The following is a 230,686-nucleotide window of genomic DNA, read 5'->3' as shown; positions in this document are numbered from 1 at the left end:
ACCTTTTTTTCTTCCAAGAGGGAGGATATATTCAATAAACCGGAGGTTTTCAAGGACTGATAGGTATTTTGAAAGATTGCCTTTCTCTATTCCGGTGACTGAAGATAATTCTCCCTGTTTATTGTATCCTAAAGAAAGATATTTTAGAATTAGTGTATATGTTTTAGATTCCCGAAACTCCTCTCTAAGCAAAATTTTGGGTTCGTTGTAGAGGACCTCCCCTTTTCTGAAGATCTTATCCTTTATATTTTCTTCAACCGTTAAGGAGCCGTTCATTTTTTGAAGGTAAAAGGGGATGCCTCCGCATATTGCCCATAAACAAAAGAGACTGTCTTTTTCATAATCAGGATAAAAATATTTCAAATGTTTAAACGACATCGGTGAAACATTCCACTCTCCTGTTCTTCGCCCGTATAATGGGCTTTTATAATCTAAAACCTCGGTTTCCATCATCCCAATCGAAGAACCGCAGATTATCAGAAATATATTGCTGTTTATTAGTAGTTCATCCCATATTTTCTGAAAGACTGAAACAACTCCGCGGTTTAATTCAATCAGATATGGAAATTCATCGATTGCAATTACCACCTTTCTGTTGCCCATCTCTTCTGAAAGATGTTTATATAAAGAATAGAAGGATGAAACATCTATATCCCTGAAATATTCTTTTCCGGTCAAGATGGCAAATTTGTCCTTCATCTCTTTGATATTTTCTTCCTTACTGTCGTTTGTGCACAGTATATATGTCCCGTCTTTGTCTTCAATGAATTTTTTAATAAGTTCAGTCTTTCCAATCCTCCGCTTTCCGTACAAAACGATCATCTGGGCTGAATTTTCGTTATACTTCCGGTTGAGAAAATCAAGTTCACTTTCCCGGTTCACGAAAGGTTGTATCATAAGTATTATACTTTGCATACAACTATTTATAAATTGCATCTGATGAGATTTTTCTAACGTTTCGGATTTTGTTTTGTATATAAATGAAAGGAAATTTTAAAAAAACATTCATAAACGTTTTCATAGTAAATTCGTTTCCATTCACTAAAACCACCGGATCCCTGATTAAAGTTAAGATGAACCAGACTTTCAGTGATTGGTTGTATCATAAGTATTATACTTTGTATACAACTATTTACTTTGAATTTAACTTTTTAGACACAGCGGGGAGGTTTAGTCTAAAAAAAGCCTGCTTAAAATAATACTGTAAAAAAATAATTGGAAAAATTAGTGTGAGTTTTTAATAGTATACGATTTTCTTTTCCGGTAATTCTATCCGAAATATGGTAAATTACAGACAAGTGGGGAAAAATTCAGACTTTGATGCCCGCTCTTGCAAGGGCATCTTTGATTGAGACAAGCTCTTTTTTGATTTCTTTAAATTCCTCTTCAAGATAGCTGCCGGTATCTTTTCTAAGGCCAACAATCTCATTCTTTGTCTCCTTTCCCAAGTCAAGCATCTGATCCTGCTTCTCCAGCGTACTTTTTTGCAGGTCAACGATTGTTCCTGTATTTTTCAGCGTTTCTTTGGAGACTGAAAGATTTTCTTTGGAAATGTCAAGATTCTCATGCAGAATTGTTACGATATAATCTATTCTTTCAAAAATCTCCTCCTGTAAATCACCCCTGATAATTTCAAATTTCCTAAACTCTCCGGTTGCTTCCTCCCATGAGACAAGAATTTCAGTAACTGAAATTGGATACCGGGTTATATTTATTCGTGATATAAGACCCTGAAGTTCATCTTCGCTTCCCTCTGCAATTATCTCAACCTTTCCGTCATCAAGGTTTTTTACATATCCGCTGATGCCTCTGCCAAAAGTTTCTTTTAACACAAACTCTCTAAAACCTACCTTTTGGACATAGCCGTCAACAATGATATGAACCTGCTTCATTAACTTCATAATATAAATTAAGACAACAAATAATTTTTTGTAGCGGCTTTTTTTCTTTTCTAACATCTCCTAAAATGAACAAAAGACATCTAAACGTCATCTTAATCTCTTATCTTATGTCAGTTCGTAACTGATATCAGAAAAATCAGATTACTCTGTTTTGATGATAAACTAAAAAATTAATACACAAAATCATCTATTATAACAAATCATAGGTTGTAAAATCATCTATTATAACCTACGATTTTGTTAAAAATTGTAGATTATAACCGACACTCTAAAGATACTTAAAAGCTAATAAGCCATAAATGGATCAGGGTATGCAAATAGTCATTGAAAGCCAGAACCCCTGGTGGTTTTCAAAGGATTTTGACACAGGAATAAACCGCCTGTCTTTTTTCCCGGAAATAATGCAATATCTGGATGCAAAAGAAATTCTTCTGTTAACCGGAGCAAGAAGAACAGGTAAATCCACACTTGCATATCAGTTAATTGATTATCTCATAAAAACAGGGACACCGATACAGAATATTTTGTATATCAACCTTGATGAACCCCTTTTTATGTCAATGAGAGATGAACCTCTCCTTCTTGGAAGTATTGTTGAAGAATACATGAGCAGAAGAAAAAATAATGAAATTTTTTACCTTTTCATAGACGAAATTCAAAACTACAATTACTGGGCATACGCCATAAAAACGTTTTATGACACCAAAAAAGATATCAAATGTATACTGACAGGCTCCACATCCTCTATCCTTAAAAATGACGCGGCTGCAAGACTATCGGGGAGATATCTAACCTGCACAATTTATCCGCTTTCTTTTCAGGAATTTTTAAATTTTAAAGGCATTATTAATCCCAGAATGATTGAAAAAAGACAGTTATTTGATGAGTTTCTAAAATTCGGAGGATATCCGCGTATAGCTGTTGAAACTAATGACAGCTTAAAGAGGCAGATTCTGAAAAATTACTATGAAACAATATATCTAAAAGATATAATACTCCCAAATAACCTTCGAAATAATTCTGATCTCGTAAATCTTCTTTATTTTCTGATATCAAATTCAGGAAATCTTTACTCTTTCAATAAAATTGCAGAAATACTAAATATATCTCCGGATACAGTAAAGGAATATACAGAGTATGCTCAAAACTGCTATCTTCTCTATACCCTGATGAAATATACATGGTCTGTTAAAAAACAGATTGCCAACCCAAAAAAGATATATGCACTTGATACCGGGCTTATAAATGCCGTTTCATTTGCTTTCTCTGAAAATAAGGGAAGACTTCTTGAAAATTATGTATTCTGCTTTTTAAACCGGATTTTTGATGAAATATACTATCATAAAAAGAAATATGAATGTGATTTTGTTGTAAAATCAAAGTATCCTGTTAATATTAGGGAGAATACTAAGCTTTCCGGCAATGTATCCCAAATTGTATTGGCTGTTCAGGTTTCACTCTCACTTAAGAATTTAGATACAAAAAACAGAGAGATTCGCGGCCTTAAGGAGGCAATGGAGGACTATAACCTTGATGAAGGCTACATTGTAACTGAAAATGAAAAAGACAGAATTTCTTTGGATGGCAAAATAATTCATATAATTCCGGCATATTCTCTTGAGCATGAATTAAGAGAGCATATAACAGGATTAGACTTGTGAAGTTTTTTAACTCTTCGCCATATTTCTAATAACCCTAATTTGGAGACTCTGTGCCATATTTCTAATAACCCTAATTTGGAATTGTTTCGTTGCGATATACACAACGGGCAACAGTGGGAACCAGAGGGAGGCTCGCCCCTCCCTCTGGTGACCTATCTTGAGCAGGGGGAGGGTTCAAGGGAGGGGGCGTCCCCCTCCCTTGCAATAATCGAATTGATTATTTAAAATTTAGATGAAAGTTTCTTCGTAACTTACATGAAACTGTTGCATGAAACCTTTGTTTCATAAGCAGTGAATAAAAAAAGTCATTAACAGTTGAATATTAGTTCGTTGAACATCTTCACAAACAAAATTTAAAAAAGATGTTATGAAGTAAGCGCTCAGATTCTTCTGTCCATACTATCTCTGCCATGATTTGATCCGGCTTTTCATCTCTGCGTTGGAGATTACCCTTCCGTTTTGCGAATCCAAAAGACCCCTTTTCATCATACGTTCAAATATTAACTCCCGTATAATCTCTTCAAATGATGAATCATCGGGTTGCGAATATATTATCTCTTTCATCTTCTCTTTTACCGACTGCATAGAAAGACTCCTCTGTTAAACAGAAATATATCTAAGCATTATGGATAAATATATCCCTCAGCAGGAAAAGCGCATAGTATCAATACTGAATACCGGTTCCTATGAAAACGTCCATGATAAATTTTTTTTATGCCAGCAGTTTCATGTAAGTTACAAAGGACTCTTCGCGATATTTCTGATCACCCTAATTTGGAATTGACGCGATGTAAAAAAACATCCCCGGGCACCAGAGAGAGGCTCGCCCCTCTCTCTGGTGACCTATCCTGAGCAGGGGAGGGTCCAGGGGAGGGGGTGTCCCCCTCCCTTGCTAATAATCGAATGGATTATTTAATATTTTAGGGAGGTACAATTTGATGATGAGATTTGTAAATAAATTCATAATTACTTAAATCAGAGAGATTACTTCTATCAGGAAGGTTTTTTTTGAATTTACTTTTAGGATCACATTTTGACTGTTCAGTTTCGGCGTTTGTACTGTTCAATTTTGGCCGGTCAGGGTGTACAATTTCAGCGGTCAAACTGTTCAATCCTATCTGTTGTACATATTTGATTCTTTGAAGGAATAGTTTCGTTTGACATTTGATTCTTTGAATATCTTCACAAACTTATTTTAAAAAAAAGAAAACAGACTACCCGCCAAAAAGCCTCAATATAATTGCAACAATTCCTCCGGCACCGGCACCTGCGCCTGCTGATATCTGACTTTCGTAAAGACGGGATTTTTGCGTATTTCCAAGACACTCCTCTAACGTTCGAAGCCTGCTTTCAAAAAATGTCTCTTTTTCCTTTAATTCATCAAGGGACGCCCGAATCCATTTCACATCGCGGCTGGTCTCAATCACCAAATCCCTCAGAGTTTTTTCGTTCAATTTTAAAACCTCCTCCTAAAATATGTGTGAAAGCGAAAAGCTTGTCACAACTAAATTTCACATGAAATTCACAAAATGTCATCTGCATGAAAACTGCTATGATAATCAAAAATCCGAAATTACCTGAATTATTGATTCCTGCTTAATAAAAAAAGTCCATGAAAAGTTCATTTCATGAACATTTTCTATTATAACCATGCATGAAACGATTGTTTCAATAAAAAAACTTCATGCAGGAAATCATGCAAGAGCTGAAACTGTGTCTGCCCAGGTTTCAACCTTTAGCCTGACTGCATCGTCTTCATAGGAGGATATTCTAACCTTTGAACGGGTGAAGGTTACATAATAGATTTCACCTGACACATCATGGCATTTCAGCTGGCAGTAAAAACCGTCAGATGATAAATCCCTTACAGGATCCCCGCCAATATCAGCCGCAAGTTCTGTGTTTGCCATAACAGTTTCTGAAGCCTCTGAGAAAGCATCAACCGATGGTGCTTTTACAGAAATCGTTCCAACAGTCTTTGCATCATCATCCTCATAGATGATTTTTGCAGTATAATACTGCCTGTTGATGGTTACACCGTCAATAGTCTCTCCGCCGGCTACATAATCAACGCATTCAAACGGATTTTCTGACATTATCTGGCTGATAATTGCATCGAAGGATGCAATGTCTGCAATCGGGTTCTCAATTAATCTTACAGCACTTTTTGTGCTTGTTGTTTCAATAAAATCGGCCATATTCTTCACTTACCTACTTTTCATCTTTTTTTTGGTTTTTCTTTGTTTTTCACTTTGTTTGGTTTGAGTTTGGTTCCAGCTTTAGCCTGGTTTTGGTTCCAGCTTTAGTCTGGTTTTTCGTTGGTTTGATTTGTTTCCAGTTTTTAGTCTGGTTTGGTTTGGTTCCAGTTTTTAGTCTGGGTTTGGTTCCAGCTTTAGTCTGGTTTGTTTGTTCCAGCTTTAGCCTGGTTTGTTTGTTCCAGCTTTAGTCTGGTTTTTCGCCGGGTTTAGACTGTTTTTTAATTTTCTTCCAGTTTTAATCGGGTTTTGATTTTTCCCAATTTAATCTGGTTTGGGTTTGGTTGTTTTTTTTCGATTCTGTCTGGGTTTTCGTTTTTCTGCCGGAATCATGCATATCTTCGCATGCCGACATCATAATAGTTAAACTCACGTATATAAACTGATTTTCCGTGTGCAGTGTGAAAGTGAAAGGGAAACTAATTGCAAAAAATTAATACAGATATTTGTCTCAAATAGACTTTAATGTTCTAAAACAAGCAAAATTTGAGAAAATCCCAAATAAAGTTGCAAACAAAAAAATTTCATCTGCGTAATATTAAAAGTGATTAATTTCAATATCTATTTAGAATGTCTAATACCAAATATTTCATAACCGGCGGAGCAGGATTTATTGGTAGTAATCTTGTCGACAGAATACTTTCACAGGGAAATGATGTTATCGTTTACGACAACTTTTCCACAGGTATCCCCGAATACCTTGATAATGCTAAAAAATCTTCAAAATTTCAATTAATTAAAGGTGATACTTTAAATAAAAAATCACTAACTGAAGCAATGATCGGTTGTGATTTTGTTTTCCACCTTGCAGCAAACGCAGATGTACGCTTTGGAACAGAACATCCTTCTAAAGATCTTGAACAAAACACAATTGCAACCTTCAATGTTCTTGAAGCAATGCGTGAAAATTCAATTAAAAATATTGCATTTTCCTCAACGGGATCTATATATGGAGAATCTAAAGTCATCCCTACCCCTGAAGATGCACCGTTTCCTGTGCAGACCTCCCTTTACGGGGCATCAAAACTTGCAGGAGAAGGATTAATTCAGGCATATGCAGAAGGATTTGGATTTCAGGCATGGATCTTTCGTTTTGTATCCATACTTGGAGAACGTTACCCGCACGGACATGTCTTTGATTTTTATAAACAACTCCGCAAACATCCCGATTACCTTGATGTTTTAGGAGACGGGCACCAGAAAAAATCCTATCTTTACGTTCAGGACTGTATAGACGCAATTTTCACAGCTATTGAAAAATCAAATGACCCTGTGAATATTTTTAACCTGGGGACAGATGAATATGTTGAGGTCAATAATTCAATAAACTGGATCTGTAGCCACCTTGGCTTAAATCCGGAAATCAGATACACCGGCGGTGAACGCGGCTGGATTGGAGACAATCCGTTCATATTTTTAGACTGCAAAAAGATTTGTTCACTTGGATGGAAACCAAAAAACACAATTCAGGAAGGAATTATAAAAACACTTGATTTTCTTAAAGAAAATCCCTGGGTTTTGGAGAGAAGATGAAACAAGCATCACATCTTGTTTTGATTACCGGTGCAACAAGAGGTCTTGGAAAGCTTGTTGCAGATAAATTCTGGTCGGAAGGAAACAACATAATTATTGTTGCCAGAAACAAAGAGGAATTAAAAAAAACTTCTAAGGAATATGCAAAAAATGCAATGCAAGAACAGCAGATCTATGATTTTCCATTTGATCTTGCAAATATTGAAGAAATCTCTTCTTTGACAGACAATATTAAATCAAAAGCCGGAAATCCTGATATAATAATAAATAATGCTGCAATACAGGGACCTATAGGACCAATTCATAAAAACAACTGGCAGGAATGGCAGAAATGCCTTAATGTCTGCCTTTTAGCGCCGGTGCACATTTGCAGGGAATTTATCCCTTCTATGATACAAAACAAATTTGGAAGAATTATCAACATCTCCGGAGGCGGATCAACAGGTCCACGTCCGAACTTTTCAGGTTATGCAACAGCAAAATGTGGATTATTACGTTTTTCAGAAACTATTGCTCAGGAAGTTGAGCAATATGGTATAACTATAAATTGTGTTGCCCCAGGCGCCATGTACAGTGGTCTTACAAAAGATATTATTAATGCAGGAGTACAATACGCCGGAAATTCTGAAATTGAATCTGCAATGGATCTCTTAAATAATAACCCTGAAACCGGAAAAAAAGCGGCAGAATTGATTCATTTTCTTACACAAAATAAATGCTGTGATATTAATGGAAAACTTATTAGTGCTGTATGGGATGATTGGGAAAAACTTCCAAATTATGTTGATTTGATTAAAAACAACGACATATACACACTTAGAAGAATACTTCCCGAAGATCGAAATATTAAATTAAAGTGATTATTATGCATATTGGAATAATTGGTTGTGGACTTATCGGTCATAAAAGGGCAGCTTCACTACCTGAGGGGTACTTGTGTGCTGTAGCTGACGTAGATTTAAACCGTGCAAAAAAACTTGCAGAAAAATATCCTAATTGTGAAGCATATTCGGACTGGATGGAGATACTGTCACGAAATGACATTGATACAGTTATTATTTCAACAACAAACAATTGGCTGGCACCAATAACACTTGCGGCAGTTAATGCAGGAAAACACGTACTTGTAGAGAAACCAGCAGCACGTAATTTTTCAGAATTTGATTCTATAATTAAAGAATCTGAGAAAAAGTCAGTTAAAATAATGGTGGGCTATAATCTGCGTTGTCACCCGGCATTATTAAAAGCAAAAAAAATTGCTGAAACCAAAGAATTGGGCGAGATAATATATATTCGTGGACGTTATGGCCACGGAGGACGACCAGGATATGAGAAAGAATGGCGTGCAAACCCGGAAATTTCAGGAGGTGGGGAATTACTAGATCAGGGAGTTCATCTAATAGATCTTTCTCGATGGTTTTTAGGTGATTTTAAAGAGATAGATGGCCATATACATACCTTTTTCTGGAAAATGCCTGTTGAGGATAACGGATTTATCTATCTTGAAAATAAAGCAGGAAAAGTAGCATGGCTTCAGGTAAGCTGTACTGAATGGAAAAACCTTTTCTCGTATGAAATATTTTGTGAATATGGTAAAATGCAAATCGATGGGATAGGAGGAAGTTATGGTACAGAACGTCTCACACTATACAAAATGCTTCCACAGATGGGTCCCCCTGAAACAACAATTTGGGAATATCCTTTCCCTGATGAATCATGGAAAATCCAGTTTCAACAATTTGAAGAGGCAATTAAATTAGATGTTTCTCCAAGACCAAATCTTCAGGATGCTCAGGAAACACTAAAAATTGTAGCAAAAATTTATGGAGAAAATGAATGATCATTACACGCAGTCCACTACGCATTTCACTTGGAGGAGGAGGAACAGATCTCCCTTCTTACTATCATCAGCATGAAGGGTTTCTTATTTCAGCGGCTATTGACAAATATGTCTATATTACTTTGCATGACACATTTCAGAAGGAAATAATTATAAAATATTCACAAACTGAGCATGTTCAGAATGTTAAAGAAATACAGCACCCTATTATAAGGGAAGCATTAAAACTTCTGGAAGTAAAGTCGGAAAATTTTGAACTGGCAAGTCTTGCTGATATTCCGGCAGGAACTGGTCTTGGCTCATCAAGCAGTTTTACTTGTGCTCTCCTTAAGGCTCTGCATACATATAATAAAACATTTGTTTCACCTGCAGAACTTGCAGAAGAGGCCTGTCACATCGAAATGGACTTGCTAAAGGAGCCCATCGGAAAACAGGATCAATATATCTCTTCACACGGAGGAATCAACTGTTTTACATTCTGTAAAGATAATCGTGTTAAAGCAGAGAAACTGAATATTTCAAAAGAGACGTTATATAATCTCGAAGATCATCTCCTGCTCTTTTTCACCGGCTACTCCCGCTCTGCTTCAAATGTTCTTAAGGAACAGGACGATAAAAGCAAAAGCAATGACACTTCCATGATAGACAACCTGCACTTTGTTAAGGAGCTTGGTTACAGGAGCAAAAAAGCGTTTGAATCAGGTAATCTTGAGGAATTTGCAAATATAATGAATATTCACTGGGAAAGCAAGAAAAAACGTTCTAATGCAATGAGCAATGAGAGAATTAACAAATGGTATGATCTTGCAATGCAAAATGGTGCCCTGGGTGGAAAACTTATTGGTGCAGGCGGCGGCGGATTTTTAATGTTCTATGCAGAAGACAACAAAAAACTCCGCACCACAATGGCTCGTGAAGGTCTGCAGGAAGTCAGATTCCGGTTTGATTTTGACGGAAGCAAAGTGGTGACAACATCATAATGCTCCCGGTTGTAATTTTAGCAGGCGGTCTTGCAACACGCCTCTACCCGATAACCAAAACAATTCCAAAATCTATGATAGAAATTGCAGGCCGGCCTTTTATCGATCACCAGCTTGAACTTTTAAAAGAAAAGGGGGTCGAAGAAGTAATTCTTTGCCTGGGAAATCTTGGTGAAAGTGTTGAAGCACACGTTGGTGACGGATCACAGTTTGGAATTAATGTCAGATATTCATATGATGGTGAAAAACTTCTTGGAACAGGCGGTGCACTAAAAAAGGCAGGCAAACTTCTTCCGGATGATTTTGTTATCCTGTATGGAGATTCATATCTGGATATAGATATCGAACAGATAATACAGCATTATTATGAAGAAGAACTACCCGTTCTAATGACTGTTTACAAAAACAATGACGCTTTTGATAAAAGCAACATTGTCCTTAAAGATAGCAGGGTTGTCAGATATGAAAAGAATGTATCTGATCCTGAAATGATATACATTGATTACGGCCTGATAGTCATCAGAAAAGAAATTTTTTCCGGATATCCTGCCGATGAACCATTTGATCTATCTCTTGTAATTTCCGATTCTGTGAATTTGGGTATTGTAAGTGCATTTGTTGTTGAAAACCGTTTTTATGAGACAGGTTCAGTTCAGGGCATCAAAGAAACAGAAGATTATATTATAAATAGGAAACCACGTTTTTAATAATTGGAGTGTTTATGAAAGAAAATAATTTTATTTCAAATTTTATGGACGATGCTGTAAAAATAATCAGCCAGATAGACCAGTCTCAGATAAAAAATATGATTCATATTTTAAAATCTGTCAGAGAAAATGAAGGACGTCTGTTTATTTTAGGTGTTGGTGGAGGAGCAGGTCACGCTTCCCATGCGGTAAATGACTTCAGAAAGATTGCAGGAATTGAATCGTATGCACCTACAGACAATGTATCAGAGCTTACAGCAAGAGTAAATGATGACGGCTGGGAGACTGTTTTTGAGAGCTGGCTTAAAGGAAGCCGTCTCAATGCAAAGGATTGTATCTTTGTCTTCTCTGTTGGCGGCGGAAACGAAGAGAAAAATGTCAGTGTAAATCTTGTAAATGCTCTTCGTTATGCAAAAGAGAAAGGTGCAAAAGTAATAGGTGTTGTCGGGCGTGACGGCGGGTACACTGGAAAAATTGCAGATGCCTGTGTAATTATTCCAACTGTAAACGAAAAGACAGTTACCCCTCAGACAGAGGCCTTCCAGGCAGTTGTATGGCATCTTATTGTTTCAAGTCCTGAATTGCAGAAATTTGAGATGAAGTGGGAAAGCACAAAATAATTTTCAGATGAGAAAAGCAGTTTTTTTAGACCGGGACGGGGTAATAAACCGGCTCATTCTAAACCCAAAAACAGGTGAGTATGAGCCGCCGCATTCACCAGAAGAGCTTGACTTATACCCGGGTGTTATTTCATCCCTTCATTCTCTTATGGAGGCAGGATTTTATCTCTTTTTGGTGTCCAATCAACCTGATTATGCAAAAGGAAAGACCACATTAGAAGAGATAAAAGCAGTCCACAATAAACTTGATGAAATATTTAAAGAGAATAAAATAATATTTCAGGATTATTATTACTGCTACCATCATCCCCAGGGCATTGTTCCAAAATATTCTTATGTCTGTGAATGCCGAAAGCCAAAACCATACTTTCTTTTAAAAGCGGCAAAAGATTATAGCATTGACCTTTCCGGTTCCTGGATGATAGGAGATCGTGATTCTGATATAGAATGCGGAAACGCGGCAGGAACACGGACAATTCTTATTGAAGAGGAGCATTCTGCAGGATATCGCGGCATATCAGCACCGGATTTTTTTGCAGGGGATATCTGCGAGGCTGTAAAGATTATACTTGAATTTTCAAAAAAATTCCCTACCTAACCCATAATTTATGTTGAATTTGAATGTACCTAATATAGAGATAATTTGATTAATATGGTAGATAATTATGACAAATATAAAATGTAAAATCTGCGGTGGAGACTGTGAATATATTGACTCAAAGAAAGGTGAATTCCTTTCAAATGAAGAGTTTGATCTGTATTATTGTAGAAATTGCAATTTCTTTTTTGTTTCTAATCCTTCATATGATAAAAAACTTTATGATGAAGCATATTATCATGGGAAAGGTGCTGATCCATTGATTAATTATATTTATGAGATTGAAAATCCCGATAAAAGTATTCGATTATATGAATATGAAGGTATTTTAAAGACAATAAATGCCATTTCTGGCAATAAGAAAAACAACTGGTTAGATATTGGATGTGGTGCCGGTGGATTGATAAAGTATGTTTCTAAAAACTCAGAACACAATATTAACGGGTTTGATACAGGATATGGAGCCGTTTTTGCAAAAAAAAGTGGGATTGATATATTAACTGAAAAAGAATATCTTAATTCAAAAAATAAATATGATGTTATTACTGCTATAGAAACATTGGAACATGTAGATAATCCAAAAGTATTCATGGACAATATACAAAAAGCATTAAAACCAGGAGGTATATTTTTCTTTACAACAGGAAATGTTGATCCAATTCAAAAGAATATTATGAAATGGAATTACTTTATCCCTGAAATTCATATCTGCTTATTTAGTGAAAAATCAATAAATAATTTATTTGAATCCGTAGGATTACAATATTGTCTACTTTCTAAAGAACAAAAAAAGGGATGGACAAATATATACAAATATAAAATACTAAAAAATCTACATATAACCAATAGCAGTATAATCTACAATGTTTTTCCATGGCAGATAATATCTAATATTATAGATAAAAAATATAAACTTTGTTGGGGAATTGGAATTAAAAAAAACTAGTTCATATATAATATTAAGAACAAAATTTAAGGTTAGATGTCAAAGCTTTCTGATTTTAAAATAAAACTCTATGCTGATGGTGCAGATATTGAGGGCATGATAGAGGAGTACAAAAAAGGAGTCGCAAGCGGTTTTACCACCAATCCTACTCTTATGAAGAAGGCAGGAGTAAAAAGCTATGAGGAATTTGCAAAGGCTGTTCTTAAAGAAATTCCTGATCTTCCAATATCATTTGAGGTTTTTTCAGACGATCTTTCAGGCATGGAACGCGAGGCAAGAAAGATTGCAGGCTGGGGTGACAATGTCTATATCAAAATACCGGTCACAAACACAAAAGGTGAAAGCACAGCAGAACTTGTTAAAAAACTCTCTCAGGATGGTTTAAAGCTCAATGTCACAGCAATACTGACACTTGAACAGGTAAAAACTGTTGCCGATGCACTTTCAGTTGATACTCCAAGTATTGTTTCAGTCTTTGCAGGAAGAATTGCTGACACAGGAAGAGACCCGATGCCTATTATGAAAGATGCAGTTGAGATTCTTAAATCAAAACCAAAGGCAGAACTTTTATGGGCAAGCACAAGAGAAATTCTAAATCTTATACAGGCAGAATCCTGTGGATGCCACATCATAACAATTACAAATGACATCCTGAAGAAAGTCCCGCAGGTTGGAAAGGACTTAAGCCAGCTGTCACTTGAAACAGTGCAGATGTTTTACAACGATGCACAGAGTGCCGGGTATAAAATATAAAACACCTATTTTAAATTCAATAAATAAATATTGCATAATGGATAATATTATTTTTTGAAAACAATTTTTTTATTTAAAACATAATTTACAGGTAATGAAATGCCGATTTGGAAACATTTTGCAATTAAGGGTAATATTAATAAGAGCCCTATAAATAAATATAACAAAATATTACTTAATATTAAAGAAATTACTGACACAATTAAAAAGAGAAAAAACTGACCCATTACAAATTGTTCATTAGAACAATTAAAAGTGATGTGTCGATGATAAATAAAAGCAATAAATACTGCTATGATAAATGAGACAGAATTTGAAATTATATAATTCAGTTTCAAGGCAGTTAATAAAAAACTGAATATTAATAAATCAGAAATCGATGAAATAGCCCCCCCAAATATGTATTTAACAAACCCTTTTTTATCATCTATTGTAATTATCGAAAGAGCCATAAAGATTATTTTATATTTTTTACTAATTCTATAAAGCCACGGAACAATTTCATAAAATTATGAGGGTTTTTTAATCTTTTTACATATATCCAAATTATACGCGGTCTGAAATAGAAATCTCTATAGAATCTTTTAAAATATTTTACTAAAATTTCTTCATTAAGATCAAAAGGAATGAAACTTGGCTTATACATATCAAGGACATTTTCATTATATACGCCATATTGCCTGAAGTTTTCGTAAAACTTGGATCCAGGGAAAGGTATCATAAAAGATGTATGAGCTGCACGGAGTTTTAAATCCAATGCAAGATTAAGAGTTTTACTCAGAGTCTCTTCATTCTCTCCAGGAGCTCCAAAAATGAAGTAACCACAGGGATCTATCCCTGCCTCATCAGTCCAGTTGACAACTTTATGTACTTCTTCAACAGTTATCCCTTTTTGCAGTATATTTAGTATTCTTTGATCACCGCTTTCAATTCCATACCAGATCTGACGAAATCCAGCTTTTTTCATTAATAATAAATCATCTTTGCTCTTTACATTATCAATACGACCTGAACAGACAAAGGACATCTGCAAATCATTATCAATTACTAATTTACAAAATTCAAGCAAACGTTTCTTGAATATTAAAAAATTATCCTCCCCAAACCAGATCTCTTTAATGCCATATTCGTTTTTAAGTTGGCTTACAATTTCATAAAGTCTATTACCTGATAGACTACTCATCTTGTTCTTGAAAACAGAATTAGAACAAAAGATACATTTTCCAGGACATCCTCTTGAAGAATTAAAACCAATAGAGGGGAAAACATCCACAACATGTGGCGGAGGAGAATAAATATTTATAAGATTAGGAAGAAGGCTCCAATCAGGTATAGGTAAACTGTCAAGATCTTTTATTCTTTCTCTGGGGGATGTAGTAATCAATTGACCATTATCATAATAAATAATCCCATCAACATCTTCATAGTTCTTTTTGGAATCTATTGCATTTAATAAAGAAACTGTTGTAATTTCACCTTCACCGATTATACCAAAATCAAACTGAGGATATTTAGTCATTGTCTCTTCAGGTAATGCAGTTAAATGATGACCTCCAATAATTGTTATTGTATCCGGCAAAGCATCTTTAACTGCTTTAGCAATTTTTCCAGATTCCTCAACTGTAATTGTGACTGCCGTTACTCCAACATAATCCGGTTTCTCATTAATGATTAATTTGATGGTTTCTTCCATCGAATAATTCAAAGATGCTGCATCAATAATTACAGTGTCGCGCCCTGATTCTTTTGTAACAGTTCCTAAATATAACAAACCAACAGGGGGAGATACAGTACCATATGTCAAATTAGGGGGAGACACAAACACAATTTTCTTTTTATTTTTCATTATAGATCCTCTAGCTTTTTACTTTCTGCAAAACACTTCAGATATAAAACTTTATTTTCAAAATGTTTTATTGTTTGTATACGTGACATTTATCCACTAAATGGGGATTTAACCTTATAATTTAAATGAGTCAAATTAAAATATTATTAATTCAATAATATATATAGAATTTATCAATTTATCATTGTAATATAAGTCATATTTCTACATTCGCAAATAATTTTATATCCCAATTTTCTCTATTTTGATAAAACTAACAGGCATCTTATTCCAAATGGATATCTCATATTCTTTCCCAATAATAATTCAAATTTTATAAGGGCATATAAAAATGCATTCATAATATTCCCCCCAAAATGCATTTCTTGTTTAATCTTTTCCTTACACTCATTATCTGAAAGATGCTGCATTTTTTTTATGTTCCTTCGCTTTGCAAATTTAAAACCTGGATATACAAAGAATCCCAGATGACTTGAACGAACGGGATCTAACCCGATCTTATTTACTTTTTCTTTTAGATCTAAAAGATTATATCTTCTAAAATGCTTTAGCTGTTCATCATAAAAATCATATAAGTCAGGATTTGCAGGAACTTCAATTATTGCATGACCACCTGGTTTTAATATCCTGTAAATCTGCTCTAATGCAGCAACATCATCTTCAATATGCTCCAGAACATTTAGTGCAATAATTACATCCACACAATTGTCAGGTAACGGACAATTGACAAGATCAAACTGAATCAAAGGAATTTCAGGATAGTTTTTAGCAATCTTTTCAAGTGGCTCTGAAATGCAGTCTGAACCAATAATAAATAAATCAGGAAATGTTTTTTTAATGTCCCTGAGCAGGTACCCAGAGGAAGAACCGATTTCAAGGACAACTCCTCCATCTGCCTGCGGCAGATATCTTTTTAGTTCCATGCAGGCATGAAGACGAGAAGCCCTGTCAATAAAGTGATTCCCATTTTCTGCCTCATTCTCATGAAATTCAGTAAGATCAGCATTCCATCCGGCTTCATTTTTATTATATTTAAGGACTGAAATATTCTCAGATCCTACTTTAAACCCTTTACCTGTCCAGGCGGGAATATTCTCATAACCTGGCGGAATTGGAAAATTAAATTCCATTTAGAGATTCTCCGTTTCTTCAACAATGTACAAAGGACGCTGCTTTACTTCCTCATAAATTCGGCCCACATATTCTCCCATAATTCCAAGTGAGAGAAGCTGTACTCCTGAAAGGAAAGTGATTAAAACAATAGTCCATGTCAAACCGGGAGTGAGTTCAACATTGAGGATAAATTTCTCAATTAAAATCCAGAATCCAAGAATAAATGCACCAAAAGCGATAATTGCCCCTATAAGTGTTGCAAGCTGCAGAGGTTTAATTGAAAATCCAACAATCCCATTGAATGCGATTTTAAGTGAGCCCAGATATCTGTTATAATTTGAAATACCTGAGGCTCTCTCATCACGTTCATATTCAATAGCTGTCTGCTTAAATCCGACAAATGCAACCATTCCACGCAAAAAACCGTGTGACTCATGCAGTTTTTTAAGTTCATCAATAACAATCCTGTCCATAAGCCGGAAATCTCCGGTATCTGAAGGGATAGAAACATCTGATATTTTGTTAATCACTCGATATCCAAAGTGAGATATCCATCTTTTAAAAAATGTTTCCCCTTTGCGGGAACTTCTTTTGGCATAAACAACCTTATATCCTTCCTGCCATTTTTCAATCATCTGTTCAATCAGTTCAGGCTGGTCCTGAAGATCAACATCAATGACAACACATGCATCTCCTTTGCAGTAATGAATTCCGGCCAGTGTTGCGGCAGGCTGGCCAAAGCGGCGGCTGAAACGAATAAGACGTATGTTTTCGTTTCGTTTTATCTCGTCCAGTATTACCTGCTCGGTGTTGTCCGGAGATGGATCAAGGCAAAAGATAATCTCGTATGGACAATTTAATTTTTCCATCACCTGTTCTGTTCTTTGAAGAAAAGGTCGGATATTGGTCTCTTCACGGTAGACCGGGACGATTATTGAAATGAGTTCTGTGTTTTGAGACATAAAGTTATAATTATTTCATTCTCAAAATACTTTTAAATATTGTTTTTGTTCAAATTTTTATGTTGCAACTATTTTCATGAAAAATATTATGGCAGAAGTTATTAAAAAACAAAACAATAATTAATATAACTTGTTTCTTCCATAATTAGTATAATATGAGTATAGAGAAGATTTATTCCAACCTAATGAAGAGTGGTGAAAACCTCCCAGCTGTTTTACTTATACTCATATTAATTATTTCAATAATGTCCCCTCTTGGTTCAAATATTCCAGTTGAATCCTCTGCAAATGATTTGTTAAACCATATATCTGGAGTTATAGAAGCAAAAAATGCACTCGCTGAAGGACAGTTCCCAATTAGAATCGCTCCAAACGCTCTTGATGGAGAGAGATACCCAATATTTCAATTTTATGGCAATTTTCCATATACCTTAGGAGCCATTTTTTACATTATAACAGACGAACCATATTTTGCATATAAACTGGTAATTATGCTTAGTCTCTTTTTAGGTGCGTATTACCTCTACAAATTTGGGCTTTTGACAACACAAAATAAATATGCAGCAACAATTGCATCAACTGTTTACCTTACTGCACCTTATCTTTTGACAGATATTCATGGTAGATTTGCTTTTCCGGAAATTGTATCTTTTGGAATATTACCTTGTGTTTTTTATTATCTTTTTAAAGGCTTTTATTCAAAGAATGTCATAGATTATCTATTTTTATCTTTCTTCTTAGCCCTTCTATTTCTTACACATAATATCTTTAGTTTATACACAATGGTATTTTTATTCATAATCGTAATCTGTTTATTCCTAATTAATAGAGAATCATATTACTCCATATTTGGAATGATATCAAGCTCAATTCTTGCCTTTTTAATATCAGCATGGTACTTGATACCACAATTAATTCTTTCGAATAATTTAGTCATCAAAATCTTACAAAACAATCCATTTGATTCAAATTATCTTACAACGATCTGGGTTTTGTTTGCACCATCTAAAATTCTCCCATTGCCTATCAATTATTTTGAGGAAGTAGGAAATACTAATTTGGGATTTCAAATAGGGGCTCCAGTATTGACATTTATTGTCTGTGGAATAATAATATTAACTTCAAAAAAATATTCTAAATCAAACACAGTATTAAAAAGAAATAACCAAATAAATCTTACTCTGCTAAAAATATTAGTTTTTTGCTCATTTGTAGCATTTTTATTAATATTATCTCCAGTAAATTTCTGGTCATATTTACCAAGTCAACTACTATATGTTCAAGTTACTTGTCGAATATTAGTTTATCTCGTGATTTTTGGAGCAATGATAGCTCCAATTGTATTAATAAAAATATTTGAAGAATTTAAATTAGAACATGCAGCCATAATATTATTGATTTGTCTATCATTTACTAGCACTTACCTTCCTAATCACATAGGAGAACCAGAAAATACAATTACAGATTTAGTTTCATCTCCAGATATGGGAGGTGGAGGTGCAACAACTATATATCAAATGTCAAAATTATCACTCTCAAGTAATGGCTTTCCATATGGAGATAAAACTACGTTGATTAATGGATATTCGGGGGGATGGCTCCTAAATACAGCCAACATATATATAAATGAATCTCAATATAATAATCCAATCATTATAGAAATGAAAGGAAATGTTCCAGAGCAGACGGGTAATCTTATACTGACATTTTTTTTGAATGGGGAATATCTTAATCAAACAAATTTACAACGGGGATCATTTATGATAAATATCCCAATCAATAATATATCAAAATACAATAATTCAGTATTGAACTCTCAAAATAATAAATTAAACATTGAAATAGAATCTAACAAATACTTTATTCCTAGTGAGATTGATCCCAGGAGTACAGATAATCGCAAATTGGCATTACTACTTGATTCATTTAAAATTTTTCCTCAAATGCTTTCATCAGATGAATATATTTCTGCCAGAGATCCTCGAATACAAAAAATATCTTCAAACAAATTAGTAATCAACAATAGCAATTCATTAATAGTTCAACTGCCGGTATTATATTACCCGGATATGATTGAAATAAAGATCAACGGTAAATCAGTAACTTGTATGAATATTGGAAATAAAGTTGGAGTTATGGTTCCTCCTGGTAAAAATGAAATCACATATGAATTTACCGGGCTGAAATGGACTAATTACTTGAGTTTAACATCATTATTTATTTTCGTTATAATATGTTTGTATCAATTAAGAAAATACTTCCTGGAGATCTCAAAGAATGATAACTGAAATAATATCTTCAATTTTAATGCTAATATTCACAATAGTAATAATTTTCATTAGTGGTTTCCTTTTATCTTTATTATTGATACCAAAACATTACCAAGAGGATTATTTTTGGATATTAATGCCATTCCTCGGTATTCCATTTGTAATAATCTTATTACAAACTATTATTTATTTAAATGTACCATTATCACTTTCAGTATATCCTTATTTTTTCATCATTTTAGCAGGAACATACGTATATTATAAAAGAAATAAGCCTCAAATTCCTAAAATACCAACTCTACTATTTATTCTCGCGATTGTTGTCCTTGCAACAAATGGAATTGGTTATTTTGTATTAGGTTCATCAAATTACCTTGGATATGGATGGATTGACCAGCATAACTATGTTGGGATTTCTCAATTTTTAATGGATAAATCCTTTAGTACATCACTGGATGATATCGGAGATACTCCATATTTAGTTGATGCAATATTAAAAAAAGATGATCGTATAGGCCAAAGTGTCTTGCAGGGTTATGTAGCAGTTTTGTCTTTTCAGAATGCAAAAACAGCATATGGGGCAATTTCACTGTTAAGTCCGTTATTAACATTTTTTGTTATATGGATCTATTCCAGAAGGCTGATAAAAGATGAGTGGGCACAATATGGCGCGGCGATATCAGCAGCATGTATTCCAGGATTTGCATTAATTCACTTACAGGATTTTCTTTCACAGGCACTTGCAGTTCCATTTCTTTTGATCTCGCCACTGATAATATATCTTGCATTAAAAGAAAAAGACTGGCGCTTTGTTACAATTGGGATACTAATTCTTGCTTCGATTCATTCAATATATACAGAATTCACATTATTATTTATCGCTCTGGCAATCTGCGGTATGATCTGGTACATACTGCAGAAAAATGCAATTATTCCTTCTATTTCAGTAATTACACTTATAATCACCGGAGGTCTCCTGATAAATATCGGTTATATTGGGCGAAGCATTGCTATAATGACCAGAGGAAATGATATGCCAAATGTTCTTCAAGCTATTTTCCCATTCGCTGAGACAATAGAGGGATTAGGCTATCTCTGGTTTGGTTATTCAGGATCCTTGCTCGAATCTTCTTTTTTGATTTTTGTAATAAACATTTTTGCAGCGCTTTTAACCATTGCAGGATATACAGGAATTATTAATGCAATGCGAAGAGACAAAAATGTAATGTGTATTCTTTTATTTATCATTCTACTTTTCCCACTGGCTCTTCTCTCTCAATCAGAACCATATCCATATCAATTTTATAAAATGCTGATGACTGTGTCTCCCATACTAATGCTTGGCGTTTGGATGTTACTGTCTGAGTTTTGGGAATATAGCAAGGACGATGTGAATTGCCATATAAAAGATCAACTTCACCCTATAATTTATAAAATTCCTAAAATTGTTTTGATATGTCTTCTGATATCATCTGTTATAATTACAGGGTATCTTGCATCATTTAGCATAACCGGAGGATATAGAAGTGCAGTAGAAATAGACAATGCAAAAGAAATGATTGATATATATAATTACTTAGAACAAACAAAAAATCAGGATTTTATTCTATCCATATCTCACCCATATCCATTAGCATGGGCAGCTTATCATGGAAGAAATGATCGGATTTATTTTATTAATAATGTAATTGGAGATGTTCCTCTTGAGAGAGTATATCCTAATACTTTTCTATTTAATAACATCTCTGAATTCCCGCAAAATGCAAAAAAATTAACATTGGGTTCTGAATATCCTCAGCTATCTGGAGATATAGATGATTCCTTAATTGCATTAATAGATAATCCACAAGGTATGGAAGGAACAGAAGGATCAGAATATAACTGGTTAGGAAAAGAGATGAGAATAAATCTTTACTGGCAAGGTGATCAGGAACAAAATATTACTTTGTCATATCTATCCGACCCCGGCCTTGGTTATCCTGATAGTAATAAAAGAATTGTTAAAGTTTCAATGATAAAGGGAAAATCTCAACAAGACTTAATAATTGAAACTAATGGGACAGAAACAGTATCAATTCCATTAGTTATTAAACCAGGATTAAATATTGTAGATTTTAAAACAATATATCCTGAAAATACCAGTGTAATTATTCCAGGAGATCCAAGAGAATTCTTTGTTCGTATATCCCAAATGAAAATCGTAGGAGAAACCTGAAAACTATTTTAATATAATTATGTCAATGCCGTGTTAAAAATGCTCAAAATATTAAATTCCAATTAAAAGCAAACAATGACTGTCACATTGTGTGCAATTGGTTAGTAAATTCGAGACATCTATCACTTTTATGCCATTGAAAATATTATTTTTCCAGATAAAAACAGACTCTGCTATTATAATTTAAATCCTTTAACTGGGTAAGATAAGATTCTGAAAGATTCCTATTTCCATTTCTAAACTGCATCCAATCTCCAAATGAATACTCACAGATGCCGGGGAACAGAAATGGCTTTAATTTCATTTGATTAAAACCACATTGCTGTGATATTTGGTATATTTCGTCAAGAATAACATCACGTTCAATCCAGTCAGGTCCAAGTTGTTCCCCATATGTATCAAGAAACTCAATTGTTTCTTTACTTTTCGAATGTTTCGCTCACGGTTCTATAAAAATTGCCCGACCTCCGGGTATTAATACCCGATGCATTTCGGATAGGGTTTTAGAATAATCCTTCATATGATGTAATGAATCAAAGCAAATTATATTGGAAAAAGTATTATCTTTAAATGAAAGGCAGCCACCATCACAAAGAACAAAACTCATTGAATTTGAATTTAACCACTTATCTAAAGAAAATCTTTCCCTGCCAACACAGGCAAAATTTGTATAAATATCACATGCAGATACATCATATCCCATCCGGTTGAGCCATTCTGATATCCAGCATGTCCCAGCCGCAAAATCCAATATTTTAATATTCTCATAATTTTTTTGGATACAGGATAATGCAATACCCAAATCAAATAAAAGTCTGGATTCATCTCGCCCAACCTTAAAAGGTTCATTTAATGGAGGATTGTCCTGATATTTCTCATTCATAATTGAATCACATATTATGCAAAAAAAACATTTTTTTAAAGACCATACTTTGTCTCATACCACTCAATTGTCTTCTTAAGTCCCTCTTCAAATCCCATCTTTGCAGTAAAACCAAACTCATCTTTAGCCCGGCTCACATCAAGGCAGCGTCTTGGCTGACCATCCGGCTTTGTTTTGTCCCAGACAATATCTCCTTTAAATCCTATAAGACGGGAAATTAAGTGCACAAGATCCTTAACAGAAATCTCCATTCCTGAACCAATATTTACAGGACTGCTCTTGTTGTATTTTTCACTGGCAAGAACTATTGCTTCGGCACAGTCTTCTACATATAAAAATTCACGTGATGCACTTCCTGTACCCCATACTACAATCTCATCCTTTCCCTGTTCTTTTGCTTCGATACACTTCCTGATAAGTGCAGGAATAACATGTGATGTTGCAGGATCAAAATTGTCACCGGGACCATATAGATTTACAGGCAGTAAAAATATAGAATTATAGCCGTATTGAGCCCTATACGCCTGTGACTGAACAAGAAGCATCTTTTTTGCAAGACCATAAGGTGCATTTGTCTCTTCCGGGTACCCATTCCAGATATCATCTTCCTTAAATGGAACAGGGGTATATTTTGGATAGGCACAGACAGTTCCGATAGCAACAAATTTTTTGATGTCACACTTTCGTGCCTCTTCAAGAAGCTGAACGCCCATCATAAGATTGTTGTAAAAAAATTCACCAGGGCAGGCCATATTCGCACCAATACCCCCCACATTTGCTGCGAGATGAATTACAATATCAGGATTTGAATCACTGTAAACTCTGGATATATCCTCTTTTTCTACAAGATTGTAATCCTTACTCCTCGGAACAAAAATATTATTACATCCCTTTGCTTTTAATTTTTCAACGACATTTGTTCCAAGAAATCCTGCACCACCGGTTACTAAAACTGATTTATTATTCCAAAATGACATAAGAAACTCCTGTTATTATTTATTTTACTAATGAATACCAATTGTGATTAAGATCCTAAAATATTTAATCAGACTACTCTCCATTATACACCGATTCATATATCCGAAGAGTTTCTCTTGCAGTTTTCTCCCATGAAAATTTCGCTACATTCTCAAAACCTTTTTGCCTGAGATCTTCTTTTAGGATTTCATCATCTATTGTATCAAGAATAAGATTCCTTAATTGTTTTCCATTGAGAGGATCGAAATATAGAGCCGCATCACCCCCAACTTCAGGCATGGAAGATGTATTGGACGTTATCACCGGGACTCCGCATGACATTGCCTCAAGTAGGGGAAGTCCAAATCCTTCATACAAGGAAGGATAAACAAAAAGTGTTGCAGCAGAATAAAGTGCAGGAAGATCATCTTCATCGACATAGCCAATTCGATAAATCTGTGAAAAATTATTCGATTCAATCAGTCCATCTATTTCAGAATTCAGCCAGCCCTTTCCTCCTGCAATTACTAACGGATGCCTAATTTTTATTGATTCGGGAAGATTACAATATGCTTTAATTAATGTGATGAGATTCTTCCTTGGTTCGTAAGAACCCACAAATAAAATAAAATCTTCAGGAAGATTGTATTTAGAAATTACTTCATTTTTTTCGTCTAAATTGCGGGGAGAAAATATATCTTTTGCAGCTAGATGTGTAACAGTTATCTTATCAGGATCGGCACCGAAATGCTTTATAAGTTCTTCTTTTCCATGATTTGATATTGTTATAATTCGATCCGCATATTTTAAGGCATCCAGCGTTCCCTTAAGGCAATGCTGCCTGTTTTCCTCAATGTGACACTCAGGCATTACCTCAAAGCTTATATCGTAAATTGTTACAATCAATTTTCCGTAATGATCCTCGGGTGCACAAAAAGTTGTTGAATGGAGTATATCAACATGACCAAGAATCAATTTTTTTGGAATTTTTGAGTGCCGCCAAAGCAGGTCTATTACTTTTTTAGGAATTCTTTCAAAACGAATACGAAAATTCCTCTTATAGGGTGCTATGGCATCTTTAAAATCAGGATGATATATATGATAAAAAAAAGGATAGAGCACATATTTATTTTTTTTATCTATTTTTGCAAGTGCATCTATCAGATTTGCTGTGTAATATCCCACACCTGCCTTTTCGCCTACGATTAAACTTATATCAATCCCAATTTTCATTTTTTGACTCACTGCATATCTTTGTTTATAAAAGATTTAAGGTACCAGTCTTTCCATCTATGAAACTCCGAAAATGGGAATTTTCGATTAAACTGGAGGCATTTTATCGTAGTCACAGTTGTCATTCCTATTATAAACAATGCATTTTTTAATTTGGTATCACGCGATACAAAACGATCTACATACAAATGAGAATATGCGTAAATCCATGATAACGGAACATTCCCTCTCCCATAATGACTTTTTATAACTTTGAGAATTTCGGCATGGGCCTCTACCCTTTTAGACATGGTTTTAGTTTCCTGGTAAAATCTGGAATTTGCCAAATACTCCGGCATATAATCCAGTTTTCCATATCTTTCAGCTGCACGGATCCAATAATCATAATCCATTGCATAGTGGAGACTTTCATCAAATAATCCAATGTCTTCAATAACTTCGCGTTTCCAGAATGTCGTAGGCTGACAGATATAGCAGGTTTCAGCCAAATGTTTAAAATTGTAGGGTTCTGTAGGATATCTTTCAATAATATCCCCTTCTGCAGTTATATGATAGCCTTCACCATATAATAGTTTTGAGTCCGGATTTTCTGAAAAATAACGAACTGCACGACTGATTGCTCCAGGAAGATATGTGTCATCTGAATTAAGATAAGCCAAAACTTCACCTTTTGCAATCCGAAGACCTTTGTTTATTGCATCGGTTTGTCCTTTGTCCTTTTCTGAAACCCAGACAATTTTGTCATCATATTTTTTCAAAATATCCAACGTTTCATCGTTCGAACCACCATCCATCACAATATATTCGATATTAGGGTAATCCTGGTTTAAAACACTGAGAATAGTCTCCTCTATAAACCGGCCCTGGTTATACGAAGGTGTAACTATAGTCACAAGCGGCAGATCTTCTGAATTCATTTTACTTTCCTTTGAACATACTCTGTTGAATTTTCATTAAAGTCTATCATAATTAATGAATCCAGAATAATTGAAATTTTCCTTTCATCATCATTGATACCAAGTTTTTTTGGACTATATGAGTACTTGGAAATTATCTCGATTTTGTATTCTGTATTTGTTGTTTCAATATCAGGAATTTCAAAATCAAATGAATGAATACCTAATGACGGAATAATTGCATTAATTTTTTTATCATTTAGAATTATTGATATTTTCATTGGATATTTTACAGGGAGTTCGCTTCTAAGATCGATATGTAAATGTCTGAATCTTTTTTTCCCGCAATATACAAATTTCATTTTGGAAAACCATCCATCTGAATATAAACCATGGAAATAATGGCATTCATTTTTTAATGAATTATTTGAATCTTTATATTGATTATATACAGATGTAAAAAGATCAAGATGCATTCGGGCAACTTTTTCATATGAATATAATATCGCCCTTTCTTTTCCACGTGATACTAGTTCTTCACGCAGAGGTTCATCAGCCACAATCTTATGTATCGCATCACAAATACTCAGAGGATCTGTCGGTTCAAACAAATATGCTGCATTATCTGCAATTTCAGGTATACTTGTTGTATCAGAGGCAATCACAGGACAGCCAACCGTCATTGCCTCTAAAAGAGGAATCCCAAATCCCTCAAATAATGATGGAAATATAAGTGCTTTAGCATTTTTGAATAATTCAGGCATATCGCCCTTATCTATATAATTCAGAATATGAACGGATTCTTTAAGATTATACTGTGAAATAAGATCATTAATTGCAATATTATTTTTAAGATCACTTCCTGTAAGAACAAGATGCAAAGAGTCATTATATATTTTTTTATAGTGATTAAATCCCTTAATGAGATTTAAATGATTTTTATGAGGCCATGCATTTGCAGGGTATAATAAATAATATTCAGGAAGATTGTATTTATTTAAGATTTTTTTCTGATCGTCAGTATTTTTCCCAAAATTATCTCCGGCTGCAAGATAAATCACTTCAATTTTTTCAGGTTTAATTCCTAATTTTTCAATAAAACTTTGTTTTGAAAATTGGGATATTGTAATAATTTTAGTAGCCTGCTCACAGGAAGGTTGGATATAATCTCTTCTTAATTCAAGTTCCTCTTTGGAAAAATAATCAGGAAAATATTCATGCTGAAGATCAGGTATTGTAACAATACTGGGGATATTTAATGGGCGCGGATCCAGACTTAAAAACGGACAAAACCATAAATCGATTTTATTGTCTTTTATAATTCTGGTCATCGGATCATCAACATAAGTATGTGATGGAATAAATTTAGATAATAATCCTGAAGTTAAATCAATTAACCCTCTTCCTTCATGAATTCGCAATTTTTTACAATTTGGAGCCGAATAATTAAGAGTTGAATCATTGTAAGGTGCTGTGATCAGGTAATACTGATTGACATTATCTATTAGAAAGAGTTGTTCCAATAAATTTCTAAGATATACCTCCATTCCTCCATTTTTTCCGGGTCTTAAAGGTATGAGATTAATTCCGATTTTCATAAAGAAATCATTTGCTCCTGTTTAAAATATATTTGTACAATTAATACGGAATTTTAAAGAAAACATAAGGTATTATAATTTAGACTCCTTTTTTTGCAATTATAGCGTAGTCACCATTTACCCATTTATTTAAAGAATCCACAGCTGAATCATCATTAAGATCAATGTCCTCAGAAAGATATCTTATTTTGACATGCCCAAATCCTGAAGAACAGCAAATAAACCTAACTATTTCTGGAAAGATTGGTTTTTGATGAGATGGATCTAAATAAAAAAGACGGAAAGCCAATAAATTATATGGGTTTATAGTTTCTATAACAAAAATACCATCCGTTTTCAATTTGCGAAATGCAATTCTAATTAACCGATCCATTTTTTCAAATGTGAGGTGTTCGATAACCTGAGATGAAAAAATTCCATCAATGGATTCATCCAGACAACCTTCTAAATATTCTATTATATCACCAAACTTAACATTAAGACCTTTTTTCTGACATCGGGTAACCATTTTATCATCAAAATCTACTCCCATTCCATCAAGTCCATACTCCTTTAATATTTCTAAAAATTCTCCCCTTCCTGAACCTAAATCAACAATAATCTTTTTTTCTTTAAAAAGTGGCAAATATATTTTTTGTCGTTTTTTAATTAATTGCTCACTGCCTCTGAACATATCCTCAAAATTAGAATAATCAAAAGAATCTGTTACTGGAATATTAAATTCAGAATTTTCTATTGAGATATCTGGAATAATCAGATTATTTAACAAATTAATATCTGCCATGAGTTTAATAATTTGAGTTTCAAGAGAATCAACCTTTAAATCCATGGATTTCAAACGGGATTCAGTATCAACCATAAATTGCTCATTAGCAATTATCCGTGATTCTATCGTTTTCAAACGGGATTCAGTATCAACCATAAATTGCTCATTAGCAATTATCCGTGATTCTATCGTTTTCAAACGGGATTCGGTATCAACCATAAATTGCTCATTAACAATTATCCGTGATTCTATAGATTTCAAACGGGATTCAATGTCTAATATCAATTGTGGTAAATTTTTTATCGTTCGCAAGGTAGACATCATCATAAAAATCCTTTTTATTATCAATATTTTTCTTCTTATTTAATTTTTAATCCTAAACGGGAAATTAACGAAAATATATTCCTTTTTAAACTGGGCTTAATTAATACTATACATGCAAGTCCTGCTGCTGCAGGAGCTCCATTATCTTTGTACAATATGGATTCAAGATCTTTATCTCCGCAATTAAACCATCCATTATTATAGAGATAATAACTCTCAGCACTTTTTTGCCATGGAGAGGAATGGGTTAATGCATGTAATTTTTCTTTATCATAATGAATAAACCAACCATAATCATGAAATTTACCATATGGTACAGTTATGACTACTTTCCCTCCAGGTTTAGTAATCCGATATATCTCTCTTAAGGCCTGAATATCTCCACATTTTTCCTGATTACTAATAATTCCAGTATATATTTTATTATCTTTTCCAACATGTTCTATTGTTGAAATACAAAAAACTAAATCAAAAAAATCATCAAAGAATTCTGTTTTTCTAATATCACTAACATGCGAAATAATTCCATCTATATTTTTATCAACAATATCAAGTCCATGAAGTTCGGGTATATGTAAATCAAGTAATTTTTTTAAATATCTTTCCTCAGCATGTGCGTATCCAATATCTAATACAACCTTTTCATTTTTGTATTGAGATATTGCCCATGGAATTTCAATGCATCGCTCGGAATCTCCAACTCCATAGGAGGTCAAAGGCCTTGAAAATGAGTGGATAATGTTTTTATTAGAATTAATGCTGATTCCCTCCACATTCTTTAAACGAAAAAGTCTCATATTCGAATCTCGAATAGTAATTCGTCTGTCTTTTAAAGTTTTGATCTACTTTGTAAAATAATTATGTCCCCTTATTATCTTCCCAGTAAAGATTTATCAAAACTTTAATTTTTTTTTTATTATCATACCAATCACAAAGAATCATTCAAAGTAACAGAGTTCAACTTTAGGTTTCATATTGAAAATCCCCGAATATAATATTGATGCCCTATTTGGTACAACATTGAGAATTCCAAGATCATAAATAGTCAATAAATATTCCTCAAAAGTTCCAATACCATTCCCTTTGTTAGATATACCAATTGAGAATGAGTATTTCCCTGGAAATAAAGGAAAATTCAATAAAAACGAAATATGAGCAAGATGAAATGCTGATAATTTATTAGGCTTTAATCCCATTGAATCGGTTTCTATCTGAAATATCGTCTGGCCAAGGTAGTTGCGAATTATTATTCCAAAATGAGGTTCTTCCAAATCTTTTTTTGTTTTTATAATGTAATCTATTTTCACATTTTTTTCACTTTCGATAGATGAAATTTCTTCATTATCTTCATTTAAAAATTTAAAAGAAACAAGTTCCACTTCTCCCGTATTCATACCTGATCTTTCTTCTAAATTTTCAGTATCAGCTTTTTTAATATTTAATTCTGCTTTGCCACAATGGATCTTTTTAATAATTTTATTTTGATAGAAATCAACAACATCTTTTGTATTGCCATAATCTATCAAATTTCCGTGATCAATAAACAAAGTTCTGTCACATAATGTTCGCACAGCATTCATATCATGCGAGACAAAGATAATAGATCCGCCCTTTTCCTTAAACGCCTGAATCGCTCTCATGCACTTCTGCTGGAAATATGCGTCCCCGACAGAGAGTGCTTCGTCAACTAAAAAACATGCAGGGTCAGCGTGAATTGCGATTGAAAAACCAAGCCGCATCAGCATTCCGGAAGAATACGTCTTTATCGGATCGTATATTGCATCCCCTAACTCTGTAAAATTAATAATTTCATCTTTTTTTGCGTCAAGCTCTTCCCGGCTCATTCCAAGCATAGTTCCGTTCATGTAGATGTTTTCAACACCGGAAAGCTCACTGTTAAAGCCTGTTCCAAGCTCCAAAAGTCCGGTTACCTTTCCGGTAACGCTGACTTCCCCCTCGTCCGGAATGATTACGCCCTGCAGAATCTTTAAAAGAGTTGACTTTCCTGCCCCGTTCTCACCGACAATTCCAAGAGTCTCCCCGTCAGATACTGTAAAAGAGATGCCTGATAACGCTTTTAAATCCTTATGGTATTTCTTTCGTGTTACAATCTCTTTTAACCTGTCTGCAGGAGAGTGATATATCCGGTAATTTTTGCTGACATTTTTAACAGTTATCATAAATAAATCACCTCACATGAAATCCCGAATGTCCTTTTCAAGCTTATTGAATACCCAAAAAGACAAAAGAAGCATGAAAATACTTATCAGCAGAACATATCCCAAAAACATAAATCCGGGCACTTCATTATAGACAAAAATCGACTGATAGCCGTTTACAACCGCTGTCATCGGATTCCACACTATAACTCCTTTTGCAAACTCAGGAAGGATGTCAAACACATATACAATCGGCGTAAACCAAAACCAGAACAGGAGTACAACCTGGATTGTCTCACGCAGATCTTTTAAAAATACCATGAAGTTTGCCAAAAAAAATCCCAAAGAATATGCAAAAAGAACCTGAATGAAATAGATTACAGGAACAAACAGAATAAGCCAGGAGAACTGGTAGCCTGTATATAGAAGAAAAACAAAAAACAAAGCCATTGTTCCAAGAAATATTACACTCTCTGAGATTACAATATAAAGAGGAAAATACCGAAGATTAGTATTTAATTTTGTAAGAATGTGTCGCTTGTCAGGAAAAACAGTTGAAATTCGTGCAAACATGGATGCAAAAGCAGTCCATGGTAAAATTCCTGCGCAGATATATATCCCGTAGCTGAAAACATCAGAAGAGCCGGGAAGCTTTGCTCCCATAATGCTTGAAAAAATAAATGTATATACTATGATATTTGCAAGAGGGAAAATAAAATTCCATAAAAATCCTAAAAGAGAGCCTGAATACCTCTCGGTCAGATCGCGTTTTGCAAAATCCATTATTAAGCTAAAATTCACTCAGACACACCTGTTCATTACCTAAAAATAATTATCCATAATATTTTACATAGAAAGCATAAACATTATCGGTTAACAACCGCCTCTTTTATGCCTTTTTTAAATCTCTCAAGGGAGAAAAGCTCTGCCCTTTCAATACACTCATCATGATAAATTTCAGGCGATTCAGATATCTTTTCAACAGCCTTTACAATCGATTCCACATCAGCATCGACTAAAAACCCGGTTTTTCCATCAATAACAGTTTCCCTAAATCCGCCTTCATTTACAGCGACAACTGCCTTTCCGGAAGCCATCGCCTCAACAGGTGTCAGACCATAGTCTTCATCAATTGCTGTTGCAATAAATCCTCTGCAGTGTGAATAAAGATTTAACAGCTTCTCACCGGTTACCTCTCCGATAATTTCCACATTTTCAGGCAGATTTTCAGAAATTTTCTCAGCATAGACTGAAGCGTGATCACCTTTTGCATAGCTGCCGACAATTACCAGTTTCTCATCAGGCAGATTTCTAAATGCCTCAATCTGAAGTTCAATCCGCTTCTCAGGATAAATACGATTCACAGAAAGCCAGAAATCACCATAATTTTTGCACGAATATTTGGAGACATCTACGGGAGGATAAATTAATTCAGACTCTCTTCCGTGATATTTCAAAACCCTCCCTTGCGTATTTTTTGAGATTGTTACAATATTATCAATCTTTTCAACAGAACGTTTGTCAAAATATCTGTTGATTAAAACCCAGATTCTAAACACCTGTCTGGTAATAAAATTTTGCCGGTTTAAAAAAGTCTGGTATAAATCATAAAATGCCCTTACCGGTGTGTAACAGTACCACATATTGGGGTGGTGCCTGCGGGCTGCGTAATGACTCCAGTTGCCTGTAAAAATAAAAAAATCGTAATCTTTTGAAAAATCGCAGTTAAAAAATTTTATCGAAGCCGAGATCTGCTTCAATGGAGGGTATTTAATAGTGCTTCCAAGACTTATGATATTTACACTGCTGTCAATTTTTCCTGCGGCATCAGTATCAGTTGTAATAATATCGGCATTTAAAATCCCTGCCATCTCTAATACAACCTTTTCGCCGCCGCCGATTGCACCAAAATAATCATGAAAAATAGCAGTTTTCAAGGATTTCTCACCAAAATCCCCTATCAGTCCTTCTTCCACCACTTCTCGCCAAACTTTTTACTAATTATCTCATCACCTTCGCCCGGGACCTCAAGACCTGCAGCACGCATATCAGAGTCCATCATTATCTTTACAAGATCCTCAAAAGTAACTTTGGCTTTCCATCCCAAAACTTTCTCGGATTTATCAGGGTTTGCCATTAAAGCATCAACCTCAGTCGGGCGGAAGTATTTCTGGTCGATTCTTACATGGTCCTCAATATTTAAGCCGACATAGGAGAAGGCTTCGTCTAAGAAATCATTAATTGAGTGAGTCTCTCCTGTTCCGATAACAAAATCATCAGGTTTGTCTGCCTGAAGAATCATCCACATAGCCTCAACGTACTCAGGTGAAAATCCCCAGTCGCGTTTTGCCTCAAGATTTCCAAGATAAAGATACTTTTCTTTCCCGGCAAGAATAGATGCAATACCCCTTGTAATCTTTCTTGTAACAAATGTCTCTCCCCGTCGCGGCGACTCGTGATTAAACAAAATACCGTTTGAGGCAAACATGTTATACCCCTCGCGGTAATTTTTTGCCATCCAGTATGAATACACTTTTGCACATGCATAAGGACTTCTTGGAACAAACTGTGTCTCCTCATCCTGCGGAGGGGTTGCACCACCAAACATCTCACTGGACGATGCCTGGTAAAATCTGATATCCTTTCTGCTTCTTCTTATCGCTTCAAGGATGCGGGTTGTTCCAAGGCCGGTTACATTGCCGGTATACTCAGGGATATCAAAACTGACCCTTACATGACTCTGGGCGCCCAGGTGATAGACCTCATCAGGCGCTACATTATATATTATATTGTTAATCTGTTCAGAGTCAGCAAGGTCTCCGTAGTGAAGGTACATCTGTGCATTAGGGTTATGCGGATCAACATAGATGTGGTCAATTCTTGATGTGTTAAAGGTCGATGCACGTCTTATAAGACCGTGCACCTCATAGCCTTTATGCAAAAGAAGCTCTGCAAGATATGAGCCGTCCTGGCCTGTAAGGCCGGTTATTAACGCTTTTTTCTGTTGTGTCATAATATTATTCCCTTAAATTCCAAAAAAACATTAAGTTTTTTGATTACAAATAAATTGAACCTTATCTATCAAAACTATTTTTAAAACTTATATGTGCTTCATCCAGTATTCATATATTGAAGACAGACTCTTTTCAAATGAGATTTTCGGCTCCCATCCGGTTTCACTATTTATTTTTGAATAATCTCCGACAATCATAGGGTTGTCAATCGGTCGAATCTGTGAGCTTTCCTGGCGGACTTCAACCGGGATATTATACATCCCGGATAAAATCTCAATAATTTCAAGAATCGATCTGCCGGTGCCACTGCATATGTTATAGACTTCACCTCTTCTTCCGCTTTTTAAGAGAAGTCCGTATGCAACACATACATCACGGGCATCTAAAAAGTCACGGATAATTGAGCCGTTTCCGATGTGTAAAACAGGCTCCTGCAGACCCTTTGAAATCATTGCGAACTGCTTTACAATCGAACTTATAACAAACTTATCCTTCTGCCCTGCCCCGCAGTGGTTAAATGAGCGTGTACAGCAGATGTCAAGTCCGTATCCTTCTGCATAAATTCCTGCCAAAAGCTCCTGTGAGACTCTTGCAACCGCGTATGGATTCTGTGGATTCTGCTGTTTTGTCTCTTTTAATGGCAGATCACTATTTTTAACAATTCCGTACTGCTCGGATGACCCAACAGATAAAACTCTTGTGCCCTTGTCAATTCTCCTCACAGTATCAAGAGGATAACTAAAATCCCTACATTTTCCCAATAATGTTTGTAAATGGATGGAATGATCTACAAAATACAAAATTCAATCTAAAATTTTCTCAATCTGGTCATTTTTTGTAATATTTTTCTATAGCTACAGCTAGAGGCTCATCATTGTTGCAATCCTTTTAGTCGATACAAATTGTAAGCCAAACACGAAAATAAATTCTTGACATGTACCCTTTTGGCCGTTGTTTGCAAAACATGACCTCCATGGAAAGTACGCTTAATCACTGCATAAGGTAATTCAACCAAAGACCTAGTTCGGGATATTGCCCTGTTTCTCCGATTGTCTTTCTCTTTCAATGGGTTGTTTCTTGTTGCCCTTTTCATAGTTTTATCCATTGAAGCCTTTGGCTTAACCCCAAAATATCCCTTATCGCGGTACACTGTCTCACCCTTTTTTGAAAGATCGATTTTACTATCATGAACATTAGCAGGAGTTGTAGTAAATCGACGAATCATTAGATATTCCTTATCAATCAGAGTGTGAATTTTATAGCCAAAATATGATTTATTTCCCTTTTTACTCCATTTTCCATCTTTTGACCTTCTTGTTTGGGCTTCCTCTCCTCGTGGTTTATCTTTCTTGGCATGACCTGGATCTGACGTAATAAATGAAGCATCCTGGATAACTCCGCGAGTAATTGATATTCCCTTTTCTTCAATCTGTCTCTGTAATTCGTTCCAGATTTTATCTGAGATCTCAGCTGTTACTAATCTCTCTCTAAAAAACCAAATTGTCGAGTGATCTGGAATTTTTAATGGGTAGTTCAGAAAGTTTCGAAAAGAGATTCTATCGTTGGCTTGTCTTTCCAATTCGGGATCTGAAAGGCTATACCATTGTTGCAAAAGAAGCAATTTGAGCATCAATATTTCGTCGTAGTTGGGCCTTCCACCAAGTCCTGTTTTGTTCAGGAATAAAGGGTACAGGATTGGTCTAAAACATTCCCAGTCAATTATTTTTTCAACTTCACCTAACTTATCTCCTTTTGAGACAATCCGCGCATATTCATCTTTAAAAGCAAAATTAGCAAAGTTACTCATAATAATTCAGAGATCGGCGACTATAAAGTACTATCGGTAAGTGGGGGGTTTTTCGAAATTCTCTCAATTATATTCAGAAAAATATTGGTGTTATTCAAAAACGAATCAACAGGGGTCTTCCAGCTTTCTGCAACCGAACTCTGCGCTGCAAGGTGAAGAATATAATCAGGTTCAGTCTCTTCTATTATTTTTTTTATAAGATTCAGATCATTTAAATCTGCCTTATAATGAGTGATACTAGAAGCTCCTGCATCTACAAAATCCCAGTCCGGCAGATTTCTGCTGATTCCACATATTTCAAGATTGCAGTGAGTTTTTTTGACATAATCAACAAAATATCCGCCAACAAATCCGCTGATTCCGGTAATTAATATCTTCTTCATAAATTCCCCCTAAAATACATAAGACACAGGGTTTCGTTTTCCAGAGCTATTTTTGTATTTGGTATAAGGTAAACTAAATTATTATTTTTTAATTTATGAGTAATAAATGCCTTTACTCATTACTGTATATTACACCCAACTTAGAACAGTACGAACACTCATTTTGTATACCTTGACCGTTAACATTGGACAGTCTAAATGTCCTGTATAGAGAATCTAAAATATATGGATATGAGGACAATATCAATATAATTTTTTTAGTGAAATATTATGCCCTATACCCCTTTTTCCCTCTATTGGCAAAACCTTTGCGCAGTTCGCTTCGCGAACACGCCCTGACCTCAGGGCTTGCGCCATAGTGATAGTCTGCTTCAAGAATACCCTCGCGGGTATTCTCAGCAGGTGGGAATGATGTTTGAGTTACAGGCGATACTACGTATGACTCATAGGAGATTTTAGCACAAAGTGAATTTAATATTCAAAATAATGAATATTCTGGAATTGAATTCGGAGTTATATCTATCAAATGAAGTAATTGTTCAACCTGAACTTTTCAAGACTTTCTCATAATAAAAAACAATCTCTTTTGAAATCTCAGAAACATCATAGCGGTTTGCCGCCGTAAGCGCTTTATCACCCATCTGATCTTCATTTAAAATTGCAGTAAGTATCCCATCAGCAAAACTCTCCGGGTCAGGGTCTGTTATTATTCCGTCTTCTCCGTCTTTTATTAGAGATGCAGCGGCGTTTGAATTGCTTCTTACAGTAACAACTGAAATTCCACAGGCCATCGCTTCTATTGCAACAATCCCAAAACCCTCTCTTGTCGATGGAAGAACAAAGACTTTCGCTGACTTCATAGCAGAAAAAACTAATAATTCGTCCTCTAAAAAGCCTTTAAATGAAACATTTTCTGAAATATCCAGCTTTGCAGAAAGACTCTTTAGAGAATTTATCTCCGGCCCGTCTCCTATAATTACTGCCTTTACAAACGGCAGTTTATTTTTTACTAAAACAAGCGATCGTAAAATTAGATCAACGTTTTTCGAAGCGATAAGACGGCCTGCAAACAATATGTCACAACTTTCCGCTGATGGCATAACGTCTGAAATCCTGATTTTATTAACTCCGTTTGGAACAACGCATACATGTTGGTGAGAATTATGCAAAAGACAATTTCTCTTCTTTAATCTGTCAGCAGTCAAATCTGAAACTGCGATTTGATTTTTTGAAAGGACTGCACAAATCCTCTCTGTGAATTTTCCAAAAACGCCTGAAAAACCAATATATTCATACCAGTAATCTCCCCAGAATTCATGCCATGTAACAACCAGCGGGGTTTTTTTAAGTACTGATACCAAAAGCGATGTAAATACAGGAAAATAAGGAAACGCCTGGCAGTCGATTATGTCAAATTTTTCCCTTAAAAGCGGGAAAAAAAGAAATACTGAAAAATATACAGCCTGGAAAAAAGATCTTCTACCCTTCACATAGAGTTCTTTTGGCCTGCAGACGCCATGATAAATTACACCTTCTTTTTCAATAACAGAAGAGCCATCCCAGTATTTCATGCCGAAAATATGAACTTCATGACCGCTTTTTACAAGAGAGAGCGAAAGCTCATAAATTCTTTTTTCAGCGCCTCCCTTGACATAAGGATATATGACGTCATAGACAAATGCAATCTTCATAAAATCCTGTATTAATACTTATACACCGCATCGGCTTTAATATACTTCCAAAAAACGGTCATGAAACCAGATTTTTCATGGTAAACAGCAAATTACAGATGCACAACATGATAAAAATGCACAATATGCCATATAAGCACATTAGGGCATAAATGCACAATTATAAATATAGTGCTTTACAAAAAACATCTCATGCTGTCGGGAACAGATGAAACTTCATCAAATCAAATCAAACGTATTCCAATAAAAGAGCCTACATGGAGAGAACTGCATGACTTAAAAAAAGCAGGGCAGAGCTATGATGATTTGATTTCAGAAATGATTGGAAGAGAACGTGACTTTCGGGAATGGAAAATGATTGCTGATATAGAAAATGAAGGGGAATTTGTGCCTTTCAATCCTGAAGAGATACTAAAAAGCGAATGAACCAAACGATACAGGAAAAGGACTGTGTTTACTATTCTAATTGAAAAAAAAGCAGAGAAATTTCTTAAAAAACTGCCACTAAAATCCCGGCACATAATTGTTGAGAGAATTCTGGAACTAAAGGCTAATCCTTTTCCCGGGGAGAATAAGGAAAAATTATTCTGCTCCAGACCTCCTGATGTATACCGCCTCCATATCAGCAGATCTTATACTGTATTTTACATAATTGATATTCACAATAATATTGTTAAAGTTGAAAAAATAATGACAATTGACGGGGCACATAAGGATTACTCACATTTGTGATTAACTTAAATCTACACATCATCAGCCATGACGGGAATGATAATATTGAAAATAAATAATCCCTGAAATTTTTCTCCTGTTGCAGTAAATGTAAATTTTTAAAATTTCGCTTATATCAGAAAATAACTTCTCTTCCTATTATTAAAAAACAGATACTTCCAAAAACACCACCCATATTATTGTAATAAAATTAAAATAACTATAAAGAAAAAAGAAGAAGCCAAAATGGATTTTTTTGTAGTCGTAAACAGCATAATTGTTTTATTTATCTTAATGGCGGTAGGATATGCCTCATATAAGGCAAAAATAATCAACAGAAGTGCGGCAGGAGGACTTTCATCATTTCTTGTAAACATCTCACTTCCATGCCTTATCATAATCTCAATGCAGATTCCCCTTAATGAGGAGATATTTGCAAATACAATGGAGATGTTTTTAATTGCCGGAATCTACTATGCTCTTTCATTTGCATTTGCTTTAATAGTCCCAAAATTTTTTGTTAAAAGTGATCTGGAAAGAGGAGTATACAGGTTCATGCTTGTATTTTCAAACCTCGGTTTTATGGGAATTCCTGTAACCATCGCAATGTTTGGTGAAGAAGCCGCATTTTACACATCGCTTTTCATGCTCCCCTTCGGTCTTTTAGTCTTCTCTGCAGGAATTCTAATGTTAAGGCCTGATATGGGAAAATATTTTGACAAAAAACTAATTCTAAACCCCGGAATCATCGCATCACTCGCAGGACTTTTATTCTTTTTTACAGGATACAGCATACCTGAACCTTTTTTCAATGTCATCGACACCTTAGGTTCCATGACAACTCCGCTGGCAATGGTTGTCGTAGGCGCCCTTCTTGCCGCAATGCCGATTAAAGAGATGTTTTCGGATACAAAAATTTACATTATGTCAGCATTTCGCCTTTTGGTGATTCCTTTTGCACTCTTCCTTTTATTAAGACCCTTTGTAGACGATCCTTTAATGTTAGGAATACCTGTAATTCTTGCGGCGATGCCGGTTGCCGCAAACGCTGTTTTATTAGCAGAAGAATACAACGTAGATTCAAATGCGGCCTCAAAAGGAGTATTCATTTCAACACTTATGTGTCTTGCAACAATTCCTATTATAGGAATACTGCTTCTTTAAAAAATATTTTGAAATAAAAATGACTCTTCGCCATATTTCTGATCACCCTAATTTGGAATTGATTTGTCGCGATGTACACAATATCCCCGGGAACCGGAGGGGCTTAGCTCAACTTCAAAAGAAGTTATAAATTTATTTATATATTCAATTATTCTAACAGAGTGATCTATTCCATGGGAAGGATAGTCTTTTAAGGAATCTACTCTGGGAATAAATGTTAAGATTTTTTGACAATAGACATAACCTATCTGAATTAAAGATATATATTCTTCATTTGTATACCTGCATAACTCTTTAATATCGATAGATATATTATTCACACATAATATAGGACAACTTACTTAATTAAAAATTATCATATGATATTAAAGGCTGAATAGATACAAAAAAAAGATTTAGATTATTATTATATCTTTAAAAATTCTGTAAACCTTGCCAGAAGCCCTGAGCTTTTTTTGCTTTGTTTAGGGCATCCGCCTGCACGGTATCGTTTTCTGTCATCCATAAAGACACTTAAAGATTCAAACAGAGATATAATCGCAGGCATTACAACAATTGCGCCGATTAATGAAAAACCAACAGTAACAACTGTTACTATACCAAAGTTCTGGATTACAGGCGATGTTGAAAGAATAAGCGCTGAGAAGCCAAAGACAGTTGTAAGGCCTGATACTGAAACAGCTGTTCCAATCTTTTGAATTGCTGTTTGAATAGCAGTAACCATATCCTCTCCTTTTTCTTTCTCTTCCTGATATCTCTCCATAATAAGAATTGTATACTCAGACGCAACACCGATTGTCATCGCTCCAAGAGTCGCTGTGAGAAGCGAGTATGTAAGGCCAAGAGAATACATAATAAGCCCGTTCCAGCCGACAATCATCATAATCGGAATAAGCGGCGTAATTGCGGTAAACTTCCTGTAAACCAGAATTAAAAATACAAAAATCAGGACAAACCCAAGATATGTCATTGGATTTTTGGTATCTTTGATTCCATTTATGAGATCAGAAAACATTACCATCTGACCTGTAAAGGAGGCAGTCATTCCGGGGTGCTGAATATACCAGTCAAGGTCTTTTTGCATATCGGCAATAAGCTGTTGGGTTGCCGGAATTGAGATGTCCTTCATAGAAAATTCCAAAACAGCCTCTGTGTTTCCATTCACATATGAATCCCTTGTGCTTTTTGGAATCTCCTCCCAGACCTTCTTTAAAGTAACCATATCAGACGGGATTTCGCCGCCATTGTAATACTTTACATATGTTGCAATGCTTGTTGCACCGGTTAAATCGTCATGCTTCGATATTGCATAATTTCCAAAATCATCCAACCACTGTAAAGTTTCAGGATCAAGTATTGAATCAGCCTTTATGTATGTTGTAATTGTGCTTGTCGAACCTATAACACTTGTAAGCTTGTTCATCGAGATCATCGCAGGCATATCCTGTGAGACCATCGAGTCCTCATCAGTATCAATTATTACCTTTTCGTCAAGCTGAATTCCAACAACGGCAAGCATGCACAAAAATATAAGGATTGGAACAGGATTCTTGGCAATTTTTCCGGCAAGTCCTCCAAGAAGCATATCATATTTTTCCATAAAAGATCCTTTTGTGCCGGATTTAACCTTTGGAGGTTTTTCACAGCCTTTCCAGTCCAGCTGGCATGGCTCTGCACTGTCAAGTATGTTTGTTTCGCCCTCCTTTGGTCTGTATTTTACTATTGTCGCAAATGTCGGGACAATTATCATCGCTGATAAGTAACAGCAGACTATACCGACAATACATATCGTTCCAAAGTCACCAACCATTGGTGAAGGGGCAAGAATTGAAAGAGCAACAAATCCAAGAGCAGTTGCAGTCATTGCAAGCATAACTGCAGGCCCTGAGCTTGTAATGGTTGTAAAAACCGCATCCTTCATCGGTTTTTTCTTTATCTCCTCATCAAATCTCGAATGGAACTGAATTGCATAATCAATCCCGATACCGATTAACACAGGAAAGGCCGCAACAACAATCGAGCTGATTGCAATCCCGCAAAAACCCATGACTCCGAATGTCAGAATGATTCCGCAAAAGACTATGAATACAGGAAGCATCCTGTATCTGACATGGCCAAACAGCAAAACCATCGCAACAATCATGAGAAGCATTGCAAGACCGATGAGTGTTCCCATGCTTGACCCCATGTCTTCTTCCATCTCAACAGAAAACGCAGGAGAACCTGTAGGAGTTACAGTGACTCCGGCAGGAACGTTTGAAAATTCGATTACGCTGTCAATAATATATACAACGCTCTTCTGATTGTCATCTGAAATTCCGGTTTCAAGCGGAATGCTTACAAGAGTCATCGACTTTGACGGAAGAAGCTTTTGCAGATGCTCAGGTGGAATTGATGCTAAAATTGCATCTATATCTCCCTTGTTTTGCGGGAGCACACCGTCGTTTGCGGATTTTATAACGTCAACGAGTCCTGAAACGCCGGATATATATCTTTCACTTCTTATCTGCTCTTCAAGATTATCCAGATATTTTAATACATCAGGCGCTGTTACATCAGCAGATTCTATTATCAGTATTACTGCATCCGAGCCGAATGTATCGCTGTAATGAACGACAAGAGAGCCTAAAGGCTCGTCAGTATTAAGATAGGTCTCAGTACCTGTCTTCATGTATGTCATTGAAGCACCGAATAACGCCATTATTAAAACGGCGACTATCAGGCCTGCAACAAGAAATGGCCGGTTGTTAATTGATTTTGCTATAAATTCAAATGGTGATTTCAATATTATCATCCTCACGGCTGAAAAAATACAAAGGCATAATTTTCAGAAATTCAAAGAAGAATATTTCTCTAGTATTTTGTTCTTATCGGAAAAATCCTTTTCTGCCGGAGAAAATCTCTGCCGGTCATCAGCGATATAATCACAGATTATTTCCTTTGTTATCTTAGAAGCTGTTTCAGACTCATTGAAGTCTGATATATCGATTCCAAGGCATTTTGCGTAAGAGTGCATCTTTTTTATATCTGTCACCCTAAATTCAGGATTATTTACAAATTCGTGAGTGTTTACTGCCAGATTTATCATCTTCATGCAGTCGGCAGGAATTTGTTTTTCAGAAAAATACAAAATATGCAGAATTTCCACAAGACGCATGCATACAGGCGGAGGCAGTATGCCTGCATCCTCCCATATACCGGCTGTTGAGAGCTCTGATAAATCCTCACCGGAGGTTATGGAGAGATTATTTAATTGGTTTTTCATCACTTTTTCCTCAAACGAAATTTTTCTTATTTATATGTACTATTTTTCAGGTACGTTACAAAGTAACTCTCAATTGTAAATCACTTATGTGACTTACACGAACTTTTATGTGATAACTTATTCTATGAAATTTTCTTCATAAACATTTTTAAAAGAAAGATATTAAATGAAGTACAACCCTTAAAGTTTTAAGGATTTTTTTAGGAGTTTCTTAGGATGTATTTTTAAGAGTCTAACATGATTTTTTTAAGGGTTTTTTAAGGGTTTTTCAGGATTTTTGTGGCACTTTTAAATTTCAAAAAAACGCCGCACAATAAAAAGTAAAAGTGCAAAATTAAGAAAGTTGCCGGATTAAAGAAATTTCAGAAAATTAACAGGATTAAAGTAAATTAAAAAAACACCAGGATGGAAGAAAAATTAAAAAAAGAATAAAAAACATAGCATCTGCAAAAAAATATAATCCACAGTGAAGAGTCAAAATCTTAAAAATCCCCCTTTTCCCGTCAAATCTTATCCTTAACTAACTCATGCATAAGAATTTATCAGTTATTAAGGGATTTTTTTTGCACATCTCATATACTGGCTTTTAGATGTCGAATTTAATTTTAATTTTAATTTTCCAGGGTGATTTTTTTTAAATTAATTTAGCATCACATTTAACATGAAAATCACGTTGTGATTTACATAAAACTTTTTCATAGCACATTTTTAATTAACTTTTTAAAAAATTTCAGGATTTTTTGTTCTCAGGAGTCAGATATCTGGAGGGAGATTTTATCCTGAAAATGTTTCATACCTTTTTGGGAGATTAAATCCTTAAAATTTTTTAACTTACTAATTTTCACATACTTTTTGTTGTTCTATGCTGTTTTTTAATTTTCTAAGCATTTTCATGCAATTCTGTGTTTTTTTGGATTTTTGCTGTGTGCATTTTTAGTCATCTTCACTGCTTAAGTTATATAATGCATAAAGAACTAATTAATTAATTGAAACTTTCGGAGTTGTCAATGGTTGAAAACACAATAAAAACTTTAAAAATACTTGGATTCACAGAATATGAAGCAAAAGCATACATATCACTTATCGGCTACGGAATGGCAACAGCACGTGAAATTCATGAAAACTCAGGCGTCCCGCAGGGAAGAATATATGCGGTTTTAAAAAGTCTTTCAGATAAAAAATTCATTGAAATCCAAAACGGAAATCCATCTTACTACTATGCCGACAATCCCGGTGCAGTGCTTGGAAAATTAAAATCACAGATAAACGAATCAATCGATAAATCAACAGAATACTTATCAAATCTTCATTTAAATTCAAAGCCGCCGTCAATGGTCTGGACAATCCATTCAGAATGGGGAATTAAAAACAGGGCAAAGACTCTTATTCAAAATGCCGAGAATGAAATTTTGATAATTGTAAATGACTACTCTTATTTCAAATGGATGCTTCCGGAATTAAAAAAATTAAAGAGGAAGATAAACTTAGAAATTTATGCCAGAAACAAATCCGATTTTATCGGAACAAACCTGAAAGTCTCGGAATATCCTAAGAAGATGATTGAATTCGAAGAGAAAATCTCATCTCAAAAATATAAATTCGACAAAAAAGTGGTGGCTAAAATCACAATGATAATTGACAACCAGACCGGATTTTTTATCGGTATTCGCGATGGAGAAGTAACAGGAGTTGTACTTCAGGTGCCTGAGTTTGTATGTACAATAAGAGAGTTTATGAGAATTCTTGAGGATAAATAAAACTAAAATGAAAGATTCAGAAAATCCCGCATTTCAAAAAATTCATCAGATTGCTGATGAAATGAAAAGCATTAAGACAAAGGGCAGGCTTTTGGAATTCATAGCAGAAATTCTTATGAAATATGACAGGTACAGCCTGGCGGTAATCTCTGCAAGGGCACGGGATGAAGTGGAATGCCTTCCGGAACCTTACAGAACTAAACTTCTCCCGTATGCAAAAGAATGGTTTTTTGGAAGGTACCACAGGATACTTCTTAATTACAGACGGGGCGATTTTAAAAAAAACTGCTCTTTAATTTCAGATCCGGAAACATTTGAAAAATACTGCGAGATGATTCCAAAAGCATGCTTTGATGAGAAAAAAGAAGGACACAGATTTGTTGATAAAGAAAAAAAGCCGCTCTACGATCTCTTCTATTATCTTTTATGTGCTTATGCAATGTTTGTTGAAGAAGAGCCCGGACATCCTCCGGGAACTCCGTTTCCGGGCGGATTTGAGGTAACACAGAACAGTGAAGGATATTTTTGTCCGATACGCGACAAGGAAGAAGATATTTTTTACTCAGTGTGCAACTTTTGTCCTGCAAAACAGGATGAAAACAATATCTGATGATAAAATTTAAAATAAAAATTAAAAAATTATTATTTTAAACACAAAAAAATGATGAAATTCTCTCAGGGATTTTGACTTTTATGCCAATATTATAAAACTGTATCAGAATCTGTTTCCTTTCGCGGCCAGGTAATCTCCCATTTTGTTCCGTTTTTTCTATCAAGAGATATTTCTCCCATAAGCTGAAGGCTTACAATATTATAAATCACTTTTATACCAAGTGTTTTTGATTTTTCAGGTGAAATGTCCTCAGGAATCCCGATGCCGTCATCAGAGACTGAAAGATGGTAATATTTGTCATGGCATTTAAGATTGATTTTAATTTCACCCTCACTTCTGCCGGAAAATGCATACTTCATCGAATTGGTGAGAATTTCATTTACAACAAGACTGCATGGAATCGCCGAATTAATATCAATTTTACAGCCGGATGTATCAAGTAAAAGCTTAACATCAGAGGGCGGAGAATATGATGTAAGCACAGACTCAAACAGATTTTTGAAGTGTACCTGTGCGTCAATTTCACCAACATTATCAGAATGATAAAGACTTTCATGAACAATCACCATCGACTGAATTCTGTTTTCAGCCTCATCCAAAAACCGAAGAGCATCCTCATCTTTTATTCTGCTTTTTTCAATCTCTAAAATTCCGGTTATTGCCGCAAGATTGTTTTTTACCCTGTGATGAACCTCCTGCAAAAGAACATTCTTCTCTTCTAACGACTTTCTTAAATTCTTCTTTGTTCTTTTAAGAAGAGTAATGTCCTGCATAACTCCGATAACAATTCTGTCCTCTCCATCACTGCCGGAAATTTCAGCCTTGCTTATTATCATATTTCTGATATTATCCCGGCTGTCAGGAATTTCTGCTTCTGTTATCTGAACACCTGACTTATTAAGCATAGGATTGTCTTTTTCTGATAAGAAAACAGCGGTTTTCTCATCAAAGAGGTCAAATACAGTCCTTCCAATAATATAATCCTTGCTTTTTCCTGTCAAAAGCGCAAAAGCCTGATTGCATCCAAGATATTTTCCGTCTTTATCTTTGTGAAAGACAGGAAGAGGAATTGTCTCAAGAAGTGTCTCAAAAAACTTCGCCTGTTCAGAGGCTTTCTTCTCTGCAATTACATCATCAGTTATATCCTGGATTGTACCAAGGGAACGTATGACAACTCCTCTTTTATCGGTATAGTGCCGGCAACGGGAATGAACCCATCTTTCCTCTGAATCGCCGGTGATTATCTTAAATTTCCGTGAATACTCACTTCTCTCAGATATACTTTTATCATACCCTAAAAATACCTTTTCACGAAATTCCGGATGAATTAACTCCTTGAAATCCTCACTTTTTATCTTCATTTCGGAATTCGGAGGTATTTTGAATATCCTGAAGGTCTCATCAGACCATGTCTGAAAATCCTCATCTGTATTTTTGTCCCAGTATCCAAGACCTGCAATTTTAAGAGACTCTTCAAGTCGAAAGCGGCTTTCGGTTATTTTTTTCTCTGCCTCATGCCTTAGGTACGGGTTTTTTGCGGCAACTATAACTTCCTCTGTTTTTCCTGACGGACTTTTATGAAAATTTAGGTCAAACAAAACTTTCATGCCGCTTTTTGCGGTTATCAAAACCTCCAAAGGACTGCTTTTAGAACCTTTAAAGAAAAGAGGGGATTTTTTTTCATTACTTAATTCCGCATCTCCTGATTTTGTGATTATTGATGATAATTCAATTGATAAAAGTTCAATTTTAGTATATCCAAGTATGTCACAGCAGGTCTGATTACAGTCAGTTATCTTTCCAAGAGAGTTGTCGGGGTTTTTTTCAACCAGAAATATGGGCTCATCAAGACTGTTGAAAAGAGACATATATCTCTCCTTTTGAGAGTGCAGTTTTCCTGAGATATATGATACAATAATTCCAACTGCAATAAAAACAACCGTTCTTCCAATTGCATCTATATATAATCCAAAATCAGCTGATATAAGGATGTCAAACAAAATCAGGTATAATACTGCAATTATGAATGAAAATAAAATGCCTCTTTTAGGATATCTGTATGCAAAGAGAATTATCGGGATATAAAGAATATGTGGAATTACCGTAACAGTGCCGGCATACAAAAAATAAGCAACAAATACTATACAGACTGCTGTTGAAGAAAAAATGATAATATCAGAGAGAGAGTCTTCATAAAGATTTTTAATTTTTTTATTGATTTTCTCTTTCTCTATTAACATATCTTCTCTCCCTCAGTCATCAGCGGATAACAATTCTCAATGTAGAATTTATTTTTTAAAATTTTTCTTTTTCTTCGTTCTTTTTTTTCTTTTTAATTTTTGATTGTTCTTCTCATTTTATTTTTATTTTTTTCTTCCCATTTTATTTTTTATTCATATCTTCTCATTTTTTTATTCTTATATTCTTCAAATAATTCTTTTAAATCAGGCATCTAATAAGCCTTTCTTCATAGATTCGGTATGACATGTTCAGTACCATCAAACCGGTATCAAATATTTAGTGTAGTTGTATCCGGCATCAACTTCAGTTTACAGATTCATCTTACCCTACTCAGTCTGATGGTTTACCCTCCCGGGTCAGTGACCATAGAATAATTTATTGTATCCTTTATCAAACAATTAAAGTATCATTATGTACAGGCCCCAGCTAAATCCCGGAGAGGAAGTAATCAAAACCTCTCCGGATGTAATTGTAAAAAATGTTTTGTTTGACGCATTTTTAACAAACAAACGAATTATTTTTGTCAAAAAATCTGAAGAACTCTATGAGAAAAAAGAGCTTGTATTTCCCATAAATCTGGTCCGAAATTTTGATCCAAAAACAGATCAGGCAGGAACACCGACAATTGAATTTTTAATTCAAAAACCTTCAGGCGAAAACGGAAACCTCATACTTAAATTTGCCCAGTCAGGAGATTACCGCTATTTTGAAAGAGATGAATGGATAGAAAAGCTAAAAATAATCACCACACAGGCTCAAAACAAAAATTCTTATGGCGCTTTTTCATCCGGGCCTGACAGAACTTCTCAAAGTGCGCCTGTTTACAATCCTCCAGGGCCGGGCACAGGCGGCAATATCGGATATGAAAGAGAAGCACCTCATCTAAATCCGCGCCAGGGCTTTGAGCCTTCAGGCAGACCGCCTGTAGCACCTCCACCTGTACCTCCGTATGAAAGCCGGAGAAACGACTCTTATGGACAGCCGCCAAAGATGCCGCCTGTGCATGAGGATAACCGGCAATCCCCGCCGCGGTCTCCTCCAGCAGGATATCCAAATCAATACCATAATATCCAAAACAGACCTCCTGTTCCTCCACACGAAAGCCATATGCCACCTGTGCCGCCCCGCGGCGGAATGCAGACGCCGCCGGCAGGATATGACGCAGGAACTGTGAACAAACCTTCATTCTGCGGTTATTGCGGTGCAAAAATGCCATCTGGATCTGTTTTTTGTCCTTCGTGCGGAAAAAAGGCCGAATCTCACAGCTCACAACAACAAAACGCCGGAGGATATGGTGCTTCACCACATACTCAGAACTTAAATCAGCGCCCTCCGGTACCTGACAGATACATGAGAGGCGGGCCTGATGAAAGTTTCCAGAGAAGAGCACCGCCAATGCCACCTGTGCCACCTAAAAACGGAGGTTTTAGTCTTGCAGATGATCCTGAATTTCAAAATATGAGAGGAAATAAAAGGAGTCTTAGGAATTCAAAACCTCAGGGAAATCTTTCCAAAGCACAGGAAAAGGCATATAAAGCCTCTGAAAAACAGCGGTTAAAAGAGCAAAAACAATACGAAAAAGAGCAGAGAAAAGCAGTTAAAAGTCGCGGGCAAAGACAAAGAGACCCATACGGATATAAGGAGAGCAGACTGCCTGAAAATCTCCCCATGATCATCGGAGGAGTTGTTGCAGTTATTGTTGTAATTGCAGTTGTCATGTTTGCATTAAACAGCGGAATGTTCTCAGGAGAAAACAGCCCGTCACCCACAAATCCGGGATCATCATCGTCGCCCGCCGCTGATTACACTCCTGGTTCAACATCTGTATCGGAAAACTTTGGAACATGGCATATACAGATTATCTACTCAGGTCAGTGGTCCGGAAGCTACAGTGTAAACGGTGTGAAAACAACAATCACAGATGATGACGGAGAACCAGCAATCTACGGATACAAAGACATTAAGCTTGAAAATCCGTCCGGCACAATAACTGTTACCACTGTCAAGGATGACGGAGGTTCCGGTGTTTTAATGGTCGATGTCATAAACCAGAAAGGTCAGTACGCCGCGTCCGGAAGTTCCACTGCATCGTCTGATTCAGTGACAGTCTCGGCAACGGTCTCATAAAACAAAAAATCTAAGATCTTTTTTTTCTTTTTTTTGCCGCCAATAACTTTCACCAATAACTTTCAACAAGCACTTTTTTTTTACTGCCGGAACAATAATACTAGATATTCAAATAAAAACCGGAGTCTTTGAAAATTATGTACAAAATCGTTTTGCTTCGTCATGGTGAAAGCGTATGGAATAAAGAGAACCGCTTTACCGGCTGGACTGATGTTGATTTGTCTGAAAAAGGAGTTTTAGAGGCACACTCCGCAGGCAAACTTTTGTTAAGCGAAGGCTACACCTTTGACACCGCATATACCTCTGTTTTAAAACGGGCAATAAGAACGCTTTGGATTACACTTGATGAGATGGATCTGATGTGGATTTCAGTTATACGTTCATGGAGATTAAATGAAAGACATTATGGTGCACTTCAGGGGTTAAACAAGGCAGAAACAGCCGCCAGTTACGGTGACGAGCAGGTGTTTGTATGGAGAAGAAGTTATGAAACAGCACCGCCTGAGTTAAAGCCGGATGATGAAAGAAGTCCGGTAAATGATCGCCGCTATCAAAGTTTAAAGCCTGAAGAGATTCCGTTAACAGAGTGCTTAAAAGATACAGTTGCAAGGGTACTTCCCTACTGGAGGGATGTTATATCACCTGACATTTTATCAGGTAAAAAAATTCTTGTTGCGGCGCATGGAAACAGTATAAGAGCGCTTGTTAAAATTCTTGACGAAATCTCAGATGACGATATAGCAAAAGTCAATATCCCGACCGGCGTTCCGCTTGTATATGAGCTTGATGAAGACCTAAAACCAATAAAGCACTACTATCTTGGAGACCAGGAGAAGATCAAAGCCGCAATGGATGAAGTATCAAATCAGGGAAAGGCAAAAAAATAAAAAAATCCAAAGATACAAAAGAGAAGGAAATTTTCCAGTTTCTTTAATTTAATTAATATTTTGAATATGCCTTTGCTTTAATTATCATATTTTTTTGACTCTTCGCCATATTTCTGATCACCCTAATTTGGAATTGATTTGTCGCGATGTACACAATATCCCCGGGAACCGGAGGGGCTTAGCCCCCCTCCGGTGACCTATCGTAAGCGGGGCGGGTTTAAGGGAGGGGCCTGTCCCCTCCCTTGCTAATAATCGATTATCTTTGATTGTCTTCCAGTCAAGGCCAGTAACCTAAGAAACTGATGAAATCTTCCATATCAATAATCTTAAAAGCCCACAAATGAGAACATAGATGTGAATGCAGAAATGCATTCCCTCCATTTGTAATGTTTATTGGACATATCATCATATTTGGAGGTTATTCTCTAAGTTGTTTCTCTTTTTGGATAGTCCTATCTTTCAGAAAAATGGAGAAGAACCATTTTTTTTTAGTTTCTCCCGGTTTGTTTTACTTTGTGTTTCAGTTTGCTTCAGTCTCTGAAATATTTAAGTTTTCACCGATATCACCGATATTTTCTCCAATGTCTTCTCCGGTTTCCCTGGTAATTGAAAAAATCTCCAGTATAAAGGTTTTAAACTGATCCAATTTTTCCATAATAATCTCTGTTCCTGAAATTCCAAAGAGCAGTTTTTTTTCAGTAAAAACTTTGGTTGGAGAGTCTTTCAAATCCAAATCAGAGTCTTCGTCTTTAAACGGTTTTAAATCTGAATCAAAAACCTCGATGTATCCGAATCTTGTCTTCATATCAGAGCCCAAAGGGCCTGAAACAGTAAGCGAGATGTCATATACTCCGGCATTATGAAAGATATGAACAGGATTTTGTTCTGTACTGAAATGCCCGTCACCAAAATTCCAGTAATGCGTTTCAATATCTCCCTTGGAATCGCTTGTAAACGAAACTGAAAGAGATTCAGTCCCGGAGGTTTTGTCGGCAGAAAAAGAGGCTTCAAGGTTTTTGACAGTAATTTTCATCTTATCAGACGCTGTTTTCTCATTTCCCGTAACTGTCAGGACAACTAAATATTCCCCCGGCTTTGAAAAGACATGCTTTGGATTTTTTGCATCTGATGTCAAAGATTCATCCCCAAAATCCCACAGCCTTTCTGTTATCTCACCGCTGTCAATCACAGAATTATCAGTGAAATGAACTACAAGAGGTGCTCTTCCACTGCTGACATCAGATGAAAAGGAGACAACCGGCCCGGGTTTTCTTACAACAATTTCTCTCATTGCAGTGCTGACCTCTCCCGGCCCTCTTCCGACAACAAGCTTTACAGGATATGTCCTGTCGGTTTCAAAAACGTGTGTCACAGGCGATATTGCAGGCTTATCACTTAAATCTGCAAAATCCCATTCCAGTATTCTGTGCCTTCCATGCGTCTTATCCTCAAACAAAACTGTCATCGGGTATGTGCCTGAGGTCACGTTGGCGGAAAATGTTGCTGAAAGTGAGGGTTCTGCAAGCGTAATTTTTCTGGATGTTTCAATCTTTTCTTCACCTGAATCTTCATCTGTAGTAACAGAAAGGCCGATCATAAACTCTATCGGCTGGCTCAAATCAAAGGGAAGAGAGTCTTTGGAGTAAGTATGGGTGACGATTTTTCCATATCCGGCTTTTGTTCCGTCACCAAAATTCCACTCCCACTGACTATCATTTGAAGCTGTTTTACCCTCCATTAAACCTGTAAACTTAACAGTCAGATAATCATCAGTATTTAAGTTTCCCTGCTCAAATGAAAAAGATCCATCTGCCGCTGATACTGCGCCTGTTATCAGAAAAAATCCTAAAAAAACGGTTATAACTATACAACCGGTTTTCAATTCATGCTCCTCCAAATATCGAAAAGTTGCTGTCTCCGGATGATATAAAAATATAAAATACAACAAAAGCGGCAAACGCAGGGATTAATGCGGCTATTAGAGCCTGCATTCCGGATGTGTTGAAATTTTCCCTGATTCCGATGACCTGGAGCAAAACCGCCCATAAAGGTGCAATAAAAAGACCTGCAAGAGGGATAATTCCGCCGGCGATGAACGCAGTTGCAGAGTATGCAGATATTCTAAGACCGTCATTTACCTCACTTCTAAATCCCAAAAGCCCCAGTGAAACATGGAGTAAAATTCCGTAAATTACTGTAATTATTGCAATTAGTATCGCAAGTTCGAAAACGAAGAAGAACGCATTTCCAAAGTCGGAGAAGGTGCTCATCAGCGGATATTGGGCGGCATCAAGCCCTGATGCATACCAGCTCAGGAAAAAAACGTTTCCAAGCGCAAATATTAAAAGTGAGATAGCAAGATGTGGCGCTGTTTCAAGGGCGTCCTGCCCTTTAGTCTTTTGAAACGCATCTGCAGGGGATGTAATAAATAAAAGGATTCTTCCGATAACAGAGTTTGAATCAAACAAAGGACCCGAACTTCTTCCTCCGCCAAAGAAATCATCATCGTATGAACTGCGGCTCTTCTTTTGTTTTGCCACCTTTGGCTTTTTTTCTCTTTTGGGCCTGGTTCGCTTTTGAGATCTTTTAACAGGAGGAGCGGCAAAAAAGTCATCATCGCCGGATGTGTCAAAACCACCCTCTGATTCATTCAAAAAGCCTCTGTTTCCTCCGCCATATGATTCGGAATCTATAATTCCGCCCGACATATTGGAAGACATTCCGGCAGCAGACACACCCCTGGATGCAAACGACTCTCCTTCAATCATATGTCCGCAGGCTACACAGAATCTGGTGCCAAAAGATACAGATGTACCACACATCGGGCAAATTCCCGGATTATTTGTCATCTGTGGAGGTTTTGCTGAAAATCCGGCCTGAGAAGACATATTGGAAGGTGCGCTGGCAGACTGCATAACTTCAGCCTCATTTGGGCGGTAGAGTTCACATACACTTCCGGTTGCAATAATATCCTGGACTGCCCTTACAAATGTCTCACGCTCTAAAAAGCGGTTTTTGTCATACCATTGTGAGAATTTAAGAACCATTCGCCTGATATTTCCATTTCCGGCTTCCACTAAAAGACCTATTGCAGGCTCGCCGTTATCACCAGTTTCACCTTCAGCGCTTCTAATAGACGAGATTGGAATTACAGATGGTTTTTGCGGGCGGTTTGGATCTACTAAAGTTATTTTTTCATTTGTAAGCTCAACTGTGTATTCCTGGGATTTTACAAGCACATTTGCGGCTTTTAAAATAACCCCCCCGGCACCTCCAACTCCACCGCCACTACCTCCGTTAAAGGACTGAGCGCTGTTTTGGTTATTTATGAATCCTCCCTGATGAACAGAGCCAAAACTGCCCGCACCAGACTGTCCTCCCGGCTGATTAAAAGACGGGGTTTTGATAGTCATCTGGCTTTCTGATACAACGCCTTCAAGAACTTTTTTTAGCTGATCGCGTTCTTTGTCGCGGACGCCGGTAAATTCCTGTTTGAAGGATAAAACCATCTTCTTCTGACTTCCGTTTGGAGCCGAGACTGAAATTTTAATTACAGGATCGTCTGAGAAATTTGTTCCTGTGCTGATATTTCTTATTGCCTGAAGCGGAACTACAACAGGAGGTTTTCTTTTAAGCGAATCCTCAGCTAAGATTATTCTTTTATTTGTAAGAAACAGCCTGAATTCTATTGATTTTACTTCTATGTTTGGTATTTCAGCAAGAACGCCCTCATCGCCAGCCAAATCCGGAATATACGTTATTATCACCTGTAATTATTTATATCCTGCAGATTTTTGTATGATTTGCTATTAAAGTTACTTCGTAACTTACATGAAACAGTTAGCATGAAATGAAAATTTCATGAACGTTTTCATAAACGTTTTCGTATGATAATCATTGGTTTTTAAAACCAGTCATCCAAAATTTGATTTTCCAATACTTTTCTCTGCAGGTCTTATCCTGTAATATTTATTTAAGATATACCAGAATAAAGTATTCCCTGAATATTATTTATCTGATATCTTAACTTTATGAGTATATTTTTTTTAATCTTTCCTTTCTTGTCTTCCGGTTTGTTCCCAATCCCGGTTCTTTTCATATCATTTTCATCTCATATTGGTTTGTTCCCAATCCTGGTTTGTTTCTTCCCAATCCTGGTTTGTTTCATGTCATTTTCAGCTCATATTGGTTTGTTCCCAATCCCGGTTCTTTTCATATCATTTTCAGCTCATATTGGTTTGTTCCCAATCCCGGTTCTTTTCATATCATTTTCATCTCATATTGGTTTGTTCCCAATCCCGGTTTGTTTTCATTTCCGGTTTCTTTCATATACTTTTTCATATACTTTTTTTTATTTCAGAAACCTATATCTAAAAAATAACGGATATAGATAATTATGAAGCGGAATTATGCATCTCTTATTATTCTTCTCATAGGCATCTCCTCAGCACTTGCCCTTCCCGCCGGTGCTGTCGGAGGAGATATGGGATGGTACACCATTCACTGCAATGTAAATGGTGCAAGTGTTTATTTTGACGGAAATTACATGGGAGATATCGCAGGAGGAGTTCTTTCAGTTGCTGTTTATTCAACCGCGGCTCCATACTCCGAAGTTTCTGTTCAAAAGCAGGGATACCCTACAGCAACAACAACACTTCCTACAGCACCTTCACCAGGTGAAACTGTAAATGTTTATGTAACGCTAAATCCGGGGCCGACTGCAACAGCGACTGAATCCGGCACAGGCGGATTTTATATCACAACATCCCCGTCAGGCGCAAGAATTCATGTAAACAATATCTACCAGGGACTCTCTCCTCTGACACTTTCAAACCTAAAGGCAGGATTAACATATACAATTGAGGCAGAACTTGACGGATATGAAAGTTCATCAACAAATGTTTACCTGCATAGCGGCTATACACAAAATGTTCACTTAAACTTAGGATCTCCGGGCTCCATCTCTGTAACATCAGATCCTTCTGATGCTTACGTGTATGTAAACAGCAAAATGGTTGGAAAAACACCTTATGTCATAACAGGTCTTTCTTCCGGAAACCACGAGATTGAAGTTACCAAAAACGGATACTACAATTACAAAAAGACTGTCAATGTAATCGAGGGGACGCAAATCTCAGTATATGCTGATTTAAACCCAATAGCGCCGACAAACGAAATTCTTGTGACATCTGAACCATATGGTGCAAAAATCTACTTAGACGGCGTTTATGTCGGTGAAACAATGGACGGGGTTTCATATCCTGTACAAAATGTTGCAAACGGCCAGCACCAGCTTAAACTGACACATCCGGGATATTCTGATTATACAACATCAATTACAATGACAGGAAGCACAGTCAATATTTTTGCTGACATGGAGGAAGGACCTATTCAAAATACAGGATATCTGAGTATTTCATCAACACCCTCAGGTGCATACATATACTTAGATAATGTGTATAAAGGTACAATTACGCCATTCACACTTACAGGTGTCCCCGCCGGTGAACACACTGTTATGCTTTCTTTATCCGGATATGAAGATACATACTCAAAAGTCACTGTTAATGCAGGACAGACTTCAACACTTACAATCGGAATGGCAAAAACAAACACACAAACAACTATTCCAACTCCCCAGCCAACACAGTCAGCACCCGGATTAGCGGTTTTAACAGCACTTTTGGGAATCTTTGCAGGAATTTTAATTCTTAAAAGAAAGTAAAAAAGCGTTAAAACCACTAAAACCACCAGGAGAATAAAGACCATTGAAAAAACAAACATTAAAAAAATCAATTTTTTTTGTCATTCTTTTGTCAATAATTATATCCAGAAGCATTTTTCTCTGTCATAAAAGCCGGCTGAAAGGACCAGATTATTCTTCTTTCATATATCAGCAAATCTATCATGATAAAAAACCATCAGACAATTACGAAAAAAAAGTAAAAATTCCTGCTTTGATGAGAAGAATAAAGAGTTGGAAAAAAAGGAAAGGATGAGATTTGTTATGAAAGTCAAAATTCCTGATAGACTTATCATCACTTTTTTGTGTGATGAAAAAAGCTCATCATGCGGGTTTTACATGAAAATTACTTTGTAATTTACATGAAATCGTGCATTAAATATAATTTCATGGACGTTTTTATGACAGATGATTTTAAAGATGAGGAAAATTTAAGAGAACTTACTCCTGAAGAGGAGCGAATTATCGTATATAAAGGCACAGAGCCTCCCTTTAGCGGTGAATATTATGCGTTTTTTAAAAACGGAGTATATACCTGCAAAAGATGTAATGCTGTTCTTTTCTCATCTAAAGATAAGTTTAAGTGTGAATGCGGCTGGCCGGCTTTTGATGATGAAATAAAAAAATCCATAATAAAGATTCCAGAATCCGACACAGGAAGAACAGAAATATGCTGTAAAAAGTGTGGTGCACACTTAGGGCATGTATTCAAAGGCGAGCACTTAACAGAGAAAAACACCAGGTACTGTGTCAATTCACTATCACTTCTTTTTGTGCCGGAAGAAGAAGTGGAGAAGAAAAATTAAAAAAAACAGGAATTATAGTTAATCAGAATCTTTTTCCTGATTCTTTTTTAAAAGAGATTCAGCTATTTTTGCCGGACAGAAGGAGCATATTGAGTATTGATATTTTTCTCCCTTATCCTTTGCAGGGCAATAAAATACCCCTGCTCCTCTTTTTTCCACTTCGCCGTCAGGAAAAGGCATTCCGATAACATGCCCGGGCTCTTTTAGAGCAAACATTCTAAATCCGGCAAGGAGATAATGAAGATAAAGGCTATAGGGATCTTCATAGCACGCCTTTTTTTTGCATGCCTCAAGCACCATAAGCCAGTAATCATCTGATTTTTTACCAGGCGAAGAGAGATAATCCGAATATTTCCTCTTCTCTTTCAGAATCATAATTTTATGATGTGTGTCAAAGAGCTGTTCACGATATTTTTTTAAAAGCTTATTTTTATAGACCTCATCGAAAGCTTCAGCTTTTTCTGATAATTCATTCAAAAAAACAGTCAGGGCTTTTAGAGGATACCTCTCAATCTCCGAGCCTGTTATATCAATCAGCTGGTTTACCGATCTTGCCTGTGATAAAACAGTGCACGCAATTGTTATATTATGAACCTCAACTGAATATTTAGAGAGAATACTTTGATTTTCGTAATCTTTTAAATCAACTGTCTCCAAAAGAAGAGAATACAAATAAGCAGACTTTTTATCCTTCTCCTTTTTTTCCTCCAATTTATTCCCGCGTGAGAAAACATCTGAAATCGCTGACAAAAAACTCAAAATTAAAACTCCGTATTAGTAATATATTTCATCTCCGGCATATTTTAGGTTTTTACAAATTTTCCTAACAATACTAATCTTTTTCTTTTTAACATACAGACATTACCTGGATATATGCAGTCGGATGAATGCGAGGATTATCTGGAATCTATAATAAATAAGTCAATTTCAGATAAAAAAGGAAGCTCTCTTGACATACTCTCAAAAATTATTGGCAAAACTCAATCCGAAATAAAAGAGGATTTGCTTGAGCTTGAAACACTTGGATACATAATATTTGAAGATGACGATAAAATAGCCCTTACAGAAAAGGGCAGAAAAACCGGAGAGTGCACAATAAAAAAACACCGTGTGCTTGAGTCATTTTTAACAGAAATGCTTGGAATGGAACCTGACGCCGCTTCAAAAGAGGCCTGCATATTAGAGCACGGAGCATCCGATGACACAATAAAACGGCTTAAAACTTACCTCGGCGGCCCCGGCAGATGCAGAAGGGGAAGAGCAATGCAAGAAGGTCATTTTCAAAGATCCGGATGCATGGGTATTCCTCTTACATCATTTGCTGAAAACGAAACTGTAAGAATTTTATACACAAAAGGAAAGGCAGGATGTACAAACAGACTACATGATCTTGGAGTAATCCCCGGAGAGACAATAGAGATTAAAAGAAGGCTTTCAAACGGCGCCATGGTAGTCGTTATCAAGTCATGTGAAGTGGGACTCAGTCCTGAGATTGCAGATTCTGTTTTCGTTTGGAAAATCTAAACAGTTATTTTTTAAGGCAGGGAGGTGCTTTTTTTGAAATTCGGACTTATCGGAAACCCTAATGTTGGAAAATCTCTTATTTTTAACCTTTTAACAGGAATCGGTGTTGAGATTTCTAATTTTCCCGGAACAACAATCGATATGTTCTCCGGAAATGTCTGCTATCAGCGTGAAAAATTTGAAATCGTTGATTTTCCGGGAATCTACTCGCTTGACGGAGTTTCAGAGGAGGAATCTGAAGTCAGGAAATGCCTGATTAACAAAGATGTGGATATACTGATAGCTGTTCTTGACGCCGCTCATCTTGAAAGAAATCTATACCTTCTTCTCCAGATTGCAGAGTTCGAAATCCCGACAGTTGTCCTTTTAAATATGACTGATGAGGCTGAAAAATCAGGCCTTTTTATTGATGCGGAAAAACTATCTGAAATTTTTAACTGTGAATTTTTAAAGACAGCGGCGATTGAAGGTCGAAATGTGGATAAAATAATTCCACTTGCATTAAATGATGCAAAAGTTCCAAAATATAAAGTTCCATATGACAGCCATATTGAAGCGGCAGTAAGAAGCCTTCAGAAAATCAGCGGATGCAAAAGAATTGAAGCACTCTATGCACTTGAAGAGATTGGAGATGATACTGAACTGCTGGATTCTGCAAAGACAATTGCAGAAGAGATAGAAGAACAGCACAAAATGTCTGTTCATCAGATAATCGCCGCAAACCGTCATAATATCGCAGGAAAAATTTCAGATGAGGTCTCAAAAAAAGATAAAAAAACTACCAGTGCAAATCTCGACAGGCTTCTTACAAGAACGTTTCCCGGCGTTCCCATAATGGCCGCTGTTCTTTTATCAACGCTTCTTTGCGTATTTATCGTCGGTTCTTTTCTTGAGGAGACAATTGTCGGTCTTTTTGATGTATATCTGATAGAGCCTTTATTCACACTTGGCCTTTCTCCTTTCTGGGAGCAGATTTTATATTCCCTTTTGATTGCAGTTGAAGCCGGACTTGGAATTGCTTTTCCGTTTGTCTTCGTGTTTTACATAATAATCTCTGTTCTGGAGGATACCGGATATATGACCCGTGCCGCATTTCTTGCAGACAGGGCAATGCACAGGGTAGGAATGCACGGACAGGCGTTAATTCCGATGGTGCTTGGATTCGGATGCAATGTTCCTGCACTGATGAGTATCCGCCAGCTTTCAAAGCGTGAGAGATTTATTGCCTCGTTTTTAATCACAATGGTTCCGTGTTCGGCAAGAACAGTCATAATTGCCGGAATTGTTGCGGTTTTTGTCGGAATTACAGCGGCTCTTTCAATTTACCTGATAGTCTTCATACTGATATTTTTAACCGGACTTGTTCTTACAAAAGTGGCACCCGGAGAACAGTTTGGGATGATCTTAGAGATTGTTCCTATGAGAAGACCACGAGTAAAACAGACCCTTAAGCGTGCATGGCTTCATATGAAGGAGTTTTTATTCATAGCAATGCCCCTTCTTTTGGTAAGCAGTGTATTTCTTGGAGTGCTTCAGTATACAGGGGTAATTCAGGCATTTCAGGATATTTTTGCACCACTAATGCTCTCACTCTTAGGCCTTCCTGATTATGCATCAACATCACTTTTGTTTGGAATACTAAGAAAGGAGATGGCATTCGAGACTCTTGCAATTCTTGCAGGAACAGCAGATTTAGGCTCTGTTATGACCTCGGCCCAGCTTTATATATTTGCGGTTGTAAGCGTTTTATTTGTTCCGTGTGTATCGACAATCGCCGTTTTATACAAAGAGATGGGGCTTAAAATTGCGGCCGTCATCTCATTTTACACACTCTGTCTTGGAATTATTGCAGGCATCATCCTGAATCTTATATTTTCGCTTGTTTAGATTTATCAGATTACTATGAAGGTCAAAAAAAACCTTTTTTAAAAGCACAAATTTTAATGAAGATTAACTACAAAAAGCACTATAAAAAGCTGATTAAATTCAAAGAACTAATTAAATTACAAAATAGCTGATTAAATTCAAAATTCAAAGAACTAATTAAATTACAAAATAGCTGATTAAATTTTTAAGAATTCTCAGGAGGGTTTGGTATTTTTTTAATGATTTTTTTAATTATTCTCGTGTGTTCTGCCCTTTTATCAGGAAATCAGAACAATTCTTCACAAAATAAAAGTTTTGAAGATTTTGAACATTTTGAAGATATAAAAAACACTGATGGAAATGACTCTTCCAAAGACTCTTTTATACATCAAAATGAGGATATTTCAGAAAAAGAACTTTTTTCTGATTCACTGATGAATTTAAAAGGAAAGTCTATTGGAATACCAAAGGCTCTTTTGCCTTTTAATCCTGATAACGACATTCCAAAAAGGCCTGATTATAAAAACCCTGATTCATGGGTAGAGCTCCCGGAATATTTCAGCAGAAAAAAACAGCCTGTTGATGTTTTTTTTGTATATCCAACCATTCTTTCGAATGAGAAAACCTATCTTATGGATATATCAAATCCTGAATTAAGAAAAAAGGCAGAATGGACAATTGTCGAACAGGCAGGCATCTTTGACGGTCAGGCAAACATTTATGCACCTTACTACAGGCAGAATAATGTCAATATTAATCCTGTTATGTTAACAGATGCAAAACCCATATTCAGCCTTGGCCAAAACGACCTTTTAAGAGCATTTGACTACTTCCTTAAAAATTTCAACAAAGGAGAGCGCCCAATAATCCTTGCCGCACACAGCCAGGGATCTGTCAGGGTTGTTGAACTGGCCAAAAAAGGAGAGCTTTTAACAGGCAGTCCTGAATCTTTAAAGAGTCTTATATGTGCATATACAATAGGGTACTCAATAACAAAATCTGATATAGAGAAAAACCCCCTGATAAGAATAAGCCAAAATGCGACAGACACAGGCTGTTTTATCCTTTATAATACAATATCGGATGAAGAGGGAAAAGAGAAGGAATGCCCGACAATAATTCCCGGCACTTTCGTTGTAAACCCTCTCAACTGGAGGACTGACAATACACCTGCACAGTCATCCGAAAATATCGGTGCCTGCTTTTTTAAGCATGAACATCCACAAAAACCTGAAAGGTATCCGAATTTTTCTGCAGCAAAAATTTCAAAAAACGCCCTTGTAATTACAGATATAAAAAATCCGGATGAGCTTTTGGCAACAAGTGTTACATTCCCAAAAGGGGTGTATCATATGTATGATTATGCTGTTTTCTACGAAAACCTCAGAGAAAATGTTTCTGTGAGAATAAAGGCATACATGGAAAAATCAGAGAAATAAACTAAAGTGTAAACCAAAAATGACCGGTAAATTAAAAAAAACAAGAGTTTTCGGCTGTGGCAATCCTTTAATGGGAAATGACGGTTCAGGTGTCTGTGCAGTGGAAATACTAAACAAAACCTGTCAGGATATTGATGCCGTTGACGGAGGAACAGGCGGTCTTGGTCTGATTGCCGATATGGAAGACTTCGAGCGCATAATAATTGTTGACGCAATGCTTGGAATTGGTGAGAAAAAAGGCGATATTAAAATTTTTTATGACACTCCCCCCTTCATTCCTTCAACAATGTCGATGCATGACGCTTCAATTTCAGAGGTTGTGGAGATTGCAAAGGAGATTATCCCCGGAATTGAGATAATAACAATTGGAATTGAGGTTGATTTCATAGAAGAGTATTCTGATGAAATTGACAAAGAGGTGATGACAGGTATCCATAAAGCCTGCAGTGAGATTATAAAAATAACAAAGTCATGAAATAATATTTCATTTATTGCTTAAAATTTCAATATTACCTATTTTTCTTATCTCAGAGTGAATATAATAATTTCTTTTCAAAAAATGCGAAGGTTAATATTATTAATTCTCTTCAGGTACAAATATGCAGCTTCCAAGAGGCAGATTTGAAAAATTCGTTCGTGGCGATGACATTAAAACCTGTCTTTTTAACCTTTCAGGAAACAATTTCACAGGATGCTGTTTTGGAATCTTCGGAGAGACTCAGGCGGAGATTGTATTTGAAAACGGAGATATAATTCTTGCCGAGTCTTCTGAGAAATGTGGCGATTCTCTCCTAAACAGCCTTATTTTGGACAAAGAGTGTATTATTACAGTTGAGCTTTCGCTATACAATGACGCCCAGATAAAACTTGCAAAAGAATTCAATTCAAAATGCAGTGTTGATTCAGAGACTTCTAATTCATTTTTCTCTTCTTTGGAGAACAATTCTGACAAATCTAAAAATAACACTTCAGACTCTCTTTTGAGTTTAAAAACCAAAGATAAAACACAAAATTCGGCTGAATATAATCCATCCGGCGATAATTTAGCAGACGATAAAAGATACACAGAAAACAAAAAATCTGATGTGAAAAATTTAAGTGAAAAAATTAATAGTTCCTATGAAAAAAATTCAAAGAAACCTTTGAATGCTGATAATTTGGAAACCGATGAGGATTTTCTTTTATCAATTGACAAATCAGAAATTGAATCAATTGAGAAGGATTTCAGGCTTAATGCCGCAGAAATTCTGAAAAGAATTCATCTTGATCATTTAATAACAGACAAAAATAACGGAGACACCAAAAAATGACTATTGATCCGGTAGTGTACGGAAATGTAATGCTTACAGCAATTGCCGTACTTCTTCTTCTGCTCTTATTTGCAGTTTTAATGCTTTCTAACCAGATGAGAAACTTTATTGAAAAAACATCTAAAGAGACATCTAAAACTAAAGAAAAAAAGGCCACCACTCTTAATTTTAAAAAAATTCAACAGGAAAATATTTCTGATTCTGCTGATACGAGTACAGAACGAAGTGAAGATAATCGCAAAAAAGATTCAAATCCTTCTCTTATCTACACTTCAGATTCAATTCAGGAGAATCTTCTTTTGCTCTTCAGACACTACAGCTTAAAATCATTTACAATGGCAACATCCGACGGCCTTGTGATAAGCTCAACTGAGGATAAATCAACGGCTGAAGCAGACGCGGCAAACTACAGCTATATGTACCAAAAAGACAGCCAGCCGGAATCGGATAAGATAAGACTAATAGGAATTCCCTACAAGGGCAAAACAGTTGTAGGAATTATCAAATCAGATTCAGACCTTTCCAAAACAGATCTTTTACTGATTGAAAAGGATATCAGGTTTATACTTGGCAAAAACATGTAGGAGAAATTAAAACGGAGTAATTAATCTATGACAACAGTTTTTACAATAGCATCCGGCAAAGGGGGAACCGGAAAAACAACAGTAACTGCAAATCTGGGCTCAATGCTTGCATACCATAAAAAAAGGACATTTATTTTAGACTCTGATATGGGTATGGCAAATCTGGGACTTATCTTAGGCCTTGAAAACATGCCTGTTACACTGCATGAAGTGCTCGCCGGCAAAGCAGACATTCATGAAGCAATCTATGAAGGACCTTACGGTGTTATGGTAATTCCAAGCGGACTTTCGCTTGAAGGCTTTAAAAAATCAGATCCTGAGAAATTAACAGATATTCTAAAAGATATTGTTGATGAATGCGACTATTTGATAATTGATGCTCCTGCAGGAATAAACCATGACGGAATTGTTCCGCTTGCAATTGCAGATGAGATAATTCTTGTTGTAAACCCGGATATCTCATCTCTTGTTGATGCATTAAAGACAAAAATGCTCACCGAGATGATAGGCGGAAAAGTCAAAGGTGCAATTATAAACCGCATTGGAAATGTTAACGATACAAACACCCGCTCCCAGATTGAAAAGATGCTCGGCGTTCCTGTCCTTGGAATGATTCCTGAAGATGTAAATGTAAGAAGAGCCTCTGCAGGCCGTTCTCCTGTTGTGTCAAAGTTTCCAACATCAGAAGCATCAAGGGCATTCCGACGAATATCTGCCTCAATTATCGGCGTTGATTACAAGGAGGATGTAATTACCTCCAAAAAGAAGAAAGAAAATTTCATTGAGAAGTTTGCAAGGGCAATGTTTCCGGGGGTAAAAAATGCAAACTGAGACTTTGATTATTGCCGGACTTGGAATCTTAAATGTTTTCCTTATTTTTTTAATTCTGGTAATGTATATCCGGATTAAACAGCTTCTGACAGATATGAACGACTTAAAGTCCAGAATGGAGTTTTCAGACAATGAAATTGAAATTCTTGCAGAGGCTGTTCGCGGAATAGGCGGTATGAATTAATCTGTATTAAAAAAAACAGTCACATAAAACAGATGTTTTGTCAGTTTAATGTGACTGTTTTTGTTTTTGGTGGTTTCAAATGATAGAAATAAAAGTTGACACTGAATCCTGTGTTGGATGTGGTCTTTGTGTAAAGGACTGTCCTATGAAGGTATATGAATTAAAAGACGGAATAAGCACGCCTGTAAGGCCAAACGACTGCATGGGATGCCTTTCATGCCATGAAATCTGTCCGGCACAGGCACTTGAGCATAAAGGAATTTACGCCGCAAAACGGCATTACATCGACATCAGAGTCTGCGAGATGCTAAAGAAGGTGATCTGAATTGACTGCAAGCTATGTTGATGAACTACACGACAGATTTGAGACTGATATTACCTACAAATCAGAAGAAATCCCTCTTTCATGCACACCTCCTGCAAAAGAAATCGAGGCAACACTTCATGGTGTTATGAAGTTAAACGGCCTTGTAATCCGATCATTAGAGGAGATTGCAGGACGTGGTGCAAACGCTGTTACATTCAGGGCAGGAAAAAAATTTGGACATGAGGTTGCAAAATACTTCCAGAAAAGAGACGATATCGAAGACGCCCTCCATGAATTATCAGATCTCCTGCAGGGTCAGTACTCTTTTGAAGTATGGAAGCCTGAAGACAGCAGTTCTTTTATTATTGAGGAGAACGGCGAGAAGTTCATATATCTTGTATTTCACGACTGTATCGTAAGACAGACTTTAAGAAGAAACGGCCAGGAACAGGAAGGCCCTCTTTGCCAGACCCTGTGCGGATATGTCGTAGGCGCAATAGAAGAGATAACAGGTTCACGTGTGAAGCTTGAAATAATGCATACCGGGCCTAATGCATGCCTAAAAAAGCTTGTTTTCAAATGAGGTGTCAGGAATCATGAAAATTGCAATAGAAGAGCTTGCAGGATGTTCGGGATGCACAATAGCAGTCCTTGATCTGCATGAGATGATACTTGATGTACTGGAAAAAGCAGAAATTGTCTATTCACCTGTGATAATGGATGTAAAAGAACCGCCTGAAGGAGTTGACGTTTCTTTTGTCACCGGATGCGTTAGAAACGAGGAGAATAAGGAAAGGCTTGAAAAAATAAGAAGCAGATCAAAGATACTTGTCGCACTTGGAACCTGCGCCTGCTACGGGGGAATTTCAGGCCTTTCAATGCTCTCAAGCAACGAAGACATTTTAAACACCGTCTACCGCGGCGTTGAAACAGTCTCTGAGGACGGCGTTATACCAAAAAATGTTCCGCCTTTTTTATACAGAGCCTTTGCAGTCGGCGATATAGCAAAGATAGACTACTACATTACAGGCTGTCCGCCTAAAGAGCAGTTTTTACGCCAGATTATTCCTGATTTATTAAAAGGAGACAAAACAGAGCTCTCTAAAAAATCGGTCTGTTCGGAGTGCGACAGAAAGATGGGTGTTGTTGAAAACTGGAGCCTTAAAAGGCGCCATGAAGGAGAGCCTGACCGGGAACACTGCCTTTTAGGGCAGGGGTACCTCTGTTTGGGGCCTGTTACATTTGGAAGATGTGGTGCTTCCTGCCCGAAGAACAATATCCCCTGCCACGGATGCAGTGGACCTTCGCTTGATATTCTAAGAGAGCCGTGCCGTGACTTATACAATATGATGGTTAGAAGAATCTCTGATTTAACAGACATTCCTGAGAAGAAAATTGAAGCAGAATTATACGATGTATCCCACACAATGTATCCTTTTACGATTGGAAGCTTAATTATGGAGGATAAGGAAAATTCAAAGATACGCGATCTTGTAAAGGAGAGAAGCAAATGAAAGAGATATCAATAAACCCCGTTACAAGAATCGAGGGTCACGCAAATATCAAAATCAACATTGATGACAATAACAACGTAAGCTCCGCACATTTTCAGGTTGTTGAGTTAAGAGGATTTGAAAAATTCTTAATAGGCTCTGCCATAGAAGAGGCTCCAAGAATTACACCAAGAATCTGCGGTATATGCCCGACATCACACCATGTTGCATCAGCAAAGGCAATTGACCAGATTTTTGGAGCAGAACTCCCGGGTACTGCAAAAAAGCTTCGTGAACTCTTAATGGCCGGTCAGTTTATCCACTCGCACTCACTTCACTTCTTTATGCTTGCGGCACCTGATTTTTTAATCGGCCATGACGCACCTGCAGGTGACAGAAACCTTGTAGGTCTTGTAAAATCAGAACCAAAGCTTGCAAAAGCGGCAATAGAGGTGAGAAAATTCGGACAGAGGCTTACAGAGGCAGTCGGCGGAAAACCTATTCATCCGACAACCTGTATCCCGGGCGGAATTTCAGCCGCACTTTCAGAGCAAAAAAGAGCTGAACTTTTAGAGATGGCAAAAAAAGCTCTTGCAATTTCACAGGAAGGGTGGAATACTGCAAAGACGGTTTTGGACTCCGCTGACAAAAGTTTCGGTGCTGTAGAAACAGCATTTATGGGACTATCGGAAAACTCGAAATTTTCTATATATGACGGCCCTGCAGTCATCCTCGGAAAGGACAAATCTGAAACCGGAAGATTTTCAGGAGTGGAATATCTTAATTTCATTGAAGAATACTCTGAAGACTGGTCATATCTTAAATTTGCAAGGCTAAAGTCAGGCGATTATTACCGTGTCGGCCCGCTTGCACGCCTAAATATTGCCAGTGAGATGGGAACACCGCTTGCCAACGCAGCATTATCTGAATACAAAGAGGCATTCGGAGATTTTACCCAGACTACTCTTGCATACAATATTGCAAGATATATTGAACTGCTTGCATGCTGTGAGAAAGCAGTGTCGCTTTTATCAGACAGTTCTATCTGCGGAAAAGATATAAGGTGCAAAACAGACGATATTTTGAATACAAGAGGCGTTGGTATAATAGAAGCTCCAAGAGGAACTCTTATTCATGACTACTCTGTCGATGATAAAGGATTTATTACAAAATGCAATCTTATTGTCGCAACCTGTCAGAACAATTATGCGATGGACAGGGGTGTAGAAGACGTCGCAGGAAAAGTAATTCAAAACGGAGTTTTAAGTGAAAGTGCGGCAAACAAAATTGAGATGGTAATAAGGGCATATGACCCATGTATCTCCTGTGCAACACATGCAATTGGAAAGATGCCGATTTCTATTGACATCTGCCGCAATGGGTATAAAAAGATGTAATTTAAGGAAAAAACAATTTAAGGGTTTGCTATGAAAGTCAAAATCCCTGATAGACTTATCATCACTTTTTGTGTGATGAAAAAAGCTCATCATGCGGGTTTTACATGAAAGTTACTTCGTAACTTACATGAAATCGTGCATGAAATATAATTTCATGGACGTTTTTAAAGAGAAATGAGAAAAAAAGGGATATTTTGGGTGAGGAAATATGTTAAAACAGGTTTTAAATGAATTTTTGCAGATCAACGGTGTCACTGCCGCAGTTGTTGCAGGAAGAGACGGCTTTGTAATTGAAAGTGCAGTCTCAGGTGACGTTGATGTAGAAGCACTTGGCGCAATGGCTTCAACCGGACTTGGAACTTCAGAGGCAATGAGCCGCGAACTTGGAAAGGAGATGATGAATCAGATTATTGTTGAGCTTGAAGAAGGGCCAATCCTTATATCTCCGTTATCAGAGGATGAATTAATAGCAATTGTTGCTGAAAGGGGAGTTAATGTCGGTCTTTTAAGATATGAACTGAAGAAAAACAGGGACAGAATCACTGCGGCACTATGAAGAAAAGTCTTTTCGCCGGCGAGAGGATTGCAAAGATGCAGATTTCTCTTACCGGACTTTCAGAGTTAATGCCGGACTTTACCGGATATATAAATATAGAGACAGATACAGGAGCAGGTTTCGTTTTATTTGAGACCGGACGTCCTGTTAGTGCAGGTTTTTTCTCAGGAGAGGAAAACTTTTCCAAAAGACCTGCATATGAGGCACTTTTAGAATCAGGTGTTTTGGATATAACTGTTTACAAATACACTTCCGATGAGATAATCTCTGCTAAGGCTGAAACTTTTGATGAGCTTGGAATAACAGATTCAGAATCGGTCGAAGAAAACGATGAAGAAAGTATTGATTCTGTAAAAAAACAAAAGGACATTCTCAAAGAAAGCACTTTAAATTCTGTTATGCGCCAGCCGGGAGTAAGAGCAGTCTCTGTTATTTTTGAGGGTTTTGCTCTTCAGTCTGTCGGAGACGCCGACTTTGAGCATGTCGCCGCCGTAACTGAAGATCTTGTCCGTGCAGGCTCTAAGATGACATCTGATCTGATGCTGGGAAGATTAAACCAGCTTCTTTTGGAGACAGACGAGGGAAAACTAATAGTTGCACCGGCAAATGAGCTTTTCATATGTGTTCTCGCCGAAAATACCGCAAACCTTGGCTTAATCAGACTTTCCCTTCAGGCAATACAGTATGATGCAGGGGATATTTAAGAGATTTTGAGAGTTTTCAGCGCCGGCATAATCTCTAATGAGACATCAAGGTTTTTAACAGAATGTGTCAGTTCGCCAAGGCTTATTCTGTCTACACCTGTCTTTGCATATTCTAAAACCAAATCTCCCAAAATCCCTCCCGATGCCTCTAAAATTACACTTTTCCGAAGTCCCTTCTCTTCCAAAGCCAAAATAACCTCTTTTATTCTCTCAGGTGTCATGTTGTCAAGAAGAATTATGTCTGCACCTGCTTCTGCGGCTTTTACAGCATCAAAGACTGATTCAACCTCTATTTCCACTTTTTTATAGGCAGTGTAGTCCTTTGCCAGTTTCACAGCCTCTTTTATTGAGCATAAGGCTAAGTGGTTGTCCTTTATTAGAAATCCGTCTGATAAGTTGTAACGGTGAGGGTCTCCCCCGCCAAGAATAATTGCTTTTTTATCAAATTCGCGAAATCCGGGTGATGTTTTTCTTGTTCCGCTAACGTTTGCCAAAGGATTTATCTCTTTTATTACTGATGATAGCTGATTTGTTCTGGTCGAAACTCCGCTCATTCTGCCGATTATATTCAAAACAGTCCTTTCAAGAAGAAGGATTTTTCCGGCAGAGCCTGAAATTTCTATCAAAACATCTCCTGAGCGGACTTTTTCAGAATCATGTTTTTTAAGCTCGGTTTCAACCCCGTAATAGTTAAAAAGAGATACTGCCTCAAAAAGTCCTGCAATTACTCCGTCTTCTTTTGCAATTATCCGTGCGTTTGTTGATACATCCGGTATTATAGCATCAGATGTGATGTCTCCGCCGGCGATGTCTTCTTCTAGGTAGAAGAGAAGTTTTTGCAGAACCATTTTTTATTCCCCGGAATTTCTTTTTTGAAAGCTTTATTTTTTTATTTTTGATTTTTAATTTTTTTTGTGTTTTTTTTAAGATTTTACTGTTGATTATATCTTTTTACTTTTTTATCTTAATCATCCGCTCTATTGCAGAGCCTGCACTTTTTATTATCTCATCTGAGAGGATAATTTCGGGCATCTCGTCCTCAAGGGTTTTTTTGAGCATATCAGGCGTTATAAGCTTCATATCACGGCAAACTGCAGTCTCAAACCCTAAAAATTCCTTATCAGGAAACTCTTTTTTAAGTCTGTGGACCATGTCCTTCTCAGTCATAACCGCCCATTTGTCTGATTTTACAGCCTCCTTTATCATCTGGCCTGTTGATGCAACAACATCACATTCATCACGAACAGCCTTTGGGCATTCCGGATGGCATACAACTGTGTATCCTCTCTCTTTTGCCTCTTTTGCATCGGAAGGCTTAAATTCGGCGTGTAACGGGCAGTGGCCGTCTGCAGGAAGAGGGATTATTTTTTTATAGGGAAGTTTTTCTGCCACCCATGAAGCAAGATTTGAGTCAGGACCAAACAGTATTGTGTCGGAGTCAAGCGATTCGCAGACAGAAACAGCGTTTGCGGATGTGCAGACAATATCAGCCTCTGATTTTGAGTCAGCAGTGGAATTGACATACAAAACAACTTTGGCTTTCGGATATTTTTCCTTTGCTGCACGGACTTTTTCGGCGGTTAAGTAATCTGCAAGAGGGCATCCGGCATCTTCTGCAGGAATTAAAACTTTTTTGGAAGGGTTTAATATTTTTGCAGTCTCCGCCATGAACATAACGCCGCAGAGAACAATAATATCCTCTTTTGCATTCTTTGCAACTATTGCAAGCTCAAGGCTGTCGCCTGTGAAATCAGATAAATCCTGAATCTCCGGTGACTGATAATTATGCGCAAGGATTATAGCGTTTTTTTCCTTTTTGAGTCTTTTAATTTCATCTGCAATGGTCATAGGTCTGAATTTTTTGTTTTATTTTATTTTTTCACGTTCCAATTATCATCGGCTTTTCCAGATTTTTAAGAAGTGTAATTATTGAAAGGGCGGCAAGATAACTTGTAGCGGGATTTTGCGGGCAGGGATTATTTTTGATTTTCAAGTAGAAATCTCCAAAATCGCCCTCTGCAAATATCTCATGCATATTTCTTTTTATATCGGGGTCTGCCCACAGCTCAACTTCAACATCATGTCCGGTTGCAAGTTCAAGTGCTACTGCGACATTGATATTTTTCGGGTACTGCTTTATGCACTCATCTGCTCTTCCTGAGAAGACAAGCGTTTTTTCATTGGTTTCTATCCTAAGCGAACGCGGACTTTTGGTAGTTCTTAAAAGAACCTTTGACATAGGAGATATCTGACCGATTTTTAAGTTGTCAAGGCCCATTACAGCGCCGCTTGGAATCCTTATTTTTCTGTTCTTCTCCTCTGCAATTTTTATCAGGCGGTTTTTAAAATCAGTGTCTGCAAGGGCACCAACTGATAATATGACAATGTCTTTTCCTGACATAAGCACATCTTCGGCATGTTCATAGACCGCTCCAACAGAAGCCGCTTCTACTACGATATCCAGATCCTGAGACAGAAAATCCTCAAATTTTTTAAACGCAGGAGCACCGGTAAGCTCTTTTAGATGCTCTGCATGTGAATGCTCAAAGTCATATAACGCTGTAATGTTAATCCCTGTGCCCTCAGAGGCGATGACTTCAGCAACATTTCCGCAGCCAAGCAGACCAACCCGAATCATTGTATTTTATTAGTGGTGACTTATGGTTAATCATTTTTATGATGGGTTTGTGAATTTTTCGAAATTTAGAAAAATTTTACTTGTTATCCACTAAGAAGAAATTGTTAATGGGAGTTTTGGACTAACTTTAATTAAAAACGTCCATGAAAAATATATTATTCAACTTTTCATGTAAGTTACGAAGTAACTTTGATGTAAATATCAAAAAAATACATGCACCCAGACATTAATATCCAAAGAATGCACATATAAAATAAAAAAACGAAAAAATCTGTCAGGAGGGATAAAATGTCTAAAAATATTAAGAACTTAAACTCTGTAAATGAGAGTTTTGTGACTTACAAAGAAGGATTATCCCCATTTTCGGCACAGGAAAACATTCAGAAAAATGGTCTTAACAGTGTTGAAAAAAAAGCTTTGGAACTTTCAATAAAAAGACATAAAAAAGCTCTAGACCTGCTTTCAGAATAGAATTACATTATTATTTTTTTACTGTTTTTCCGGAGCCATTCAAAAACATCATCAGGAGATACATGGCAACCGGCATCAGCAATATTTCTTACAAAATTATTTATTTCCTCATCCTCACACTCAATAAAAGCAGGTTCTAAGCTCAAATGAAGTATCATTTCGGCTGTAATCAATGCGGTTCTTTTATTTCCCTGAATAAAGGGGTGGTAAGAAGCAATCCCGTGAAGTATAAAAGCTGCTTTTTCAAATGAGTCTTCTATGTAATTTGCATTATTAACGAGATACTCTAATGTTCCAATATCCCTGATTAATCCTTCTGTACCTCTATCTTCAAGATTAGAGCTATTTAAAATAATAATTTCCTGTATCTCTGTTATCTTACTGACTGAAAGTTTAATCATGCTGAATTTTACCTGATATGATAATATATAACAGGATTCTTAAGCTTTTTTGATTGTTTTAATAAAACGTCCATGAAAATTATATTATTCAACTTTTCATGTAAGTTACGAAGTAACTTTCATATAGAAAAATATTATTTGGTTTTTCCAGTCAGTCAGCTCTTAAAGCATCAATCGGATCCATATTTGCGGCGCTCCATGCCGGATATACACCTGATATAACACAGATAATAACTCCTATCATCATTCCAATCGGGACGTACATAATACTTGAAGGGTAGAAGAAATACTGAGTCGTTCCAAGCATTATATAGGTCAGTGAATATCCGCCGATAAAGCTTAAAACCGCCCCTATACCTGAACCAATTATTCCAAGTATTGCTGATTCATACAAAAACATACGCCTTATTTCAGAACGCCTTGTTCCAATGCTTCGTAAAATTCCAATCTCTTTTATTCTTTCAGTAACTGACATAAGCATCACATTAAAGATTGAAACTGCCGCAACAACAAGTGATATTGCTCCTATTGCCATCATAAACATTACAATTGTATTGATTGTCGATGATATTGTATCAACCATAGAGCCTGAATCCTGGATTCTTAACTCATCCTCCTCATCAACCCTGTAATTGACTGAATGGTCAATTGCATCTTCTAAAATATCTATCTCATCAATGTCTCCGACGATAATATTTACCTGATCATACTCATATTCGCCGCCGTAAAAGGAAGTATACCACTTTTCCGTTGCAACAATTGCATTATCGGAATTCAAATCCATTGACATTCCCCTCTCTTCTAAAATTCCTGTCACACGGACTGTGGTCTGGCTTTCGTCCTCATCACCGATTTTAATCCTGCTTCCGACTTTTAAATCATATCTTTCTGCAAGTGAGGGCCCTACAACGACACCGCTTGTGGTTGTCGGAAAACTTCCATCTTCTACATCGACAATATCCATGACCTGAGCCATATCAACGCCATATATTGTTGAACGGCCTTCTTTTGAACCTATTGTGATTGTATCAGACTCTGAATACATTGCAATCACTGTATTGGTGGCGTTTCCGCCAGAAACTGCCTTTTCAATTTTTTGAAGCTGTTTTTTGGTGATATACTCATCTTCATCATCACCTCCGCCTCCAAACATCCCGCCTCCGCCGCCTCCGGGGGATACCATAATGATGTTTCCTGACTTTGAAAGCTCATCTGTAATTGAAAGTGTCATGTTTGCACCAAGAATTCCGATTGATGTAATCGCAACAACACCAATTACTATTCCAATTGCGGCCAGAACAGAACGGACAAAGTGAAGCCTTACGTTTCTGACAGAGAGTTCAAAGAAGATATCATCCAAAATCATCCGACTATCCTCCCGTCAGCAAAAATAATTCTTCTGTGTGCGTATTTTGCTGTATCATCATCATGCGTTACCATGACTATTGTTCTTCCCTGACGGTTCAGCTCAGCAAGCATCTCCATAATCTGGACACTTGTCTTTGAATCCAGGTTTCCGGTTGGTTCATCACAGAGCAGAATTTTTGGACTGTTTACCAAAGCACGTGCAATAGCAACTCTCTGCTGTTGTCCGCCCGATATCTCATTTGGTCTGTGAAACATCCTCGTGCTGTCAAGTCCGACCATCTCGAGGAGCTTTTGCGGATATCCGGTGTCGTCTCTTTTTTTGTTTTTTAGTATAAGCGGATATTCCACGTTCTCTTTTAAGTCAAGAAGAGGAATTAAGTTGAATTTCTGGAAAATGTATCCAATTTTGTCCCTTCGAAGATCAGTGAGTTCATCATCGTTTAAAGTCTTTACATCTTTTCCATCGATGTAGAGATTTCCGGATGTTGGAACATCAAGGCATCCGACCTGATTTAAAAGAGTCGATTTGCCTGAGCCTGAAGGACCCATAATTGCGACAAACTCCCCTTCAAAAATTTCTAAGGAGACGTTGTCAAGCGCAATTACATCGTCGGTTGGAAGGGAGTATATTTTTGTCACATTTTCAAGCGCTATTACCGGATTTTCTGACATGTTTTATTCCTTTATCAGCGCTTTTTTAGCATACCTGACTTTTCTCTGCCTAAATCAACAGCTTTTTTAAATAGTCCCTTTCTAATTGCGAAGAAAAGACCTGTTCCGGCAATTATGACAACCAGAATTTCAAAAACCGGAATTGAATTAAGTCCGCTTCCCATGTTTCCCATTCCCGGCATTCCGCCCGATCCGCCGCCTGACCGGGCGTTATTCTGGCCTGATGCTTCAAAAGAGCCGGATGATCCCGATATTTTGGATGATTGTGAGTCAGAACTGACAGTTACTGTTTTTTCATATGTGTTTCCGTCCACATCCTTATAGGAAATTAAGATTGGAATTTCACCGGATATCGATGTAAATGTAACATCAAAGCTTGAAAAGTCATCTGCCTCCAGTGCTCCGATTACGTAGGATTTATATGGATCAACCGCTGTTGCCGGACTTTTGACAGTTACTACAACAGATTTTGCATCTTCAAGACCGGCATTTGTTATATCTCCGGATATTGTCTGGTAAGAACCGGAACTTGTGATTTCAACGTTGTTTAATACAGGATTTGCACTTTTTTTATCTTCTCCAAATACTACCGGAACAGATAATTCTGAAGTGTGGGTGTTCATTCCATTGTAGTAAGTAACCTCAAAAATCATATCTGTCTCAGTGTTCGGTGTTACATCAAATGATACAACTGATGAAGAGTCTGCATCAAGAGAACCTATGAAATGGCTTGATTGTGTCGATGTTATCCCATCTCCCTTAACACATACGCTAACGCCGGAAACCCCGTTTTCCCTTGGATTTCCAATAGTCAGAGTTATTTTGTCACTTTTTCCTTCCTGATAGTATTCAGGAGCGTCTGTTAGGGATATTGAAAGTCCTGTACTGCCAATCTTTACAGGAATGCTGTAGCTTAAGCTGTTTGAGCCTGTAAAATCCAGATAAAATCTTGGGTAATATATCCCGTCCGGCGAGGTTGCTTTTACAGTAAAGGTGAACTGCATCTCGTTTCCGGCGCCGATATATCCGACTGTATCATATGCATCATCATTTAGGACATTCAAATCTTTTGTGTATAGTTCGGCTCTTTTTATCGAAACACTCTCACTACCGGTGTTTTTTATGGTAACTGTGATAGTTCCTGTATCACCGTACATTAAGACTTCCGGGTCTTGTTCTACCGATGTTACTGATATGTATGAATATGCTGTTCCTGACGTTGTACTGGAAGATGATGTATCATCTTCTGCAGACACTACCTGTACTGCTGATACAATAATTATCAGCATGATAAATATATGCCTTAAATTTAGCTTCATAGATGTATCCTGTATAGTTCTTTAATTTTTACCGGCAGTGATGAATACCGGCATTTTAAGCTTTAATTTCTATTTACGTTTTTTTTAACATGATTTGAAACTTCAAAAGCTAATCATATCAGTTCTGATAAATGCCGGATCTTTTTTTTTTAAACTGACAGCCGGCCCAAATCAGATTTTTGCATGAAGCCTCCTTCGCAACTTACATGAAGAGTTAAATGAAGTATAATCTCATGAACAAATTTAGATAAAATTCCGGATAAATTGGTGTAAAGCGTTCATTTGAGCATTTTTACATCATATACATGAAGAATATAAATCAGAGTCTGATTTTTTTATCTGAAAACAGGATATATGGGTTTTTGCCGCAATTTTTACAATTTTGGCAATAAATTTTAATCATCAGGCTGTTTTTTTTGGTTACGATTTGGCTGATGAAAAAAAATTACAGGCTTTCTCTTCCCATAGAATGCTAAAATTTCCTATATATCCTGCAAGTTCTTAATCGTTTAATCTTTTTTTCTGTGCGGAATTTTACTTAATTTTCTTTTTGGTCTGGTCAATTTTTTTGTGTGGAGCTCAATTTTACATTTGAAAAGTTGCATGAAATATAGATTTCATGAACGTTTTTCCTATGTAAAAAATCAGATTCTTATTTTCATGGACATAATTTCCCGAAAATAATAAATTCCGGTATGTTTAGATTTTTCACGGATGTTTCGCGGGGGGGCGATTTTTCCCACTCTTGTTTTATTTTAAAGCCCTCACTTTACATGAATAAATGTTTCATGAATTTTTTTCATGAACAAATATCATGATACTTTTCCCTCCGGTTAAGAGAGATTAATCGGGGATCAGCGATTTCTCTTTTCAGTTAAGAGAAATGTTATCATTTGCTTCACCCCGTATAGTATGTTTTACATTATGTTATTAAAAAGTAACTATATGTCTGGTTATATAGATTTTATTTGCAAATATAATTCATAGAGAATATAATTTGTATATACTAAAATCAAAGATACTGATGCTTTGGATAAACATTTGGCAAAAGTTCTTATTTTTGTGATTAAATCAGATCAAAATAAATTTAAAAAAAGTTTCGTGATATTTTTCAAATCATCTTAGATACACTTGCAGGCTCTTTGTAGTCCTCAAGCCACTGTGCTTTTGGATTTTTATTAAAGACCATGAATTTTTTATAATCGTTGATATCTGCCGCCTGGTGATACTTCATGTATGTGAATTTCTCATCCTTTCCAAGAATCTCAATCTTTCCGGTTTTATGAGACATTATGTATCTGACTCTCTTTGCAAGTCCGGAACAGTGCATCTTTGCCTCTTCTATTATCGAAAGCGCCTCTTCAACCGGGACAGAAAATTTGAAATTACCCTTTGTCGGCCTGCACTGGAACACATAATACGGAGTAACTCCGGCTTCGGCCAGTTTGTTTAAGAGCTTTGCCAATGATTCAGGATTGTCATTTACTCCTCTTAAAATCGGAGTCTGGTTTGAAAAAACTGCACCTGCACTGATAAGTTCTGATACGGCATCAAGCGCCACATCTGTTAACTCATTTACATGAGAGAAATGGGTCATCATGTAAATCCGTTTATCCTTTGTGCTGTATTTTCTAATCATATCAATAAAAGACGGATCATTTAGGATACGGTAAGGGTTAAAAGCCGGCATTCTGGTTCCAATCCTTATAATTTTTACATGCTCAATCTCTCTTAACTGCTCAATTATATGCTCAAGCTGTTTTGTTTTAAGCATCAGTGGATCGCCGCCTGTTAATAAGACATTGGATATCTGAGGATTGTTTCTTATATAATCCAGGGCTTCGTGGTTGTCCTCTACTATTTCTGATTCAGTATCAAGGAATATTCTCTTTCTAAAGCAGTACCGGCAGACACCCCCGCAGACTTCACTTACAATCATAAGTGCCGTAGGGCTGTATTTGTGCTGTATGCCTTTTACAACGATGTTTGCAGATTCTGCTGAGGGATCAAATTCTCCTCTTTCGTCAAGCTCGTCGACTGACGGAATTATAATCCGGCGGATTGGATCATTTTCATCACTCCAGTCAATAAGTGAGAGATAATACTCGTTTGAGCGAAAAGAAAATTGCTGTTCGGTTTTTCTGACCCCCTCAATTTCATTCTCCGGCAGACTGGTAATCTCGGCAGTTCTTGTCAAAATTTTAGGGCCTTTTTTTCGATAATTATCATTCATTTATGTTCCTCCCATTCAAAGAGATGCTTTTTTTAAGCTTTTTTCTTACTTTGTCTCTTCTGCAGTGCTGAAACTGTGCCGGAATTTTGGAATAAGATTTTGGCATCTGAGAAATTTTTATGATACCTTTGTCTGTTAAATTCTGACTTAAATCTGCGGATTCCTTCGGCTTTTGTTTTAAACCGGCACTGAAAGTTGCAGTAAAGACCTTCTATTCATCTGTTTTTGTGTTTTACCGGACGATTCACTGAATCATAAAAGACTGTTATCAATGAAATTTGCCACGGGAAATATTGCAACACTTCTTTTTTGTTTAACTAGGACATTATTCTATATAATCCTATTGTAATTTCTATAGTTTGTATATGAAAAAGCTTAACAAAGATGGCATAATTTTAAGTTCTTTTTGAAAAATAATCTCTAAATATTCGATTTTGATTTGGAAAAGATCACAGGAGAAACTTGTTTCCAACAATCATATAAAAATATATCTCATGACTTCTTCATATAAAAGAAAGCTCCTCTGTTTAAGCTACAAAATGTTAAAAATCATAAATTACAGCGTCAGGCACAGAAAGCATAAAAGAGACAAATGGCATAAAAACGTCCATAAAATTATATTTCATCCAACTTTTCATGTAAGTTACGAAGTAACTTTCAAAAAATAAGCAAAATCTATCGGAACAGTAATTTTCTTTAGAAACAATTGCAGCGTTAGATGTTTTCCGAGAACTCGCGTATCTCAGTACCGCATCTGACGTAAACGGGCTTAACTGCCGGGTTCGGAATGAGTCCGGGTGTTGCCCCGTTGCTATGGCCGCAATTGAACAGGTTAAACCTGCAAAAAATATCAGGCTGTTTACTAAATAAGCAGTCTGAATCTCTTCATATTAGTTGTACTTAAAAGTTAAAAAATCTATGTGTTGCCATTCAGGAAAAACCCCGGGTTTTTTTAAAAACGTTCATGAACGTTTTCATGGTAAAATTTAGTTCTCAGATTTTAATCTGAACATTCCTTCCGGAACATGAATTTCAAATCTTGCACCTTCACCTTCTTTTCCTGTCTCTTTTATTGTAAGGCCTGTTATTGCCAGAATCTCTCTTGAAAGGAAAAGTCCAAGACCTGAATTTTTGTAATGTTCGCGGCGGAAAATCTTTTCCTTTACATCCTCTGATACTCCAACACCGTCATCCTCACAGAATATAATGAGTTCTTTAGGCCTTACTTCTGAGTGAAATGTAATTTTAGTGATAGTTTCGCCGTGCTTCACAGCATTGTCAATAAGATTGTATATGACCTTTTCAAAGAGCGGATCTGCAAAAATCCCGATACCCTGAATTTCGTCATGAATCTCAATTTCTTCAAAAGACGAGGTCTTTGCAACTGATTTTATAGTATCTCCCAGATCAAACCATTGCGGCAGATTCTCTCCAAGCTCTTTGTAATATCCGGTGAAAGAGATTTGCCTTTTTATAGTATCAACCGCACCTGAGACCTTTCCAATGTACTCTTCTGTCTTTGTTCCCTTTGGTATTTCACCATCCATCTTTATTATCTCAAGATAGCCTGATGCGACAGTTATCTGGTTTAGTATATCATGGCGTGTGATGCTTGATAAGAGATTGAGCTTTCTGTTAATCTCTTTTATTGCATCCTCTGAATTTTTCCTGTCTGTAATATCACGCCCTATTCCCAAAACACCGGTTAAAATTCCATCTGAATCATATACAGGAGTTTTAATGGTCTCTAAGCATGCACGCCTGCCGTCATCGGCGAATGTTATCCACTCCTCATTTACTGAAGGTGAACCCATTTCAACGGCTTCTGTGTCTTTTTTACGGAAGAAGTCGGCGAGTTCTTTGTCTAAAAAATCATAATCTGTTTTTCCGGTTATTTCGATTTCTTTCGCGCCAAAGAAGCGCTCAAACATTTTATTGCATGCAAGATAGACACCATTTATGTCTTTTAGGAAGATTAAATCCGGAATTGTCTGAATAAGTGTACGAAGCTCTCCTTCGCTCTTCTTTAACGCCTCTTTGGATTTTTTGCTCTCAGTAATATCACGTGCAATAGTGCATGAGTAGTCCTCACCCTCAAAGGAGATCAGATTCTTTATGATATCAACAGGGTAGCTGACCCCGTTTGTATCAGTATGTACTGATTCGAGACGGACATAATCCTCTTTCATAAGTTTTGACCAGAGTGCATCCCACATTTTGGGCGTAAACATAGGATTGATGTCAAATATGGTTTTATTTATATCAGAACTTTTTTCTATTCCAAATTTTTCGCATGCCTGAACATTAGCATATATTATCAGACCCTCACGGTTTACAAAATATATCTCATCAGGTGAATGATCGAATGCGAACTGGATTCTTTCAAGGAGTGATTCTGTCTCTTTTCGTCTGGTTATATCATCCAGAATCAGCATTGCACCAACATTTATTCCTTCTTCTGTCAGAGGAATGGCATGAGCCCTGATATATAATTCCTCTCCCCACAACGATTTATAATTGATTTCAAGTTCAGGATAATGTTTGCCGTTTTCTATAATGTCCTTTAGAATTTGTGAAAATCCGGATTTTATAATGTTAGGAGTGTCCAGCAGATTAATCTCCATTGTTTTTTCTGCCGATGGAGAACCAAGCATACTGACCACCTTGTCGTTTACATAAGTAATTGTTCCCTGCCTGTCGCAGGTGATTATTCCAACAGGTGCATTATCGGAGAGATTTCGGTATTTTTCCTCTGATCTTAAAAGAGCATCTTCCATCTCTTTTCTCTCTGTTATATCCCTTGCTACCGAGAGGGCTAAATCGCCGTTTGACTCTGTTTTTATAAGATGGCAGTTGACCTCTACCGGATACTCAGTTCCGTCTTTTCTAAGCTGTGTTGATTCAAATTTATGATCGCCTTTGTTTAAAAGAATTTTAATCTGCTCTTTTGCCTCATTTTTCCCTTTTTCCCCGGCGATATCAATAACAGTCATCCGTAGAAGCTCTTCGCGGCTGTAGCCTAAATGTTCGCATGCACTTTTGTTTACTTCAATAAAACGTCCGGGCATGCCATTTTCATCCACTTTGTGAAGAAACATCAAATCGCCTGAGCTTTCAAAAAGTGTGTGATAGCGGTCACGGCTTATTTTTAGTTTTTCATTTAGAGCCTTTAGTTCCTCGTTTTTCTCACGGACTTTTTCTTTTGCTTCTGTCGCTTTTTCGGAGAGAATTGTTGTGATAGCCGCAATTGCGATGAAAAGAACTACTCTGGCAATTCCATATTCAAACTCAGCAAAACCTGCAAAGCCAAGCAGAAGGCCTAAATAGAAAAATGAGAGGATTAAAGAGAACAGAAATCCCCGCCTGAGATAGAACAGACATGAAAGAATAATTGGGATGTAGAATAAGTTTTGGAAAATAATGTAAAATCCTGATGAGAGAGATAAAAGGCTTATGACAATACACATAATTGTCATTATTGCTATCAGTCCGGATGCAGTCTTTTTATCAGCTCTTATATCCCAGGTCAAATTCACTTTTAGTATTTATCGGGCGCTTTTTTAATAAATATTCTCATAGAACAAAAATTTTTGGGATTATAATTCAGGTTGTATTTTTTTCTAAAATCTGCCGTGTATAAAGAGATGAGCCGGATTGAACTGTTTAGCTAATTTGAAAAATTATTCATATAAATAAATCATGTAAATTAATCCTGTATAATACTCCTTTAGATAAATTCTTCAAATTAATATTAAATACCAATCCTGTTAATTGATCCTCTCAATAAATCCTATTTTCTTTTAAGACTGACACCTTTTGGAAGATGTTTTTTTATGTATTCCTTTGCAGTATCGTAGTTTTCATCAGTGCAAAAAAGCCCCATCGGGCTTATCAGTGACTTTCTGTAAGCGACAATTGTTTTTTGTGAGTCATAGGCTGTGATTTTTTTAACCTCGTCCCATGACATAAACTCTGATTCACGGGAGATATTAATCATGCTTCCGCCAAGAAGTGCGGGTGAGCCTGCCAAAACTCCGCCAATTGCTGTAAGCCTGTTTAGGGATTTTGAGTGTTTTTTTGCCTCATAGTGCATTCCGGAGTCATTAAGAGTAAAACCTGCTTTTAGTCCGCCTCTTGTTGCACCCTGAATAAGTGCCATTGCAATTACTGCCAAAACGCCTAAAATTCCAACAAGGAGCAAAAAGACCATGAATGCATCAAATATCATCTCCGGGTCAAGCACTATTAAAAGCATCATTACCAAAAATGCCGAAATCAAAATTGCGACTGAAAGCTGTTTTAAAACAACGTAGTTTGAAAAGAGAGGAATCTGCCTCTCCCATTCTATTTTTGTGGATTCTTCTTCAGACACTGATAAAACTCTCCTGAAAATTACTCTGATTTTGGTATTGTTATATGTTTGTCAGAAATTTGGGATTTGGTTTTACATGGAAGTTTTCTTTGCAGGTTTTTTTTAGTCAGCCATTTCAGTATTTTCAGTCCACATCTCGCATTGTGCAATAACTGTTGTTACTGCATCCTCCATACCTTCAGGAGGATATTTATGCTTTTTTAAAAGACGCTTGACAAGCCTTCTCATTCCTGCCCTTGCAGTCTCTTTTTTCTGCCAGTCGATTGTTTTGTTGCTGCGCAAAAGATCAGCTAACTCTTTTGTAATTTTGATAAGCTCTTCGTTTTCATAAAAATCCTTTACAGTCTCGGGCTTTGTTAAGGCATCATAAAATGCCATCTCTTCAGTTGTAAGACCAAGCTTTTCACCTTCCTTTTGAGCCTGTGCCATATCTTCTGCAATTTTAAGCAGCTCTTCTATCACCTGCTCGTTTGTAATCATGCCGTTTATGTAGCTGTTCATTGCATCTTTTAGGAGTTTTGAAAATTTTTCTGATTTGACAACATTTGTTCCGGAATAAACCCTCACCTGTTCTGCAAGCAGTTTTTTTAGCATCTCTACTGCAAGATTTTTCTCTTTCATCCTGGCAATGTCAGCAAGAAATGCAGAGTCAAAAAGAGAGTATTTTTCCTGCACATCAGAGAAGAGATTTATCACACCTTCGCTTTTTATGCTCTGCTTTAATAGTTCGTTTATCCTGTCGTTTATCTCTTTTAGGGATAGTTTTCCTTTTCCTTCAATTCTTGTCAGAAGTGTTCTTACTGCTTCAAAATATGCCGCTTCAAATCTCTGGCTTTGATTAAGCATACTTTTACAAAGAGACATTGCATGACGAAGAAGGAGGGATTCTTTGATAAATGACTTTTTTGCTTCCGCTTTTGAGGGTAAAGTTAAGAAGTTGACTCCGCCGCTTATTAATCTGGCACGGTTTAAGTCTGTACCGCCTTCAAATCCGGAATAGTCATAGCCGTAAAATAAGTCACGGCAGACCTCTGTTTTTTCAAGGAATTTGGGATAGGCTGTTTTTGTGATATCAGGATTTTTGTAGTTTTTAAGATCGCGGCTTGTGTAATCTTTCATTGCACGTTTAAGTGCACCGGCAATTCCGACATAATCAACAATGAGTCCGCCCTGCTTGTCTTTGTAGACGCGGTTTACACGGGCGATTGCCTGCATTAAATTATGCCCGCTCATTGGTTTGTAGACATACATTGTGCAAAGGGATGGAACGTCAAATCCTGTAAGCCACATGTCAACAACGATTGCGATTTTTAAGGGGTTGTCGTTGTCCTTGAATTTTGCAGCCATCATCTCTTTGTGTTTTTTGTTGCCGATTATCTCCCGCCATTCTTCAGGATCGTTGTTGTCGGATGTCATGACAACCCCAAGCTTTTCATTCCATAACGGGCGAAGTTCAAGAATTTTTTTGTAGATTTTCATCGCAATTGGCCTTGAATAGGCTACTATCATTGCTTTTCCGGTCTGCTCATACTGCCGGTATTTTTCGTAGTGGCTTATGATATCCTCAACTAGAGATGTGATCGTTTCAGGAGCGCCAAGTATGCTTTCGAGCTGTCCGAGTTCATGCTTGCTTTTTTCAACAAGATATTCTTCAGCTTCTTCTGCAACGCAGTCATACTCTTCATCTATATCTGAAAGAATTTTTTCGTTGAGGTTTAGTGATATAACACGGCTTTCGTAGAATATTGGAACAGTTGCTTTGTCCTGTACGGACTGTGTCATGTCGTATATGTCGATGTAACTGCCAAATATCTCCCGTGTGTTTCTGTCTTCAAGAGAAACCGGGGTTCCTGTAAATCCGATATATGTTGCATTCGGAAGACTGTTTCTGACTTTTCGTGCAGTTCCAATCCTGACTTTTCCCTTCTCTGAAACCTTTTCCTCAAGCCCGTACTGACTCCGGTGGGCTTCGTCTGCGATTACAACGATATTTCTTCTTTCTGAGAGAGGCTCGTCATATTCTTCAAACTTCTGCATCGTTGTAAAAATTATGCCGTTTACCTCCCTGTTTTTTATGAGTTTTTTAAGATCCTCTCTGCTTTCGGCCTGAAGGGGAGTCTGCCGGAGGTAATCTCTGCATGCTGAAAACTGACTGAAGAGCTGGCCGTCAAGATCGTTTCTGTCTGTTATTACAACAATTGTCGGGCTGTCAAGCGTCTCCTGGAGCTGTTTTGCATAAAATACCATTGATAAAGACTTTCCGCTTCCCTGCGTATGCCAGAATACTCCGCCTTTTCCATCTGTCACAGATGCCTCTTTTGTTGACAGTAGTGCTTTTTTGACTGCGAAATACTGGTGGTATGCTGATAGTATTTTTTTGTCGTTTGGAATTTCCTTTGAGAAGCAGATGAAGTTTTTGAGGATGTCTAAGAATCGTGTTTTATCAAATATTCCTTCGAAGAGAACGTCGAATGCTGCATACTGAGTGTTTTCATAGCTTCCGTCAACACTCTTCCACTCCATGTATCGGTCTTCATCAGCAGTTATTGTGCCTGCTTTTGATGTGGCCTGATCGCTCATGACGCAGAATGCGTTGTAGACAAAAAGAGAGGGGATGTCGTAGAGATAATTTCTAAGCTGTCTGTAAGCCTGTGATACATCGGTCTCTTCTCTTGAAGGGGATTTAAGTTCGATGACAACGAGCGGAAGTCCGTTTACAAATATAACAATGTCAGGGCGTTTTTCAACTTCGTCAATGACAGTCCACTGGTTTATGACTTGGAAGGTGTTTTTATCAGGATTATTGTAATCAATCAGATAAACAAGAGTTGAGCGTTCTTCTCTTCCGTCATAATAATTAACCGGGATTCCGTTTTGGAGATAGTCGGTGAAGATGAAATTTTTCTGAATTAATGTTCCTGTTTCTATGTTTTTTAGTTTGAAGACGGCTTCTTTTATGGCATCTTCAGGAAGATTTTGGTTGGTTGTTTTAAGGGAAGAGAGGAGCTGCTCTTCATACATGGGGTTATGATAGTCCCGGATTATGTCAGGCCCGTATTGATATTTATAGCCGAGGCTGTCTTTAAAAATTTCAATTATTGAATTTTCAAAGTTGGCTTCGGTGAATGTCATTAGGATTTCTCCTTTTGGGAGAGGACTGTTTTATATTTCTGATTAGGGGATGTTGGTTTATCAGGATTCGTTTTAATCAGCTTTTTTTCGTTTAACAGTTTTTTGATATAATTATCATATAGTGTTTTACTGTTTTTTCTTCCTAATATGATACAAAGTTCATCTAATGTAAAATCTTTCTGAGAACAGATTTCACGAATTAAATCTTTCATTATCTCCGGCCGGGTTCGTTTTCCCAATTTTAAAAGTGCCATTTTGGTTTCTTCAGATAATGATGACAATAATAAATCTCTTTCAGTTAAAGCTTCACTTCTAAGAGTGTCAGACTTCACTTCTAAAGAGTCAGCTTCACTTCTAAGAGCATCAGGCTTCACTTCTAAGGGTCCAGCTTCATGTTTAGTGATGGAAACTTCATGTTTAAGAGTCCCAGACTTCCCTTTTAAGGAGTCAGCTTCATGTTTAGTGATAGAAGCTTCACCTTTAAGAGTCCCATACTTCCCCTTTAAAGAGTAAGCTTCATGTTTAAGAGTCCCATACTTCCCCTTTAAGGAGTCAGCTTCATGTTTAGTGATAGAAGCTTCACCTTTAAGAGTCCCGGGCTTCACTTCTAAGGAGTCAGCTTCAAAGGTTACTTTTTCTATGAGTTTGTCAGTCCCCGGGTATTCACAGAGTTTTGCCTCACTTATTTTTTTTAGACGACTACTCTGCAAATCCGCTGACATTTCTAAAATTCCCACGCTTTATTATTTTATAGAATGTTTTTAATTATTATAAATGGTATGTGTTTTTGTTTTTGGTATTTTTGAGAGATTTCACACCAGATTTATGAAAATAAAATTCAAACTGAATCATGATTATGGATATTTTAAATTTTTTACTTCCACACTACTCAGAAAAGGTTTATATTTACATGAAATTTCATTGTAATAGAGATATTTATAATTATTAGGATTGTGAAGGGCAATGCGGGTTTTATTGGATACAAATATTTTCATTTATCGTGAAGATGACACAAATGTTTCTCCGGACATCAGTAATCTAATGAAAATTCTTAGTCAAACTCATACTGATGTATTACTTCATCCCGGTTCATTGGATGATATTAATAGAGACAAGGATCAAAAGAGAAAAGAAAAAATTCTTTCAAAAGTTAAAGCATATCCGATTCTTCAAAATGCTCCAATTCCTAATGAGAAAGATGATTTTTTTCAAAAAATTGGAGAGCCAAAGCGAATTAACGACAAGATCGATAACCTGATCTTATATTCCGTATACAAAAATGCAGTAGGATTTTTAATAACAAATGATTTCAAAATTCATTCTAAAGCTCAAAAAATAGATATATCTGAAAGAGTTCTTTATCCGGATGAAGCCATTGAATATTTTAAGAAAGATTTGCCTTCAACATTTGAGATTTCTAAACCAATTCCTTTGTTGAAAGGTTATGTTAGTGATCTTGATATTAATGATCCACTTTTTGATAGTTTAAAGAAGGATTATGAATTTAATAAGTGGTTTACTAAAATTGCACAACAGGGGAGGGAATGTTTCTATAGCAAAAAAAGTGACGGGAAATTAGGCGCAATAATGATATATAAATTTGAAGAAGAGCCAATTGCCTCAATCCCACCATATCCTTCTCAAAAACGCTTAAAAATTGCAACATTAAAAGTATCACACGAAGGACACAAGATTGGTGAATTGCTATTGAAAACTGCATTTAAAATTGCAGCAGAAAATAATCTTTCTGAAATATATCTTACACATTTTACAGAAGCAGAAGACAAACTGGTCTTGTTAATATCACAATTTGGGTTTAAACATGCCGGAATAATCCCTCAAAATAAAAATGAAGATGTTTTCATAAAAAAATTACATCCTGCTGCTGAAGAATCTAAAAAACTTACACCCCTTGAAATCTCAGAAGATTTTTATCCTTCCTTTTATGACGGAGATAAGGTTGGAAAATTTGTTATTCCTATCAGGCCGGAATATCACAATCGCTTATTCACGGATTTCTATATTGCCGGGAACAGACAGGCAACAATCACGGAAATAGAAGGAGAGTTCATAGTTGAGGGAAATACTATAAAGAAAGCATATCTCACAAATAGCGGAATACAAAAGCTAAATCTGGGAGATATTATTCTTTTCTACAGGTCAGGTGATCTAAAAGCAATTACATCTCTTGGAATAATTGACGATGTCTTTTATTCTTTAAGTGATTCTGAGGAAATACAGAAAATTATCGGTAAAAGAAGTGTTTATTCCAAAAATGAAATTGAATCATCTCAAAAACCGCTTACTATAATTCTTTTCAGGCACCATCTTAATATAAAGAATCCTGTAAAATTATCTGAGTTAATAAATTCTGAAATTTTGAAAAGTCATCCTCAATCTATACAACAAATAGACGATAAAAAATTTATAAAATTCAAGAAGCTTGGTGAGATCAATGAATGTTTTACTGTCCATTAAACCATTATATACATCAAAGATTATTGAAGGATCTAAAAAATATGAATTTAGAAAATCAATATTCAAAAATAAGTCCGTAGATTCGGTTTATATTTATTCAAGCCATCCTGTAAAAAAGATAATCGGCAAATTCACAATTGCAGATATTTTAGAAGACCACCCGGATAATTTATGGGACACCGTTAAGGACAAATCCGGACTTATCGAATCAGAATTTTTCAATTATTTCAAAGGGAAATCAAAAGGATTTGCAATAGAGATTGACGAATTCACACAATTCAAAAACCCGATTGACCCAAAACTTCACTATGAGAATTTCACTCCTCCGCAGTCATTTTGCTATATCAATAATGAGATTGAGGAGTTTTGTGAGTATTGAATGGATTGATTGCGACTAATTATCTTTTATACCTCGATCTCTCCGTTCATTAGTTTAGGTAGAAGGGCATCACGAATATCTTTCAGATTTTCTGTTTCTTTGGTTAGATTTTCAATTTTCTTATAAATGGGATTAACTATGGAATCATAACAATTCAAAATTACTTTTAATGGGATCAAAAAACCAATATTTCGGAAATTTCTCTTGTTGATTTCTTGGAAAGTACTCCCATTTGCCCTTCCTTTAACTATTTCCATATTTTCACGTAGCCATTGTAATAGATAGATATTGGAAATATCTTCATCACAAACTAAGGCAATAAACCCTTGATTTACAGAAACAGGTATTAAAGAGATGGCGAGATAACCTACTGGAGCACGAGAAGATAAAAGAAGTGTCCCTATCGGCAACTGTTTAGAGCTAATACTCTGTACTCCCTCGTCTGTAATGTGCCGTTCAGTATCTAATAATAATGTTGAATTTAGATTTGAGAGATCTTTAGGAGTGCAAAAGGGATTTTTACCATTTTTCCAATATTTAGGATTCTTTGTATTAGGCGTACTTCCACCTAAAATTTTCACTACATCTCCAATTGTCCCAACACTCCAACCCTCCGGCACAAGCCCCATCTCAGACTCAATCATCTTCCCACCGGATGATTTATACGGCCTGCCCTCAGCGTCCGGAAACTCAAACTCCACAAACCACCTGTGAAAGAGGGCACGGGCAATCTCTTCAAGCACTTCGTTCATGCGGGTGTTTAGTTCGATTTTGTCGTCGAGGGAGGAGAGGATTTTAACAATTTTATTCTGAATTTGTAAAGAGGGAAGTGATATTCTCATAGATTTTAAGGATGTTAAAGGACGACTAATTGCTGGAACACCTGTTGTAGAAGTATTTTTAAGAAGCTCATGTTGACCAAATGGAGAAATAAAATAATAATAAACATACATAGGATTAGCTTTTTCAGGGTTACAAGACATCTTCATTTGACTCTGAGAGATAACATAACGTGAATATTTTACATCCTTAGGGATTATTGCAACCTGCCCCAAGGTACCTCTATGTGTGAAAACAATATCACCTGGAAACGCATTTGAATTTTTCAATTCATCTGCTTTTTCATCAGTGAGAAAAACAAATCCTTCATCATGGAATTTACAATCAACAAGATTTCCTCCACGAATAACTGGAATTCCTGATTTAACAAAATTTGAGCTTTTAATGTCTGAACCAAAAGGTCCCATTGAAAAATTATCACCAATTTCTTTCAGATAAAAAGTATCATATAGATTTTTCATTCTGTAAACCCCGCATTATCCTCTCCCCGAAGTAGCCTGAACTTATCCTCAACAATTTTCTCAAGTTCTGTAGTTGAAGGAAGAACTACTTCATATTTTATATTCATCTAAAAAACTCCGTAAACTCAGCAACCAATGATCCCGCGACATCTCCGATAATTATTCCCGGAAGGGCACTGGCAAAGGAAGTCATCGCTCCTGATAGTAAATCAACACTTTCTTTTGCAGATTCAGGTCGGTAAAATATCAACGCTAATAATGGCACTAACACAATAAACGAACCGATATCAGAATATATTTTGTAAATATCAATTCCCCAAATCTTCGTTGTAATGAACCCAACAAAGGCAAATATTACACAAAAAAAGAACAAAACCGAATAATCCATCTTAACCCTCCTTTAATAATCATACCTGTTATCTTCATCAGATTTTAATGCAAGATACCCGATACCCAATAACAATAAAGCTCCGAGAATGTTGTTGTTCCTCTCAGTAATCTTCAGTTGAATCAGATTTACTAAAAACTGATGCAGTTTATTATATTCCTGGTATTTTTTATTCTCATCTGAAAAATCGAGATAATGGATATTGTTTGCAATCATACCTGAGGGTTTTATGTCATCGAGCAATATTGGAACAGGGATTTTTCCGGTAGCAAGTGCTGCCCCAATCTCTTGCTGAACATATACGGAATTAATTGAATTCCTGCTGTAAAAAACCAGAAAAACATTGCACTGAGTAATTGCATTAATAATCTTTTGATTTATGATATCTCCCGGACCGATGCTATAATCTGCAAAAAAAATACGAACTTCCTGAATAGCCCTGAGATTATTTACTACAGATTCAACTTTCCCTCTATCTGCAACGCTGTAACTAATGAAAACCGATAAAAGGCTTTGATTTGAATTTTCAGATGAAGCCATTCTCATTTCCTTTTTTGTCAGAATTCTGCTATATTCATCCATTGTCATATCTCTATCAACTACCAGATCAATTTATTCAAAAACTTTCTTAATCCCGCCGTATTTGTCAAGCAGTGTTACATTATGGTACCATGTAATTTGTGCAGCGGCCTGCTGCACGAAATTCTCTTCAGGCCATGCCCTGGCAAAAGAACGCATATACTTCAGATTCCGGGAAGAAAGTCCTTTCATATCCGGAAATTCCTTCTTAAGATCGGCAGACAGGCGGTCAATAACCTTCGCACCCCAGCCTTCCTCTTCCTGCCGCCTTAGAATATCCCTGCCGATACTCCAGTACAGAAGAATGAGCTCACGGTTAACTGAAAGGGCGGCCTTTACCCGTGCCTCACGGATGCGTGTCTTCAGATCTGATAAAAATCCGGAATAATCATCCGGCAGATTCCTGCGTTCACTCATAACCAAGACTCCGCAGGTTCTTCCTTATTTCTTCCTCTGCCTTCCTGCTCTTTGCAAAAAGACCGGAAAACTCCCCGGTCAGATGACAATATCTGAACAATCATCTCTGCTCACCACCCTGACCCTTTAGCAGTTTCATTTCTTCCTCAACAAACTTCTCCAGTTCGTTGGTTGAAGGAAGAACTACCTCATATTTTGAAACAAAAAGATCGTTTGCCATCCCTGCCGTTGCGTAACGTACAAGCTCGTCATTCTTCTCAGTGCAGAGTAAAATTCCAACCGGCGGATTGTCGCCCTCGCAGAGTTCATTTGTCTTAAACCAGTTAAGATAAGTATTGAGCTGACCGACCGCCTCATGGCTCATCCGCTCTGTTTTAAGCTCAACAAGAATATGGCACTTTAAAATCCGATGATAAAAGACAAGATCAACAAAAAAATACTCATCTCCAATCAGAATACGCTTCTGGCGGGACTCAAAACAAAACCCCCGTCCAAGTTCAAGGAGAAATGATTCAAGCTTATCAAGAAGGGCTGATTCAAACTCTGACTCGTCCATGACCTCAGCCGGTTTAAGACCTAAAAATTCAAAGACATAAGGATCGCGGATAGCCATTACAGGAGATGATATCTCTGCTCCTTCGTTTGCAATACGGCTTAAAGCCTCTTTGTTCTCTGAAAGTCCCGAACGCTCATAATAAAGTGAACCTATCTGCCGTTTTAACTCACGAACTGACCAGCAGCCTTTGATGCATTCAATCTCATAAAAAAGGCGTTTTAATGGATCGTCAATCTCCATAATCTCTGAAATATGAGAAAATGAAAGCGAGGTAATCAGTTTTTCAGGTGGTGTTCTGAATTGGGGGGACAGTGTACCCTCAATTCCTGATATAAAATGGTTTTCATCACTATCTGACGGAGAGCATACTGACAGATATTGTTCTCTTATAGCCTCAGGCAAAAGTGAGCCAACATCAGAGTAACGACTGTAAAACAGGACATATCTTGAGAGCTCTCTCTTCCCGCAATTCTTAAGACCGGTATTCTTCAGCTCCTTTGAAAGATTCAAAAGTAGTTTGTCCCCATAGCCTGCACGATTTGAGCCATGCAGTTCAAATTCCGATATATACGCACCGATGCACCAGTTGCGAAGAGTAAGACTCACATTAACAGCCTTAACAGCAGATGAGACAAAACGCGAGTCAACATCACGAATAGACCCGACAAGTACATCAAATGAAAAATCCCCCATATATCTAAACCTCAAAACCAACACTCTTCATCTGCCGGCGAATCTCCTCTTCGGCATCACGGCTTTTTCCAAACAGTTCTGAAAGCTCCCCTGTAAGCCGCTCCATCTTCTCCTCAAACGGCTCGCCGTCGTCTTCTACATCCGCAATCCCCACGTATCTTCCCGGTGTTAAGATGTAATCATGCTTTGCGATGTCATCCGTTGAAACAACAGCACAAAATCCTTTGACATCTTCAAGAGTTCCGGCCTCAAACTGAGAAACAGTCTTTCCGATAAGCTCAATCTCCTCCTGAGTCAGCTCACGAAGTTTTCTCGTTCGCATCGTCCCCATATTTCTGGCGTCAATGAAAACCGTTTTTCCTGTCTGTTTTTTGTCCTTGTTGATAAACCACAAAGAGACCGGAATCTGTGTTGTATAGAAAAGCTGCGGAGGCATTGCAACGATACACTCGACAAGATCATCCTCGACGATATTCTTCCTTATCCCTCCTTCTCCTCCTGACTGCGAAGACAAAGAACCGTTTGCAAGAACAAGACCAAGCCTTCCCTTAGGAGAAAGATGATAGATCATATGCTGCATCCATGCGAAGTTGGCATTTCCCGAAGGCGGAATACCATATTTCCAGCGTGCGTCATCAGAAAGCTTATCCGCCCCCCAGTTTGAGAGGTTGAAAGGCGGATTTGCCATGATGAAATCGGCTTTTAGTGTCGGGTGAAGATCGTTGTAAAAAGTATCAGCGCTGAACTTTCCAAGATCTGCCTCAATACCACGGATTGCAAGGTTCATCTGGGCCATCTTCCAGGTAGTCGGGTTTGAATCCTGACCGTAGACAGAGATATTATTGATATTCCCGCGATGATTCTCGATAAAATGTGCAGACTGAACAAACATCCCGCCGCTGCCACAGCAGGGATCATAAACTCTTCCCTGGCAGGGTTGTAAAACTTCAACAATTGTTTTTACAACGCAGGCGGGAGTATAAAATTCACCGGCTAATTTTCCTTCCTGCTCGGCAAACTTTGAAAGGCAGTATTCATATGCCCTTCCGAGAATGTCCTTGTGGTCGCCATGATCTGCCATCTGAATGTTTGTGAACAGATCAACAACCTCGCCAAGCCGGCGCTTGTCAAGCTCAGGTCGTGCAAATGTCTTTGGAAGAATATCTTTTAAGCGTTTGTTCTCCTTCTCAATAGCCCGCATTGCATCATCAATTGTCGTTCCAACCTCTGGTGTGTGAGCTTTTTTTGCAATTTCATCCCAGCGGGCTTCAGGAGGAACGAAAAATACACCTTCGGCAAGGTACTCATCTCTATCCTCTTCAAACCCGTCGCCTTCCTCTAACAGCGACTTATATTTCTGTTCGAACTTATCGGAGATGTATTTTAAAAAAATAAGACCTAAAACAACGTGTTTGTACTCTGATGCATCCATATTTCCACGAAGGACACATGCGGCGTTCCATATTTTCTGCTCAAATCCAATATCTGCCGAATTTATATCTGCCATTTATTTCAAAATCTCCCAATTCCTGCAAAAAACACCAATAGTAATTTTTAATTACAGTTAGAGATGCATAAACCAATCGAAAAATTATCCGGCAAAATCACTGCCCGAAAAAAAAGAGTTAGAAGATACCTAAATTAATAAAACCCTCAAAAAACCATCACACCTTATCATCAGCCCTGTCAAAAATTTCAGGCAGAACAGATACATTGGGATTTACCATGCAGACCGGAAAGAAGCCAAAAAGCGACCTGTAATCAATCCTAACCGCCCTGATTTTAAAAATCTCCATATCGAGTGCAAAAAGTCTCTCTTTAAAATCACCTGAAATATCATGGGCGGTTCCGGACTCCGCAATTTCAGCCTTAAGCTGAGCTATTGCCGGAATAATACTCTCCCCTGTATTTTTAACAACAGAGCCTAAATAATCCTCAACAAGCCTTCGGCTGTATAAACCCTGAAAAAATCTTACAAAAATCATCTGTGATATAAAAACAATCAAAAATGAAACAGCTTTTATCTGAATATCCCCCTCAGCCGACATGAAACTCTTGTAAGTAAAGCCCGGAAGAAGAATAGCCGCTGTAAATAAAATTCCTGCAACTATAATCAAAACTACCGCAATAAGTAAAAACTTAAGCCCTGAAATTTTACCTTTTCCGTATCTCTCCTTAAAGCCTGAGCGAAGAGCCGTCATCCTAGAGAAAAATCCGGTTGAATATGGCTCAACATGGACAATTGCAAAATAAAAAATAATAATTGCCGCAGACTGTATTATCACAGCAACTGAAGGGAAAATTGCAAAATCACCTGAAAAGAACCATCCGGAAAAGGCAAAAACTGACGAAAGAATAAAAAGCAAGAAAAATCCGGGAGCAAGCGGCTGGCAGTTGATGAAGAAAATATTCCATACAAATTCATAAAGATACTTTCTCTGGCGTGAAACTGCCTTTATCTTCTCTTTGGAAATTAAGGCCTCCTTCTCTTTTTTCTCTCCCAAAAGCGCCTTTTCCTCTTCTATTTTTTTTCTCTCGGTAATTTTTAAGCTAAAAGCATAATCCTTAATCTTTCTTAAATCCTTAAAATCGGTTGGAAGCATCAGCAAAAACGGATTTACCATCAGAAATATAAACGAGCACATTATCCAGTAGATAAAATATTCAAAGGCAAAAACAGACAAAAGGACAAGATTCAGTATTATTGCAAGGACAAGAATCAGCGATGAATATTTAGGCATCCACTTCGTTTTTTTCAAAACCAAAAGATCTTCTCCTGCCCTTTTAATCATCTCCTCTGCTTCATTCTGATAAAGATTCAGCTTCTTATAAAAGTCAGATCCCGGATAATCTGAATTATCGCCAACAGCGATTTTACAACTCATAACTTCTTCACTCCTGTCCATCCTTATATAAGTTACAGTATTAATCCTTATAAATCCGATGAAAAAAAAGACAAAGCCAATGGCAAAACGGCTGAAAAATAACAGCGATTTTTACATGAAATTTACTTCGTAATTTACATGAAACCGTGCATGAAATATAATTTCATGGACGTTTTTAGCAGAAGTAACCTCTGACTAAATGTTAATTAAAGATCTGTAAAATGACTGTTTTTAAAGATAGATGAAACGTGGGGATTATAATATATATACAGAATTCATTACTACTTGTCCAGAATCAAACCGTCAGGTTCTGATGAAACATCAGATTCTGATGAAAATAACTTAAAATTTATCATTGGTGGGGGAAAGATGAAGAAAATTATATACACTGTTTTTGTATTGTTGCTTTTAACAGGTTTTTTAGTTGCATGCGGAAGCACAGAAAATCTGACTGAAAAAAATTCTGCAATGGAAAATTCTCCCGGGGAAAAGCCTATTGATTCAGATTTAAGAATAATAACAGAAGAATTTCCGCCGTTTAACTATAAAGGACCTGATGGCAGGGCGGCCGGATGGGCAACTGATGTTGTAAACGAAATTTTAGCAAAACTAAACCAGACATCCGAAATTGAAATTCTGCCATGGAAAAGAGGTTATGAAATTGCACAAAAAGGGCCGTTTGTAGCGCTTTATTCAGCCGCAAGAACTGATGAACGCGAAAATTTATTCAAATGGGCAGGGCCTGTTGCATATTTTGATTACACTCTTTATGCATCAAACAAATCAGGCATTACAATAAAAAGCCTTGAGGTGGCAAAGAAAACAGGCACCACAGGTGTCGTAGAAGACGACTCACGAAATCAGTTCCTAAAGGAAAACAATTTTGAAGATATAAAAGTCTTCAGAACCGATGCCGAATGTCTAAAAAGCTTAATCTCAGGCGAAATCAGCCTCTGGCTTGGAAGCAGTACAAACGCGGAGGCTATTGCAAAAGAGGAGGGTCTGGACCTGCTCACATTTACACCGGTATATCAGGTCAGGACTGTTGAGATGTATATCGCTTTTAGTCCTGACGTTCCTGATTCTTTAGTAGATGATTGGCAGTCTGCACTTGATGAGATAAAAGCGGACGGCACTTTCGATGAAATCAGGCAGAAATACAACATAACTGCTACATCAAAAGAGAGTGTCCCAGATTCCCCGGCTGCTGTTGCACAACAGGCTCTTCATACAATAATTTCTGATACAGACGGCATGATAAGGCCGGTTCTTTTGTCATATGAAGTTCTTAGAGAAACATCAGAGGTAAAATCAGGCGAATGGGGAAAAATAAGCCCTCTTCTTGCAGCACTTGAAAAAAACCAGCCTGATGCAAGGACATGGTATGCACTTCCTGACGGGTCATATTATACTGTTGTCGACGGCCTAACCTCTGCAAGTCTTAAAAGCCGGCCATATTTCCCGGATATAATTGCCGGCAATGTGTCGGTCGGATACGTTGTTGTAAGCCACTCGACAGGAAAAAATACAGGAATTGTTGCAGTTCCTGTAATAATTAAGGGCAATACAAAAGGAATTTTAGGTGCTTCGTTATATCTTGATGCACTTACCGATAAAACAAGGGAAAAAATCCCGGAGCCGTTTTTGTTCTTCGCAATCGACAATGAAGGAAAATTTGCCATTCATTCAGAGAAAGGAAAAATATCACAGAGCATATCTGCATATGACAGGAATAAATCATTAAAGACAGCTTTGGAGGAGATTTTCAACAGTAGTAGTGGTTCCTGTAGTTATGAAGAGGACGGAGTTTATTATAATGCAGTATTTCAACAATCACCCTTCACCGGATGGCATTTTGCAGTTGCATGGCCTGCGTGAAAAAATTATTTTTTATTCTTTTTTCCCGAAAGGGATGTTTAAAGATTACAAACTTTTATCTCTGCACGGTTTTTTGTTTTAATTTGCCGGATTTGAAACCTTTCCCATAAAGAGAATGTTTCCGGACTCTTCATCCTCGATTATGAACATAAACGGATGATCTGCTAAAAATTCAGGTACCTCAACATCTGTTGGTCCTGCTGAAGTAGTTCTGAATACAATGCCTGTTGCGGCGGCGGCCTCTGTTCCCTCCTCATTTACATCAACATATGCCTTGTGCACAACATCGCTTATGAAAAGGTCATCTGTTCCGTCCATTCCTGAAAAATCGGCTTCATCTGAGAAGGCTTTAGGCATTCCCATCTTTTCAAGTGCATCGTTAAGTGAGTACTCAGTCTCAAGCTTAAATTTCGGAAGATAGACATGAACCTGCTGTGACTTAAACGACTTTTCAATCTCAGCTAATTTATCAGCATCAACAAATTCTCCGGGTTCTAAGGCTGAGTTATCTTTTGGAAGCAGAACAGTCATGAAAAGCTTCTTTTTTCCCTCACTTTCATATGGCATTTTTAAGGCTTTGAGTGTGTCAGACTCATAATACATAAAGACAGCTTCTTCATCAGTCCTCTGCATCATGTCGACCTCTACAACTCCTGAGGGGGAGTAAAAGTCAGCCTTTTGTGTTTTTTCCTTGTCAAACTCGTATACCCAGTCTCCTTTGAAGTACACTGCATTTGTAATTACAAGCTTTGTAAGCGGGCTTATCATACCTTCCGGGATTAAGTCTTTTATTTTTTGGTTTGTTTTATCCTCAGTCCAGGAATTTATTGTAAGGCGTGACTCTTCAGGACTGTTTTTGAAATCAAGGTTTGTTGTGTTTGCCGAGTAGTACTCCTCTGCTGTTTTAAGGTATGATTCAAGGAAAGGATACGTCTTTTCGGCCCAGAGAGCATTTGCAGTGCTTAAGGAGTATCCGCTGCCTTCGTAATTGATGCCTTCATTCAATGAGTAAAATCCCTGCCTTAGTGTATCCATACTCTTTGGAAATGAGAAGACGTCTTTAATCTCATCAGCAGTGTTTCCTTTTGCACCTTCAAGAACAAGGGCAAATGCGGATGAAACAGAATACGGCGAGAAGAAAATGTTTTCATCATCTAAACTCTCAGCTGAAAGCAGCCGGTACAAAGAGAATGCAAATGCGTTGTTTGAATCAGCAACAATTTCCTGCGGGCTCTTAGTGCTATTTGAAACAACATCTGTTGTCTCACCGGGCGCTGGTGTAGGAGTCTGAGTCTTTTCCCCGGGCTGTTGGAATGAGTCTGTGCAACCCGAAATTGCCGCACAGGATATCAAAGCCACGATGACTCCGATAACTAAAAATATCTTTTTGTTCATTCGGCATTATTAGTCAGAAAAGGTATTAAAATCCGCGTTGGCTTCGAATTTTTTTGAAGTTATCAAAAATCATTAAAATAAACCACCGACATTCAGCCCCAGATAGGATCGTCTCTGAATCTCTCATTCCAGAAGTCTTCGTAGCTTATCTTTGAAAAATGCAGACTTTCTGATATATCCTCATCTGCAAATGAAATAGAGTAATTCATGCAGTACGAAACAAGAACAGAATATGCCTTATTAAGCCTTAGTGTTTCTTCGTTTGAGACAGCCGGGCTTTTTTCTGAGATGTCAGGATGAATTTTTTTAATCTGGTCGCGGTACATCTGCCTTATTTCATTAAAAGAAGCTCTTTCACAGATTCCCAAAATTTCTGCCGCCTCTTTAACATCAGCCGGTTTTATCTGTGCCATAATAATTTTAGTTATGCATTCGTTGTGATAATTTTTTCCTGTGATTTCCGCCTGTTTAGCAAAACCTTTCTGAAATTTTTATTTCGTGTAAGGATTATTCTAGATTTCATTGCATTTTTGTGTCATTTCTTTTTGCACGGGGAGAGAATTTCCGGATGAAATAAATATATTAAGATCTTCAAACAATATTAATTGCTAATAATTTGATATTCAAACTTTAAGGTACTCTAAATGAATTTGACTGAAGAGTTAAATGAAAACCTTGTCGAGTTCTTCGACCGGTTCACATCCTGGGAAAATTCCGTAATCCAACAGGGCTCTCTTACTGTTGCAGGTGCACATGCAATTGAAAAGCTGGGCCACAACGGGAGCATGAGCATGAAGGATTTGTCAAAATCTCTTGGAGTGACAACCGGCACAATAACAGTGACCGTTGACAGGCTTGAAAAAGGAGGCTATGCTGTTCGCGACAGAAGCGAAAGCGACAGAAGATCATACATCATCCGCCTGACAGAAAAAGGAAAAGAGGCATTTTTTGATCATCACAGCCATCATATGAGTCTCTCTGATGAGATAGCTTCAATCCTCTCTGAAGACGAAGTAAAAAGCCTTGTTCGGATACTTGAGAAGATAAACAAAACAATTTAGGTTTTATCATGGGCGAAAAAGAAATTTGCGATAACAATAGCGGATGCTATAGAAAAAAATCAGATTCAGACAGTGAAAATCACCATAACAACGGTTGTGCATGCAAATGCGGACATAATCATGAAACCGAAACGGACTCAGCAAAGGAATACATCATAATTGCTCTTTCCGCAGTTTTGCTGGGCGTATCTTTATCCGGCGGGCATCTTGGTCTTTCTGAAACTGTTGTGAATATTTTTGCAGTTTTATCAGCACTCTGCACAGGTATTCCGATTATTGCCGGTTTTGTAAAGGGGCTTTTTGGCGGGAGGCAAAGCGTCTGTGAACTTGCAGGTATCGCAATAATTGGAGCAATATTAATAGGGGAATACATCACTGCGGCAGAGGTCGGGCTTATACTTTCCATAGGCGAGGTAGCAGAAGACTTTGCATATAAAAGAACGCGAAGAGATCTTGAAAAAATGGCTTCTTTCCATCCGGATTATGGCTTTGTTGAAAAAGAAGGTGCAATAAGTGAAGTTCCTGTAGATGCAATCGAAGCGGGCGACATTGTTCTTATAAGGCCCGGAGATATCGTTCCCTCGGACGGATATATAATAAGCGGGTCAACTTCGGTGGATGAATCTTTTCTTACAGGGGAAAGTATTCCGGTAGAGAAAAATATCTCAGATCCGGTTTATTCAGGATCAGTAAACATTAACGGCGTAATCAGAATAAAGGTTTCAAAGAAAAGTTCTGAATCCGCATATTCTAAAATTGTCGGCTTCGTTAGGGAGGCAGAGGCCAGAAGACCGCCGACATATCCCTTTATTGATAAATTTGCATCCATATACACGCCCTTTACTCTTGTAGTAACGGTTTTGACCTTTGCATTTACAGGAAGCATCGAGCGGGCAATAACAATACTTATCGTAGCCTGTCCTTGTGCCCTTCTCCTCTCAACTCCGTCAGCTGTAATCTCTGCAATAGGTGTAGGTGCAAGACGTGGAATTTTAGTAAAAAGCGGCCTTTATCTTGAAGAGGCTGAAAAAATTGACACCGTTTTATTTGACAAGACAGGAACACTTTCCTCCGGAAAGATGAGAGTAAAATCCATAAAAGCATTCGGGAATTTTGATGAAGTTTTAATAACAGCACTTGCCGCCGCGGCCGAGTGCGGATCAGAACATCCTGTTGCAGATGCAATAGTAAGATACGCAAAAGAGAACAGTATTGATGCTGAAAGTTGTGCAAAGACAAACAGTACACCAGGTCTTGGTGTAGAGGCACAATCCTGTTCTGGCAGGGTGCTTGTTGGAAATGCCAGATTTTTGGCAGAATCAGGTATTTTTATACCAGACTATGCAAAAATCGAGGCAGAATCATTATCTAATGAAGGTATGACTCCTGTTTTCATTGCTCAAAACGAAGACATCGCCGGTATTTTTGGAATTGAAGATAGTATAAGAGAGGAGTCGGCCGCTGTCCTTGCAGATCTTAAAAAAATCGGGATAAACAACATCTCAATGGTTTCAGGCGATAAATGTGAGGTTGCAAAAAGTGTTGGAAGGTATTGCGGAATAAATCAGGAGAACGTCTTTTCAGGTGCTGTCCCTGGTGAAAAGAAGTCAATTGTAAAAAATCTTCAGTCTGCCGGAAGAAAAGTCTGCTTCGTAGGCGATGGTGTTAACGATGCTCCGGCACTTGCACAGGCCAATGTCGGCATATCAATTGGAAAAAGAGAAAATTCGGTTGCAATTGAAACCTCTCACGTTGTCCTTTTAAAAGACGATCTCAGCTTGCTTCTAAGCTTCATTCTTCTTGGAAAAAGGACTGTAAAAACAATAAAGCTAAATGTTTTCTTTGCCTTATCCCTAACTTTCCTGCTTATGGGACTTGCATTTTCCGGACTTATACATCCGGCAGTAGGAGCACTCGGCCACCAGATTGCCGTTCTAGCAGTGCTTTTTAATTCAGCGCTGATTCCGGTCCTGACTAAAAAGATAGTCTAATCTTTGAGAACCAGAGTATTTTTCTCTTCTCTTGCCCGTTTTGGGAAGGTTGAATCACTCTCAGGCTTAGGCGGGGGATTTTACAGGTTGAAAAGCCGGACTTTTTCTCGATAAAATGTTTTGCCGTTGACAATTCAGTTGAGATGTGGTTTAAAAAAGAGGTTATGGATATGACATCTGACTTTCTTTTTTTTCTCATCTCATCATACAAAACCAGAGAAGAGGCAGACCTTACAGCACTCAAAAGAAGGGAAAAGTCGGTTGAAGAGAAAGTCAGAATCCATCTTTATGGCAATTAAAAGATGAAAGGACAGGTTAATTAAAAATTCTTTAAATTTTACCTAAATCACATCAATTCCGGACAGAGAGAATAAAAAAGCCGCAGACAGCCAAAGCAATAATCAGACTAAATAAAAATCCATAAACAAAACCACCGGCGGCGATGACAATTCCTGTAACGAGAGGTCCTGCCGAATGTCCGATATCCATTACTGATGACAGCGCCCCCATTGAAGCTCCCATCCGCTCCTTTTTTGTTACATCTGCTATGTAAGAACTGGTCGCAACCGAAGACAGCGAGATGCCAAGACCAACAAAAGAGCTGACCAAAAGAAACATGCCAAAGGATGATGCAAAAGGAATCGCAGCAGTTGAAAATCCAAGTATGAGTATTCCAGCAGCAATCTGAATCCTCTTGTCAAATCTGTCAGCGATTCTTCCAAAGACTGGTTTTGTTGCAGCGATAACCAGAGTCTGAGAGGCAAAGATTACCCCTATCAGATACAGACTAATATTTTGGGATACAAGAACGAGCGGGAAAAAAGTTTCAAATGACCCAAAAGCAAAATAGGTGGCCATATCAACAGATGCTGTCGCCCTGAGTTTTGAATCAGAGAAGAACTGAACAAAACTCCTGTGAAAAGACGACAACGTAACAGACGCACAAGGCAGATTATTCTCCTCCCCCCTGTACATCAGAATCAGAGTAAGGACCGGTACAGCAGCGATTGCCGCAATGAGATAAACCAGCCGGTAGGAGATGAGTCCGGGGGATAAAATAAAAATAGAAAGTATAAAACCACCGACAAGAGGAGCGATTGTCCTCCCAATCAATGTGGCAGAAGAGTACTGCCCAAGCATCTCACCTTTCTTTTCATAAAAGCGCTCTGCAATTATTGCCGAGATTACCGGGCCGAGTATAGCTGTTGCCGTCCCATGGAAAAAACGAACCGGAATAAGCCAGACAGGGTTGCTGATGAAAAGATAAAGCAGGGGAGCACAAAGAAAAATCAGACCTGATGCAATGAGCATCTTTTTTCTTCCGATATTATCAGATAAAACCCCAACAGGAAATGAGAAAATTATTCCTGCAAGGGGAGATACTGCTGCAATCAGACCGATTACAAAATCTCCGGCGCCAAGAGCCTGGGAGAACAAAGGAAGCACCGGATTTTTAGAGATAGTCGTTGAAAAGATTGCAAAAAATCCAAGCAGAAATAGTGAATATAAAAACCGCCTGTTGGATAAATTACTAACCGCAGACATATCAATCTCTTAATTTTATCTAAAACTATGACGGCATAAACCTTTTTTTAGTCTGCTGTGAAAATCAATGCATAAAATAAATATAAAGCTTTCATAAAACCGATATTCTTTTTACATTTTTGTTTTTATAATTTAAATTAGAAATAAGTATTTAGGTATTTTTAAGAGAAATAATAGTGTTATTGCGTTTAAAAAAAGTATCTTTATCTGCTCTTAATAAAAAAAGAGGTGGCAGGCTATAACGCCAGAAGATGTTTTTGAAAGATATGCGGATGACTACGACAGGTGGTTTGACGAACACGGCGATGAGTTTGAGGCTGAGCTGTCCCGCATAAAAAGAATCTGCAGGGACTTTGCGCCGCAAAAAAACCGCAACCTCCACTAATCGAAGTCGGGTGCGGTTCAGGGCGGTTTGCAAAAGCTCTTGGTCTGAAAGTTGGAATTGAGCCTTCGCTCTCTTTTTGCAGGATTGCCCGGAACAGAGGAGTTGCTGCAGTAAGAGGAAGAGCAGAGGCACTGCCTGTAAAAAGCAGAGCCTGCCGGGCTGTTCTTTTAATAACTGTCATATGTTTTCTTAAATCCCCGATACCTGCACTAAAAGAGATTTTTCGCATACTTATTCCTGGCGGGCAGGTTGTTGTTGCTTTCATTGAAAGGGATGGAAAAATCCACAAAAAATATATTCTTGAGAAGGAAAAGGGGCGGTTTTTATCTCATGCAAAATTTTATTCAGAACAGGAAGTCTGTTCATTTCTAAAAGAGTCAGGGTTTATTATCAGGGATATTGATTCAAAATCAGGCTTTTGTGTTGTTTTGGCAGAAAAATTTTAACACAATTTTCTTAATGAAAGGGAATTTTTTTTATGATTTTACTTGAAAGTTACTTCGTAACTTATATGAAACAGTTAGCATGAAAAAAATTATCATGGACGTTTTTAGGTCATGCCGGTCTTTGTAGTTTATATCACTTCAGTTGTCAGAGGATGCAGTCGCGGCAGTCCTGGTCTCCGCAGGCTACATTTTCTATCTTCCACTTAAGCGCCCATTTTTTTATATCCGAGATTATTTTTATTATCTCAACTCCGCTCTCTGTTAAGGAATATTCGGTCTTTACCGGAAATGAGCCGGCATCAACCCGTCTTATTATAATCTCCTCAGATTCAAGTTCTTTTAGCCGCTCTGACAACAGCTTTGATGTAATGCCCGGAATTGAATCCTTGAGCTCGGAAAACCGCCTTGTATAATTTTCACCCTTGTAGAGCTCAAGAACAATTAAAAGAGTCCACTTTTTTGTAAGATATCTTACTGTCTGGTAAACTGTGCACGACTCATCCATGGTATAGTTTTTGAAACTTCCTGATATTTATATCATAGTATTCTATACATACGTTGTATCAAAAAGATATTGAGGTGAAGAAGATATGTTCTGTTATCAGTGTGAAGAAGCCTTAAACCAGAAAGGCTGCACAAAAAGAGGAATATGCGGAAAGGATGAGGAGACTGCAAATCTAATCGACCTTCTGATATACTTATGCCGGGGAATTTCGGCAAGAAACCTTCCGGCAATGGAGAAGGGTGCGGAAAATAAAAAAGCAGGGACATTTATTATGGACTCGCTTTTCATGACGCTTACAAACGTCAACTTCGACAAAGACCGCTACTTTGAGATGATTGACGAGGCAATAAAAATCCGTGACTCACTCCCGCCCGCCGCAAACAGTGAACACGACGCATGCACATGGAAGCCAAAGAACAGGGCTGAGATTGAAGAGAAGGCAAAGCATGTCGGAGTCTTATCAACACAAAACGAGGATGTAAGATCCCTTCGCGAGCTTTTAATCTACGGGCTTAAGGGAGTCTCGGCATACTACCATCATGCACAGCTTTTAGGATATACTGATGAGGAAATTCCTAAATTTGTGCAGAAGGGGCTTTTGTCAACGATTCAGGAATTAAGCGTTCCTGAGATGACAGGTCTCGTGCTTGAGTGCGGCGGAGTAGGTGTAAAAACACTTGAGCTCTTAGACAGGGCTCACACAGAAACGTTTGGAAAACCTGAGATTACAACTGTAAAGACTACCGTCAGAGACAGACCTGCAATTTTAATCACAGGCCATGACCTTCTCGATATGAAGATGCTTCTTTTGCAGACAAAAGGAACAGGCGTTGATGTGTACACCCACGGCGAGATGCTTCCGGCACACGGATATCCGGCTTTTAAGGGAATTGACAATCTCATCGGAAACTACGGAAGCTCGTGGTGGCACCAGAGAGAAGAGTTTGAATCCTTCAACGGACCGGTTCTTATCACAACAAACTGCATTGTTCCACCAAAGGACTCATACAAAGACCGCGTATACACAACAAGTGTTGTCGGCTATCCCGGATTAAAGCACATCAAAGCAGATGAGAAGGGGCATAAGGATTTCTCTGCGTTAATTGAGCAGGCGAAGAAGTGCAAACCCCCGCTTCCCGTCGGAAACGGAAATGACTTAATCACAGGATGTGCTCATGACGCAGTTTTAGCGCTTGCAGGCCCTGTTACGGATGCAATCAAAAACGGAGCAATTAAGCGCTTTATCGTTATGGCAGGCTGTGACGGAAGGCACAAAGAGCGTGAATACTATACTGAGTTTGCAAAAGCACTTCCTAAAGACACAGTAATATTAACTGCCGGCTGTGCGAAATACCGCTACAACAGCTTAGGTCTTGGAGACATCGGCGGAATCCCGCGTGTATTGGATGCAGGGCAGTGCAACGACTCATACTCGCTTGTTGTAATTGCAAAAGCACTTGCAGAAGCATTCGGCGTTGACATAAACGATCTTCCTGTCTCATACAACATCGCATGGTACGAGCAGAAGGCTGTTCTTGTCCTTCTTGCACTCCTGCATCTTGGAATCAAAGACATAGCAATCGGACCATATCTTCCGGCATTTGTATCACCGGCGGTTTTGGATGTTCTTGTCAAAAACTTCGGACTTTCCAAAAACTCGACAGTTGAAGAAGACTTAAAAAAGATGGTGCCCCAATAATCATTCAGAGTTATTATGGCAGAATTCAGCGAGGCTATGAAAGGGGCAGGCAGAAAAGAGAAGCGTGCCGGACTATTGGGAAAGGTCTTAAATTTAAAGGAGCTTGTCTCATACCAGGAGGGAACGGTTGCAAGCAGGATGATTGTAAGCAACAAATCCGGAAGCATCACCCTTTTTTCCTTTGACGAGGACGAGGGATTGTCTGAACACACCGCTCCTTTTGATGCTGTTGTAACAATTCTTGACGGTGAATGCGAGGTATGGGTTGCCGGAGAGACTCACATGATGAAAGAGAGCGATACAATAATATTTCCGGCAAATGTTCCTCACGCCTTATCAGCGGTTACAAAATTTAAGATGATGCTTGTGATGATAAAAGATGCAAAAGAAGAGATTTAAGGATTAATCCGATATTAAAACTATTTATAAGAAAATAATAATGAAAATCAAATCAGATTTTCAAGATCTTTTTTTTATCTTTCAGAAAAATGGAGAAGAACCAATTTTATATCCTCAATTTGTTTTATTTTAACTTTACATGAAAGTTACTTCGTAACTTACATGAAACCGATGCATGAATAAAATTATCATGGACGTTTTTATTAAATTTCAAGAGCCTTTTCTGCCGCTTTTCTAATTAATTCTGCCGGGATTGCCTCATGAAGTTTTCCTTTGTATGATATCGCACGGCATCTGACATCATCCTGTCCTGTAATGCATGCACATGATGCACAGGGAGTCTGTGATACTTCCATTCCTTCTATTAATTTCTCAAGCGGAACGCCGTTGAATAAAATCATATTGGACTCTTCTATTTTTTCGTTTTCAAGCACTTTCTCTTTGACTTCAATTTTGATCTTTCTCTCAGACAAAAAAGACTCGATCTCATCAAGAACTTCTTTTAGGGTGTTTCCGGTTTGCGAACAGCGCTCGCAGGTGGTATCAATATTTTCCCCGACATGCCTCCACTCAACAGTTAAAACTTTGGCAGAATCTGCTTTGGGATTATCTCCACAACAGCTCTGCCCGCATGTGCATTTTTGAATAACACCCGGCACATCTCCTTTGATTAACTCCTTAATCTCAGATACATCTGCAACTCTTCCGGCGACTTTTACCTCGCCATCGATTGCAAGTGCCGGTGTAAACATAACATCCCTCTCCATGATTTTGGTTATGTCCTCGACCTTTACAATCTCTGCTGAAACGCCTGATTCCGAGACCGCTTTTTCAACATTCTTCATAAGCCTCTTGCATTTCATGCATCCTGTTCCAAATACTTCAATCTTCATCTCAATCATTCTCCGTTTATTTCATCTTCTCGTATTCCTTTAATACTGCATCACGGTATCTGCCGTATGCCGATTCCGGGATATAGTTGTAAATTTTAACTTGTTTCATCAGTTCATTTGCTTTTTCACCCTATAAGAAGAACATACCATACACAAATCCTGCAACCGCTGAAAATAAAATCACAAGAGCCGCATAGACAATGGTCTTTTTCGGGCCCATTATCCTTGATATTACAAGAAGGGAGGGCAGGCTGATACTCGGGCCTGAAAGGAGAAGGGCAAGTGCAGGACCGCCTGCCATAACACCGCTCGTGTAGCCGAAGGTTGTCCCGATTACCGGCACCTCCAGAAGGGTCGGCATATAAAGGATTGTTCCCACTAATGATGCCAAAAATGTCGACTCTATCGAATTCGTTCCAAAAAACGGCCTGAATACCTCCGGCGGCAGGAAGAACGAGAGCATTCCAAGGGCAAATGTTCCGATAATCAGTATGGGAAAAATTTTCTTTGTTAGATCCCACGTCTCAAGTCCCCACTCTGAAACTTCGTCACGCTCAAAGTAGTATATCAAAAGAAACGCGACTCCAAGAGTAAGTGCGTATATTATCGGGAACTTTATCATCCAGTCAGCCTGTGCCGTTCCGGCAATTAAAATTCCGACCAAAAAGATGAAGAACAAAGGCACAACAAAGCGTGGCTTTTCTGCATCTCCAACCAGGGGTCCTGAAAGCATCGCGGCCAGTTTTTTCTTTGTATCGGCATCATGGGATTTGAAGAGAAACGCCATTATAAGCCCGATTATTATTGCCATTACTATTGCAAAGGCCGCCCTTGCAACACCAAGGTCAAAGCCTAATACTTTTGCTGTATAGACAATCGCTAAGATGTTAATTGCAGGGCCGGCATAGAGAAATGTTGTTGCAGGCCCGATTCCGCTTCCACGCTTAAAAAGCCCGGCAAACATCGGCAGGATTGTGCATGAACAGACCGCAAGCACAGTTCCTGAAACAGATGCAAGACCGTATGCAGTGCTTCTTTTCGCATCCGGACTGAAGTATTTCATTATTGCATCTTTTCTTACAAGTGCGGCTATTGCTCCGGCTATGAAGAATGCAGGGATTAAGCAGGTTACAACATGCTCTGCAAGATAGCCTGCAAGCGTATCCCAGCCTGTTGCCAGTGAGCCGATAATTAAATCAATCATTTTTTTTATCCTGAATTTTCGGGTTTAATGGTTCATTCTATATCCTGCTGTCATTTAAAGTATCACACGAATCCTGAAAGGATCTGAAATAATATTCCCGCGGATATCCGAGGATATCCGGAAACTGAGACTGCAAGATAAAATGCCGTTTTTGGCAGGTGTTTGTGGCGGCCGTAAAAACTCTCAATTTTGCATCCATATCCCGGCTTTGCTTTCATAAAACTTAAGAAAAATCTTTTTTTCATAAGATTTTATATCATCAGAGAATTTCATAAGTTCTCATTTCAAATTCATTTGAAATACTGTAGGTGTTTTCCATATAAATAATTAATCATTTCAACCACATTTGAAATGCTCATATTATGCTAATGTATAAGTTTTTGAGAAAGTTCAGTAAATTTTTATCCATAAGACCTTCATCTAAGAAAAGCTCCATCCAATTGAGCAACCCGAAAAAGGATTCATCTAATCTCCGGATGAATACATAAGCTTTTCACCTGTAATCTCAATTTCAGAAAACCTGACTTTGAATCATCGGAATTCATATATATCAAAATATTTCATATTTAGTTGAAATATCCGGGATACCAAATTATGACAGATAAGATAAGAGGAGATGCCAAAAGTTACGGACTGCCTCCGGAGATAGAGAGTTCGCTTCAGAAATCCGGCGGGATTGACGGAATTGTAAGCAAAATGCCGGATGAAGATACTATCGGGCAGATCTGCACCCTGCATCATGTTCTTAGCGATCAGAACAGAATGAAAATTCTCCTGATGCTCTCAAAGCAGCAGCTCTGTGTATGTGTAATCCGGACAGTTCTGGATATTGCCGACTCAAAACTGTCCTATCATCTCTCGGTTTTAAAGGAGAATGGTCTGATTTTTGGAGAACAGCAGGGCAACTGGATAATATACAGTCTGACTGATAAGGGAAGGGCACTGCTGCCATAAACCGATTCTGGCGAATTTGATTAAACGGCATCCGGTCATATTTAATTAAAATATTTGGTTTTTCATTTATCTATCATAAAACATTGATTTCATGAACTTTTTTTCATGGTAAATTAAATAACTTTAAGCTTGTTTAAAGGGTACTATTTCAATGTAAATTGAAATGCGTGGAGATAAATTATGGAATTGGAATTAATATACATACTTGCACTTCTCCTCACCGGAATTGTTGTAGGTTTTGGTTGCGGACTTTTGGGCGTTGGCGGATGCTTCATAATGATCCCGGTCCAGTACTGGGTTTTAACATCAATGGGTTATGATCCTCATATATCTATTCTTGTTGCATTCGGTACAAATCTTGCAGTAGTACTTCCAACTGCTCTTTCCGGAACATATGGCCACAACAAAAAAGGCGCAGTCATGTGGAATGCCGCTGTTACGATGGGTCTTGCCGGATTTTTTGGCGCATTTATTGGTGCATACCTCGCGACTTTGATCCCTGGTAATTACCTGAAAATTATTTTCGGTGTTGTAATTCTTCTGAGTGCTATAAGAATGCTCACCGCCAAACCACCAAAACTGGATGAAAATCCGGTAAACAACATCATGATATTCCTTTTATGGGGTATTCCGATTGGTATTTTATCAGGAATTATCGGAATCGGCGGAGGTGTTGTTCTAATCCCGATAATGGTGCTTGCACTCCACTTTAAGATGCATGAGGCAGTAGGAACATCAACTGCACTGATGGCGTTTACTGCTCTTGGCGGGACAATTGCATATATAATAAACGGACTTTCGGTTACCGGACTCCCTGAATATTCACTGGGTTATTTAAATTTACTTCAATGGGTGCTTCTTGCAGTGCCGGGTGTAATCATGGCCAGGGTCGGGGTTTGTGTGGCACACAAAATGCCCGCAAAACAGCTTAAGTATGTTTTCATTGCTGTTATGATCTATATGGGGCTTAAGATGATCGGAGTCTTTGCATTTCCGGGGCTTCCTCTGTAAACTTTTTTTAAAAAGGATACGAATAATAATTTGAAATTTCTTTCAGTCCGGATTGAAAAAAAAGAAGCAGAGCTCCGAGTTTTCAGAGGCTGAGTCTGCAAATAACGCCCCCTCATATAACTTATCAGTTCTAAAAAAGGCCGGCGGTGAGCCCGATATTCATATAATTACAACAGAACCTGGAATTGAAAAACGAGGAGCAGAAGATCCGTTTTTTTCAGAGATAGATGCAGTTAACAGGGAACTTAAACAGCGTTTGAAAAAGTTTTGAGAATCAGGTTAAAAATAATTTAAATTATTCTAAAGGCATTTTTCCGGGTGCTTTTAAAAATTCTGCATTAAACTTATTTCAGCATCATTACGATTTCTGCATTAATTATTTCTGCTTCAGTATTACTTAATTGCCGGTTTTATCTCTTTATCAGTATTATTTTACAATCATCACCGGACATTTCGCCTGGTGTGCAACTTTGTGGCTGACGCTTCCAATAACAGCACCTTTTATTGTTCCAAGACCCCGGCTTCCAATAATTAAAAGATCTGCATTCTCCTTTTCGGCAATTCCGCATATCTCAGATGCAGGCTCTCCGATTGCAACCTTAAGCGTGTATGTCAGGTTTTTTTCTTCAAAGAGATTTATAGTCTCAGAAATTGCATTTTTTGCATCCTCTTTTAGTATTGAGTGTACATCGAAGTTTGCTTTTGCCATCTTTGACTGGGAAGGCGGACTGCTGAATATATATCCTATAATTATCTCTGAGGACAATTCTTCTGCCAGACCTGCGGCTTGTCTGCCGGCACGTCTTGCATTCTCTGATCCATCAGTTGCAAGCAGAATTTTTTTGTACATAAAATCTAAACTCCGGCAAAAACGCCCGAAAAAATCCACATGAAATGATAATTTCATAAAGGCTTATATGAAAAGTTGCATACAGCAACTGTTTCCTTACTTTTTTTCGGAAGTATTACGAACTGTTCTTAATTAATCTATAATGTATAAATAATTTTCAGGTATTTGTTTTTTAGATCAGGATACTACAATCAGGATATAATTATGAGTTTTTACTGCGAATAATAATATCACAATTGTCAGCCTGAAAGAAACAATAAAATTAGGTTTTTCTTGTGTTTTTCAAATAAACTGCTGATAACACCGGCAATATATATTATATAATACAAAATCAAATTGTCCGGCAAAGTATAAAAAAAACCTGAAATTTATCAATATTATCGAAGAGAGATTTTTTTCATGAACGCGCAGGAGATAAAAGAGGAATGGTTCTCAAACATAAAAGGCGACACACTTGCCGGAATTACGGTTGCATTAGCGCTCATTCCTGAGGCAATCGCTTTTTCAATCATCGTCGGCGTCGATCCAATGGTCGGCCTTTACGCCTCTTTTTGCATTGCAGTGATTATATCAATAGCCGGAGGAAGACCGGGGATGATCTCTGCTGCTACAGGTTCGATGGCCCTTGTGATGGTTGTTCTGGTCAGGGATTTCGGAATCGAATATCTTTTTGCTGCTACAGTTCTTACAGGTTTAATTCAGCTCATTCTGGGGTTTTTAAAGGTCGGGCGGTTTATATCCTTTATTCCATATTCTGTTGTGCTTGGATTTGTAAACTCACTTGCAATTCTTATCTTTTTAACACAGCTTCCGTTTTTGATTAATGTGCCACCGGCAGTATATGTGATGGCGGCGGCAACTATCGGGATAATCTGGTTTCTGCCAAGATACACAAAAGCGATTCCTGCGGCACTTGTCGCAATAGCTGTAATGACAGCGGTTGCAATCTCAGCCGGTCTTGATATTATGACTGTCGGGGATTTGGGTTCAATTACAAAATCCCTTCCGGTATTTCACCTCCCGGTTGTTCCTTTAAACATCGAAACACTGCTTATAATCCTTCCGTATTCTATAACACTTGTCATTGTCGGAATTTTGGAGTCTTTATTAACAGCATCAATTATTGATGAGATGACAGAGACAAAAAGCGATAAAGACAGGGAAGTTAAAGGGCAGGGCATTGCCAATTTCATCACAGGTTTTTTCGGCGGGATGGCCGGCTGTGCGATGATTGGACAGTCTGTTATTAATGTAACCTCAGGAGGAAGGGGCAGGCTTTCTTCCATGGTTGCAGGGCTGTTTCTGATGTTTCTCATAATCGTTTTAGGCGATCTTGTGGCACAAATTCCGATGGCTGCACTTGTAGGTGTTATGATAATGGTTGCCATTGGAACTTTTGAATGGCAGTCTTTGAAAAATATCTCTAAAATTCCTAAAAGTGATGCCTTTGTCATGTTTTTGACAATCGCAATCGTTGTTTATACACACGATCTTGCAAAGGGCGTAATTGCAGGCGTTATTGTAGCCGCCCTTGTTCTTGTTTACAGAATGTCTGTCATATCAGTATCCGGCATTGTAAGAGATGACGGAGTTAAGATATATACTGTAAAGGGTCAGCTCTTCTTTGGAACGATGTCGGAGTTTATAGAGCTATTCGATTACAAAAATGATCCCAAAAAAATTGAGATTGATTTTAAAAATTCACATATCTGGGATCAGTCTGCAGTTGAGGCAATTGCCAGAGTTATAGATAAATATCAGCGTGAGGGAAGCACAGTTTATGTCACCGGCCTTAATGTGGAGAGCCAGATGACGCTTGATAAGGGTTTTTCTTAAATTTAATGTCTGAAATAATATTATTTTACAAAGTAATGACGACCTTCATTAAAAAAATTCATGACACTAATGTTTCATTCAACTTTTCATGTTAGTTACGAAGTTACTTTCATTTTCATGTAAATCAGAATCTGATTTTCATGCATATATTCCAATAATCTGATGCACTCTGCAAAGACTCTTTACTTTAGCTTTTTTCTGATTCATCTATCTTTCTAAATTTTGAAAACACTGTTTTGAAATAGTTAGCTCTGAATGCTATTGGTTAATTTAATTTAATTAACTTCAGACCAAAATTAAATATCATACCAGGCGCAAATATAGATAGACAGGATGTATGTCTGCATTTAAAATTATGGATGCAATTATTGAAAATTTACAAATATGTGCAGTCTGTGTTTGCCCGGGGGTCTGTTCAAAAAAAAAGAGTTCATGAAACAAATTTTTCATGCACCGGTTTCATGTAAGTTACGAAGTAACTTTCATGTAAAACGCACATGATGAGCTTTTTTCATCACACAAAAATCCTGATAAGTCTGTCAGGAATTTTGATTTTTATAGCAAATTTGCAGAACATAATTGTTTAACAATCATTACAGGTGAATTATGGAAAGCAATGAGGATATAACAGACAAATCAGGTATAAAATATCTGTGTAATCTCTTTTTGACAAAGGGTTATAAAATTGATTCAGAAAAAAAAGAGATCATAAAAAAACTGCTGATATACCTAACGCCTGTAATTTTATTTTTCATATCCCTTTTTTTGGGAAGGTATATGATTGACCCGGCAGAAGGGATTAAAATATTATTGTCAGTCTTTCCTTTTATTCCGGTTGAGCATACATGGAACTCAATTAATGAAACTGTTATATTTCAGATAAGACTCCCCCGAATTATTGCCGCCATGTTAATAGGCGGAGGTCTTTCAATAGCAGGCGCCTCTTATCAGGGACTTTTTAGAAATCCGCTTGTCTCACCTGACATACTGGGTGTTGCATCAGGAGCAGGTTTTGGTGCGGCACTTGCAATACTTCTTTCTGGAAACCCCTTTATCATTCAGATTCTGGCATTTATATTGGGAATTTTTGCTGTTCTTATAACATGCATTATCAGCAGGGCATATAAAGGAGCAGGAACACTCGTTCTTGTTTTGTCAGGAATAGTAGTAGGAGCGCTTTTTTCAGCTCTTTTGTCGATGTTAAAATATGTGGCGGATCCTTATGACACTCTGCCTGCAATTGTATTCTGGCTGATGGGAAGTCTTTCATCGGTTACAATACCTGATCTTATTTCAGTTGCACCTCTGATTATTATCTCCGGATTCATTATTTACATTGTCAGATGGAGAATAAACATCCTTTCAGTCGGTGATGAAGAGGCAAGAGCGCTTGGAATTGATACAAAAAACATGGCCCGGATAATTATAATCTGTGCAACAGTAATTACAGCCTCCTGTGTATGCATTTCCGGAATTATCGGGTGGGTCGGACTTGTAATACCGCATATTGCAAGAATGCTTGTAGGTCCTGATTTTAAGCGACTGATTCCTGCATCAGCACTTCTTGGCGCCTCATATCTTTTAATTGTTGATGACATCTCAAGGACTCTTATCGCAACTGAAATTCCGCTTGGAATTCTAACAGCACTTATTGGTGCTCCGTTCTTTGCATATCTTCTTACAAGAAAAAAGGTGGGATGGTTTTGATTTTAGATATTAATGATATATCATTTTCATATGATGGCAAAAGACAAATCTTTGAGGACATATCTTTTTGCGTAAATCAAGGGGAGATTATGTCAATAATCGGAAAAAACGGGATAGGAAAATCCACATTGATAAAATGCCTGATTAATCTGTACTCTGTAAATTCAGGAACTGTAAAAATCATGGACAGGGACATAAGTTCAATGTCAGCAAAAAGTCTGGCAAAAATAATAGGATATGTTCCACAGGGACACCAGACTGTTTTTCCATTCACCGCACTTGATTTTGTTACAATGGGGCGCTCACCACATCTTTCATTTCTGGATTCTCCGGGGGAGAAGGATTTTAAAATTGCTGAAAAAGCAATAGAGAAAATAGGTGCAGAATACCTGATAGAAAGGCCAATTAATGAAATAAGCGGCGGTGAAAGGCAGATGCTTATGCTTGCACGTGCACTTGCCCAGGAAGCTAAAGTTCTCATCTTAGATGAGCCCACATCACATCTTGATTTTGGAAATCAGCTAAAAGTTTTATGTGCAATTGAAAAACTCTCAAAGGAAGGAATTGCAATTGTAATGAGTACGCATTTTCCGGATCATGCATTTATGCTGTCGAGCAAAGTTGCAATAATGCAGAATAAAAGGTTCATTGCACAGGGAGATGCAGGAGATGTTATTACAAGAGAAAATTTAAAGGAGGCCTATGGAATAGATGTTTCAATAAGCCATGTAAAAGACGCAAAAAGAGATGTGTGTGTTCCAATATCATTTTAGAGCTATATATTGGTTTTTCATTTTTTTTTCAAATATCTTTTTTAGGCATTTTCACATAGTCATCAGAGTATTTTTTTTAATGACAATCCAAAAACCCGAATCATCATTGATTATTTCCGTCTTTGAGTTCTGAAGACCAGAGGATGCTTCTGCAAAAATTTTTCTCTTCTCTTCTGACATGTTTCTTTTGTATTTCTCTTCCCATTTTGGATCTTTTATAATCATTTTGTTTACAATATCATCCCGAAGCTCTTTATTTCCAAATCCGCCGCCGACATATGCCATACCACCCGGTTTTAAAATCCGGTTAATCTCTTTGAATGCCAAATTAGGTTTATCCCAGAAAAACATCGAACCGCGGCTTACAATCAGGTCTGCAAAGCAGTTTTCAAATAAAATATTATGAACATCGCCCTCAACTGTTTTAATCTGACTGCTAAGATTACAATTTTTTATATTTCTTTGTGCTATCTCAATTGCATCTCCTGAAAAATCATAGGCATACACAAAAAGATCAGTTTTTTTTGCAATTGAAATTGCCAAAGAGCCTTGTCCGCTTCCCAAATCTATGCAGACTCCTTCTTTAATTCCACTGGTTTTTATGATATTATCAGCGATTACAGGATATATCGGGGCAAAAAGTGTTTTGGAGATTTCATCCATTTCCTCTGCACTTTTTTTGTCAAATACTGTTTTTTCTTCCATTTTAATCTTTACTGACCTTGAAATCTTCTCAGGTGTTTAGAATTTCTGCTACTTCATCGTCAGTTAAGCTTATGTGATAAAACTGTTCATGATAATCTTTTGTTATCGATGTCATGTCAATATCCTCAAATTTTTCAGGATATAGCATTTTGGCAGTCCAAGGGATTCCAATTATCTGGTTGACTCCGGGTGGCCTGTCAAACCATGAAAAGGCAGTAACTGGCACAGGATATACTCTTTTATTTTTTACGGCTTTTATCTCTTTCCAGAGTGGATTTTCAAATATTTCTGAATAAAAGGTCATATCTCCAACAATTATCACTTCAGGATTCCATGAGATAATCTGTTCGATTGAAACTTCTGTCTGCCCGTACCCCGGGGATATTTTGCAATCAGCGATGTTTTTTCCGCCGCATATCTCAATTAGCTGTGAATGCTGTGATCCTTTTGGATCTGTAAATATTCCTTCAGGCCCTTCTGCGTAATAGACTGTTACTTTCTCATCTTCGGGGATTTCTGCTACCCTTTCTGTTACAAGATTTAAGTATTTTTGATAGAAATTTATCAGTTCGCCGGCCTTTTTCTCTTCCCCAAGAATTTTTCCTGCAAATTCTATTGCCGGGGCGTAATCTTTTGCATTGACTGAATTATCAACGGCAACGACCGGAATTGTTCCAAGCATACTCTGGCGCTCATTAATTCCTGATATGAAGTCTTTGCTGGTTGTAAAACCCTCTATTACTATATCCGGATTTTTTGAGATGAAGTTTTCATAATTTCCGCTCTCTTTTCCAAACCATCCGCCGGCAACAGGAAGATTCCTGTAACTTTCAGGGATGTATTTTTTAGAGCTTTCATAAAGGTTTGAATTCCAGGCCAGCAGTTTGTCAGGTGCTATCATGTAAATCAGCATGGTTGACGGCGGTGCTGTGCCGATAACTTTGTTTATCTGCACAGGCACAGTTACATTTCGTCCTGCCATGTCGGTTATTGTTTCAGTTTCAAAATTTTTCTCTTCGCCGGTTTGTGAGAATGGCGTCATTAAAGCCATTCCTGCGGCAAGAACCAAAACTGCTGCTATTGCAATAATACTGTATTTCATTAATTTTTCCATTTCAAAACTCCAAAAAGTTAACCAATGAAGGTTTATAATGATAGATTTTAATCTGGATATAATTAAATTAAGCGATTTATTTGCAGAGTTAATTAGTTTTTGTTTACATTTTAAGAAGAGGCACTTTTTTTTTGGCAGTGCGTCTCTGACAACCAAAATCCTGCATGTCATGACCTTTGAACTTTTTGCATTGATTCGGGCTGCTGTCTGCTTTTTTTGTGGGAGTGCCGGTGCACCTGTCCTGATGTGACGCCGGCAGCTTAAATGTTTATTATATCATTTGTATCAAAAAAGCAAATTATTCCATCTGCGACAGATATGCACAAATATAAGTATATCCCGGATAAAATATCAATAAACCGTCAGGTTCTGTTGAAATGGTAAATAATCATATTAAACGTATTTCTGGAAATGAACCGACATCAAAAGAACTTCATAATCTGAAATGTGCCGGGCAGATTTGTGATGAACTAAGCAGCGGAAATTTTTGTCATGATACGTTTTCTAAGAGTATGGAAAACAAATCACAGAAAATTGGTGAAAACAGAGAATTTGTGGATTTTAAACTCAAAAATTATCTGAAAGATGACTGAATAACAAGCCTTTCGCCCAAGGTCAGGAGGAAGTCGGGAAAAGAGGCAGATTAAAATGGAAATTGCAGAAACCAAAGAGTACAATGAGCTTATTTATGAGATAAAATCCATTGTCCAAACATCAAGAACACAGGCAGTTGCTTCAGTCAACCGTGGATTAATCAATATGTACTTCCTGATTGGAAAGAACATACTTTTAAAACAGGAGACAGAAGGCTGGGGGCAGTCAGTTGTTGACTGTATTTCATCAGATCTGCTAAGAGAATTTCCGGAAATGAAAGGATTCTCTGCAAGAAATCTTTGGAGAATGAGGCAGTTCGCAAGGGAATATATAAAGTTTATTGATCTGCCACAGGCTGTGGCAGAAATTCCCTGGGGCCACAACATTGCAATAATTGAGAAAATTAAATCCATAGATGAAAGGGAATTCTATATAAAAAAGACAATTGAGAACGGCTGGTCAAGAAATGTCCTCATCCATCAGATTGAGAGTGATTTATACTCAAGAACACTCAATGCTCAGAAAAAGGCAGTAAATAATTTCAGGAGTACATTGCCGGAAAAACAGTCTGAACTTGCAGTCTCTATAATAAAAGATCCTCTCTGCCTTGAATTTCTCGGAGTATCTGAAGATGATGAAGAGGCTGAATATATCAAAAAAAGGATTTATATCGAATAAATGAATTTAAGAGTAAATAAGGAATAAAAATCATTTTATGGAAAATATATTGAAAAATTGAAGAGGGCTATTTTGTGTGTAGCGGATTTTGAGAAGGTGAGTGTTGATCTCGGCCGGTGCGGTCTTTGTGATGAGGGGAGGGCGGTGTTTAGGTCCTGTGATCTGAAGCTGGCGATCTGTGAGAAGTGTTACGGGAGGCTTATGCGGGAGGAGAATAAGGGATAGGGGGTTGATTGAAAAAAAAAGAATAAACCTTTAAATTTTATTTCTGGTAGTTGCCTGCTGCACCTTTGTTGATATCTTAGGTTTCGTTTCATCTTCAGGCGTATAAAATTCCATTCCACCATCTGAATGGACCATCTTTAATATTCCGTCAAGGGCTTTTGAAAGTTTTTGGGCTGCGGAGTGAGACATATAAATTCTTGTACCTTTTATGTGCATCTTCCCATCATCTCTTTTTATTCCAGGCATCTCAAGAAAATCAATATACAGATCTCTGTGGGTTGCCTGTACATATGCAAGATTAGAATAAGCACTGGAAGAAATATCGGTCATTAGATCTTCTTTTTTGTACTTGTACATTTCACCGACATCTATTGTCATTGATTCGGTATCTGCGGTTTTAATATTCTTTGCCATTTTTATGCACTCGCTGCAAATTTCCTGTAATTATTGTTGTCTTCACTCACTATCCCCGGACCGGACTTCCAGTTGTCAACATTTGCAATTGCCTTTGGTTCATATTTTTCCCTTAACACTGAATTGTAATAGCCGTTAACTGCCATATTCATGCAGTGCGTCCCGTCACGATCATCCAGCATTGCATATGCCAGAAATGAGAGTGCTGCAAACTTTTTTGACTCGACTCTTACTCTGTATACCGGGTGTTTTTCATCACCTTTTTTCTCTATAAGGCCAAGGAGTAATAATTTTTTGAGAGCATTATAGATTGATCTTTCAGATTTTTCAGTTATGTCCTCCAGATATTTTGGGCGATAATCCATCGTAGGGTCTGCAACAAGTTCTTCAACAACTTTTGCAATGACTGTATCGCCAAACAAACCGCCGTATGGCTCATCAAGGTACATCTCTTCTTCTGAAGATATTATTGGCAAGTCCTCTTTTGTCATCTTCCATCTCCTGCACTTATTGTATATGGCAGAGATATATTAAATAATTGCTGATATCCCTTAATTTTTTACAGTGATTTCCAATGTCTGTGATGAGGCACTTCAACATCATAATATATCATCCATTGATCAGCCCAGACTGTATCAACAAGTTTTATTACCTTATTTCCATTCCCTGTTTGTCCAATACGAACATTTTCCACTCCCACCTGTTTTATGAATTCTTTTGCAGTGAACCCGTTTTCCTGACATTTTCGTTCACAGTCTTTTGCTTTTCTCACCCCCCCTCTCTTTTTCAACCATCCGAGAAAAACTGCCCCTTCAAAAGAAGGATCAGGTTCTTTGGGGCAGTTATTGTATTGATCTAACATATTATTCTTTAATTTTAATCTTTTTTAGCTGATGATTAAATTTTCCTGAAAACTGAAAGATTAGAATGACTCCTTCCGGGCTTGATGTGTGCAGATGATTTTGAGCGGGTGTCGGTTGATCTCGGCCGGTGCGGTCTTTTGCGGTGAATCAGTTTTCCAGGCATTTTTTAACAGTCTTTTGCCTTTCTCACCCCCCCTCTCTTTTTTTAACCACCCGGGATAAAAAGCACCTTTCCAAAGACGGGTCAGGCCCTTTTGTACAGCTCTCATAATTTTTTAAGTCATTGTATACTTACTTTTAATCTTTTTTTTTGGATTTTAATTTCTTCTATGCTTTAGCGATATGAAAATGCCAAAGAAGAATGCTGCAGCAATCGTTTCAAAAACACCAAATCCCAAAGATTTTTGTGAGACACCGGCATTTTCTGCTGAAGCAATTGGCTCTGCATATGCCCTTAAAATTTCTTTTGACTCAGCCTCTGATGCAGGATTTATAAATTCAATCGTTACCGATTCCATTGAGATATTACGGACAATATAATTATCCGCTTTTGAAAAATTTATGTCTGAATCCAAAACTACAAGCCCGGGGTATAGTTTTGCAGTCTCCTTATCTATCTTTTTTAAGGGTGGCGGAGTGTATACAGGGTTATACGCTGACATGTCTTTTTGCCCGGCCAGCTCCATAGAACCGCCGGCCCATCCGGGAGCTTCGTTATTAACCTGTGCTGCTGCATCTGTTTTATTTACTGCATCCGTATTATTCTCTGCATATGTTTTATTTTCTTCATCTGTTTTGAATTCTGAATCTGCCGGGGCAGCCGATTGTGCAGGAAAAAAAAGAACTGCTGCGGCTATATAAAATATTATCAGAATTTTAATTCCCAAAAAACGCTTATTGCGCTTCATTTAAATTTCACTAATGATATTTTAGTGCATTTATTTATATTTCTTATCCAAAATTTTTAAAAGACTTTTTATATTTTCGTTAGCAGTTTTTTTCCTTTTTTCTTTTTTTATTCTCTTTTTGCAGTTTTCTTAATCAGGCTCTCAGACAAAGTCAAAAAAAATTACATTAGTCAAACCCAGGGCCGGTGCAGGTTACATTAACCCTGATTCTAACTAAATCATTCTCAAAAAAAAAGGCCGGTTTATCTTCTGCACAAATTTTTATCTCTCCCCAAATCCTGCCCAAATTCAATTCTGTCCTCATAAGAGATTATTGCAACTTTATCTCCCAGACTAAATCTCTCTCTTAATGATTTTGGAATGACAATCTGGCCCTTTTCTGTAATGGTTGCGGTTTTTATTTCTATTAATGGCATGCTCAATCTTACAAATCTTATTAGTAAGATAAGTAATATGGATGTTTCCAAAGAGGCATGTAACTGCTATAAAAAACGCCGGATACAAAAAAGTTTACAAACATTTTAAGAAAAGATTTGAACTTGAATTCTAAAAGCCAAGGCCCAGATTTGAACTGGGGTAAAAGTCGCTCTGCAGGCGACCGCGTGGCCGCTCCGCCACCTTGGCAAATTGCCTACAAATATTAGCGCTTCAGGAAATAAAAGATATCGGTTTTAACCTGCGGGGAGGTTAAACACTGCAGTCTTCAATCCGGCTCATCATCCATCCAAGATCTGACAGATTTACGGATATATTTCTTCCTTTTTTGCTTTTAAAGATGAATCCACTCTCTTCTAAAACCTTAAGGTGGTGGCTTACGCGGCTTCTCTCTTTGTAGAAATCATTTGAATATTTTTCAAGTGAAGGATTAAGACGCATAATAAGTTCATCAAGGGAATCAACACCCTCATCGATTGATAAAATTATCTGCATCTGCTCATCACGCAGGAAGCAAACCGGAAGTGCCGGCACCTCAATTACCTCCTCAACACCTATTTCGTTTTCATTATCATCATAGAGTGGAATAGAAGTAATTATCCTCGATTTTGTGATTGAGCCTGCAATGTATGCAGAAACCGCAAATGTTCTAAGCGAACCGCTGATGTTTAAAACAACGCTGTTGCCTCTCTTTTCCTCTGATTTAATAAGGGATATAATCTGAAGCGCCCCCCTTTTTACATCTTTTTTATCAACATATGCAATATCACTGCTGATAAAAGATGAAAGCTCCCTTTTTATCTCCTCCGCAATTGCTCTTGACTTCTCTTCCCCGCTTGAAGCCTGCTCTCCCACAACAAAAATAATCTTATCAACTAATTTATCGTCTGATTTTACAAAAGAGTCAATAAGTCTTTCTTTGTGATGGCCAACAAATACAATCTGGGTGATTTTCATTATGGACGTTTTATTTTTCTTACTTATCCATAATAAATTGATTTAAATTAATATCTGTTAATTATTTTTCAGAAGAAAATAACTCACAGATATTAAATAAATTAATAGCATTTCACAAAACCGTTTATGAAATAAATTTTCATAGACTGTTTCATGCATTTTTCTACGTAAAAAACAACACGATTTTCATCAAAAAAGGATTCCGGGAAATAAAATTGTATAAAAAAAACCTGAATGATATTCTTTATAAATAATCAAAAGTAACATTTGATTGTTGCCAGATTAGGCACAAAAAAAATTAAAAAAACACTACAGGAGTAATGATAAACGATGTTTTGGGAAAATCCGGACTGGTGGGAGATGGTCTTTAACTTCATTCTCGCCGTCATTCAGATATTTGCATAAAAACATTCATGAAACAGATGCTTCATGCAATGTTTCTAATTCTAAATCTTTTAATTTTTAATCTTTTACTTCTAAATATTTTAATTTCTAATCTTTTACTTCTAAATATTTTAATTTCTAATCTTTTACTTCTAAATATTTTAATTACAGATTTTTACCACTAATCTTTTAATTTTACTCCATCAATTATGACTTTTTTTAATTCTTAAGAAAAAACTATCTGCTAAAAAAAATATCCAAATCAAATCAACAACAATCAGAATCGTTATATTTTATGCATTTTTCCGGAATTAAATTTCTTTTCATTAATTATATCAAAAAAAATCGCTAATTAATATTCACAAGATGAGTGAACTTTTCGGGCCTAAAATCTCACTTCCTGTACAGATATCTATCATTACAGGACTTTCAGCATTTTCGATATATTTCATGATCTCATCATCAACAATAGTAAACCCAATTATATCGGGTGTTTTTGATTTAAACGCCGCAGAGATGGGATTTTTAATACAGGCACATCTTCTTGGCGCTGTCATGTTTTTAATCCCAGCCGCAAAGCTTGGAGACAGGTTTGGACACATCAGAATATTTTCTGGCGGTGCAATTATATTTGCAGTATCATCTCTTTTTTGCAGTTTATCTGTATCTGGAATCGAAATTATATTTTTCAGATTCATTCAGGGAATCGGCGATGGAATGATGACAGCCTGTGCCCTTGTCCTGATAACAAAAGTGCATCCCCTGAAAAGCCGTGGATGCGCAATAGGCTTTTTTCTTTTTGCAGGATATTTCGGCTATATTTCAGGTCTTTTAACCGGAAGCATCTCCGCCGAAATCTTCGGCTGGCAGGCCGTCTTTTTAATACCGACACCAGTAATTTTATTTGCAGGATTTCTTGCATACAAAAAAAGCGGCCGGAATAATGATGATTTCTTTGTATCCAAAAGTAAACATAAGTTTGAAGAAAAAAGATATCCCGACTTTGACACCGCAGGAATGCTTCTTTTCTGCCCTGCAATATTTATGATTGCTGTAGGAATTTCGGGATTTTTGCCCGGATTAAGACTTAATTTTCTAATCTTGGGAGCAGTTCTCTTTTCACTCTTTTTGGTTATTGAAAAAAAATCTAAAAATCCGCTTCTTATGTTTTCGCTCTTTAGAAAAAACCGGTTGTTTACATACTCGGTTTGTGCAGATCTCTTATACTACATGACAATCGGCTGTATTGCATATACACTTTCAATATACCTTGAAAGCGGCCTTTATTACAGTGCATTTGCCACCGGAATCCTTCTTCTGCCGGCATCACTGATGCAGGGTGCACTCTCGCCTGTTGCCGGTCATTTATCCGATAAAATTGAGCCAAAATATGTAACAGCCTTTGGAATGGGTTTAATCGTCATAACACTCATCTTTTATGCCAATATTTCTGAGACAAAAACAGGCCTGACTCTAATATCACTAATGCTTGCACTGACAGGCACAGGATATGCGTTTTTCTCATCACCAAACAAAAGCGCCATCATGAGTTCGGTAAAAAAGGAATATCAGGGAGAAGCATCAGGAATTGCAAATACAACAGAACAGATAGGAAATATAGTAAGTATAAGCATAGCAGCGACAGTCATAACAATCTTCTCAGGAAACTCAACAATAACACCAAAACTGTTGCCTGAATTTTTGGAGGGCATGCATTTCGTATTTCTGGCAATGGCACTGCTTGGAACAATTAATATTATAATATGCCTCAGAAGAGGAGATGTCAAATCTGTTCCCTGAATCTTTTACCAAAAAAAATGTGATTTATCATGATAATTACATTGTAATTTACATGAAAAAGTGCATGAAATATAATTTCATAAACATTTTCATGAGAAATTAATCTCATGGACTTTTTTAGAGAATTATTTCTCTAATGCATCTTTTATCTCTGAAAATGTAACAACCTCAAAATTTTTTATCTTTTTTTCATCTTCAAGACTTATATGCACATAAACTTCAAGATCTGTATTTTCAAAGGCGGCAACATCAAATTTACCACCGGTTCTTACAAACCCAAGTGATGCAAGTTCACCTGAGATTATATCGAATTCATCATATTGGTTAAAAAGCGAGTTTACTTTGTCCATAACAATTTTTTGATCGTGAACTCTTTTTGTCATAACTAAACCAAAAATAGACTTTATAATATCTATACTTTTGTAAACCAAAGAAGTGTATGAAACCAAAATTCTGAAATATTCCGGTTTAGAAAATTCTGAATAAAGTTAAAATAAATGGCGGATTATAAACTATATCCGGCGATAAATCAAGGGATAAAAATAAGGGATGCAAAAATGAGGGGTTTTTTTGATTCGAATACTTATATGTGACAGAGATGTTTTAAGACTTGAACAGACAAAAAAATATCTTCAGAATTTTGAGGATTTCAGGGTTTCTGCCGCACAATATGATGAAGATGCGGCTGATGAAATAAGAGATGATTACTTTGACGTGATTTTGTATACCATCTCTGAAAAATCAAACCCGGAAACATTGTTTGACGAAGATTTAGATATATCATCTCTTCTTTTGATAAGAGGAAATAGTGAGGACTGTTTTATTTTTAGAAAATATCCCAACCTCAGAGTCAGATATATTGATGATGAAACAACCGGCTGTGATCTTGCAGAGATAATCCGGACATCATATACAATATCTAATATTGAAAACACAATTTCTGCCGGAATTAAAAAATTCAAATCTGTTTTTCTGAAATCACCAGTTCCACTGGCACTTTTAAACAATTCCGGACGAATGATAAACGTCAATGATGAATGGATTAAATGTTTTGAATGTGATACAAAAGATATTTTGGGAAACGACTTTTTCTCCTGTATTTTAGATGAGAGCAAAAAGGAGGCAAAAGATTCATTTTTTTCTGTTGTTAAGAAAAACAGGGGAGACAGACAGTCAGGAGTTTTAATTAGTCTTTACAGAAAAGACGGGAATTTATTTCCGGCAAGAATTTTATTTTCAGGTTTTTTTGATGAAACAGAAAAATCAGACAGAATAATATGTGCAGTTTTAGATCTTTCAATGCAGAATGCATCCTTAAAGAGTCTTAATTTTAAAAGCCGTCTTTTCGATGCTGTCGGAACAGCTGTATCATCAATTCTTAATTCCAAATCAGTCAAAACTGACATTTCAAATCTTCTTCATATTCTTGGAATAACACTTGAAACTTCAAGAATAACGGTTTTTATCGGAAATGACGATATAACCCTGACAGGTGAATATGACAAGAAATTTGAATGGTGTGCTCTGGAAATAAAAAATTGTCCGGAGATTGAGAAACTTTTGACAATGAAGGAAAGTTCCAAAAAAGCTTTTTTACAGGAGAAACCAACAGGTGATAAACCTCTTTTTATTATAAGCCAAAACACAACAAAAGAGAATCAGGTAATTCTTGACATCTGTAAAACACTTTCACTTCTAAGAATACCGGTATCTCTTGACAATAATAAAAAACTGGTCATAATAATAGAGGACTGTTTTGAGAAGAAAAAATGGGAGAGAGAGGATGCCGAAACAATTATTATTGCATCAAACATTCTTGGGATGATTTTGAGATTAAAGCACATAGATTTTAAAAATCTCTCGATAATTGACAATTCTCCGGATATAATCGGTATTTCTTCTCCGAACGGAACAATTGAATATTCAAACAGCACAATAAAAAAACTTCTTAGAATATCCGATGATGAAAAACAAAGCTATTATATAACGGATATATTCGGAAATAAAAACCAAAAAAGACTTTTTAGTCAGATTGACTCTGTAATTGCTGATAAAAAACCCGGTTCTGAAAATTATACTTATTTTTTCAATAATGAAGAACGTTTTGCAAATGTTCTTATGTACCCGGTAAAAAACGAATTTGGAATTAAGAATCTGATTTTTTTCGGAAAAGACCTGACAAAACAGAAAAAATATGAAAAGAGGCTTCTTATGACACAGTTTGCAGTCGAATCCGCTCCTGATTCTGTTTTTTATTCTGATAAGGAAGGGTGCATTATCTATGCCAATAAGACTGCATGCAGACTTTTTAATTATTCAAAAAATATTATTTTAAAGAAGAGAATTTTTGATTTAATTTCTAATCAGACAGAAAATATCTATAAGGAAACCTTCAGCCAGCTTAAAAACACAGGTTCAAGAAGATACATTACAGAATTGAAAAGCTCTGATGGAAGGTTAATATCAGCCGAAATTTCTGAAAATTATCTTCATTCAGGAGATTCAGAGATTATCTGTTCATATGCAAGAGAGATTTCTTATGAGAATAAAATAAAATCATTAAAAAATAAAAGTCAAAAAAATAAAAAATAAAAATTAAAAGTCAATAATCAGTAAAAATATCTGTAATCCTCTGATTAATGTTTTTTAAACAACAGATTTTTAGATTATTTAAACTACCTCTTCTATTGTTCCATCTTCAAGAGAATAATAAAGGCCTTTTACAATTAATTTGCCACTTTCTGAAGCTTTTTTTACAAAATCGTATGAATACAAATTTTTGACCTGCAAAGAAATGTTTTCTTTTTCAAGTAAGGTCAGTTTCTTTTTCTTCTCTTCAGGAGTGCTTTCTGATAAATTCAAACTGTCTACATATTCTTTTGCGGCTTTTGCATTTTCTAGCCATCCGGGAATATATTTGCCATGCCCGCCTTCCATAAGAGCTTTCATTGCACCGCACTCTGAATGACCAAGAACAATAACTGACGATACACCAAGATGTGTTACTGCATACTCAAGAACAGTTCCTAAGTTTGAATCATCTTTTGCAACGATATTCCCAATATTTCGGTGAACAAAAATTTCTCCCATTTCTGCTCCGAATATTCTTTCTACATTTACTCTTGAATCAGAACATCCTATGATAAGTGTATGTGGACTCTGCCCGGTTTGCAGGTTTTGGTAGTGATTGCGATTCTTTTTAAAATCTTCTTCCAAAAAAATTTTGTTCCCTGCTAGTAATTTCTGTACCATTTTTGTATAACCTCTGATAAATGGTAAATCTTAAATGAAGATTATTTAAAATTTTGTTTTCCCAAATAAAAGATAATATAATATTTTTTTTTGATTCTGATGATAATCCCGGGTTTTTTTATCAATTTCATAAATCCTGATTTTTAATTTTAAATATTTTTTAAAAATCAATAAAATTAAAGAATAAAAATAAATTTTAGGCAAAAAACTGTTTATGACAAATTTATCTTTTGAATTTTAAATTCGACGCTTATGCGAAATAAATGTAGATGAAAAAGTATATACAAAACAGAGAGTCTATTTGAAAAAACGTTCATGAAACAAATTTTTCATGGTAAATACATAATTAACAGTAGAACATAAAAGATGAAACTAAAGCAAAATAGAACTTTAAACATAAAAAAACTAACAAAAAAGACTTTCTCTTTCAAGAACAATTGCAGCGTTAGATGTTTTCCGAGAACTCGCGTATCTCAGTACCGCATCTGACGTAAACGGGCTTAACTGCCGGGTTCGGAATGAGTCCGGGTGTTGCCCCGTTGCTGTGGCCGCAATTGAAAACCGGAAGTAAGGACTGAACCTTACGATTCTTATATTTTTTCCGGTGACGGATAAGTATACAACACAATCTAGATTTCGTCTGAATTTTAGCGGTTTTAACCGTATATTACTGAATTATCGGACGTTAGTACCTGTGGACTGAACACGTCGTTGCCTTCGTGCGTACATCCCAGGCCTATCAAGCGGGTCTTTTACCCGTGTCCTTTAGCGGAGTCTCTTTTTAGGCTGGATTTCAAGCTTAGATGCTTTCAGCTTTTACCCCTTATCGCGTAGCCACCCGGCATTGCCCTGTCGGACAACCGGTCTACCAGTGGCGACGACGGAAAGTTCCTCTCGTACTATTTCCGTCTTGCCTTCAGACTCCCAACACTCCATATAGATAGTAACCGACCTGTCTCACGACGGTCTAAACCCAGCTCACGATCCCCTTTAATAGGCGAACAACCTCACCCTTGGCTGCTGCTGCACAGCCAGGATGGAAAGAACCGACATCGAGGTAGCAAGCCGCCGGGTCGATATGTGCTCTTGCCGGCGACGACTCTGTTATCCCCGGGGTAGCTTTTCTGTCGTCAATAGCACTCATCAAAAGCGCGTATTGGTTCGTTAGACCCGAGTTTCCTCTCGCAGATACTTGCTATGCGTATCAGCGTCAGGCCAACTTTTGCTCTTGACACTCTCCTGTGAGTTTCTGACTCACATGAGTTGACCTTGGGGCACCCTTGATATTTTTTCGAGGGTGTGGCGCCCCACCCAAACTGCCTACCTACCGATGTCCTCTCAGAAGAGAGTTAGTGTTACAATAAACCAAGGATGGTGTCTCAGATTGCGACTAACCGTTCCCCACGAGGAACGGATCAACGTCTCCCATCTACTCTGCGCAAGGAATATCGTAACACAACGACAGGCTGCAGTAAAGCTCCACGGGGTCTTCACTTCCCATATGGAGGCCCTAGCCTCTGCACTAGGATAAAATCTTCAACGGACTTGTGTTTGGGACAGTAGGACTCTCGTTAATCCATTCATGCAAGTCGCCAATTAAGCGACAAGGTACTACGCTACCTTAAGAGGGTCATAGTTACCCCCGCCGTTTACAGGTCCTTCGTCCGGTTGTACCCGGTTTTCAGATACCTGCACTGGGCAGGAATCACAGACTATACTAGTCGTTTCCGAGTTGCAGTCTGCTATGTTGTTATTAGACAGTCGGAGTCCCCTGGTCACTGCGACCTGCCCAATCGCTGGGCAGGCACCCCTTATTCCAAAGTTACGGGGCTATTTTGCCGAATTCCCTAAACACAATTAAACCGACACGCCTTAGCCTTCTCAGCTAGGGGCACCTGTGTCAGATCTCGGTACGGTCATCTTGTCCCCTTTTCACGGGTTCCGGGAGTTTGCTTAATTACTTCATCACGCTTTCTCCTAATTCTCACCATTACGGTTCTCCAAAGGATTATACGCTTGAACAGGGCGACAGCCCTGCTAAACATATCCTGAAACGTCAGGATGATTGACAGATGGTACAGGAATATTAACCTGTTTCCCTTTCGCTGTACTCGAATTACGGTACAACTTAGGACCGACTAACCCTCGACTGACGAACATTGTCGAGGAAACCTAGCCCCTTCGGCGGTTGGGATTCTCACCCAACTTTGCTTCTACTAATGCCAGAATTCTCATTTCTACACGGTCCACAGGAGCTTACACCCCTGCTTCTGCCCATGCAGAACGCCTCTCTACGCCATCACATTGCTGTGGTCCGTGGTATCTGTGGTAGGTTTGAGCCCCGTCCATTTTCTGCGCCCTAAATCTCGACTGGTAAGCTGTTACGCACTTTTTAAAGGATAGCTGCTTCTGAGCTCACCTTCCAGTTGTCTTTGACCTAGGACCTCATTTAGTGTTTACACTTAACCTACACTGAGGGACATTAACCACGGTCTGGGTTGTCTCCCTTACGCATTACAAGCTTACCCCGTAATGCGGACTTCCAAGCTTCTACGACGACGGGGAATTCGGAGTTTGACAGCAGGGTAAGGAATTTCTCCCCCAACTCCCACAATCAGTGCTCTACCTCACCGTCTATCTCTGCTCAGGTCATGCTACGGCATGTTTCGAGAGGAACCAGCGGATGCCCGGTTCGATTGGCCTTTCACCCCTATACGCAGGTCACACGAATGATTTGCATATCAATACCGCTTCGGCCCTCCACGCAACTTTCGTCACCCTTCAGCCTGCCCACGCATAGATCACCGGGCTTCGGGTCTTATCCTGCTGACTTCGCGCACTTTTAATACGCCGTCCCATGTATAAACTACGGACTTGTCGCTTTCGCTTCGGCTTCCCGTAAGGTTAACCTCGCCAACAGAATAAACTCTCTGGCCCGTTCTTCAAAACGTAAGTTATGACGCTGGCAATGCACCCCATACTAAAGCCTCGCGACTTGTTCTTTCGGTGCAAAGATCCTTTAACGCCATAACACACAATCACCTGCCAGTTTCAGGCACTTTTAACCACCTTTCCAGGGTTACTTTTCAGCTTTCGCTCACGCTACTATTGCGCTATCGGTTTCGAGGAGTATTTAGTTTTGGAGGTTGATGACCCCCGATTTCACGCGAGAATTCCAACCCGCGCTACTCAGGACTTCACTTATCTAAAGATTGTTATATGTACGGGACTGTCACCCTCTATGGTTTGACGTTTCAGAAAAAATTCCACTTCGAATCTTTAGACGAACAGTGAGCCTATAACACCACATCTCCCGCGTAAGCGGGATTCAGTTTGAACTCTGTCGTTTTCGATCGCCTTTACTAACGACATCTCGTTTGATTTCTCTTCCTCTCCCTACTAAGATGTTTCAATTCGGGAGGTTACCGATTGTTACCAATCATGCCATTAAGGCATAGGATGTCCCATTCGGGGATCTCCGGATCATAGAACCCTTGCGTCTTCCCGGAGCTTATCGCAGCTTGGCACGCCCTTCATCGGCACTCGAACCGAGCCATTCACTGACAGGCTTAATGTAATTCAGCAATTTTTTGTATCGGTTTAACCGCTAAAATCCATTTAACGTCTAGTGTGTTGTATACCTGTGCATGTCGTCAACGAGTCAGTTGCGTCGCGTGCTGACTCTCAGACCTTCCCCGGTAATTCACATTTCCGGGTGCATCGTAAAGCTGAATCGGTTAAAATTCAGCTTAAGTGGACCCAGGGGGATTTGAACCCCCGGCCTCGGCGTTGCAAACGCCGCGCTCTTCCAGCTGAGCTATGAGCCCCTGAACTTTATTCTCTATTTCTATTGGCATCGACAATTTTACGGTCTATTTAGTAACCAGCTAATGTGTGATCTGTCGTTAGGAGGTGATCCAGCCGCAGATTCCCCTACGGCTACCTTGTTACGACTTAACCCTCCTTGCGAAACCTAGATTCGACTGTAGCAATAACTACAGCCTCATCCAAACCTCACTAAGATGGTTTGACGGGCGGTGTGTGCAAGGAGCAGGGACTTATTCACCGCGCTGTTTTGAAGCGCGATTACTACGGATTCCAGCTTCATGTGGGCGAGTTGCAGCCCACAATCCGAACTTGGGACAGGTTTAGGAGATTAACTACACTTTTCAGTGCCGTTTCTCATTGTCCTGACCATTGTAGCCCGCGTGTAGCCCGGATAATTCGGGGCATGCTGACCTACCGTTGCCCATTCCTTCCTCCTCTTTAGCAGAGGCGGTCCCAACAGTGTCCCCATCATTCCGGAGAACATGCTGGCAACTGTTGGCGTGGGTCTCGCTCGTTGCCTGACTAAACAGGATGCTTCACAGTACGAACTGACGACGGCCATGCACCTCCTCTCAGCTGGTCAAGCAAGGTCTTCAGCCAGGCTATCATTCCGCTGTCTTATCCGGTGAGATTTCCGGCGTTGAGTCCAATTAAACCGCAGGCTCCACCCGTTGTGGTGCTCCCCCGCCAATTCCTTTAAGTTTCAGCCTTGCGACCGTACTTCCCAGGCGGCACGTTTCACGGTTTCCCTTCGGCACCCCAGTGACTCGTGGTCACCAGTACACCTAACGCGCATCGTTTACGGCTGGGACTACCGGGGTATCTAATCCCGTTCGCTCCCCCAGCTTTCGTTCCTCACTGTCGAAGCCGTTCTGGTAAGATGCCTTCGCCATCGGTGGTCCCTCGAGGATTACAGAATTTCACTTCTACCCCCGAAGTACCTCTTACCTCTCCCGGTTCCTAGACTCCCAGTATCTCTTAAACGCCCCACGGTTGAGCCGCGGGATTTCCCAAGAGACTTAAGAGTCCAGCTACGAACGCTTTAAGCCCAATAAAAGTGGTCACCACTCGAGCCGCCGGTATTACCGCGGCGGCTGGCACCGGTCTTGCCCGGCCCTTTCTTCAGATGCTTTTTATACACCCGGACAGCCCGCGTATACGGGCACTCGGGGTTCCCTTATCACAGTTTCCTGCATTGTAAAGTTTTCGCGCCTGCTGCGCCCCGTAGGGCCTGGAATCGTGTCTCAGATTCCATCTCCGGGCTCTTGCTCCCACAACCCGTACCGATTACAGGCTTGTTGGGCCGTTACCCCAACAACTACCTAATCGGCCGCAGATCCATCCTAAGGCGCCGGAACTTTCGATTAAAGAACATTCCAGTATCTCTAACCTATGGAGTATTATCCCCAGTTTCCCGGGGTTATGCTCCACCTTAGGGCAGGTTATCCACGTGTTACTGAGCAGTCCGCCGAGGGTCTGAACCCTCTCGACTCGCATGGCTTAATCGAACCCCGATAGCAGTGACCTCTGGCAGGATCAACCAGAATTAATTATTATTGAAGATACTTTTCACTTCGGCACACTTGTTCTATCGACTTGTATAAACCTGTAAGCTATAAGCTCACATTATTTCAGTTTTTTAAAATCACAAAGGAATTAGCGGTTACTAAATAGATTTCCGCATTGTCAATGCCAACGTCAGAACCGACGCCCCCATCCGGGCGGTTTCGGCTCCCCATCAAGAATTGTGAGATAACATATTGGCGTTATTAGATTATAAAGCCTGTTGTTTGTCTCGCATAAAGTCAGGAAACTCGTAACAGATGACTGAGTCATCTGAACAGTCCACATACTTAATTTATTTTCCGTATATTCGGCGTTTTTTACTTTCAGGCACTTTTAGAGCCTTTTTCACCAGAATACTTCGGCCTTACAAAGTGGTATTTTGTCACATATAAACCTTGTTAAGTTATGGCAGATTTTGTGCGTTTTGGTCACTTCAGGGTGGTGTCAAAAACGCTGATTCGGTCTTTTTCTGGTTCTTTTTATAGGTACGCGCAAATGAGGCTCTGACAGACCCTCCTTTTTTAAAAAAATTTCAAAGGCCGCCCGCAAAACCTTAAAAAATCTTCAAAAAATCTTCAAAAAAAACCAATAAACAATAAACCAATATGAAAAGCGAGGAAATATTACTTCTTTCTTAGGTTTTACTTTCACAACACCCGGCTAAAAATTTATATCCTGAAGGTCCAAATTAAAATCAATGCCAAAAAATTCTGATATAAATGACAAATTAACAATAAATGCACCGAAAAAAAATGATAATAAGCCATTATCATATAACTCAACTGTTCTTTTTGTAAATGATATAGAAAAATCAAAAGAATTCTATACAAACATAATGGGCGAAGAGATAGAAATAGACCTTGGAATCAACATCGGATTTAAAAGCGGACTTGCAATATGGAAAGGAGATTACGCAAGAAATGTTATCTTTAATGATTCAGATTCCGGTTCAGACTCAAAACCAAAACACAAAAATTCAGATGATATGGATTACTGCTCAAAAAATATGCTTGAAATCTATTATGAAACGGATGATATGGAAAAAACATATAATACTCTCAAAAATTCCGGCTGTTTATTTGTGCATGAAATAAAAAAACAGCCATGGTGTCAGCTCACCTTAAGAATCCTTGACCCTGACGGCCATATGATAGAAATCGGCGAACGCATGGACGTATGTATAAAAAGACTCCATAAATTTGGAATGAAGCCAAATGAAATTGCAGAAAAAACCACAATGCCAATTGACATTGTAAATTTCATGCTTGACTGACTGCATGCTTAAATCAGTATAACACTAAAAATTTACATAAAAAAGAGTGCCAATAAATTAGTTACAATAAGTATCTGTTTAAAATAAATAATTTACCATGAAAATCAAATCATGATTTTCATTAAACATTGCATGAAAAATTTGTTTCATGAACGTTTTTTTGAAAATTTTTAATGAGATTATTTTTTTTATTTTTAGAAATGAATATTTTTTAGAGATTTTTCAATCTGCTTATTCTTTCAGCGGCATACTCAAGCATCTCTGTAAGTTCTGCCTCACGAATTGGTTTTACAAGATATCCCAAAGGATCGGTTTTAAGTGATCTCTCCTTCATGCTCATATCCGAATATGCAGTAATATAAATTACATGAATTCCATAATCTTCGAGCAATTTTTCCGCCACTGTAACCCCGTCTGAATCCCCCTTTATATTAATGTCCATAAGAACAATATCCGGCCTTTCCTTCTCAACTGCCTCATAAACCTTCTCAGCCCTGTCTTCAACGCCGATAACTGCCCACCCGGCTTTCTTAACTCTCTGCTCAATATCCATAGATATTATAGCGTCATCCTCAACTATCAGAACTTTAAATTCTTTCGTCATTTTACTCTCATCAATCCGTCTGTTTTAAATTTTATCTCATAAACTGTTCCTTTATCTGAAATAACCTCCATTCTTCCGGACATCTGCCTTTCAATCAGATTTCGAATCAGGTTTATTCCAAGTGAACCGGATGTGTATGGATCAAAGCCTTCCGGAAGGCCATTTCCATTATCTGAAAATTTCAAAATAAAATTATCATCTCCGGTCTTTTCAAGAGAGATTCTTACAATCCCGCCGTTTTTATCAGAGAAGGCATGCCTGAAGGAGTTAGTTAAAAGTTCGTTTATCAAAAGACCAAAAGGTATTGCTATATCAAAAGGAATCTGGACACTTTCCATATCAACAATCACCTTAATATCAAGAGATATTTTCATGGAATCCCTCAAATCATCCACAAGATTTCCGATATAATCAGAAGCGCTCACATGCTGCTGATCAGGTGACTGGTGAAGATTCTTATGAACAAGTGCCAGTGCAAGAATACGCCTCTCGGCCTCTCCCAGCACATTTTTGACCGGCTCATCCTCTATTCCGGATGCCTGAATATTAAGAATGCTTGAAATTATCTGGAGGTTATTCCTCACCCTTATATGAATCTGATCAATAAGGCGCTCCTTGTCGCGAAGCATTTTCCTGATTTCTGATACATCCTCAAGAATAATTGTAATCCCCGGACTTCCGTCATCAAAAACCGTTGGAATAAGTTTTACCAAGAAGAAGTAATTTCCGGAGTCATCCTCCCATTCAATCTCTCTTGCATCCTCAAAACCGCGGAGAAGATCATTAATAGACTTTAATACCACTGCATTTGATACAACCGGAAGTGAGGATTCCGGAAGTTTGATGCCCATGATTTCATCACGTTCATATCCTGTAAAGACCAAAAAATTGTCATTTACCTGGACAATCTTTTGATCCGAATTTAAAACCAAAATCGCATCAGAAGAGAAATCAAGCATTGCCGATATTGGAACACGGTGTGAGAGGAAATAGACCTTGGCAACACCTATGCTTCTCATATCAACATGCCCTGATATCAAAAGCATGTTGAGATATTTTGAGACTGAATTGCGGTTCATATTCAAAAGTCTGGATATATCTGTGATGCTTAGGCCTCTGGGTTCCTCTTTTAAAAGCTCCATTACTCTTGAAAGCTCTCTTTTGCTCTCCTCAATCTGCCTTGACATATACAAATCTCTTTATCCTAACTTTATCACTATAGCACTTAATGGTTGCTATAGTGATATGCAATATCGGTGCATTTTGTAATTTTTTTTTTTCATAAAATTAAGCCTGTAAATTTATTTTTACAAATATTAGCAAAATCAAATATTACCTAAACTAAAAAAAAACCAAAATAAAAACAAAGAGTATTTTTAAATTATTTCAGAAGGAATTTCCAATAAACATTCTCTTCAGAAATTATTTTTGCTTAATAAAAAAAGAATTATATCAGATATTTTGATTGCTGAAACTTTAGCTGCATTATCATTTGGCGGTTTTACCCTCTTTTTGATTAACAGCAGATATAAGAAGTATTTTGGGGCTTTTGGATGGATCTGCCTTTTGGCAATGGTATTTTCAAATTTCCCCGAATATCTGCATTACAATAATTTTGCATATCCCATAATTGCAGTAATTGCTCTTCCATTTCTTTATACTACAGTAAAACTGCTTTTACAGGAGAATAATATAGTACATCTTGCAACAAGAGGAGCTTCGGTTGCATTTTTGATATATGCACCATTCGCATATATTGAGCCTCTTGAAAATTTTCTGATATCTGTAAATATATATTCCATCCAAATAATTCTTGACGCAATAGGGTTTTCCTACACTTTTTCTGAATGGAACATGTTTATGCATGACATCTTCAGAGTTGAAATTGTGCTTGGCTGTACCGGAATCAAGGCAATTGCGTTAATGACCGGCATCTTAGCCGCTGTTCCTTCAAAAACAAAAGAAAAGATACTCTCGGCAGTCGTGATTATAGCGACTGTCTTCATAATGAATCTCATAAGAAATGTTTTTGTAATTCTCGCATATACACAACAGTGGTTTCCTTATTTTCCTGAAATTGCATCAAACGGCCAGTATGGATATGAAAGCTTCTTTTGGTCGCATAACATCATATCAGAGTTTGGATTATCACTTCTGACAATTATATTTCTCGCAATTGTGCTTATAAAAATAAATCCTCAGTTAAAGGATATAATTCGCGATTTAATATATATTTACAGAAAAGAGCTTGGAATAAAAGTAAAGTCTGATGAAAAATCCTCTTAAAAATATTTAAAATTTCACAGACTCTTTATCTCTTTTTTATCATACAGATTACTGTTTAATTTAATAGCAAATTTATTCCGTATAATTTATTGGTGCAGAGGTAGTTGTTCTTATACCAAAAATGCCCGACATACTCCTGACTCTCTCGCTCATATTTTTCGTTCTTTTTATGGTTACATCTGAGCTTAAAAAGTATTTTGCCGCATTAGGATGGATATTTCTGGCATTTTCATTTTATAAAATGACCGCCGGGTACTTAATGGAGAATGAATTTGTATATCCCTTCATTGCTGTACTTGCAGTGCCGGTTTTTTATATAACAATCAAAAATTCACTTCTAAAAGATAAAACTGCATTTCAGATTACATCTGTTGCGGCAATTGCCTTTATTATTTATTCAGCCGCCGCCTTCATAAGTCCGGTCTCGGAATGGATGATTAAAACACTTGTGGAACACACCGTTTTTGCCCTGACCGCAATAGGACATCCCGCATCAATATCTGAGTGGAATACAATTCTAAGCAACGGCTATAGGGTAATCATTACATTCTCATGCACTCCTATTGTTGGAATCGCTGTAATGCTTGGGCTTTCAGCCGGAATCGCCGGAACAGGTTCGCAAAAGATTATGGCATCGCTATTTGCAGTGGCAACACTTATCGCACTAAATCTTATAAGGCTTATATTCGTGGTTATTGCATATTCAGAGCAGTGGTTTCCTTATTTTTTCGATACTGTCGCAAACGGATATCAGGGTTATGAAAGTTTTTACTGGGCACACAATGTCATTGGAAGAATTAGTTTCACACTCCTTGGAATTTTGATTGTAGGCGGAGGACTCATCCTTTTCATACCGCAGATAAAAGACTTCTATTTCGAAATTTTACATTTTTATTATAGAGGCCTGAAAAATATTGCAAATCTTGTTTTAAGAACCTTTAAATTAAATAAAATTCACTTTTAATTAACAAATATTTTTAGCTGTAATTTATGAACAATTGAAAGCCAATTTTATTTATCCACTATTTATCCGGACAGGGGGCAGTCTTGAATAAAAAGAAAGAAAAAGACGGGAAAAATCCTAAAAAGGTATATTCATATGAGTCATACCTTTTTTCAGCGATATTTTTGCTAACGCTGTTTCTGGTCACCTCTTCTTTGCTTTTAGGTTTTGCCCACTCTTCAGAGCTTATTCATAATGATGTCATAAGATCCCAGGATGAAGTCTCTTCAAATATTTATCAGCTTATTAGCACAATTAACAAAGGCCTTGAAATATATGATATGTCGCTTAACAGCAGAGCTGAGGCTTATTTTAAATATTTTTATGAAGAATACGAAAAAAGCGGGCGAAATTTGGATTTAATGAATCTTGAATCTTTAAAACAAACAAAAGGGGACGATGTAACATTTTATATAATTGACGAAAACTTTGTAATAACCCATTCAACAAACCCGTCAAGCATCGGCCTTGATTTCAAGAGTTATGCACCACATTATACAGATTACCTGGAAAGAGTGAGACTCTCATCCGGTTTTTTCCCTGAAAGAGTGTTAACTGAAGCAGAAACCGGACTTTTGAAAAAATTTGCCTATATGCCTTCTCCTGACAACAAATATATCTTCGAAGTAAGCATCCTGGATGAGAATTTCAACACTATAAGAAAGAATATGAAATATACCGATGCTGTAGACGAAATTGTTGCTTCAAACCCTTATGTTAAAGATGTCAGAATTTTTAATGTGGTTCACAAAGAGGTTGGAAATTCGTCATTTTCGGCAGATAGTAATTTTTCTGCATTTCTTGACGGGATTTTTTCTTCAGAGACAGGCACGGATGTATATAATGAAAAAACAGGCAGGACTCTAAGATACATCCATATCCCGGGCAAAAGTGAAATTTATGCATCAGACAATAGCCTTATTGCAGAAATACAACTTGACAACAGTCCTTTTGAATCGATGATGGCAGGATTTGTTTTACAGTTTCTGCTTTTAGGTATATTTTCAACCGGACTTTGTATTGCATTTGCAATAATTGTCTCCCACCATTTCTCTTCCAGAATAAAAGGAATTGTCGATGACATATCAATAATATCTGCCGGCGATTTAAATCATAGTATAAAGGATACAAACGCCGCTGAATTTCAGATATTAAATGACAGTATCAACCTGATGGTTAAAAAAATCAGAAAAAACATAAAAAATTTAGAGAAAACAAGAGAAATTCTGACACAGGAGAAAGAAAAGGCAGAGATGTACTTCTCACTGGCTGATGTAATTTTCATCATCTCAGACATAAGGGGAATTGTTACTGATATTAATCAAAAATCGCTCGATGTCTTTGAATATACAAAAACTGAAGCTATTGGAAACGATTTCTTCTCTCTTATCTTCACAGACAACAACCGCGAAATTGTAAAAAGCCTGTTTTATGAAAATATTGATTCTGACCAGAAAAAGGCGTTCTGCTTCAGATGCAAGACAAAAACAAAGGGCGGAGAGATTAAGGATGTCAGTTTAAGCACAGTATTTTTAAGAGATAATGACGGAAAAATCACCGGATGGCTCACCACCGGAAATGATGAAACAGATGAGATAAAAATAAAACGAGAGCTTGAATCATCCCTGAACCAGAAAAATGCCCTTTTAAGGGAGGTTCATCACAGAGTCAAAAACAATCTTCAGGTTATGATAAGTCTGCTTGATCTTAAATCATACTCACCGGATAACAAAGAGCTGACTGATTTCATAAAAGATTCCAAATCAAAAATAAACGCAATGGCGCTTGTTCATGAGATTATGTACAGGAAAAACGATTTTAAAGCTGTAAATATTTCTGAATATACAAAAGATGTAATATCCGGAACATTTTCAATATGGAGGCCGGAAGCAGATATTGATGTTTTTTATGACATTGATTCTCTATACTTTGACCTTGATCATTCAATCCCGTATGGTATCTTAATAACTGAGCTTGCATCAAATGCACTTATTCACGCCTTTAAAGACAGAAAAACAGGAAAAATTACAATATCCCTAAAAAAGAAAAGCACGGATACTCTGGTTCTTGTCTTTAGCGATGACGGTTGCGGACTTTTAAAAGACAGTATAATAAAGGAGAAAAACACTGTTGGAATGAATCTTATCAGAAATCTTACAAGACAGCTTTCAGGCGAAATGGAGATAGTAAGAGGAAATGGAACAACATTCATCATCACATTTGAAAACCCGATAGAGCAGATAAGATTCTGATAACACATATATTCAAACACAAAATATTCTGAAAACATAAGGTTCTGATAACACATATATTTCAAAGATAAAAGATTCTGACAACACAGGATTTCGGCCACAACAGGGTATAAAGAGAATTTATAAAGACAGGTGAGATATTAAAGGCTGAAGCATTAAAAGGACAAAAAAACTTAAAAATTAAAAGAGAGAGTGTAAATCACCTGAAACACAATCCCGCCTGATAACACCATTATAACCACAAACAGAACTGATGCTAAAACAGCCGTCCATCTGAAAGCTGAAATTAGCTCAGAGCGTGATTCGGCAAGGCTTTTTTCTTTGTTTCCAATAACATAGACTCCCGGCTTTACAAACGCAGTCATACATCCTCCGGCGATAAGAGACATTGGAATTCCTCCGTTAAATCCTTCTCTTTTCTTTCTGTCAGATAAAAAAGAATTCCATGCAGGCTTAAATCTGCCTTTTACTGTAAAATAAAATATTAATAAAATGCCTGTCAGCCTTGCGGGAATATAGTTTAATATGTCATCCGTTCGTGCACAAAACCATCCAAGTCTTATTCTTTTATCCTTATAGCCAAGCATTGCATCCATTGTGTTAAATGCCCTGAAAAATGCAGAGCCGAAAAGGCCAAAGAATGTGAAGTAAAAAAGAGGCGATACAACAGAGTCTACAAGATTTTCTGCCATTGATTCATATGCCGCTGATAATATCTCCTCGTCATTTAATGTGCTTGTATCCCTTGATACAAGCATCTGAACCTCATTTCTGCCGCCACCATGAAAAACCGCATTTTCTACATTTGAAACATGCTCTTCAAGACACCTCCAGGCAAAACAGATCTTTAAGAAAAAAGGAGCACCGATTAAAAACAAAAGCACCGGTGCATACCTTTCAAAAAGATAAAATGGAGATGCAAACAAAAGTGCGGTTGAAAGTGCCAGAAATGCTCCAAAAAATCTTTGAAGATATGCAGGATATAATTCCGGCTTTCCCCATAAACCGATAAATTCTCCAAGAAGAGAGACAGGATGAAGTCTGCTTTTAGGATCTCCTAAAACCCTGTCTATGACAAGGGACAGAAAAAGAATTAAGGCCGGCAGCGCCATGCTACAAGAACTGCCAGTGTTAGTATAATTACCGATGCAAACCCGGGTACGTTACCATAATACAGATATCCTGCAATATAGGCGGCCCATCCAAGAACAACAAGAGTTATTAAAAGCGCCGGATATACATAACGGTTCTTTTCAGGCTCAATTGAGGGTATATCATCCAAAATTTCAGGTATTTCAAGCTCTTTATCACAAACTGAAACTTTAAATGACTCTTTTACTATTCCATAACCTGTAATAACTTCAATCTGAAAACTGCCTGTGGGTGCAGTTGAAAAAATTGGTATTTTAAACTCCAGATTCTCCTGAAGATAGAGATTCTCATGAAGAAAATGTGTAAATCTGCGGGCGTTTACTGCTGATATTGTTATATGAAGGGGGGAGCCGTGATTATTCAGCTTCAGAACAAGATCTTCTCCAACCTCAACTACGGCATTTTTTGGAACTTCAATTGAATTTATTTGTCTTTTGTTTATGTTTATGTAATATTCAGACATTTAAGCTCCCCCTGTAAGGTATTTAATTTGATTTTATTCTTCCTTCTCTCTTGGAAGAAGGTCAGGTATTCCCTCAGATATCGGATAGTCAACACTGCACTTCTCACATCTGAGTGTTCCTTCAATTACGTCCTCTTCTCCGCTCTCAAGAAGCTCTTTTTTCCTGATTTCAAGAATTAAATCTCCTTTGCAGACCGGACAGCACAATATATCATATGTTGACATCCTCATTTAAAAGACCTCTCATCAATTTATCTTATATCAATTATCTGGCTCATCTCAGGACCGGTTGAAATAAGCTTAATGGGAACACCTATGTCCTCTTCAGCCTGTTTAAGGAATTCGAGGGCTTTTGGTGTAAGCTGGCTGTATTCTGTTGCACCATAACATTCGGGATCAACATGATCAATTCCTGTGATTGCTCCTATTGTGCATCCGTTTATCATAGCAGAATATTTTGCCATCTCTTTGTCCCATACACCAATTCTTCTCTCACGGTGTGTAACTGTTCCAAACTCGGTTATTCCGAGGCGATGGGATTCTTCGCGTGACATCTCCGTTCCAAACGGACCTTCACCGACACGTGTCGGATAGGCTTTGAATACGACAATTACGTCATCAATCCTTGTTGGACCAACACCATTATCAGCGGCAATCTGTGAGGCTGAGGTGTCTTTGCTTGTAACATACGGATATGTTCCAAAGTATAGCGAGATTCCAAAGCCCTGTGTTCCTTCAAGAATTACATTTTCGCCGCGGTCAAGAGCGCTGTTTATCTCATATGCGGCGTCAATTAGATAATTTTTGAGTTCAGGAAGATCTTTTGCCTGCCTTGCAAGTCTGTTGACACGGGCAACGTTTGCAGGTCCGCATCCTGTTCCTGTTGAGCCTATCTTTTTCGAGAGGTGCTCATTTCCCTTGTCCTGGGCGATGTGCTCCTCTTCTATTATACTACATCTGCCGTCTATGAAAATGCGGCCATCTACACCTACTTTTTCAATTTCAGCCTTTAAAACATTAGGATCTACAAGAACGCCACTACCGATGAATAGCTTTGCATCAGGAAATACAAATCCTGAAGGGATCATTCGAACGCCGTATTCTACATCTCCGACCTTTACGGTGTGTCCGGCATTTGGGCCGACACCTCCGCGTGATATTATCGAAGGTTTATCTTTGTGTGCAACGTGAGCGACGATTTTTCCCTTGCCTTCGTCACCAAAAAAGCCACCTACTATTATTGTACAACTCATTTATGTTTCATTAAAGATGATGTCTGCATTCCAGATAAAAGTATCATGATAATTATTTTTCACTTTTATAATATCGGATTACTGAAAAATCCTGATGGAAAAGTGCACCAAAAGCGCATCCAGTATTATTCATGTTGTCATCACCTTTGAAAAACAAAAATAAGTTGCTGAATTGTGATAAACCTGAATAATTTCAGGTTCTGAAAATTTAATTTTCAGTTCTTTCGTCTGATTAATGATTTTGGCATTTTTTATTAAAAGATTATTATTTTAATTAAAAATAGTATTTTCACCTTTAGAGATCACATTTTTGTTTTTCAATTTCAAGAGATTATTTTTGATTTTAAAGAGATTTTTCTCAAGTCTCCAGTAGAAACCAAGGGGTTTAAAAGTAAAATTATTCACAGTTAAATTATTTTTGCAAACCAGAATTCTTCTGACATGATCTGACATTTTTTTTAAAAAGGCGCTGATTTTATTCGGGCTGGAAAAACCAGCAGAGTTTATTCATAATTTTCTGATATGATATTATCAGATGTGTTGTGGGTGATTGAATGATTTTTTTTTGTTTTTCCAGTGGAAACAAAGGGGTCATATAATCCGATGGCAAATCTGTTTTATTAAAATTTAAAAATTTTAAACGGGCTCTTATGTGTTAATCATTTCTAAAAACAAAGGTTTATATCATATTATGCTGTCTGCCTGACTGCCTCTTCACTATTATAAAAAAAACACTTTAATGAAATTTTTTATTGTATTTTTTGTAATTTTTATTGTATCTCTTTTTCAGATTTATATTGTCTTTTTATTCAGCGGCTTTTGCCTTTTTGTCTTTGCTTTTCTTTTTGTCCGTGTTTTATTATCCGTTATTTTTAGTGCTTTATTATTCGTTATTTTTATATTAAAGATTAAAGATCTGAGACAAATTGTTCAATTCTTCCAACTGCTGTCATGAGATCTTCTCTTGATACCGCATAACTGCATCTCAGATGCCCTACTCCTGCAGGGCCAAAGACACTTCCCGGAACAACTGCCACGTGGTGTTCTTTTAGGAGTCTTTCTGCAAACTCCTCATCTGAAATACCATATTCAATAATATTTGGAAATGCGTAAAACGCTCCGTTTGGCATGTGTGTCTTAAGTCCTGCCCTGTTTAAGCCGTTTACAAATAAGTTTCTCCTTATTTTGTATTCAGACACCATCTCACGGCAGGCATCGGCGCCGTTTCTTAGAGCTTCAACTGCCGCATACTGAGCAGTTGTTGGTGCGGAAAGCATCACATACTGATGGATTTTTAAGACTGCACTGCAGATTGTCTCCGGTGCACAGATATATCCTACCCGCCAGCCTGTCATTGAATAAGCCTTTGAAAAGCCGTTTATTGTAATTGTTCTCTCCCAAAGGTCATCAACAGAGGCGGCGCTTGCCTTTTCTCCCTCATAGGTTAGTTCACTGTAGATTTCATCACTTATAAGGAGAAGATCATGGTCTGTTACAATATCTGCTATTCCCTTATAGTCCTCTTTTGTCATTACTCCGCCTGTGGGATTGTTTGGGAAATTGCAGAGAAGAATTTTTGATTTTTTAGTAATCTTTTCCATCAGCGAATCAGGCGTCAGTTTAAATTCGTCCTTTTCAAGGCACGGAACAAGTACCGGAACTCCGCCGGCAAGCATTACATTTGATGTGTATGCGATGTATGAGGGATCTGCAACCAAAACTTCATCGCCTGAGTCAACTACTGCTCTTATTGAGATGTCAAGCGCTTCTGACGCTCCTGTTGTTACTACAATCTCTTTTTTTGGATCATATGAAATTCCATATGAATCGCTGAGATATTTTTTTATCTCCTGTCTTAATTCAATTAAGCCGCTGTTTGACGTATATGCAGTCTGGCCCTGCTCGATTGAGCGTATTGCCGCTTCTCTGACATTCCAGGGTGTATCATAGTCTGGTTCGCCAACCCCTAAGGAGATGACATCTTCCATCTCCTGTGCAATATCAAAGAATTTGCGTATGCCTGATGGTGGTATTTTGCATACGCGTTCGGATCGAAAATCTCTCATTTGTTTTCCTCTGTTTTTTTCAGAACTTTTCAGAAATTATTCCGTTTCATAGAATTAATTGTTCTTTTTTTGTTTTTTGTTCGTTTTTATTTTATGCCTGTCTTTTTATTTTCTGTCTGTTTAGAATGAATATGTAAGTCTGTCACCAGTCTTTCTTTCGAAGAATTCAAGACCATTTTCCTTGTAAGTCTTCATTATCAGAATTGTGCCGGTTTCTCTGACCTGTTCCAGAGGCGCTATCTGTTCTGCGACAAATCTTGTTATTTCATGAATGTTTTTTGCGACTACAAGCAGTTCAAGATCATATGCGCCGCTTATTAACCGCAGTGATTTAACCTGCCTGTGCCTTGAAATTCTCTCTGCTATTTTGTCATAGCCATAATCTCTCTCAGGCGATACTTTAAGCTCTATTATCGCCGCAACAACACCTTCTCCTGCTTTTTCCCAGTCGATACAGGCCATATATTTCTTTATTACACCGTTTTCTTCCAGTACGGCGATGCGTTTTTTTATGTCGTCTACTTCCAGATCCACCATATCCGCAAGGGTTTCTGCCGGTATGCGGCAGTCATCTTCGAGGATACCAAGAATCATTCGGTCTTTATCATCCATATTATCACTTTGTCTGCTTTTTGGTTTTATTATTTCAAAGAGATCTACGCACCGGAGATTATTTAAAATTACTCAGAATAAAAAGAAGTTTTAAACAAATTCTATGAGATGGAAAAAATTCAGAATTTTCCTGTGCAATAATCCGTTGTGCTATTCAATCAATCATTCTATGAAAAAAATTCTATGTAATTAAAAAATGAATGCTCATATCTGAATTGGGTTATTATCTGAGTTGGGTTATTTTCATGACAATGTTTATATTAAATTTATTGCATTAAATTTTGCTTAAGAATTTGTTTCAGAAAAGTATTAGTCTCTTAAAAGATTATTTCATTATTTTTTTTTCAGGATTTCGGTTTTTTCTGAATTATTAGGAGGACTGAAATTTTTTAACCGAATTTTTTAGCAGATTTTGTTATTTTTGTTTGTTCTTTGCTGTTTTTATTTGCTGTTTTTATTTGTTTTTAAGATTTGAAATTTTAGCTGAATTTTTTTATCTGAAGATTGATCTGAATCTTGCAGTATCAATCTGATTGAGACGTTCTTCGTCAAATCTTTCATCCTGGGTTAATGTTTTCTTAATCCCGGCAGTTCCTGTTCCAAACCACATTTCTTTTGTCCTTCCATATCTGCCCCTCGATACAACACGGGAGTTTATGACACCAAGCATTGTGAGTTCAGATATAAGATCAGTTATTCTCCTGTGAGTCAGAACGTCAAGGTCAAGAACCTGTGCCACATCACGATAAACCTGTGCGACTTCGCCGGTTGTAAAGACCTGCTTGTTCATCTCAGACAGAATCAGCATTGAATAAAGGACTGCCTTACTCTGTGTCGGAAGCGATGATACGCAGACTATTAAACTGTCTGTTTCAATCTTCTGCTGTGCATTCTTTACATGTTTTTCTGTAACACGGGGTGCATCTTCTCTTTCTGCAAGTTCTCCGGAGATTCTTAAGAGATCTAGAGCACGGCGTGCATCACCGTGTTCCTGGGCGGCTAAGGCTGCACACAGAGGAATAACACCATCATCCAAAATTCCATCGGCAAAAGCAACGTCAGCTCTCTGTTTTAAGATATCACAAAGCTGTGGTGCGTTGTATGGCGGAAATACAAGCTCTTCTTCTGATAATGATGAAAGTACTCGAGGATCAAGGAAGTTTGTAAACCGGAGATCATTTGAGATTCCAATCATGCTTATTTTGGCGTTTTTAAGTTCTGAATTGAATCTTGTCAGGTTGTATAGTGTTTCATCACCGCTTTTTTTTACCAGTTTGTCAATTTCATCGAGAACTATTACATTGACACCGCCGATTGCCTCAACCATGCTTTTTAATTCAGAATATACCTGATCTGTAGGCCATCCCGTCATTGGTATGCTTGATCGCGGTCTGTCACTTGATTTACTTTCAATATCATCCAGCTCATTTGCAATCTGTGCCAAAACTCTGTACTGAGTATCAATTAATTCACAGTTTAAGTGAATGACATTGCATGCTTTTCCCATCTCATGGCATGCGTTCTCAAGTTCGGCGCCTACATACTTTACAGATGCAGTCTTTCCTGTTCCTGTTTTTCCGTAAATGAGAATATTTGAAGGTGTTTCATTTCTTATTGCCGGTGCAAGAATAGATGCGATTGAATCAATCTGCGGTCTTCTGTGGGGGAGGATTAAAGGTCGGTATGAATGTCTTAAAACTTCCCTGTTTTTGAAAATACCCCTGTTGTTTAGATATTTTGTAAAGAGACCTACTGAACCGGTGACACTCCCCTCACCTAATGCGGTCTCTGTATCAGAATTTTTCTCAGCCAAAATTTTTCCTCCAGATATAAATTTAAAATAAATCAGGACGTCTCCGGGCGCATTATAAAAACAGGATTTATTACCCCCATAAAAATAATCCTGTCATTACAAAAAGATCAGGAATATTAACCGGATTTACTGATATGTCCTGAAATAATGTCTTTCCAGACTCCCTGTACCTCTTATTCGACTCCACTGAGTAACGCAACTATAGTCTAATGAATTAATTACTTATTAACCCCTATGTTTCCAGTGGAAAAGGAAAGAAAAAATAACTCAATTAAAAGTCTGAAAATTATTTTTCCTGATCTTCTTGAATTTCATATAACTTTTAGAAATTTTTTATCCCCCTTATAATTTTTTGCTTTTTTTGCAATTTTTTTGTAAAAGCCTCTGGAAGCCTCTGGAAAATTTGAATTTTCCTAAACCTGAGTTTAGGCTATATTTAGGCTATATTTAGGCTATATTTAGGCTATATTTAGGCTATATTTAGGCTATATTTAGGCTATATTTACTCTACAGATTAAAAAAAAGGAAAAGAATGAGAATGAGAAAAATTCAAAGTTTAAAAGATTTAAGATTGTTTAGATTTTTAAAAATTTTTAGATTATTTAAATTATTTAGATTATTTAATTGCTAGAATGCTCAAGCTTATTGAATTATGTTAGTGAATTGTGTTAGTGAATTGTGTTAGTGAATTATGTTAGTGAATTGTGTTAGTGAATTGTGTAAGAGTGCAGAAATAAAATATGAATTTCTTTTTACCGTTCCAAATGATTTTGATAAGTTTGCATTTTTTTTCTTTGCATTGTTTGGATTATCTCTACTATTCATAAAAATATATATTCTCCACAAATAAAAAAATTGAATCTTCGTTAGAGTATTGGTAGTTATTGAAAAGTTCTTTTCAATCATTGGTTTATCCTTTTTTTCTCAGTTTTTCAGCAAGATTCTAATGGATTCCTTAATCTAATTGATCAATGACTAAAATTTTCGATTGATTTGTTGTTCTAACTGATAAAATTTGATCCATTCAAAACAGCGAAGAGGCAAAAAATTAAATATTTTCAGATTAAGTTTCAAATGAATCTACCCAATAATTTTTATTTTTCCAAGAAAATGTTTTTTCGATGTCAAATTATCTTTTAAAAATAAAAAATGTTTATTTTTTTCATATTCTAACATCTTTTTAAGAGCAAAAGAGCAACCAAACTAGTCAGATTTTAATTCTTTTTCCTTCTTTTTCTTTTTTTGAAATTTTGTTTTTTACTTTTGACACCCACCCCTTTGTTTCCACTGGAAAAGAAAAAAGTATGATATGATGGCTGAAGAATTCAGGATAATAAAAATTCCAAAAGAGAATAGTCATTTGTATGTCTGTAAGTATTAATATATAAATATTCTTAAAAAGTAAGAAAAAAAGAAATTTTCATCTCTTCTTTTTACTTCTTCCAACACTGTATCTCAAAGAGGTTAAAAAAATTTTCCAGTGGAAATAAAGGGGTGGGTCTTCTTTGAAAAATCACTTCCTATTCGTGCACAAAATGAAATAAAGTTAAACTAAATTTTCATAAATCGAATATTTTTTGCTCACTATCTCACTTTTAATGCTCTTTACTTCATTTTAAATTATTTTCTATTCAATTTATTTTCTATTCAATTTATTTTCTATTCAGTTTCCTTCACTATTCTTTAGATTTACTTACAGTTTTCTGCACTAATTTCCAGAAATTCTTCTTTTTTTCTTCTTTTTTAAAAGTTTTTCTTATCTTATTTTTGTTCTTTATCATTTTATTTGTAAATTCTCTATTTTGTTATCTTAGTCGTAAATTAATTTGTAACCTAAGTTTGCCACATCACTCAAATTCATTGTATTGTGCAAGAATTAAATTTGACAGTTCCAGGAATTTTTGAAACTGTTATCAAAAAAAGCATCACTCTGGGCTTAAATTCTAAATGACTTTGACATTATAAAAATAAAATTGATGTTTTGCATGCAAATATGTCCCAACTGTCAAATTCAATAACGATTCTTTTTGATATTTTTGGGAATAACGCACTTCAAAAGACCAAGTGGCAAAGTCAGGTTGTAATAATTCTCTTTTTGGTTATCTTAGACGTAATTTTATTTGTTTATGTCAAGGAGTGCAACTCTTTCGATTACAAGATCTATAAATCTCTCAGAGCCAACAGACTCAATTTCTTCTTTTGTAATATCAAACATCTTCATGAGCCTTTTTATTTTTTCTAATTTTCTCATTTTCTCTTCACTTTTCTCTTCACTCTTCTCTCTCTCTTCTAAATCTAAAATCCCTGAAAAGTTATCAGAATATATTTCATCTAAAAAATTAAAATTAAATTTATTCTCGTTTTCAAGAAATATTTTATCATTTTCAAGTCTTTCCAAAATTTGAAGAATAATATCACTTGTCGTGCCTGGTATATTACTTCCTCTTTCAGCCGTTTTCATTCTTACTTTATCGTTATCAAAGCAGGAAAAGATACAAACACAGATATAAAGGTTGTTTTCACCTTTTTGAAGACCAAAAGCTCCTGCAAGACTGCATTGACGTATTCCTCCTGCGTAGAGCAAAACCTCCATTTCAAATGAATTTGATATTGCATTTTTTGAAAACCATGAACGGGTGGCATGACAAATTGCACTATTAATATGCTCTTTTCCGGCGATATTGTCTTCATTTAAACAGATAATATAAGCATTATATTCATTAGCAATTTCATTCAGCGCTTTCAAACAGGTTTTTATACCCTTTATTTCTGCCCGGGCAATTGCAACGCCACAAAAAAGGCCGCAATTTGAAGTTAATTTTACTTTCAGTTTGGATTTTGACCCTCCTAACATATCTATATTCGACATATTTACATTCGAAACAGGAACAAAGAAGAACTCTTTTAATTTTGGATCCTGAGTTTTATAATTTTCAACACCAAAGATGTCAGTAATGCTTTTTGTCTCATTCTGATTTATTTCACAATCAATTTCACAATCCGGCTCATTTTTTAGTTCAACAGGTTTCATATAAATCAACAATCCTTCATTAGACCTTCATTATAATTTGAATATGAATCATTATTATTAGAGAATCATTATTATTAGAATATGAGATATTTCTTCTCTTTAATTCTCTTTAATTCTCATTCATTTTTCATTCAATTTTTCATTCTCTTCTTCTCTTCAACTGCCGCTTTTTTAATAGCTGTTAAACTGTTAAATTGTTAAGCTGTGAGATTATTAATGCAAATTAATCCTGAAATATTTAAAAAATAATGCTTAAATCCAGCTTACAGGCAGATAATGGGACATAGAAATAATGGCACACAGGCACATAAATTTCGGGCACATCCGGGGGGAGAAAAAAGTTTTCATTTCTTTAATAATTTCATTTTTATAATTCCGGCGCTAAAACTCAAAAAGTGATCTCTGGGTATTTTTATTTTTTTGGTTTTTTTTCTTTTGTTCTGTATTCTTCTCTTCTTCTTCGTAATCAGAATTTCCGAAATTTTCAAAATTTTCGTTCTTTTTAATAATTTCTGCACTTTTTTTCTGGTTCTCTATTTTTCTATTTTTTCTCTCTCTCCTCTCTGATTTATCTTCTCTCTCTTCTCTTAGTGTATGCTCTTTTTTTATCTCTGTATTGTTTATTATTATCTCTGTATTGTTTATGTTTCCATATTCTTTTTCAACCTGCTTTATTACCTGTCCTGCAATTTTTTGTCCAAGAATTGCTGACAGTTTGTCAAAGTTTGCTTCCTTAATCTTTAACGGACTTGTAATTCCGTTGTTAAACAGTCTTCTTGCACGTACACGACCAACATTTTTGAGTTTTATAAGCGGAATCAACTCTCGTTTAATACCGTTTTTCATCCGAAGCTCTACTTCTGACACTGAAATTTTCAGATCAGGCGCCATCATATACGAAATTCTGGAAGCAGAATATAAGAGCCAGTTCATCCCTTCGACAACATTGTAGATATCGCCGGGACCTACACCGAATCTTGTGCATATTGTATCCTCTCCAATTTCAGAAATCCAGTTGTCAAGAAGCATCGCTGTTTTTATTACCCTGAAGTCATCCTCCATTGTGTCATACGAAATTTCCATCCAAAGCTCATCTTCGTGTGCATAATAGAAGGACTCAAGAACAGGCAAATCATCTTTTCTGACATAAAGGGTGTACATATCCGGAGTTTTGCATAAAAGCTGTAATAGTCCTATATCTGAGAATACTGCTGAAATATCTTCAGGTGTAAAAGCTGTTTTTTTCAGCATTGATTTCGCTGACGCTGATTTAACTTGTTTCATCGAATCTATAGAATATACCGGATTTACAGATTTTGTGGTTTTAGCTGGTTCTGTTTTTATTAAATCCCCTATATCTGAGGCTTTAATATCTTCCACTTCACCTAATCTTTTAATCTCTAAAAGTGTCTTTTGTTTCTCTCTTAGAACTGTTGAGATTATCTCAGCGCTTATAGGGTTTATATAAAGGTGGGATACAAGATTTCCATAATCGGTTGCAAAAAGGCGGTCGTCAATTTTTGTTATCATTCCTGCGGCTTCAAGGTAACTTACCGCCTTTTCCACAATATCAGACAAATGACTGCTCTTTTTATTGGTAAATGTATAAAATGTTCTTTTCAGAAAAGAGACGAGATCATCATTGTTTTTTACAAATTCCGTTGAGATAAGCGAGAGTACCTGTGAACAGAGTGCTGATTCATCATCAAGTCGTGATTTTACATCCTCCGCAGGTGCTGATATAAACTCTTCAAAAAGTCCGTTTGCCATATCCCGACCCTTCGCAATCAAAACAGCTTCGCCGTAAGGGTCAAGGTGTGGTCTTCCGGCCCGTCCTGCCATCTGCCGGTATTCCCGGACCGGGATTGGAAGCATTCCTTCACCGCCCTTAAACCGCAAAAAATCGCGGATTACAACCCTTCTTGCTGGAAGATTAAGACCTGCGGCAAGTGTCGGAGTCGATGATATGACTTTTATATATCCGTCACGAAATCCCTGTTCTATGATGTGTCTTTGTTCTCTTTTCATTCCGGCATGGTGAAACGCGGCACCTTTTGCAGTACAGGAAGCAAGAATTTTTCCCATATCAGTCTCGGCAATTGCTTCGAGCTTTTTTTGAATATCCTCAAGTGCAGGGTCAGAAAAACCTGATTTTTCAAGCGCTTTTGCCATTCTTTTTGCAAAACCTTCGGCATTTCTTCGTGAGCTTACAAAGACAAGTGACTGTCCGCCATCTTCAATACAGTCAAGGCAGAGGTTAGTGTCATCCTCCTTTGCAGGCGTCTTTATCTTTTTCTCCTCTTCCTCAAAATAGATGGTATCGCTGTAGAAAACTCCCTCTTTTAAGTCAACCGGACGCCATTCTGACGAAACATGTTCAGCTTCAAGCCAGCCTGCAAATAATCTTGGATTTCCGATTGTTGCTGTAAGTGCTATCACCTGCATATTTTCGTTTAGGTAACGAAGTTTTGTAATAACCATCTCAAGAGTTGCTCCTCTGTTTTCGGAGTCAATCAGATGAGCTTCGTCTACAACAAGGCAGGTGATTAAATTCATCCATCTTGTGTTGTTCCTTAAAAGCGAATCAGCCTTTTCGCTTGTAGTGATTATTATATCGTTTTGACCCAGGTATTCATCGCGTTTGTCAAGATCGCCTGTCGCAATCCCGATTCTGACTCCTTTTCCTGAAAATTCCTCATATTTTTCAGAGGCCAAAGCTTTTAGGGGAACAACATAGAGGCATTTGCCCTTTGATGGGCCTTTATTTACTTTTCCGGCTATGTGGTGGTGCATTGCCATTTCGGCAACAAGAGTTTTACCACTTGCTGTCGGGATGGATATTAAAAGATTTCTGCCTTCCAAAAGCCCTTTTTTTACGCACTCCTCCTGAGGTGGGTAGAGCTCTGTAATTCCTTTTTTCCCGTATGCTTCGATAAGAGGTTTTGGAAGATCTAATCCGGAGAGCATCATGGTATTAAAAGACACCCCTTTGTTTCCAGTCTAAAACAGCACAGATTTGGTTTTTCATGAAAAAACCGAAGAAGAATGAATTTATTTTTGAGTGGAAATAAAGCATTCCTGGTGAAAAATGATATTATATTGATTAAATCTTTGATTGAGGCAAAATTTTCAGATATTTCTAAAAAAACGTTCATGAAATTATATTTCATGCACGGTTTCATGTAAGTTACAGAGTAACTTTCATGTAAAATTAAGTTAATGATATTAGTTTTATTGGAATTTTCTTTAGCATTCAGGCTCTCTTTGACACCTAATTTAAAAAAAATACTGTTTTTTACAGTTTTTTTGTATGAATCCGGGTTTTTACTGTAAAGGAGAAGTTCTATAAAATCCATGATCTGACCAGGAATAAATTTTCATTTTTATTTTTCATTCAATTTTTTATTTTCATCAATTTTTCATTGAATTTTTATTTTTATAATTCGTCATAAAAACGTCCATGAAATTATATTTCATGCACGATTTCATGTAAGTTACGAAGTAACTTTCATGTAAACTGATGAAAGTCTATCAGGAATTTTGACTTTCATACCAAATCAAATCTGATTCTCATGGAACAGTGCATGAAAAATTAGTTTCATGAATAATTTTTTAGAAATTAAAAAATTATTGTGTTTTTATGTATTTTATTTTGGTTAATTTTTTTAATTTTCCAATATTCTTTTTTTAAGTAAGACTATATTTAGCAGCTTTTTTAGTAGTAATACTCAAGAATATTTGTCTTTGCTTCCTTTTTCTTCTTGTCAAGGTATGAGAATACACTTTCGTGCGATATTCCTTCGATTAGCATCTCAATTGCAGACATTGCAGTTTTTACCTGATCAATACTGCCAATCACTGCAACGGTTTTGCCATAGACTGAAACTTCCGCACCTGTCATGTTTTCAATCTGTTCACGTGATTTTCCGGCTTTTCCTATAATTCTGCCTCTGATTCTTTCCATCTGCTTTGGCGTGTTGCACCGTGTTCCAAGATCTATTATCTCAAGAATGACATCCTCATCTTCAAGGAGTGTATATGCACGCTCCGGTGAAAACCCGCGGTTGATTGCGGTAATCACATCTACGGCATTTAAGACGCTTATTGGATCATCAGACTCTATTGTAACAATACCGTCCTCGCTGTCAACCTCGATTTTTGCTTTGGTTTTTTTCTCAATCTGGCGCCTGGTTCTTCCGCCTTTTCCTATAATAACCGCAATCCTGTTTTGGGTTATTTTAATATCCTGTGTTGTCATGCCTTATCCCTTAGCTATTATATCCGGCTATTATATTTGTTGTGAGTACTATTGAATTTGTGTGTGTAAAATATTTGGCGGATAATCATAAAACAAAACACCGGCTGTAATGAAAATAAAAAAAATTACAAAACCATCACAATAAGACTAAAAAAAATCGCATAAAATAAAAAAGGAGTCAGAAAATAATCACAATAAAACTCATAAAAAAATAAAGAGTCCAAAAAAAGCAAAAGAAATTTTTTATCTTTCCAGATGTATTCTATATCAAATGAAAAAAACAGCTGCTATACTATTAGTTGTGTCTTTTGCAATTCTTTTTATTGTCTCTCCAGGATGTATAGAAAAGCAGAATTTAAAATCAGATGAACAAATTTCTGATAATTCAGATTCATCAGAAAATAGTTTTGATAATTTAAATCCTGAAGATTTTAATTCTGAAGATGATAAGTTGAAAAAATCCGGTGAGGCTCTGGATCTTTTAATGATGACTAAATTATCTGAACTTTCAGGAGATGTCTGTTATGATGTTGAAGATCTTTTTTTGTCTGCAAAGAAGTGTGCAAAGATTATCGAAGAAGAACCAGCCCGGATTATGTTATCAGAAGAACAGGATGAAAAATTTAGTTTAAAGACTCCTGATACTGAAAAACTTAAAAATCTCAAATTTTTAATGGCACAGATATTATTGGAAAATGACTGCGTCCTAACGGTTTCGTACATTGGAAATGACGCTGTTGTAAGAGCAGTTTATCCAGAACAGGAAGGATTTTTGACAGGAGATTCTCTTTCAAATCAAAAATCTGTTATGGATATGAATAAAAACAAAATCCCGGTTATTACTGATATCTTTGAATTAAAACAGGGAGGATATGCCGCGGCTTTGTACTATCCTGTTTTTTTGAATAACACATATGAGGGATTTATAAGCATTGCATTCAGTCCCGATATTTTTTTCAGGGATTATGCAGAGAAACTGCAGACAAATTCCGGACTTGAGCTTATGGTTTTACAAAAAGACAGTCTGATATTATATGATCCTGATGAAAGTGAGATTGGAAAGCAGACTCTTGGGAATCCGGAATATGAAAACTTCCCTGAAATTCTTAAGAGTGCAGAAAAAATTTCGGCTGAATGGTCAGGAAGCACAAATTACAGCTATTTCTCGACAGGAACAAATCAGATAGTTAAAAAAAGGCAGTTCTGGACGACCGTTATCTGCGGCGGAAATGAATGGAAACTGACAGTTCTAAGAGAAATCTAAGATGCAATAAGATAAAATAAGACGCAATAAGATAAAATATGACGCGATAAGATAAAATAAGGCGCAGTAAGATACAATATGGTGTGGGGAAGAGTACACAAAAAGACTCTTCATCCGATGATAAAAGCGACTATACAGAAAAATAAACCCTAATTTTTCATAAAAACGTCCATGAAATTATATTTTATGCAACATTTTCATGTAAGTTACAAAGTAACTTTCAGATCAACCCGCATGATGAGCTTTTTCATCACACAAAAACTTGTGAAAAGTCTTTTTGGATTTCAGAATTTTATAACAATTCAATTATTTCTTTGTAGTTTTATTTTTCAGAATAATTATCTAGAGAAGCGGTTTGGAAAAAAATGACTCTTTAATTTCAAAGAAATATCAAATTTATTTGATTCTTCTAAAGAAAAGGAATTAATTTTGAAAATTATAAACTTTTTTTAAAATTTGTTTTTCAAAAATATTATTTAATCAAAACATATATATGATTAAAAAGTTGACTTTTTAAGATACAGAAAATTGTAAAACATTAAAAAATGAATGAAAATTCAAAACTATCTAAAATAAATTATCAAAAAAAAGTATAAAAAAAATCAGGAAGGAAACGGATGGTACTTAAAGGGGGGAGTATTAGAGAAAGTCTTTCATATTCATCATATTTCCTTATTGTCTGCATTTTGATTATAATTCCTATCTTTTTGTATATTTCAGTCTCTGATTATACTGTTCTTGAAAATAATTTCAAGGAGAATTATTACCAGCTTCAAAACAATACTGAAAACAGCATTATTGAAAGTATTGAACTTGCAAACACCGGTCTTGAAATATATGATGAAACATTTGACTATAGACTAAAATATGCATTTATTCCATTTATTGAGGCCTACAACAGTTCAGATGGAAAACCGGAAAATATTGATCTGGATTTGTTAAAGCAAAACCTCGGAGAGGATTATGACTTTTATATCATTGACAGTGGCCATGTTGTCAGATATTCAACAAAAGAATTAGACATCGGCCTTAATTTCAGCAATAATGTAGAGTTTTCAGATCATCTTGATAAGATTCTTCTATCAGGAGAATATGCCGGCGACAGAATTGTAAGAGGAATAAGAGATACCAAAAACGTCAGCAAATACGGATATTTTCCATCACCAGATAAAAAATACATCCTCGAAATTTCATACAACATAAAAGACTACAAAGATAAAAGAGATCTTCTTCAGTTCAGAAAAGCCGCTGATTCACTAAAAGAGATGAATCCATATCTTACTTCAATAAAAATCTATGACATATACGGTTATGCAATCGGAGAACCGGATCTTTTGGAAAATGAGAAAGACGCTGATATATTAAAACATGTAACTGAACAAAAGACAGATTACAGAATTTTTGATGAAGACACAAACACCATAACAAGGTACCGTTACTGCGACCTGCATAATCCTTCCCTTGGATCTGATTTAAGTGTGGTTTTGGCATTTACTTATTCAAACAAAGCTATTGAAGAAGAGCTTAACAAAATTTTATTTTCAAAGATAATTGCATTTTTCCTGGTAATAATTCTTCTAATGGGAGTATTTTATGTTGCAACAGACTATCTCACACGCCCTATCAAAAATCTGGTTTTTGATTTGGACGAAATAGCAAAAGGCAATCTTGACCATAAGATAAAGCCCGGAGGTGCAAAAGAGTTTGCAAGTCTTCGACAGAGCATTCAAAATATGGTCATATCCTTAAAATCGATGATTGAAAACCTAAGAGAATCAGAAAAAACAATAAAGCAATACAATGAAGAGCTTGAGTCAATAGTACAGGAAAGAACAGAAGAACTAAAAGAAGCAACAAAAGAGGCTAATTTCTATATAGATCTTATGACACACGACATCAACAACGCCAATATGGCAACACTTGGGTACGCACAGCTGATAGAAGATACTGCTGATGATACTACAAAAGAACTGGCAGTAAAGATGATTGCGTCTGTTAAAAGAAGTACAGAAATTATATCAAATGTCTCTTTGATACGCACAATACAAAGCAGAAACCAGAAACTAAAGCCTGTATTAATTGACGAAATTGTGAGAAAAATAATTGAACTGAATCCTGAAACAGACATTCTCTATGAAAATTCCAATCGTTTTGTACTTGCAGACGAACTTTTAACTGAAGTATTCTCAAATATAATTGACAATTCCATAAAATATGCAGGTGATGACTGCAGAATTGAAATTTCAACAGAAGAAGAGGAAGATTGGGTCAGAGTCTGCTTCGATGACAACGGACCAGGAATATCAGATGAATTCAAGGATGAAATTTTCAACCGTTTATTCAGAGAGAAGAAGAAAACGGGCAAATCCGGGAAGGGGCTTGGTTTATACATTGTAAAAAGTCTGATTCAGAAAAGATACGGAGGCATTGTCTATGCCGATGACAGAATTAAAGGAAGGCCTGATATGGGTCTAAGAGTCTGTGTGAAGTTAAAAAAAGTTTAAATATGCTATGAAAGTTACTTCGTAACTTACATGAAACAATTAGCATGAAATGATAATTTCATGAACGTTTTAATTGAAATCAGTTCTTTTTTTAAAGAGATACTTTAAGGCCCAGTATCTCTTCTTTGCCGTTGAATACATCTTTGGCCATTAAAGACAGTCCTTTTGAAGCACACCATTCATCATACACTGAAACCTCCTCTCCCAAAAGACAGGAGATCTCTTCTGCTATAACAGGTGCAAGAGAGCCTGCAAGTGCAATTTTTGTCGTTTTATTAAGAAGCCTCATCGCGGCGCACTCCATTGCGGCAAACATTGCAAGGGTCTTATTCTGGATATCCTCAGGGACATGTTCACGAACACCGGCGTGCATAAAAGCCTCGTTTGCAGTCCATACTCCTTCGTCTATCTTTCTTATCCCGTCAACATCAATTGCACCGTGTGTTGTTCCGGGCGCAAAAATGCATGCATCAAAAGCCCCTGTTATTTTTCCGCCGGTGACAAGCAGAGTTACAGTATTTGAACTTGCATCGCAGACAATAAAATCATCCCCCAAATTTTTTGAGACTTCATATGCAATTCCAAGCTTTTCCGGGCTTGTCTGATGTGAATATACCTTAAATCTTGGGTCTGTCGGGGAATTTCTGTGAATGCCGGGGATTACGATAGCAGGAATGCCGCTTTTTTTTATTTCATCATATACACGGGTTCCTCCGCCGATATGCTCGCCGGCGCCTTCCCTTGTAAGAATCCCACGGTTTTTTACCTTTCTTATATTGGTGATCTCTGAAATTCCGTCACCCATAGAATAACATACAGCGATTCCTTTTATTTCATCCAGAGGACAAAGCCGGCTTAAATCAGAATAATTAAAAGAGACTGCAGACTTTCTTGATATTTTAAAATGCGAATCTCCGGCTGAAAACCGGATTGCAGTTGTTCCGTGATCAACTCCGATGTACATGAAACTCCTTCTTTATATTCGCATTGTAATGACAAATATTTGTATGGAAATGATCTCTTAGACTTTCCTTTTTTCAACATAAGACTGAACAGATTCATAAGATTCAATAAAATTTTTGCATTTTACCCTTTTTCTCATCTTAATTTTTGTTTTAAAATCCCCCGGTATTTTGGTTATCTGCCATATTTAAATATTCAAAATGAGAGTTTCTAACCTGAAGAATAAATTTCTTACATAAAGTCTTTCAAAAGACTTCCAAAAATTCTTAATAAAAAGTCTTACAAAATTTCCTTCACTATCAAAGGAAAAAAAAAAATCAAAGGATAAAAATTAATTATTAGGTTATTATACCGGTTTAATCCGGTTTTTAATAAAATTTCAAAAAGACCAAAATAATTTAAAAGTTAATCTAACAATTGCGTTTATCAAATGAATATTTCCTGCAACAGATGTAATGGGAAATTTCAGGTTCTGATTTTCATAGCTAATAAAAAAAGCTGAATGTCAAAAGAATTTTAATAATTAAAAACAGCACAGGAGATTTAATTGAATCATAATTTTGAATTTTTAAACAAAAAGATGCTTGGAGTTTTATTTGCAGTTCTTTTCGTCTGCACAATAATTCCATTTACAGACGTATTTCCGGATTACATAACCAACTTTGCACTTTCGGCAATTCAGGTGGCGCCATTTATACTTCTTGCATTCTTTGCATATATGTCTGAAAAATACCCGGGCCTTAAGATTTTTACGACAATCTGGCTTTTGGTAATAATATTAATTATCGCAATGACTTCATTTGGAGTCGCCTTTATATCACTAATGCCGGCAGAAATCATCAACACTCCGGCATCAGAGGGTATTGAAGAGTATATATCAGAAAATATCGAAGAGATTTTTTTAAAATCGGCATTTCTTCTTTTTTCAGTTTTACTTGCGGCAATATTGTCACTTGCAGGACAGATAAGAAATTTCCGTATTCTTCTGTCAGGATACATCCCTATTAATCCGGACTCTTTCGTTCATAAAACAGCTCTTACAGCAGTCCTTGCAATGACCCTGATTCCGCTTGTTCCGCTTTTGGTTACAGGCAATCCTCCCTATCTTTCACCGGTTTTTCTTGAAATGGCAGCCGTTGAACAGGCTTTTTCAGAGATTGTATCTTTGGATGTTTTCTCTTTGTTCTGGATGATTCTTGCATCGTTTATAATCGCAGGACTATATATCAACAAAAAATACCCGGAAGTCCTAAAAAGGCTTGGTATAGTAAAGCCAACCAAAAATGAACTTTTGCTCTCTGTCGGAGCAGGTATTTTGCTTGTCGGCGTTTTTTTTGTGATTGAGCATGTAATTTCTGCCATATGGGGATTTTTCGGGTGGAGTGTTACAGATTCAGACTCTGTAAATCTGCTCTTTTCAGCTTACTTAACACCGGTTACAGCGCTTGTTGCCGCAATATCGGCAGGCTTTGGAGAAGAGATAGCTGTTAGAGGACTCCTTCAGCCACGCCTGGGAATTATTATTCCCTCACTTCTTTTCGCATCTCTTCATGCATTTCAGTACAGCTGGGACGGAGTTTTATCAGTGTTTATCGCCGGCATTATCTTTGCAATTATAAGGAGACATTACAACACGACATTTTCGGCTGTAACCCACAGTGTTTATGACATCATTTTATTCTATGCCATAATGCTTGGAATAAGTATATGATTAGTATATGAAAAAAACCGATATTAAAAAAAAGAAGTCAGGATTAAGAGAAGGATTGAAAAAAATCAATCTTTTTTAGAATTCCGTCATTTTTTTTGCTGTATTTTTTACTTACTTTTGCTTACCTTTTTTTTATCTGATTTTATTCCTTCAATCGGTAATTTTTATTCCTTCTGTTCGTAATTTTATTCCTTTCAGATGTAATTTTACCATATGTTTTTTTCAGGGGTTTTCTTCGCATATGCTTTTAAAATTGTATCTTCGTTTAAGAATTTCCATTACAAGAATCAAAACAATTCCGGCGATAAGCGCCGCTGTCGCACCTGTTGAGAATCCGCCGGCACCTTCGATTTTATCAAAAAGCATCCGTGTCGAACCTAGCATAAGTCCGGTCAGATATGCAAGCATAACTGCGTGATAATTTTTAAGAAGGAATTTTAAGAGCTTTGTAAACATCAACAGACCAATAAGTCCTCCTGTGCAGTACGCAATTATCTCCGGAATCGAGACCGACTTTAATGCAGCAAGCAGATATTCATACTGATTCATAAGAAGCGTTATGTATGCACCCGAAATTCCGGGAAGAATCATAGCAACAATTGCAATCATTCCGGTGATAAAAAGGACAGGAAGAGAATGCCCAAGTGCAGAAGGGTTAAGGCCTGCAATTAAAAATCCCGATATAAACCCAAATAAAAGAAAGAAAACTGATTTCCTGTTTCTTGAACATTGTTCAATTTCAAGAAAAATCTGAACTGAAGATGCGGCAATAAGGCCTAAAAAAAAGCCAAATGTGATTGCTGTGTAAAAATCAAGAAATATTAGGATAACACGTGATATTGTCACAACCGCAAGACCTATTCCGGCGACAAGGGATATTAAAAATACTGCATCCACCCGTTTGAACTCCTCGTAAAATCCGGCAAAATCACGTCTTAAAAGTGTAAGCAATATCTCAGGACGGATGTTTCCAATCGCTGTTATAAGGCGCTCATATATTCCTGTGATTAATGCTATTGTTCCCCCGGAAACTCCGGGGATTATGTCACAGGCGCCCATAAAAAGGCCTTTTAAAAATACAAAAAAATATTCTGATACTGGTTTTTCTGCCATCCGGTTAAATATTGGTCATTGATATATTTATGAATAACATAACGAAAAATTCCCGGACAAATCTCTAAATAATCCCAAAAATTCAGACAAAATTATATATGGTAATATTAAACTAAAAGAGCATAGCAAAAAGACACATATTATATTGATGATAGTAGTGGATGGAAAGCAGATGACGGACTTTCAGATGATCCTCTGAAGGCTCTTATAATAATGGAATGTGTACAAGAATCTTTAACTGGTGAATAAGGATGAATGTTTTAGATATCTTTGATAGAAAAAATCTTATTCTTATCTCATCTCTCTGTTTTTTTGCCATACTTTGTATAGTATACTTTCATTTAAGCTCAAAAAATTCATTTTATTCCGGATTCATAGGAATATTTTTAATTATTCTCTATCCAATTGGAGCCTTCTTCTATGGATATAAAACAGGCGACAAATTTCGTGCTCCTCTTTTTGGAATCATATCCTATGCATTTTTGATTCTTTTAATTATTTTATCTGGTAATTTTCAGGATCATCTGAGTCAGAATTATTTACTTTTATTCACAGGATACCATATGACGCTTTTAATCTGCCTTGGATTTATCGGATATATAGCTTCTCAAAAAGAAAAGATGCAAATGATTATATCCGGTATTTTATGTATAATCTGGATTCTGATTTTTTTGTCCGGCATTTCCTGAAGAAATATCAGAATTGATTTCATGGTAAACCCGAATGATGATTGAATATCTGCCCAATCAGGTTGAACAAAGAAACTCATATTATATCAGGCATAATTATATGTGCTCTGATTATATATTCTCAATTCAATGATTAAAAACGTCCATAAAATTATATTTCATGCACCGGTTTCATGTAAGTTACGAAGTAACTTTCATGTAAAATCAATCTTTCAAAAATTTCTTTTTCCTGCATATTTTTTGCTTATTCTATCAATTGCAATATTTACTGCAGGATGCAGTGATCTAAATAAGGATTCTGCAAAAGATGATTTAACATCCAAAAATTTTTCAAAAGAAAACAATAACTGCCCCATTATTGAAAACATAATCTCTATCTCTGATCCTCTCTCAAAAGACTTTAAAAAAAGTACTTTTCAAAATGTAGTCCGGAATCATCCTCTTTTGATAAATGGAAATCTGAGCAGTCTAAAATCAGAAAAAGTTCAGTTATGGGTTTTTGACGGAAATATAACCTCATATATTCTTCATACTGACAGGAACAATATGTTCAAAAAAGTCCTTGACTCTGACTGGACAAATTCTCTGCCCGGAAATTTTACATCAATAATTTTAGTTGAATATCCCGGAACAAACGGTGAATTTGCAGTTACAAAAGACTCTCTTTCAGGAGAGATTAAGGGAACTAACAAAAATGTATCATCAGAAATTCTAAAAGAAATAAACACAGGCGAACGCTTCCCGACAATGCTTATTGATTTGTTTGAACAGGCAGTCTCGGATTCAGATACAGGCGGAATGTGTTTCATGTGCCGTATAAACAGCGCTGACGGCTGGATAGATATAGACTCTCCTTACAAAATAAATCCTCATGAAACTGTTATATCCGGAAATACGACTCTTCCTCTGAGAACAAAACTTGCTGTCGGAATATCAACTGTCAATATACATCCCTCACCTAAAAATTATGACTACTCGCACGAATTTGCAGAGGGAGAGGCTGAAGTTGTAAAAGGAGACAACTGCTTTTATAAATTTTCGACAGTCATCAATACATCAAAACTTAACTCAGGCAAATATTTCATCACCGTAGAGAGTTTAAACAGTTCAGTTAAGGCCGATTCATATATTATTACAGAAATTATAAACCTGCCTGAAAAAGTCCCTGAAGGAAATTATATCAACTGGTCTGCTCTTTTACTGCCCGAACTTAAAGAAAACAAAAATATAAATCCTCAGATGCCTGCGGGAAATTTAAAAATCGTTCCTCCCGGAGATTCAACACAAAACAATGAAGTTGAATACAGCAGTATAATCGACTGCCGTCCTGATGGAATATGCAGAGTATTTGACAATTCCGGTACGCATCTTCTTTCCCTTTATGACTCAAATGAACTGCACACAACACAGGTGCCAAACAATGCTATGGCAGATTCCAAAAGCGTTGGAAATGTGACATTAATAAAACTTAACGGAGATGTGATTCTGACAAGGATTAATGAATATCAATGAATATCCCGGAGATAAATAGTTTTTTTAAGAGTTCTCCTCACAACGGGTTTTATAAACCACTTTTTGTATTTTCCATCAGTTACAGGAGTTATAATATCCAGACGACAGAAATTCTCAAGATACCAGTGGATTGTGCTTTTACTAAGATCAAATCTTTCTGATAGAGCCTGATTTGTAATTCCGGGATTTTCCAGTATGCTTACCAGAAGCTTTTTTCCTGTTTCATTTCTCAGACATGATATAATGATTTTTTCATATTTATCGTATGTTTTGGAATTTTGATACAACCGCTTATATTTTCCTGCTCTTAATGAAACTACTCTGTTCTCTAAACCAAGTCTTGAAAGATGATATTTTACAGAGCCCCGGTTTATATGCAGGCTCGCGGATATATCAGCTATATTACTTCCCGGATTTTGAGAGATATACTCATAGATATTCTTCCGGTTTTCATTTTCCAAAATTCCGCCGACTTTGGCCAAAACGATGGGAAAAACCTTAAAAAGTCCCAAAAAAGCGGCAAGAATCCCTGCCACATAAAATATCTGAATCCAGAGAGGCAGCTGCCAGAATGTAATAGTTGAATCAGCGCCTGATGAATCAACAAGTCCGCTTTCAATAAGGGCCGGAAAATCTGTGTGAGGAGAGATTGTATATCCGCCCGTTGCTGCCTGAGCACCTGCTGTGAAAATTGATAAAACGAAAAGAATAAAGAAGAAATCCGCTGTCTGCATAAATAATCAGTTTAAAAAGATATTATAGATAATAATCTTCAGTTTCGAAAACGCTATATCCATAGACTTCATAATGCCAGGTTCCCTCTGCTATGCCGGCCGGATTTGAGATATCAATATTGATTCTTCCATTTACTTTTCCATCTGCACTATCATAAAATTCTCCGAGGTACTGCCAGTCAGGAGTGTATATTCCAAGCCTTAAGGAATCCGACGAATCTCCCCAGTTTAAATCAACATTTAGGACAGTAACATGTGAATTGACATTTTTGGTGTGCCAGTTGGTCTCACCCTGCATAATTGTATCATAGATATACTTCTGACCTGAATCTCCAACGGAGTCTTTTGCCGGCGTTATGGTATAGCCTTCCAAATCACCTGTATAAAAGGCATCAGTTTTTTCTTCAGCCGCCGCGCCTGATGCGAATGATATACAAAACATCAATAATAATGCAGAAATTCCTAATTTCCTTAGCATAAAACCACTTCCAAATTTATATATTTTAATATGGATATTAGTGATATTTACCTTTTATGTCCAAATCATCGAACTGAAAGACAAACAGTTCGATAATATGGACATAATCCATTTATTATACTAAAGCAAAGTCCTCACTGTAGCATCAAAAAGGTGTTGCACAGGGATTTTTGCCAGAGTTAGTTTCAGAAACGGCGAAAACCCCTGCCTGCCCGGAGGCATAATGTAGTTGGGCTCAAAAACTACTTGAAACCTTTGACGATCCTGTCTCCGGGGGGCATGAAAAATAAAAGGAGATGAAAACATGAAAACGAAAAAAGGTATGCGGGCTTTGAGCCTGCTATTTATAGCACTTATAGTAAGTGTAGTCCTGGTACAGGCTGTAAGTGCAGAAAAAACCAGTCCCAGAATAGTAAGTGAATGGGAAAAAGAACATACAATTCTTGTAGAACATACAACTGAATATTATGTCAGTGATGAGATATTATATGTTAAAAACATATATTCTGGCTCAGAATTGAAAGCAAGGTTCAATGTGGGGCAATTAGAGAAAACTATTTCTTATAAAGTTGATTTGGATTATGTAAAAAAATTAAACCTTGTTGAAGGCAAACATTATACTTCTACAAAATCCTCATATGATGTTTTCACATTGGAAAATGATCCTCCTGTGTATTCTAAAAGCTATGATTATCCTCAGTGGATTTGGGAAAAAGTTGGAGATTCATATCATCAATTAGATGAACCTGTCAATATAGCATGGGAAAGCAACAACCTAAATACAGTGAAAACGGAGATTCTCAATGAAGGATGGTGGGATATTATTGCTGAAGACACATACTATATTTATGACAGTGGATGGAAAGCGGATGATGGACTCGCAGACGATCCTCTAAGGGTTTTCGGTGGCTGGCACCTCAGATTATGGCAGATGAATGATGGAGATGTTATCGGAGCAGCTCATCATGACACATGGGCTCCTCATGAGGCTGACGGATTTGAAAATGCAGAAGAGGAAGTTGCAGGATTTTATGATCAAGTAGGGGATACCTTGTGGCATGTCTATGAAGATGATTATTCTCTCAACAATTATGTAGCAAGCCCGTATAATAATGGGATGTGTACAAGAATCTTTTACTGGTGAATGAAGGATGAGATATCAAAAACTGTTTGAAAAAAACAACATCCTCCTTTTTTCTTATATTTTGTTTTTTGCTGTTCTTTGTATTGTATATTATTTGTTAAGTATGGAAAATTCATTTTATTCAGGAATAAGTGGTATTTTATTAGTTATTTTATATCCAACCGGAGTCTTTTTTTATGGATATAAAACGGGTGACAGATTCCGTGCTCCTCTTTCCGGAATCGTATCTTATGCATTTTTGATTTTTTTAATTCTTTTATCGGCTAATTTTCATGATTTTTTGAATCTGAGTCATTTACTATTATTCACGGGGTATAATCTGATGCTATTAATCTGCCTTGGATTAATTGGTTTTTTGGCTTCCGGGAAGGAAAAATTACAATTGATTATTGCAGGAATATTATCTGTAATCTGGATTTTGATTTTTATATCAGGTATTTCCTGAAGGAATAATGTGTAGATAGTTTTTACCGGAATATGAAATCTGCTAAAAAGGTTTAAAGACATCCAAATTGGAGAAATACTCAGTTGCATGATTTGGACATAATAAATTTATTATGCAGAATCAAAGTCATCAATGTAGCATCTAAAAGGTGTTGCAGGGTTTTGCCCGACCGATCAAGAACGGCGAAAACCCCTGCGTGCCCGGGGGCATAACTGTAATTAAGCTTAAAACTACTTGAAACCTTTGACGATCCTGTCTCCGGGGACATGAAAAATAAAAGGAGACGAAAACATGAAAACGAAAAATGTAATGCGGGCTTTTTACCTGCTATTGGTAATGGTTCTTGTCGGGGCGATTTTCGTTCCGGCGGTTAGTGCGGTGGATATTGAAACTGTGGAAAAATATTCAGTATCTCAGGATAATGCGTTTATCGGAGCTAAAAATGAATTCAATAAATTTATTTATAGCGGCGCAATTTCAAAGGATGTTTATTCAGTTGATATGCTTAAAAATGAACCTGTTTTGATATATGATATAAATGGCCTGCTTTTATATTACCAATTCCCAATTGAAAAAAATGGAGAAAATCTGGGTTATATAAAGGCAACTGCCAGCAAAGTCCTTGGCGGGCCGGTATCAATAATTATGGATAGTCCTGATGAAATATGCTATGATAAATTACTAAGCGATTCAGTAAAGAGTTTTGAGAAGAAGGCGTTGTCTTCAGAAAAGATCATAAGCTCACAACTTGTTGAATATGATTATCAATATTTATACGTAATGTTGGAAATAAAAGGACATAATGACCAATTGAGGGAAATAATCGTAGATCAGGACGGTGAAACCATATTTGACAGTACTGATAAAAACAAATCGATAGATGGGCATTCATATTATGCCAGCCTTGATCCTTCAAATATTGATGAGAAGATCAAATCATGGGATGAACAATTTAATGAGAAAGCAGGAGTATCTAAAGCTTCGGAATATATGGATTTATGGAATCAGGCAAATCTTCTCACACAACCAAATGAATATTGGTGTACTGTTACTACAGGAAAAATGATTGCATACTGGTTTGGAGTTTCTGATTCATATACGACTATAGCTGAAATTATGGACTCAATTGATCAGTATGGTAACCCGAAAGGTACTCCGGGTCATGATTCGGAATTAGAATATTATACAAATGATCCTGACGGACTTCAACTTCCTACGCTTTATAGGAGTGGCGGGCAGATAGTATATTATCAAGGCAAAGATCATATCCGTGATAATGAAAATCCAATTGCCTCGGGAGTGTCTGCCGGATTTGGTGCACATGCAAGAGCAATTGCCGGTTATTTTTATTCTGGTGATTCTGAGTATTTTAGAGTATATGATCCTGGAAAATATATGATTGGTGATGAAATATTCTCTGAGAGATATTGGGAAAATTTTGATACAGCCGGGATTCAGGAATGGATTTTTGTTGACTGGTAATTAAATAATTAATTTAATAAATATTTTCCAAACATGAAATTTATAAAAAATCCCCGGAAATTATCGGAGTTAATTATCGTTATAGTTATAGTCTTAATCGTGATTTTATCGATAAACTGGATTTTAAGTGGAGATGAGGCAGAAAATCAATGTACACAGGAGATCTGTTCATTAGAAAGTCCAACAGAAAAATACCTGTTCACAAAGTCAGATGCAGAAATGCTCGGTGAAGATTGGTACCCTGAATTGATTTTAAATTCCAGTGTAGATTATTCTGAAATTAAATTTCTGATGAATAAATATTTTGGAGATATGGATATTGTATGGAAAATCAGTTATGGCAGGAATTTGAATGAAGATGAAGATTTAAAAATTATGATTTGTTATGGCGGAGACAGTTCTGATGTAAAACAACGGATTGTATCATCTCTTAACCAGATAAATGATGATTATGATTTTATATCCGTCGTAAAGGTGAGATCAAAAAACAGGTTCTGCGATCCGTATTATAGTAATGCTGATAATTCAGAGAGATATTGGTACCCGACAATCGGTTTTAAAAATGATACAACCGATGGAGAAATAAATCAGTTATTGAATAATGAATTTGGTTCAATTTCTGCTTTTAGAATCCGGGACTCTATGGATACATATTATATGAATTATTATGTTAATTTATCTTCAGATTCTGATAAGATACCGGAAGATTTGAATCATTACATAGATCTTTCAACATACGGATGGATATTTTATGAAAAAATCAATTTTAACAATAGCCAGACAAATTATTATCCTGTAAGTTTAAATTCTCTGTCGAATGAGGCAGAGGTTTTAATAGCCGATTCACTTAAAAATGAAGGGATTATAATTTATCCATCCAGACTGGTTATTATTGAGGACAAACAATTCAATAATAGTGCATTTGAAAACTTTGATCAGCAGTATGAAAATATTTCAAAATCTAAAGATGTTGTATTTATAGCCAAATCGTTTTTAAGAACCAGTAAGATTCCAAATTAAACTTAATTTTGATGATATTGAAACAATTCAACGATCGGGCTATGGAATTTATATTGTGCTGAACGAAAAGTCATCCATGGAACATCCAGAAGAGGTGTTGCAGGGGCCCCGCCATAATCTTTGAGGAACTGACCGGACCCCGCTGCATGCCCGGGGGCAAACTGTAATTAGGGTTTTTAATTACTTGAAACCTTTGACGATCCTGTCTCCGGAGGCATGAAAAAGAATGGAGACGAAAAACATGAAAGAAAAGAAAGTATCGCGGGCGTTGAGCCTGCTTTTGGTAATGGCACTTATCGGAGCGATTTTCGTTCCGGCGGTTAGTGCTGATAAGGAAGTTCTATCAGAAACCAGTGCTGATAAAGTTGATGAAAAGACATTATTGGAAAGAACACCTCCATTATTGATTGAATTGAGGAGGATGAAATGATCTATCACCACATTTTACTATTTTTTTTTGTCGCCATTATTCTGTCTTCAGGATGCATATCTGAAAAAGAGTTCTCCGGCGATGAATTAACAACTATAATACTTGATGATCCTGAGGTAGCGAGTCTCATTAATGGATATGAATATGAAATTCTTGATTATGGACTGGCTCAATATTATGCCCCGGGTGAATCGGACAAACAGGAAGTCTATATAGTGAAAATCTCAATAGACACCGGACAGAAAAGACCAATTTTATATTCCATATTAATAGACTATAGTGGAAAAGTAATTCAAATCGGAAGTGAATTTGGAACAATAGATCCTGCAACGGTTGATCCTGGAATAATCAATAAGAGCAAATAATATTGATTTGATTAAATATGATATTAAAATATTTGCCAGCAATATGTCATGCATGCAAAATGAAGATGCTGCTGCATCTGCGCCTAAATAATTTCGGAGAAGTTGAGGGTGAGGGTAATGAAAAAAATACTCGCTGTTATTTTTGTTTTTACGGCAGTCCTGGTCACGACGGGATGTACCGGTGAACCCGGCAGCGTTCAGGCAAGTGAAACCGGCCCAGTTACTTTTTATTACAATAACGCGAGCTCATCAATTTCTCTCAACCTGTCGGCGATTGAGGTAAGTGATATTGAAAATTCTCCCACTAAAATTGAATCCATTATTGATATTGCATTAGATGATCCGCGGGCAGGGGTTCTTCTTGAAAACGGATGGAATATTGCTTCTGTATCAGGACCTGTTAATGAAGATATGACAGATAAAATATCTGCAGAATTGGAGTTTAAGAAAGATCAGCTGTCATTTTATCTGAGTATCGATGAACAGAGTATGACTGCTGCCAGAGGTTACAGTGATGCGGTCGGATGGATATCAGAACCGGTTTCCGGTCCGCTTCCTTTAGGTTATCATAAAGTAAAGGACAAAGGGACAAACCGGTGGTATGTGTTTAATATAAAGAGTAATAGTTCAAATTCAACAGTAGCTATGATTTACAATGATACAACCATCTTCTACCTGTATCCGTCCTATTCAATAATAGATACGGAGGGGCTGTATGACTAACTATAATATTCTAAAAAAAATATTTTTTCTTTTGCTTTTTACGCTTTTTCTCGTTATTTTTTCCGCATGCTGTATTGATACTGACACCAAAACGGCAGTTCAGCCGTCTCAATTAATTAATAATACGACACAATGCAATCTCTCTGATGAATGGATCTCCGGGGTTAATGTCTCTACTGTGCCATATCTCGGTTCCGAATCGATTATTACAAATGCATCTTTTGTGGCACGAATTGGCCTGTGCGATAAAAATGTTCAGGAGATGCTTAGTCATGGAAGCGATATCAAAGGAGTAATTGATTTTATGCCATCCAGACCAAAAGGATGGAATAAGAGCTCCGGACCAACGCTTTGGGTTGTTTACCGGGGCATTGATGTTTATTTCTATGTCAATGAAACGCAGGAAATTGTTGAGAGATTTGAGGTTGTTATACCCGGAGATCTTTATGGAAAGGAACGACTGGAAAATTACACACGCCTTTATGACGGGAACGGTACCGCTTTTGCATTCAATAGCAGTAAAATATGGTTTCCCACATGACAGTTGATTTACCCAGTATTAACCGGTTCTGAATAATGATAAAAATAAAACAGAAATCCTTACATTTTATTCTTACAAGGGCAATTCACATAATTCCTGTAATTCTTTCAGGAATAAAAATAAATAATCCTGAAAATATCTCCACAATTTTAACATCCGTTATTAGTATTGGAATAAAAGACAAACAGTTCGATAATATGGACATAATCCATTTATTATACTAAAACAAAGTCCTCACTATAGCATCAAAAAGGTGTTGCACAGGGATTTTTGCCAGAGTTAGTTTCAGAAACAGCGAAAACCCCTGCCTGCCCGGAGGCATAACAGTAATTAAGCTTAAACCTACAAAAAAGCTTCTGTATTTTTAGTCTCCGGGGGCATGAAAAAAAAAATGGAGACGAAAACCATGAAAACGAAAAAAGTAATGCGGGCTTTTTACCTGCTGATGGTTATGGCACTATTGGGAGCGATTTTTGTTCCGGCAGTTAGTTCAGAATCTGAAAATCATTTAAATGAAAATCTTTCCTCCAATGAAGACATAGTAGGAATCGATACAGAATTAAAGAGAAGCCCGTATCTTTTTGATACTGAAGGAAACAGATTAAGTGACAAAGAGCTCTCAGAAATGATAGTAAAAATGCCAAAAGTAACATATCTGGACGGGATGACTGAAACTGAGAGTAAAAAGATTTCTGAGAGATTAACCCGGTTACATCAATATAGATCTATCTCGAAAAGTATTGATAAAGATAGTTCATTAAAAACAACTCAGATAAAGGCAATCACAGAGGCTCGTATTAATGACTATCATTATAATAGAGTCAATGAAATCATCCAGAGAATTTGGAAGTTTCTTCCAGAGGAACAATATATCATTATTTCACATCCCACATATGAAATCAATATTTAAAATTAAGCAGGAGGAGTGTTTATTAAACCCGGATATTCACCCAAATTTCTAATTTTTTTAATATTAATCGCAGTCATCATTATTCCCGCCCAGGCATTATCTCCCCTGTGGGTATCAAACCTTACCGAAATTGACCAGAACATTCAGGATACAGGCGGTCACTCTTTAGAATTTCTGGCCATTTCGGATGATGGCAGCAGCGTTGCTACAGCAACATTTGACGGCAGCATATATTTCATAGATGAGTCAGGAATAGTTTTTTGGAACAAAACAGCCAGAAATGAAAACTCTGAAATTCTCGCTTTAAGCCTTTCACCCGACGGAAACTATCTTGTAATTTCAGATGCGGGTTCTTCTCCAGCATCAAATCCCAAAAAAAGGTTAACCCTCTTAAACAGGCAGGGTGAGGAATTATGGAATCATTCAATCAGGACATTTATATACAATCTGGCAGTCTCGTCAGACGGTTTATACAGTGTATTCGGGTCTCATGAAAATATCACATGCGTAAATAGGAATGGATCAATCATGTGGAATCACCCGGTTATCTCTCCTGTAATCTCGCTTGACATATCAGACGATTGCGAATATATTGTCGCTGTAACAGAAAACGGTGGAGTATTCTGCCTGAACCAAAGCGGTTCCATATTATGGGAAAATAAATTTTTGGAGTCCTGTGATATAAAAATTTCAGATGACGGAAATTATGTCTGCCTGTCCAGTCCATCCCAAAGAAGGCTTTATTTTCTGGATAATATAGGAAATATTCTCTGGAACAAGACTTTACCGCAAGGAACAAAATTTGCAGAAAGCAAGATTTCCTATAATGGAGAAGAGATAGTGTTACGAACAACCAAAGCCGTCTCTGGCTATAACCAGTCAGGAGGACTCAGGTGGAATTATATTACAAAATACCAGCAGACTTTGCCCCATCCGATATCCGCCACGGTCTTTTCATTATCCAAAAACGGCCGGCATTCGGTCTTTGCCATGGGCGAGTCTCTCATTCTTTTAAATGATAAAGGAAACGAAACAGGGACATTTTCCTGTGATAACCGGATAAAAGGTGTTGCCATATCATCCGAAGGCACCGGTATTGTGGCAATCACAGATAATGAGTTATATTATTTTTGTAATCCCGATGCCGGTTTGAAAGGACTTACAGACCTCTCATCTGATACTAAACAATCAGATGTTATACCGGATGAAAAATCTCCACTAAAGCAGACAAAACAATCACCAATCCCTTTATTTACTGTAATTTTTAGTGCCGGATTAGTAAGTCTCTTCATGAAACGCAGAAACAGGACTGCTAAAAAATGATATTGTGAAATTATAATCAAAGGAAAAGAATCAAAAAAATCAAAAAAAATTATTTTGTTCCAAAAAGCCTGTCGCCGGCATCGCCAAGACCCGGAACAATGTATCCTTTTTCATTCAGGTGGGAGTCAATAACGGCAGGCATTATATCAACATCAGGATGATCAGCCTCCATTCTTGAAATTCCCTCCGGTGCGGCAAGAATACAGAGAACTTTGATGTCACTGCAACCTTCTTTTTTAAGCAGACTGCATACAGAAGATGTTGTTCCTCCGGTTGCAAGCATAGGGTCAAGAACATAGACTCTTCTTTTGCTGATATCAGATGCAAATTTTGCATAGTAAAGCTTTGGCTTTAACGTTTCCTCATCACGATAATAGCCCATATAGCTTATTTTAGCTGTGGGAATCACCTGTAAAAATCCTTCCTGCATCCCTATTCCGGCTCTGAAAACAGGTACAATTGAAGGATCGATTCCGGCCATTTTTTTAACCGCTACCGGCTTTCCCTCCCATCCGGGAACAGAAGTCTCTTCAAGTTCAAAGTTCTTTGTCGCCTCATATGTAAGAAAAGTTGTAAGTTCTGTTATAAGCTCCCTGAAATCCTTTGAATTTGTATTAATACAGCGAAGCATTCCAAGCTTATGAGTTACCAGAGGATGGGAAACAGAAATTACAGCCATCTTATAGTTCAACTCCCATTTTATCTTCGTTTGCCTCTTCCTTTGGCTCAGGAAGAACAAGGTTTAGAATAACTCCAAGTATTGCCGCAAGACCGACACCTGCAATCTCTGCATCTCCTATTGGGACAAAAAGACCGCCAATTCCTGTTACAAGGACAATTGAGAGGATAATTAAGTTCTTGTTATTTCTAAGATCGACTTTGTTTCGAACAAGCTGATCAATACCAAGACTTGCAATAAGTCCAAAGAGAAGAATCATAACACCGCCCATAACAGGAAGCGGAATTGTCTGCAAAAATGCGCCAATCTTTCCTATGAATGCAAAAATAATTGCAAAGATTGCGGCCGCTGTCATTATGAAAGGATTATATGATTTTGTCAGCGCAACCGCACCTGTAACCTCTGAATATGTGGTATTTGGCGGGCCGCTTAAGAATGATGCGGCAAATGTTGCGATACCGTCACCAAGCATAGTTTTGTGAATTCCGGGATCTTTTAGATAATCCTTTCCTGTAACCGAGCTTATCGCAAGTATATCGCCGAAATGCTCAATTGCAGGTGCGATTGCAAACGGAACGATGAAAATTATCGCCGCAAGATTCCACTCCGGAAGCACAAAGTGTGGAACTTCTACCCATGCACTCTCAAAAATGCTTTCAAACTTAACAACTCCAAACAAAAGCGATACAATATATCCTGCCGCAATTCCAAAGAGAATCGGAACAAGCTTAAGCCAGCCTTTTGCATATGCAAAAAAAGCAATTGTTGTGAGAAGAGAGACAGCCGCAATTATCAGTGATGTTTCAAGAGGAATTAACTGCACATCTCCTGACTGTCCAAGCGCCTGTGAAACAGCGGTTGGTGCAAGTGACAGACCAATGACCGCAATCACAGGTCCGACAACAATAGGAGGGAAAATTTTGTGCACAATTCCAACACCGAAATACCTGATAACAAAACTCAAAACAACATAAAAAAGACCGGCGGCGGCAAGACCGCACATTGTGGACGGAATGCCCCATGCAGAAACCCCGTATGTTATTGCAGGAATAAATGCAAAAGACGAGGCCAGAAATATAGGCACTTTCCATCTTGTAACAACCTGAAAGATAAGTGTTCCAAGACCCGCAGTGAAAAGTGCAACACTTGGGTCAAGACCTGTTATAAGTGGCACCAAAACAAGTGCTCCAAACGCTACAAAAAGAATCTGAAGACCACTGATACCTTTTTTTAAAAAATCAGACCGATTAGAAGATTCCATATTAAAACTCCGTGAAAAATGCCCGCATGCCTGATTTATTGATAGTTAAATCAGAATAAAATATAATTATTTCATCCAGGCAGTATCTGTATGAAATTTCTCAGTTACAAATCAGAGAAATATCCTCTAATTCTTTTTTTTATCATAAAATATATCTATTCTTTTAAAGCCAGAATCAAAATCTTCCAAGCCTCAGTTTCTCTTCAGAAATTTTTGCTTTCAGACTGGATGCGGCCGATTTTATGTCATTTTGTGCAACAACAGCGGATATAACAGCACATCCTGATGCACCTGCTCTTATAACATCGCATGCGTTAAAAAGCCCTATTCCGCCAATTCCTATTACAGGAACCGACACATTCTCACAAATTTTTTTAAGCTCAAAAAGACCGTTTCCAGGACCTGCATCAGCTTTTGATGAAGTATTAAAGGTCGGACTTAAGGCGATGTAGTCAGCACCATCCGCTTCACCTTTTATGGCCTCAGATAAGTTACCAACCGAAATTCCGATTAAGAAACCTTCGGGTGAAATATCCCGTGCTTCACTAACCGGCATATCGCCCTGCCCAAGATGAACACCGTCTGCACCGGATTTTATCGCAACCTCAATATTATCGTTTACAAAAAAAAGACGACTGTATTTGTCTCTTATCCGGCAAATTTCTTTGGCAGATGTTAGAAGAGAATCGAAAGGGGTATTTTTTCCGCGAAGCTGGACGCAGTCGGCACCGCCTGCATAAGAAAGCTCTGCTATTTTTACATGAGAAACCCCGCCTGAAATCTCCTCATCGGTTAGCACATATAACGAATATGTCATTCTAAATTGCCGGTTATGTCTTTTATTTTTGCATCAACAGCAAGTTCAACAGGCTTTAGCCTGAATAATTCATCACAAATACCGGTGCGGTATGAATAAGGCCCTTTTGCATAGACCGATGCTTTCTCTCCGCAAAGTCCGAACAATGAAAGTGCAGATGCGGTTGATTCAACATAATTGCCTGAAACCGCCGCGAATGCACCTGAAAGAGATGCCGCCATACAACCTGTTCCGGACAGGTTTCCCATCATATAATGACCGTTTTCAATAGAAAGAACTGTTTTTCCATCAGTTACAATATCCTTCTCACCACTTATTGCAACAACTGCTCCAGTAAGTTCAGAACACTTCAGTGCGACACCTGCAAAAGAGCCTTCAAGTGTACCTGAATCAACACCCCTCACTGTTGCTTTTTCGCCGGCCAAAACACCTATCTCTCCGGCATTTCCTTTTATAACGGAGATTTTCAGTTCATCTATAATTCTTAGAGCACTGTCTGTCCGAAGCCTGGTTGCTCCAACACCGACAGGATCAAGGATTACAGGAATGTCTAAATCATTTGCCGCTTTTCCGGCGATAAGCATCGATTCAACAAGCTCTTTATTGAGAGTTCCTATATTTAGGACAAGAGCTCCTGCAATCTTCACCATCTCTTCCACTTCATCAGGCGAGTCTGCCATCACAGGCGATGCCCCAACGCAGATTGTTATATTTGCGCAGTCATTAACAGTTACATAATTGGTTATATGGTGTATTACAGGATTTTCCGACCTTACTTTAGTTAGAAGCTCTGCTGATGCCTTTCCATCCATTGTATCTTTTATATAACTATAATAGGACATAATTTTGATGACTGTCAGGAGCGGGAGGGATATCTGACATCGTAAAAAATAATTTTAGGCAGTTTTAATTACATGAGTCGATAAAGAATAACTTAATCTAAATGGTGATTTATGAACAAAAAATTGTTTCTCATTCTTGCCGGCCTTGCCTGTCTCATGCTGATGGCTGCCGGTTGCACTGGCACATCCGATAAAACACCGGCAACACCTGCTGTTGAGGCAAAGTCCTGGTCAGGCATATGGAGCACGACATGGACATCTGCAGATCATGCAACCCTGGTGCAGGGGGATGACATTACGTTCACACAGACGGGCTCATCGGTAACCGGAGCCTATATTAATCCCGAATATAATTTCACAGGATCAATCACAGGTACTGTTGACGGGGCCACTCTGACAGGCATATGGTCTGAGACTGAGAATGGTATTCCGGGAACATCCGGTACGATTGAATTTGTAATGTCAGCTGACAAAAATTCATTCAACGGAACTTGGGAACACGAAAACGACGCTAATAAGACTACATATCTCTGGAACGGAGTCCGTAAATAATTATTCCGGCGAATCTCTGATTCCAAAAAACTTTTCTTTCTTTTTTTAAAACGGTGAGCCTTACCTTAAATCTCATCTCCAGACTTTCCCTTAAAGCTTAAACTACCCAAAAAAAGAACGAAAATTTTGTGCATTAAAAAATGCCGGGAAAATTTTAGTCATTTTCCATGAAAATCACTTTGTGATTTACGTGAAACTGTTGCATGAAACCTTAGTTTCATGAACGTTTTTAACAAATTCACTGAATGCAACTTTTGCATAAAATCAAAAGCCTAGAAGCACAAAACATTAACAATTATGTTTTCAATCGTAACAGGTGGTGCAGGATTTATTGGATCAAATCTTGTTGATGCCCTTGTAAAAAAAGGGGACAGGATACTTGTAATAGATAACCTGTCAGCAGGAAATACAGATAACATAAGTGAGCATATCAAATCCGGAAAGGTTGAATTCCTGCAGGCTGATCTTTTATCAAACGGCTGGGAAGAGAATTTTTCCGGTGCTGACAGAGTATATCACATTGCCGCTGACCCGGATGTAAGGGCAAGTGCAGGGATTCCGGAATCTGTGTATCAACGTAATGTAACAGCAACAATAAATGTTCTTGAGGCTATGAGAAAGAACAATGTGAAAGAAATTGTCTTTACATCCACCTCAACAGTCTATGGAGAGGCAGAAGTAATTCCAACGCCGGAAAACTACTCACCTATGATTCCAATCTCAATTTACGCCGGAACAAAGCTTGCCTGCGAAGCGATGATCTCATCATATGCTTATACTTTTGGCATGAAAGCATGGGTTTTTCGATTTGCAAACATCATAGGAAAAAGAAGTAATCACGGAGTTATATGGGATTTCGTTCACAAACTAAAGGAAAATCCAAAAGTCCTTGAGATTTTAGGTGACGGCAAACAGTCAAAATCATACTTCTCGGTAGAGGCCTGCGTAGATGCTGTATTATTTGCCACAGAAAATTCAGATGAGACCTTCAATTTCTTCAACATCGGTTCAGAAGACTGGATTTCTGTTAAAGAACTTGCCGAAATTGTAGTTTGTGAGTCTGGTCTTGAAGATGTTGAATTCAGATACACAGGCGGAGACCGCGGCTGGGTTGGAGACGTTCCAAAAATGCAGTTGGGCGTTGACAAGCTAAAGAATCTTGGGTGGAAGCCGGCTACAAATTCAAAAGAGTCAGTCCGTTCTGCTGTAAAGACACTTCTTTTAGAGATGGAAAACTAAAATCAGAATGGAAAAATTGGCAAAACAGCTGATATTAAACAGCGAATTTGATAATCAGATAATATAAATGTCAGATAATTCATCTTAAAATTCAAAGCTAATAATTCAAAGCTAAACCTGCGATATGAAAACAAAATAACCGGAAAGTGACTGAAATGAAATATATTTTAATTCTTGGCGATGGTATGGCAGACTGGCCAGTAGATGAGCTGGGAGGAAAAACCCCTCTTGAATATGCAAAAACTCCAAATTTTGACAGAATCGCAAAAGAAGGAAAGTGCGGGATGTTAAAAACCGTTCCTGACTCATGTGAACCCGGAAGCGATGTTGCAAATTTAGGTGTGCTTGGATACAACGCAGAGGAATGCTACACCGGAAGAGGGCCGCTTGAGGCCGTTAGTATGGGAATTGATTTAAAAGAGGGTGCTTTTGCATACCGTTGTAATATCGTGGCAGTAAAAGACGGAATTATGGCTGATTTTACAGCCGGCCATATCTCTTCAGAAGAAAGTGCACAGCTTTTTAAGACCTTAAACGAATATCTGCCAGAATCAGTAAAGGCATATTCCGGCATAAGCTACAGAAACCTCCTTGTGCTTAAAAACGCTAAAGGATCAATAACAAAAGCTCCGCATGACATAGTCGGCCAGAATATTTCAGAGAATCTTCCAACAGGCGATGATTCAGAAATTCTTCTTAAATGTGTTGAAATAAGCCGCGAAGTCTTTAAAGACCATCCGGTGAACAAAAAGAGAATCGCAGACGGAAAAACTCCCGCAACAGAAATATGGCCCTGGAGCGGCGGTAAAAAACCTTCTATTGAAAGCTTCAGAGAAAAATACGGTCTTTCCGGCGGGATTATCTCTGCAGTCGATTTACTAAACGGCATTGCAAAATGCGCAGAAATGAAGGTAATTAAAGTTCCGGGCGCTACCGGCTACCTGGACACTGACTACGAAGCAAAGGCAGAATACGCGGTTAAGGCATTAACAGAGGAGGATATTGACTTTGTTTACATGCATGTCGAAGCACCGGATGAGGCAGGACATCTTGGAAGCATAAAGGAAAAAGTGCTTGCAATAGAGCGTCTTGACGAAGTTTCGGGGAGATTTTTTGAGATTGAGGATTTGATGATAGCCGTCCTTCCTGATCACCCGACACCTGTGGCATTCAAGACCCATACAAAAGATCCTGTTCCTTTCGCCATCAGAGGCAGAGGTGTTGATGAATGCAGTGTTTATTCTGAAAAAGAGGCAGAAGAGAAGGGCGGTTTTAAAACAATTGACGCCAAAGACTTTTTAAACATTTTCTTCGGCCTTAAATCCGCCTGAAGACAGATTTAAACTATTAGAATATTTTTAATTTTTTTATTTTTAAGTGTAATATCTTAAATTTCTCTAAAAACGTCCATGAAATTTTATTTTAATACAACTTTCCATTTAAGCTATGAAGTAACTTTCATGTAAAGTTAAAGGGCATCAGTACCCTGCTTCATCACCAAAGCCTCCTAAAAGGCGTTTTCAGTGGGGGTAACTTTCATCATCTGCCCTAATTTTTTATTCAGATTTTTTTTTCTTCTGAATTTTTTTCTTAAAATTGAATGATTGTGAGAATTAAAAGGCATCATGATTTCTTAAAGTTTTTCATATATCATAATTTTTCTGTTAATTTTTCTGGATGTCATAATTTAAGTATTTTTAGAGAGTAAAATTTCATTTTTCTCTTTTTTTATCGATTCAGAGCACCACGTGATTTAGATTTAATTCTAAACCAGATGATAGAAATTAATACAATTCAGGTCAATAAAATTCATACATGAAAAAAGATCTGCTCATGTGGGATGAAACACTTTTTCGCGATATAGAGGTATTTGAAACAGACTATATCCCCGAGCAGTTCAATTTCCGCGACAGTCAGGTAAGAGAGCTTGCATTAAATGTGCGTCCGGGACTTAGAGGGGCAAGACCTCTAAACATTATATGCAGAGGACTTCCGGGAACCGGAAAAACGACCTCAATTAAAAAGCTCTTTTCAGAGATTGAAGAGCAGACAAAAAAGCTGATTCCGGTTTACATAAACTGCCAGATAGACAATACAAAATTTTCAATTTTTTCTCAAATTTATAAAAAACTTACAAACCGCCCTCCGCCTGCTTCAGGTACATCCTTTAAAAATCTCTTTGATATGGTCTGCAAACTTGTAGTTGAAAATGATGCAGTTCTCTTAGTCTGCCTCGACGATGCAAACTATCTCCTGTATGAAAAAGAGATTAACAAAGTCTTATACACACTCCTTCGTTCACATGAGTCAAACGAAGGTGTCAGAATCGGGATTATAACAGTAATTTCTGATATGAATATAGATCTTATGCAGGAGGTTGACCAGAGGGTCTCGTCTGTATTTCGCCCCTCAGAGATTTATTTTCCGCCGTATGAGGCCACAGAAATCTCGGATATTTTAGACGAACGTGTAAAACAGGGGCTTTATCCGGGAGTTTTATCAAACTCAATGCTTGAAGTTGTTGTAGAACAGACCATGAAAAGCGGAGATCTCCGTGTAGGAATTGATCTGTTGAAGCGATCCGCTCTTAATGCAGAGATTGATGCAAGAAAAGAGATTGAAAAAGACGATATCTGCCGCGCATACACTATCTCAAAATACATACATCTTTCACAAACAGTAAAAACACTATCAGCAGAAGAAAAAAACCTCCTAAAGGTTCTTGCCCAAATTTCACTTGATGAAAAAGAGATGAGTGCCGGTTCTGTTTTTGAAGAATTTAAGAAAGAGACAAAAACAGGCTACACACGCTATTATGAAATGGTTAAAAAGTTTGATTCAATGCGGCTTATAAACCTAAATTACAGGGAAGGAAGAGGCAGAACGCGGGTAATTACACTCCGCTACGATCCTGACCGTATTATTGCGATTTTGCCATAAATACAGCCTGTGCTACAATTAACAATACTTATCTATTTTGTTCGTTCATTTATGAATCAGGAGATTATTCTAATGATTAGCGTAAATGAACTTGCTCTTGACATCTTCGAAGAGCTTGCAGAATATCCGGAAGACTACAATGTAGAATTCCACCAGCTTGACAACGGTGCCCGCCTTATTGACTGCGGTGTAAGCACAAAAGGCGGATACCTCGCAGGAAAGCGCTTTACAGAGATTTGCATGGGCGGCCTTGCTGAAGTCACATTCAGAAACGGGCACATAAAAGACGTTCCAATGCCTTTTATAGATGTAAACACCGACTTTCCGGCAATCTCATGCTTAGGCTCACAAAAAGCAGGCTGGACTGTAAAAGAAGGAAGTTTTTTTGCAATGGGAAGCGGTCCTGCACGTGCACTCTCTCTCATGCCAAAGCACACATATGAAGTCATTGAATACGAAGACGAATGCGATTACGCAGTAATCTGCCTTGAATCAGATACTCTTCCAAACGGCGAAGTAATGGAGTTAATTGCTGACAAGTGTAAAGTTGACGTTTCTAATGTCTGTGCACTTGTAGCACCAACAGCATCAATTGTCGGCTCAATTCAGGTTGCCGGACGCTGTGTTGAAACAGCGGTTTACAAATTAAATGAACTTGGATTTGACACCAAAAAGATTGAATCAGCGATTGGAACAGCACCTATCCCGCCTGTCAAGAAGGACTCAACACGTGCAATGGGATGCACAAACGATGCAACAATTTACCACGGTCAGATATATCTTACAATGAGAGCACCAGAGATTGTTGACTATCTTGACAAGATTCCGTCCAACAAATCAAGCTCATACGGAGAGCCTTTCTATGACACATTCAAAGCCGCAGACTTTGACTTCTACAAGATTGACACGTCACTTTTCTCTCCGGCAGAGGTCGTTATTAACGAACTTTCAGAAGGAAAGGTCTATCGCACAGGTGCAATTAATCCGGATGTTACATTAAAATCATTCGGACTTTTATAAATTTTTAAACACAAATTTTTACTAATTTTTACAAAATCAGGTCTTCAACGGAGAAGATTTTCTTACTTCTTATATGCCTGTTTGATATGCAATAGTGTGCGCCCTCTGGTTCGATTAGAAATTTTTTTCAACTGCTTTATATGCTATTCTTACAGGGAGAGATCACATCCGGCATATTTATTACAAAATCATTTTATAAATGCTAAACAATGGACACTTTGCGCCCTTTTGCAATAATATTTTTAATAGCCCTGATAACAGTGTCCGGCTGTATCAGTCAGAATAACAAAGAGCCCGGGAATCAGGATTCTTATGAAGATACAAAAAACACTGCATATTTTATCAAATCCACCAATAATCTGATGAATATTCGTGTCTTTGAAAGCACCCTGATTAAGAATATTATATCACCTGCATTTTTCAAAGAGGCCGGCAAATATCCTTTAATAAACTATGAACTTTCTCATGTAATTGTCCCGTACGGAAAGGAAAATTTCCTTCATACTCTTAAAAATACTTCAGAGACAATATATATATTATCGGGGAATGGAACTGCCGAAATTAACGGTGTTACGTCTAATTTAAAATCAGGAGATGCCCTTTTCATTCCTGAAGATTCCTGTCAGAAGCTTAAAAACACAGGCATGTCAGATTTAACATATCTTTCACTGACATCACCTCCGTTTGATGAGTCAAACGAGGTTTTTTTAAATGAGTCACTCTTTGAAGACAGAACTTTATATCCGGATGAAAAGGCACTTTTAATAAGATCTGCTGATTTAAAAAAGGAGATTTTTTTTGATGATGTTGAAATTTACAAAATTTTAGATCCTGAAATACTAAAAGAGAACAATATTGATTCTGATATGAATATTGGAATTGCATTGTCACTGATTCCAAAAAACAGCCTCACAAGTCCGCACATTCTTGAAGGGACAACTGAGGTGATGTATTTCATCTCCGGAAAAGGAAATCTTCAGATTAATAGAAACATAATGACTGTTAAGGGCATGGATACTGTATACATTCCGCCAGGGGCACACCAGAGCCTTGAAAATACAGGTGATGGGTCACTGATTTACATAACAATAACAGATCCTCCCTACAAAACGTCTGCGGATTCAGCAAAGCTTTAATAATCTGATTTTTAAAAAAAGTTCATGAAACTAAGGTTTCATGCAACAGTTTCATGTAAATCACAAAGTGATTTTAATGGTAAATGTGATTTTGGGGTTTTAGCAGACTTCAAAAATTATAGCGGACACAGGTATTAGCGGATGAGAAATTAAAAAATTTTGGAGTAATTTTTTTATCCGTTCATCCCTTTAAGAATATCCTGATAATTGTTTATTGTCTTCTCGTAGTTTCCAAGAATCTTTGCCGCAATAATTGGATATACCATTGGATCGAGCTCAACTGCCTTGTTGTAGGCATCAACTGCTTTTCTGTGTGACTCAAATGAAGACATGTCAAAAGATGCGGATTTTTTCTCTTCCGGTCTCTCAAGACTAAGCGTGCTGTACATGTCTTTTAGCTGTCCGCTTGCAAGAAGCGACTTGTAAAGATATGCATCTCCAAGACCTATCCAGATGGACGGATTTTCAGGTTCTTTTTCAACAAGCGACTGATATATCAAAATCGCTTCATCATAACGCTGAAGTTTTATCAAAAGATCGGCTTTTTTCTCATTGTCACTAATATCCATTTTACCTGACTTTTCTTCTTCAATTGTACAGGACAGAGCAGACTCATACGCTAAAACTGCTCCTTTATAATCCCCGGTCTTTACTCCCAGATATCCAAGCCTCTCCCAGTCAGATACTGCTTTTGAAGCATCGCCGGATATAACCTTCTTTTGAAGCATGTATGCTTCATCATATCTTTCAAGGGCTGCCAGAAGTTTTACTTTCCTAATCAGTATTTCATTATTCTCAGGATTATCCTCCAAAGCCCAGTCGCATGCGGAAATGCCCCATTCGTACCTGTTGTTTTCAAGACCGTAGTCTGCGATATATATTCCAGTCCCTGCTCTTAATTCGTTATTGGAAGATACAATAACAAATATACCAAAAAATATCAAAAATAAGATGAATGTAAGATAAATGACAGATTTAACTTTCATTAAAAGACCTGTCTAAAAATTTGCTATTCCTGAATATGAACATTTGGATATAAAAAATTCATGAAATTATGTCTTATATCATATTTCATGTAAAAATACAAAGTAATTTTCATGGTAAACCCGCATGTAGTTATATTTGATAAAACCAATTTTTTGGATAATAGTATCATATAAATCCGGCATGAGAAGTGCGTTTTTCATCGCACAAAATTAATTATTATGTCTCTTTTGAGTTTTGAGATTTATTACAGACTAATCATTACAAACAAAACTTCAAAAAAAAGACAGAGGTGATATAAATAATATCAGAAGACAATATTTTGTATAATGAAAAATGAACCCGGAAATGAGGCATTAACCGGTCTTGAAATAATAATTTTAACCGCATTTCTGTGCATCTTCATATACCTTTGCGCCAGTATCGTATTTGGAGCAGTAATGCCGGATATTTTTTCTAAAAACAAAAACGCCCAAAACAGTGCTGAATCACCCGGTGGAATTATCGGATTTGCGACAGACGAGACCGCGGAAATACTAATAAGAGACGGTACATGTTACGGTGCACAAAATAAAGGCGGAGTCTTTGAAGGTGTTGAACTAATACCAAAAGAGCCTGTAAGTGCAAATCTTGGAGCCTGCACAATACCTCTCAGGCTATCTTTCGGAAAACAGATCTCCATTAATCTTGAAGATACAGTGATTCTCTTCAGACTGAATTCAGATTCTCAAAATACAGAAGAACTAAAATATTCTGATTTAAGGCCTCTTCCTAAATCATCATGGACAATTGCTGATAAGTCAGGCCTGATTCCGCTTGCATCAGCAGATTCTGATAATATCCTCGAACCAAACGAAATTTTTACAATTCTCGTATATCCAAAATTCAATGTAGCGCCTTATCAGAAGTTTTCTGTAGATTTTACGCCAAAATCACTAAATCCTCTTAATATTGCCTTCACAGTCCCTCCACAGATAATCAGCCAGAGAATTGTGGAGCTGAACATGTAATGTAAACATATCTAAATTTCTTTAAATTTGTGTTAATTTGCGTAAATTTGAGTTAATTTGTTTAAATTTATGCTAATTTGTCTAAATTACACACCAAAAAGGCAGTTTAGTAATAACAGTAAAAAACAAAAATAAACAAAAATAAACAAAAATAAACAAAAATAAACAAAAATAAACAAAAATAAACAAAAATAAACAAAAATAAACAAAAATAAACAAAAATAAACAAAAATAAACAATATATAATCAATAAAAAAACAATAAATTAACAGCATTTAAAATGTTAAAAATCTAATTCAGGAATTGTGCATGAATTTTGAAAAGGAAGAAAAATTTGCATTAATGCTTTTGATAATAGTTTTCTTTGCTGTTTTGGCATCTCACCTCATACTCTCAACAGCAGACAAATCCTCGTTTGCAAAAACATATACAAATTCATCAGCAGAAGGCGAACTTGTTGTTTTAACCGCAAATGTATCAGAAATTTATAAAACAAACACCGGCGGGCACTTAATAATTAAAACCAGCGGGCCTGATATATTTTTCAGGCTTGGTGCAGATTACGAGGATTTATTTTCAGATAATTTCCTTTCAGATAAGAAGATTATCAAAGCAACAGGTCTTGTTTCAGTATACAACGGCAACGCTGAGATAATAGTCAGTGATTTAAAAGATATTGAATTTTTAGAGTCAGAAGTTTGTTAAGAGCTGTTCAGGGACAGGTAGAGAGATTATCAAAATCATAAACCGCCCTAAACCCGGATTTAAGGGGAAAATTTCCCCTCCTATTCAGCTGAAGAGATCATCCTCATCATCTATGCCGTCAGCATTTTTCTTCTCCTTTTTCTTAGAGGACTGTGCATTTCTATCAGGCTCCATCCCTAATTGAGATTTTGGAGATTTTTTAGACATCTCTTCTTTTTTCTCTCTTTGATTTGAATATCCAAATCCGGTATAGAAGGGATCAGAATTTTTCTCAGGTGAAGCTCTCTCAGATTTCTCCGGAACGCTAAAACCCTCGCTATCCGGTTCAAGAGGATTTTTTGCAATTTTAGTCTCAAATATATCAGCAGATTTATTTTTATCAGATTCTTTCCCGGCTTTTTCTTCAAATGGTGCTCCCGGACGGTTTTCAGGTGTCTTTGCCTTTCGCCCTGACATCCACCCTGCATCTTTTGATCCAAATCCGTTTGAAAAAATATCTGAACTGCTCCCAATAGATGAATCTGCCTTATATCCGCTTTTAGATCTGACAGATCCGAAATCACTCTCAAATATATCAGTCTTTTCATCAGAGACTGTTTTTGATGATCGCTTTTTTGTCTTTGAAGATTCAAACTCAGCAGAAGGACTATCCATATCCTCGCTGTGTTTTTCTGTATCACGGGACTGTAGAGAATCATAAACAGAGCTTTTCTCACCTGATCTCTTTTTATGCCCCTCAATCCCGTCACCTTCAAGACCTCCGGCTATTATCTTTTCTCTGGGCATGTTGTAGATTTATGACACTGTAATCATATTAACCTTGAGGCATGATCTGAAAAAACCCGGGCATCAAAGATAAAAAAATTAGTCCTTAATTATAAAACAGATATTAAAAAATTAAAGGTGAAAATTTAAAGGCCGGTTGATGGATCAAGCGCCCATACCGGAATTTCATATGAAAATCCTAATACCCACGTTATAATTGTGAACATGAAGACTGTAAGAATTATAACTCCAATAATGTTAAGAGCCCAGCCTGTTCTCATCATATCACGCATTGATACATATCCCGAACTGAATGCAACGGCGTTTGGCGGAGTTGCAACAGGAAGCATAAATGCCATTGAACATGCAAAAGCGGCAGGAATCATCAGAAGATAAGGATGAACTTCCATACTCACAGCAGTTACAGCCATAACTGGCATCATAACAGACGCGATTGCAGTATTTGAGGTCACTTCTGTAAGCAAAGAGACCAGAATTGCAATTATTATTATTGCAACTACTATTGGAAGAACATGCATGAAAGACATCGCTTCCATAATTTCAGCCGCAAGTCCGCTCTTGATAAATGCTGTTGAGAGGCATATACCACCGCCGAAGAGAATCAAAATGCCCCAGGGAATCTTTTTTGCCCATTCCCAGTTCATTGTATAAATCCCTTCACTTCTGCTGACCGGAAGAAGGAAAAGCAAAACAGCACCTGCAATTGCAATTGTTGAGTCATCAACAAACGGCAGATATGTTGTAATGCCGGGAATTACAAAATCTCCGATTGTCTTCTCAGACCTCATAATCCATGCAACCGCAGTTCCGACAAATACCAAAAGAGTCCATTTCTCACCCTTTGTCATATCGCCAAGAGAAGCAAGCCTTTCGTTTATTATCTCCTTTCCGGCTGAAATCTTCTCCGGCATATGCCTGTAAGGACCATATGTGAGCCAGACCCATGCAATAGGCAGGAATATGCATGATAACGGGAATGCAAACTTCATCCATGTGAAAAAGTCAATAGATGGGGCATGTGGAAAAATAGTCTCCATCTGGGCTACAAAAATTCCGTTTGGAGGCGTACCGATGATTGTTGCAAGACCTCCGATTGAGGCGGCATAGGCAATTGATATTACAAGACACTCTGAAAATGCTCTTTGAGTATCTGTCATATCATCAAGAGTAATACCTGTTTTTGGAAGAATTGTTGCAATAATTGCAATTGCAATCGGAATCATCATCATTGCTGTTGCAGTGTTTGAAATCCACATTGAAAGAAAGGCAGTTGCGACCATAAATCCTAGAATAAGCATTCTCGGAGACGTCCCCACTTTTTTTATGATATGAAGCGCTATTCTTTCATGAAGACCCCATCTCTGCATTGACATTGCAATCAAAAAACCCCCCATAAAAAGGAAAATTATTTTATCGGCATAGGGAGCACATGCCTCAGCCGGGGATAAAACACCCAGAAGCGGGAACAGAACAATTGGCAAAAGTGCTGTCGCCTGTATAGGAATTGCCTCTGTTATCCACCATATAACCATCAGCATGGTTGCGGCGGCGACATATTTTGCCCCTGTCGGAAAGACCGAAGGGTCTATAGGATATAGCAATATGAGAAGAAATACTATAATTCCGATATAGCGGCCAAGAGTTTTCTTCATAATTACTACACTTTCGTTTTTTTAATATAATTAAATTCCTTTTTGAAAATCAGACCAAATAGCAGTTAAAAACAGATAATATTGTTAATTTAATTGTTATTTTAAAAGTTAAGATTAAAAGAGGACAAATCAGATAAATCAAAAACATAATAAGATTCAATTTGCAATGAAAGTCAAAATTCCTGATAAACTTATCATCACTTTTTTGTGTGATGAAAAAAGCTCATTATGTGCGTTTTAAATGAAAGTTACTCTGTAACTTACATGAAACCGGTGCATGAAATATAATTTCATGGACGTTTTCAAAGGAAAATCAGTTTTTTATTCCGGTAACACATATCCAGCCATTTTTTGGCTGAGAATGGATGTTTATATCAGAAAATCCTGCTGTTTTCATAAAGTCGGCAATCATGCTTTTTGTATAGACTGACATGTCAATATACTTCTTCCATTTTTCTGCATCCTTCTCTGACGAAATTTCGTTGCAGACCAGAAAAACTCCGCCTTTTTGTAGTATTCTATATATTTCTTTGAAGTTTTCGCAAAGAGACGGCCAGAAATAAATGGTTTCAAATGCTGTTACTGCATCAAAACTTTCATTTTCAAAGAAAAGATCTGATACATCTGCCTGAAAAATTTTGACACGCCCTTCTTTGATTTCTTTTTTGTTGAATTCAGTTGATTTTTTAACGCTTGCAGAGGAGTAGTCAATGCCGTAAACACATGCATTTTGTGTAATCGACAAAAGATTTGATATGTTTTTTCCGCCTCCGCATCCGGCATCAAGAATAAATTTTTTATTGCTTAAGTCATACTTTGAAAGTCCCCATCGGGCAAGTTTTTCATGCCCTTTGTTCATTGACCAGAGGATTATGCTTCCTGAAAGTGAACTATCTGGTTTTCTTGTGTTTGATAATATATGTTTTAACAAGCTGAATGCTCCTTTAATTGTCTGTTCTGATTAAATTATTTCTTTAGGTTCTGATTAAACAAAGCCGAAAATGTTTTGGAAAGATTGTAAATATCAAAAATTAAAGCTATAAAAAAATTAAAATCCTGAAAAATATTTATGAACCGGATATCTACCAGAATCAACCGATATAAAATGATGAAATGATAAAAATTAGAGAAACAGATATAATTATAAAATTGGTTGAAACTTAGTAAAAACTTAAAAAAATTGATAGAAATTATGATTTATTCAGAGTTGTGCCGCTTTGCAATTGTTTCCATCCAGCCGGGAACTGATATATTGTCTTTCGGGAAGAATTCGCTTACATATGGTTTTATGTCAATTACAGGACTGTTGTTTATGGCATCAAGACCTTTTACAAAAAGAGTGTTTTTCTCTGTCTTAAGCAATTTTACAACTGTCATCAGGACAGGGTTTGGTCTTGCAGGACTGCATGTACAAAAAAGTCCTGTGAGAGGATAATTTGTATCTCCCATAGGGTGAACTTTTGAAAGGGTTCTTGCTTCTTTTGAGATTCCATGCCCCCAGTAAAGTATCACCAGATTTGAATAATCTTCAATTCCACAGATTGCGTCTTTTAAGTCATCTCTTAATATAATTTCTGATATTTCCTCTTCTGTTTCATCAAAACCTTTTTGTACGGCATCTTTGTCTTTGTTTTGGAAGAGACCTGTTTTGTCAGCAACAAGTGCCGGATTTGAAATTGTGTTTTTGATTATTCCTATTGGTTTAATTTCAATTTTAAAATCCTTAAAATCAAAATCTTCAATATCATTATTAAGATTTTTTTCCATACTATTTCACATTCCTTTTAGTATCTGTATTAACTTTTATTGCTTTTTTTTGATTTGAATATTCTGCTTTGATTTTATTCTGTCTGAATTTTATATGCACAGAATTGTTCTGTTTTATTTATCTGCAGTTTCAGCATTTCTTCTAACAGCACAATATTCATCAAAGTCCTGAAGTGTATGCGTTTTTGAGCCGCGTTCATTTAGAAAATCAACAAAGAGATGAATCTGTTCAATTGTCTTTGGATTAAGTTCATGCTCCATTAAACAGGCATCTTCATCTGCTATTTTGTCAGGGACGGATATGAGCTTTAAAAACGACATCAGCGTTTCATGCCTGTATTTTATGACACTTGCTATCTCCCTTCCTTTTGGCTTTAGTATAACGCCTTCGTATTTTCTATATTCAATAAGCCCCAACCTATCAAGTTTTATAAACATCTCTACGACAGAAGGCGGGCTTACATTAAGCTCTTTTGCGATATCACGGGTTTTTGCGTATCCTTTCTCTAAGCTTACATTAAGTATTGCCTCAAGGTAGTCCTCTGCTTTTCTGCTTAAATTGCAGTTTTGTGTGCTCATATTAAAATATCCTCCTCTAAGGCTTATTTATCAAATTTTTTTCTTTGTATTATTAATTTTAGTTCTTAGGAACTTTTATCTAAGCTCCTAATATTTTTAGGTTTCCTTAACAAAACCAAAACAGATATGAAATTTTGGTTGCGAAATTTTATTCAGAATATTTTTTTCCCTGATAACTTTTTTAATCTCATAATCTGCCATATATTAACCAAATTTACATTTTTCATTTTCATCCGGTTTTATCTCTATATCAGTAATCTTTCTTCTAATCTTTCTTCATATGTCAGCAAATTCTCTTTATACATTAATTCTTTTTATACATTAGTAAATTATATCTCTTTTATCGACATCCAGTTTATATGAAACAATTGTTTGATCTAATTTCATGAATGTTTCTAAATCAGGGGATTTGAAGAGCCAATGTCTGACATGCTGATTGTTTTCATGGCATTAATTATAGCGCTTGTTCTTTTTGCGACCGGAAAAATCCGCTATGACATAGTTGCACTGATAACACTTCTTATTGTCACTGTTACAGGGATTGTTAATCCTGCTGACGCTTTTTTAGGATTCGGACATCCTGCGGTTGTAACTGTTGCGGCTGTCTTAATACTGAGCAGGGGTCTTGAAAACTCAGGGCTTGCCGGTATGATGACCCGCTGGGTTTCAAAAGTCGGAGATGATGAGGTAAAACAGGTTTTGTCGCTTACAGGAATTGTCGGCATTCTTTCATCTATGATGAATAATATCGGAGCACTTGCACTGATGCTTCCGGTTGCGATAAAAACAGCAAGAAAGAGTAAAAGATCGCCATCATATCTTTTAATGCCGATTGCGTTCGCCTCACTGCTTGGCGGAATGGTGACTCTTATCGGTACACCTCCAAATATAATTATTGCGACATATCGTGCACAAAACGGTTCCGGGCCGTTTCTTATCTTTGATTTTGCATATGTAGGATTTTTTGTTGCTCTTATTGGAATTTTATTCATATCATTTATTGGCTGGAGACTGATTCCAACAAGAAAGAGTCCGGCATCAAAAGAAGATCTTTTTGCGGTTAGTGAGTATCTGACCGAAGTAAAAGTCTCTGAAAAATCAAAATTTTCAGGAAAAATGATTATGGATGTCGGCAGTGCAACTGGAGGCGAGATTTTAATTGTCGGAATTATAAGAGACGGGAAAAAGATAGTCGCACCATCCATTTATGAAATTATCCGTGAAGGCGATACCCTTGTAATTAAAGCCAACTCAAACGATCTTCAGGCTCTCCTTGATTCCGGAGGATTTGAACTGACAGAAAAAATTGATGTCACTGAGGAGATGATAGGCTCTGATACCGTAGAGGTAATTGAGGCAGTTGTAAAGCCCGACTCATCTATTCTTAATAAAACTGCATATTCAGCAAATCTCCGGTGGATTTACGGGATAAATCTGCTTGCGGTTGCAAGAGAAGGAGGCCGTATAAAAGACAGGCTAAAGCAGGTCCGGTTTCAGCCCGGAGATATCCTTCTTCTTCAGGGCAAAAAAGAATCCTTACAGGAGGCTCTTTCCAAAATAGGCTGTCTGCCTCTTGCTGAAAGAGGAATCCGGCTTGGGAAGCAGAAATTAATTATCCTTGCAGTTTTAATCTTTGGATCTGCACTTTTAATATCTGCTTTTGGTCTTTTGCCAATACAGGTGGCTTTTACAGCCGCTGTTGTTTTGATGATATTAACCTCTATTGTCTCTCTTCGTGAGGCATATGAGAGCATTGAATGGCCGGTTATAATCCTTCTTGGCGCTATGATTCCTGTAGGAGGTGCTCTTGAGTCAAGTGGCGGTGCAGGCCTTATTGCCGGAAGTATCGTCTCGGCTGCATCAGTTTTTCCGCCTCAGGCTACACTACTGTTCCTTATTATAATAACGATGTTCTTATCAGATCTCGTAAACAACGCCGCTTCAGCGGTTTTGATGGCGCCGATTGGAATTACAATAGCATCTGATTTGGGTGCATCAGCAGATCCGTTCCTAATGGCGGTTGCAATCGGAGCTTCGTGTGCTTTTTTAACACCGATTGGCCATCAGTCAAATACTCTGGTTATGGGTCCCGGAGGATACCTTTTTACAGATTACTGGAGGATGGGAATTTTGCTTGAAATATTAATTGTAATTGTGTCATTTCCGTTGCTTTTGTATTTCTGGCCGATGTATTGATAAACGATATATTGATAAAGGCAAAAATACAGCAGATACCGCAACAAAATCAGCAGTAGCAAAATGATAAAAGCATTAATTCAGTAGTACATAAAAAAAATAGCACAAAATTAACATTTTAAAAATAGTTTTTCCCGTTCGGCACTGGCCGGTACGTGTGTTATATGTTGCATTTTTTAATTTGTTTTTTCTTTTTTGTTGTAGAGATATTTTGTTAGAGGTTTTTTTACTGTTGGATTGAAATTTTTTAGAGGTTTTCGCATGGAAATCAGATTTTGATTTACATGTTTTTTGTGATTGAAGCAGATGCTTCGTGAACGCATGTATTAAGGACAGATTTTTTTTAATCCGAAATTCCAGGGTTTTTAGCGGTGTATGTATTTTATTGGCCCGGATTTTTTTGAATTTTTTCTGGAATTAATATCCCAATTTTTAATCTGCCATTTTTTGATTTTTAATTTATTGCTTTTTAATTTATCACTTTTTCCAGTTTGGTTTTAGTATTTACGTCTGTGAAAGATATAATCTGTCAACAATTAAGCAATTTATCTGATTTTAGCTTTAGTCTATTTTGTCCTTTCTGATTTTAAAAAATCCTCCCTGATATCTTTTTTCGTTAGTCCGAGCATCAAAAGAAGCTCCGAGGGCAGTTCGTTCTCATTTCTGATTCCTCTGACTGATGCCTTAAAGCTCATTAATAGCACCTTTTAAGGAAATTCTCCAGCGTTACTATGGAAATATCAGTATTTCCGGTTTCTCCCTGGGAAGAATTGTAACTTTCTTTTGATTTTCTTTTCATTTTCCTGTTCATTTCTCATCTCCGTTTGAGATTTTTTCCTAATTGCCGGAATTTTAATCTCCGATCTTAAACTAGCAGACCTGCCTGGTTTGAACTGGCATTTTGTCTGCGTCAATACATAAATAGAGATTTAGGTTTGCATAAAGACGACCCAAAACATAAGCGGATTCGTTTTGTATGTCTAATAAATTTAGAAAAAAATTTTAAACCGAAAGAAAATTGCCAATAAAGCGCAATTTACAGTTAATTGTGGTATATTAAGGAAAACCTAAAAAAATTAGGTCATATTTTTTCCAGACCAAAAAAGGTACCTGATTATCGAATGATTAACATATTAATTGTAGATGATGAGGAGTCTGTTTCAGAAATAACAAAAATTTTCCTTGAAAAAACCGGACTTTTCAATGCCACATGTGAAATATCAGCAAAAAATGCAATTGAGATGCTTAAAACAAATATTTTTGATGCAGTGGTCTCAGATTATGAAATGCCGGGATTAAACGGAATTGAATTTTTAAAGACAGTCAGAAAAAGCGGGAATAATATTCCGTTTATTATCTTCACCGGAAGAAGCCGCGAGGATGTTGTAATTGAAGCACTAAACTGCGGTGTTGACTCATATATCCAAAAGGGAGGAGATTTAAAATCCCAGTTTGCTGAACTTACTCACAGAATCATCACATCGGTTGAGAAGAAAAGAGCTGAAAATGAACTTATTTTTGCAAACGAATACAATAAATGTCTTATAGAAGCACATGTTGATCCGCTTGTGACAATTGACTGCGATGGTATTATTGACGATGTCAATAATTCAATGGAGGATATGGCTCTTTGTGGAAGAAGCAGCCTTATTGGAAAACCGTTTTGTGACCTTTTTACAAAACCGGCAGAGGTAAGAGAAGCTTTAAATCTTGTTTTGAACAACGAGGAGTTAAGTGACTATCCCCTTTACTTAAAATCAGAAGATGGTCCTGCAATTCCGGTTTTACTTTTTGCAACCCTTTATCACACAGGACAATCCTCCCTCAAAGGAAATTCAAAAGTAAAAGGTATTTTTGCCGAGCTTCATTATGCCGGAGATAACCCTGATGCCAAAAAATCCGGAAAGACAAAATTTAGTACTGATTTTTACATGGATCTTATAATGCATGATATTAAAAATGCAATTTGCACCGGATTTGGGTACTGTGAGGTGCTCTCAGAGATCAAAAATTATGATACAGAAGGAGAAAAATATCTGGAAAAGACACTTGGTTGTTTTAAACGGATAGAAAGAACATTAAACTGCGTTAAGTGTCTTAAATCAATTAATAGTGTTGATTTCTCCCCAAAATCCGTATCTCTTGATGAAATAATGGATGAGGAAATTTCATGTTATACAAACAACACAATAAACTACAATAGGTGCGGTGCTTATGTAATGGCAGACAGTCTTTTAGGCTCTGTTTTTGAAAATATATTTGGAAACGCTGTTAAATATGGCAATTTTGAAACGAAGATAAACGTAATAACAAGAGATTTGGGTGATAGTGTTCTGATAGCAGTTGAGGATAACTCATCAGGAATGCCTCCTGAAATAATAAAAGACTTCTCTGAAGGAAAATATGTACGTGACAAACCATGCGGACATGATGGTCTTGGGCTTTTTATTATATCCTCGCTTGTAAGCCGGTATGGAGGATCTGTATCGGCACGTGAGCGTGTAAAAGGAGAACCCTGGTCAGGAACCACAATTTATCTAACTCTGAAAAAAGGAGCTCCCGAAGTCTTGGAAAACGAAGATATTGCCAATGAAGCAACCCGTGCATGATAATTAAAAATTAATAGGCCGTCTTTGCTTTTTATCATCCCTCTTTTGTGTTAAACCTTTTTTCTGGAGGTCAAAAACATATCTGAATACTCCCGGAGCAATATTTCCACAGCGCCTGAAAGATAATATTTTCAGGTCATTCTTCTCAAGATAAAGCGAATATGGCCTTATCTCCTCTTTTGTCTTAAATGTGTAGAAATGGATCTTACCTTCTTTTTTTACAAGCGGTGATGTTTTGAAAAGTGCCTCATCAAGCCCGTAGGCTGTCGGGATTATTGCTCTGTCAAATTGGTTTTTTCCTTTTATTATATCCTGAATGAAAAGAGCATCGGCGCATATGATATCTCCTTTTTCCCGGAGTCCGTTTAATTTTAGGTTTTCCATAAAATAGCGGCATGCATCCGGATTTTTTTCAACACCAATTATTTCTTCTCCTCTGTCTGCAGAGGGAATTGCAAACGGCCCTGAACCACAGAAGGGAATGATAATTCTCTCTTGAGGTGTTATAAGCGATGCAATCCGCATCCTCTCAAAGGCCAGTTTCGGGCTGAAAAAAACCGAGGTTAAATCAATTTTGTATAAATATCCGTCTTCTTTATGAACTGTTGTTGTCCTGTTTTCTCCTTTTACAAACGAAAATCCCCCTGTTCTTCTCTCGCCAAAAATCTTTGAATTTTTTTCAAGCACTGTTTTTACATCTTTTCTGACAGAAAAAATGGCATCAGCTATCCCCTCTCTGAAGGGTTGGCATTCGGAGGGGATATTTACAACAGCGATGTCGCCTATTACATAAAAACGGCCTGGAAGAGCTTTTTGAGCACTCTTTGAAATTTTTCCTGAAAGACTTTTTTTAAAGTCCATTAGAATAAAGAAAGAATTTATGAGCTTTAAATTTATCCATAGAGAACTGTTAAAAATAAGATGCGATAATTTTTTTTAGCATTAGAGCATAGGTAAAGTTCACAAACTGAAATGCGTATCTGCAAATCAAAGGGAGGGGGGATATTTTGCAGAGAAACAAAAATATTGCATCTTATATAAGATTATTTGAATCCGGTGTCTTAACGGAGCGGGAATGGGAGGCGCGGCTTAACCTTCACTGCTGTCATTTGTGTCCGCAAAAGTGCGGTGCAGACAGGGTGGAGGGAAAGGTCGGGCACTGTAAAAACGGCATTTTGCCATCTATTGCTTCCTACAGAGTATTGTACGGAGATTCGCGTGCTATTTTTGGAAATCGCGGTTCAGGCGCAATTGAATTTTTGGATTATGGTTCATCAGAAGCCGTGGCTGAAAAATTTATGCACAAATCATCGGGAGAAAGGGTTTTGTGCACCGAATCAGAACTTGCTGCAATTATGATGATGTTTCAGGACAGTCTTTGTCATAATATAAATCTTATCTCTCCGACACATTTCATTCCGCAGATTATCGGCGCTGTTAAGGAGGCTGTGGCAATGGGCCTTAAAATACCGATTGTATACACAACCTCCGGATATGAGCGGCCCGAAACCCTTCATCTTCTCGACAGAATTGCAGATATTTATATTGTTGATTTTGGTATGTTTTATCAAAGACCAAATGGTCTTATTTATGAAAATTTAAGTGATATGCCTGATTTTCCTGATGCTGTCTGCAACTCTTTAAGGGAGATGTACAGACAGACAGGAGATCTTGTACTTGACAGGCAGGGTATCGCAAAAAAAGGCCTTTTAATAAAAAATCCGGAGATTGAAGGAAAAAAATCCGGTGCAAATGAGCTTTTCAGAGATATTGCTTCAGAGATTTCAGGTTATTCAACAATCTGCCCAATTAATGGAAAAAATATAAAAACACCTTTTAAGTCTTTAAAACCCGAATATATCAATAATTATAAAGATTCAAATTTTTTCACATTGCATCTGCCATCAGAGAATTTCAACGACGATTTGGCCTTTTCTGAAAATTTCGAACGATAAGACTCTTTAAATTTATAATAAATCTCTTTTTTAAAAAAATAAAATTTCTCCCGGCTCAATTAGTCTTATTAACAATAAAAGTAATGAATAATTTAACCGGATGTTTTTACCGGTTTTGGTTTTTTGCGATTTGGGAATGTGTTTATGGGGAGGATTATTGATTACAACGAACTATGGAAGCTTGCTGTTAGAAAACGCTATTCTATGGAGTTTCAGGAGGATGCAGGGTGTATCTGGGATAAAAGAGCGGATTATTATGACAGTTCCGTCCATGAAAATTACAAAATCGCACTTTTGGACACTGAACTTCTTGATTTACGGCCTGATGATACTGTTTTGGATGTCGGTGCAGGAACAGGCAGGCTGGCAGTTCCGATTGCAAAAAAAGTAAAGTATGTAACTGCAGTTGACTCTTCTGCAAGGATGCTCATGTATCTTCGCGACAATATGGCAGAGGCAAATCTGTCAAACTGCCGTTATGTCCAGAAAAAATGGGAGGATGTCTGTTTAAAAAAGGATATGTCTCCGCATGATGTTGTATTGTCAGCTTTTTCCATGGGTTTTTATGATGCCGCATGGGCGCTTGACAAACTTCATCGTGCATCAAAAAGAGACATCTATATATTCTGGTTTGCAAAAAAAAGGCATGAGGACAACCTTTTGAGGTATGTTGCAGAGTCTATGGGCAAAAAATATGTAAAAAAACCTCATTATCCTGATTATATCTGCCTTTTAAATATTCTGCATGATATGGGCATATTTGCAGATGTCAAAATTGTTGAATATGACTGGAAGGAGACCTTCATGGGAACAGAAGATGCCGTTTCAAAAGCGCTTTTGAACAGAAGAATAACCCATGAGGAGAGAGAGTGTGCATATGAATATTTCAGGGAGAATTTAATCCCTGACAATAACGGCCGCTTTGTTCTTAAATCAAGGATTCGCCAGGCCCTGATTCACTGGGATCATGAAGGCCAGGATTATATAAGCAACTTTGTCTGATATTTACCATGTAAAACCAAATCTAAAAGAATTTTTTGTTTTTTTTATCTGTAAAAGACTAATCTTTAACAAACTCTGCATTTCAGATTTGTTATGCAAATCTTTATATGGATTTTAAGCTCACATAAACAGGATGGTTGTGCTAATAGAATCATCATAAAAAATGTTTATTAAACCACATCTGATCTTCATTTTAATCAATGGGGGGTTAAATGAAAGTACGTTCATGAAGCATTTGCTTCATGCAACAATTGATATGAAAAATCAGATTCGGATTTAGGGGTAAATGATACTTCCGTGCCATAAGAGAAGAAATTTCTCAATTTCAGCCATCAGGGGAACCTGAAATAATTCAATAAAAAGGAATACAATTTATCTTTTCAGATAAAGAATTTCTTTTGTATGTTGTTGCATTTTTAAAAATTTTTCATTGTATTTTGGTATTAATGCATATTTTGTTTTTATTTAGATTTTGCTGAACAAAAAAGGGTTTATTTAAATTTGTTTCATATATAAGATTCAAATTGCCGGGAAATTCATCATTATTAAATCCTGTGGTTTTTGAATTTAAACCCTCGTGATTTAAATCGGACTAAATCCAAGTGATTCATTTGTAATTTTGATTGATGTTTCAGCATCGCAGACCTCTCCAATCATTGCCCTTATTGCATCCACTGTTTCGACTACGACATCTGCCTCCTGGTGAATCGCCTGGAAGAGATATAGTTCGCCGTTGTCTGTTGCTGATACAGATTCCTCAAATATACAGGATTCCCAAAGATCAGAACGCGGCCTTCCAAGATCTGATGCATATTCCTTAAGTTCGGCAGTGCTTGTGATTCCAAGACCTTTTTTTACAAGGCCCATTCTTGGATGATTTTTAATTATCTCAAGGACTCTCTCTACTGATGCATTTTTCATAAGATCCATCTGGATTATGTGCATGTGCATGAATGTTGTCGGCACAACAAGAGCAGTTGTAACAATGTCAATTTCCGGAAGAACAGTCTGTAAGTCAGGTCCGTGATGTGAAGGTATTGTGACCGGATTTAGGACAATTGCGTCAACCGGGCCTCTTTTTGGATCTCCCGGGTCAGCGCCTCTCCGAACCATTGTTGCACGAACTTTTTTAACTCCGTACTCGGCATTTATTGCCTGTATTATTCTGCATAGTCCGGTAGTGTTGCATGATACAACCCTTGTAAACTGCCGGTTTAAAGCGTCTTTGTAGTTGCAGGAAGAGTTAAACGAAAATCCTGCTAATTCGTGTGCTTCTCCGCCTTCCCAGATGGCCTTTTTCCCGTATTTCTGGTACAGTTCTTTATTTTTTGCACCGATTCCGCCCGGTGTTGCATCCACAACAACATCGCATGCGGCTATCATCTCTTCAACCGTTCCGGCTACTTCTATTCCGGCATTTGAAAATGCTTCCTTTTTTGAAATGTCTGCTATGTACAGGGGATAACCCTTAATGTTGGCAACAAGTGCCTCACTGCTTGGTCTTGTCTTGGAAACTCCGATTAACTCCATGTCTTTTTGCGCAAAGACAGCATCTGCAACCCTCTTTCCGATGGTTCCGTACCCGTTGACTGCAACCTTTATCATTGCATATCTGTATGGGTCTTAAATATCATTAATTCTGTGGACGGGAGTTTATAAACCCGGGTGTACAGGATAACTATCCGATTATCGTTTTCAGGAAGATTTGTATTTATTTTAGAATTTAATCCCGATTATTTCTATATTGCGTCATATTTTTATCAGGAGACTAATTTTTTAAATCAAAAATGATTATTTCAACTCTATAATTATATATTATCAAAATTACTAAACTATCAGATAATCAGGCGGCGGGAGAAGTAATAATATATCTTTTCGCCTAAATCTACATGAAATATTCGTAAATAATCAAAAAAATTAAAAAATCCAGAATATCCAAAATTTCAAACCTCCAAACCTCTAAAATTAAAAATTCAAAAAACATTCATGAAACTAATTTTTCATGTTGTGTTTCATGAACGTTTTCATGGTAAATCTAAGAGTCCAAAAAATCTAAAAATTAAACTCAAAAAAATTAAAAGATCTAAAAAATATTTAAAAAACAGACTTATGTGGATAGTTAGGATGGGGACTATATGAAATATGCAAATTTCGATCTAATATTCTTAAAAGATTCTTTTTTAGGGGATTCTGCCTTTAAGAGGATTTTTTTGTCAGTTTTGATTTTATCAGCCATTTGTATGCTTATTCCTGCAGGCCTTTGTGCGTCTCCGGACAACCAGAACGGTCCTTCATATGAATGGATGAAGTCCTTCTCAGGGGATGAAAAAATAAATTCTGTATGGGAACTTTCCGATGGAAGTTATGTCGCCGGCGGACATGGTGTTAAAGGAAGGGAGCTTATTTTTATCTCAAATACAGGCGATATTGTATCAAAAACAAGTATTCCTGGCGGAGATGAGAATGGTTCAATAAAATTTGTTGAAGAATCCCCCACCGGCGGTTTGTATCTTTTTACAGATGGTGAGAATCTTATAAAAACAGATCTTTTGGGCAACATTGAATGGACATATCATCAGCCTGTTGGTGTCATAAGCTCTATTGAGGTTTCTGATAATGGCAATGTCTTAATGACCGGTGATTTTTTCCAGTCTTTTCTTACAATGATAAGTGTAAAAGGAGAAGAACTCTGGAATAAAACATTGGGAACTCCAAAAGGCGGCGGCCAGTACAGGCTGACATCAGTTCAAAAAACACCTGATGGTAATTTTATAATCGGCGGATACATAAACCCGATAATCTATACTGAAAATTACCGCAGTTTTATGATGAAAACCGATGAAAATGGAGAGATAATCTGGTCTGCCCAGTACAGCTTTGACGACTCCGGCATGATAATCTCGATAATTCCGCTTGAAAATAACAATTATGCCGCTGCACTTGTGGAAGAAAAAGAAGACCGGATTGCATTATCAGAAGATAACAGCATATATCAGGCATCTGTTTTTATTATTGGAAATGACGGGGAAGAACTGTCAAAAATTCGTGTACCAACAGCTGATGTAATCTACCATATAAAAGCCGCCGTTGATGGCGGATACTATCTCCTTGCAGACAGATATGATAAAATAACTGACAAAACTGAATATCTGATAATAAGGCTTGATAATAAAGGCTCAAAACTCTGGACGAAAAATTATGGAGATGTAAGAATCTCATCCCTTCAGATAACATCCGATAATGGTCTTTTGATTTCAGGAACAGATCAGATAACAAACGAGTGTATGATTATAAAAACATCTCCTGACACGGCAGGAGAACAAAAATCTTGTGGATTTGGAGTTATCACAGCCATATTTGCAGGATTCTGCTTTGTTCTTTATTCAGCCGGAAAAACTCAGCAGAAAAAAATAAAAATAACTCAGACAAAAAATTGACAAAAAATTAATCAAAACCGGGACTGAATAAAGCCTAAAAATAAATCAATTAAAAATGAATAAAAACTGAGAATAAATTAAAGCCAAAAAAAATCAGTTCAAAATTGAATAAAAACGTCCATGAAATTATATTTCATGCAACAGTTTCATGTAAGTTACGAAGTAACTTTCATGTAAAACCAAAATTTGCTTAAATTTTAAGGAGTGTTAAAACCGGATAAAATCCGGGAAAGGTCAGGTTTGTGGTGCTAACCTGACTATTTTTTTTAAGGTGAAATTTCAGTTTTATCAGATACGTGTGTTGTTTATTGGTTTTGCAATTTTTGCTGGTTTAGCAATTTATGTATCTTTTATTGACATAAGGGGGTATATGCCTCCGAAACATCCCTTTTTTTGATAAGACAGTAGAGAGGTATAGCTTTACTGTCATTTATGAACCCATTTATGGTAGTGTTGCATTCTGCGGGTTACTGGAGGAAATTATGGATGTTTTTTGAATTCGTTTTGAGTTACGGAATATGTGTGCCTTAAATCACGATGTTTCGGAGGCGCAATCAACTTCTGCATTTAAGATTATCCGTCTGCCTGATATTAGCAGACGGGATGAAGACCCTTGGGGGGGTAATCGGGCTTCATCTTGTCTTTGAATTTATAAATCCAAAGACGGTCGTAGAGGTTTTTTCCCAGAGCCATTAAATATCAGGTCTGGTATTGCAAATAATATGTGTTGGTAACAATATTTAAATCTTCTGTCTAACGCCTTGCATTGAATCTTGCATTGAAAGAATCATTGAACAGAGCAATAACGAAAGCAATAAGTAATGCTTCATAATAACCTAAATCTGTATAGTATGGACAACTACGCAGATGAACTGTCAGGAATTCTAAGCACATTAAAGGAAAACCCACGCGGCCTCTCTGTATCCGACATTGCGGCAAAGATTGGCGTAAACAGAAACACTGTATCACGATATCTTGATATGCTCCGAATATCAGGTCAGGTTGACATGAAAACCTATGGAAAAGCCAAGGTTTTCTTTATATCCCAGCGTGCGCCGGTATCTGCGATGCTTAACTTCTCATCTGATATGGTTGCTGTGATTGACAATGAATTAAAAGTTGTTCAGGTAAACGATTCTCTCTGTAGCCTTTTGAATGTAGAGCGCAGTGATATTATCGGAAAAGAGCTCAGAGACTCCCCCCTTGTAGGTTTTGATCATCCGGTAATAAATGACAGGATAAGAGTTGCACTCGAAGGCGAAGAGACAGTTGATGAAATAAAAATTGTCCGGATTGATGATGAGCGCTATTACAGAATAAGAATAATCCCGACTGTACTAAATGACTCATCTCCTGGAATCACTCTGATGCTTGAGGATACAACCGAACAGCACCGTGCAAGAGAAGCACTTTTAGAGAGTGAGCATAACTTCAGATCTCTTGTAGAAGAGATAAACGATGCAATATGGAATATCGATACAAAAGGAGTTTTTCTCTACGCAAGCCCGAAAAGTGCTGATATAATAAAAAAACCGGCAGATGAGCTTATAGGCCTTTCTCTTCTTGATTATCTTGATGATGTGTCATCAGAGAATTTTTTGGAATCGATGAGAGAAGCAAAGACAAAAAGAACAGCTGAACTTACAGAATGCACATTAATTAGAAAGAACAGTCCTGAAAGCCGGGTAAAACTTGAGCTGAGTATCTGTCCAAAATTTGATAATATTGGAGACCTGACAGGATACAGGGTTGTATGTCGTGATATCTCTGTAAGGGATAATGCGATGAAAAGCCTCTTTAAATGGAAATCTTTTTTAAATTCAATCGTTCAGAACATTCCATCCATGGTTCTTGTAAAAGAGGTCAAATTCGGAACATATATCTTTTTTAACAAAGCTGCGGAGGAATTTTTTGATTTGGACAATAATATATGCATAGGAAAAATGGGCTGTGAGCTTTTCCCGGATAAAATTACAGAATATTTCGTATCGGGAGACAGAGAGGTCTTGTCAACACTAAAGCCTGCATTCCTGCCGCCGATAACTGCAAAATCAGGTTCAGGTGAAAGGAGGGATTTAAGTGTGAGAAAAGTACCGATATCAGGGCCTGATGAAAAGCTTGAATACATTATGACAATAGCAGAGGATGTAACCGAGCAGAACCGTGCAAAAGAGGAGATTATTGCACAGCGTGATCAGTCCCAGAGCTATCTTGACGTTGCAGGCGTTATGATTGCGGTTGTAAACAAAGACGGGATGATTGAAAGCCTCAATAAAAAAGGCTGTTTCATTTTAGGCTACACGGAGGATGAAATTTTAGGTGCAGACTGGTTCTCAACCGTTGTTCCGCAGAGTTTAAGAGCTGATCTTAAAACCGGCTTTGAACAGGCGATAAACGGTGATTGCATTCCTAAATCAGGCCAGAAGGGGCGGATTTTAAGAAAGGACGGAACAGAAGCAGAGGTTGTGTGGCACAACACATTCCTTAAAAATGCAAAAGGAGAGATATCTGCTATGGTCTCATCAGCCTCCGAAAAGCCTGAATTATCCTGATGCCCTTAATTGAGAAATCATTTAAGAATATAAATAATTTTATATGAAAGTTACTTCGTAACTTACATGTAAAACGTACATGATGAGCTTTTTTCATCACACAAAAAGTGATGATAAGTTTATCAGGTATTTTGATTTTTATAGCAAATTAATGAGGGGATTAATCGAATGAAAAAAAATCTAATAAAAAAAATTGTTCTGCTGTCTGTTATTGTATCTTTAATGCTTTTTTCACAGACAGTCTGTGCATCAGACAATGTTGCAAAAGGCGATATTGTCTATATAAAAGGCGGGGTTACAGGAAGTCCACAGGAAGGTCTTGCATTCTGGGTATTTGGCCCTAATTACTGGACACGCGAGACGCAGTCAGTGACCGGAAATACATACACATATGAAATATCCAAAAGCACAACTCAGAACATGGCATCAGGCCAGTATTTCTGCATAGTCCAGCACCCTATGTACAACGGCGTCTTTGACGCAGACGTATCTTATGATACTCCTGAGACAGGTCAGACCTCTGTTGTCTCATCGGCCGGAAATTCATTCATAATAGATGGCTCCGGAAAATTACAGGGAAGCGCTGCTGCAAATGCACTTATGAGGATGCTTACATCACCTGATATAGATGATACCTACACCTCAACTGAATTTTACATCTCTGAACCATGGATTAGGTTTACTCCAAAGGAGACCTATTTCATCGGCGACAACCTTATGATATCAGGCCAGACCAATATCGCCGATGGTGAAAAATTAATTTATGAGCTTTATTCAGCCTCTTTTGAGCCGACATCAAAGACCACATCATCAGAGTTTACAGGCCAGTCAGGAACAGTCACAGTCATACCGGGCGGTGACGAAAATTCATGGGAAGTTCCTGTGGATACATCAAATCTAAAACCAGATTTTTATATCTTTAAAATCTCTAAGGATGACGGATCTGCTGAATATACAGCCGAATTTACACTTGCAGAGGCAGTGACAGAGAAACCGGCAGAGACACAGGAAGAGGCAGAAGTCACTCCTTTCCGGACAATGCCGCCTGCAACAGAAGCGACTGCAGAAAATGAAGGTGATGACTTAAAAACCACATCACAGACACCTGCTTTAGGAAGTGGTTATTTTATCTTCATTGCTCTGCTCTCAATTTTATTTGTAGTATCTCTTATTAGAAGGCGTTCCTAACCTTTAAATCCAAAATCATCAGTTTTTTTATATCTCTTTTCTTGTCTTTTTTTTTCTTGTTTTTAAGAGAATTTTATTACCAAGAAGAACCAATTTTCCTGATATGGTTCACAGGCTGAAAAGATATGGTCAGATTGCCGATGTAATGGTAAAATACGGATTTGGTATTTTCTTAGACCAGATCGATCCAGACTCGACCAGAAGAAAAAAACTTTTTAAAAAGACAGTAAAAGACAACCGTTCGATATATGAGCGAATGAGACTTGGTTTGGAAGAACTTGGTCCAACAGCTGTTAAATTCGGTCAGATGGCGGCTTCAAGAAGCGAGGCGCTTCCACCGGAATTAATAGAGGAGCTTAAAAAGCTCCATGACAGTGTGACCCCTGTTCCTTTCGAAGATCTACTGCCGGTTATTGAGGAATACTGCGGTAAGATTGATGAAACTTTTGAATTTTTTGAAAGGATTCCTGTTGCCGCGGCATCAATAGGCCAGGTTCACAGGGCGATTTTAAAGGACGGAACTGTCGTTGCAATAAAAATTCAACGTCCTGATATCTCTGAAACAATTGAGATGGACACAATAATTATTGAAAATATGGCCCGGAGATTTGAGAAAGTAAATCCGGCGCTTAAGGCATATAATCTGACAGGACTTGTAGATGACTTTTCAAAGATGATGAAAAGGGAGCTTGACTACATAGCAGAAGGGAAAAATGCAGATATTTTCAGACGAAATTTTAAAAATAAACCTGATATAAAATTTCCAAAGATATACTGGGAGTATTCCGGCTCTAAACTTTTAATGATGGAATACATTGAGGGCGTTCGTGCAGATAATGTGGAAGGAATAAAAATATACGGATATGATCCGAAAAAATACGCAGATCTTGGATTTGAGACATATCTTAAGATGATATTCGAAGACGGCTTTTTCCATATCGATCCCCACCCCGGAAATATATTTGTAACAATTGACGGAAAGCTTGCCTTCATTGATCTTGGTGCAATTGCAGTAATCCGGCCTGAAAGACGTCATACTTTCATAAAACTGCTTTTGTCAATCGTTGATACCGACGTTGATATGATAGTCGAGACCTTTAAAAAATTAGGTGTCAGAATTGATGATGATGATCTGGATGATATTAAGGATAACCTCTATTATGCCCTTTTTGATGCTGAAGGGTTTGAAATTTCATCAGTTGATGCGGCAGGTTCCTTAAAGAGCATTCCTGATGTATTAAACCGTTATCATATTCAGATTCCGGGGACACTGATGTCTCTTTTAAAGGTCATAATGATGGTAATTGGTCTTGGACAGACATTAAATCCAAAATTCAACTTCTATGACAAAACAAGGCCTTATCTTTCCGAAGTTGTAAAAATGCAATATTTCTCACCGCAATCTTTTAAAAAGACCTCACATACTCTTATTGAAAGTATAGACAGTATAATGAAGCTTCCAAAAATCTTTAACAGGACGATGAATAAGTGGGCGGCAGGAAAATTCCAGATTGATATTGTTGCAAAGGATGTTGAGAGACTTTCATATACAATTGAAAAGGCAACAGACAAGCTTCTTATGGGTCTTGTTGCATCAGCACTTGTTATTGGGGCATCAATTGTTATGTACTCTGCTGATTTTGAATACTCCGGCTGGCTTTTGTATTTCACAATCGCAATTTACTTCACAGCGTTTGTAATCGGTCTTGCGGCAATAATTAAGATTTTATTTGTAGATTCTTCTGATAAAAAGAAGTATTGATCTGCATTTAAAATTTTAAAAATTATATTACTTTTAAAAAAAAATCATGATAATTTTTTTTAACGCAACAGTTTCATGTAGTTCACAAAGTGACTTTCATAGCAAACGCACATGATGAGCTTTTTTCATCACACAAAAAAGTGATGAAAGTTTATCAGGGATTTTTGACTTTCATAGCAACTCAATTCTGATTTACATAGTATATGTCCATGAAGGAAGATTTTTTCCCCGGCAAGTTACTTAAAAAAATCTTCCAGCGGACTTTTAAGCCTTTTTATCTCCTCAAATTTAATTTCAGGTGCAAAAATTTTCAGATCGAAGAATATGCTTCCCCTTACAATAATGCTGACTCCGTCTTTTATGTATTCAGCGGCGGCGGAAATAAATGACAGATTTTCAATCAAAACTTTAATATCAATAAGATTCTCAGAGTCTGCCTTTAAAATCACACCCTCTTTTTCTCCTCTTCCAAGGTAATCTTCACCATTATTTAAATGCCTGAATAGCTCAAATTCTATCCTTTTTATTGGTGCATCCAAAAAAGAGGGGTTTTTGACTTTTATAGTGACAATGAGTTCTATTTTGTCTTTACCGATTCCTACAGGCGAAATTTTGGTTATCTCAATATCAGGCTTTTTCATACTGTCCATACAATTTTAATCAGTTGTTTTAATCTCATATTAGTGTTTTGTCCGGATATTTAGTTAAATTTGTAAAACGGCTCAGAAATGAATTTAATAAGTAATATATACCACTTTAAAAATATGATTGAATATAAGAGAATTTCTGTTCCGGTATTTTTTTCTCCTGATTGTTAAATATGTCAGGAATAATGACCTGAAATGCAGGAAATCAGAAAAAAACGGCATTTAAATTTTCTTATTCTCAAGGGGGGGAGGATTTTAATGGCTGACGCTAAGGTTTTGATTGTTGAAGATGAGGTGATTGTCGCAATGGGCCTTGAAAGATCGCTTGGATCTTTTGGCTACGATGTAGTAGGTCTTGCAACAAAAGGTGAGGATGCCATAAGGATGGCAGGCGAACTTATGCCTGATCTTGCTTTAATTGACATAAATCTTGAAGACAACATAGACGGGATTGATGTTGCTGAAAAAATTGGAAATAACTGGGATATTCCGGTTGTGTACCTGACCTCCTACACAGGCGATGAAACTCTTTCTCGTGCAATAAGGACAAATCCTTACGGTTATCTTACAAAGCCGGCACGCCCAAGAGAAATTTATACTACAATTGAGACTGTTTTGCAAAAGCACCGGGCAATAAAAGCAGAAAAAGCACTTAAATCCGGTGAGGACAAATTCAGGTTTGTAATGGACTCCCTGCCTTTTCCCCTCTGCATTGTCTCTGAAGGCGACTTTGAAAACGGTCCGAAGATTTCTTATTCAAACAGACTTCTTATTGCAAAAACAAAGATGGATGCAGAAAAACTCTCCTCAATTAGTCCAGGGATACTTTTAGGATTTGAATTTTCAAAAAATCTTTCAAAAGAGAAGAAAAAAACATGTTTTGAGTGTGAGACATCATTAAAAACTTCTGACAGAGGAAATATTCCCGGAAAAATTTATGTGAAAGCAGCTGCATTTGAAGGCAAAACATACCTTGTGGTTTTATTTCAGGAATATTTGGAATCCAAAACAGAAAATGCTGAAAAAGTGTCAGGAAACATTTCACAGGAGACTGATGAGCTGATTTCATCGTTAAAACAGCCCCTGTCAGAAATAATTGCAATTTCAGGTCTTTTTGGAGGCGTTGAAAGTGAGGAAGTCTTTCGAAATGCAGAAAAGATGCAAAACATAATTTTGGAATTTGAAAAAAGAGAATAATTTTTTTTGGGGCATTAAATACCATATGAAAATTCCGCATGAAGCAGTTGTTTTATGAATTACACAGGAATTACACATGAATTTTATTTCGTAACTTACATGAAAAGTTGTATGAAATATAAATTTCATGGATGTTTTTTAGGAAATACTCTTTAATTATTAAGGGCTATTTGTATCATTGAAGTAAAAGTCAAAAATTATTATTTTTTTGATTTTGCATGAAGTTACTTCGTAACTTACATAAAACTGTTGAATGAAACAAAAATTTCATCACCGTTTTGCGAAAAAAAATATCATGAACGTTTTGAATACAAAAAGAGGTGCTTATAAATGAGTCTGGAAATTGCAAAAAAGGATTTAGAGGATTATATGGCAGGTATAAAAAAAGATATGCCAAAAATCTCCGGAAATGTTGCCCATATGATAGCATCAATGCTTATAGGATACAGAACAGGCCTTTATGACAGGGCAATAGGACGTGCTGACAAAATTCTTGGAAAGATTGAAAAAGACGAGAGCAAAAGCGCTCTTAAATGTGCTGTATCAATTATCAGGGCACATTCAATAGAACTTCTGCCCTCCCAGAAGTCCATCAGATCTGAGTTCAACTGGGAAGGTCATGATCCGACAAAGACATTTGGTGTAAAACTTCCTGAAGAAAAGGACTGCACATTCAAACCTGAAGATGAGAAATTTTATGCAATTAAGTTATCTAAGGATGAAATAAAGGTGCCATTAGAGTTCAAACGCGATAATGCACTGATTTTTGCCTATTCCACTGCTTATCTTTTCTCAATCGAAGACCAAAGACCTCTTGAAGAACAGGTTTTGGGATATGTCCTTCAGAGAATTGAATATTATCAAAAAGAAGACGCCTGATTATTATTTTTACATACCGGTCTTCATCCGGGGGAGGTATTGGCAGCGGATATGACATTTACGATAAACAAAACCTCACCTTTCATATCCGCACAGGCGATTTTCCGGCAATTTTTCCTCTAATTTATGTCCTTTTCTTTGGAATCGGCTTCAGAGTCCGAATAGGACTCAGAATCCATGTTGATAACCCTGTCTGTAAAAGTCATAATCTGAGACATTATCTTAGGGTCCAGACTGTCTTCAGCGGCAAGATAGATTCCGGAAAGAAACATAATTCTAAGCTTGCTTGTAAGAAAATGCATGAACTTTGTAATGTCGGATGACGGGAGATAAATAAGCATTGCATTTAACGAATCTATAAGCAATGCGGGTTTTTTCTCTTTTATCTCCTTTAAACTTTCACTGATTGCGATAGAAAGAGAGGTAAGATCAGACGGACTGCTCAGGAATCTGCAACGTTGTACACCATCAGGCACTGTTCCCATTGCAAATTTTGTTATAGTGTCTATAAAAGAAATCTTTCCGGAGTCTATTCCCTTTGCTTCGTATAATTCATGTAGATATTGTGACGGCTGGCTTGATGTGATAATTAGTATTTCGCGGTCGTTTTCTGTCAGTCTTCTGATTAGTTCTACATTGTTGTCTTTTAGTCTTTCCGGAGGAGATATTACAAGCAATATCTCAACATTTTCAAGACAGTCTTTTGAAGAATCCATTTTTTTTAGTCCTCTTAGCCTGAAATAAAATGCCTGTAGGCCTCTGGAATATCTTTGTTTCTCTCAACAATCAATCTGTTAAGATCTTTTATGTTTCTGTTGACCTGCTCTATATTTTTAATCTGAATCTCAATTTTAGTTGCAATGCTCTGCTTTGATACAATATCATCCAAAACATCCTTTTTTATCTGGACAAGATTTTCCTTTATTACAAATCCCGGCTCTTTAATTCTTAGGGCGGCTTCAGTTATGTATGCAATAAGTGTTTCATAACTCTCCTGCCTGTATATCGCACTTCCAATCATTCCGGCGGCAACACCGATAGTTTCAATTTCACCTTCACTCCAGACCCTCTCTTTTCTTGTTTCATCAAGGCCTGCAAAACCCCACCATCTGTCATTGATAAATATTGGTGCGATAACAGAGGTTTTGACGCCTAAAACTTCCATGTTTTTTCTCTCGTCTTCGTCAACGGAGTTGATATCTGCAAAGACCACCTCGCCTTTTTTGAGCTTTTCCTGCCATCTTAAAACACCGGCATCTTTGTAGGAAAGTCCCTGCATTTTAGGATTATTTATCTGTGATGCTTTTTTATCATATGCCCATTCAAATCTTTCATTCATCAGTAAAAGTCCGGTTTTTTCATCTGTAGAATTTTCAAAACAGTAAATCCTTGCAACCTCTGCCGCCTCACCAATAGCCTTTAAAACATCAGGCATTACTTTTTTCCATGAATTTTCCTTTAAAAACAGGTTAATCCCATGATTAATTGCATAAAGAATAGCATCGCGTCTTTTAAGCGCCTTTAATATTTCAATTTTTTCTGTGATATTTAAAAGAGTTATTATGATGTTTCCGGTCTTCTCATCAAAAGCAAATGTTGATGCGACATTAATTACTTCTCCGTCCTTTCTTAGAAATCTGAATTCGGTTATTAAATTTTCTGATGTCTGTTTTTCTGTCTGATTTTTATAAATTTCTTCAACTCTCTTTTTATCATCAGGATGAATAAATGAGCAGAATTTATGTTTGCCGGCAATCTCATCTTCAAAAAATCCTGTTCTCTCGCAAAAGGCTTTGTTTGCGGCAAGAATAACTCCTTTGTTGTCTGAAAGCAGGATTCCCGTTCCTGCATTGTCAAATATTAATTTATATATGTCGCCTTTGCTTTCCATATCTTTTAATACGGATTTTTAATATAAAAAACTGCTTTTGGCAGATGTAAGATATTTAATCTTTTAATTTAGAGAATGAACATAGTGTTCAGGCTCAATAAAAGATTCAAGCTTACCTTCGCTGTTTATTACAGAAACAGCACCGTGACCCCCGCAGATAAGACATTTTTCACCTGATTCTTCTTCGTAATCCTTAACAATCTCTAAAATCCCTTTTCTCTCCTCGCGGGCAAGTGAACTGTCAACATTGACAGATGTAACAAGAAAATCTGCAATTGAATTATATCTTTTGCGTTCATCAGTAAAACTTGAGAAATTCATAAGACTGTCTGCTGTAAAAATCAGCCCTTTTTCCCTGCAGAATATTAAAAGCTGACCGAACTGGTGTCCGCCAAGGCTTAAAAGGACGTCAAATGAAAGTCCTCCAATCGGAATTTTTGCAAGCACCGGAAAACCTTTTACTCTTTCTGCTGATGATTCCGGAAAGAGCCTGATATTTTCTTCTGAAGAAGGATTCCAGTGCGAAAAAAGCGCTATCATTGTTGTGTACACCTTCTCAAGAATTGATTTTTCACTCTTAGAGCCCCATGCACGGTTGCCGCATTTAATAATCTCAAGTGTTGCCGGATGCATATATGCCGCTACATTGTATGCTCCTCCTGCACCACAGTGATCGGCATCACCGTGGGTTATAATAACTGACTTTAATTTTTTCTCAACATCAAGACCATAATAGGCAAACATTTTCTTAGCATCCTCTGCATAAATCCCGTAGCCTGTGTCAATCATCACAATCTCATCAGGTGCATCGAAGATGAATATACTGCCGCCTCCCGGCATCTGAAAGCAAAAGAGTGTAAGATTATCAATAATTCTTATCTCCTGCACATCGGCGTAAAATCCGTCTCCTGTCGTTTTATTTAAAAATTCACCGCAGAGAATATAATTTTCAAAAATCTCGTCAGGATTTTCTCCAAGCCTTGTAAGCTCCTGGACTGTATGGTTGATGTCTTTTAAAAAATCCATAAGTGCAGTATCATCTGCGTTTTGAAGATACCGGCGAAGCTGTTGAGCAAATCTGACATAAAAAATTGTTTTGTCAAGCTTTGTACCGGTTGTGTCATAGTCAATTATTTCAATCTTATAATGATTTTTTAAGGCGTTTAGAAGCTCTTCTGCCCGGTGCTCCTCTTCAAGATTCATACTTACATAAACTGTCTCCGGAAAGCTTCCGGTATCATCAAAGTCAATTGAGCCAATATATGCACCGGCATCTGAAACAATATTTAAAAATTCAAGAAGTGCACCTGACCTGTTTAAAAGATTCACGCTGAACTTCAAAAAAGGCAGGCTCTTTAGGGAATTTCTGAGAAATCCAATTTTAGAGAGTTTCTCTTTTATCCTTATGTAAGCATCCTCAGTGCAGGTAACCTCAAAAAAGGCAGTCTGTGAATCTATCTGCCTGTCATAGTGAATTCTGTTTATGTTTCCGTCAAGCTCTGTTATAATGCCGGCCGCAAGGTTTAGTGCCTCAGGTCTGTTTGGAATGTATGCAACAAATGAATATTTATTTAAAATGTTCAAAAGAATCACCTGTTTTAAGATGAAGGTTCAGTTAACGAAGGTACAATCAGATACATTGCCCATCCGGTATTTTCCCGTCCGTAAGCCATATATTCTTCCTGGATTCGTCTGTAATAATTTAAAAGATCGTCATATCCGGGATTTTGCCTGTTATCATCGTCTGAAAGCCATTCTAAGCAGTTTCTCCAGATTCCTGATTCATATATGTCCCAGTCGTCATCGCCTGCCCTGACAACCGATTTTAGATTAAAACCTTTATCTCTAATAATTTGCAGAATTTCATATTCGGTAAGAATTTCAGGCCACTGCCTGCAAAATTCAGGTGATACTGAATCTTTCTTCCAGTATCTGTCGCCGATTATTATTGAGCCTGTATCTTTGATAAATTCTGAAAGAGCAGTTAATGTCTCTTCAATTCCGCCCCAAATTTGTGATGCACCAAGAGCAACTGCAAAGTCGTATAATTCATCCTCTTCTTTTTCATAGGATGAGGCATCGGCAAAGAAGATTGAAATTTTATCTGAAAGACCAAGTTCTTCAATTGTCATTCCGGCAGTCCGGCAGGCATCTTCTCTTATTTCCACGCCTCTTCCGGATATGCCAAAATTCTCTCCCCAGAGTCCGAGAAGAGTAGCATTCCCACAGCCAAAATCAATTACAGATGTCTCTTCAGACATGCCTGCAATCTCTCCTATGTATATCGCCTTTTCAAAGCTTAAAGGATTTAATATGCTTAAAGGGCCCTGTGATATGGAGACTATCTCACGAAAATCCATTATTTGTACCGCCGGTATTTTAAAACCTGTATTTATAAATTGCTTTAATTCTCAATTATATTTTTGTTCCTTAAATGGTTTTATTATTTGGTGTTGAAAAAAACAATTGAAATGAGCCTTTTACCATGAAAACGTCCATGAAATTATATTTCATGCACCGGTTTCATGTAAGTTACAGAGTAACTTTCATCTAAAACGCACATGATGAGCTTTTTTCATCACACAAAAAAGTGATGATAAGTTTATTCAGGAATTTTGACTTTTATAGCAAACGCACATGATGAGCTTTTTTCATCACACAAAAAAGTGATGATAAGTTTATCAGGAATTTTGACTTTCATTGCAAATCAATCTGTTTTTACAGGATAATCGCATTTTATTTACATGAAACAATACCTGAATTGTTTGTTTCATGAACGTTTTTAAAGAAACAATAAATATAATGTTCATCTTATAAACTAAATTTTAGGTTTTTACAGTATCGCCTAAATTCTTTTGGGAAGTTTTTCCTCATCCAAACAATTTTCGGCTTATATTCAATTGAACCTAAAAATAAACAGTAACTACAGTATTATGCAAACTATTCTTACAGGCCTTTTAAAAAACGAAACAGCAATTGTCAAAAAAGTCGAAGGAGGAGCAGGTGTAAAACAACAGCTCTCACTCAGAGGTCTTTGTGAGGGTGTTAAAATCAGAATGATCGACTGTACATGCGGTCCTGTGGTTCTTGACATAAACGGCTCAACACTTGCCCTTGGAAGAGGAATTGCCGGAAAAATAATTGTTGACAGGTGCTAAAAAATGATATCCTCACTATCAGTCCTTGAATACGGGCAGACCGGAGTTATAACAGAAATATCAAAATATTCACGTGAATTAAACGCTCTTGGTATAAGAGTTGGCAAAATTGTAAAAATGGTTACAAAACAGCCAATAAAAGGGCCGGTTGTTGTGATGAGCGGAGAAGTTGTTGTGGCAATAGGAATTGAGATGGCTTCCTGTATTACAGTAAACACAGGTATTGTGCCGCCAGGTTCTGCCTGAATAACAGAAATATCCGGAAAAAAAGAAATTATTTGAAAATATACTGTATAAAGACCTTATTAAAGGCCGGATTTTTTGGTTTTTCAAACACTCCCAAATATTATTTGGCTAACCCTTTTCGGCAAAACAAATTTCGGGTCGAGTTAATCCATTCCTAACCATCAACATTATAAAGGAAGGCTGAAATGTTGTAATTTAGCACAATCATTTTGCATCATTCAGCAATCATACACTGTTTAAGGTGCATTTATGGAGAAAAGACTTACCAATCTGGAATATGGAGAAACAGGCCTGATAAAAGAGATAAAAGCCTCATCACAAAATCTAAGCCCAATTGGGATCAGAGTTGGAAAAAGTGTAAAAATGATTACAAAACAGCCAATAAAAGGGCCGGTTGTTGTAATGGCAGGAGAAGTGGAGGTTGCTCTTGGAATTGAGCAGGCCAAAGAAATAATTGTTGATGTTACAAATGGACAAAATGAGCCAAAAAACCGGCTCAGGTAATATTTTATACTGATTAATGGAGAACAAAAGAAATGACAGAAAAAAATGAGACAATTCTTTTAATAGGCAATCCAAATGTTGGCAAAAGTGTACTTTTTAACAGGCTGACAGGCGGAGATGCCGTTGTTTCAAACTATCCGGGAACAACTGTTGATTACACAAAAGGAACGCTTATAATCGACAAAAAAACCTATACTGTAATAGACGTTCCGGGTGCTTATTCTCTGAATGCCAGAGATAAAGCAGAAGAAGTCTGTGTCGAAATGCTTGAAAAAAATAAAGATGCAATAGCAGTGATTGTCCTTGATGCAACAAGAATTGAGCGGGGACTTTATATTGCACTCGAAACAATCGAGACAGGTATCTCTTCAATTGTTGTTTTGAATATGATTGATTCGGCACGTGAAAGAGAGATTTTGGTAGATACTGCAAAACTTCAAAAAATTCTTGGAGTTCCTGTCGTTGAAACAAGCGCCATATCAGGAGAGGGAATAAAGAACCTTGGTGATATGATAAGAAAAGCTCTTCCTGCAGAAATTTCTGATATTCAGCTAAGAGCTGACGGAAAAGAAACTGCTCAGAAAACACCGCAGGGATGCTTTGGATGCGGCGGCTGTGGTGGCTGTGGAGGTGTCTGAAATGGTCTTTTCAGAAAATGAAAGATGGGCACTTGTTGACAGCATCTCATCACAGGTTATCAAAAGCGGAACATACACACAAAGAGTAGGAGATATTTTAGGAGAACTTACAGTAAAGCCTCTTACAGGAATTCCTGTGGCACTTGGTGTATTATACGCATTCTGGAGCGTCTTTGGCTCATTTGCAGGAGCACTCTGTACAGACGGATTTTTTGTGAAATTCTTTGACAATTATTTCCTGCCATGGTTGCAGTCGTCATGGCCTGACCCGAACAGCATTTTATATTTCCTGTTTGTCGGTGATCCTACTGCAACTAATTGTTTTGAGGCTTTTGGTGTGCTATCATCAGGTCTTTTTGTTGCAATAGGAGTTGTTCTTCCGGCAGTCTTCATATTCTATCTTATGATGGCACTTCTTGAGGATTCAGGGTATCTGCCGCGTCTGGCAGTTCTTGTTGACACATTCCTGCACAAAATTGGTCTTCACGGATACGCAATCGTTCCGACAATTCTCGGACTTGGATGCAATGTTCCGGCAGTAACCGCAACACGCATTCTTGAAACAAAGAAGCAGAGATTCATGATGATGACCTTAATTGCAATCTTCATACCGTGCGGTGCACAGCTTGGTGTTATGCTCGAGGTTATTCCGGAAAGTGTCGGATATGTAATGCTGTTTCTGATAATCGGTTACTTCGTCTTTGGCTACGTATTAAGTAAAATAGTTCCGGGAGAAAACCCTGAAATTTTAATTGATGTTCCCCCGTATCACATGCCGCAAAGGTCAAATGTTTTTAAGAAGCTTAAGATGAGAACAGGTGGATTCTTGCTAAACGCTGTTCCATTCGTTCTTTTCGGTGTTTTAGTCGTAAATGTTATGTATCTTGTCGGATTTATCCAGTGGCTCTCAGATATTTTAGCACCTTTATTTGTGAATTGGTTTGGACTTCCAAAAGAAACAGCAGGACCTTTGGTTTCGGCATTCTTAAGAAAAGACCTGGCAGTCGCACAGCTTTCAGTAATTGAAATGACACAGTACCAGATGATCTCTGCAATCGTTTTAATATCAATTTATTTCCCCTGTGTTGCAACATTTGTCGTGATGCTAAAGGAAGGCTGGAAAGAACTTTTGGCAGCAGTTGCAGTTTTATTATCGGTTGCCTTCATATACGGCGGAATCATCCACGCAATAGGAATAATACTTGGGGTGGCATAAAAATGGAAAATACAAAAATTAACAGGACAGAAAGTAAAAAAGATAGCGGATTTGAATTAACATCTGTTTATTTTGCCGCTATAGGACTTTTTGCAGTAATATTCGGGATTGTTGACATTCTTGTCTATCTTGGTATCTCAGGCGGATTTGAACTTGGGATTATGGAAATCTCAGGCGATGATTTCTTCAGGCACTTCTGGGGAGGATTTATTGTAATATTCGGCGGCCTTTTTATTCTCAGCGGATTTAAGGGTTTAAGAGAGATTCATAATTTTTCAAAAGTCCTTTTAGGCTCAATTATGATATGGATAATTGCCGGGTGTGATATCTTTGCAATGATATGCGAGGGTATTCCCGCACCTGAAGATGCACCTGAGTTTTTAAACTCACTTTCAGGATTCATTGAAGGTTTTATGCCACCATATGCGCCGGCAGTGATACTTCTTCCCTTCACTCTTGTGATAGTATATCTTTACTATTCATGGGGATTTGCAAAGGAGAACTAAATAATAATCAAAAATTGTAAAAAGGTAAATTGTTAATGAAAAATTGTAAAAAGGTAAATTGTTAATGAAAAATTGTTAATGGTAAATTTCTAAAAACAATTAATAGACATAGAACAGGATTTAAAAACCTGAATCTGGTTGAATCTGCTAGTAATTTTTAAATCAGGTTTGAATATTAAACAGAATTTAAAATTTAAATACCGGTTTCAGACAATTTATCCCTGAAATCAAATTTTTCCATAAAAATGTTGCATGAAAATTTGGTTTCATGAACCTTTTTTAGTTAATAAAAATTACTGCGGATTTGTTTAATATCTTTTTTTGTTATTTTTGAGCAGACATATTTGCACTTTAAAAGAAAGACCGGCGCATTTGCCACAATCTCTGATGCCTGTCTTTGTGCTGATTCACGTGCTATAGAGTACTGTGATTCAACACGCATCACCCTTGCATCTTCTACAGTGTCCAAATCCGCCTGCGAGAAAAATTTCCCAAAATATTCTTTTATGCATTCTGTTGTACATGTATGAATCTCGCTTTTAATTCCGGCCTTCATCAAAACGGCGTACATCGAATAGTACATGCAGTAATAGCCGATTGATATAATCCAGTCCGGCGAGTCTATCGAGTTCATCGTTTCAAGAGCTTCTTCTGCCTTTTTTAGATATGCATCTGAGAGATTGTCGTTTGGTTCAATCAGATGAAGCCCTTTTCTTTGATCTTTGCACCATTCAATCTCGCTCATTTTATGTAACCTTCTACAAAAAATTCCGGACAGCAAAGCCAGATATGATTCTTATAAACTTCTTTTATCAGATGATCATTTCCTATTCCCAAGAGAACAATCTCTTTTGTGTATTGTTTTATATTTATATCAACCTTAAATTTTCTTGAAACTTCATCTACCTGTCTTTTGTCAAACCCGCCTGCACTTAAAAGATCAATATCAGAAAATTCGGTCGCAAGCTCTGATGAATAGCTTCCAAATAGAGCCAGAGGTCCGGTAAATGCCGGAAGAATCTTATATATTATCTCATATGTGAGAGGATATTTTTCTGAGAACTTAAGTCGTTTGTAGCTTTCGGCAAGAAGAATATAGTTTACGCACAGTCCTGTTTTTCGAAGCGAAAAAATCCTGTTTCTCCCCTTCATCACAGATTCCAAAACACCCTTCTCCTCAAGTGAATTAAGGATGTTTTGGGCCGCACCGTGTGATACCGGGACATGACGGCATATTTCCCTGATATAATACTCGCAGTCATAGCCTTTTGTAAACAGCGAGAGAATTTTTAAGTGGTTTTCTGTTATGTCTAAAATTTTGGACATATGACTGATATATTGGACGATAACATAATGAATGTTTTGGAGAGAGAATCAGGATAAAACTTCCACAAAAAAATATTTAACAGAATTTCCCCTCCTTTTTATCTTAACCATACCTGCCCGTAAAAGACGCTTTATATGCCAGTGAACAGTGCTTTTATCGATTCCGACAATATCAGATATCAGCTTATTGGATGCACCGGGCTTTTTTCTGATTACATCAAGAATCTCTTTTGTCGTTTCATTGCGGCAGAGAATAATCCCCGCAATCTGTTCTTTGGTAAATAAAGATCTGTTCTGAAAATAAAAAATTTTATGACCTGTTTTAACTGATACTATCTCATGGTTTTTTTCTAGCAGATATAAGTGATATCTTGCAGTTCCCGTGTTAATTTTTGTAAGTTCACTAATTTCTACTGATATTAATCCCGGATTGGCACATATGCATTCGTATATTTTATCCCGGTTTCCTTTCTTATTTGCCTGAGATTGTCCTGCCAGAATAACCGGGATGTATTTTAAAGCACAGAAGACGGAGATTATTGCTCCGGAAACCATAGAAATTTTTATCCAGACTGGTAAATCAGCGTAATCTCTTAAATTATCACTTCCTGATGAATCTATGTAATCACCAGGTATGGTTGAATCTGTAATTATGTAATCATCCGGATTTTCAGCCGAAACAATTTGAGAAAGGCCGATGATTGATATTAAAATAAGAAATAAATAAACAACTCTAAAACTGTGATAATTAATTTCAGAGAGTATATTTTTCTGTTCCATTAACAGTCTCCCCCTTTACAGCATACCACCACTCACCAGTAGAAAGCCCGCTATCCTTCCTGATAAAAAAGTAGATCTGTCCATTTGTAATGTTATCAAAACCATCATAAAATGGCCCAAAAGATTTCCCGTCAGGCGAATAGATCTTTAGACTCAGGTTTGATGCCGGATTTTTCCATTTCAGATTGATATTAAGTGCAGTGATATTTGACGAAATATTCTGGCTGTGCCAGTTTACGTCTTTCTCTTCAATTGAAACAGGGTCTTTTGGCCAGCTCCTGTTCCACCTGTTTACTCTTTCTTTCTGCTCTTCTGTAAGTTCATCATAGAACTGCGGCCATGTCTTCTTAAGATATTCTCCAATGGTGATATCAGATCCTTCAAGCTCATTCATTACCTTTAGCTGTTCTTCGGTCGCTTCTGCGGAGATTGCCTGTACAGGTATTTCAGTAATTATGACGATAAGAAAGATCAAGAGTGCTGTCAAAAACCTAAGAAAAGATTTATTTTCTCCTATTTTACATTTATTTTCGTTCATATACCCCCGCCTCAAAGAATGAATTATTGTATTATCTCATATTTCCTGAAATTAATTGCAGGATTAACTTAGAGTTACTTTAGAAAGTATCCATATATAGCATTTCTCTGACAACTGTCCAACAAACAGAGGGCTTTTGTAATTATTTATACAATCGTTGGACGGAAGTCAGATAAAAAATATATCAGGTTACACCGATAGCTGTTATCCAATGAATCTTATAGAAAAATACAAAAAAAAAGTTTTACAAATTTTAGTACTACTATTATCTCTCTGCATCCTTATTCCGGCCACCTCGGCAATAGATATTTCCGGCGAAGAAAAGACAATTTTTACAGCGGAAGAAGATGCAGGCATATATGCCGCGATCGATTCGGGGAATATACTAATCAGGGAAGCACTTCTTGACAAGGTTTCCAGCTGGTCAAAATTTTATATATACAACATCAGCGAAGAAAAGCTTGAAAAGATAGCAGATTATTCCTTTTATTCTCACAATCTTGCTATTAATAAGAACATTGCTGTATGGCAGGGAAAATCCGAAGAAAGAGACTTTGTCGAAGGGAAATATGATGTCTATTTATATAATTTGGATGAGAGAAATACACCGAAAATAATAGTGGATAAATTTAATTCTGTCGATGATCTGACAGTAGGAGAAAATATGATTATAATTACAGGAAGGAATTCAATTGCAGAATCTTCCGATTATGACCATGGAGATATTTTTGTATATAATCTGGAAGATGAAAGCCTTACCAAACATGAATTTCCGGGTTGCCAGTATGGAGTCGCTATTTCAGAGGATTGTCTTGTATTCTATGATGACAGATACGGACAAATGAAAGATACTGTCCATTTAATGAACTTCGATACAGGCAAAACCCGACAAATCGGTGATGAAAAAAAAGGAGTTTATTCTAATCCCGACATATCCGGTGATAAAATAGTCTATAAATTTGATGAGGATTTTGGGTCATTTTTGAAAGACAGTGCTCCTCAACAACTCATTATGACAGACATTTACACGAACGATACAACATTTATTGCATCACCCGGTGTAAGAATCAAAAGCCATCCGAAGATTGGCGGGGATAATATTGTCTGGACCGATAAAAGAAATGGTAAGTATTCAGTATGGCTTTACAATCTCAAAGAAGAAAGTGAGATTTTGATCTCCGTTACAGATGAAGAGTATGGAGGTGCAGTTGACATCTCAGGTGATACCGTTATCTGGACTGACATTGTTGACGGGAAGGATGTCTTGAAATTAATAAAGCTGGACATACCTGAAACTTCCACAGTCCTGACTGAAACACCGCAGTCACTTGAAAAAAGCACGGCAGAAAATGATCTCGAAGAAAACCCGACACAGGTTGCAAATCTTTCTTCAGGACTTACGGTTGCCGCAGTAATTTTTGGTTTGTGTTTTTTTGTCATGAGAACTATCAATTATAAAAAATAAAAAAATGAGCAGGAAATCTTTTGGAGAGACTTTTTCCTTTTTCATAAAACTTCTTTTTGAACCCGGATTTAATTAGACATCTAATATTTAAACTAAAATCAAATAATCTATCATTTTACTTAACTGTCCAACAAAAAAAATGATAGTGGTTTTGTTTTGAATCAGGCTGAATAATACATCGGACCTGCGGTATCTGAATCTTCAGTATCAGGATCTAATGAGTAGCTCCATGCATTTGAGGTGTAGTAGCCTGACGGCAGCCAGAATTTCATGTTGTCCGCATTGATGTAATTAGCATGATTGCTAAAAGCAGTTGAACTGACAACCTGATTTGCACTGTTTTCCAGTTTTATTTCAATATAATGATATTCAACTACTGGTTGATCAATACTGGATTCTCCTCCATAAATAATCCTGTTCGGTCCACTGCTTATGGAAGCAGTTGTAGTCATCGAAGCTTTTGAACCTGATGTCTTTAGATTTTTATCTTCAGTTGCCGCTGATTCCGGCCAGCTCTTCTTCCAGTTGTCAACTTTCTTCTTCTGTTCGTCTGTCAATTCGTCATAGAACTGCGGCCATACCTTCTGGAGATATTCTCCAATGGTGATATCTGTTCCTTCTATTTCGTTCATTACCTTTAGTTGCTCATCGGTCGCATCTGCCTTAAGTGCACTTGCAGGGGAGCAAACTACAAATGCAAAGATCAGAAAAACTCCGATCAGTGCATATTTTTTATATCCTTTCATTGGTTTTTTCCTGTGCCTTTTATTTATACCGGCACATTCTGAGGATATATTCTTCATAATAAATACAATCTCTCTGACAACTGTCCAACAAACAGAGGGCTTTTGTAATTATTTATACAATCGTTGGACGGAAGTCAGATAAAAAATATATCAGGTTACACCGATAGCTGTTATCCAATGAATCTTATAGAAAAATACAAAAAAAAAGTTCTACAAATTTTAGTACTACTATTATCTCTCTGCATCCTTATTCCGGCCACCTCGGCAATAGATATTTCCGGCGAAGAAAAGACAATTTTTACAGCGGAAGAAGATGCAGGCATATATGCCGCGATCGATTCGGGGAATATACTAATCAGGGAAGCACTTCTTGACAAGGTTTCCAGCTGGTCAAAATTTTATATATACAACATCAGCGAAGAAAAGCTTGAAAAGATAGCAGATTATTCCTTTTATTCTCACAATCTTGCTATTAATAAGAATATTGCTGTATGGCAGGGAAAATCCGAAGAAAGAGACTGGGTTGAAGGGAAATATGACGTCTATGTATATAATTTGGATGAGAGAAATACACCGAAAATAATAGTGGATAAATTTAATTCTGTCGATGATCTGACAGTAGGAGAAAATATGATTATAATTACAGGAAGGAATTCAATTGCAGAATCTTCCGATTATGACCATGGAGATATTTTTGTATATAATCTGGAAGACGGAGATATGAACAGGTATGAATTGCCAGGTTTTCAGTCAGAAGTTGCTATTTCTGGAAAAAATATTTTTTTTCGCGATAACAGGTACGGACAGCTGACAGCCATGGTACATTTAATGAATATTGAAACAGGAGAAACCTGGCAGATCGGGGATGAAGAGAAGGGTGTATATTTATCTCCCGATATCTCAGGTGACAAAATAGTCTATAAATTTGACGAGGATTTTGGATCATTTTTGAAAGACAGTGCTCCCCAACTGCTACTTATGACAGATATTTCTTCGAACGAAACAACCATTATTGCATCACCTGGGGAACGAATTAAAGGTGGTCCGAAGATTGACAGCGACAATATCGTATGGGGTGATAAGAGAAACGGGATTTATTACTCAGTATGGTTTTATAATGTCAATGAAGGAAAAGAGGTTTTTATAGCAGATACCAATGAAGAATACGGAACTGAAGTTGACATCTCAGGTGATACCGTTATCTGGACTGACATTGTTGACGGGAAGGATGTCTTGAAATTAATAAGGCTGGACATACCTGAAAATTCTGCTTATGTTACAGGAGCACAGCAGACACCTGAACTTGAAAAAAGCACGACTGAAAATGATCCCGGTGAAAGCACAATAAAGCCTGCAGGTCTGTATTCCGAGATAACATTTGCTGCCATAATTTTCGGATTATGCATTTTTGCTATGAGAACTATCAATTATAAAAAATGAACAGGAAATCTTTTGGAGAAACTTTTTCCTTTTTCATAAAAAGCTTCTTTTTGAACACGAATTTAATCAAATATCAAACATCAAATATTTGAACGGAAATCAAACAATAGATCTTTTCTCTGAGAACCATCCAACAAAAAAAATGATAGTGGTTTTGTTTTGAATCAGGCTGAATAATACATCGGACCTGCGGTATCTGAATCTTCAGTATCAGGATCTAATGAGTAGCTCCATGCATTTGAGGTGTAGTAGCCTGACGGCAGCCAGAATTTCATGTTTTCTGCATTGACATATCCATCACCATCAAATTCGCTAAAAGCAGTTGAACTGACAACCTGATTTGCATTATTTTTTAGTTTTACTTCAATGTAATGATATTCAGCTACTGGTTGATCAATATTGGATTCCCCTTCATAAATAACCCTGTTCGGTCCACTGCTAATATATGCATTTGTAGTCATCGAAGCTTTTGAACCTGATGTCTTTAGATTTTTATCTTCAGTTGCCGCTGATTCCAGCCAGCTCTTCTTCCAGTTGTCAACTTTCTTCTTCTGTTCGTCTGTCAATTCGTCATAGAACTGCGGCCATACCTTCTGGAGATATTCTCCAATGGTGATATCTGTTCCTTCTATTTCGTTCATTATCTTTAGTTGCTCATCGGTCGCATCTGCCTTAAGTGCACTTGCAGGGGAGCAAACTACAAATGCAAAGATCAGAAAAACTCCGATCAGTGCATATTTTTTATATCCTTTCATTGGTTTTTTCCTGTGCCTTTTATTTATACCGGCACATTCTGAGGATATATTCTTCATAATAAATACAATCTCTCTGACAACTGTCCAACAAACAGAGGGCTTTTGTAATTATTTATACAATCGTTGGACGAAAGTCAGATAAAAAATATATCAGGTTACACCGATAGCTGTTATCCAATGAATCTTATAGAAAAATACAAAAAAACAGTTTTACAAATTTTAGTACTACCTAACTTTGCCAGTTAGAGTTCAATCCCCCTCAAGATACTGTCCACTATCTCTATTCGATTTTTTCAAATTTTTGTCAGGAAATAGAATTTGACAGTTGGCTATTTTACTACTTTAAAATCATGAAATGCCCCAGTCATAGAGTAAAATCTTCGTATTTATGGAGTCAAAATTCGAGTGAATGTACTTTTTTGTCTTTCTTTTCCACAAATCAATGGTAACTGTCAAATTCGATAATGATTTTTTTATGAATTTTGTAGATGTATGCTTCATTTCCGGGATTTCAAATCGAATCAGTGAAATAAAAAGCTGTGCAATAAATCCGATGATTAACGCACCATAAATGCTGTTATCTGTCCAGACTCTCAATGGTTTAATTTCAATTTCATTCTTTAAAGAGTGGAATATCTTCTCAATCGAGTCTTTTTTTCGATATGTATTTAGGGCCTCAACAAGTGTCAAATTCTTACTTGATTTCAGACAGAAAAATCCTTCTCTGCCAGTGATTAATTTATCTTCAAGGAGTTTTACAGCTTCATCCTCTGAAATTTGAACAAGTTTTGTCTGGATGGAATAATCAACATCAACAAGCAAATTATTTATACGAAACTTCTTAGGGAGTTTTTTATTTTTTTCAATACATTCCTGAATCGTTTTTGCTTCCTTAATCTGTTTCACAACTTTTCTCGCCCTGGATTCAAGTTGTTCTTTCTGAAGTTTCTTTGAAAAATAGAAGTAATTGATGCTGTTTGGTTTCACAATTTTAATGCCGCGAATGCCGGCTTCATCATCAATAATTTCAGGACTATATTCTTCGAATTTTGCAATTATCTTATCATCACTTTTGTTAAGCTTCTTTCCTGTGATATACTGCAGGTTATCGGAGCGAATCATCTGAGTATTATCAATGCTGTTTGCACCTTTGTCAAATATTACTAGAGAATCTTCTTTTAATCTATCTTTTACCTGAAGATACGTCTTTTTGAAATGTTTCTGATCGTTGAGATTTCCGGGTTCAACAGTCATTCCTATCGGAATATTGATTGGATTAGCCAGTTCAGCCAATCCAATAGTTATCTGTTTTTTGTCAGGTCTGTGATCCCGACTATATCCATATTTACCAAGTTCTGCTTTATTTCCGTGAAGAACTATACTGGTCCAGTCCATGTTGATGTCGGTGAGATCAAAATCATACCTATCAAAGATTCTATCCTGAATATCTGAGATGATTTCTTCTCTGTTTGCTCCGATTGTTTCAAGAAGACGATAAATCGTTCTTTCACTGAAAGAAATCAGGTTAAATATCTGCAAAACCTCTAAGCGATTTATCCATCCATGTGAGCGCTTGATGCTGAAATTATCAGTCAGCTTGTAACTGATAAGCGCGATAAGTAAATCATCGATACTTATTCCTTTTTTCTTATGCTTGCCAAAAATTTCTGAAAAATTAAGTATTTCATATAGTGTTTTGACAAGCAGGATGATGCCAATAGGAAAGGATATATTGTCATTAGGCTCAACTACATAGGTTCTTAGTTTTGTTTGCATGTTTGATCATTTGTAACATCACTAAGAACAGTCTTATTTCTTTTTAATTGGATTTTTGAGCTATTTATTCAAATCATTTGATTGGTACTTTATACGTAAGTGGCAAACTTAGGGTACTACTATTATCTCTCTGCATCCTTATTCCGGCCACCTCGGCAATAGATATTTCCGGCGAAGAAAAGACAATTTTTACAGCGGAAGATGGAGCCTACATCTATGCTGCGATCGATTCAGGGAACGTTTTAATCTGTGAAATATATCCGGAGATGGATGATATACCGGGCTGGTCTAAATTATTCCTGTACAAAACAGGCGGATCAGGACTCGAAGAACTACCCGTTGACAACCCTCCTGATTCCAGCCACCTGGATATTTACGGAAATATTGCCGTTTGGAAGACAAAATCCAAGGAAAGAGACTGGATTGAAGGACAGTTTGATATATATGCATATAATTTAGATGAAAGAAATGCCCCCAAAATAATAGCAGAGAAATTCAATTCTGTCAACGATATAGCAATATATGAAGATGAAATAGTAATTACAGGAAGGAATTCAATTGCAGAATCTTCCGATTATGATCACGGAGACATATTTGTATATAATCTGGAAGATGAAAGTCTTACCAAACATGAACTGTCGGGTCTTCAGTCAACAGTTGCTATTTCTGGAAAAAATCTTGCTTTTCGCGATAATAGATATGGACAGCTAACAGCCATGGTACATTTAATGAATCTTGAAACAGGAGATACCTGGCAGATTGGTGATGAAGAGAAGGGAGTTTATTCTTTTCCCGATATATCCGGCGATAAAATAGTCTACAAATTCGATGACGATTTCGGGTCCTTTCTTAAAGATAACCCTCCACAAAAGCTACTTATGACAGATATTTCCACGAACGAAACAATCGTTATCACATCACCGGATGCACAAGT

At 37.0% G+C, this 230,686-nt stretch carries 209 protein-coding genes, 2 tRNA genes, 4 rRNA genes and 1 pseudogene (2 of these 216 running past the window's edge); 101 read left to right on the top strand and 115 right to left on the bottom strand.

Annotation, left to right across the window (positions count from 1 at the left end):
• Both L1994_RS11825 and L1994_RS11820 read right to left on the bottom strand, forming a co-directional pair.
• Positions 1-915: the 5' portion of an ATP-binding protein gene (locus L1994_RS11825; protein WP_278099637.1), read on the bottom strand. Its footprint begins 477 nt before the window's first position; 915 of the gene's 1,392 nt are visible here — the first part of the coding sequence; it begins with the start codon at positions 913-915; its stop codon lies off the left edge, out of view.
• Between the two features lie 395 nt (positions 916-1,310).
• On the bottom strand, positions 1,311-1,958 hold the full coding sequence (locus L1994_RS11820; RefSeq protein WP_278099636.1) for an acylphosphatase: 648 nt from the start codon (positions 1,956-1,958) through the stop codon (positions 1,311-1,313).
• 254 nt (positions 1,959-2,212) lie between these two features.
• Here L1994_RS11820 and L1994_RS11815 point away from each other — a divergent pair, with 254 nt between their 5' ends.
• Positions 2,213-3,562: an ATP-binding protein gene (locus tag L1994_RS11815; protein ID WP_278099635.1), complete on the top strand. Its 1,350-nt coding sequence runs from the start codon at positions 2,213-2,215 to the stop codon at positions 3,560-3,562.
• 399 nt (positions 3,563-3,961) lie between these two features.
• Here L1994_RS11815 and L1994_RS11810 read toward each other — a convergent pair whose 3' ends face one another.
• The 3 genes from L1994_RS11810 to L1994_RS11800 all read right to left on the bottom strand — a co-directional run bounded on the left by L1994_RS11810 (position 3,962) and on the right by L1994_RS11800 (position 5,760).
• A complete protein-coding gene (locus tag L1994_RS11810) occupies positions 3,962-4,147 on the bottom strand; it encodes a hypothetical protein (RefSeq protein ID WP_278099634.1) in 186 nt (61 codons plus the stop codon).
• A 629-nt stretch (positions 4,148-4,776) separates the two neighbouring features.
• Positions 4,777-5,016: a hypothetical protein gene (locus L1994_RS11805; protein WP_278099633.1), complete on the bottom strand. Its 240-nt coding sequence runs from the start codon at positions 5,014-5,016 to the stop codon at positions 4,777-4,779.
• Positions 5,017-5,256: 240 nt separating this feature from the next.
• Positions 5,257-5,760: a hypothetical protein gene (locus tag L1994_RS11800; RefSeq protein WP_278099632.1), complete on the bottom strand. Its 504-nt coding sequence runs from the start codon at positions 5,758-5,760 to the stop codon at positions 5,257-5,259.
• Positions 5,761-6,387: 627 nt separating this feature from the next.
• On the opposite strand from L1994_RS11800, the gene L1994_RS11795 reads away from it, so the two are divergent.
• From L1994_RS11795 to L1994_RS11755, 9 genes are all read left to right on the top strand, one after another.
• Entirely contained in the window at positions 6,388-7,350 is a 963-nt protein-coding gene (locus L1994_RS11795) for an NAD-dependent epimerase/dehydratase family protein (RefSeq protein ID WP_278099631.1), read from the top strand.
• Positions 7,347-8,210, top strand: a complete 864-nt coding sequence (locus L1994_RS11790; protein WP_278099630.1) for an SDR family oxidoreductase — start codon at positions 7,347-7,349, stop codon at positions 8,208-8,210. The genes L1994_RS11795 and L1994_RS11790 overlap by 4 nt, the downstream gene beginning before the upstream one ends.
• A 5-nt stretch (positions 8,211-8,215) precedes the next feature.
• Complete coding sequence (locus tag L1994_RS11785; RefSeq protein ID WP_278099629.1) at positions 8,216-9,190, top strand: Gfo/Idh/MocA family protein; 975 nt, start codon at positions 8,216-8,218, stop codon at positions 9,188-9,190.
• Positions 9,187-10,170 carry a GHMP family kinase ATP-binding protein gene (locus L1994_RS11780; protein WP_278099628.1) on the top strand — a complete coding sequence of 328 codons (984 nt, stop codon included), beginning with the start codon at positions 9,187-9,189 and terminating at the stop codon, positions 10,168-10,170. The genes L1994_RS11785 and L1994_RS11780 overlap by 4 nt, the downstream gene beginning before the upstream one ends.
• Complete coding sequence (locus L1994_RS11775; protein WP_278099627.1) at positions 10,170-10,877, top strand: sugar phosphate nucleotidyltransferase; 708 nt, start codon at positions 10,170-10,172, stop codon at positions 10,875-10,877. The genes L1994_RS11780 and L1994_RS11775 overlap by 1 nt, the downstream gene beginning before the upstream one ends.
• A 14-nt stretch (positions 10,878-10,891) precedes the next feature.
• Positions 10,892-11,497: an SIS domain-containing protein gene (locus L1994_RS11770; RefSeq protein ID WP_278099626.1), complete on the top strand. Its 606-nt coding sequence runs from the start codon at positions 10,892-10,894 to the stop codon at positions 11,495-11,497.
• A gap of 7 nt (positions 11,498-11,504) precedes the next feature.
• Positions 11,505-12,095 carry a D-glycero-alpha-D-manno-heptose-1,7-bisphosphate 7-phosphatase gene (locus L1994_RS11765; RefSeq protein ID WP_278099625.1) on the top strand — a complete coding sequence of 197 codons (591 nt, stop codon included), beginning with the start codon at positions 11,505-11,507 and terminating at the stop codon, positions 12,093-12,095.
• Positions 12,096-12,162: 67 nt separating this feature from the next.
• Complete coding sequence (locus L1994_RS11760) at positions 12,163-13,041, top strand: class I SAM-dependent methyltransferase (RefSeq protein WP_278099624.1); 879 nt, start codon at positions 12,163-12,165, stop codon at positions 13,039-13,041.
• Positions 13,042-13,077: 36 nt separating this feature from the next.
• A complete protein-coding gene (locus L1994_RS11755; RefSeq protein WP_278099623.1) occupies positions 13,078-13,794 on the top strand; it encodes a transaldolase in 717 nt (238 codons plus the stop codon).
• A gap of 47 nt (positions 13,795-13,841) precedes the next feature.
• Here L1994_RS11755 and L1994_RS11945 read toward each other — a convergent pair whose 3' ends face one another.
• The 4 genes from L1994_RS11945 to L1994_RS11740 all read right to left on the bottom strand — a co-directional run bounded on the left by L1994_RS11945 (position 13,842) and on the right by L1994_RS11740 (position 17,715).
• Positions 13,842-14,246, bottom strand: coding sequence for a GtrA family protein (locus L1994_RS11945; RefSeq protein WP_422656648.1), 405 nt, complete (start codon positions 14,244-14,246; stop codon positions 13,842-13,844).
• Positions 14,247-14,251: 5 nt separating this feature from the next.
• A complete protein-coding gene (locus tag L1994_RS11750) occupies positions 14,252-15,640 on the bottom strand; it encodes a B12-binding domain-containing radical SAM protein (RefSeq protein ID WP_278099622.1) in 1,389 nt (462 codons plus the stop codon).
• 239 nt (positions 15,641-15,879) lie between these two features.
• Positions 15,880-16,563, bottom strand: coding sequence for a class I SAM-dependent methyltransferase (locus tag L1994_RS11745; RefSeq protein WP_278099621.1), 684 nt, complete (start codon positions 16,561-16,563; stop codon positions 15,880-15,882).
• A gap of 207 nt (positions 16,564-16,770) precedes the next feature.
• The gene (locus L1994_RS11740) at positions 16,771-17,715 is read right to left on the bottom strand and encodes a glycosyltransferase family 2 protein (RefSeq protein ID WP_278099620.1); all 945 of its coding nucleotides are present in this window, start codon (positions 17,713-17,715) and stop codon (positions 16,771-16,773) included.
• 185 nt (positions 17,716-17,900) lie between these two features.
• Here L1994_RS11740 and L1994_RS11735 point away from each other — a divergent pair, with 185 nt between their 5' ends.
• Together L1994_RS11735 and L1994_RS11730 are read left to right on the top strand one after the other, a co-directional pair.
• A complete protein-coding gene (locus L1994_RS11735) occupies positions 17,901-20,003 on the top strand; it encodes a 6-pyruvoyl-tetrahydropterin synthase-related protein (protein WP_278099619.1) in 2,103 nt (700 codons plus the stop codon).
• Positions 19,993-22,200, top strand: coding sequence for a hypothetical protein (locus L1994_RS11730; protein WP_278099618.1), 2,208 nt, complete (start codon positions 19,993-19,995; stop codon positions 22,198-22,200). The genes L1994_RS11735 and L1994_RS11730 overlap by 11 nt, the downstream gene beginning before the upstream one ends.
• 439 nt (positions 22,201-22,639) lie before the next feature.
• Here L1994_RS11730 and L1994_RS11725 read toward each other — a convergent pair whose 3' ends face one another.
• The 15 genes from L1994_RS11725 to L1994_RS11655 form a co-directional block, all read right to left on the bottom strand.
• A complete protein-coding gene (locus L1994_RS11725; protein ID WP_278099617.1) occupies positions 22,640-23,083 on the bottom strand; it encodes a class I SAM-dependent methyltransferase in 444 nt (147 codons plus the stop codon).
• A 35-nt stretch (positions 23,084-23,118) separates the two neighbouring features.
• Positions 23,119-24,060: a GDP-L-fucose synthase family protein gene (locus L1994_RS11720; protein ID WP_278099616.1), complete on the bottom strand. Its 942-nt coding sequence runs from the start codon at positions 24,058-24,060 to the stop codon at positions 23,119-23,121.
• A 73-nt stretch (positions 24,061-24,133) separates the two neighbouring features.
• Positions 24,134-25,273: a glycosyltransferase family 4 protein gene (locus L1994_RS11715; protein ID WP_278099615.1), complete on the bottom strand. Its 1,140-nt coding sequence runs from the start codon at positions 25,271-25,273 to the stop codon at positions 24,134-24,136.
• Between the two features lie 8 nt (positions 25,274-25,281).
• Positions 25,282-26,190, bottom strand: coding sequence for a glycosyltransferase family 2 protein (locus tag L1994_RS11710; protein ID WP_278099614.1), 909 nt, complete (start codon positions 26,188-26,190; stop codon positions 25,282-25,284).
• The gene (locus L1994_RS11705; RefSeq protein WP_278099613.1) at positions 26,187-27,767 is read right to left on the bottom strand and encodes a glycosyltransferase family 4 protein; all 1,581 of its coding nucleotides are present in this window, start codon (positions 27,765-27,767) and stop codon (positions 26,187-26,189) included. The genes L1994_RS11710 and L1994_RS11705 overlap by 4 nt, the downstream gene beginning before the upstream one ends.
• A 79-nt stretch (positions 27,768-27,846) precedes the next feature.
• A complete protein-coding gene (locus L1994_RS11700) occupies positions 27,847-28,752 on the bottom strand; it encodes a class I SAM-dependent methyltransferase (RefSeq protein WP_278099612.1) in 906 nt (301 codons plus the stop codon).
• A 140-nt stretch (positions 28,753-28,892) separates the two neighbouring features.
• On the bottom strand, positions 28,893-29,630 hold the full coding sequence (locus L1994_RS11695; protein ID WP_278099611.1) for a methyltransferase domain-containing protein: 738 nt from the start codon (positions 29,628-29,630) through the stop codon (positions 28,893-28,895).
• A 165-nt stretch (positions 29,631-29,795) separates the two neighbouring features.
• Positions 29,796-31,037 carry an ABC transporter ATP-binding protein gene (locus L1994_RS11690; RefSeq protein WP_278099610.1) on the bottom strand — a complete coding sequence of 414 codons (1,242 nt, stop codon included), beginning with the start codon at positions 31,035-31,037 and terminating at the stop codon, positions 29,796-29,798.
• Between the two features lie 12 nt (positions 31,038-31,049).
• Positions 31,050-31,817 carry an ABC transporter permease gene (locus L1994_RS11685; protein ID WP_278099609.1) on the bottom strand — a complete coding sequence of 256 codons (768 nt, stop codon included), beginning with the start codon at positions 31,815-31,817 and terminating at the stop codon, positions 31,050-31,052.
• 65 nt (positions 31,818-31,882) lie between these two features.
• Positions 31,883-32,992 carry a glycosyltransferase gene (locus L1994_RS11680; RefSeq protein ID WP_278099608.1) on the bottom strand — a complete coding sequence of 370 codons (1,110 nt, stop codon included), beginning with the start codon at positions 32,990-32,992 and terminating at the stop codon, positions 31,883-31,885.
• Positions 32,977-34,029, bottom strand: a complete 1,053-nt coding sequence (gmd, locus tag L1994_RS11675) for a GDP-mannose 4,6-dehydratase (protein WP_278099607.1) — start codon at positions 34,027-34,029, stop codon at positions 32,977-32,979. Before gmd ends, L1994_RS11680 begins: the two co-directional genes overlap by 16 nt.
• 87 nt (positions 34,030-34,116) lie before the next feature.
• Positions 34,117-34,791, bottom strand: coding sequence for a GDP-mannose 4,6-dehydratase (locus tag L1994_RS11670; protein WP_278099606.1), 675 nt, complete (start codon positions 34,789-34,791; stop codon positions 34,117-34,119).
• Positions 34,792-34,901: 110 nt separating this feature from the next.
• On the bottom strand, positions 34,902-35,837 hold the full coding sequence (locus L1994_RS11665) for an IS5 family transposase (protein WP_278099427.1): 936 nt from the start codon (positions 35,835-35,837) through the stop codon (positions 34,902-34,904).
• 20 nt (positions 35,838-35,857) lie between these two features.
• On the bottom strand, positions 35,858-36,220 hold the full coding sequence (locus L1994_RS11660) for a GDP-mannose 4,6-dehydratase (protein ID WP_278099605.1): 363 nt from the start codon (positions 36,218-36,220) through the stop codon (positions 35,858-35,860).
• Between the two features lie 539 nt (positions 36,221-36,759).
• Positions 36,760-37,911, bottom strand: a complete 1,152-nt coding sequence (locus L1994_RS11655) for a glycosyltransferase family 4 protein (RefSeq protein WP_278099604.1) — start codon at positions 37,909-37,911, stop codon at positions 36,760-36,762.
• 192 nt (positions 37,912-38,103) lie between these two features.
• On the opposite strand from L1994_RS11655, the gene L1994_RS11650 reads away from it, so the two are divergent.
• The 3 genes from L1994_RS11650 to L1994_RS11640 all read left to right on the top strand — a co-directional run bounded on the left by L1994_RS11650 (position 38,104) and on the right by L1994_RS11640 (position 39,786).
• Positions 38,104-38,337, top strand: a complete 234-nt coding sequence (locus tag L1994_RS11650) for a hypothetical protein (RefSeq protein WP_278099603.1) — start codon at positions 38,104-38,106, stop codon at positions 38,335-38,337.
• Between the two features lie 24 nt (positions 38,338-38,361).
• Positions 38,362-38,643: a type II toxin-antitoxin system RelE family toxin gene (locus tag L1994_RS11645; RefSeq protein ID WP_278099602.1), complete on the top strand. Its 282-nt coding sequence runs from the start codon at positions 38,362-38,364 to the stop codon at positions 38,641-38,643.
• Between the two features lie 225 nt (positions 38,644-38,868).
• Positions 38,869-39,786 carry an AEC family transporter gene (locus L1994_RS11640; protein WP_278099601.1) on the top strand — a complete coding sequence of 306 codons (918 nt, stop codon included), beginning with the start codon at positions 38,869-38,871 and terminating at the stop codon, positions 39,784-39,786.
• Between the two features lie 406 nt (positions 39,787-40,192).
• Here L1994_RS11640 and L1994_RS11635 read toward each other — a convergent pair whose 3' ends face one another.
• Both L1994_RS11635 and L1994_RS11630 read right to left on the bottom strand, forming a co-directional pair.
• The gene (locus tag L1994_RS11635; protein WP_278099600.1) at positions 40,193-42,571 is read right to left on the bottom strand and encodes an efflux RND transporter permease subunit; all 2,379 of its coding nucleotides are present in this window, start codon (positions 42,569-42,571) and stop codon (positions 40,193-40,195) included.
• Between the two features lie 42 nt (positions 42,572-42,613).
• Positions 42,614-43,051 carry a hypothetical protein gene (locus L1994_RS11630; protein ID WP_278099599.1) on the bottom strand — a complete coding sequence of 146 codons (438 nt, stop codon included), beginning with the start codon at positions 43,049-43,051 and terminating at the stop codon, positions 42,614-42,616.
• Between the two features lie 1,007 nt (positions 43,052-44,058).
• Between L1994_RS11630 and L1994_RS11625 the strand changes: the two genes are divergently transcribed.
• Together L1994_RS11625 and L1994_RS11620 are read left to right on the top strand one after the other, a co-directional pair.
• On the top strand, positions 44,059-44,808 hold the full coding sequence (locus L1994_RS11625) for a TrmB family transcriptional regulator (protein ID WP_278099598.1): 750 nt from the start codon (positions 44,059-44,061) through the stop codon (positions 44,806-44,808).
• Between the two features lie 7 nt (positions 44,809-44,815).
• On the top strand, positions 44,816-45,418 hold the full coding sequence (locus L1994_RS11620; protein ID WP_278099597.1) for a DUF2115 domain-containing protein: 603 nt from the start codon (positions 44,816-44,818) through the stop codon (positions 45,416-45,418).
• Between the two features lie 92 nt (positions 45,419-45,510).
• Here the strand turns inward: L1994_RS11620 and L1994_RS11615 are convergent, their stop codons facing one another.
• Positions 45,511-47,661, bottom strand: coding sequence for a PAS domain S-box protein (locus L1994_RS11615; RefSeq protein WP_278099596.1), 2,151 nt, complete (start codon positions 47,659-47,661; stop codon positions 45,511-45,513).
• A gap of 412 nt (positions 47,662-48,073) precedes the next feature.
• Between L1994_RS11615 and L1994_RS11610 the strand changes: the two genes are divergently transcribed.
• Both L1994_RS11610 and gpmA read left to right on the top strand, forming a co-directional pair.
• Positions 48,074-49,789, top strand: coding sequence for a zinc ribbon domain-containing protein (locus L1994_RS11610; RefSeq protein ID WP_278099595.1), 1,716 nt, complete (start codon positions 48,074-48,076; stop codon positions 49,787-49,789).
• A 137-nt stretch (positions 49,790-49,926) separates the two neighbouring features.
• Positions 49,927-50,676 (top strand): 2,3-diphosphoglycerate-dependent phosphoglycerate mutase, encoded by a 750-nt coding sequence (gpmA, locus tag L1994_RS11605; RefSeq protein ID WP_278099594.1) that lies wholly within the window; start codon positions 49,927-49,929, stop codon positions 50,674-50,676.
• A gap of 520 nt (positions 50,677-51,196) precedes the next feature.
• On the opposite strand, the gene L1994_RS11600 is transcribed toward gpmA, so the two are convergent.
• Positions 51,197-52,558, bottom strand: a complete 1,362-nt coding sequence (locus tag L1994_RS11600) for a PKD domain-containing protein (protein WP_278099593.1) — start codon at positions 52,556-52,558, stop codon at positions 51,197-51,199.
• Position 52,559: 1 nt separating this feature from the next.
• Positions 52,560-54,443, bottom strand: a complete 1,884-nt coding sequence (locus tag L1994_RS11595) for a YIP1 family protein (protein WP_278099592.1) — start codon at positions 54,441-54,443, stop codon at positions 52,560-52,562.
• A gap of 629 nt (positions 54,444-55,072) precedes the next feature.
• Here L1994_RS11595 and L1994_RS11590 point away from each other — a divergent pair.
• Entirely contained in the window at positions 55,073-56,401 is a 1,329-nt protein-coding gene (locus L1994_RS11590) for a PEGA domain-containing protein (protein ID WP_278099591.1), read from the top strand.
• Between the two features lie 419 nt (positions 56,402-56,820).
• The gene (locus tag L1994_RS11585) at positions 56,821-57,225 is read left to right on the top strand and encodes a methionine-R-sulfoxide reductase (protein WP_278099590.1); all 405 of its coding nucleotides are present in this window, start codon (positions 56,821-56,823) and stop codon (positions 57,223-57,225) included.
• 18 nt (positions 57,226-57,243) lie between these two features.
• Here L1994_RS11585 and L1994_RS11580 read toward each other — a convergent pair whose 3' ends face one another.
• Positions 57,244-57,984 carry a DUF2115 family protein gene (locus tag L1994_RS11580; protein ID WP_278099589.1) on the bottom strand — a complete coding sequence of 247 codons (741 nt, stop codon included), beginning with the start codon at positions 57,982-57,984 and terminating at the stop codon, positions 57,244-57,246.
• Between the two features lie 114 nt (positions 57,985-58,098).
• Here L1994_RS11580 and L1994_RS11575 point away from each other — a divergent pair, with 114 nt between their 5' ends.
• The 14 genes from L1994_RS11575 to L1994_RS11510 all read left to right on the top strand — a co-directional run bounded on the left by L1994_RS11575 (position 58,099) and on the right by L1994_RS11510 (position 69,420).
• Positions 58,099-58,749 carry a metal-dependent transcriptional regulator gene (locus L1994_RS11575; protein ID WP_278099588.1) on the top strand — a complete coding sequence of 217 codons (651 nt, stop codon included), beginning with the start codon at positions 58,099-58,101 and terminating at the stop codon, positions 58,747-58,749.
• Positions 58,750-58,773: 24 nt separating this feature from the next.
• Positions 58,774-60,636 carry a ferrous iron transport protein B gene (feoB, locus tag L1994_RS11570; RefSeq protein ID WP_341275791.1) on the top strand — a complete coding sequence of 621 codons (1,863 nt, stop codon included), beginning with the start codon at positions 58,774-58,776 and terminating at the stop codon, positions 60,634-60,636.
• 218 nt (positions 60,637-60,854) lie between these two features.
• Positions 60,855-62,054 carry a DUF3089 domain-containing protein gene (locus L1994_RS11565; RefSeq protein WP_278099586.1) on the top strand — a complete coding sequence of 400 codons (1,200 nt, stop codon included), beginning with the start codon at positions 60,855-60,857 and terminating at the stop codon, positions 62,052-62,054.
• A gap of 19 nt (positions 62,055-62,073) precedes the next feature.
• Complete coding sequence (locus tag L1994_RS11560) at positions 62,074-62,529, top strand: hydrogenase maturation protease (RefSeq protein ID WP_278099585.1); 456 nt, start codon at positions 62,074-62,076, stop codon at positions 62,527-62,529.
• 124 nt (positions 62,530-62,653) lie between these two features.
• The gene (locus tag L1994_RS11555; RefSeq protein ID WP_278099584.1) at positions 62,654-63,364 is read left to right on the top strand and encodes a hypothetical protein; all 711 of its coding nucleotides are present in this window, start codon (positions 62,654-62,656) and stop codon (positions 63,362-63,364) included.
• Entirely contained in the window at positions 63,361-63,948 is a 588-nt protein-coding gene (locus L1994_RS11550; protein WP_278099583.1) for a hypothetical protein, read from the top strand. Before L1994_RS11555 ends, L1994_RS11550 begins: the two co-directional genes overlap by 4 nt.
• Positions 63,949-63,975: 27 nt before the next feature.
• Positions 63,976-64,779 carry a cell division ATPase MinD gene (gene minD / locus L1994_RS11545; RefSeq protein WP_278099582.1) on the top strand — a complete coding sequence of 268 codons (804 nt, stop codon included), beginning with the start codon at positions 63,976-63,978 and terminating at the stop codon, positions 64,777-64,779.
• Positions 64,769-64,963, top strand: a complete 195-nt coding sequence (locus tag L1994_RS11540) for a hypothetical protein (protein WP_278099581.1) — start codon at positions 64,769-64,771, stop codon at positions 64,961-64,963. Before minD ends, L1994_RS11540 begins: the two co-directional genes overlap by 11 nt.
• Positions 64,964-65,042: 79 nt before the next feature.
• Positions 65,043-65,288 carry a 4Fe-4S dicluster domain-containing protein gene (locus L1994_RS11535; RefSeq protein WP_278099580.1) on the top strand — a complete coding sequence of 82 codons (246 nt, stop codon included), beginning with the start codon at positions 65,043-65,045 and terminating at the stop codon, positions 65,286-65,288.
• Between the two features lies 1 nt (position 65,289).
• On the top strand, positions 65,290-65,853 hold the full coding sequence (locus L1994_RS11530; RefSeq protein ID WP_278099579.1) for a hydrocarbon binding protein (contains V4R domain): 564 nt from the start codon (positions 65,290-65,292) through the stop codon (positions 65,851-65,853).
• 13 nt (positions 65,854-65,866) lie between these two features.
• The gene (locus tag L1994_RS11525) at positions 65,867-66,784 is read left to right on the top strand and encodes an NADH-quinone oxidoreductase subunit B family protein (protein WP_278099578.1); all 918 of its coding nucleotides are present in this window, start codon (positions 65,867-65,869) and stop codon (positions 66,782-66,784) included.
• Complete coding sequence (locus tag L1994_RS11520) at positions 66,781-68,160, top strand: Ni/Fe hydrogenase subunit alpha (RefSeq protein ID WP_278099577.1); 1,380 nt, start codon at positions 66,781-66,783, stop codon at positions 68,158-68,160. Before L1994_RS11525 ends, L1994_RS11520 begins: the two co-directional genes overlap by 4 nt.
• Before the next feature lie 208 nt (positions 68,161-68,368).
• Positions 68,369-68,716, top strand: coding sequence for a roadblock/LC7 domain-containing protein (locus L1994_RS11515; protein WP_278099576.1), 348 nt, complete (start codon positions 68,369-68,371; stop codon positions 68,714-68,716).
• Positions 68,713-69,420 (top strand): roadblock/LC7 domain-containing protein, encoded by a 708-nt coding sequence (locus tag L1994_RS11510; RefSeq protein WP_278099575.1) that lies wholly within the window; start codon positions 68,713-68,715, stop codon positions 69,418-69,420. The genes L1994_RS11515 and L1994_RS11510 overlap by 4 nt, the downstream gene beginning before the upstream one ends.
• On the opposite strand, the gene nadC is transcribed toward L1994_RS11510, so the two are convergent.
• The 3 genes from nadC to nadX form a co-directional block, all read right to left on the bottom strand.
• On the bottom strand, positions 69,417-70,268 hold the full coding sequence (gene nadC / locus L1994_RS11505) for a carboxylating nicotinate-nucleotide diphosphorylase (RefSeq protein WP_278099574.1): 852 nt from the start codon (positions 70,266-70,268) through the stop codon (positions 69,417-69,419). The two genes, L1994_RS11510 and nadC, sit on opposite strands and share 4 nt — an antisense overlap.
• A 103-nt stretch (positions 70,269-70,371) precedes the next feature.
• Positions 70,372-71,268 carry a quinolinate synthase NadA gene (nadA, locus tag L1994_RS11500; protein WP_278099573.1) on the bottom strand — a complete coding sequence of 299 codons (897 nt, stop codon included), beginning with the start codon at positions 71,266-71,268 and terminating at the stop codon, positions 70,372-70,374.
• Positions 71,269-71,299: 31 nt separating this feature from the next.
• A complete protein-coding gene (gene nadX / locus L1994_RS11495; protein ID WP_278099572.1) occupies positions 71,300-72,058 on the bottom strand; it encodes an aspartate dehydrogenase in 759 nt (252 codons plus the stop codon).
• A gap of 288 nt (positions 72,059-72,346) precedes the next feature.
• Between nadX and L1994_RS11490 the strand changes: the two genes are divergently transcribed.
• Positions 72,347-72,529, top strand: a complete 183-nt coding sequence (locus tag L1994_RS11490) for a hypothetical protein (RefSeq protein WP_278099571.1) — start codon at positions 72,347-72,349, stop codon at positions 72,527-72,529.
• Between the two features lie 2 nt (positions 72,530-72,531).
• On the opposite strand, the gene L1994_RS11485 is transcribed toward L1994_RS11490, so the two are convergent.
• The 10 genes from L1994_RS11485 to L1994_RS11440 form a co-directional block, all read right to left on the bottom strand.
• Positions 72,532-72,930 carry a type II toxin-antitoxin system death-on-curing family toxin gene (locus tag L1994_RS11485; RefSeq protein ID WP_278099570.1) on the bottom strand — a complete coding sequence of 133 codons (399 nt, stop codon included), beginning with the start codon at positions 72,928-72,930 and terminating at the stop codon, positions 72,532-72,534.
• A 151-nt stretch (positions 72,931-73,081) separates the two neighbouring features.
• On the bottom strand, positions 73,082-74,296 hold the full coding sequence (locus tag L1994_RS11480; protein ID WP_278099569.1) for an ABC transporter permease: 1,215 nt from the start codon (positions 74,294-74,296) through the stop codon (positions 73,082-73,084).
• Complete coding sequence (locus L1994_RS11475) at positions 74,293-74,970, bottom strand: ABC transporter ATP-binding protein (protein WP_278099568.1); 678 nt, start codon at positions 74,968-74,970, stop codon at positions 74,293-74,295. Before L1994_RS11475 ends, L1994_RS11480 begins: the two co-directional genes overlap by 4 nt.
• Positions 74,971-74,984: 14 nt before the next feature.
• Positions 74,985-76,289 carry a COG1361 S-layer family protein gene (locus L1994_RS11470; RefSeq protein WP_278099567.1) on the bottom strand — a complete coding sequence of 435 codons (1,305 nt, stop codon included), beginning with the start codon at positions 76,287-76,289 and terminating at the stop codon, positions 74,985-74,987.
• Positions 76,290-77,400: 1,111 nt separating this feature from the next.
• Positions 77,401-78,522, bottom strand: a complete 1,122-nt coding sequence (locus L1994_RS11465; RefSeq protein ID WP_278099566.1) for a KamA family radical SAM protein — start codon at positions 78,520-78,522, stop codon at positions 77,401-77,403.
• A gap of 703 nt (positions 78,523-79,225) precedes the next feature.
• Positions 79,226-79,347, bottom strand: a 5S ribosomal RNA gene (gene rrf / locus L1994_RS11460).
• A 161-nt stretch (positions 79,348-79,508) separates the two neighbouring features.
• Positions 79,509-82,058, bottom strand: a complete 2,550-nt coding sequence (locus L1994_RS11455; protein WP_278099565.1) for a PAS domain S-box protein — start codon at positions 82,056-82,058, stop codon at positions 79,509-79,511.
• Positions 82,059-82,312: 254 nt separating this feature from the next.
• Positions 82,313-82,894 (bottom strand): hypothetical protein, encoded by a 582-nt coding sequence (locus L1994_RS11450; RefSeq protein WP_278099564.1) that lies wholly within the window; start codon positions 82,892-82,894, stop codon positions 82,313-82,315.
• Positions 82,895-82,996: 102 nt separating this feature from the next.
• Positions 82,997-86,026, bottom strand: coding sequence for a type I restriction endonuclease subunit R (locus L1994_RS11445; protein ID WP_278099563.1), 3,030 nt, complete (start codon positions 86,024-86,026; stop codon positions 82,997-82,999).
• Positions 86,026-86,748 carry a Fic family protein gene (locus L1994_RS11440; RefSeq protein WP_278099562.1) on the bottom strand — a complete coding sequence of 241 codons (723 nt, stop codon included), beginning with the start codon at positions 86,746-86,748 and terminating at the stop codon, positions 86,026-86,028. The genes L1994_RS11445 and L1994_RS11440 overlap by 1 nt, the downstream gene beginning before the upstream one ends.
• A gap of 253 nt (positions 86,749-87,001) precedes the next feature.
• On the opposite strand from L1994_RS11440, the gene L1994_RS11435 reads away from it, so the two are divergent.
• Both L1994_RS11435 and L1994_RS11430 read left to right on the top strand, forming a co-directional pair.
• The gene (locus L1994_RS11435) at positions 87,002-88,504 is read left to right on the top strand and encodes a hypothetical protein (protein ID WP_278099561.1); all 1,503 of its coding nucleotides are present in this window, start codon (positions 87,002-87,004) and stop codon (positions 88,502-88,504) included.
• Complete coding sequence (locus tag L1994_RS11430) at positions 88,482-88,883, top strand: ASCH domain-containing protein (protein WP_278099560.1); 402 nt, start codon at positions 88,482-88,484, stop codon at positions 88,881-88,883. Before L1994_RS11435 ends, L1994_RS11430 begins: the two co-directional genes overlap by 23 nt.
• A 26-nt stretch (positions 88,884-88,909) precedes the next feature.
• Here L1994_RS11430 and L1994_RS11425 read toward each other — a convergent pair whose 3' ends face one another.
• From L1994_RS11425 to L1994_RS11395, 7 genes are all read right to left on the bottom strand, one after another.
• Complete coding sequence (locus L1994_RS11425; RefSeq protein WP_278099559.1) at positions 88,910-90,184, bottom strand: restriction endonuclease subunit S; 1,275 nt, start codon at positions 90,182-90,184, stop codon at positions 88,910-88,912.
• A gap of 103 nt (positions 90,185-90,287) precedes the next feature.
• Positions 90,288-90,572 (bottom strand): hypothetical protein, encoded by a 285-nt coding sequence (locus L1994_RS11420; RefSeq protein WP_278099558.1) that lies wholly within the window; start codon positions 90,570-90,572, stop codon positions 90,288-90,290.
• Positions 90,573-90,584: 12 nt separating this feature from the next.
• Positions 90,585-91,154, bottom strand: coding sequence for a toll/interleukin-1 receptor domain-containing protein (locus tag L1994_RS11415; protein ID WP_278099557.1), 570 nt, complete (start codon positions 91,152-91,154; stop codon positions 90,585-90,587).
• Between the two features lie 30 nt (positions 91,155-91,184).
• A complete protein-coding gene (locus L1994_RS11410) occupies positions 91,185-91,568 on the bottom strand; it encodes a DUF1016 N-terminal domain-containing protein (protein ID WP_278099556.1) in 384 nt (127 codons plus the stop codon).
• Positions 91,569-91,668: 100 nt separating this feature from the next.
• Positions 91,669-92,817: a PDDEXK nuclease domain-containing protein gene (locus L1994_RS11405; RefSeq protein ID WP_278099555.1), complete on the bottom strand. Its 1,149-nt coding sequence runs from the start codon at positions 92,815-92,817 to the stop codon at positions 91,669-91,671.
• A 4-nt stretch (positions 92,818-92,821) separates the two neighbouring features.
• Positions 92,822-94,324: a class I SAM-dependent DNA methyltransferase gene (locus L1994_RS11400; RefSeq protein WP_278099554.1), complete on the bottom strand. Its 1,503-nt coding sequence runs from the start codon at positions 94,322-94,324 to the stop codon at positions 92,822-92,824.
• A gap of 157 nt (positions 94,325-94,481) precedes the next feature.
• Complete coding sequence (locus L1994_RS11395; RefSeq protein ID WP_278099553.1) at positions 94,482-95,702, bottom strand: hypothetical protein; 1,221 nt, start codon at positions 95,700-95,702, stop codon at positions 94,482-94,484.
• A 369-nt stretch (positions 95,703-96,071) separates the two neighbouring features.
• On the opposite strand from L1994_RS11395, the gene L1994_RS11390 reads away from it, so the two are divergent.
• Positions 96,072-97,580: a transporter substrate-binding domain-containing protein gene (locus tag L1994_RS11390; RefSeq protein ID WP_278099552.1), complete on the top strand. Its 1,509-nt coding sequence runs from the start codon at positions 96,072-96,074 to the stop codon at positions 97,578-97,580.
• Between the two features lie 78 nt (positions 97,581-97,658).
• On the opposite strand, the gene L1994_RS11385 is transcribed toward L1994_RS11390, so the two are convergent.
• Both L1994_RS11385 and L1994_RS11380 read right to left on the bottom strand, forming a co-directional pair.
• Positions 97,659-98,975 carry a serpin family protein gene (locus L1994_RS11385; RefSeq protein WP_278099551.1) on the bottom strand — a complete coding sequence of 439 codons (1,317 nt, stop codon included), beginning with the start codon at positions 98,973-98,975 and terminating at the stop codon, positions 97,659-97,661.
• Between the two features lie 92 nt (positions 98,976-99,067).
• On the bottom strand, positions 99,068-99,388 hold the full coding sequence (locus L1994_RS11380) for a J domain-containing protein (RefSeq protein WP_278099550.1): 321 nt from the start codon (positions 99,386-99,388) through the stop codon (positions 99,068-99,070).
• A 231-nt stretch (positions 99,389-99,619) separates the two neighbouring features.
• On the opposite strand from L1994_RS11380, the gene L1994_RS11375 reads away from it, so the two are divergent.
• The 3 genes from L1994_RS11375 (at position 99,620) to L1994_RS11365 (ending at position 102,326) form a co-directional block, all read left to right on the top strand.
• Positions 99,620-100,036 (top strand): MarR family winged helix-turn-helix transcriptional regulator, encoded by a 417-nt coding sequence (locus L1994_RS11375; RefSeq protein WP_278099549.1) that lies wholly within the window; start codon positions 99,620-99,622, stop codon positions 100,034-100,036.
• A gap of 8 nt (positions 100,037-100,044) precedes the next feature.
• Positions 100,045-102,027 carry a heavy metal translocating P-type ATPase gene (locus L1994_RS11370; protein WP_278099548.1) on the top strand — a complete coding sequence of 661 codons (1,983 nt, stop codon included), beginning with the start codon at positions 100,045-100,047 and terminating at the stop codon, positions 102,025-102,027.
• A 170-nt stretch (positions 102,028-102,197) separates the two neighbouring features.
• Positions 102,198-102,326: a hypothetical protein gene (locus L1994_RS11365; protein WP_278099547.1), complete on the top strand. Its 129-nt coding sequence runs from the start codon at positions 102,198-102,200 to the stop codon at positions 102,324-102,326.
• Positions 102,327-102,378: 52 nt separating this feature from the next.
• Here L1994_RS11365 and L1994_RS11360 read toward each other — a convergent pair whose 3' ends face one another.
• Positions 102,379-103,572 (bottom strand): MFS transporter, encoded by a 1,194-nt coding sequence (locus L1994_RS11360; RefSeq protein ID WP_278099546.1) that lies wholly within the window; start codon positions 103,570-103,572, stop codon positions 102,379-102,381.
• 342 nt (positions 103,573-103,914) lie between these two features.
• On the opposite strand from L1994_RS11360, the gene L1994_RS11355 reads away from it, so the two are divergent.
• Positions 103,915-104,403: a class I SAM-dependent methyltransferase gene (locus L1994_RS11355; protein WP_341275817.1), complete on the top strand. Its 489-nt coding sequence runs from the start codon at positions 103,915-103,917 to the stop codon at positions 104,401-104,403.
• A gap of 145 nt (positions 104,404-104,548) precedes the next feature.
• On the opposite strand, the gene L1994_RS11350 is transcribed toward L1994_RS11355, so the two are convergent.
• On the bottom strand, positions 104,549-104,908 hold the full coding sequence (locus L1994_RS11350) for a winged helix-turn-helix transcriptional regulator (RefSeq protein ID WP_278099545.1): 360 nt from the start codon (positions 104,906-104,908) through the stop codon (positions 104,549-104,551).
• Positions 104,909-104,993: 85 nt separating this feature from the next.
• On the opposite strand from L1994_RS11350, the gene hcp reads away from it, so the two are divergent.
• Together hcp and L1994_RS11340 are read left to right on the top strand one after the other, a co-directional pair.
• The gene (gene hcp, locus L1994_RS11345; RefSeq protein WP_278099544.1) at positions 104,994-106,607 is read left to right on the top strand and encodes a hydroxylamine reductase; all 1,614 of its coding nucleotides are present in this window, start codon (positions 104,994-104,996) and stop codon (positions 106,605-106,607) included.
• A gap of 15 nt (positions 106,608-106,622) precedes the next feature.
• Positions 106,623-107,006 carry a cupin domain-containing protein gene (locus L1994_RS11340; RefSeq protein ID WP_422656647.1) on the top strand — a complete coding sequence of 128 codons (384 nt, stop codon included), beginning with the start codon at positions 106,623-106,625 and terminating at the stop codon, positions 107,004-107,006.
• A 203-nt stretch (positions 107,007-107,209) separates the two neighbouring features.
• Here L1994_RS11340 and L1994_RS11335 read toward each other — a convergent pair whose 3' ends face one another.
• From L1994_RS11335 to L1994_RS11320, 4 genes and pseudogenes are all read right to left on the bottom strand, one after another.
• Complete coding sequence (locus tag L1994_RS11335; RefSeq protein WP_341275816.1) at positions 107,210-107,677, bottom strand: DUF2703 domain-containing protein; 468 nt, start codon at positions 107,675-107,677, stop codon at positions 107,210-107,212.
• Positions 107,669-107,899: pseudogene (locus tag L1994_RS11330) on the bottom strand (thioredoxin family protein); the annotation flags it as partial. The pseudogene L1994_RS11330 and the gene L1994_RS11335, both read right to left, overlap by 9 nt.
• A gap of 130 nt (positions 107,900-108,029) precedes the next feature.
• Entirely contained in the window at positions 108,030-109,103 is a 1,074-nt protein-coding gene (locus L1994_RS11325) for a permease (protein WP_278099543.1), read from the bottom strand.
• 62 nt (positions 109,104-109,165) lie between these two features.
• Complete coding sequence (locus L1994_RS11320) at positions 109,166-109,321, bottom strand: hypothetical protein (RefSeq protein WP_278099542.1); 156 nt, start codon at positions 109,319-109,321, stop codon at positions 109,166-109,168.
• Between the two features lie 376 nt (positions 109,322-109,697).
• Here L1994_RS11320 and L1994_RS11315 point away from each other — a divergent pair, with 376 nt between their 5' ends.
• From L1994_RS11315 to L1994_RS11305, 3 genes are all read left to right on the top strand, one after another.
• Entirely contained in the window at positions 109,698-110,057 is a 360-nt protein-coding gene (locus L1994_RS11315) for an ArsR/SmtB family transcription factor (RefSeq protein WP_004078610.1), read from the top strand.
• A 180-nt stretch (positions 110,058-110,237) separates the two neighbouring features.
• On the top strand, positions 110,238-111,068 hold the full coding sequence (locus L1994_RS11310) for a sulfite exporter TauE/SafE family protein (RefSeq protein ID WP_278099541.1): 831 nt from the start codon (positions 110,238-110,240) through the stop codon (positions 111,066-111,068).
• 52 nt (positions 111,069-111,120) lie between these two features.
• Positions 111,121-111,339 carry a hypothetical protein gene (locus tag L1994_RS11305; RefSeq protein ID WP_278099540.1) on the top strand — a complete coding sequence of 73 codons (219 nt, stop codon included), beginning with the start codon at positions 111,121-111,123 and terminating at the stop codon, positions 111,337-111,339.
• A 156-nt stretch (positions 111,340-111,495) separates the two neighbouring features.
• Here the strand turns inward: L1994_RS11305 and L1994_RS11300 are convergent, their stop codons facing one another.
• Positions 111,496-111,918, bottom strand: coding sequence for a universal stress protein (locus L1994_RS11300; RefSeq protein ID WP_278099539.1), 423 nt, complete (start codon positions 111,916-111,918; stop codon positions 111,496-111,498).
• A 399-nt stretch (positions 111,919-112,317) separates the two neighbouring features.
• On the opposite strand from L1994_RS11300, the gene L1994_RS11295 reads away from it, so the two are divergent.
• The 3 genes from L1994_RS11295 to L1994_RS11285 all read left to right on the top strand — a co-directional run bounded on the left by L1994_RS11295 (position 112,318) and on the right by L1994_RS11285 (position 116,234).
• Positions 112,318-113,754 (top strand): SulP family inorganic anion transporter, encoded by a 1,437-nt coding sequence (locus tag L1994_RS11295; RefSeq protein ID WP_278099538.1) that lies wholly within the window; start codon positions 112,318-112,320, stop codon positions 113,752-113,754.
• A 606-nt stretch (positions 113,755-114,360) separates the two neighbouring features.
• Positions 114,361-115,461 carry a FecCD family ABC transporter permease gene (locus tag L1994_RS11290; protein ID WP_278099537.1) on the top strand — a complete coding sequence of 367 codons (1,101 nt, stop codon included), beginning with the start codon at positions 114,361-114,363 and terminating at the stop codon, positions 115,459-115,461.
• On the top strand, positions 115,452-116,234 hold the full coding sequence (locus tag L1994_RS11285; RefSeq protein WP_278099536.1) for an ABC transporter ATP-binding protein: 783 nt from the start codon (positions 115,452-115,454) through the stop codon (positions 116,232-116,234). Before L1994_RS11290 ends, L1994_RS11285 begins: the two co-directional genes overlap by 10 nt.
• A 51-nt stretch (positions 116,235-116,285) precedes the next feature.
• Here L1994_RS11285 and L1994_RS11280 read toward each other — a convergent pair whose 3' ends face one another.
• Positions 116,286-116,939, bottom strand: a complete 654-nt coding sequence (locus L1994_RS11280; protein ID WP_278099535.1) for a class I SAM-dependent methyltransferase — start codon at positions 116,937-116,939, stop codon at positions 116,286-116,288.
• 28 nt (positions 116,940-116,967) lie between these two features.
• The gene (locus L1994_RS11275) at positions 116,968-118,053 is read right to left on the bottom strand and encodes an ABC transporter substrate-binding protein (RefSeq protein ID WP_278099534.1); all 1,086 of its coding nucleotides are present in this window, start codon (positions 118,051-118,053) and stop codon (positions 116,968-116,970) included.
• A gap of 648 nt (positions 118,054-118,701) precedes the next feature.
• Here L1994_RS11275 and L1994_RS11270 point away from each other — a divergent pair.
• Positions 118,702-119,325: a DUF1016 N-terminal domain-containing protein gene (locus L1994_RS11270; protein WP_278099533.1), complete on the top strand. Its 624-nt coding sequence runs from the start codon at positions 118,702-118,704 to the stop codon at positions 119,323-119,325.
• Positions 119,326-119,580: 255 nt separating this feature from the next.
• On the opposite strand, the gene L1994_RS11265 is transcribed toward L1994_RS11270, so the two are convergent.
• The 7 genes from L1994_RS11265 to L1994_RS11235 form a co-directional block, all read right to left on the bottom strand.
• Entirely contained in the window at positions 119,581-119,964 is a 384-nt protein-coding gene (locus L1994_RS11265) for a DUF3467 domain-containing protein (protein ID WP_278099532.1), read from the bottom strand.
• Positions 119,965-119,966: 2 nt separating this feature from the next.
• Positions 119,967-120,455 (bottom strand): hypothetical protein, encoded by a 489-nt coding sequence (locus L1994_RS11260; protein WP_278099531.1) that lies wholly within the window; start codon positions 120,453-120,455, stop codon positions 119,967-119,969.
• A gap of 68 nt (positions 120,456-120,523) precedes the next feature.
• Positions 120,524-120,826 carry a hypothetical protein gene (locus L1994_RS11255; RefSeq protein ID WP_278099530.1) on the bottom strand — a complete coding sequence of 101 codons (303 nt, stop codon included), beginning with the start codon at positions 120,824-120,826 and terminating at the stop codon, positions 120,524-120,526.
• Positions 120,827-121,144: 318 nt separating this feature from the next.
• Positions 121,145-121,735: a hypothetical protein gene (locus tag L1994_RS11250; RefSeq protein ID WP_278099529.1), complete on the bottom strand. Its 591-nt coding sequence runs from the start codon at positions 121,733-121,735 to the stop codon at positions 121,145-121,147.
• A gap of 242 nt (positions 121,736-121,977) precedes the next feature.
• Positions 121,978-122,151 carry an AbrB/MazE/SpoVT family DNA-binding domain-containing protein gene (locus L1994_RS11245; RefSeq protein ID WP_278099528.1) on the bottom strand — a complete coding sequence of 58 codons (174 nt, stop codon included), beginning with the start codon at positions 122,149-122,151 and terminating at the stop codon, positions 121,978-121,980.
• Positions 122,152-122,286: 135 nt separating this feature from the next.
• Positions 122,287-122,359 (bottom strand) — tRNA-Cys (locus tag L1994_RS11240).
• Between the two features lie 63 nt (positions 122,360-122,422).
• Positions 122,423-123,127, bottom strand: a complete 705-nt coding sequence (locus tag L1994_RS11235; RefSeq protein ID WP_278099527.1) for an HFX_2341 family transcriptional regulator domain-containing protein — start codon at positions 123,125-123,127, stop codon at positions 122,423-122,425.
• Between the two features lie 750 nt (positions 123,128-123,877).
• Here L1994_RS11235 and L1994_RS11230 point away from each other — a divergent pair.
• The gene (locus L1994_RS11230) at positions 123,878-125,311 is read left to right on the top strand and encodes an MFS transporter (protein WP_278099526.1); all 1,434 of its coding nucleotides are present in this window, start codon (positions 123,878-123,880) and stop codon (positions 125,309-125,311) included.
• Between the two features lie 125 nt (positions 125,312-125,436).
• Here the strand turns inward: L1994_RS11230 and L1994_RS11225 are convergent, their stop codons facing one another.
• Positions 125,437-125,694: a hypothetical protein gene (locus L1994_RS11225; protein ID WP_278099525.1), complete on the bottom strand. Its 258-nt coding sequence runs from the start codon at positions 125,692-125,694 to the stop codon at positions 125,437-125,439.
• A gap of 187 nt (positions 125,695-125,881) precedes the next feature.
• Here L1994_RS11225 and L1994_RS11220 point away from each other — a divergent pair, with 187 nt between their 5' ends.
• On the top strand, positions 125,882-127,903 hold the full coding sequence (locus L1994_RS11220; protein ID WP_278099524.1) for a PAS domain-containing protein: 2,022 nt from the start codon (positions 125,882-125,884) through the stop codon (positions 127,901-127,903).
• Positions 127,904-127,981: 78 nt separating this feature from the next.
• Here L1994_RS11220 and L1994_RS11215 read toward each other — a convergent pair whose 3' ends face one another.
• The 5 genes from L1994_RS11215 to L1994_RS11195 all read right to left on the bottom strand — a co-directional run bounded on the left by L1994_RS11215 (position 127,982) and on the right by L1994_RS11195 (position 133,938).
• Positions 127,982-128,563 carry a carbonic anhydrase gene (locus tag L1994_RS11215; protein ID WP_278099523.1) on the bottom strand — a complete coding sequence of 194 codons (582 nt, stop codon included), beginning with the start codon at positions 128,561-128,563 and terminating at the stop codon, positions 127,982-127,984.
• A gap of 434 nt (positions 128,564-128,997) precedes the next feature.
• Positions 128,998-129,119 (bottom strand): 5S ribosomal RNA (gene rrf, locus L1994_RS11210).
• 110 nt (positions 129,120-129,229) lie between these two features.
• Positions 129,230-132,150, bottom strand: a 23S ribosomal RNA gene (locus L1994_RS11205).
• Positions 132,151-132,317: 167 nt separating this feature from the next.
• A tRNA-Ala gene (locus tag L1994_RS11200) sits at positions 132,318-132,390 on the bottom strand.
• An 80-nt stretch (positions 132,391-132,470) separates the two neighbouring features.
• Positions 132,471-133,938 (bottom strand): 16S ribosomal RNA (locus L1994_RS11195).
• The 16S, 23S and 5S rRNA genes sit together here with 1 tRNA gene alongside, the layout of an rRNA operon.
• Before the next feature lie 716 nt (positions 133,939-134,654).
• Between L1994_RS11195 and L1994_RS11190 the strand changes: the two genes are divergently transcribed.
• Positions 134,655-135,230, top strand: a complete 576-nt coding sequence (locus L1994_RS11190) for a VOC family protein (RefSeq protein WP_278099522.1) — start codon at positions 134,655-134,657, stop codon at positions 135,228-135,230.
• 211 nt (positions 135,231-135,441) lie between these two features.
• On the opposite strand, the gene L1994_RS11185 is transcribed toward L1994_RS11190, so the two are convergent.
• Entirely contained in the window at positions 135,442-135,834 is a 393-nt protein-coding gene (locus L1994_RS11185; protein WP_278099521.1) for a response regulator, read from the bottom strand.
• Positions 135,831-137,021, bottom strand: coding sequence for a histidine kinase dimerization/phosphoacceptor domain -containing protein (locus L1994_RS11180; RefSeq protein ID WP_278099520.1), 1,191 nt, complete (start codon positions 137,019-137,021; stop codon positions 135,831-135,833). Before L1994_RS11180 ends, L1994_RS11185 begins: the two co-directional genes overlap by 4 nt.
• 241 nt (positions 137,022-137,262) lie before the next feature.
• Between L1994_RS11180 and artA (L1994_RS11175) the strand changes: the two genes are divergently transcribed.
• The 3 genes from artA (L1994_RS11175) to L1994_RS11165 all read left to right on the top strand — a co-directional run bounded on the left by artA (L1994_RS11175) (position 137,263) and on the right by L1994_RS11165 (position 141,375).
• Positions 137,263-138,120 (top strand): archaeosortase A, encoded by an 858-nt coding sequence (gene artA / locus L1994_RS11175; RefSeq protein ID WP_278099519.1) that lies wholly within the window; start codon positions 137,263-137,265, stop codon positions 138,118-138,120.
• Positions 138,121-138,241: 121 nt separating this feature from the next.
• The gene (artA, locus tag L1994_RS11170; RefSeq protein WP_278099518.1) at positions 138,242-139,084 is read left to right on the top strand and encodes an archaeosortase A; all 843 of its coding nucleotides are present in this window, start codon (positions 138,242-138,244) and stop codon (positions 139,082-139,084) included.
• Positions 139,085-139,167: 83 nt separating this feature from the next.
• Positions 139,168-141,375, top strand: coding sequence for a histidine kinase dimerization/phosphoacceptor domain -containing protein (locus tag L1994_RS11165; RefSeq protein WP_278099517.1), 2,208 nt, complete (start codon positions 139,168-139,170; stop codon positions 141,373-141,375).
• A gap of 173 nt (positions 141,376-141,548) precedes the next feature.
• On the opposite strand, the gene cbiB is transcribed toward L1994_RS11165, so the two are convergent.
• From cbiB to L1994_RS11115, 10 genes are all read right to left on the bottom strand, one after another.
• Positions 141,549-142,487 carry an adenosylcobinamide-phosphate synthase CbiB gene (cbiB, locus tag L1994_RS11160; RefSeq protein ID WP_278099516.1) on the bottom strand — a complete coding sequence of 313 codons (939 nt, stop codon included), beginning with the start codon at positions 142,485-142,487 and terminating at the stop codon, positions 141,549-141,551.
• Positions 142,469-142,990, bottom strand: coding sequence for a DUF7524 family protein (locus L1994_RS11155; RefSeq protein ID WP_278099515.1), 522 nt, complete (start codon positions 142,988-142,990; stop codon positions 142,469-142,471). The genes cbiB and L1994_RS11155 overlap by 19 nt, the downstream gene beginning before the upstream one ends.
• Positions 142,991-143,023: 33 nt before the next feature.
• The gene (locus tag L1994_RS11150) at positions 143,024-143,221 is read right to left on the bottom strand and encodes a methytransferase partner Trm112 (protein ID WP_278099514.1); all 198 of its coding nucleotides are present in this window, start codon (positions 143,219-143,221) and stop codon (positions 143,024-143,026) included.
• A gap of 20 nt (positions 143,222-143,241) precedes the next feature.
• Positions 143,242-144,243, bottom strand: a complete 1,002-nt coding sequence (locus L1994_RS11145; protein WP_278099513.1) for an adenylosuccinate synthetase — start codon at positions 144,241-144,243, stop codon at positions 143,242-143,244.
• A gap of 908 nt (positions 144,244-145,151) precedes the next feature.
• Positions 145,152-146,309 (bottom strand): aminotransferase class I/II-fold pyridoxal phosphate-dependent enzyme, encoded by a 1,158-nt coding sequence (locus L1994_RS11140; RefSeq protein WP_278099512.1) that lies wholly within the window; start codon positions 146,307-146,309, stop codon positions 145,152-145,154.
• A 120-nt stretch (positions 146,310-146,429) separates the two neighbouring features.
• Positions 146,430-146,921 (bottom strand): Lrp/AsnC family transcriptional regulator, encoded by a 492-nt coding sequence (locus tag L1994_RS11135; RefSeq protein WP_278099511.1) that lies wholly within the window; start codon positions 146,919-146,921, stop codon positions 146,430-146,432.
• Positions 146,922-147,414: 493 nt separating this feature from the next.
• On the bottom strand, positions 147,415-148,734 hold the full coding sequence (locus L1994_RS11130; RefSeq protein ID WP_278099510.1) for an ORC1-type DNA replication protein: 1,320 nt from the start codon (positions 148,732-148,734) through the stop codon (positions 147,415-147,417).
• A 2,116-nt stretch (positions 148,735-150,850) separates the two neighbouring features.
• Positions 150,851-151,765: a KEOPS complex subunit Cgi121 gene (gene cgi121, locus L1994_RS11125; protein WP_278099509.1), complete on the bottom strand. Its 915-nt coding sequence runs from the start codon at positions 151,763-151,765 to the stop codon at positions 150,851-150,853.
• Between the two features lie 381 nt (positions 151,766-152,146).
• Complete coding sequence (locus tag L1994_RS11120; protein WP_278100847.1) at positions 152,147-154,735, bottom strand: ATP-dependent DNA helicase; 2,589 nt, start codon at positions 154,733-154,735, stop codon at positions 152,147-152,149.
• 745 nt (positions 154,736-155,480) lie between these two features.
• Positions 155,481-156,023, bottom strand: coding sequence for a KH domain-containing protein (locus L1994_RS11115; protein ID WP_278099508.1), 543 nt, complete (start codon positions 156,021-156,023; stop codon positions 155,481-155,483).
• A 271-nt stretch (positions 156,024-156,294) separates the two neighbouring features.
• On the opposite strand from L1994_RS11115, the gene L1994_RS11110 reads away from it, so the two are divergent.
• Both L1994_RS11110 and L1994_RS11105 read left to right on the top strand, forming a co-directional pair.
• Complete coding sequence (locus L1994_RS11110) at positions 156,295-157,287, top strand: hypothetical protein (protein WP_278099507.1); 993 nt, start codon at positions 156,295-156,297, stop codon at positions 157,285-157,287.
• A 617-nt stretch (positions 157,288-157,904) separates the two neighbouring features.
• Positions 157,905-159,791 carry a HAMP domain-containing sensor histidine kinase gene (locus L1994_RS11105; RefSeq protein ID WP_278099506.1) on the top strand — a complete coding sequence of 629 codons (1,887 nt, stop codon included), beginning with the start codon at positions 157,905-157,907 and terminating at the stop codon, positions 159,789-159,791.
• A gap of 91 nt (positions 159,792-159,882) precedes the next feature.
• Here the strand turns inward: L1994_RS11105 and L1994_RS11100 are convergent, their stop codons facing one another.
• Positions 159,883-160,755: a methanogenesis marker 12 protein gene (locus L1994_RS11100; RefSeq protein WP_278099505.1), complete on the bottom strand. Its 873-nt coding sequence runs from the start codon at positions 160,753-160,755 to the stop codon at positions 159,883-159,885.
• 546 nt (positions 160,756-161,301) lie between these two features.
• On the opposite strand from L1994_RS11100, the gene L1994_RS11095 reads away from it, so the two are divergent.
• The gene (locus L1994_RS11095) at positions 161,302-162,465 is read left to right on the top strand and encodes a CPBP family glutamic-type intramembrane protease (protein ID WP_278099504.1); all 1,164 of its coding nucleotides are present in this window, start codon (positions 161,302-161,304) and stop codon (positions 162,463-162,465) included.
• A 222-nt stretch (positions 162,466-162,687) separates the two neighbouring features.
• Here L1994_RS11095 and L1994_RS11090 read toward each other — a convergent pair whose 3' ends face one another.
• Positions 162,688-163,578 carry a DUF368 domain-containing protein gene (locus tag L1994_RS11090; protein WP_278099503.1) on the bottom strand — a complete coding sequence of 297 codons (891 nt, stop codon included), beginning with the start codon at positions 163,576-163,578 and terminating at the stop codon, positions 162,688-162,690.
• 251 nt (positions 163,579-163,829) lie between these two features.
• Here L1994_RS11090 and L1994_RS11085 point away from each other — a divergent pair, with 251 nt between their 5' ends.
• Positions 163,830-164,267 (top strand): hypothetical protein, encoded by a 438-nt coding sequence (locus L1994_RS11085; RefSeq protein WP_278099502.1) that lies wholly within the window; start codon positions 163,830-163,832, stop codon positions 164,265-164,267.
• A 240-nt stretch (positions 164,268-164,507) separates the two neighbouring features.
• Positions 164,508-165,779, top strand: coding sequence for a hypothetical protein (locus L1994_RS11080; protein ID WP_278099501.1), 1,272 nt, complete (start codon positions 164,508-164,510; stop codon positions 165,777-165,779).
• Here L1994_RS11080 and L1994_RS11075 read toward each other — a convergent pair.
• The gene (locus L1994_RS11075; RefSeq protein ID WP_278099500.1) at positions 165,773-166,513 is read right to left on the bottom strand and encodes a winged helix-turn-helix transcriptional regulator; all 741 of its coding nucleotides are present in this window, start codon (positions 166,511-166,513) and stop codon (positions 165,773-165,775) included. The two genes, L1994_RS11080 and L1994_RS11075, sit on opposite strands and share 7 nt — an antisense overlap.
• A gap of 22 nt (positions 166,514-166,535) precedes the next feature.
• Positions 166,536-166,991 carry a peptidase domain-containing protein gene (locus L1994_RS11070; protein ID WP_278099499.1) on the bottom strand — a complete coding sequence of 152 codons (456 nt, stop codon included), beginning with the start codon at positions 166,989-166,991 and terminating at the stop codon, positions 166,536-166,538.
• A 304-nt stretch (positions 166,992-167,295) separates the two neighbouring features.
• Between L1994_RS11070 and L1994_RS11065 the strand changes: the two genes are divergently transcribed.
• From L1994_RS11065 to L1994_RS11015, 11 genes are all read left to right on the top strand, one after another.
• Positions 167,296-168,135: a hypothetical protein gene (locus L1994_RS11065; protein WP_278099498.1), complete on the top strand. Its 840-nt coding sequence runs from the start codon at positions 167,296-167,298 to the stop codon at positions 168,133-168,135.
• Between the two features lie 322 nt (positions 168,136-168,457).
• Positions 168,458-168,580 carry a hypothetical protein gene (locus L1994_RS11060; RefSeq protein WP_278099497.1) on the top strand — a complete coding sequence of 41 codons (123 nt, stop codon included), beginning with the start codon at positions 168,458-168,460 and terminating at the stop codon, positions 168,578-168,580.
• A gap of 378 nt (positions 168,581-168,958) precedes the next feature.
• Entirely contained in the window at positions 168,959-170,062 is a 1,104-nt protein-coding gene (locus L1994_RS11055) for a hypothetical protein (RefSeq protein WP_278099496.1), read from the top strand.
• 33 nt (positions 170,063-170,095) lie between these two features.
• The gene (locus L1994_RS11050) at positions 170,096-171,082 is read left to right on the top strand and encodes a hypothetical protein (protein WP_278099495.1); all 987 of its coding nucleotides are present in this window, start codon (positions 170,096-170,098) and stop codon (positions 171,080-171,082) included.
• Positions 171,083-171,323: 241 nt separating this feature from the next.
• The gene (locus L1994_RS11045; RefSeq protein WP_278099494.1) at positions 171,324-171,512 is read left to right on the top strand and encodes a hypothetical protein; all 189 of its coding nucleotides are present in this window, start codon (positions 171,324-171,326) and stop codon (positions 171,510-171,512) included.
• A complete protein-coding gene (locus L1994_RS11040; RefSeq protein ID WP_278099493.1) occupies positions 171,509-171,877 on the top strand; it encodes a hypothetical protein in 369 nt (122 codons plus the stop codon). Before L1994_RS11045 ends, L1994_RS11040 begins: the two co-directional genes overlap by 4 nt.
• 117 nt (positions 171,878-171,994) lie before the next feature.
• Positions 171,995-172,600: a hypothetical protein gene (locus L1994_RS11035; RefSeq protein ID WP_278099492.1), complete on the top strand. Its 606-nt coding sequence runs from the start codon at positions 171,995-171,997 to the stop codon at positions 172,598-172,600.
• The gene (locus L1994_RS11030) at positions 172,593-173,141 is read left to right on the top strand and encodes a hypothetical protein (RefSeq protein ID WP_278099491.1); all 549 of its coding nucleotides are present in this window, start codon (positions 172,593-172,595) and stop codon (positions 173,139-173,141) included. Before L1994_RS11035 ends, L1994_RS11030 begins: the two co-directional genes overlap by 8 nt.
• A gap of 35 nt (positions 173,142-173,176) precedes the next feature.
• Entirely contained in the window at positions 173,177-173,365 is a 189-nt protein-coding gene (locus L1994_RS11025) for a hypothetical protein (RefSeq protein WP_278099490.1), read from the top strand.
• Positions 173,366-173,547: 182 nt separating this feature from the next.
• Positions 173,548-174,051 carry a hypothetical protein gene (locus L1994_RS11020; protein ID WP_278099489.1) on the top strand — a complete coding sequence of 168 codons (504 nt, stop codon included), beginning with the start codon at positions 173,548-173,550 and terminating at the stop codon, positions 174,049-174,051.
• 15 nt (positions 174,052-174,066) lie between these two features.
• Positions 174,067-175,374, top strand: a complete 1,308-nt coding sequence (locus L1994_RS11015) for a WD40 repeat domain-containing protein (protein ID WP_278099488.1) — start codon at positions 174,067-174,069, stop codon at positions 175,372-175,374.
• 49 nt (positions 175,375-175,423) lie between these two features.
• Here the strand turns inward: L1994_RS11015 and upp are convergent, their stop codons facing one another.
• The 4 genes from upp to thiM form a co-directional block, all read right to left on the bottom strand.
• Positions 175,424-176,053, bottom strand: a complete 630-nt coding sequence (gene upp, locus L1994_RS11010; protein WP_278099487.1) for a uracil phosphoribosyltransferase — start codon at positions 176,051-176,053, stop codon at positions 175,424-175,426.
• Between the two features lies 1 nt (position 176,054).
• Complete coding sequence (locus L1994_RS11005; RefSeq protein WP_278099486.1) at positions 176,055-177,314, bottom strand: uracil-xanthine permease family protein; 1,260 nt, start codon at positions 177,312-177,314, stop codon at positions 176,055-176,057.
• 175 nt (positions 177,315-177,489) lie between these two features.
• Complete coding sequence (gene thiE, locus L1994_RS11000) at positions 177,490-178,131, bottom strand: thiamine phosphate synthase (RefSeq protein ID WP_278099485.1); 642 nt, start codon at positions 178,129-178,131, stop codon at positions 177,490-177,492.
• Positions 178,128-178,943 carry a hydroxyethylthiazole kinase gene (gene thiM, locus L1994_RS10995; RefSeq protein WP_278099484.1) on the bottom strand — a complete coding sequence of 272 codons (816 nt, stop codon included), beginning with the start codon at positions 178,941-178,943 and terminating at the stop codon, positions 178,128-178,130. The genes thiE and thiM overlap by 4 nt, the downstream gene beginning before the upstream one ends.
• 141 nt (positions 178,944-179,084) lie before the next feature.
• On the opposite strand from thiM, the gene L1994_RS10990 reads away from it, so the two are divergent.
• The 6 genes from L1994_RS10990 to L1994_RS10965 all read left to right on the top strand — a co-directional run bounded on the left by L1994_RS10990 (position 179,085) and on the right by L1994_RS10965 (position 185,860).
• A complete protein-coding gene (locus L1994_RS10990) occupies positions 179,085-179,525 on the top strand; it encodes a hypothetical protein (RefSeq protein WP_278099483.1) in 441 nt (146 codons plus the stop codon).
• A gap of 297 nt (positions 179,526-179,822) precedes the next feature.
• Positions 179,823-180,764 carry an NAD-dependent epimerase/dehydratase family protein gene (locus tag L1994_RS10985; protein WP_278099482.1) on the top strand — a complete coding sequence of 314 codons (942 nt, stop codon included), beginning with the start codon at positions 179,823-179,825 and terminating at the stop codon, positions 180,762-180,764.
• Positions 180,765-180,919: 155 nt separating this feature from the next.
• The gene (locus tag L1994_RS10980) at positions 180,920-182,095 is read left to right on the top strand and encodes a cofactor-independent phosphoglycerate mutase (RefSeq protein ID WP_278099481.1); all 1,176 of its coding nucleotides are present in this window, start codon (positions 180,920-180,922) and stop codon (positions 182,093-182,095) included.
• Between the two features lie 484 nt (positions 182,096-182,579).
• A complete protein-coding gene (locus L1994_RS10975; RefSeq protein ID WP_278099480.1) occupies positions 182,580-183,704 on the top strand; it encodes an ORC1-type DNA replication protein in 1,125 nt (374 codons plus the stop codon).
• Between the two features lie 72 nt (positions 183,705-183,776).
• On the top strand, positions 183,777-184,724 hold the full coding sequence (gene mch / locus L1994_RS10970; protein ID WP_278099479.1) for a methenyltetrahydromethanopterin cyclohydrolase: 948 nt from the start codon (positions 183,777-183,779) through the stop codon (positions 184,722-184,724).
• A gap of 209 nt (positions 184,725-184,933) precedes the next feature.
• Entirely contained in the window at positions 184,934-185,860 is a 927-nt protein-coding gene (locus tag L1994_RS10965) for a cupin domain-containing protein (protein ID WP_278099478.1), read from the top strand.
• Positions 185,861-186,033: 173 nt separating this feature from the next.
• Here L1994_RS10965 and L1994_RS10960 read toward each other — a convergent pair whose 3' ends face one another.
• Positions 186,034-186,846: a tetratricopeptide repeat protein gene (locus tag L1994_RS10960; protein ID WP_278099477.1), complete on the bottom strand. Its 813-nt coding sequence runs from the start codon at positions 186,844-186,846 to the stop codon at positions 186,034-186,036.
• Between the two features lie 327 nt (positions 186,847-187,173).
• Between L1994_RS10960 and L1994_RS10955 the strand changes: the two genes are divergently transcribed.
• A complete protein-coding gene (locus tag L1994_RS10955; protein ID WP_278099476.1) occupies positions 187,174-187,854 on the top strand; it encodes a hypothetical protein in 681 nt (226 codons plus the stop codon).
• A 309-nt stretch (positions 187,855-188,163) separates the two neighbouring features.
• On the top strand, positions 188,164-188,559 hold the full coding sequence (locus L1994_RS10950; RefSeq protein ID WP_278099475.1) for a hypothetical protein: 396 nt from the start codon (positions 188,164-188,166) through the stop codon (positions 188,557-188,559).
• An 84-nt stretch (positions 188,560-188,643) separates the two neighbouring features.
• Here the strand turns inward: L1994_RS10950 and L1994_RS10945 are convergent, their stop codons facing one another.
• From L1994_RS10945 to L1994_RS10925, 5 genes are all read right to left on the bottom strand, one after another.
• The gene (locus L1994_RS10945) at positions 188,644-189,345 is read right to left on the bottom strand and encodes a hypothetical protein (RefSeq protein WP_278099474.1); all 702 of its coding nucleotides are present in this window, start codon (positions 189,343-189,345) and stop codon (positions 188,644-188,646) included.
• A 125-nt stretch (positions 189,346-189,470) separates the two neighbouring features.
• Positions 189,471-190,997, bottom strand: a complete 1,527-nt coding sequence (locus L1994_RS10940) for an SLC13 family permease (protein WP_278099473.1) — start codon at positions 190,995-190,997, stop codon at positions 189,471-189,473.
• A gap of 313 nt (positions 190,998-191,310) precedes the next feature.
• Positions 191,311-191,928 (bottom strand): class I SAM-dependent methyltransferase, encoded by a 618-nt coding sequence (locus L1994_RS10935; protein WP_278099472.1) that lies wholly within the window; start codon positions 191,926-191,928, stop codon positions 191,311-191,313.
• Between the two features lie 266 nt (positions 191,929-192,194).
• Positions 192,195-192,764 carry a tRNA (N6-threonylcarbamoyladenosine(37)-N6)-methyltransferase TrmO gene (gene tsaA, locus L1994_RS10930; RefSeq protein WP_278099471.1) on the bottom strand — a complete coding sequence of 190 codons (570 nt, stop codon included), beginning with the start codon at positions 192,762-192,764 and terminating at the stop codon, positions 192,195-192,197.
• 114 nt (positions 192,765-192,878) lie between these two features.
• Positions 192,879-193,343, bottom strand: coding sequence for a metal-dependent transcriptional regulator (locus L1994_RS10925; RefSeq protein ID WP_278099470.1), 465 nt, complete (start codon positions 193,341-193,343; stop codon positions 192,879-192,881).
• Between the two features lie 420 nt (positions 193,344-193,763).
• Between L1994_RS10925 and L1994_RS10920 the strand changes: the two genes are divergently transcribed.
• The gene (locus L1994_RS10920) at positions 193,764-195,539 is read left to right on the top strand and encodes an SLC13 family permease (RefSeq protein WP_278099469.1); all 1,776 of its coding nucleotides are present in this window, start codon (positions 193,764-193,766) and stop codon (positions 195,537-195,539) included.
• A gap of 566 nt (positions 195,540-196,105) precedes the next feature.
• Here L1994_RS10920 and L1994_RS10915 read toward each other — a convergent pair.
• A complete protein-coding gene (locus L1994_RS10915; RefSeq protein ID WP_278099468.1) occupies positions 196,106-196,234 on the bottom strand; it encodes a hypothetical protein in 129 nt (42 codons plus the stop codon).
• Between the two features lie 426 nt (positions 196,235-196,660).
• Between L1994_RS10915 and L1994_RS10910 the strand changes: the two genes are divergently transcribed.
• Positions 196,661-198,148 carry a response regulator gene (locus L1994_RS10910; RefSeq protein ID WP_278099467.1) on the top strand — a complete coding sequence of 496 codons (1,488 nt, stop codon included), beginning with the start codon at positions 196,661-196,663 and terminating at the stop codon, positions 198,146-198,148.
• Between the two features lie 3 nt (positions 198,149-198,151).
• On the opposite strand, the gene L1994_RS10905 is transcribed toward L1994_RS10910, so the two are convergent.
• The gene (locus L1994_RS10905; protein WP_278099466.1) at positions 198,152-199,009 is read right to left on the bottom strand and encodes a class I SAM-dependent methyltransferase; all 858 of its coding nucleotides are present in this window, start codon (positions 199,007-199,009) and stop codon (positions 198,152-198,154) included.
• A 146-nt stretch (positions 199,010-199,155) separates the two neighbouring features.
• Here L1994_RS10905 and L1994_RS10900 point away from each other — a divergent pair, with 146 nt between their 5' ends.
• Together L1994_RS10900 and L1994_RS10895 are read left to right on the top strand one after the other, a co-directional pair.
• Complete coding sequence (locus L1994_RS10900) at positions 199,156-200,103, top strand: radical SAM protein (RefSeq protein WP_278099465.1); 948 nt, start codon at positions 199,156-199,158, stop codon at positions 200,101-200,103.
• A 123-nt stretch (positions 200,104-200,226) separates the two neighbouring features.
• The gene (locus L1994_RS10895; protein WP_278099464.1) at positions 200,227-201,105 is read left to right on the top strand and encodes a class I SAM-dependent methyltransferase; all 879 of its coding nucleotides are present in this window, start codon (positions 200,227-200,229) and stop codon (positions 201,103-201,105) included.
• A gap of 582 nt (positions 201,106-201,687) precedes the next feature.
• Here L1994_RS10895 and L1994_RS10890 read toward each other — a convergent pair.
• Entirely contained in the window at positions 201,688-202,710 is a 1,023-nt protein-coding gene (locus tag L1994_RS10890) for a type II glyceraldehyde-3-phosphate dehydrogenase (RefSeq protein ID WP_278099463.1), read from the bottom strand.
• A gap of 530 nt (positions 202,711-203,240) precedes the next feature.
• Between L1994_RS10890 and L1994_RS10885 the strand changes: the two genes are divergently transcribed.
• The 4 genes from L1994_RS10885 to L1994_RS10870 all read left to right on the top strand — a co-directional run bounded on the left by L1994_RS10885 (position 203,241) and on the right by L1994_RS10870 (position 210,044).
• The gene (locus L1994_RS10885; protein ID WP_278099462.1) at positions 203,241-204,542 is read left to right on the top strand and encodes a PQQ-binding-like beta-propeller repeat protein; all 1,302 of its coding nucleotides are present in this window, start codon (positions 203,241-203,243) and stop codon (positions 204,540-204,542) included.
• 851 nt (positions 204,543-205,393) lie between these two features.
• On the top strand, positions 205,394-207,094 hold the full coding sequence (locus L1994_RS10880) for a PAS domain-containing protein (protein ID WP_278099461.1): 1,701 nt from the start codon (positions 205,394-205,396) through the stop codon (positions 207,092-207,094).
• Positions 207,095-207,262: 168 nt separating this feature from the next.
• Positions 207,263-208,282, top strand: coding sequence for a hypothetical protein (locus L1994_RS10875; RefSeq protein WP_278099460.1), 1,020 nt, complete (start codon positions 207,263-207,265; stop codon positions 208,280-208,282).
• Positions 208,283-208,385: 103 nt separating this feature from the next.
• Positions 208,386-210,044: an ABC1 kinase family protein gene (locus tag L1994_RS10870; RefSeq protein ID WP_278099459.1), complete on the top strand. Its 1,659-nt coding sequence runs from the start codon at positions 208,386-208,388 to the stop codon at positions 210,042-210,044.
• A gap of 236 nt (positions 210,045-210,280) precedes the next feature.
• Here the strand turns inward: L1994_RS10870 and L1994_RS10865 are convergent, their stop codons facing one another.
• Entirely contained in the window at positions 210,281-210,694 is a 414-nt protein-coding gene (locus L1994_RS10865; protein ID WP_278099458.1) for a hypothetical protein, read from the bottom strand.
• Positions 210,695-210,949: 255 nt separating this feature from the next.
• On the opposite strand from L1994_RS10865, the gene L1994_RS10860 reads away from it, so the two are divergent.
• Both L1994_RS10860 and L1994_RS10855 read left to right on the top strand, forming a co-directional pair.
• The gene (locus L1994_RS10860; protein WP_278099457.1) at positions 210,950-211,888 is read left to right on the top strand and encodes a response regulator; all 939 of its coding nucleotides are present in this window, start codon (positions 210,950-210,952) and stop codon (positions 211,886-211,888) included.
• Between the two features lie 330 nt (positions 211,889-212,218).
• Positions 212,219-212,767, top strand: a complete 549-nt coding sequence (locus L1994_RS10855) for a hypothetical protein (RefSeq protein WP_278099456.1) — start codon at positions 212,219-212,221, stop codon at positions 212,765-212,767.
• Between the two features lie 119 nt (positions 212,768-212,886).
• Here the strand turns inward: L1994_RS10855 and L1994_RS10850 are convergent, their stop codons facing one another.
• The 4 genes from L1994_RS10850 to L1994_RS10835 all read right to left on the bottom strand — a co-directional run bounded on the left by L1994_RS10850 (position 212,887) and on the right by L1994_RS10835 (position 217,018).
• A complete protein-coding gene (locus L1994_RS10850) occupies positions 212,887-213,483 on the bottom strand; it encodes a DUF7504 family protein (protein ID WP_278099455.1) in 597 nt (198 codons plus the stop codon).
• 14 nt (positions 213,484-213,497) lie between these two features.
• Positions 213,498-214,658, bottom strand: coding sequence for a PAS domain S-box protein (locus L1994_RS10845; RefSeq protein WP_278099454.1), 1,161 nt, complete (start codon positions 214,656-214,658; stop codon positions 213,498-213,500).
• 63 nt (positions 214,659-214,721) lie between these two features.
• Positions 214,722-216,242, bottom strand: coding sequence for an MBL fold metallo-hydrolase (locus L1994_RS10840; protein WP_278099453.1), 1,521 nt, complete (start codon positions 216,240-216,242; stop codon positions 214,722-214,724).
• 14 nt (positions 216,243-216,256) lie between these two features.
• Positions 216,257-217,018 (bottom strand): methionine biosynthesis protein MetW, encoded by a 762-nt coding sequence (locus tag L1994_RS10835; protein ID WP_278099452.1) that lies wholly within the window; start codon positions 217,016-217,018, stop codon positions 216,257-216,259.
• Positions 217,019-217,591: 573 nt separating this feature from the next.
• Here L1994_RS10835 and L1994_RS10830 point away from each other — a divergent pair.
• The 6 genes from L1994_RS10830 (at position 217,592) to L1994_RS10805 (ending at position 220,926) form a co-directional block, all read left to right on the top strand.
• Positions 217,592-217,816, top strand: a complete 225-nt coding sequence (locus tag L1994_RS10830; RefSeq protein ID WP_278099451.1) for a FeoA family protein — start codon at positions 217,592-217,594, stop codon at positions 217,814-217,816.
• A gap of 3 nt (positions 217,817-217,819) precedes the next feature.
• Positions 217,820-218,062: a FeoA family protein gene (locus tag L1994_RS10825; RefSeq protein ID WP_278099450.1), complete on the top strand. Its 243-nt coding sequence runs from the start codon at positions 217,820-217,822 to the stop codon at positions 218,060-218,062.
• A gap of 249 nt (positions 218,063-218,311) precedes the next feature.
• Positions 218,312-218,566 (top strand): FeoA family protein, encoded by a 255-nt coding sequence (locus L1994_RS10820; RefSeq protein WP_278099449.1) that lies wholly within the window; start codon positions 218,312-218,314, stop codon positions 218,564-218,566.
• A 32-nt stretch (positions 218,567-218,598) separates the two neighbouring features.
• Positions 218,599-219,204, top strand: a complete 606-nt coding sequence (locus tag L1994_RS10815; RefSeq protein ID WP_278099448.1) for a FeoB small GTPase domain-containing protein — start codon at positions 218,599-218,601, stop codon at positions 219,202-219,204.
• Position 219,205: 1 nt separating this feature from the next.
• A complete protein-coding gene (locus L1994_RS10810; RefSeq protein ID WP_278099447.1) occupies positions 219,206-220,420 on the top strand; it encodes a nucleoside recognition domain-containing protein in 1,215 nt (404 codons plus the stop codon).
• Positions 220,421-220,422: 2 nt separating this feature from the next.
• The gene (locus tag L1994_RS10805) at positions 220,423-220,926 is read left to right on the top strand and encodes a hypothetical protein (RefSeq protein WP_278099446.1); all 504 of its coding nucleotides are present in this window, start codon (positions 220,423-220,425) and stop codon (positions 220,924-220,926) included.
• A 283-nt stretch (positions 220,927-221,209) separates the two neighbouring features.
• Here the strand turns inward: L1994_RS10805 and L1994_RS10800 are convergent, their stop codons facing one another.
• The 4 genes from L1994_RS10800 to L1994_RS10785 are packed head-to-tail and all read right to left on the bottom strand — an operon-like array spanning position 221,210 to position 223,570.
• Positions 221,210-221,671 (bottom strand): HEPN domain-containing protein, encoded by a 462-nt coding sequence (locus L1994_RS10800; RefSeq protein WP_278099445.1) that lies wholly within the window; start codon positions 221,669-221,671, stop codon positions 221,210-221,212.
• Positions 221,668-222,252: a winged helix-turn-helix domain-containing protein gene (locus L1994_RS10795; protein WP_278099444.1), complete on the bottom strand. Its 585-nt coding sequence runs from the start codon at positions 222,250-222,252 to the stop codon at positions 221,668-221,670. Before L1994_RS10795 ends, L1994_RS10800 begins: the two co-directional genes overlap by 4 nt.
• Before the next feature lie 48 nt (positions 222,253-222,300).
• Positions 222,301-223,032 carry a winged helix-turn-helix transcriptional regulator gene (locus tag L1994_RS10790; protein ID WP_278099443.1) on the bottom strand — a complete coding sequence of 244 codons (732 nt, stop codon included), beginning with the start codon at positions 223,030-223,032 and terminating at the stop codon, positions 222,301-222,303.
• Positions 223,007-223,570 (bottom strand): hypothetical protein, encoded by a 564-nt coding sequence (locus L1994_RS10785; RefSeq protein WP_278099442.1) that lies wholly within the window; start codon positions 223,568-223,570, stop codon positions 223,007-223,009. The genes L1994_RS10790 and L1994_RS10785 overlap by 26 nt, the downstream gene beginning before the upstream one ends.
• Before the next feature lie 211 nt (positions 223,571-223,781).
• On the opposite strand from L1994_RS10785, the gene L1994_RS10780 reads away from it, so the two are divergent.
• On the top strand, positions 223,782-225,035 hold the full coding sequence (locus L1994_RS10780) for a TolB family protein (protein ID WP_278099441.1): 1,254 nt from the start codon (positions 223,782-223,784) through the stop codon (positions 225,033-225,035).
• A gap of 161 nt (positions 225,036-225,196) precedes the next feature.
• Here the strand turns inward: L1994_RS10780 and L1994_RS10775 are convergent, their stop codons facing one another.
• Positions 225,197-225,781, bottom strand: coding sequence for a hypothetical protein (locus L1994_RS10775; protein ID WP_278099440.1), 585 nt, complete (start codon positions 225,779-225,781; stop codon positions 225,197-225,199).
• Positions 225,782-225,958: 177 nt separating this feature from the next.
• Here L1994_RS10775 and L1994_RS10770 point away from each other — a divergent pair, with 177 nt between their 5' ends.
• The gene (locus L1994_RS10770) at positions 225,959-227,221 is read left to right on the top strand and encodes a TolB-like translocation protein (RefSeq protein WP_278099439.1); all 1,263 of its coding nucleotides are present in this window, start codon (positions 225,959-225,961) and stop codon (positions 227,219-227,221) included.
• A gap of 164 nt (positions 227,222-227,385) precedes the next feature.
• Here the strand turns inward: L1994_RS10770 and L1994_RS10765 are convergent, their stop codons facing one another.
• Complete coding sequence (locus L1994_RS10765; RefSeq protein WP_278099438.1) at positions 227,386-227,976, bottom strand: hypothetical protein; 591 nt, start codon at positions 227,974-227,976, stop codon at positions 227,386-227,388.
• 348 nt (positions 227,977-228,324) lie between these two features.
• A complete protein-coding gene (locus tag L1994_RS10760; protein WP_278098696.1) occupies positions 228,325-229,752 on the bottom strand; it encodes an IS1634 family transposase in 1,428 nt (475 codons plus the stop codon).
• Positions 229,753-229,829: 77 nt separating this feature from the next.
• On the opposite strand from L1994_RS10760, the gene L1994_RS10755 reads away from it, so the two are divergent.
• Positions 229,830-230,686: the 5' portion of a TolB family protein gene (locus L1994_RS10755; RefSeq protein WP_278099437.1), read on the top strand. Its footprint extends 406 nt past the window's final position; 857 of the gene's 1,263 nt are visible here — the first part of the coding sequence; the start codon lies at positions 229,830-229,832; its stop codon lies beyond the right edge, outside the window.

The sequence above is a fragment of the Methanomicrobium antiquum genome, from assembly GCF_029633915.1.
Classification (GTDB): domain Archaea; phylum Halobacteriota; class Methanomicrobia; order Methanomicrobiales; family Methanomicrobiaceae; genus Methanomicrobium; species Methanomicrobium antiquum.
Note: the sequence above shows the minus strand (reverse complement) of the source record. Positions and strands in the feature narration are given on the sequence as shown.

Coding starts and splice junctions, on each gene's coding strand:
- L1994_RS10870 (WP_278099459.1), top strand. CDS start 208,386: ATGGTTCACAGGCTGAAAAGATATGGTCAGATTGCCGATGTAATGGTA.
- L1994_RS11315 (WP_004078610.1), top strand. CDS start 109,698: ATGACAGATAAGATAAGAGGAGATGCCAAAAGTTACGGACTGCCTCCG.
- L1994_RS11155 (WP_278099515.1), bottom strand. CDS start 142,990: ATGTCTGAATATTACATAAACATAAACAAAAGACAAATAAATTCAATT.
- L1994_RS11650 (WP_278099603.1), top strand. CDS start 38,104: ATGCTGTCGGGAACAGATGAAACTTCATCAAATCAAATCAAACGTATT.
- L1994_RS11005 (WP_278099486.1), bottom strand. CDS start 177,314: ATGGAATCTTCTAATCGGTCTGATTTTTTAAAAAAAGGTATCAGTGGT.
- L1994_RS11815 (WP_278099635.1), top strand. CDS start 2,213: ATGCAAATAGTCATTGAAAGCCAGAACCCCTGGTGGTTTTCAAAGGAT.
- L1994_RS11425 (WP_278099559.1), bottom strand. CDS start 90,184: ATGAAAAATCTATATGATACTTTTTATCTGAAAGAAATTGGTGATAAT.
- L1994_RS10920 (WP_278099469.1), top strand. CDS start 193,764: ATGTCTGACATGCTGATTGTTTTCATGGCATTAATTATAGCGCTTGTT.
- L1994_RS11655 (WP_278099604.1), bottom strand. CDS start 37,911: ATGAAGATTGCATTTGTCTATGACGTCATATATCCTTATGTCAAGGGA.
- thiM (WP_278099484.1), bottom strand. CDS start 178,943: ATGGATGGAAAGGCATCAGCAGAGCTTCTAACTAAAGTAAGGTCGGAA.
- L1994_RS11565 (WP_278099586.1), top strand. CDS start 60,855: ATGATTTTTTTAATTATTCTCGTGTGTTCTGCCCTTTTATCAGGAAAT.
- L1994_RS11485 (WP_278099570.1), bottom strand. CDS start 72,930: ATGATTAAACTTTCAGTCAGTAAGATAACAGAGATACAGGAAATTATT.
- mch (WP_278099479.1), top strand. CDS start 183,777: ATGATTAGCGTAAATGAACTTGCTCTTGACATCTTCGAAGAGCTTGCA.
- L1994_RS11610 (WP_278099595.1), top strand. CDS start 48,074: ATGTACAGGCCCCAGCTAAATCCCGGAGAGGAAGTAATCAAAACCTCT.
- L1994_RS11765 (WP_278099625.1), top strand. CDS start 11,505: ATGAGAAAAGCAGTTTTTTTAGACCGGGACGGGGTAATAAACCGGCTC.
- L1994_RS10955 (WP_278099476.1), top strand. CDS start 187,174: ATGAAAAATGAACCCGGAAATGAGGCATTAACCGGTCTTGAAATAATA.
- L1994_RS10780 (WP_278099441.1), top strand. CDS start 223,782: ATGAATCTTATAGAAAAATACAAAAAAAAAGTTTTACAAATTTTAGTA.
- L1994_RS11065 (WP_278099498.1), top strand. CDS start 167,296: ATGAAAACGAAAAAAGGTATGCGGGCTTTGAGCCTGCTATTTATAGCA.
- L1994_RS10880 (WP_278099461.1), top strand. CDS start 205,394: ATGGACAACTACGCAGATGAACTGTCAGGAATTCTAAGCACATTAAAG.
- L1994_RS10890 (WP_278099463.1), bottom strand. CDS start 202,710: ATGATAAAGGTTGCAGTCAACGGGTACGGAACCATCGGAAAGAGGGTT.
- L1994_RS11280 (WP_278099535.1), bottom strand. CDS start 116,939: ATGGAAGAAAAAACAGTATTTGACAAAAAAAGTGCAGAGGAAATGGAT.
- L1994_RS11310 (WP_278099541.1), top strand. CDS start 110,238: ATGGAATTGGAATTAATATACATACTTGCACTTCTCCTCACCGGAATT.
- L1994_RS11550 (WP_278099583.1), top strand. CDS start 63,361: ATGACTATTGATCCGGTAGTGTACGGAAATGTAATGCTTACAGCAATT.
- L1994_RS10815 (WP_278099448.1), top strand. CDS start 218,599: ATGACAGAAAAAAATGAGACAATTCTTTTAATAGGCAATCCAAATGTT.
- L1994_RS11255 (WP_278099530.1), bottom strand. CDS start 120,826: ATGTTAGATCAATACAATAACTGCCCCAAAGAACCTGATCCTTCTTTT.
- L1994_RS11120 (WP_278100847.1), bottom strand. CDS start 154,735: ATGATGCTCTCCGGATTAGATCTTCCAAAACCTCTTATCGAAGCATAC.
- L1994_RS11490 (WP_278099571.1), top strand. CDS start 72,347: ATGTCTAAAAATATTAAGAACTTAAACTCTGTAAATGAGAGTTTTGTG.
- L1994_RS11525 (WP_278099578.1), top strand. CDS start 65,867: ATGAAAATTGCAATAGAAGAGCTTGCAGGATGTTCGGGATGCACAATA.
- L1994_RS11755 (WP_278099623.1), top strand. CDS start 13,078: ATGTCAAAGCTTTCTGATTTTAAAATAAAACTCTATGCTGATGGTGCA.
- L1994_RS11370 (WP_278099548.1), top strand. CDS start 100,045: ATGGGCGAAAAAGAAATTTGCGATAACAATAGCGGATGCTATAGAAAA.
- gmd (WP_278099607.1), bottom strand. CDS start 34,029: ATGACACAACAGAAAAAAGCGTTAATAACCGGCCTTACAGGCCAGGAC.
- L1994_RS11465 (WP_278099566.1), bottom strand. CDS start 78,522: ATGAATGATAATTATCGAAAAAAAGGCCCTAAAATTTTGACAAGAACT.
- thiE (WP_278099485.1), bottom strand. CDS start 178,131: ATGACATATTCGTTATATGTGCTAACCGATGAGGAGATTTCAGGCGGG.
- L1994_RS11540 (WP_278099581.1), top strand. CDS start 64,769: ATGCAAACTGAGACTTTGATTATTGCCGGACTTGGAATCTTAAATGTT.
- L1994_RS10940 (WP_278099473.1), bottom strand. CDS start 190,997: ATGAAGAAAACTCTTGGCCGCTATATCGGAATTATAGTATTTCTTCTC.
- gpmA (WP_278099594.1), top strand. CDS start 49,927: ATGTACAAAATCGTTTTGCTTCGTCATGGTGAAAGCGTATGGAATAAA.
- L1994_RS11555 (WP_278099584.1), top strand. CDS start 62,654: ATGCAGCTTCCAAGAGGCAGATTTGAAAAATTCGTTCGTGGCGATGAC.
- L1994_RS11075 (WP_278099500.1), bottom strand. CDS start 166,513: ATGCAGACAGCGGATTTCTTCTTTATTCTTTTCGTTTTATCAATTTTC.
- L1994_RS11770 (WP_278099626.1), top strand. CDS start 10,892: ATGAAAGAAAATAATTTTATTTCAAATTTTATGGACGATGCTGTAAAA.
- L1994_RS10910 (WP_278099467.1), top strand. CDS start 196,661: ATGATTAACATATTAATTGTAGATGATGAGGAGTCTGTTTCAGAAATA.
- L1994_RS10820 (WP_278099449.1), top strand. CDS start 218,312: ATGGAGAAAAGACTTACCAATCTGGAATATGGAGAAACAGGCCTGATA.
- L1994_RS11415 (WP_278099557.1), bottom strand. CDS start 91,154: ATGGATGAATATAGCAGAATTCTGACAAAAAAGGAAATGAGAATGGCT.
- L1994_RS10915 (WP_278099468.1), bottom strand. CDS start 196,234: ATGAGCTTTAAGGCATCAGTCAGAGGAATCAGAAATGAGAACGAACTG.
- L1994_RS11780 (WP_278099628.1), top strand. CDS start 9,187: ATGATCATTACACGCAGTCCACTACGCATTTCACTTGGAGGAGGAGGA.
- L1994_RS10905 (WP_278099466.1), bottom strand. CDS start 199,009: ATGGACTTTAAAAAAAGTCTTTCAGGAAAAATTTCAAAGAGTGCTCAA.
- L1994_RS10960 (WP_278099477.1), bottom strand. CDS start 186,846: ATGAAAGTTAAATCTGTCATTTATCTTACATTCATCTTATTTTTGATA.
- L1994_RS11185 (WP_278099521.1), bottom strand. CDS start 135,834: ATGACGAAAGAATTTAAAGTTCTGATAGTTGAGGATGACGCTATAATA.
- L1994_RS11150 (WP_278099514.1), bottom strand. CDS start 143,221: ATGAGGATGTCAACATATGATATATTGTGCTGTCCGGTCTGCAAAGGA.
- L1994_RS11705 (WP_278099613.1), bottom strand. CDS start 27,767: ATGAAAATCGGAATTAATCTCATACCTTTAAGACCCGGAAAAAATGGA.
- L1994_RS11100 (WP_278099505.1), bottom strand. CDS start 160,755: ATGTACATCGGAGTTGATCACGGAACAACTGCAATCCGGTTTTCAGCC.
- L1994_RS11235 (WP_278099527.1), bottom strand. CDS start 123,127: ATGAAAATCACCCAGATTGTATTTGTTGGCCATCACAAAGAAAGACTT.
- L1994_RS10825 (WP_278099450.1), top strand. CDS start 217,820: ATGATATCCTCACTATCAGTCCTTGAATACGGGCAGACCGGAGTTATA.
- L1994_RS10850 (WP_278099455.1), bottom strand. CDS start 213,483: ATGGATTCTTCAAAAGACTGTCTTGAAAATGTTGAGATATTGCTTGTA.
- L1994_RS10810 (WP_278099447.1), top strand. CDS start 219,206: ATGGTCTTTTCAGAAAATGAAAGATGGGCACTTGTTGACAGCATCTCA.
- L1994_RS11720 (WP_278099616.1), bottom strand. CDS start 24,060: ATGTCATTTTGGAATAATAAATCAGTTTTAGTAACCGGTGGTGCAGGA.
- L1994_RS10990 (WP_278099483.1), top strand. CDS start 179,085: ATGAACAAAAAATTGTTTCTCATTCTTGCCGGCCTTGCCTGTCTCATG.
- L1994_RS10760 (WP_278098696.1), bottom strand. CDS start 229,752: ATGCAAACAAAACTAAGAACCTATGTAGTTGAGCCTAATGACAATATA.
- L1994_RS11660 (WP_278099605.1), bottom strand. CDS start 36,220: ATGAAGAAGATATTAATTACCGGAATCAGCGGATTTGTTGGCGGATAT.
- L1994_RS11265 (WP_278099532.1), bottom strand. CDS start 119,964: ATGGCAAAGAATATTAAAACCGCAGATACCGAATCAATGACAATAGAT.
- L1994_RS10770 (WP_278099439.1), top strand. CDS start 225,959: ATGAATCTTATAGAAAAATACAAAAAAAAAGTTCTACAAATTTTAGTA.
- L1994_RS11190 (WP_278099522.1), top strand. CDS start 134,655: ATGCCAAAAAATTCTGATATAAATGACAAATTAACAATAAATGCACCG.
- L1994_RS10965 (WP_278099478.1), top strand. CDS start 184,934: ATGGACACTTTGCGCCCTTTTGCAATAATATTTTTAATAGCCCTGATA.
- tsaA (WP_278099471.1), bottom strand. CDS start 192,764: ATGGAAAAAAATCTTAATAATGATATTGAAGATTTTGATTTTAAGGAT.
- nadX (WP_278099572.1), bottom strand. CDS start 72,058: ATGATTCGGGTTGGTCTGCTTGGCTGCGGAAATGTTGCTGAAGTCATC.
- cbiB (WP_278099516.1), bottom strand. CDS start 142,487: ATGGCGCTGCCGGCCTTAATTCTTTTTCTGTCCCTTGTCATAGACAGG.
- L1994_RS11400 (WP_278099554.1), bottom strand. CDS start 94,324: ATGGCAGATATAAATTCGGCAGATATTGGATTTGAGCAGAAAATATGG.
- L1994_RS11270 (WP_278099533.1), top strand. CDS start 118,702: ATGGAAATTGCAGAAACCAAAGAGTACAATGAGCTTATTTATGAGATA.
- L1994_RS10775 (WP_278099440.1), bottom strand. CDS start 225,781: ATGAAAGGATATAAAAAATATGCACTGATCGGAGTTTTTCTGATCTTT.
- L1994_RS11295 (WP_278099538.1), top strand. CDS start 112,318: ATGAACGCGCAGGAGATAAAAGAGGAATGGTTCTCAAACATAAAAGGC.
- L1994_RS11390 (WP_278099552.1), top strand. CDS start 96,072: ATGAAGAAAATTATATACACTGTTTTTGTATTGTTGCTTTTAACAGGT.
- L1994_RS11225 (WP_278099525.1), bottom strand. CDS start 125,694: ATGACAAAAAGAGTTCACGATCAAAAAATTGTTATGGACAAAGTAAAC.
- L1994_RS11725 (WP_278099617.1), bottom strand. CDS start 23,083: ATGAATGAGAAATATCAGGACAATCCTCCATTAAATGAACCTTTTAAG.
- L1994_RS11250 (WP_278099529.1), bottom strand. CDS start 121,735: ATGAAGCGCAATAAGCGTTTTTTGGGAATTAAAATTCTGATAATATTT.
- L1994_RS11350 (WP_278099545.1), bottom strand. CDS start 104,908: ATGGATGAGTCGTGCACAGTTTACCAGACAGTAAGATATCTTACAAAA.
- L1994_RS11420 (WP_278099558.1), bottom strand. CDS start 90,572: ATGGATTATTCGGTTTTGTTCTTTTTTTGTGTAATATTTGCCTTTGTT.
- L1994_RS11590 (WP_278099591.1), top strand. CDS start 55,073: ATGAAGCGGAATTATGCATCTCTTATTATTCTTCTCATAGGCATCTCC.
- cgi121 (WP_278099509.1), bottom strand. CDS start 151,765: ATGAAACCTGTTGAACTAAAAAATGAGCCGGATTGTGAAATTGATTGT.
- L1994_RS11325 (WP_278099543.1), bottom strand. CDS start 109,103: ATGATTGATTTAATTATCGGCTCACTGGCAACAGGCTGGGATACGCTT.
- L1994_RS10865 (WP_278099458.1), bottom strand. CDS start 210,694: ATGGACAGTATGAAAAAGCCTGATATTGAGATAACCAAAATTTCGCCT.
- L1994_RS11640 (WP_278099601.1), top strand. CDS start 38,869: ATGGATTTTTTTGTAGTCGTAAACAGCATAATTGTTTTATTTATCTTA.
- L1994_RS11230 (WP_278099526.1), top strand. CDS start 123,878: ATGAGTGAACTTTTCGGGCCTAAAATCTCACTTCCTGTACAGATATCT.
- L1994_RS11045 (WP_278099494.1), top strand. CDS start 171,324: ATGAAAGAAAAGAAAGTATCGCGGGCGTTGAGCCTGCTTTTGGTAATG.
- L1994_RS11630 (WP_278099599.1), bottom strand. CDS start 43,051: ATGAAAAACCAATTAAATAATCTCTCCATAACCTCCGGTGAGGATTTA.
- L1994_RS11510 (WP_278099575.1), top strand. CDS start 68,713: ATGAAGAAAAGTCTTTTCGCCGGCGAGAGGATTGCAAAGATGCAGATT.
- nadC (WP_278099574.1), bottom strand. CDS start 70,268: ATGGTTCTGCAAAAACTTCTCTTCTACCTAGAAGAAGACATCGCCGGC.
- L1994_RS10790 (WP_278099443.1), bottom strand. CDS start 223,032: ATGGAACAGAAAAATATACTCTCTGAAATTAATTATCACAGTTTTAGA.
- L1994_RS11145 (WP_278099513.1), bottom strand. CDS start 144,243: ATGAGTTGTACAATAATAGTAGGTGGCTTTTTTGGTGACGAAGGCAAG.
- L1994_RS11135 (WP_278099511.1), bottom strand. CDS start 146,921: ATGGATGATAAAGACCGAATGATTCTTGGTATCCTCGAAGATGACTGC.
- L1994_RS11520 (WP_278099577.1), top strand. CDS start 66,781: ATGAAAGAGATATCAATAAACCCCGTTACAAGAATCGAGGGTCACGCA.
- L1994_RS10785 (WP_278099442.1), bottom strand. CDS start 223,570: ATGAACGAAAATAAATGTAAAATAGGAGAAAATAAATCTTTTCTTAGG.
- L1994_RS11730 (WP_278099618.1), top strand. CDS start 19,993: ATGATAACTGAAATAATATCTTCAATTTTAATGCTAATATTCACAATA.
- L1994_RS11775 (WP_278099627.1), top strand. CDS start 10,170: ATGCTCCCGGTTGTAATTTTAGCAGGCGGTCTTGCAACACGCCTCTAC.
- L1994_RS11040 (WP_278099493.1), top strand. CDS start 171,509: ATGATCTATCACCACATTTTACTATTTTTTTTTGTCGCCATTATTCTG.
- L1994_RS11290 (WP_278099537.1), top strand. CDS start 114,361: ATGGAAAGCAATGAGGATATAACAGACAAATCAGGTATAAAATATCTG.
- L1994_RS11445 (WP_278099563.1), bottom strand. CDS start 86,026: ATGACATTCACCGAAGCCAACTTTGAAAATTCAATAATTGAAATTTTT.
- L1994_RS10980 (WP_278099481.1), top strand. CDS start 180,920: ATGAAATATATTTTAATTCTTGGCGATGGTATGGCAGACTGGCCAGTA.
- L1994_RS11180 (WP_278099520.1), bottom strand. CDS start 137,021: ATGTCAAGGCAGATTGAGGAGAGCAAAAGAGAGCTTTCAAGAGTAATG.
- L1994_RS11385 (WP_278099551.1), bottom strand. CDS start 98,975: ATGAACAAAAAGATATTTTTAGTTATCGGAGTCATCGTGGCTTTGATA.
- L1994_RS11690 (WP_278099610.1), bottom strand. CDS start 31,037: ATGATAACTGTTAAAAATGTCAGCAAAAATTACCGGATATATCACTCT.
- L1994_RS11380 (WP_278099550.1), bottom strand. CDS start 99,388: ATGGCACAGATAAAACCGGCTGATGTTAAAGAGGCGGCAGAAATTTTG.
- L1994_RS10765 (WP_278099438.1), bottom strand. CDS start 227,976: ATGAAAGGATATAAAAAATATGCACTGATCGGAGTTTTTCTGATCTTT.
- L1994_RS11030 (WP_278099491.1), top strand. CDS start 172,593: ATGACTAACTATAATATTCTAAAAAAAATATTTTTTCTTTTGCTTTTT.
- L1994_RS11050 (WP_278099495.1), top strand. CDS start 170,096: ATGAAATTTATAAAAAATCCCCGGAAATTATCGGAGTTAATTATCGTT.
- L1994_RS10950 (WP_278099475.1), top strand. CDS start 188,164: ATGAATTTTGAAAAGGAAGAAAAATTTGCATTAATGCTTTTGATAATA.
- upp (WP_278099487.1), bottom strand. CDS start 176,053: ATGGCTGTAATTTCTGTTTCCCATCCTCTGGTAACTCATAAGCTTGGA.
- L1994_RS11800 (WP_278099632.1), bottom strand. CDS start 5,760: ATGGCCGATTTTATTGAAACAACAAGCACAAAAAGTGCTGTAAGATTA.
- L1994_RS11020 (WP_278099489.1), top strand. CDS start 173,548: ATGAAAACGAAAAAAGTAATGCGGGCTTTTTACCTGCTGATGGTTATG.
- L1994_RS11665 (WP_278099427.1), bottom strand. CDS start 35,837: ATGAGTAACTTTGCTAATTTTGCTTTTAAAGATGAATATGCGCGGATT.
- L1994_RS11470 (WP_278099567.1), bottom strand. CDS start 76,289: ATGAAGCTAAATTTAAGGCATATATTTATCATGCTGATAATTATTGTA.
- L1994_RS10830 (WP_278099451.1), top strand. CDS start 217,592: ATGCAAACTATTCTTACAGGCCTTTTAAAAAACGAAACAGCAATTGTC.
- L1994_RS11790 (WP_278099630.1), top strand. CDS start 7,347: ATGAAACAAGCATCACATCTTGTTTTGATTACCGGTGCAACAAGAGGT.
- L1994_RS11405 (WP_278099555.1), bottom strand. CDS start 92,817: ATGGGGGATTTTTCATTTGATGTACTTGTCGGGTCTATTCGTGATGTT.
- L1994_RS11090 (WP_278099503.1), bottom strand. CDS start 163,578: ATGGCAGAAAAACCAGTATCAGAATATTTTTTTGTATTTTTAAAAGGC.
- L1994_RS11625 (WP_278099598.1), top strand. CDS start 44,059: ATGGTTGAAAACACAATAAAAACTTTAAAAATACTTGGATTCACAGAA.
- L1994_RS11715 (WP_278099615.1), bottom strand. CDS start 25,273: ATGAAAATTGGGATTGATATAAGTTTAATCGTAGGCGAAAAGGCAGGT.
- L1994_RS11620 (WP_278099597.1), top strand. CDS start 44,816: ATGAAAGATTCAGAAAATCCCGCATTTCAAAAAATTCATCAGATTGCT.
- L1994_RS10860 (WP_278099457.1), top strand. CDS start 210,950: ATGGCTGACGCTAAGGTTTTGATTGTTGAAGATGAGGTGATTGTCGCA.
- L1994_RS10805 (WP_278099446.1), top strand. CDS start 220,423: ATGGAAAATACAAAAATTAACAGGACAGAAAGTAAAAAAGATAGCGGA.
- L1994_RS11215 (WP_278099523.1), bottom strand. CDS start 128,563: ATGGTACAGAAATTACTAGCAGGGAACAAAATTTTTTTGGAAGAAGAT.
- L1994_RS11360 (WP_278099546.1), bottom strand. CDS start 103,572: ATGTCTGCGGTTAGTAATTTATCCAACAGGCGGTTTTTATATTCACTA.
- L1994_RS11340 (WP_422656647.1), top strand. CDS start 106,623: ATGGCAGAATTCAGCGAGGCTATGAAAGGGGCAGGCAGAAAAGAGAAG.
- L1994_RS11810 (WP_278099634.1), bottom strand. CDS start 4,147: ATGCAGTCGGTAAAAGAGAAGATGAAAGAGATAATATATTCGCAACCC.
- L1994_RS11440 (WP_278099562.1), bottom strand. CDS start 86,748: ATGTCAGCGGATTTGCAGAGTAGTCGTCTAAAAAAAATAAGTGAGGCA.
- L1994_RS11575 (WP_278099588.1), top strand. CDS start 58,099: ATGCAGTCGGATGAATGCGAGGATTATCTGGAATCTATAATAAATAAG.
- L1994_RS10945 (WP_278099474.1), bottom strand. CDS start 189,345: ATGCCCAGAGAAAAGATAATAGCCGGAGGTCTTGAAGGTGACGGGATT.
- L1994_RS10925 (WP_278099470.1), bottom strand. CDS start 193,343: ATGAGCACACAAAACTGCAATTTAAGCAGAAAAGCAGAGGACTACCTT.
- L1994_RS11535 (WP_278099580.1), top strand. CDS start 65,043: ATGATAGAAATAAAAGTTGACACTGAATCCTGTGTTGGATGTGGTCTT.
- L1994_RS11060 (WP_278099497.1), top strand. CDS start 168,458: ATGCTATTAATCTGCCTTGGATTAATTGGTTTTTTGGCTTCCGGGAAG.
- L1994_RS10845 (WP_278099454.1), bottom strand. CDS start 214,658: ATGGAAAGCAAAGGCGACATATATAAATTAATATTTGACAATGCAGGA.
- L1994_RS11585 (WP_278099590.1), top strand. CDS start 56,821: ATGACAGATGATTTTAAAGATGAGGAAAATTTAAGAGAACTTACTCCT.
- L1994_RS11275 (WP_278099534.1), bottom strand. CDS start 118,053: ATGGAAAAATTAATGAAATACAGTATTATTGCAATAGCAGCAGTTTTG.
- L1994_RS11560 (WP_278099585.1), top strand. CDS start 62,074: ATGACCGGTAAATTAAAAAAAACAAGAGTTTTCGGCTGTGGCAATCCT.
- L1994_RS11700 (WP_278099612.1), bottom strand. CDS start 28,752: ATGGTTGATACCGAATCCCGTTTGAAAACGATAGAATCACGGATAATT.
- L1994_RS11710 (WP_278099614.1), bottom strand. CDS start 26,190: ATGAATTCAGAAGATCTGCCGCTTGTGACTATAGTTACACCTTCGTAT.
- L1994_RS11795 (WP_278099631.1), top strand. CDS start 6,388: ATGTCTAATACCAAATATTTCATAACCGGCGGAGCAGGATTTATTGGT.
- L1994_RS11820 (WP_278099636.1), bottom strand. CDS start 1,958: ATGTTAGAAAAGAAAAAAAGCCGCTACAAAAAATTATTTGTTGTCTTA.
- L1994_RS11365 (WP_278099547.1), top strand. CDS start 102,198: ATGACATCTGACTTTCTTTTTTTTCTCATCTCATCATACAAAACCAGA.
- L1994_RS11285 (WP_278099536.1), top strand. CDS start 115,452: ATGGTTTTGATTTTAGATATTAATGATATATCATTTTCATATGATGGC.
- L1994_RS11515 (WP_278099576.1), top strand. CDS start 68,369: ATGTTAAAACAGGTTTTAAATGAATTTTTGCAGATCAACGGTGTCACT.
- L1994_RS11410 (WP_278099556.1), bottom strand. CDS start 91,568: ATGAGTGAACGCAGGAATCTGCCGGATGATTATTCCGGATTTTTATCA.
- L1994_RS11320 (WP_278099542.1), bottom strand. CDS start 109,321: ATGAAAGCAAAGCCGGGATATGGATGCAAAATTGAGAGTTTTTACGGC.
- L1994_RS11070 (WP_278099499.1), bottom strand. CDS start 166,991: ATGCTAAGGAAATTAGGAATTTCTGCATTATTATTGATGTTTTGTATA.
- L1994_RS11480 (WP_278099569.1), bottom strand. CDS start 74,296: ATGATTTTGGATGATATCTTCTTTGAACTCTCTGTCAGAAACGTAAGG.
- L1994_RS11260 (WP_278099531.1), bottom strand. CDS start 120,455: ATGACAAAAGAGGACTTGCCAATAATATCTTCAGAAGAAGAGATGTAC.
- L1994_RS10855 (WP_278099456.1), top strand. CDS start 212,219: ATGAGTCTGGAAATTGCAAAAAAGGATTTAGAGGATTATATGGCAGGT.
- L1994_RS10800 (WP_278099445.1), bottom strand. CDS start 221,671: ATGAGCGAGATTGAATGGTGCAAAGATCAAAGAAAAGGGCTTCATCTG.
- L1994_RS10885 (WP_278099462.1), top strand. CDS start 203,241: ATGAAATATGCAAATTTCGATCTAATATTCTTAAAAGATTCTTTTTTA.
- L1994_RS11110 (WP_278099507.1), top strand. CDS start 156,295: ATGAAAAAAACAGCTGCTATACTATTAGTTGTGTCTTTTGCAATTCTT.
- nadA (WP_278099573.1), bottom strand. CDS start 71,268: ATGACCATTGCAGATGAAATTAAAAGACTCAAAAAGGAAAAAAACGCT.
- L1994_RS11760 (WP_278099624.1), top strand. CDS start 12,163: ATGACAAATATAAAATGTAAAATCTGCGGTGGAGACTGTGAATATATT.
- minD (WP_278099582.1), top strand. CDS start 63,976: ATGACAACAGTTTTTACAATAGCATCCGGCAAAGGGGGAACCGGAAAA.
- L1994_RS11085 (WP_278099502.1), top strand. CDS start 163,830: ATGAATGTTTTAGATATCTTTGATAGAAAAAATCTTATTCTTATCTCA.
- L1994_RS11375 (WP_278099549.1), top strand. CDS start 99,620: ATGAATTTGACTGAAGAGTTAAATGAAAACCTTGTCGAGTTCTTCGAC.
- L1994_RS11105 (WP_278099506.1), top strand. CDS start 157,905: ATGGTACTTAAAGGGGGGAGTATTAGAGAAAGTCTTTCATATTCATCA.
- L1994_RS11785 (WP_278099629.1), top strand. CDS start 8,216: ATGCATATTGGAATAATTGGTTGTGGACTTATCGGTCATAAAAGGGCA.
- L1994_RS11140 (WP_278099512.1), bottom strand. CDS start 146,309: ATGAGAGATTTTCGATCCGAACGCGTATGCAAAATACCACCATCAGGC.
- artA (WP_278099518.1), top strand. CDS start 138,242: ATGCCCGACATACTCCTGACTCTCTCGCTCATATTTTTCGTTCTTTTT.
- L1994_RS11615 (WP_278099596.1), bottom strand. CDS start 47,661: ATGTTAATAGAGAAAGAGAAAATCAATAAAAAAATTAAAAATCTTTAT.
- L1994_RS11395 (WP_278099553.1), bottom strand. CDS start 95,702: ATGAGTTGTAAAATCGCTGTTGGCGATAATTCAGATTATCCGGGATCT.
- L1994_RS10795 (WP_278099444.1), bottom strand. CDS start 222,252: ATGTCCAAAATTTTAGACATAACAGAAAACCACTTAAAAATTCTCTCG.
- L1994_RS10835 (WP_278099452.1), bottom strand. CDS start 217,018: ATGGATTTTCGTGAGATAGTCTCCATATCACAGGGCCCTTTAAGCATA.
- L1994_RS11475 (WP_278099568.1), bottom strand. CDS start 74,970: ATGTCAGAAAATCCGGTAATAGCGCTTGAAAATGTGACAAAAATATAC.
- L1994_RS10875 (WP_278099460.1), top strand. CDS start 207,263: ATGAAAAAAAATCTAATAAAAAAAATTGTTCTGCTGTCTGTTATTGTA.
- L1994_RS11750 (WP_278099622.1), bottom strand. CDS start 15,640: ATGAAAAATAAAAAGAAAATTGTGTTTGTGTCTCCCCCTAATTTGACA.
- L1994_RS11300 (WP_278099539.1), bottom strand. CDS start 111,918: ATGTACAAAAAAATTCTGCTTGCAACTGATGGATCAGAGAATGCAAGA.
- L1994_RS10985 (WP_278099482.1), top strand. CDS start 179,823: ATGTTTTCAATCGTAACAGGTGGTGCAGGATTTATTGGATCAAATCTT.
- L1994_RS11745 (WP_278099621.1), bottom strand. CDS start 16,563: ATGGAACTAAAAAGATATCTGCCGCAGGCAGATGGAGGAGTTGTCCTT.
- L1994_RS11035 (WP_278099492.1), top strand. CDS start 171,995: ATGAAAAAAATACTCGCTGTTATTTTTGTTTTTACGGCAGTCCTGGTC.
- hcp (WP_278099544.1), top strand. CDS start 104,994: ATGTTCTGTTATCAGTGTGAAGAAGCCTTAAACCAGAAAGGCTGCACA.
- L1994_RS10975 (WP_278099480.1), top strand. CDS start 182,580: ATGAAAAAAGATCTGCTCATGTGGGATGAAACACTTTTTCGCGATATA.
- L1994_RS11025 (WP_278099490.1), top strand. CDS start 173,177: ATGATAAAAATAAAACAGAAATCCTTACATTTTATTCTTACAAGGGCA.
- L1994_RS11115 (WP_278099508.1), bottom strand. CDS start 156,023: ATGACAACACAGGATATTAAAATAACCCAAAACAGGATTGCGGTTATT.
- L1994_RS11245 (WP_278099528.1), bottom strand. CDS start 122,151: ATGCCATTAATAGAAATAAAAACCGCAACCATTACAGAAAAGGGCCAG.
- L1994_RS11740 (WP_278099620.1), bottom strand. CDS start 17,715: ATGTCTCAAAACACAGAACTCATTTCAATAATCGTCCCGGTCTACCGT.
- L1994_RS11430 (WP_278099560.1), top strand. CDS start 88,482: ATGAATGTTTTACTGTCCATTAAACCATTATATACATCAAAGATTATT.
- L1994_RS11945 (WP_422656648.1), bottom strand. CDS start 14,246: ATGGCTCTTTCGATAATTACAATAGATGATAAAAAAGGGTTTGTTAAA.
- L1994_RS11735 (WP_278099619.1), top strand. CDS start 17,901: ATGAAGAGTGGTGAAAACCTCCCAGCTGTTTTACTTATACTCATATTA.